The organism is Microbacterium sp. A8/3-1 (assembly GCF_040267695.1).
Classification (GTDB): Bacteria; Actinomycetota; Actinomycetes; order Actinomycetales; family Microbacteriaceae; genus Microbacterium; species Microbacterium luteolum.
The window spans coordinates 2,543,526-2,767,912 of the sequence record NZ_CP158357.1 but is presented as its reverse complement, the minus strand read 5'-3'; the positions used below and the strand labels follow the sequence as shown (position 1 = coordinate 2,767,912).

217 protein-coding genes, 1 pseudogene and 1 riboswitch (2 of these 219 cut by a window edge) are annotated in these 224,387 nt (G+C 68.4%); of the genes and pseudogenes, 132 read left to right on the top strand and 86 right to left on the bottom strand.

Annotated elements, in window-relative coordinates; translation table 11 throughout:
• The 6 genes from ABS642_RS13550 to ABS642_RS13525 form a co-directional block, all read left to right on the top strand.
• A protein-coding gene (locus tag ABS642_RS13550; protein WP_350350499.1) for a VOC family protein crosses the window boundary here: on the top strand, positions 1-95 show its 3' portion. Its footprint begins 361 nt before the window's first position; only the last 95 of its 456 coding nucleotides appear in the window; the start codon falls outside the window, past its left edge; its stop codon occupies positions 93-95.
• Positions 96-190: 95 nt separating this feature from the next.
• On the top strand, positions 191-904 hold the full coding sequence (locus tag ABS642_RS13545; RefSeq protein WP_350350498.1) for a response regulator transcription factor: 714 nt from the start codon (positions 191-193) through the stop codon (positions 902-904).
• Between the two features lie 5 nt (positions 905-909).
• Complete coding sequence (locus ABS642_RS13540) at positions 910-2,379, top strand: HAMP domain-containing sensor histidine kinase (RefSeq protein WP_350350497.1); 1,470 nt, start codon at positions 910-912, stop codon at positions 2,377-2,379.
• Between the two features lie 35 nt (positions 2,380-2,414).
• Positions 2,415-3,617 carry an HlyD family efflux transporter periplasmic adaptor subunit gene (locus ABS642_RS13535; RefSeq protein ID WP_350350496.1) on the top strand — a complete coding sequence of 401 codons (1,203 nt, stop codon included), beginning with the start codon at positions 2,415-2,417 and terminating at the stop codon, positions 3,615-3,617.
• The gene (locus ABS642_RS13530; protein WP_350350495.1) at positions 3,614-4,312 is read left to right on the top strand and encodes an ABC transporter ATP-binding protein; all 699 of its coding nucleotides are present in this window, start codon (positions 3,614-3,616) and stop codon (positions 4,310-4,312) included. Before ABS642_RS13535 ends, ABS642_RS13530 begins: the two co-directional genes overlap by 4 nt.
• Positions 4,309-5,502 (top strand): ABC transporter permease, encoded by a 1,194-nt coding sequence (locus ABS642_RS13525; protein WP_350350494.1) that lies wholly within the window; start codon positions 4,309-4,311, stop codon positions 5,500-5,502. The genes ABS642_RS13530 and ABS642_RS13525 overlap by 4 nt, the downstream gene beginning before the upstream one ends.
• A 57-nt stretch (positions 5,503-5,559) precedes the next feature.
• Here ABS642_RS13525 and ABS642_RS13520 read toward each other — a convergent pair whose 3' ends face one another.
• Entirely contained in the window at positions 5,560-6,432 is an 873-nt protein-coding gene (locus tag ABS642_RS13520) for a serine/threonine-protein kinase (RefSeq protein WP_350350493.1), read from the bottom strand.
• A gap of 201 nt (positions 6,433-6,633) precedes the next feature.
• Here ABS642_RS13520 and gnd point away from each other — a divergent pair, with 201 nt between their 5' ends.
• From gnd to ABS642_RS13490, 6 genes are all read left to right on the top strand, one after another.
• The gene (gnd, locus tag ABS642_RS13515; protein WP_350350492.1) at positions 6,634-7,698 is read left to right on the top strand and encodes a phosphogluconate dehydrogenase (NAD(+)-dependent, decarboxylating); all 1,065 of its coding nucleotides are present in this window, start codon (positions 6,634-6,636) and stop codon (positions 7,696-7,698) included.
• Between the two features lie 82 nt (positions 7,699-7,780).
• Positions 7,781-8,968: an aminotransferase class I/II-fold pyridoxal phosphate-dependent enzyme gene (locus tag ABS642_RS13510; RefSeq protein WP_350350491.1), complete on the top strand. Its 1,188-nt coding sequence runs from the start codon at positions 7,781-7,783 to the stop codon at positions 8,966-8,968.
• 91 nt (positions 8,969-9,059) lie between these two features.
• Complete coding sequence (locus tag ABS642_RS13505) at positions 9,060-9,287, top strand: hypothetical protein (RefSeq protein WP_350350490.1); 228 nt, start codon at positions 9,060-9,062, stop codon at positions 9,285-9,287.
• Between the two features lie 2 nt (positions 9,288-9,289).
• Complete coding sequence (locus ABS642_RS13500; protein ID WP_350350489.1) at positions 9,290-10,069, top strand: 3-keto-5-aminohexanoate cleavage protein; 780 nt, start codon at positions 9,290-9,292, stop codon at positions 10,067-10,069.
• A gap of 131 nt (positions 10,070-10,200) precedes the next feature.
• Positions 10,201-10,845, top strand: coding sequence for a hypothetical protein (locus ABS642_RS13495; RefSeq protein ID WP_350350488.1), 645 nt, complete (start codon positions 10,201-10,203; stop codon positions 10,843-10,845).
• 172 nt (positions 10,846-11,017) lie between these two features.
• Positions 11,018-11,452 (top strand): hemerythrin domain-containing protein, encoded by a 435-nt coding sequence (locus tag ABS642_RS13490; protein WP_350350487.1) that lies wholly within the window; start codon positions 11,018-11,020, stop codon positions 11,450-11,452.
• 3 nt (positions 11,453-11,455) lie between these two features.
• Here ABS642_RS13490 and ABS642_RS13485 read toward each other — a convergent pair whose 3' ends face one another.
• Positions 11,456-11,842, bottom strand: coding sequence for a VOC family protein (locus ABS642_RS13485; protein WP_350350486.1), 387 nt, complete (start codon positions 11,840-11,842; stop codon positions 11,456-11,458).
• Between the two features lie 51 nt (positions 11,843-11,893).
• Here ABS642_RS13485 and ABS642_RS13480 point away from each other — a divergent pair, with 51 nt between their 5' ends.
• Both ABS642_RS13480 and ABS642_RS13475 read left to right on the top strand, forming a co-directional pair.
• Positions 11,894-12,505: a helix-turn-helix domain-containing protein gene (locus ABS642_RS13480; RefSeq protein ID WP_350350485.1), complete on the top strand. Its 612-nt coding sequence runs from the start codon at positions 11,894-11,896 to the stop codon at positions 12,503-12,505.
• Between the two features lie 6 nt (positions 12,506-12,511).
• A complete protein-coding gene (locus ABS642_RS13475) occupies positions 12,512-13,072 on the top strand; it encodes a PIN domain-containing protein (RefSeq protein ID WP_350350484.1) in 561 nt (186 codons plus the stop codon).
• Positions 13,073-13,095: 23 nt separating this feature from the next.
• On the opposite strand, the gene ABS642_RS13470 is transcribed toward ABS642_RS13475, so the two are convergent.
• The gene (locus ABS642_RS13470; protein WP_350350483.1) at positions 13,096-14,097 is read right to left on the bottom strand and encodes an SDR family NAD(P)-dependent oxidoreductase; all 1,002 of its coding nucleotides are present in this window, start codon (positions 14,095-14,097) and stop codon (positions 13,096-13,098) included.
• Between the two features lie 75 nt (positions 14,098-14,172).
• Between ABS642_RS13470 and ABS642_RS13465 the strand changes: the two genes are divergently transcribed.
• Positions 14,173-14,751, top strand: coding sequence for a TetR/AcrR family transcriptional regulator (locus ABS642_RS13465; protein ID WP_350350482.1), 579 nt, complete (start codon positions 14,173-14,175; stop codon positions 14,749-14,751).
• A 77-nt stretch (positions 14,752-14,828) separates the two neighbouring features.
• Positions 14,829-15,119 carry a hypothetical protein gene (locus ABS642_RS13460; RefSeq protein ID WP_350350481.1) on the top strand — a complete coding sequence of 97 codons (291 nt, stop codon included), beginning with the start codon at positions 14,829-14,831 and terminating at the stop codon, positions 15,117-15,119.
• Between the two features lie 34 nt (positions 15,120-15,153).
• On the opposite strand, the gene ABS642_RS13455 is transcribed toward ABS642_RS13460, so the two are convergent.
• From ABS642_RS13455 to ABS642_RS13415, 9 genes are all read right to left on the bottom strand, one after another.
• Entirely contained in the window at positions 15,154-15,582 is a 429-nt protein-coding gene (locus ABS642_RS13455) for a polynucleotide kinase (protein WP_282215091.1), read from the bottom strand.
• Between the two features lie 42 nt (positions 15,583-15,624).
• The gene (locus ABS642_RS13450) at positions 15,625-15,897 is read right to left on the bottom strand and encodes a hypothetical protein (protein ID WP_350350480.1); all 273 of its coding nucleotides are present in this window, start codon (positions 15,895-15,897) and stop codon (positions 15,625-15,627) included.
• Between the two features lie 24 nt (positions 15,898-15,921).
• Positions 15,922-17,079, bottom strand: coding sequence for a Cmx/CmrA family chloramphenicol efflux MFS transporter (locus ABS642_RS13445; RefSeq protein WP_350350479.1), 1,158 nt, complete (start codon positions 17,077-17,079; stop codon positions 15,922-15,924).
• Between the two features lie 182 nt (positions 17,080-17,261).
• Positions 17,262-17,492, bottom strand: coding sequence for a hypothetical protein (locus ABS642_RS13440; protein ID WP_350350478.1), 231 nt, complete (start codon positions 17,490-17,492; stop codon positions 17,262-17,264).
• A 23-nt stretch (positions 17,493-17,515) separates the two neighbouring features.
• Positions 17,516-17,752 carry a hypothetical protein gene (locus tag ABS642_RS13435; protein WP_350350477.1) on the bottom strand — a complete coding sequence of 79 codons (237 nt, stop codon included), beginning with the start codon at positions 17,750-17,752 and terminating at the stop codon, positions 17,516-17,518.
• 95 nt (positions 17,753-17,847) lie between these two features.
• On the bottom strand, positions 17,848-18,258 hold the full coding sequence (locus tag ABS642_RS13430; protein WP_350350476.1) for a hypothetical protein: 411 nt from the start codon (positions 18,256-18,258) through the stop codon (positions 17,848-17,850).
• Positions 18,259-18,273: 15 nt separating this feature from the next.
• Entirely contained in the window at positions 18,274-19,170 is an 897-nt protein-coding gene (locus tag ABS642_RS13425; protein ID WP_350350475.1) for a hypothetical protein, read from the bottom strand.
• 459 nt (positions 19,171-19,629) lie between these two features.
• Positions 19,630-20,901 (bottom strand): MFS transporter, encoded by a 1,272-nt coding sequence (locus ABS642_RS13420; RefSeq protein ID WP_350350474.1) that lies wholly within the window; start codon positions 20,899-20,901, stop codon positions 19,630-19,632.
• Positions 20,895-21,002: riboswitch (TPP riboswitch) on the bottom strand. Its footprint overlaps the gene before it by 7 nt.
• Before the next feature lie 6 nt (positions 21,003-21,008).
• On the bottom strand, positions 21,009-21,539 hold the full coding sequence (locus tag ABS642_RS13415; RefSeq protein WP_350350473.1) for a DUF4188 domain-containing protein: 531 nt from the start codon (positions 21,537-21,539) through the stop codon (positions 21,009-21,011).
• Positions 21,540-21,611: 72 nt separating this feature from the next.
• Here ABS642_RS13415 and ABS642_RS13410 point away from each other — a divergent pair, with 72 nt between their 5' ends.
• Positions 21,612-22,226: a MerR family transcriptional regulator gene (locus ABS642_RS13410; RefSeq protein ID WP_350350472.1), complete on the top strand. Its 615-nt coding sequence runs from the start codon at positions 21,612-21,614 to the stop codon at positions 22,224-22,226.
• Between the two features lie 199 nt (positions 22,227-22,425).
• Positions 22,426-24,063: a hypothetical protein gene (locus ABS642_RS13405; protein WP_350350471.1), complete on the top strand. Its 1,638-nt coding sequence runs from the start codon at positions 22,426-22,428 to the stop codon at positions 24,061-24,063.
• Between the two features lie 4 nt (positions 24,064-24,067).
• Here ABS642_RS13405 and ABS642_RS13400 read toward each other — a convergent pair whose 3' ends face one another.
• The 7 genes from ABS642_RS13400 to ABS642_RS13370 all read right to left on the bottom strand — a co-directional run bounded on the left by ABS642_RS13400 (position 24,068) and on the right by ABS642_RS13370 (position 32,953).
• Positions 24,068-24,751 carry a DUF3883 domain-containing protein gene (locus tag ABS642_RS13400; RefSeq protein ID WP_350350470.1) on the bottom strand — a complete coding sequence of 228 codons (684 nt, stop codon included), beginning with the start codon at positions 24,749-24,751 and terminating at the stop codon, positions 24,068-24,070.
• 64 nt (positions 24,752-24,815) lie between these two features.
• A complete protein-coding gene (locus ABS642_RS13395) occupies positions 24,816-26,207 on the bottom strand; it encodes a DEAD/DEAH box helicase (protein ID WP_350353438.1) in 1,392 nt (463 codons plus the stop codon).
• Between the two features lie 481 nt (positions 26,208-26,688).
• Positions 26,689-28,104 carry a hypothetical protein gene (locus ABS642_RS13390; protein WP_350350469.1) on the bottom strand — a complete coding sequence of 472 codons (1,416 nt, stop codon included), beginning with the start codon at positions 28,102-28,104 and terminating at the stop codon, positions 26,689-26,691.
• 154 nt (positions 28,105-28,258) lie between these two features.
• Positions 28,259-29,206, bottom strand: coding sequence for a Kiwa anti-phage protein KwaB-like domain-containing protein (locus tag ABS642_RS13385; RefSeq protein WP_350350468.1), 948 nt, complete (start codon positions 29,204-29,206; stop codon positions 28,259-28,261).
• Entirely contained in the window at positions 29,203-29,727 is a 525-nt protein-coding gene (locus ABS642_RS13380) for a hypothetical protein (RefSeq protein ID WP_350350467.1), read from the bottom strand. The genes ABS642_RS13385 and ABS642_RS13380 overlap by 4 nt, the downstream gene beginning before the upstream one ends.
• A 113-nt stretch (positions 29,728-29,840) precedes the next feature.
• Positions 29,841-30,602, bottom strand: coding sequence for a DUF3883 domain-containing protein (locus ABS642_RS13375; RefSeq protein ID WP_350350466.1), 762 nt, complete (start codon positions 30,600-30,602; stop codon positions 29,841-29,843).
• Positions 30,603-31,450: 848 nt separating this feature from the next.
• Positions 31,451-32,953, bottom strand: a complete 1,503-nt coding sequence (locus tag ABS642_RS13370) for a SulP family inorganic anion transporter (protein ID WP_350350465.1) — start codon at positions 32,951-32,953, stop codon at positions 31,451-31,453.
• Positions 32,954-33,429: 476 nt separating this feature from the next.
• Between ABS642_RS13370 and ABS642_RS13365 the strand changes: the two genes are divergently transcribed.
• Complete coding sequence (locus ABS642_RS13365; protein WP_350350464.1) at positions 33,430-34,749, top strand: AAA family ATPase; 1,320 nt, start codon at positions 33,430-33,432, stop codon at positions 34,747-34,749.
• A gap of 1,297 nt (positions 34,750-36,046) precedes the next feature.
• On the opposite strand, the gene ABS642_RS13360 is transcribed toward ABS642_RS13365, so the two are convergent.
• Positions 36,047-36,610 (bottom strand): hypothetical protein, encoded by a 564-nt coding sequence (locus ABS642_RS13360; protein WP_350350463.1) that lies wholly within the window; start codon positions 36,608-36,610, stop codon positions 36,047-36,049.
• Between the two features lie 169 nt (positions 36,611-36,779).
• Between ABS642_RS13360 and ABS642_RS13355 the strand changes: the two genes are divergently transcribed.
• From ABS642_RS13355 to ABS642_RS13330, 6 genes are all read left to right on the top strand, one after another.
• Entirely contained in the window at positions 36,780-37,475 is a 696-nt protein-coding gene (locus ABS642_RS13355; protein ID WP_350350462.1) for an aspartate/glutamate racemase family protein, read from the top strand.
• Positions 37,476-37,524: 49 nt separating this feature from the next.
• Complete coding sequence (locus ABS642_RS13350) at positions 37,525-38,130, top strand: TetR/AcrR family transcriptional regulator (protein ID WP_350350461.1); 606 nt, start codon at positions 37,525-37,527, stop codon at positions 38,128-38,130.
• Between the two features lie 126 nt (positions 38,131-38,256).
• Entirely contained in the window at positions 38,257-38,514 is a 258-nt protein-coding gene (locus ABS642_RS13345) for a PLDc N-terminal domain-containing protein (RefSeq protein WP_350350460.1), read from the top strand.
• 202 nt (positions 38,515-38,716) lie between these two features.
• Positions 38,717-39,226 carry a hypothetical protein gene (locus ABS642_RS13340; RefSeq protein WP_350350459.1) on the top strand — a complete coding sequence of 170 codons (510 nt, stop codon included), beginning with the start codon at positions 38,717-38,719 and terminating at the stop codon, positions 39,224-39,226.
• Positions 39,227-39,229: 3 nt separating this feature from the next.
• Positions 39,230-39,475, top strand: a complete 246-nt coding sequence (locus tag ABS642_RS13335; RefSeq protein WP_350350458.1) for a hypothetical protein — start codon at positions 39,230-39,232, stop codon at positions 39,473-39,475.
• Entirely contained in the window at positions 39,438-39,824 is a 387-nt protein-coding gene (locus tag ABS642_RS13330; RefSeq protein ID WP_350350457.1) for an HAD-IA family hydrolase, read from the top strand. The genes ABS642_RS13335 and ABS642_RS13330 overlap by 38 nt, the downstream gene beginning before the upstream one ends.
• A 120-nt stretch (positions 39,825-39,944) precedes the next feature.
• Here ABS642_RS13330 and ABS642_RS13325 read toward each other — a convergent pair whose 3' ends face one another.
• The 4 genes from ABS642_RS13325 to ABS642_RS13310 form a co-directional block, all read right to left on the bottom strand.
• Positions 39,945-40,514 (bottom strand): dihydrofolate reductase family protein, encoded by a 570-nt coding sequence (locus tag ABS642_RS13325; protein WP_350350456.1) that lies wholly within the window; start codon positions 40,512-40,514, stop codon positions 39,945-39,947.
• Between the two features lie 140 nt (positions 40,515-40,654).
• Positions 40,655-41,335 (bottom strand): hypothetical protein, encoded by a 681-nt coding sequence (locus ABS642_RS13320; RefSeq protein ID WP_350350455.1) that lies wholly within the window; start codon positions 41,333-41,335, stop codon positions 40,655-40,657.
• Positions 41,336-41,348: 13 nt separating this feature from the next.
• The gene (locus ABS642_RS13315; protein ID WP_350350454.1) at positions 41,349-42,011 is read right to left on the bottom strand and encodes a hypothetical protein; all 663 of its coding nucleotides are present in this window, start codon (positions 42,009-42,011) and stop codon (positions 41,349-41,351) included.
• A gap of 72 nt (positions 42,012-42,083) precedes the next feature.
• Positions 42,084-42,641 (bottom strand): MarR family winged helix-turn-helix transcriptional regulator, encoded by a 558-nt coding sequence (locus tag ABS642_RS13310; RefSeq protein ID WP_350350453.1) that lies wholly within the window; start codon positions 42,639-42,641, stop codon positions 42,084-42,086.
• 90 nt (positions 42,642-42,731) lie between these two features.
• On the opposite strand from ABS642_RS13310, the gene ABS642_RS13305 reads away from it, so the two are divergent.
• The 17 genes from ABS642_RS13305 (at position 42,732) to ABS642_RS13225 (ending at position 63,072) form a co-directional block, all read left to right on the top strand.
• Positions 42,732-43,661, top strand: a complete 930-nt coding sequence (locus ABS642_RS13305) for an NADP-dependent oxidoreductase (RefSeq protein ID WP_350350452.1) — start codon at positions 42,732-42,734, stop codon at positions 43,659-43,661.
• 303 nt (positions 43,662-43,964) lie between these two features.
• Positions 43,965-45,665 carry an ABC transporter substrate-binding protein gene (locus ABS642_RS13300; protein WP_350350451.1) on the top strand — a complete coding sequence of 567 codons (1,701 nt, stop codon included), beginning with the start codon at positions 43,965-43,967 and terminating at the stop codon, positions 45,663-45,665.
• 2 nt (positions 45,666-45,667) lie between these two features.
• Positions 45,668-46,642 carry an ABC transporter permease gene (locus ABS642_RS13295; RefSeq protein WP_350350450.1) on the top strand — a complete coding sequence of 325 codons (975 nt, stop codon included), beginning with the start codon at positions 45,668-45,670 and terminating at the stop codon, positions 46,640-46,642.
• Positions 46,639-47,637, top strand: coding sequence for an ABC transporter permease (locus ABS642_RS13290; RefSeq protein ID WP_350350449.1), 999 nt, complete (start codon positions 46,639-46,641; stop codon positions 47,635-47,637). The genes ABS642_RS13295 and ABS642_RS13290 overlap by 4 nt, the downstream gene beginning before the upstream one ends.
• Positions 47,634-48,530 (top strand): ABC transporter ATP-binding protein, encoded by an 897-nt coding sequence (locus ABS642_RS13285; protein ID WP_350350448.1) that lies wholly within the window; start codon positions 47,634-47,636, stop codon positions 48,528-48,530. The genes ABS642_RS13290 and ABS642_RS13285 overlap by 4 nt, the downstream gene beginning before the upstream one ends.
• Positions 48,527-49,420, top strand: coding sequence for an ATP-binding cassette domain-containing protein (locus tag ABS642_RS13280; RefSeq protein ID WP_350350447.1), 894 nt, complete (start codon positions 48,527-48,529; stop codon positions 49,418-49,420). Before ABS642_RS13285 ends, ABS642_RS13280 begins: the two co-directional genes overlap by 4 nt.
• A complete protein-coding gene (locus ABS642_RS13275; protein WP_350350446.1) occupies positions 49,417-50,724 on the top strand; it encodes an alpha/beta fold hydrolase in 1,308 nt (435 codons plus the stop codon). Before ABS642_RS13280 ends, ABS642_RS13275 begins: the two co-directional genes overlap by 4 nt.
• Positions 50,721-52,178: an aminopeptidase P family protein gene (locus ABS642_RS13270; protein ID WP_350350445.1), complete on the top strand. Its 1,458-nt coding sequence runs from the start codon at positions 50,721-50,723 to the stop codon at positions 52,176-52,178. The genes ABS642_RS13275 and ABS642_RS13270 overlap by 4 nt, the downstream gene beginning before the upstream one ends.
• Positions 52,175-54,970: a beta-L-arabinofuranosidase domain-containing protein gene (locus ABS642_RS13265; RefSeq protein WP_350350444.1), complete on the top strand. Its 2,796-nt coding sequence runs from the start codon at positions 52,175-52,177 to the stop codon at positions 54,968-54,970. The genes ABS642_RS13270 and ABS642_RS13265 overlap by 4 nt, the downstream gene beginning before the upstream one ends.
• Positions 54,971-55,057: 87 nt before the next feature.
• Positions 55,058-55,966 (top strand): dihydrodipicolinate synthase family protein, encoded by a 909-nt coding sequence (locus tag ABS642_RS13260; protein ID WP_350350443.1) that lies wholly within the window; start codon positions 55,058-55,060, stop codon positions 55,964-55,966.
• Between the two features lie 13 nt (positions 55,967-55,979).
• A complete protein-coding gene (locus tag ABS642_RS13255) occupies positions 55,980-56,981 on the top strand; it encodes a proline racemase family protein (protein WP_350350442.1) in 1,002 nt (333 codons plus the stop codon).
• Positions 56,978-57,973 carry an ornithine cyclodeaminase family protein gene (locus ABS642_RS13250; RefSeq protein ID WP_350350441.1) on the top strand — a complete coding sequence of 332 codons (996 nt, stop codon included), beginning with the start codon at positions 56,978-56,980 and terminating at the stop codon, positions 57,971-57,973. The genes ABS642_RS13255 and ABS642_RS13250 overlap by 4 nt, the downstream gene beginning before the upstream one ends.
• Positions 57,960-58,667 (top strand): GntR family transcriptional regulator, encoded by a 708-nt coding sequence (locus ABS642_RS13245; RefSeq protein WP_350350440.1) that lies wholly within the window; start codon positions 57,960-57,962, stop codon positions 58,665-58,667. Before ABS642_RS13250 ends, ABS642_RS13245 begins: the two co-directional genes overlap by 14 nt.
• The gene (locus ABS642_RS13240; RefSeq protein ID WP_350350439.1) at positions 58,664-59,830 is read left to right on the top strand and encodes an FAD-dependent oxidoreductase; all 1,167 of its coding nucleotides are present in this window, start codon (positions 58,664-58,666) and stop codon (positions 59,828-59,830) included. The genes ABS642_RS13245 and ABS642_RS13240 overlap by 4 nt, the downstream gene beginning before the upstream one ends.
• Entirely contained in the window at positions 59,827-60,141 is a 315-nt protein-coding gene (locus ABS642_RS13235) for a (2Fe-2S)-binding protein (protein ID WP_350350438.1), read from the top strand. Before ABS642_RS13240 ends, ABS642_RS13235 begins: the two co-directional genes overlap by 4 nt.
• On the top strand, positions 60,134-61,621 hold the full coding sequence (locus tag ABS642_RS13230) for an NAD(P)/FAD-dependent oxidoreductase (RefSeq protein ID WP_350350437.1): 1,488 nt from the start codon (positions 60,134-60,136) through the stop codon (positions 61,619-61,621). Before ABS642_RS13235 ends, ABS642_RS13230 begins: the two co-directional genes overlap by 8 nt.
• Positions 61,618-63,072 (top strand): aldehyde dehydrogenase (NADP(+)), encoded by a 1,455-nt coding sequence (locus ABS642_RS13225; protein WP_350350436.1) that lies wholly within the window; start codon positions 61,618-61,620, stop codon positions 63,070-63,072. The genes ABS642_RS13230 and ABS642_RS13225 overlap by 4 nt, the downstream gene beginning before the upstream one ends.
• 123 nt (positions 63,073-63,195) lie before the next feature.
• On the opposite strand, the gene ABS642_RS13220 is transcribed toward ABS642_RS13225, so the two are convergent.
• Complete coding sequence (locus tag ABS642_RS13220) at positions 63,196-65,091, bottom strand: beta-L-arabinofuranosidase domain-containing protein (protein WP_350350435.1); 1,896 nt, start codon at positions 65,089-65,091, stop codon at positions 63,196-63,198.
• 251 nt (positions 65,092-65,342) lie between these two features.
• Between ABS642_RS13220 and ABS642_RS13215 the strand changes: the two genes are divergently transcribed.
• From ABS642_RS13215 to panB, 4 genes are read left to right on the top strand one after another with little or no spacing between them, the layout of a single operon-like run.
• Positions 65,343-66,080, top strand: coding sequence for a Rossmann-like and DUF2520 domain-containing protein (locus ABS642_RS13215; protein WP_350350434.1), 738 nt, complete (start codon positions 65,343-65,345; stop codon positions 66,078-66,080).
• On the top strand, positions 66,077-66,934 hold the full coding sequence (gene panC / locus ABS642_RS13210) for a pantoate--beta-alanine ligase (protein WP_350350433.1): 858 nt from the start codon (positions 66,077-66,079) through the stop codon (positions 66,932-66,934). The genes ABS642_RS13215 and panC overlap by 4 nt, the downstream gene beginning before the upstream one ends.
• A complete protein-coding gene (panD, locus tag ABS642_RS13205; protein ID WP_350350432.1) occupies positions 66,934-67,326 on the top strand; it encodes an aspartate 1-decarboxylase in 393 nt (130 codons plus the stop codon). The genes panC and panD overlap by 1 nt, the downstream gene beginning before the upstream one ends.
• Positions 67,323-68,192, top strand: a complete 870-nt coding sequence (gene panB / locus ABS642_RS13200; RefSeq protein WP_350350431.1) for a 3-methyl-2-oxobutanoate hydroxymethyltransferase — start codon at positions 67,323-67,325, stop codon at positions 68,190-68,192. The genes panD and panB overlap by 4 nt, the downstream gene beginning before the upstream one ends.
• 148 nt (positions 68,193-68,340) lie before the next feature.
• Here panB and ABS642_RS13195 read toward each other — a convergent pair whose 3' ends face one another.
• Both ABS642_RS13195 and ABS642_RS13190 read right to left on the bottom strand, forming a co-directional pair.
• On the bottom strand, positions 68,341-68,556 hold the full coding sequence (locus ABS642_RS13195; protein ID WP_350350430.1) for a helix-turn-helix transcriptional regulator: 216 nt from the start codon (positions 68,554-68,556) through the stop codon (positions 68,341-68,343).
• On the bottom strand, positions 68,556-69,044 hold the full coding sequence (locus ABS642_RS13190) for a DUF2975 domain-containing protein (RefSeq protein ID WP_350350429.1): 489 nt from the start codon (positions 69,042-69,044) through the stop codon (positions 68,556-68,558). Before ABS642_RS13190 ends, ABS642_RS13195 begins: the two co-directional genes overlap by 1 nt.
• Positions 69,045-69,177: 133 nt before the next feature.
• On the opposite strand from ABS642_RS13190, the gene ABS642_RS13185 reads away from it, so the two are divergent.
• Together ABS642_RS13185 and ABS642_RS13180 are read left to right on the top strand one after the other, a co-directional pair.
• The gene (locus ABS642_RS13185) at positions 69,178-69,744 is read left to right on the top strand and encodes a TetR/AcrR family transcriptional regulator (RefSeq protein ID WP_350350428.1); all 567 of its coding nucleotides are present in this window, start codon (positions 69,178-69,180) and stop codon (positions 69,742-69,744) included.
• Between the two features lie 79 nt (positions 69,745-69,823).
• The gene (locus tag ABS642_RS13180; protein WP_350350427.1) at positions 69,824-71,245 is read left to right on the top strand and encodes an MFS transporter; all 1,422 of its coding nucleotides are present in this window, start codon (positions 69,824-69,826) and stop codon (positions 71,243-71,245) included.
• Between the two features lie 29 nt (positions 71,246-71,274).
• On the opposite strand, the gene ABS642_RS13175 is transcribed toward ABS642_RS13180, so the two are convergent.
• On the bottom strand, positions 71,275-72,507 hold the full coding sequence (locus ABS642_RS13175) for an MFS transporter (RefSeq protein WP_350350426.1): 1,233 nt from the start codon (positions 72,505-72,507) through the stop codon (positions 71,275-71,277).
• A gap of 80 nt (positions 72,508-72,587) precedes the next feature.
• On the opposite strand from ABS642_RS13175, the gene ABS642_RS13170 reads away from it, so the two are divergent.
• Positions 72,588-72,893 carry a transcriptional regulator gene (locus tag ABS642_RS13170; protein WP_282215030.1) on the top strand — a complete coding sequence of 102 codons (306 nt, stop codon included), beginning with the start codon at positions 72,588-72,590 and terminating at the stop codon, positions 72,891-72,893.
• Positions 72,894-72,920: 27 nt separating this feature from the next.
• On the opposite strand, the gene ABS642_RS13165 is transcribed toward ABS642_RS13170, so the two are convergent.
• The 3 genes from ABS642_RS13165 to ABS642_RS13155 form a co-directional block, all read right to left on the bottom strand.
• Complete coding sequence (locus ABS642_RS13165) at positions 72,921-73,313, bottom strand: type II toxin-antitoxin system VapC family toxin (protein ID WP_350350425.1); 393 nt, start codon at positions 73,311-73,313, stop codon at positions 72,921-72,923.
• The gene (locus tag ABS642_RS13160) at positions 73,310-73,543 is read right to left on the bottom strand and encodes a hypothetical protein (RefSeq protein ID WP_350350424.1); all 234 of its coding nucleotides are present in this window, start codon (positions 73,541-73,543) and stop codon (positions 73,310-73,312) included. The genes ABS642_RS13165 and ABS642_RS13160 overlap by 4 nt, the downstream gene beginning before the upstream one ends.
• Before the next feature lie 139 nt (positions 73,544-73,682).
• On the bottom strand, positions 73,683-73,964 hold the full coding sequence (locus ABS642_RS13155; RefSeq protein WP_350353437.1) for a helix-turn-helix transcriptional regulator: 282 nt from the start codon (positions 73,962-73,964) through the stop codon (positions 73,683-73,685).
• A 65-nt stretch (positions 73,965-74,029) separates the two neighbouring features.
• Between ABS642_RS13155 and map the strand changes: the two genes are divergently transcribed.
• The 7 genes from map (at position 74,030) to ABS642_RS13120 (ending at position 80,934) form a co-directional block, all read left to right on the top strand.
• Positions 74,030-74,803 (top strand): type I methionyl aminopeptidase, encoded by a 774-nt coding sequence (gene map / locus ABS642_RS13150; RefSeq protein WP_350350423.1) that lies wholly within the window; start codon positions 74,030-74,032, stop codon positions 74,801-74,803.
• Between the two features lie 68 nt (positions 74,804-74,871).
• The gene (locus ABS642_RS13145; protein WP_350350422.1) at positions 74,872-75,360 is read left to right on the top strand and encodes a hypothetical protein; all 489 of its coding nucleotides are present in this window, start codon (positions 74,872-74,874) and stop codon (positions 75,358-75,360) included.
• A gap of 80 nt (positions 75,361-75,440) precedes the next feature.
• A complete protein-coding gene (locus ABS642_RS13140) occupies positions 75,441-76,061 on the top strand; it encodes a PadR family transcriptional regulator (protein ID WP_350350421.1) in 621 nt (206 codons plus the stop codon).
• A 27-nt stretch (positions 76,062-76,088) separates the two neighbouring features.
• Complete coding sequence (locus ABS642_RS13135) at positions 76,089-77,870, top strand: AarF/UbiB family protein (RefSeq protein ID WP_350350420.1); 1,782 nt, start codon at positions 76,089-76,091, stop codon at positions 77,868-77,870.
• 74 nt (positions 77,871-77,944) lie between these two features.
• Complete coding sequence (locus ABS642_RS13130; protein ID WP_350350419.1) at positions 77,945-79,930, top strand: BCCT family transporter; 1,986 nt, start codon at positions 77,945-77,947, stop codon at positions 79,928-79,930.
• Between the two features lie 186 nt (positions 79,931-80,116).
• Positions 80,117-80,572: a nucleotidyltransferase domain-containing protein gene (locus ABS642_RS13125; RefSeq protein ID WP_350350418.1), complete on the top strand. Its 456-nt coding sequence runs from the start codon at positions 80,117-80,119 to the stop codon at positions 80,570-80,572.
• Positions 80,569-80,934 (top strand): HepT-like ribonuclease domain-containing protein, encoded by a 366-nt coding sequence (locus tag ABS642_RS13120; RefSeq protein ID WP_350350417.1) that lies wholly within the window; start codon positions 80,569-80,571, stop codon positions 80,932-80,934. The genes ABS642_RS13125 and ABS642_RS13120 overlap by 4 nt, the downstream gene beginning before the upstream one ends.
• Here ABS642_RS13120 and ABS642_RS13115 read toward each other — a convergent pair.
• A complete protein-coding gene (locus tag ABS642_RS13115; protein ID WP_350350416.1) occupies positions 80,897-82,456 on the bottom strand; it encodes an SDR family oxidoreductase in 1,560 nt (519 codons plus the stop codon). The two genes, ABS642_RS13120 and ABS642_RS13115, sit on opposite strands and share 38 nt — an antisense overlap.
• Positions 82,457-82,630: 174 nt before the next feature.
• Here ABS642_RS13115 and ABS642_RS13110 point away from each other — a divergent pair, with 174 nt between their 5' ends.
• From ABS642_RS13110 to ABS642_RS13080, 7 genes are all read left to right on the top strand, one after another.
• Complete coding sequence (locus ABS642_RS13110; protein ID WP_350350415.1) at positions 82,631-83,128, top strand: SRPBCC family protein; 498 nt, start codon at positions 82,631-82,633, stop codon at positions 83,126-83,128.
• Entirely contained in the window at positions 83,125-83,442 is a 318-nt protein-coding gene (locus ABS642_RS13105; protein WP_282215018.1) for a metalloregulator ArsR/SmtB family transcription factor, read from the top strand. The genes ABS642_RS13110 and ABS642_RS13105 overlap by 4 nt, the downstream gene beginning before the upstream one ends.
• A 55-nt stretch (positions 83,443-83,497) precedes the next feature.
• The gene (locus tag ABS642_RS13100) at positions 83,498-84,736 is read left to right on the top strand and encodes an MFS transporter (protein WP_350350414.1); all 1,239 of its coding nucleotides are present in this window, start codon (positions 83,498-83,500) and stop codon (positions 84,734-84,736) included.
• Between the two features lie 143 nt (positions 84,737-84,879).
• A complete protein-coding gene (locus ABS642_RS13095) occupies positions 84,880-86,187 on the top strand; it encodes an extracellular solute-binding protein (RefSeq protein WP_350350413.1) in 1,308 nt (435 codons plus the stop codon).
• A gap of 71 nt (positions 86,188-86,258) precedes the next feature.
• A complete protein-coding gene (locus tag ABS642_RS13090) occupies positions 86,259-87,131 on the top strand; it encodes a sugar ABC transporter permease (protein ID WP_116636121.1) in 873 nt (290 codons plus the stop codon).
• Positions 87,128-88,021, top strand: coding sequence for a carbohydrate ABC transporter permease (locus ABS642_RS13085; RefSeq protein ID WP_282215015.1), 894 nt, complete (start codon positions 87,128-87,130; stop codon positions 88,019-88,021). The genes ABS642_RS13090 and ABS642_RS13085 overlap by 4 nt, the downstream gene beginning before the upstream one ends.
• A 1-nt stretch (position 88,022) precedes the next feature.
• Positions 88,023-88,727, top strand: a complete 705-nt coding sequence (locus ABS642_RS13080) for an alpha/beta fold hydrolase (RefSeq protein WP_350350412.1) — start codon at positions 88,023-88,025, stop codon at positions 88,725-88,727.
• A 91-nt stretch (positions 88,728-88,818) separates the two neighbouring features.
• On the opposite strand, the gene ABS642_RS13075 is transcribed toward ABS642_RS13080, so the two are convergent.
• Genes ABS642_RS13075 through hisD (ABS642_RS13065) form a run of 3 tightly spaced genes read right to left on the bottom strand, consistent with a single transcriptional unit; the run spans position 88,819 to position 91,645 of the window.
• A complete protein-coding gene (locus ABS642_RS13075; RefSeq protein ID WP_350350411.1) occupies positions 88,819-89,562 on the bottom strand; it encodes an aldolase/citrate lyase family protein in 744 nt (247 codons plus the stop codon).
• Complete coding sequence (locus tag ABS642_RS13070; protein ID WP_350350410.1) at positions 89,562-90,320, bottom strand: SDR family oxidoreductase; 759 nt, start codon at positions 90,318-90,320, stop codon at positions 89,562-89,564. Before ABS642_RS13070 ends, ABS642_RS13075 begins: the two co-directional genes overlap by 1 nt.
• Positions 90,317-91,645: a histidinol dehydrogenase gene (hisD, locus tag ABS642_RS13065; protein ID WP_350350409.1), complete on the bottom strand. Its 1,329-nt coding sequence runs from the start codon at positions 91,643-91,645 to the stop codon at positions 90,317-90,319. Before hisD (ABS642_RS13065) ends, ABS642_RS13070 begins: the two co-directional genes overlap by 4 nt.
• 100 nt (positions 91,646-91,745) lie before the next feature.
• Here hisD (ABS642_RS13065) and ABS642_RS13060 point away from each other — a divergent pair, with 100 nt between their 5' ends.
• The 4 genes from ABS642_RS13060 to ABS642_RS13045 all read left to right on the top strand — a co-directional run bounded on the left by ABS642_RS13060 (position 91,746) and on the right by ABS642_RS13045 (position 95,952).
• On the top strand, positions 91,746-92,750 hold the full coding sequence (locus ABS642_RS13060) for a LacI family DNA-binding transcriptional regulator (protein ID WP_350350408.1): 1,005 nt from the start codon (positions 91,746-91,748) through the stop codon (positions 92,748-92,750).
• A 133-nt stretch (positions 92,751-92,883) separates the two neighbouring features.
• Positions 92,884-93,864, top strand: a complete 981-nt coding sequence (locus tag ABS642_RS13055; protein WP_282215009.1) for an ester cyclase — start codon at positions 92,884-92,886, stop codon at positions 93,862-93,864.
• Positions 93,865-93,905: 41 nt separating this feature from the next.
• A complete protein-coding gene (locus ABS642_RS13050) occupies positions 93,906-95,075 on the top strand; it encodes a hypothetical protein (RefSeq protein WP_350350407.1) in 1,170 nt (389 codons plus the stop codon).
• Positions 95,076-95,142: 67 nt separating this feature from the next.
• Positions 95,143-95,952 (top strand): nitrilase-related carbon-nitrogen hydrolase, encoded by an 810-nt coding sequence (locus ABS642_RS13045; protein WP_350350406.1) that lies wholly within the window; start codon positions 95,143-95,145, stop codon positions 95,950-95,952.
• A 56-nt stretch (positions 95,953-96,008) separates the two neighbouring features.
• Here ABS642_RS13045 and ABS642_RS13040 read toward each other — a convergent pair whose 3' ends face one another.
• Positions 96,009-96,935, bottom strand: a complete 927-nt coding sequence (locus ABS642_RS13040; RefSeq protein WP_282215006.1) for a LysR family transcriptional regulator — start codon at positions 96,933-96,935, stop codon at positions 96,009-96,011.
• 76 nt (positions 96,936-97,011) lie between these two features.
• Here ABS642_RS13040 and hisD (ABS642_RS13035) point away from each other — a divergent pair, with 76 nt between their 5' ends.
• The gene (hisD, locus tag ABS642_RS13035) at positions 97,012-98,328 is read left to right on the top strand and encodes a histidinol dehydrogenase (protein WP_350350405.1); all 1,317 of its coding nucleotides are present in this window, start codon (positions 97,012-97,014) and stop codon (positions 98,326-98,328) included.
• A gap of 100 nt (positions 98,329-98,428) precedes the next feature.
• Here hisD (ABS642_RS13035) and ABS642_RS13030 read toward each other — a convergent pair whose 3' ends face one another.
• Genes ABS642_RS13030 through ABS642_RS13015 form a run of 4 tightly spaced genes read right to left on the bottom strand, consistent with a single transcriptional unit; the run spans position 98,429 to position 103,437 of the window.
• Positions 98,429-99,346 carry a proline iminopeptidase-family hydrolase gene (locus tag ABS642_RS13030; protein ID WP_350350404.1) on the bottom strand — a complete coding sequence of 306 codons (918 nt, stop codon included), beginning with the start codon at positions 99,344-99,346 and terminating at the stop codon, positions 98,429-98,431.
• A 7-nt stretch (positions 99,347-99,353) separates the two neighbouring features.
• A complete protein-coding gene (locus ABS642_RS13025; RefSeq protein WP_350350403.1) occupies positions 99,354-100,796 on the bottom strand; it encodes an amidase in 1,443 nt (480 codons plus the stop codon).
• The gene (locus tag ABS642_RS13020; protein ID WP_350350402.1) at positions 100,793-102,157 is read right to left on the bottom strand and encodes a DUF3089 domain-containing protein; all 1,365 of its coding nucleotides are present in this window, start codon (positions 102,155-102,157) and stop codon (positions 100,793-100,795) included. The genes ABS642_RS13025 and ABS642_RS13020 overlap by 4 nt, the downstream gene beginning before the upstream one ends.
• Positions 102,154-103,437, bottom strand: a complete 1,284-nt coding sequence (locus ABS642_RS13015; protein WP_350350401.1) for an MFS transporter — start codon at positions 103,435-103,437, stop codon at positions 102,154-102,156. The genes ABS642_RS13020 and ABS642_RS13015 overlap by 4 nt, the downstream gene beginning before the upstream one ends.
• A gap of 111 nt (positions 103,438-103,548) precedes the next feature.
• On the opposite strand from ABS642_RS13015, the gene ABS642_RS13010 reads away from it, so the two are divergent.
• Together ABS642_RS13010 and ABS642_RS13005 are read left to right on the top strand one after the other, a co-directional pair.
• Complete coding sequence (locus ABS642_RS13010) at positions 103,549-104,160, top strand: TetR/AcrR family transcriptional regulator (RefSeq protein ID WP_350350400.1); 612 nt, start codon at positions 103,549-103,551, stop codon at positions 104,158-104,160.
• 507 nt (positions 104,161-104,667) lie between these two features.
• On the top strand, positions 104,668-105,396 hold the full coding sequence (locus ABS642_RS13005; RefSeq protein ID WP_350350399.1) for a hypothetical protein: 729 nt from the start codon (positions 104,668-104,670) through the stop codon (positions 105,394-105,396).
• A gap of 174 nt (positions 105,397-105,570) precedes the next feature.
• Here the strand turns inward: ABS642_RS13005 and ABS642_RS13000 are convergent, their stop codons facing one another.
• Entirely contained in the window at positions 105,571-109,188 is a 3,618-nt protein-coding gene (locus ABS642_RS13000) for a hypothetical protein (protein ID WP_350350398.1), read from the bottom strand.
• A gap of 429 nt (positions 109,189-109,617) precedes the next feature.
• On the opposite strand from ABS642_RS13000, the gene ABS642_RS12995 reads away from it, so the two are divergent.
• The 3 genes from ABS642_RS12995 to ABS642_RS12985 all read left to right on the top strand — a co-directional run bounded on the left by ABS642_RS12995 (position 109,618) and on the right by ABS642_RS12985 (position 112,492).
• On the top strand, positions 109,618-110,019 hold the full coding sequence (locus tag ABS642_RS12995) for a metalloregulator ArsR/SmtB family transcription factor (RefSeq protein ID WP_350350397.1): 402 nt from the start codon (positions 109,618-109,620) through the stop codon (positions 110,017-110,019).
• Between the two features lie 2 nt (positions 110,020-110,021).
• Positions 110,022-110,999, top strand: a complete 978-nt coding sequence (locus tag ABS642_RS12990; protein ID WP_350350396.1) for an SRPBCC family protein — start codon at positions 110,022-110,024, stop codon at positions 110,997-110,999.
• Between the two features lie 137 nt (positions 111,000-111,136).
• Entirely contained in the window at positions 111,137-112,492 is a 1,356-nt protein-coding gene (locus ABS642_RS12985) for an FAD-dependent oxidoreductase (RefSeq protein WP_350350395.1), read from the top strand.
• Here the strand turns inward: ABS642_RS12985 and ABS642_RS12980 are convergent.
• From ABS642_RS12980 to ABS642_RS12950, 7 genes are all read right to left on the bottom strand, one after another.
• Complete coding sequence (locus ABS642_RS12980) at positions 112,480-113,211, bottom strand: Pr6Pr family membrane protein (RefSeq protein WP_350350394.1); 732 nt, start codon at positions 113,209-113,211, stop codon at positions 112,480-112,482. The two genes, ABS642_RS12985 and ABS642_RS12980, sit on opposite strands and share 13 nt — an antisense overlap.
• Positions 113,212-113,355: 144 nt before the next feature.
• The gene (locus ABS642_RS12975; RefSeq protein ID WP_350350393.1) at positions 113,356-113,745 is read right to left on the bottom strand and encodes a DoxX family membrane protein; all 390 of its coding nucleotides are present in this window, start codon (positions 113,743-113,745) and stop codon (positions 113,356-113,358) included.
• A gap of 30 nt (positions 113,746-113,775) precedes the next feature.
• Positions 113,776-114,504 (bottom strand): ribonuclease H, encoded by a 729-nt coding sequence (locus ABS642_RS12970; RefSeq protein WP_350350392.1) that lies wholly within the window; start codon positions 114,502-114,504, stop codon positions 113,776-113,778.
• Positions 114,505-114,546: 42 nt separating this feature from the next.
• A complete protein-coding gene (locus ABS642_RS12965; RefSeq protein ID WP_350350391.1) occupies positions 114,547-115,236 on the bottom strand; it encodes a hypothetical protein in 690 nt (229 codons plus the stop codon).
• The gene (locus ABS642_RS12960; protein ID WP_350350390.1) at positions 115,226-115,474 is read right to left on the bottom strand and encodes a hypothetical protein; all 249 of its coding nucleotides are present in this window, start codon (positions 115,472-115,474) and stop codon (positions 115,226-115,228) included. The genes ABS642_RS12965 and ABS642_RS12960 overlap by 11 nt, the downstream gene beginning before the upstream one ends.
• A gap of 88 nt (positions 115,475-115,562) precedes the next feature.
• Positions 115,563-115,877: a protealysin inhibitor emfourin gene (locus ABS642_RS12955; protein ID WP_350350389.1), complete on the bottom strand. Its 315-nt coding sequence runs from the start codon at positions 115,875-115,877 to the stop codon at positions 115,563-115,565.
• Entirely contained in the window at positions 115,852-116,922 is a 1,071-nt protein-coding gene (locus ABS642_RS12950; RefSeq protein ID WP_350350388.1) for a M4 family metallopeptidase, read from the bottom strand. Before ABS642_RS12950 ends, ABS642_RS12955 begins: the two co-directional genes overlap by 26 nt.
• A gap of 142 nt (positions 116,923-117,064) precedes the next feature.
• On the opposite strand from ABS642_RS12950, the gene ABS642_RS12945 reads away from it, so the two are divergent.
• Together ABS642_RS12945 and ABS642_RS12940 are read left to right on the top strand one after the other, a co-directional pair.
• Positions 117,065-118,297, top strand: a complete 1,233-nt coding sequence (locus tag ABS642_RS12945) for a hypothetical protein (RefSeq protein ID WP_350350387.1) — start codon at positions 117,065-117,067, stop codon at positions 118,295-118,297.
• 52 nt (positions 118,298-118,349) lie between these two features.
• A complete protein-coding gene (locus tag ABS642_RS12940; RefSeq protein WP_350350386.1) occupies positions 118,350-119,558 on the top strand; it encodes a hypothetical protein in 1,209 nt (402 codons plus the stop codon).
• Between the two features lie 54 nt (positions 119,559-119,612).
• Here the strand turns inward: ABS642_RS12940 and ABS642_RS12935 are convergent, their stop codons facing one another.
• Positions 119,613-120,065 (bottom strand): hypothetical protein, encoded by a 453-nt coding sequence (locus tag ABS642_RS12935; protein WP_350350385.1) that lies wholly within the window; start codon positions 120,063-120,065, stop codon positions 119,613-119,615.
• A gap of 240 nt (positions 120,066-120,305) precedes the next feature.
• Between ABS642_RS12935 and ABS642_RS12930 the strand changes: the two genes are divergently transcribed.
• The 4 genes from ABS642_RS12930 to ABS642_RS12915 are packed head-to-tail and all read left to right on the top strand — an operon-like array spanning position 120,306 to position 125,222.
• Positions 120,306-121,616 carry a sugar ABC transporter substrate-binding protein gene (locus tag ABS642_RS12930; protein ID WP_350350384.1) on the top strand — a complete coding sequence of 437 codons (1,311 nt, stop codon included), beginning with the start codon at positions 120,306-120,308 and terminating at the stop codon, positions 121,614-121,616.
• Between the two features lie 2 nt (positions 121,617-121,618).
• On the top strand, positions 121,619-122,581 hold the full coding sequence (locus ABS642_RS12925; protein ID WP_282214975.1) for a sugar ABC transporter permease: 963 nt from the start codon (positions 121,619-121,621) through the stop codon (positions 122,579-122,581).
• Positions 122,578-123,522, top strand: coding sequence for a carbohydrate ABC transporter permease (locus ABS642_RS12920; RefSeq protein WP_350350383.1), 945 nt, complete (start codon positions 122,578-122,580; stop codon positions 123,520-123,522). Before ABS642_RS12925 ends, ABS642_RS12920 begins: the two co-directional genes overlap by 4 nt.
• A complete protein-coding gene (locus ABS642_RS12915; RefSeq protein ID WP_350350382.1) occupies positions 123,522-125,222 on the top strand; it encodes a hypothetical protein in 1,701 nt (566 codons plus the stop codon). Before ABS642_RS12920 ends, ABS642_RS12915 begins: the two co-directional genes overlap by 1 nt.
• Before the next feature lie 3 nt (positions 125,223-125,225).
• Here the strand turns inward: ABS642_RS12915 and ABS642_RS12910 are convergent, their stop codons facing one another.
• From ABS642_RS12910 to chvE, 7 genes are all read right to left on the bottom strand, one after another.
• Positions 125,226-125,570 carry a UBP-type zinc finger domain-containing protein gene (locus tag ABS642_RS12910; protein ID WP_350350381.1) on the bottom strand — a complete coding sequence of 115 codons (345 nt, stop codon included), beginning with the start codon at positions 125,568-125,570 and terminating at the stop codon, positions 125,226-125,228.
• A 12-nt stretch (positions 125,571-125,582) separates the two neighbouring features.
• Positions 125,583-127,247 carry an FAD-dependent oxidoreductase gene (locus ABS642_RS12905; protein ID WP_350350380.1) on the bottom strand — a complete coding sequence of 555 codons (1,665 nt, stop codon included), beginning with the start codon at positions 127,245-127,247 and terminating at the stop codon, positions 125,583-125,585.
• A gap of 67 nt (positions 127,248-127,314) precedes the next feature.
• Positions 127,315-128,085, bottom strand: coding sequence for an ATP-binding cassette domain-containing protein (locus ABS642_RS12900; protein ID WP_350350379.1), 771 nt, complete (start codon positions 128,083-128,085; stop codon positions 127,315-127,317).
• Positions 128,082-129,260: an ROK family transcriptional regulator gene (locus ABS642_RS12895; protein ID WP_350350378.1), complete on the bottom strand. Its 1,179-nt coding sequence runs from the start codon at positions 129,258-129,260 to the stop codon at positions 128,082-128,084. Before ABS642_RS12895 ends, ABS642_RS12900 begins: the two co-directional genes overlap by 4 nt.
• A gap of 37 nt (positions 129,261-129,297) precedes the next feature.
• Positions 129,298-130,476, bottom strand: coding sequence for a multiple monosaccharide ABC transporter permease (gene mmsB, locus ABS642_RS12890; protein ID WP_282214968.1), 1,179 nt, complete (start codon positions 130,474-130,476; stop codon positions 129,298-129,300).
• Complete coding sequence (mmsA, locus tag ABS642_RS12885) at positions 130,473-132,014, bottom strand: multiple monosaccharide ABC transporter ATP-binding protein (RefSeq protein ID WP_282214967.1); 1,542 nt, start codon at positions 132,012-132,014, stop codon at positions 130,473-130,475. Before mmsA ends, mmsB begins: the two co-directional genes overlap by 4 nt.
• Before the next feature lie 67 nt (positions 132,015-132,081).
• Complete coding sequence (gene chvE / locus ABS642_RS12880; RefSeq protein WP_282214966.1) at positions 132,082-133,236, bottom strand: multiple monosaccharide ABC transporter substrate-binding protein; 1,155 nt, start codon at positions 133,234-133,236, stop codon at positions 132,082-132,084.
• Between the two features lie 549 nt (positions 133,237-133,785).
• Here chvE and ABS642_RS12875 point away from each other — a divergent pair.
• From ABS642_RS12875 to ABS642_RS12865, 3 genes are all read left to right on the top strand, one after another.
• Complete coding sequence (locus ABS642_RS12875) at positions 133,786-134,244, top strand: hypothetical protein (RefSeq protein WP_350350377.1); 459 nt, start codon at positions 133,786-133,788, stop codon at positions 134,242-134,244.
• Between the two features lie 333 nt (positions 134,245-134,577).
• Positions 134,578-135,213, top strand: coding sequence for a hypothetical protein (locus ABS642_RS12870; RefSeq protein WP_350350376.1), 636 nt, complete (start codon positions 134,578-134,580; stop codon positions 135,211-135,213).
• Between the two features lie 132 nt (positions 135,214-135,345).
• Positions 135,346-135,792, top strand: coding sequence for a hypothetical protein (locus ABS642_RS12865; protein ID WP_282214962.1), 447 nt, complete (start codon positions 135,346-135,348; stop codon positions 135,790-135,792).
• Positions 135,793-136,174: 382 nt separating this feature from the next.
• On the opposite strand, the gene ABS642_RS12860 is transcribed toward ABS642_RS12865, so the two are convergent.
• On the bottom strand, positions 136,175-136,831 hold the full coding sequence (locus ABS642_RS12860) for a GntR family transcriptional regulator (RefSeq protein ID WP_350350375.1): 657 nt from the start codon (positions 136,829-136,831) through the stop codon (positions 136,175-136,177).
• Between the two features lie 148 nt (positions 136,832-136,979).
• Between ABS642_RS12860 and ABS642_RS12855 the strand changes: the two genes are divergently transcribed.
• From ABS642_RS12855 to ABS642_RS12785, 15 genes are all read left to right on the top strand, one after another.
• Positions 136,980-139,079, top strand: coding sequence for a beta-galactosidase (locus ABS642_RS12855; RefSeq protein ID WP_350350374.1), 2,100 nt, complete (start codon positions 136,980-136,982; stop codon positions 139,077-139,079).
• On the top strand, positions 139,076-140,455 hold the full coding sequence (gene gcvPA, locus ABS642_RS12850; protein WP_350350373.1) for an aminomethyl-transferring glycine dehydrogenase subunit GcvPA: 1,380 nt from the start codon (positions 139,076-139,078) through the stop codon (positions 140,453-140,455). Before ABS642_RS12855 ends, gcvPA begins: the two co-directional genes overlap by 4 nt.
• On the top strand, positions 140,452-142,068 hold the full coding sequence (gene gcvPB, locus ABS642_RS12845; protein WP_350350372.1) for an aminomethyl-transferring glycine dehydrogenase subunit GcvPB: 1,617 nt from the start codon (positions 140,452-140,454) through the stop codon (positions 142,066-142,068). Before gcvPA ends, gcvPB begins: the two co-directional genes overlap by 4 nt.
• Positions 142,065-143,408 (top strand): NAD(+)/NADH kinase, encoded by a 1,344-nt coding sequence (locus ABS642_RS12840; protein WP_350350371.1) that lies wholly within the window; start codon positions 142,065-142,067, stop codon positions 143,406-143,408. The genes gcvPB and ABS642_RS12840 overlap by 4 nt, the downstream gene beginning before the upstream one ends.
• 21 nt (positions 143,409-143,429) lie before the next feature.
• On the top strand, positions 143,430-144,188 hold the full coding sequence (locus ABS642_RS12835; RefSeq protein ID WP_350350370.1) for a glucose 1-dehydrogenase: 759 nt from the start codon (positions 143,430-143,432) through the stop codon (positions 144,186-144,188).
• Between the two features lie 151 nt (positions 144,189-144,339).
• Complete coding sequence (locus tag ABS642_RS12830) at positions 144,340-145,476, top strand: ROK family transcriptional regulator (RefSeq protein ID WP_350350369.1); 1,137 nt, start codon at positions 144,340-144,342, stop codon at positions 145,474-145,476.
• Between the two features lie 61 nt (positions 145,477-145,537).
• The gene (locus ABS642_RS12825; RefSeq protein ID WP_350350368.1) at positions 145,538-147,025 is read left to right on the top strand and encodes a M81 family metallopeptidase; all 1,488 of its coding nucleotides are present in this window, start codon (positions 145,538-145,540) and stop codon (positions 147,023-147,025) included.
• 157 nt (positions 147,026-147,182) lie between these two features.
• The gene (locus ABS642_RS12820; RefSeq protein WP_350350367.1) at positions 147,183-148,991 is read left to right on the top strand and encodes a peptide ABC transporter substrate-binding protein; all 1,809 of its coding nucleotides are present in this window, start codon (positions 147,183-147,185) and stop codon (positions 148,989-148,991) included.
• A gap of 34 nt (positions 148,992-149,025) precedes the next feature.
• Entirely contained in the window at positions 149,026-150,042 is a 1,017-nt protein-coding gene (locus ABS642_RS12815) for an ABC transporter permease (protein WP_282214951.1), read from the top strand.
• Positions 150,039-150,917, top strand: a complete 879-nt coding sequence (locus ABS642_RS12810; protein ID WP_282214950.1) for an ABC transporter permease — start codon at positions 150,039-150,041, stop codon at positions 150,915-150,917. Before ABS642_RS12815 ends, ABS642_RS12810 begins: the two co-directional genes overlap by 4 nt.
• Positions 150,914-152,581, top strand: a complete 1,668-nt coding sequence (locus ABS642_RS12805) for an ABC transporter ATP-binding protein (protein WP_350350366.1) — start codon at positions 150,914-150,916, stop codon at positions 152,579-152,581. Before ABS642_RS12810 ends, ABS642_RS12805 begins: the two co-directional genes overlap by 4 nt.
• On the top strand, positions 152,578-153,567 hold the full coding sequence (locus ABS642_RS12800) for an ROK family protein (protein WP_350350365.1): 990 nt from the start codon (positions 152,578-152,580) through the stop codon (positions 153,565-153,567). Before ABS642_RS12805 ends, ABS642_RS12800 begins: the two co-directional genes overlap by 4 nt.
• A gap of 10 nt (positions 153,568-153,577) precedes the next feature.
• Entirely contained in the window at positions 153,578-155,131 is a 1,554-nt protein-coding gene (locus ABS642_RS12795; protein WP_350350364.1) for an SDR family NAD(P)-dependent oxidoreductase, read from the top strand.
• A gap of 86 nt (positions 155,132-155,217) precedes the next feature.
• Entirely contained in the window at positions 155,218-155,661 is a 444-nt protein-coding gene (locus ABS642_RS12790) for a GyrI-like domain-containing protein (protein ID WP_350350363.1), read from the top strand.
• Positions 155,658-156,476, top strand: coding sequence for a GyrI-like domain-containing protein (locus ABS642_RS12785; RefSeq protein WP_350350362.1), 819 nt, complete (start codon positions 155,658-155,660; stop codon positions 156,474-156,476). Before ABS642_RS12790 ends, ABS642_RS12785 begins: the two co-directional genes overlap by 4 nt.
• Positions 156,477-156,510: 34 nt before the next feature.
• Here ABS642_RS12785 and ABS642_RS12780 read toward each other — a convergent pair whose 3' ends face one another.
• Positions 156,511-156,849 carry a helix-turn-helix domain-containing protein gene (locus tag ABS642_RS12780; protein WP_350350361.1) on the bottom strand — a complete coding sequence of 113 codons (339 nt, stop codon included), beginning with the start codon at positions 156,847-156,849 and terminating at the stop codon, positions 156,511-156,513.
• A gap of 76 nt (positions 156,850-156,925) precedes the next feature.
• On the opposite strand from ABS642_RS12780, the gene ABS642_RS12775 reads away from it, so the two are divergent.
• Positions 156,926-157,582, top strand: a complete 657-nt coding sequence (locus ABS642_RS12775) for an NAD(P)H-dependent oxidoreductase (RefSeq protein WP_282214943.1) — start codon at positions 156,926-156,928, stop codon at positions 157,580-157,582.
• Between the two features lie 300 nt (positions 157,583-157,882).
• Here ABS642_RS12775 and ABS642_RS12770 read toward each other — a convergent pair whose 3' ends face one another.
• Positions 157,883-158,959, bottom strand: a complete 1,077-nt coding sequence (locus ABS642_RS12770) for a HAMP domain-containing sensor histidine kinase (protein WP_282214942.1) — start codon at positions 158,957-158,959, stop codon at positions 157,883-157,885.
• 10 nt (positions 158,960-158,969) lie between these two features.
• Complete coding sequence (locus ABS642_RS12765; RefSeq protein WP_282214941.1) at positions 158,970-159,641, bottom strand: response regulator transcription factor; 672 nt, start codon at positions 159,639-159,641, stop codon at positions 158,970-158,972.
• Between the two features lie 87 nt (positions 159,642-159,728).
• Between ABS642_RS12765 and ABS642_RS12760 the strand changes: the two genes are divergently transcribed.
• Genes ABS642_RS12760 through ABS642_RS12745 form a run of 4 tightly spaced genes read left to right on the top strand, consistent with a single transcriptional unit; the run spans position 159,729 to position 163,082 of the window.
• Positions 159,729-160,397, top strand: coding sequence for a M15 family metallopeptidase (locus ABS642_RS12760; RefSeq protein WP_350350360.1), 669 nt, complete (start codon positions 159,729-159,731; stop codon positions 160,395-160,397).
• Positions 160,394-161,518: an alanine racemase gene (gene alr / locus ABS642_RS12755; protein WP_350350359.1), complete on the top strand. Its 1,125-nt coding sequence runs from the start codon at positions 160,394-160,396 to the stop codon at positions 161,516-161,518. The genes ABS642_RS12760 and alr overlap by 4 nt, the downstream gene beginning before the upstream one ends.
• Positions 161,518-162,513, top strand: coding sequence for a D-alanine--D-alanine ligase (locus ABS642_RS12750; RefSeq protein WP_350350358.1), 996 nt, complete (start codon positions 161,518-161,520; stop codon positions 162,511-162,513). The genes alr and ABS642_RS12750 overlap by 1 nt, the downstream gene beginning before the upstream one ends.
• 5 nt (positions 162,514-162,518) lie before the next feature.
• The gene (locus ABS642_RS12745; protein ID WP_350350357.1) at positions 162,519-163,082 is read left to right on the top strand and encodes a GNAT family N-acetyltransferase; all 564 of its coding nucleotides are present in this window, start codon (positions 162,519-162,521) and stop codon (positions 163,080-163,082) included.
• Here the strand turns inward: ABS642_RS12745 and ABS642_RS12740 are convergent.
• The 4 genes from ABS642_RS12740 to ABS642_RS12725 all read right to left on the bottom strand — a co-directional run bounded on the left by ABS642_RS12740 (position 163,079) and on the right by ABS642_RS12725 (position 168,413).
• On the bottom strand, positions 163,079-165,646 hold the full coding sequence (locus tag ABS642_RS12740) for a DUF3516 domain-containing protein (protein WP_350350356.1): 2,568 nt from the start codon (positions 165,644-165,646) through the stop codon (positions 163,079-163,081). The genes ABS642_RS12745 and ABS642_RS12740 overlap by 4 nt on opposite strands.
• A gap of 278 nt (positions 165,647-165,924) precedes the next feature.
• On the bottom strand, positions 165,925-166,638 hold the full coding sequence (gene deoD, locus ABS642_RS12735) for a purine-nucleoside phosphorylase (protein WP_350350355.1): 714 nt from the start codon (positions 166,636-166,638) through the stop codon (positions 165,925-165,927).
• 14 nt (positions 166,639-166,652) lie between these two features.
• Entirely contained in the window at positions 166,653-167,321 is a 669-nt protein-coding gene (locus ABS642_RS12730) for a DNA alkylation repair protein (protein WP_350350354.1), read from the bottom strand.
• A 54-nt stretch (positions 167,322-167,375) separates the two neighbouring features.
• Complete coding sequence (locus tag ABS642_RS12725) at positions 167,376-168,413, bottom strand: FUSC family protein (protein WP_282214933.1); 1,038 nt, start codon at positions 168,411-168,413, stop codon at positions 167,376-167,378.
• A gap of 97 nt (positions 168,414-168,510) precedes the next feature.
• On the opposite strand from ABS642_RS12725, the gene ABS642_RS12720 reads away from it, so the two are divergent.
• The 8 genes from ABS642_RS12720 (at position 168,511) to ABS642_RS12685 (ending at position 177,520) form a co-directional block, all read left to right on the top strand.
• Positions 168,511-169,089: a helix-turn-helix domain-containing protein gene (locus ABS642_RS12720; protein ID WP_350350353.1), complete on the top strand. Its 579-nt coding sequence runs from the start codon at positions 168,511-168,513 to the stop codon at positions 169,087-169,089.
• Positions 169,090-169,175: 86 nt separating this feature from the next.
• The gene (locus ABS642_RS12715) at positions 169,176-170,537 is read left to right on the top strand and encodes a cytosine permease (RefSeq protein ID WP_350350352.1); all 1,362 of its coding nucleotides are present in this window, start codon (positions 169,176-169,178) and stop codon (positions 170,535-170,537) included.
• Positions 170,534-171,685 carry a DUF917 domain-containing protein gene (locus tag ABS642_RS12710; protein ID WP_350350351.1) on the top strand — a complete coding sequence of 384 codons (1,152 nt, stop codon included), beginning with the start codon at positions 170,534-170,536 and terminating at the stop codon, positions 171,683-171,685. The genes ABS642_RS12715 and ABS642_RS12710 overlap by 4 nt, the downstream gene beginning before the upstream one ends.
• Entirely contained in the window at positions 171,685-173,232 is a 1,548-nt protein-coding gene (locus ABS642_RS12705) for a hydantoinase/oxoprolinase family protein (protein ID WP_350350350.1), read from the top strand. The genes ABS642_RS12710 and ABS642_RS12705 overlap by 1 nt, the downstream gene beginning before the upstream one ends.
• A 115-nt stretch (positions 173,233-173,347) precedes the next feature.
• Positions 173,348-173,803: an SRPBCC family protein gene (locus tag ABS642_RS12700; RefSeq protein WP_350350349.1), complete on the top strand. Its 456-nt coding sequence runs from the start codon at positions 173,348-173,350 to the stop codon at positions 173,801-173,803.
• 163 nt (positions 173,804-173,966) lie between these two features.
• Complete coding sequence (locus tag ABS642_RS12695) at positions 173,967-174,266, top strand: hypothetical protein (protein WP_350350348.1); 300 nt, start codon at positions 173,967-173,969, stop codon at positions 174,264-174,266.
• A gap of 95 nt (positions 174,267-174,361) precedes the next feature.
• On the top strand, positions 174,362-177,241 hold the full coding sequence (locus ABS642_RS12690; RefSeq protein WP_350350347.1) for an AAA family ATPase: 2,880 nt from the start codon (positions 174,362-174,364) through the stop codon (positions 177,239-177,241).
• Between the two features lie 75 nt (positions 177,242-177,316).
• The gene (locus ABS642_RS12685; RefSeq protein ID WP_017831237.1) at positions 177,317-177,520 is read left to right on the top strand and encodes a cold-shock protein; all 204 of its coding nucleotides are present in this window, start codon (positions 177,317-177,319) and stop codon (positions 177,518-177,520) included.
• A 70-nt stretch (positions 177,521-177,590) separates the two neighbouring features.
• Here ABS642_RS12685 and ABS642_RS12680 read toward each other — a convergent pair whose 3' ends face one another.
• The 6 genes from ABS642_RS12680 to ABS642_RS12655 form a co-directional block, all read right to left on the bottom strand.
• Positions 177,591-178,478: a hypothetical protein gene (locus ABS642_RS12680; RefSeq protein WP_350350346.1), complete on the bottom strand. Its 888-nt coding sequence runs from the start codon at positions 178,476-178,478 to the stop codon at positions 177,591-177,593.
• Between the two features lie 258 nt (positions 178,479-178,736).
• Positions 178,737-180,218 carry a signal peptidase I gene (locus ABS642_RS12675; protein WP_350350345.1) on the bottom strand — a complete coding sequence of 494 codons (1,482 nt, stop codon included), beginning with the start codon at positions 180,216-180,218 and terminating at the stop codon, positions 178,737-178,739.
• A complete protein-coding gene (locus tag ABS642_RS12670; RefSeq protein ID WP_350350344.1) occupies positions 180,215-180,877 on the bottom strand; it encodes a hypothetical protein in 663 nt (220 codons plus the stop codon). Before ABS642_RS12670 ends, ABS642_RS12675 begins: the two co-directional genes overlap by 4 nt.
• Positions 180,870-181,508: a hypothetical protein gene (locus tag ABS642_RS12665; RefSeq protein WP_350350343.1), complete on the bottom strand. Its 639-nt coding sequence runs from the start codon at positions 181,506-181,508 to the stop codon at positions 180,870-180,872. Before ABS642_RS12665 ends, ABS642_RS12670 begins: the two co-directional genes overlap by 8 nt.
• 7 nt (positions 181,509-181,515) lie before the next feature.
• On the bottom strand, positions 181,516-182,091 hold the full coding sequence (locus tag ABS642_RS12660) for a signal peptidase I (protein WP_350350342.1): 576 nt from the start codon (positions 182,089-182,091) through the stop codon (positions 181,516-181,518).
• 14 nt (positions 182,092-182,105) lie between these two features.
• On the bottom strand, positions 182,106-182,669 hold the full coding sequence (locus ABS642_RS12655; protein WP_350350341.1) for an alternate-type signal peptide domain-containing protein: 564 nt from the start codon (positions 182,667-182,669) through the stop codon (positions 182,106-182,108).
• 446 nt (positions 182,670-183,115) lie between these two features.
• Here ABS642_RS12655 and ABS642_RS12650 point away from each other — a divergent pair, with 446 nt between their 5' ends.
• From ABS642_RS12650 to ABS642_RS12630, 5 genes and pseudogenes are all read left to right on the top strand, one after another.
• Positions 183,116-184,144 (top strand): iron-siderophore ABC transporter substrate-binding protein, encoded by a 1,029-nt coding sequence (locus ABS642_RS12650; protein ID WP_350350340.1) that lies wholly within the window; start codon positions 183,116-183,118, stop codon positions 184,142-184,144.
• A gap of 33 nt (positions 184,145-184,177) precedes the next feature.
• Positions 184,178-185,233: an iron ABC transporter permease gene (locus tag ABS642_RS12645; protein ID WP_350350339.1), complete on the top strand. Its 1,056-nt coding sequence runs from the start codon at positions 184,178-184,180 to the stop codon at positions 185,231-185,233.
• 50 nt (positions 185,234-185,283) lie between these two features.
• Positions 185,284-186,302 (top strand): annotated as a pseudogene (locus ABS642_RS12640) (iron chelate uptake ABC transporter family permease subunit).
• Positions 186,299-187,099 carry an ABC transporter ATP-binding protein gene (locus ABS642_RS12635; RefSeq protein ID WP_282214909.1) on the top strand — a complete coding sequence of 267 codons (801 nt, stop codon included), beginning with the start codon at positions 186,299-186,301 and terminating at the stop codon, positions 187,097-187,099. Before ABS642_RS12640 ends, ABS642_RS12635 begins: the two are co-directional and overlap by 4 nt.
• Positions 187,089-188,042: a siderophore-interacting protein gene (locus ABS642_RS12630; protein WP_350350338.1), complete on the top strand. Its 954-nt coding sequence runs from the start codon at positions 187,089-187,091 to the stop codon at positions 188,040-188,042. The genes ABS642_RS12635 and ABS642_RS12630 overlap by 11 nt, the downstream gene beginning before the upstream one ends.
• A 145-nt stretch (positions 188,043-188,187) precedes the next feature.
• Here the strand turns inward: ABS642_RS12630 and ABS642_RS12625 are convergent, their stop codons facing one another.
• The gene (locus ABS642_RS12625) at positions 188,188-189,030 is read right to left on the bottom strand and encodes an alpha/beta hydrolase (RefSeq protein WP_350350337.1); all 843 of its coding nucleotides are present in this window, start codon (positions 189,028-189,030) and stop codon (positions 188,188-188,190) included.
• 96 nt (positions 189,031-189,126) lie between these two features.
• Here ABS642_RS12625 and ABS642_RS12620 point away from each other — a divergent pair, with 96 nt between their 5' ends.
• Positions 189,127-189,687, top strand: a complete 561-nt coding sequence (locus tag ABS642_RS12620; protein WP_350350336.1) for a TetR/AcrR family transcriptional regulator — start codon at positions 189,127-189,129, stop codon at positions 189,685-189,687.
• Positions 189,688-189,693: 6 nt separating this feature from the next.
• Here the strand turns inward: ABS642_RS12620 and ABS642_RS12615 are convergent, their stop codons facing one another.
• Complete coding sequence (locus tag ABS642_RS12615) at positions 189,694-190,701, bottom strand: LacI family DNA-binding transcriptional regulator (protein ID WP_350350335.1); 1,008 nt, start codon at positions 190,699-190,701, stop codon at positions 189,694-189,696.
• A 208-nt stretch (positions 190,702-190,909) separates the two neighbouring features.
• On the opposite strand from ABS642_RS12615, the gene ABS642_RS12610 reads away from it, so the two are divergent.
• The 6 genes from ABS642_RS12610 (at position 190,910) to ABS642_RS12585 (ending at position 200,668) form a co-directional block, all read left to right on the top strand.
• Positions 190,910-192,916, top strand: a complete 2,007-nt coding sequence (locus ABS642_RS12610) for a beta-galactosidase (protein ID WP_350350334.1) — start codon at positions 190,910-190,912, stop codon at positions 192,914-192,916.
• A gap of 69 nt (positions 192,917-192,985) precedes the next feature.
• Positions 192,986-194,212, top strand: a complete 1,227-nt coding sequence (locus ABS642_RS12605) for an extracellular solute-binding protein (RefSeq protein ID WP_350350333.1) — start codon at positions 192,986-192,988, stop codon at positions 194,210-194,212.
• A gap of 67 nt (positions 194,213-194,279) precedes the next feature.
• Positions 194,280-195,902: an ABC transporter permease subunit gene (locus ABS642_RS12600; protein ID WP_350350332.1), complete on the top strand. Its 1,623-nt coding sequence runs from the start codon at positions 194,280-194,282 to the stop codon at positions 195,900-195,902.
• Positions 195,902-196,813, top strand: a complete 912-nt coding sequence (locus ABS642_RS12595) for an ABC transporter permease subunit (RefSeq protein WP_350350331.1) — start codon at positions 195,902-195,904, stop codon at positions 196,811-196,813. The genes ABS642_RS12600 and ABS642_RS12595 overlap by 1 nt, the downstream gene beginning before the upstream one ends.
• A gap of 70 nt (positions 196,814-196,883) precedes the next feature.
• On the top strand, positions 196,884-199,652 hold the full coding sequence (locus tag ABS642_RS12590) for a glycosyl hydrolase 53 family protein (protein WP_350350330.1): 2,769 nt from the start codon (positions 196,884-196,886) through the stop codon (positions 199,650-199,652).
• Between the two features lie 212 nt (positions 199,653-199,864).
• Positions 199,865-200,668 (top strand): tryptophan-rich sensory protein, encoded by an 804-nt coding sequence (locus tag ABS642_RS12585; protein ID WP_350350329.1) that lies wholly within the window; start codon positions 199,865-199,867, stop codon positions 200,666-200,668.
• 343 nt (positions 200,669-201,011) lie between these two features.
• Here ABS642_RS12585 and ABS642_RS12580 read toward each other — a convergent pair whose 3' ends face one another.
• The 6 genes from ABS642_RS12580 to ABS642_RS12555 all read right to left on the bottom strand — a co-directional run bounded on the left by ABS642_RS12580 (position 201,012) and on the right by ABS642_RS12555 (position 208,918).
• Positions 201,012-201,683 carry a response regulator gene (locus tag ABS642_RS12580; RefSeq protein ID WP_350350328.1) on the bottom strand — a complete coding sequence of 224 codons (672 nt, stop codon included), beginning with the start codon at positions 201,681-201,683 and terminating at the stop codon, positions 201,012-201,014.
• Positions 201,680-204,253 (bottom strand): ATP-binding protein, encoded by a 2,574-nt coding sequence (locus ABS642_RS12575; protein ID WP_350350327.1) that lies wholly within the window; start codon positions 204,251-204,253, stop codon positions 201,680-201,682. Before ABS642_RS12575 ends, ABS642_RS12580 begins: the two co-directional genes overlap by 4 nt.
• The gene (kdpC, locus tag ABS642_RS12570) at positions 204,250-204,873 is read right to left on the bottom strand and encodes a potassium-transporting ATPase subunit KdpC (protein WP_350350326.1); all 624 of its coding nucleotides are present in this window, start codon (positions 204,871-204,873) and stop codon (positions 204,250-204,252) included. Before kdpC ends, ABS642_RS12575 begins: the two co-directional genes overlap by 4 nt.
• An 82-nt stretch (positions 204,874-204,955) precedes the next feature.
• Positions 204,956-207,148 (bottom strand): potassium-transporting ATPase subunit KdpB, encoded by a 2,193-nt coding sequence (kdpB, locus tag ABS642_RS12565; RefSeq protein WP_350350325.1) that lies wholly within the window; start codon positions 207,146-207,148, stop codon positions 204,956-204,958.
• 1 nt (position 207,149) lies between these two features.
• Entirely contained in the window at positions 207,150-208,829 is a 1,680-nt protein-coding gene (gene kdpA, locus ABS642_RS12560) for a potassium-transporting ATPase subunit KdpA (protein WP_350350324.1), read from the bottom strand.
• The gene (locus tag ABS642_RS12555; RefSeq protein WP_136055757.1) at positions 208,829-208,918 is read right to left on the bottom strand and encodes a potassium-transporting ATPase subunit F; all 90 of its coding nucleotides are present in this window, start codon (positions 208,916-208,918) and stop codon (positions 208,829-208,831) included. The genes kdpA and ABS642_RS12555 overlap by 1 nt, the downstream gene beginning before the upstream one ends.
• 381 nt (positions 208,919-209,299) lie before the next feature.
• Between ABS642_RS12555 and ABS642_RS12550 the strand changes: the two genes are divergently transcribed.
• Genes ABS642_RS12550 through ABS642_RS12540 form a run of 3 tightly spaced genes read left to right on the top strand, consistent with a single transcriptional unit; the run spans position 209,300 to position 211,029 of the window.
• The gene (locus tag ABS642_RS12550) at positions 209,300-210,406 is read left to right on the top strand and encodes an SLC13 family permease (protein WP_350353436.1); all 1,107 of its coding nucleotides are present in this window, start codon (positions 209,300-209,302) and stop codon (positions 210,404-210,406) included.
• Between the two features lie 33 nt (positions 210,407-210,439).
• On the top strand, positions 210,440-210,661 hold the full coding sequence (locus ABS642_RS12545; RefSeq protein ID WP_350350323.1) for an antitoxin: 222 nt from the start codon (positions 210,440-210,442) through the stop codon (positions 210,659-210,661).
• Positions 210,658-211,029, top strand: a complete 372-nt coding sequence (locus tag ABS642_RS12540; protein WP_350350322.1) for a type II toxin-antitoxin system PemK/MazF family toxin — start codon at positions 210,658-210,660, stop codon at positions 211,027-211,029. Before ABS642_RS12545 ends, ABS642_RS12540 begins: the two co-directional genes overlap by 4 nt.
• Positions 211,030-211,038: 9 nt before the next feature.
• On the opposite strand, the gene ABS642_RS12535 is transcribed toward ABS642_RS12540, so the two are convergent.
• The 6 genes from ABS642_RS12535 to ABS642_RS12510 all read right to left on the bottom strand — a co-directional run bounded on the left by ABS642_RS12535 (position 211,039) and on the right by ABS642_RS12510 (position 216,439).
• Positions 211,039-211,167 carry a hypothetical protein gene (locus ABS642_RS12535; RefSeq protein WP_350350321.1) on the bottom strand — a complete coding sequence of 43 codons (129 nt, stop codon included), beginning with the start codon at positions 211,165-211,167 and terminating at the stop codon, positions 211,039-211,041.
• Between the two features lie 68 nt (positions 211,168-211,235).
• Complete coding sequence (locus tag ABS642_RS12530; protein WP_350350320.1) at positions 211,236-211,943, bottom strand: ThuA domain-containing protein; 708 nt, start codon at positions 211,941-211,943, stop codon at positions 211,236-211,238.
• Positions 211,944-211,972: 29 nt separating this feature from the next.
• Positions 211,973-214,042, bottom strand: coding sequence for an APC family permease (locus tag ABS642_RS12525; protein WP_282214897.1), 2,070 nt, complete (start codon positions 214,040-214,042; stop codon positions 211,973-211,975).
• Positions 214,043-214,129: 87 nt separating this feature from the next.
• Positions 214,130-214,489: a nuclear transport factor 2 family protein gene (locus ABS642_RS12520; protein ID WP_350350319.1), complete on the bottom strand. Its 360-nt coding sequence runs from the start codon at positions 214,487-214,489 to the stop codon at positions 214,130-214,132.
• A 65-nt stretch (positions 214,490-214,554) separates the two neighbouring features.
• A complete protein-coding gene (locus ABS642_RS12515; protein ID WP_350350318.1) occupies positions 214,555-215,772 on the bottom strand; it encodes a HAMP domain-containing sensor histidine kinase in 1,218 nt (405 codons plus the stop codon).
• A gap of 1 nt (position 215,773) precedes the next feature.
• The gene (locus ABS642_RS12510) at positions 215,774-216,439 is read right to left on the bottom strand and encodes a response regulator transcription factor (protein ID WP_350350317.1); all 666 of its coding nucleotides are present in this window, start codon (positions 216,437-216,439) and stop codon (positions 215,774-215,776) included.
• Positions 216,440-216,581: 142 nt separating this feature from the next.
• On the opposite strand from ABS642_RS12510, the gene ABS642_RS12505 reads away from it, so the two are divergent.
• From ABS642_RS12505 to ABS642_RS12490, 4 genes are read left to right on the top strand one after another with little or no spacing between them, the layout of a single operon-like run.
• Entirely contained in the window at positions 216,582-217,109 is a 528-nt protein-coding gene (locus tag ABS642_RS12505; RefSeq protein WP_350350316.1) for a hypothetical protein, read from the top strand.
• Positions 217,106-218,287, top strand: coding sequence for a peptidoglycan-binding domain-containing protein (locus ABS642_RS12500; protein WP_350350315.1), 1,182 nt, complete (start codon positions 217,106-217,108; stop codon positions 218,285-218,287). Before ABS642_RS12505 ends, ABS642_RS12500 begins: the two co-directional genes overlap by 4 nt.
• Positions 218,284-219,009 carry an ABC transporter ATP-binding protein gene (locus ABS642_RS12495; RefSeq protein ID WP_350350314.1) on the top strand — a complete coding sequence of 242 codons (726 nt, stop codon included), beginning with the start codon at positions 218,284-218,286 and terminating at the stop codon, positions 219,007-219,009. Before ABS642_RS12500 ends, ABS642_RS12495 begins: the two co-directional genes overlap by 4 nt.
• Entirely contained in the window at positions 219,006-220,196 is a 1,191-nt protein-coding gene (locus ABS642_RS12490; protein ID WP_350350313.1) for an ABC transporter permease, read from the top strand. The genes ABS642_RS12495 and ABS642_RS12490 overlap by 4 nt, the downstream gene beginning before the upstream one ends.
• On the opposite strand, the gene ABS642_RS12485 is transcribed toward ABS642_RS12490, so the two are convergent.
• Both ABS642_RS12485 and ABS642_RS12480 read right to left on the bottom strand, forming a co-directional pair.
• Positions 220,186-220,410 carry a hypothetical protein gene (locus tag ABS642_RS12485; RefSeq protein WP_350350312.1) on the bottom strand — a complete coding sequence of 75 codons (225 nt, stop codon included), beginning with the start codon at positions 220,408-220,410 and terminating at the stop codon, positions 220,186-220,188. The genes ABS642_RS12490 and ABS642_RS12485 overlap by 11 nt on opposite strands.
• Positions 220,407-220,577: a hypothetical protein gene (locus ABS642_RS12480; protein WP_350350311.1), complete on the bottom strand. Its 171-nt coding sequence runs from the start codon at positions 220,575-220,577 to the stop codon at positions 220,407-220,409. Before ABS642_RS12480 ends, ABS642_RS12485 begins: the two co-directional genes overlap by 4 nt.
• A gap of 157 nt (positions 220,578-220,734) precedes the next feature.
• Between ABS642_RS12480 and ABS642_RS12475 the strand changes: the two genes are divergently transcribed.
• The 3 genes in view from ABS642_RS12475 to fdhD are tightly spaced (at most 49 nt apart) and all read left to right on the top strand, a layout consistent with a single transcriptional unit that may run on beyond the window.
• Complete coding sequence (locus ABS642_RS12475; protein WP_282214887.1) at positions 220,735-221,433, top strand: GTP pyrophosphokinase family protein; 699 nt, start codon at positions 220,735-220,737, stop codon at positions 221,431-221,433.
• A 49-nt stretch (positions 221,434-221,482) separates the two neighbouring features.
• The gene (locus ABS642_RS12470; RefSeq protein ID WP_350350310.1) at positions 221,483-223,927 is read left to right on the top strand and encodes an FdhF/YdeP family oxidoreductase; all 2,445 of its coding nucleotides are present in this window, start codon (positions 221,483-221,485) and stop codon (positions 223,925-223,927) included.
• Position 223,928: 1 nt separating this feature from the next.
• Positions 223,929-224,387 carry the 5' portion of a formate dehydrogenase accessory sulfurtransferase FdhD gene (gene fdhD, locus ABS642_RS12465; RefSeq protein WP_350350309.1) on the top strand. Its footprint extends 510 nt past the window's final position, so only the first 459 of its 969 coding nucleotides appear in the window; the start codon lies at positions 223,929-223,931; the stop codon falls past the right edge of the window.

Genomic DNA, 224,387 nt, shown 5'->3' with positions numbered 1-224,387 from the left:
TCGTCGAGCCGCTCGCGGCCTCGGCGTGGTCCGCCGGTTTCGGCATGCTGACTGACCGCTTCGGCGTGACCTGGGTGCTCGACGTGCAGGAATGAGCGCCCGTTCCCGTGGCAGCTGTGGTGGGTGTTTCGGCGATCAACCCGCCACAGCTGCCACGGGAGGGAAGCCGGGGCGCGTCTAGGATGACGGGATGATCGAGGCGACCGGCGACGTACGTGTCCTCGTCGTCGACGATGAACAGGGCATCCGTGATCTGCTCGCGACGGTGCTCGGTGCACAGGGCTGGGCCGTGCGCACGGCGGGCACGGGGCGTGCCGCCATCGATGAGGCCCTCGCCTTCCGGCCGGAACTGGTCGTGCTCGACATCGTGCTTCCCGATCTCGACGGCCTCAGCGTGCTGCAGCGCATCCGCGCTGTCCTTCCGAGTGTGCGGGTGCTGTTCCTCACGGCGAACGACGCGGTCGAAGACCGGATCGCGGGGATCACGGCCGGCGGCGACGACTACGTGACCAAGCCCTTCAGCGTGGAGGAGGTCGTCGCGCGCCTGCGCGGTCTGCTCCGCCGCGTCGACTGGGACACCGTTCCGGAGGACGAGGTGCTCCGCGTCGGTGACCTCGAGCTCGTGCCCGGCGGCCACGCGGTGCGACGCGACGACGTGGACATCCGGCTCACCGCGCGCGAGTTCGAGCTGCTGCAGTACCTGATGGCGAACGCCGAACGGGTGCTGTCGAAGGAGCAGATCCTCGAACGGATCTGGGGCTATGACTACGGGCGCGAGTCGAACATCGTCGAGCTCTACATTTCGTACCTCCGCCGGAAGATCGACGACGGCCGCCCGCCGATGATCCATACCATCCGCCGGGTCGGCTACGTACTCCGCCCGCCTGTCTCCGTGCGGGCGTAGCCGTGATGTCCGATCGCCCGGGGCGTTCGCTCCGCGTCCGCCTCGTCGTCGTCATTGCGGGGCTCATCCTCGTCGCCACGGCGATGGTCGTCACGACCTTGACGTTCATCCTGACCGCCAGCCTCAATCGCCAGCTCGACCGCAGCATCGAGACGGCCTTGAACGCCAGCCTGACGACGATCTACGCCGCGGGCGACGCCTCCGTGAACCTCGCCGAATACAGCGTCGAGAACATCTTCCCGTCATCGGCAGGCAGCTTCCAGGCGATCGTGGTCGACGGAGCCGTGACATCGGCGATGGTGCTCGATCAGGACTACGTCTACCGCCCGCTGAACGACGGCGAGCAGCAGCGACTCCTCGAGGCGCTCGACCGTGACGACGGCGACTACTTCGTGCTGTCGTTCGGCGACGATCGCTACCGTTCGCTCGCGATCACCGTCGAGGAAGGCGACGGCACCACCGCGCTCTTCATCACGGGTGAGCAGGAGAATCCGATCGACTCGACGATCACGGTGTTCCTCCTGTCCGCGGGGGCGGTCACGTTGCTCGTCGCCGCCGGGGCGGTGCTGATCGGATCCCGCATCGTGCGGCGTGCCCTGCTCCCGCTCGATCGCGTCGTGGAGATCTCGGATCAGGTCGCGGGCATGCGGCTCTCGGAGGGTGCGATCGTGCTCGACCGGCGCGTGCTCGGTGCCGACGTCGACGAAGGCACGGAGGCCGGTCGCGTGGGGCTCGCGCTCAACAGACTGCTCGACAACGTCGAGCAGTCGCTCGACGCCCGCCATCGAACAGAAGAGGCGATGCGCCGCTTCGTGGCAGAGGCCAGTCATGAACTCCGCAATCCGCTCGCGTCCATCCGGGGCTATGCCGAGCACTATGCCGCGACATCCGGCGTGCCTGACGACGCCCGCGGCGGCTTCGAACGCGTCGCCGCCGAGTCCGAGCGCCTGGGCGCCCTCGTCGACGAACTGCTGACCCTCGCGAAGCTCGACGCCGGGCGAGTCCTCCGTCGAGACACCATCGACCTCTCTCTGCTCGTGATGGAGACGGTGGCCGATGCGCGCATGGCGATGCCCGATCACGAGTGGCGGATCGTGCTCCCCGACGAACCGGTCCTCGCCGACGCCGACGAGGCCGCGGTCCGCCAGGTCCTCGTCAACCTCTGCGCCAACGCGGGCGCACACACGCCGCCCGGCACCACGGTCACCGTGTCAGCCCGCACCGAAGACCGCAGCGCTGTGATCGACGTCAGCGACACCGGTCCCGGCATCCCGCCGGAGACGCTCCCCATCATCTTCGACCGCTTCAGCCAGGGTGACGCCTCTGTCTCGCTGCGCTCACGGAAGACCGGCTCCATCGGACTCGGGCTCGCGATCGTCGCCGCCATCGCGAAGGCGTCCGACGGGGAGATCACGGCGCGAAGCGCTCCGGGTGAGACGGTCTTCCGGTTCACCGTCCCGGCTCACGACGCTTAAGTTCGGCTTAGCTTGGCCGCCTAGGGTCTGGCGACATGAGCAAGAAGACATGGATCATCAGCGGATCGTGCCTCACCGCGGTCGTCGTCGCCGCCGTGATCATCGCCTTCACGAACCCGTTCGCCGCGCCGCCCGTCGCCAAGGCGGCAACGGTGACGGCCGAGGTCGGCACCGTCACGACAGTCGTCAGCGGCAAGGGGGCGATCGCCGCGGCGGCGACGTCGAACGCGTCCTTCGTGAAGCCCGGGACCATCACGGGCATCGCTGTCACCGTCGGGCAGACCGTCGCGGTCGGTCAGGACCTGGCCACGACCGATCCCGCCGACGCCGACCGTGAGCTGAACAAGGCGCAGAGTGCGCTCTCCGCCGCAGAGAGTGCACTCGAGAACGCTCGCAGCTCCTATTGGACCGCCTCGAAAGCGCTCGACTCCGCCCGCGCTGCATTCGCCGCCGCTCCCGCGGATGCACCGGAACGCGCGACCCTGGGCGATGCCGTTCGCGAGCAGGAGATATCGCTCCCGTCCAGGGACACGGAGGTGGTCGCCGCCGCGAAGACCCGCGATGATGCCGCGGCCGAAGTCGCAGCGGCGCAGGCGGCACGCGACCAGACCGTGCTGAAGGCGCCGATGGCCGGTGTCGTCACGGCGATCAACGGCACGGTCGGCTCTGTCGCCTCGGGCGGCGGTAGCTCCAGCGACTCCGCGGGCTCCGGATCCGAGAAGCCGCCGGCCGGCCTCATCACGATCTCCGACGTCTCCGCGCTGCGCGTGACGGCGTCGATTCCCGAGGCCGACATCGCGAAGGTGGTGCTCCAGCAGACGGCCGTCGTCGCGCTCGCGGCCTCGGGCGATGCACCGATCAGCGGGACGGTGATCTCCGTCGCGCCGACCCCGCAGACGACGACGGAGGGCGTGGTCACCTACGCGGTCACGATTCAGCTCATCGATCCGCCCGCGGGGATCAAACTCGGCCAGACCGGATTCGTGAGCATCGCGACGGCGGAGGCGGCCGATGTGGTCACGCTCCCGAGCGAAGCGGTGAAGCTCACCGCGCCGGGTGAGAGCACCGTGCAGCTCGTGGTGAAGAAGGGGGCGCCGGCGAAGACCGTGAAGGTCAAGACCGGTCTCACCGGCAACGGGCTCGCCGAGATCACCGACGGAGTCTCTGCGGGCGACGTCGTCGAGATCGGTTCGGCGACTCCGAGCGAGGATCCCGGGACGGAGGAGCCCGTCTCATGAGCATCGCCATCGAACTCACCGACGTCCGCCGCAGCTATGGCAGCGGCACCGGTGTCGTGCATGCCCTCGACGGCGTCGACCTCGTCGTGCCCGATGGAGAGTTCCTCGCCATCGTCGGACGCTCCGGCGCCGGCAAGTCGAGCCTCCTGAACATCCTCGGCTGTCTCGACAGGCCGAGCTCCGGTTCGCTCGCCATCGCCGGGCAACGGGTGTCCGAGCTGCCCGAGAGAGAGGTCGCGCGCATCCGGAACATGCAGATCGGGTTCGTCTTCCAGTCTTTCAATCTCATCCCGGCTCTGACGGCCGTCGGCAACGTCGAGCTGCCCATGGCGTATGCCGGCGTCGGCCGGGCGGAGCGGCGCGAGCGCGCCCTCGAGGCGCTCGCCCGCGTGGGGCTGGACGGCCGCGAGCATCACCGGCCCAACCAGCTCTCCGGAGGGCAGCAGCAGCGCGTCGCGGTGGCTCGTTCACTCGTCAACCGCCCCGCGTTCATCCTCGCCGACGAGCCGACCGGCAACCTCGACTCCCGCGCGACCGACGATGTGCTCGGAATCTTCGAGGAGCTCCACCGTGACGGTGCGACCGTCGTCATCATCACGCACGAGGATGATGTCGCGGCCCGCGCCGAGCGTGTGATCGTGATGCGCGACGGGCGCATCGAGAGCAGTCGCAGCAACGAGGAGGCGGCCGCATGAACATCCTCGAAACCGTCGTCGTCGCCTCGCGGGGGATCGCCGGCAACCTCACCCGCTCCATCCTCACCGTGCTCATGGTCGTCATCGGCGTCGGCTCCGTCATCACGCTGGTCGCGGTCGGCAACGGCACGACGAAACAGGTGAACGATCAGATCGCCTCCCTCGGGGCGTCGGCCGTCGACGCCTATCCGGGCTTCGACCCGCAAGGCTTCATGCCGGCACCGCTCACGCAGGAGGATGCCGATGCGGTCGCGAAGAGTCCGCTCGGGCCGGACATCACTCTCGTCGCCCCCATCTCCGCCGCCACCGCCAAGGTCGTCGCCGGTGACAAGTCGAGTTCGGCCTATGCCACGGGGACGACTCCGGACTACTTCACGATCAAGAACTCCCGAGTCGTCGAGGGCCGGGTGTTCTCCCCGTCAGACGTCTTCGGCGGCGAGGCGGTCGCCGTCATCGACGGGACGCTCGCGAAGATCCTGTTCCCCGATCAGCCCTCGGTCGTCGGCAAGACGATCCTCGTCGCGGGCAGTCCGATGAAGGTGATCGGTGTGCTCGCGCCCACGGCGGTCGACAAGAAGTTCGGCACGGGGGGATCCGAAGGCAACCTGTTCGCGCCGATCGATCGTGTGCGCGCGACCATCAGCGGCTTCGGACCGCTCGCGGGCGTCGTCTTCAGTGCGAAGTCGCCGGAGACCGTGGATGCCGCGAAACAGCAGGCCACGGCCATCCTCACGGCACGCGGGTCGACGGAACCGAGCTTCTACTCCTCGGATGAGCTGCGCGAGACACTCGGCGGCGCACAGGAGAGTCTGAACGGCATGCTCGCAAGCGTGGCGGGCATCAGCCTGCTCGTCGGAGGTATCGGCGTCACGAACGTCATGCTGCTCACGGTGCGCGAGCGCACCCGGGAGATCGGCATCCGCAAGGCGCTCGGTGCGCAACCGGGCTCCATCGCGGGACAGTTCGTGCTCGAGGCGACCGTGCTGAGCGTCGTCGGCGGCGGGCTCGGTGTGCTGCTTGCGCTCGTCGTGGCGTTGTTCCCGATCAACGGGGTGCAACCGCTCATCGACGGACCGACGGTGCTGCTGGCCGCAGGGCTCTCGGTCGTCATCGGAGTGTTCTTCGGCACGTATCCGGCGGTGCGCGCGGCGCGGATGAATCCGGTCGAGGCGCTGCGGGTCGGCACCTGAGTCGCGCGTGGCCTGCTGTCGCCTCCGCGGAGGTGGCGGAAGCGTACGGACGCGACGTCAGGCGGCGCTGAGCTCCACGCGCCGGTCGCCGCGCACCAGGTCACGCGCGGCGCGGGCGACCTCGACGGCCGTCGGCCGCTCGCGCGGGTCGAGGCGCGTCATGTGCTCCAGCAGCCGTCGCCAGTCGCCGTCGACGGATGCCGGGATGAACGGCTTCGTGCTCAGGCGCCTGATCGCGGCCGCGCGGCCCGTGCCGAGCGCGGCGTATCCGGCTTCACCCGTCAGGGCTTCGAGCATGACCAGGCCGAGCGCGAAGACGTCGACCGCGGTGCCGGGGTCGGCGTCGCGCAGCTGCTCCGGCGCCATGTAGGTGAGGGTGCCCAGGACATGGCCCGACGATGTCATCCGCGCATCGTCGAGCGCGCAGGCGATGCCGAAGTCGGCGAGCTTCGCGGCCCATTGCCCTCCGCGGCGTGTGCGGCGCGGCGCCAGGAGCACGTTCGACGGCTTCACGTCCCGATGGACGATGCCGGCGGCGTGCACGGCGGCGAGGCCCTCGGCGAGATCGCGGGTCAGGTGGGCGAGCTGCCGGGGCGGGATCGGTCCCGCGGTCATGCGCTCGGCGAGCGTCGGTCCGTCGACGAACTCCATGACCAGGTATTGCGGACGGCGACGCCGCAGCTGCGCGTCGAAAAGCGCGACCAGCGAGGGGTGGCTCAGCGAGGCGAGGAGGGCCTCCTCCGTGCGCGCGTTGTCCGCCGATCGCAGCGCGCCCTCGCCGCGCTGGAGCATCTTGATCGCGACGGTCCGGCCCAGTTGCGTGTCCTCGGCGCGGTAGACGGTGGCGGTGCCGCCCTGTCCGACCCGGTCCTGCAGGACGTAGCGTCCGTCGAGCAGAGCGGACGTCGGAGAGAGAACCTCCAGCGTCATCACGCACTCCTCGTTCGCGGCATCCGGGTCTTGCCGTCCCTGACAGTATCCCGCGCCATCCTGGGCGTAACCTGCCTTGACGCGCCGCCGAATCGGTGGATGAGAGGCCGATCGACGCCGAATGCGACACCGCGGAGGCGTACCATCGCCACCAGGCGCGCACGTCGCGCAGAGGTCGCACACGTACTCGGAGGGAATCCCATGCAGCTGGCGATGATCGGACTCGGACGGATGGGTGCGAACATCGTTCGCAGACTGATGCGGCAGGGGCATGACTGCGTCGTCTACGACGTGAACGCGGAGGCCGTGCAGGCGCTGGTCGCCGAGGGTGCGGTCGGCGCCGACAGCATCCCGGATCTGGTGTCGAAGCTGCAGGTGCCGCGCGCCGTCTGGATGATGGTGCCCGCCTCGCTCACCGGCCAGGTCGCCGACGAGGTGGCCGCGGTGCTCGAACCCGGGGATGCCCTCATCGACGGCGGCAACTCGAACTACCGCGACGACGTCCGCCGCGCGGCCGTGTTCCGGGAGAGCGGCATCGACTACCTCGACGTCGGCACCAGTGGCGGCGTCTTCGGGCTGGAGCGCGGCTACTGCCTGATGGTCGGCGGGCCGGATGCCGCGGTGCAGCGCCTCGAGCCGATCTTCCGCACGATCGCGCCGGGTCCCGGTGAGATCGAGCGCACACCCGGACGCACCGGCGAGTTCGCGCCGGAGGAGCAGGGCTTCCTGCACTGCGGTCCCTCGGGTGCCGGGCACTTCGTCAAGATGGTGCACAACGGCATCGAGTACGGGATCATGGCGGCGCTCGCCGAGGGGCTCAACCTGCTCGAGAATGCGGATGCCGGCATCCGCGAGGCCCAGCACTCGGCCGAGATCGCCCCGCTCGAGGAGCCCGAGTTCTACCAGTTCCCGATCGACACGGCCAAGGTCTCGGAGCTCTGGCGCCGCGGATCCGTGGTCTCGTCATGGCTGCTCGACCTCACCGCAGCGGCGCTGAATCAGAACCCGACGCTCGACGGCCTGGCCGGGCGCGTGTCGGACTCCGGCGAAGGACGCTGGACGGTCAAGGCGGCCGTCGACGTGGGCGTTCCGGTGCCGGTGCTCGCGGCATCCCTCTTCGAGCGCTTCGCGTCGCGCGACGAGGACCGCTTCGCCAACCAGGTGCTGTCGGCCATGCGGCTGCAGTTCGGCGGGCACCAGGAGCTCCCCGCCGGCGACGTGCTGGAGGCCGGCAGTCGTCGGTCGGAGTCCGGCAAGGGCAGCTGAGCGGCACGAGTTCGAGCCGCGTTCGCGTCATGCGCGGAAACGCGGCATGCGTCGGGCGCGGTTCGTCCGTATGTTGGGGCAGATGAGCGAGGACTGTCCGCCCCTCCCGTCGCATCCGTTCGACGCGCGTACGCGCCTGCACCTCGACCGGCCGCACAGCCGCAAGTGGAGTCTGCATCCTGGCCGGATCGGCGCCTGGGTGGCGGAGATGGACTTCGGGATCGCCCCCGAGATCGCCGCGGCGATGCATCGGGCCATCGATGAGGAGAACCTCGGCTACCTGTCGCCGCCGGTGGCTGCGGAGCTCGGCGAGGCGACGTCCGACTGGATGCGTGAGGAGTACGGCTGGAGCGTCGACCCCGAGCGCGTGCATCCGGTCTCCGACGTGATGGCCGTTCTCGGCGTCGCGGTGCAGGAGTATGCGCCTCCCGGATCGGCCGTGATCGTGCCGACGCCGGCCTACATGCCGTTCCTGACATATCTTCCCGCGATCGGGCATCCGGTCATCGAGGTGCCGGGCGTCGAGGTCGACGGGCGGTGGCAGCACGACCTGCAGCGAATCGACGAGGCCTTCGCCGCCGGCGCCCGCACGCTCGTGCTCTGCAACCCGCACAACCCCACGGGGACGATCGCGGATCGCGCCGAACTCGAGGCGATCGCCGAGATCGTGGAGCGGCACGGCGGTCGGGTGTTCGCAGACGAGATCCACGCGCCGCTGCGCTACGACGGTCGGCCGTTCGTCCCCTACGCGTCGGTGTCGGAGGCGGCGGCCGCGCACACGGTGACCGGCACGAGCGCCTCGAAGGCTTGGAACATCCCCGGTCTCAAGGCCGCGCAGCTCATCACCTCGAACGATGCCGACCAAGAGCGGTACCGACGATTCGGCTTCGCGGTCCAGCACGGTGCGGCGACCCTCGGTGTCGTCGCCTCGACGGCCGCGTATCGTCACGGTCGGCCCTGGCTGACGGACGTCATCGAGTACCTCGACGGATCGCGGCGGGTGCTCGGCGACCTCGTCGCGACGCATCTTCCTGGGGCCATGTATCGCGTGCCGGAAGCGACATACATCGGTTGGATCGACACCCGCGCGCTCGCACTCGAGGGGCCGCCGGCGGAGTTCTTCCGCGAACAGGCCGGTGTCGTGCTCACCGAGGGGCGCCTGCTCGGTCGGGGATACGAGGAGTTCGTGCGGGTCGTGTTCGCCACGCCTCGCCCGATCCTCGCCGAGGCCTTCGAATCCATGGGTGAGGCTCTCCGCCGCGTCTCCTGACGTCGGTGCGGCGGCGACGGATTTCTCTGTCAAGGGGCTCTCTCATGTCGGTGCCGCATCGTAGAAAGGAGAGCGAGAGAAAGGACACGGCATGGCCGCAGGTGACATCGAGACTTTTCAGCGCGACGGGATCTGGTTCAACCGCATCGAGGGGGAATCGCGCACGTTGGGCGCGAGCTTCCTGAACGAGGCCGAGGCCGTCAAGGTCGGGCGGGGAGCGGCTGTCGCGCGTCAAGTCGGCCACACCGTGCGCACGGAAGAGGGTCCTTCGCCCGACAGCGGCGTCTATGCCGTCCATCCCCGCGACCTGATCGGCTGAGGGTGCCTCTCGAGACGGATGCCGACGGTCAGCCGGACCGTCGCATGCTCCTGCAGGTATGCGTCAACGGCGCGCGAGATGTGGCGCAGCATCCGTGGTTGAGCACCGATGCGACGGTCGTGGCGGGCGACACGGCGCAGGCGGTGGCCGCGGGAGCCGGTGCGATCCACGTGCATGCGAAGGATGAACGCGGTCGCGACAGCCTGGAGGGTGACGACGTCGCGCAGTGGCTCCGCGCGGTGCGAGCGGCCTGCCCCGGCATCCCCGTCGGCGTGACGACCGGCGCCTGGGCCGAACCCGACGTCGAGCGGCGTCTCGCCGCCCTCGCGGGATGGACGGAGCTCCCGGACTTCGCCTCGGTGAACTGGCACGAGGCCGGAGCCGACGAGGTGGCTGCGCTGCTGCTCGGCCGCGGTGTCGGCATCGAGGCGGGGATCTGGGATTCTTCGGGCCTCGAGGCGTGGCGGCGCTCGCCCGTGCGGGGCGACTGTCTCCGCGTGCTGATCGAGCTTCCTGACGAGGCGGCCGACGTCGTGCGCGGCCATGCCGAGGGACTGATCGCACATGTCGCGGCCGAGGAGCCGGGCATCCCGATCCTGCTCCACGGCGAAGAGGGGTCCGCGTGGGCGGCCTTCGACCTCGCGGTCGAGTTGGGTCTGAATACCCGGATCGGTCTCGAAGACGTACTGACTCTGCCCGACGGGATGCCGGCCTCGACGAACGCCGCCATGGTGCGGGCCGCGGTCGGACGGATGCCGGTGCGCCGGAACCCCGGTCGTTGAGCGAGCGCCAGCGAGACGAAACGCCGCCACCGGGTTCCTCCCTCCCCCGGTCGTTGAGCGAGCGCCAGCGAGACGAAACGCACCCACCCGGGTTCCTCGCTTGTTCACTTCCAGGCCCTAGCCTCATCCTCATGTCCTCGCGCCTCGTCCCCGTGTACGCCGTCGCCGCCGGAGTGCTGATGGCGACCTTCCAGCTCGTGCGTCCGTGGGGCGATGTGTCGGAGGAGCCGACCGCGATGGCTGAGGCGTTCGCGGATCCGCGGTGGGTCGTCGCGCACCTCGCCGGTGCTGCGGCCTTCGTGATGCTGGCGCTGCTCGCGCAGGCTGTGGTGACGTCGGGGCTGCGGGATCTGTCGGTGCGCCGTCGTTCCCCGATCGCACGGATCGCCCGCGACGGCGCGGCGCTCGGGGTCGCGATGGTGCTCCCGTACTACGGATCCGAGACCTTTGCGTTGCACGAGATCGGTCGGGCGGCCCTCGCCGGATCATCGGTCGACGTGGTGGCGTTGAGCGGCAGCATCCGGATGAATCTCGCGGCGGTGATCCTCTTCGGCGTCGGGTTGCTGCTGGTCGCGGCGGCGATGCTCTGCCTCGCGGTCGTGGCGTCGCGTGCCGGAGCGTCGCGCTGGGGCGCCTGGCCACTCGGGGTGCTGTCGGTGCTCGCGCTTCCGCAGTTCGTGCTGCCGCCGGTCGGACGCATGGCGTACGGAGTGGCGTTCCTCGTGGCAGCGGTGCTGTTCGCGGTGTCCTGGTCTCGGCGGCCGACGCGCGGATAGGAGCGCGGCATCGGTGAGAGGGGTCGTGCTAGTTTTTCGGCAGCGTCGCGTGTCGGTGGCAGGCTGTGTCAGACATGGAGGCGTGGGATCCGAAGGAGAACGACGATGAACACGTCGACCCCTTCGCCCTCACGTGACTGAGGGCGAGAAGACCAGGCTCGTGGCCTGGAGTATGGAACTGCGCAGCGTCCACGAGCGGTTGCGCAAAGCTCTGTCGATCACGCAGCAGGCTCTCGCTTCCGGCGAACCACCTGGCGGATCGGCAACTCGCGATCTGCTGCTGTTCTGCCATGGCTTCTGCGCGGCGTTGACAGGGCATCACGAGGGTGAGGACCGGGAGCTGTTCCCGGCGATCGCCGCGGCGCACCCGGAACTGCGGGACACGCTGCGCAAGCTCGAGCAGGATCACTCGATGATCGGGCACCTGATCGGCGGGCTGCAGGCCGCGGTGGACTCGGCCGCATCACCCGACGAGTTGTCGCGACACCTCGAGGGCATCGCGGCGATCATGGAGAGCCACTTCCGTTTCGAGGAGCGGCAGCTGCTGTCGGTACTCGAAACGCTGGAGCTGGATGCTGATCCGGGGAGGGTGCTCGGGCCGCTGTGATGCTCAGCGCGCGGGAATGCGCTGCCAGCCCGGCCAGTGCGGGCGGTCGACGATGCAGAAGCGGTTGCCCTCGGGGTCTTCCAGGATGATGTAGTCGGCGTCGTCCGGTCGTCCGTCCCAGGGCACCTCGCGCGCGCCGAGCTCGACGAGTCGTCGGACCTCAGCGGCCTGATCCTCGGCGTAGACGTCGAGACGGATACGCGGGGGCAGCACGCGTTCGGAGTGATGAGCCTTGAGCGCGATGCACGGGGCGTCCGCGTAGCGCGGCTTGAGCACGGCCCAATCGTCCTCGGGCGCATCGCGCTCGATGTAGTCGAGGGCGGCCTTCCAGAACTCGAGCTGAGCGGGCAGGTCGTTCGCGCGGATGACGATCGAGACGATGGCGAGCATGAGGCGAGCGTAGGCGCAGTTCGAGAGATCGCGAAGGGGGCTTGCGTCGAGGTGCCTGCTGCCGGTCTCCGCCGAGCGCGCGCCTTTCGTTTCGTTCGACTCTTGCGTTTTATCCGTTTTGAGCGCACGCTGGGAGCGGGAGGAATCATGAGTACTGTCGTCCGCTCGCGTCGTTCCGTCGATCCGGTGAGTCCATCGGATTCGGAGGGCATCGCGGGCCTTGCTCGGTTCATCGAACGAGAAGCCGATGAGAAGGTGAAGCCGAGGCTCGTCGGCCCTGACGGGGAATCCATCGAACTCCCTGACGAGGTCTACGAGATCCTGGTGCGGGTCACGGCGGCGATGAGAGCGGGCAACGCGGTGAGCGTCGTGCCCTATTCGATGCGTGTGAGCACTCAGGAAGCCGCAGAGATGCTCGGTGTCAGCAGGCCGACATTCGTGCGGATGCTGGAGCGGGACGAGATCCCGTACGAGCAGCCCGGCCGGCACCGTCGGATCAAGCTCGCCGACGTCATCGCGTTCCGCGATCGCTCCCATGTGCGGGCCATCGAGCGTCTCGACGCCTTGGTGGCGGAGGGGTCAGCCGATGGCCTCTACGACGTTTCGCAGGAGGAATACGTCAAGGCTCTGCGTGCAGCGAAGAAGCGTTCTCGGAGCGCGTGACCTCGTATGGCGATCTTCGCGGCTGTCCTCGACGCCTGCGTGATGGTCCCGGTGTCGTTGTGCGACACTCTTCTCCGGCTCGCCGAGGAACAGCTCTACCGGCCGATCTGGTCGACCCGCATTCTCGCCGAGACGAGCGATGCGATCTCGAGCGTTCATCCCGACCTCGACGCGAGCAAGATCGAACGGCGCATCGCGTACATGAGTGAGGCGTTCCCGGGCGCATGCGTCGGCGACTTCGCTGAGATCGAGCACGGATTGGAGCTCCCCGATCCTGACGACCGGCACGTCGTGGCCGCTGCTCTCCGGGCTCACGCGGATGCGATCGTCACCGCCAATCTTCGAGACTTCCCGGACCGGACGATGAGACGTCTCGATCTGGAGGTGATCTCTCCCGACGACTTCCTGTTGAGCCAGTTGGACATGCGCGGTGCGATCGTCCTGCACGCGCTCGAGACGCAAGCGGACGCCACTCGGAACCCGCGCCGGAGCGTAGATGACGTTCTGACGTCGCTTCATCGCGCCGGCGTCCCGGGTTTCGTGGAAGAGGTCCGGCGCCGCATCTGATCAGCGGGCGCCGGATCTGCCTCTTACTGCACCGACCATCCCCCGTCACTGGCGAGGATCGCGCCGTTGATGTTGACCGCGTCATCCGACAGCAGGAACGTGATCGATGCCGCGAGGTGCTCGGCCGTGGCGACGGTCGGGATCGCCTGCTGGAACGGAGCCAGACGGCCGGAGCCGTACTCCGACATGTTCGGGGGCATCGGGATGCCGGTGGCCACGCCGCCCGGAGCGACGGAGTTCACGCGGATGCCCTTCGGCCCATACATGAACGCCGCAGACTTCGTGACCCCGATGATGCCGTGCTTGCTGGCCGTGTAGGCGTTGCCGGAGGAGTTGCCGCGCAGGCCGGCCTCGCTCGAGACGTTGAGGATCGCGCCGCGTCCCGCGGCCTCCATGACGGGCAGCACCGCGCGCATGAGCTTGAACGGCGCGGTGAGGTTGATCGCGATGACGCGGTCCCACACGGCATCCGTCGTCTCGCCCGCGGGGGAGAAGTCGTCGTTGATGCCGGCGACGTTGGCGAGGCCGTCGATGCGGTCGCCCGCGGCGGCGAGGACGGCGTCGATCGCGTCCTGCTTCGTGAGGTCGCCGGGAACCGTGACGATGTCGGCATCCGCGAGCTCGGCCTTCAGCGCGTCGAGCTTGTCGGCGGCGATGTCGCTGGCGATCACACGTCCGCCTTCGCGGGCGATGCGCGACGCGGTGGCCTTCCCGATGCCGGATGCTGCGCCGGTGACGATCACGGTCTTGCCGGCGAAGCGTCCGGAGGTGGGCTTCTCGGTCCAGCCCGCGGACTCGTCGTCGGCGGGGATCTCGCCGCCGTTGGCCGCGCGCACGAGGTCGTCGACGATCGACTGGGGCATGGCGCCCTGGCTCATCGCGACGAGCTGCTGCAGCGGCAGGCCGAGCACGGGAGTCAGCAGGGAGGGGTCGGCGCCCGTCTTCTCGAACAGTTCGCGGATGAGCGGTCCGCCGGTCGGGTCGTTCATCCAGTCGCCGATGGTGGAGTGTGCGGTGAGGGCCATGCTCGTTCTCCTTGTTCGAGTTTCGCAACGGTGCGTCTACTTATGTTTCAGTGTACGCCTGAGTACGCTCGGATGGTGCCTCGTCCCCGCAGTGAGAAAGCCCGCCAGTCGGTGCTCGACGCGATGCGCGCTGCGCTGACCGGCGACGGGTACGAGGCCGTGACGATCGAGGGACTGGCGGATGCCGCAGGCGTCTCGAAGCAGACCATCTACCGGTGGTGGCCGTCGAAGGCCGCGATCCTCGGCGAAGCGCTGCTCGAGGGCGGGCTGCCCGGGGCGGATGTCGCGGTGCCGTTCACGACCGATCTCGCCGCCGATCTGCGGGCCTGGTTCTCCGAGATGAGCGCGTCGCTGGCGGATGCCGACGGCGTCGCGATCGCGCGAGCGCTGATCGTGATCACGGCATCCGATCCCGAGCTCGGGCTCGCGCTGAACGAGAAGCTGGCCGCGCCGATCCGCGAGTGGGTGTCCGGCCGGATGGCGCTGGCCGCCGACGCCGGCGACGTGAGAGCGGATGCCGATGCCGCCGCGATCGCGGATCAGTTCGTCGCGATGGCGAGCTACGCCGCACTGCTCGGGCGTCCGTTGGACGAGGCGCGGGTCGAGGCGACTGTGGCGGTGCTGCTGCGGGGGATCGCGGCTTCCGGTCGTTGACTACACTCCCGGTCGTTGAGCGACGAGCGCAGCGAGGAGACGAAACGTCTGCGCCGCTCCGACGCTAGGCTCTGCCCATGACTGAGTCTGCAGACGAGCCGACGCCGTCGCTGATCCGGCAGCGCATGACTCTGCAGCGCGCCAACTCCTGGGCGACGTACCAGATCGTCATCTCGACCGTCCTCGCCGCGGGCTGGGTGGTGTTCCTCATCATCGACGGCCCCGACTTCGTCCGTGCTGCCCTTGTGATCGTGCTGCTGATCGGCGCAACGATGGGCGTGGTTCAGCGTCGCCGAGCTCAACGAGATCTTCGCGCGTTCGAGGACCGCTATGGCGCGGATGCGGGAGTGCAGAAGCGAATCGGTTGACCTGCGGCGACCGCGAAACGCCTTTCCAGCCGCGCTAGAAGTTGCCCTCGGCGACCTGGAAGCACACCAGTCCGCGAGACCGCCACATCTTCACCACGCTGCGGCGATCGTCGACGACGCCGATGACGGTGAAGCGAGGCGCGATGCGGGAGTCGTAGATCTCGGCCTTGACGATGTGGTCGGGGCGCGTGTCTCCGGTGCGGCGGAGAAGAAGCCGATCGAAAGGGACGTCGTTGAATGTCAGCCAGGCTTCGGTCGCACGCCGCGCTGTCTCGTCGCGGCCCGAGACGACGATGAGTTCGTCGACGTCGGGGTGTGCGGCGAAGGCCTGGGCTGCGAGCACGACCGGATGATTCGGCGTGTCGATCGAGACCTTGCGCATGTCGTACGGCGAGCGGTCGCCGATGAGCGCAAGAGTGCCGTCGACGTCGAAGATCCAGGCGCGCGGACGATCATGAGGCATGGTGCGAGGGTAGTGGGTTGTCGTAATTCGTGGCGCGTGCTGTCAGTGCGTCCCGGACCTGTTGATCGTGAACTCCACGGTGCCGCTGACGGTCTGCACAGGGAACACGTCTTCGTATGCGGGGATGCGGACGAGGATCACGCCGATGCCGGTCGTGCCGGCGGTCGGCAGATCGACCTCGAGGAAGTGAGGACGATCGCCGGCCGGGACCGGCTGTCCGGACGCGTTGGTGGCATGGACCGGGCAGGTGCCGGGGATGAGGTCGTGGTGGCTGCCGTCGTCGACGATGACGGTGGTCCCTCTTGGGATCGTCACGGTGGCGCTCACTGTGTGATCCTCTCAGGCTTTCGGTCGGCGGTCGTGCACGCGTCGTGACAGCAACGCGACGACGAGTGCGGAACCTGTCAGCCCGGCCGCGACCCAGACCGGCCCGAGCAGCCCCGCGCCGGTCGCCAGCGCGAATCCGCCGAGCACCGGCCCGACTGCCGCCCCCACATTCAGCGCGGCCGTCGCGTACGACCCGCCCATCGTCGGAGCACCGGATGGCGCGTAGAGCACCCGTGCGATGAGCGTGCTGCCCACACCGAACGACAGCATCCCCTGAAGGAACACCAGGGCGAGCAGCGGCACCGGGTGCGATGCGACCAGGGCCATCGCGACCCAGCCGGCAAGCAGCAGCGGTCCGCCGATGCCGAGCACGAGACCCGGATGCCGGTCCGACAGTCGTCCCGCAATGTTCACGCCAAGGAACGATCCGACACCGAACAGCACCAGCGCGACCGAGATCCATCCGGCATCCAGGTGGGCGACGTCGGTGACGACCGGGGCCAGGAAGGTGAACGCCGCGAAAGTGCCGCCGTTGACGAGGGCTCCGAGAGTCATCGCGAGGAGGAGGCGCGGCGAGGTCAGCTCGCGCAGCTCCTGCCGAAGCGATGATGGTGCGTCACGCCCCGCTCGTGCCGGGATGCCGCGCAGCACCCCGAGCACCGCGGGCAGGCAGAGGATGGCGATCGCCCAGAAGGTCGACCGCCAGCCGAGTGCGGTGCCGAACAGCGCGCCCGCGGGGACGCCGGCGACGGTGGCGATGGTCGTGCCCGAGAGCAACACTGCGAGGGCGCGCCCCATGCGGTCGGCGGGGACGAGTGCGGTCGCTGTAGTCAGCGCGACGGCGAGGAATCCCGCGTTCGCGAGAGCGCTCAGGATCCGCGTGAGCAGCAGGATCGGGAACGTCGGGGTGAGTGCTCCGACGACGTGGCATCCGGCGAAGATCAGCAGGCAGGCGATCAGCGTGAGCCGTGGCGGCCAGCGGCGGGCGAAGGCTGCCATGAGGGGTGCGCCGACGACCATGCCGACGGCGAAGGCGGATGTCAGCAGGCCGGCCGTGCCGACCGAGACGTCGAGGTCGCTCGCGATGGCGGGCAGCAGTCCCGCGAGCATGAATTCCGAGGTGCCCATGACGAAGACCGCCAGGGCAAGCAGATAGAGGGAGAAAGGCATCGAGTACTCCGAGGTGAGAGATCAAGAAAGGGAGCTTCTTGGTCACCACGGCCGTCGCCCGGGGACGACGGATCGGCGCCCGCACAGACAGCGGGCGTCGGGTTCAGCGGATCCGGGGGCTGGCGGTGTGACCGGCAGCCCCTGACCTGTCTGACTCAGGACTCGACATGGGGACGACTCTATTACGCGCGCGGCGCCCGTGCTCGGCGATAGTGCAGCGTCATGACGATGAACCAGATCATCAGAATCAGCACGGCGGGCACCTGGAACCAGAGCTGGTGTTCCGGGAGGGCAACGCCGAGCGCGATGCCGGCGACGAACGCGACGAGCGCGAGAACCGTGAAGATCATCCGCGAGGCCGGTCGGGTGATGGTCCGGAACCAGGACTGTTCAGTGTCGGCGGCGTTGGTCATGATCTCTCCTGAATCGGCATTTCTCATACGTTCCTGCTCGAACGCCGCTGGAGCACGAGGGTCGACAACACTGTGGCGCAGATCGCGACGCCGAACAGATACGGCATCCAAGCGACGAACAAGCCGGCTGCACCCACGAGGATCGCCGGAACGGACAGAAGCGTGGCGATGACAAGCAGCAGCGATATCCCTGACGCGATCAGGACCGCGATCGTCGGCCAGCGGGTGGCTGGCGATCCCAGGTTCGTGCGGAGGGGCATGAACCTATTGTCCACAACATCCCGCGGTCGTGGGGCCTCGGCTAGTGAAAGCGGGAGCGTGTGAGAAGCGTTCCCGCTTTCGGAAGAGCCTCGGCCTAGAGCTCCCCGCGAACGGGCCGCGCCACGTGATGCGGAACCCGGATGGCTGAGCTCAGGTAGAAGACAGCGATGATCAGCGCCACCGCGCCACCGGTGACAGCGAGTGGTGGACTCGGTGAAGCGAACGCTCCGATGGATGCTGTGGTGCCCTGGACGAAGAACAACACGCTGAGGAGAATTCCGCTGCCTCGTGTGCTGGTCATCTTCCACCAGGGGCGCGGGGCGTCAGATTCACCCATGCCACGGAATGTTCGTGCTGCCACCACGACGGCCGCTACGAGAGCTATGACCGCCCACGCGAACCCGAGTTCGTAGCTGATGGCTGCGAGCGGAATCACAGTGAGTGTGATCCCGACGACGACGATGAGGAGATACCCGACCTTGGTGGACGGCGTCTTGATGCGCATGGTCTTCCTCCCTGTCTACGGTACGGCTGTGTACGTCGTGTAGCTGCAGTAGTTGAAGCCGCAGCTGTAATACGTCACCTTGAGCCGCCACTTGTTCCAGTACGCCTTCTCAACTTGTGCAGCAGGCGCCAGTCCCATGCAGGCGATGCTGACCGGGTAAGGAATCGGAGCGAGGCTGCACGCGTTGCTGACGCCCTTGAGCCCGTTGTACATGCTGACAACCTGGTCTTTGCTCAGGTAGCTCACGTATGTGTTGTACGTCGGATCCGCGACCACGGGATAGGCGAAGCTGCTGCTGTGGTCGACGACCTGCGTGAGAGTTTGACCATTCAGCTCATAGCGAGTGGGAACATCCTTGCCGGCTGCGTCTTTCGCCCACGGCGCGGCGAAACTTCCTAGAACCTCACCGGTCGCGTCATCGATCACAGCCGCGCCCCCGTCACGCAGAACGAGGCTCGAAGCCTCGGGAAGATCGATGGGGTAGTCATAGCGCGTCGGCGCAGCCGCACTGTCGATCACGGTCGCGACCTGCACCGATCCGGTGTCGTGCACGAGAACGACGCTGCTCGTCGAGTTCCCGTTGTCATACGTGACAGTTCCAGGATCCGTGGAAGAACCCGCACTGGCTTTATCGGCGAACGGAAGCCCGATTGTCGCCACCCCGTCACCCGCCGAAATGGACACACCATCAGAGGCGGTCGTAGACACCTCGACCTCGAGTCGATCGATGGTTACGATGCTCTCCCCGCTTGCCAGCAGCGGGATATCGATAGTCGCCGCCACATCAGCAGGGGCGACCTTTGCAACCGCATCAACCGCAGATTCGTCATCCGCGATTGCCGGGGGCGCGAGCCACATAGCCGACAGCAGCATCGCTGCTCCCGCGGCAGCACCAACACTGAACTTCCTCATTTCAACCCCCGTACCTTCATCCCCGCGATCACAGGGTCCTGGTCGATTCCTCCGCGGTTCCGCGTTGCTTCGGGCCGCGGCTTCCTATTCATCCGAGATCAGATCGGACTCGTCGATGAAGTCGAACAGCTCTCCGACCATCGACTCATCCTCAAATAGCGACCTCATGCGAGGGAGTAAAGCACACAGACGCGGTCGAACCGATATAAAGCATCAGCATCCTCGGGCGCCAGCTCATCCAGCGAACGGATGCCCGACGTCAGCGTCCCGCGCCCGAGCGGAGAGAACGCCACCCCGAATCGGTGTCGGTGGACAGCTCGCGCAGCATCGGCGGCATGGCTTCACTCTCTGGGCTGGCAGGCGTCTCGCAGAACGAACCCTCCACCCCGCAACACCGCGCCGCTGATGTGGGTGCTGTCGGGGTGTTGTGCCGCTCTCGCGGCCCCATCCCAGCGCCCTTCACTCCAACGGCGCAGCACGGTCGGGTTCGGGGCCGAGGAGCGCGCCGAAGATGAGCAGCGAAGACGCCGCGGCGAGCACGACGGCCACCGCAGTGCCCACGCCGAGCGTGCTCTGCAATCCGGGCAGCCAGAACGGGTAGAGCGCCGGGATCACCATGGAGAGCGAGTAGCCGACCCCGTATCCGCTCGACCGCACGGAAACGGGAAAGCGCTCGGCGAGATAGGCGCCGACCGGGCCGTAGGCCGACACGGTGACGATCTGCACGACGGTGACGGCCAGCACGGCGCCAGCGCCTTGCGCGGACATCGCCCACATGAGGGCCAGCGGAGCGGCGATGATCGCGAGGCCTCCGAAGGCGACGAAGAAGCGGCGCCGTCCGATCCGCTGCGAGATTGCACCGCTGGCGATCATCGCCGCAGCCGAGACGAGGGTGGCGACCAGCATGATGAGCGGCACGGTGGTCGGGCCGATCTGGGGTGCTTCGCTCAGCAGGCCGGTGAGCACGGGGATCGCCATCTGCGTGAACAGCCAGAGGCCGGTCATCAGCGTGAACGCCTGCCAGAGCTGGCGGCGGAACGGTCCGATCAGAATGTCGGACAGAGGTCGGGTGCGGTGGCGGACGCTCGTCGAGACGGGGGAGTCGTGGACCCCGACGGAGTAGTAGCCGAGCATCGCCACCGCGAGCAGGGCGCCGGCGATGAACGGCATCCGCCATCCCCACATCGCGTAGTCGTCGGCTCCGAGCACCTGCAGGAGCGTCAGGGTGAGCGCGGCGATGAATGAGTTCGCGAGCGGGGACATGGCCATGATGCCGCCGCTGAGCAGGCCGCGCTGGCGTGGAGTAGACCATTCCATGGCGAGCGGGATCGCCGCGGAGTATTCGCCACCGAGAAAGATGCCTCCGACGAAACGGAGCGCGACGAACGCCCAGAGGGTTGCTTCACCACCGAGGTCGTGGTTCGGGATCAGGGCGATCAAGAGCGTTGTGATCGCGATGCCGGCGATCGCGACCTTGGTGGTGCTCGTGCGGCCGTAGCGGTCGGCGAGGCTTCCGAAGATGGCGGCTCCGAGCGGGCGTCCGAACAGGGTGGCGACGAAGATCAGGCCAGTCTGAGCAGGGTCGGGACTGAGCACGACCGCGGCCGCGGGGGCGAGCGCGATCACCGGCAGGAAGATATCGACCTGGTCGACGAAGTTGCCGAGCAATCCGCCGCGGACGGCCTTTCGTGCTCGAGAGGACGTTTCGGGTTCGATGATGAGGCGCGACATATGACTCGACTTCCTACGGCGGCATGACCCGCATCAGGTGTGAGGGTCGGCGCTGCGTCAGCGCCCTCTCAGTCCCTGCCGGGACTCCCCTGTGGTTGGAAGGAAGTCTAGGGGAGGCGCGGTTCGCTCAAGATCTCCGGGGACTGCGCCTGGCCAGACACCGTCCGCCCCTCCGCGAACCGCGCCTGCGCCCGATCCTGCCGTTTGCCAACCTCGACCATCTCCGTCGCCTTCGGCAGCCCCATCGGTTTCGTCGACACGTACACGCTCTCGGCGCGATCGACGAGGAAGGTCTCGTGCCAGATGCCGACCGCGCCCGGAGCCTTGCGCGCCATCTTGTTGAAGCGGGTCCAGGCGGGGCGGTGCTCCTGCGACGGGCTGGACGCATAGGCGTAGAGCTTGTCGACCGATGACCAGTACTGCACGACATAGGGTCCGCCGGATCCGAACAGCAGCTGGTAGCCGAGCATGCCCGAGTCGGGGTCGATGGAGAGTTCGCGCAGCATCGGTGGCATGGCGAAGAAGGTCGGCAGCCACAGGTCGGGTCGCCACCAGCGGTTGATCTGCATCCCGATGTGGAACACGACGAGCTCGCCCTCGTGGCGGTGGGTCATGCGGCCCGTGATGACTTTCGACATGATGACTCCTCCTGATTGGATAGCTTCACTATCTATAATGGATAGCGCTACTATCGAAGTCAAGAGGTGGCCATGAGAATTTCCGAACTGTCAGCCCAGACGGGCGTGACCGTGCCGACGATCAAGTACTACCTGCGCGAGGGGCTGCTGCCCGAGGGTGAGCGCAGCGCGCCGACCCAGGCCGCCTATGGCGAGAAGCATGTGGAGCGGCTGCGGGTGATCCGGGCGTTGCTCGACGCGGGAGTGAGCATCGCCGAGACGCGGCGGGTGCTGGCGGCGCTGGATGATCCGCCGGAGAGTCCGCACTTGCTCCTGGGCGCGGCACATGGGGCGATCACTCCGCCGATGGATGACGCGCTGGATCTGACGGAGGCCGAGCGGCTCGTCGAAGGTCTGGGGTGGAAGCCGGGGATGTGCGACCCGGCGGTGCTGAGCGCAGTCGCGCGGGCGCTGCAGGGGCTGGAGAACGCGGGGTTCGTCGTGCCGGATGCGGCGATGGCGGAGTACCTCGCGAGCATGCGGCGGATTGCGGATGCCGAGATCGCCGGGGTGCCGTCGGCGTCCGCGGAGGCTGCGGTGCGGTACGTGGTGCTGGGGTCGGTGTTGGTGGAACCGTTGCTGCTGGCATTGCGGCGGGTGGCGCAGCAGGTGAGTTCCGGGGAGAGGTTCGGCCGACGAGTCTCCTAGACGAGAAGCCGGTGCAGACTAGTCCGATTGGCGCGTATCCTTCCCATCTTCCGACCGTTGCGCCGCAAGGCTCGGGTGAAATGGGAGAGAATCGAGCGTGACTACTGATCTAGGAATCGTGCTCGGATGGGTGCGGAGGACTCCGGGTCAGCCGATCGCCGCGGACTTGGTCCCGGGAGCTTCGGCGGACGAACGCCGAATGTTGAGCGTGCTGGGCGGTCTCGTGTCGGCCATCGTTGCAAAAGACTCGCTTGTCGGATGGCCCGCTGACGTTCAGGCCTGGCTCAGCGATGGACCGTCGGCGCCAGCGACGGTTGTCGAAGCGGCGGTGCGTGCGGTCAGGGAAACGCCCGACGAGACTTTGGCAGCGATCTACGCACAGCTCGTATCTAGCTCGAACCGCCGAGCGCTTGGCACGTTCTTTACGCCTCGCCCCGAGGTTCAGCTAATGCTCGACATGTGGCAGGAAGCGGAAGGCGACCCGTCGACGGTGGTCGACGTGGGCGCAGGCGTGGGCGTATTCACGGTGTCCGCTTCCCAGCGCTGGCCGACCGCAGGCGTGTACGGCGTCGACGTCAACCCTGTGACGCTCGGTTTGCTTGCTCTTCGGGCTTGGATCGGCCAGATGCGACTAGAAGAGCCTGCGTCGCGCGCGGCCGGTATCCGTATCGTGCGCGAGGACTTCACCACCTGGATCGAGCGACTCGAACTGACTCAGGGGCCAAGGCTGATTCTGGGCAATCCGCCGTATACCCGGTCCCAATTGATGTCCGCGGCGGATCGCACTCGGCTGGAGCAAGCGGCGGGAGGTCTCTGTGGCGCGCGCGCCAGTTTATCCGCGCTGATTACAGCTATATCACTGCTGCATTTGGGGCCGAAGGACGGGATTAGCCTGCTGTTGCCAGCTCAGTGGCTCGAGTCGGAATATGCCCGTCCCCTACGCAATCACCTCTCGGCGCTCGAGAACAGGCGGATCGAGCTGCGGCTGGTCGATTCCCGGCTTTTCGCCGACGCTCAAGTCGATGCAGTCGTTCTGCAAGTCGGGCCCGAACGTGCGGGGCCCGCGGAATTTGTCGTTGCTGCGTGGACTCGTGAACGCCAGAGCCACCGGCGCCGTCTGATTTCTCGCAACCGGCTACTAGACGTCTCTTGGCGAGCCCTGTTCGAGGAAGAGTCCCTCTCAACCTTTGGCGAGGAGGAAGCGGATGCTCCTCTGTCCGACTTCTGTCGTCTCCGTCGTGGAACGGCGACCGGCGCCAACGACTTCTTCGTGCTCAGCGACCAGGATGTGGAGCACCATGGACTCCGAAAGTGGGCGATACCGCTAGTTAGGAGGCTGTTCAAGTATTCGGACGATATCGGAACGGAGGAGCTCGAAAGAGCTGGGGTCTTGGAAAAGCGCTGGCTGCTTGTCGCAACATCCGAAGACAGGATCCCGGGCGGTGCGCTGGACCTATACCTCTCGACAGGTGAGGTGGCCGAGGTCGATAGAGCCTACCTCTGCCGCGTCCGCCCGAGAGATTGGTACGATCTGCACCACGACCTCGTTGTTCCTGACATCATCGTCGGGCCAATGACCCGTGAAAAAATGCGGTTCGCGACAAATCGGGCGGGCGCTGCGATCGTTAACAATCTCTATGGCTGGTCGTGGGCCGAAGATCTGCCCTCTGAATCTCGGGTCGCAATCGTCGAATGGCTCCGGACCCCGGAGGGTCAGCGCGCCGTCTTGGGCGCAGCGCGGAGACAAGGCGCTGGGCTTAAGAAGATCGAGCCTCGGGCTCTCGCAAACGTTAGAATTCCGCAACGGGTGGCCCAGAGTCCCCGGTCCATGCTCTGACAATCTAGATCGCGGGCGGGAGGCCCTCAAGGAGCACCGATCGTGGTAGTCGGATGCGTGCTTCGGTCCATCGGCCACGCCGGTCAGCGGGTAAGTATGGGGCGATCGCGGATGCACGGCACCATCCGATGACCTGCGCCGACCCGCCAACAGCTTCGCAAGCAACCATCGCCCAGGCGCGACTATGTCGGCCGATTTCAAACTCGTTCCGAGACAGGAAGAAAACAAAGAGATCGCGGTGATATTGCATTGTCGTTTTCACCTCTAGTAGCCGAGCCTGTCCGGTTAGCGTGGGCGCGGACACGTCATACCCGAGCGTGTCGTCGAGCAAGCTCACCTGCATCACTTTGGCTGCCAACTCCACGTGTCCAAGAGATTTGAGTTCGGCGCGACAGGCTTCGATGACGGCGGCTTCACCTGCTGCCCCGATCTCGATAAGGGCGAAGGGGTCGGCCCTATCGGTGGTTACACGCCGAAGGTGACGGACCGCATCGATATCTGAAAGGCTGGCAAGTACGAACAATGCAGGGCTGGGAACGAGTCGGTCTACTTGTTGGAAAACGAGACCGACATCGAGAAGGATACCCAGCCCACTTTGGAGGTCGTCGCTCCGGTGCTCGCCTTGGCTCATCACGAGCGGGAAACTACGTATCGCATCCTTCTGCGTGCTTCCGGTGTGGTCCGTCATCCTCGCGACCCGCACAGCGGCAAGTAGTTGGTGATCCGTGAAGAGGGGCAAGATGCGATCGTTTCTAGTCCGGGAGGCGGCGTTGCAGATGCGCGATCACTTCAATGAGATCGAGCTGATCATCGAGAATCTCCCCGGAGTCGTCATCATCGGGAAGCGCCATCTGGACTAGTACGGGATCATTCAGCATGAGCGCTAGCCGGCGGGTCTTGTCCTCCACTCGGCCGTTGACCCGTTCGTCGATTGTTCCCTCGCTGGTGAGGATCGTGATGCGCGTGTCCACGTCTTCCGGCAGACCGAGCCGATGGATCCGATCCACGGACTGAAGGTAGTGACCAGCGTTGAAGGTTCGATCAATGTAAATCGCGTCGTGACACCAGTGATGGAGGCTGACGCCCTCCGACATCGCCGCGGGGTTAGCGAGAAGAACCCAGCAGTCGGGGCTATTTCGGAATCGGTCAAGCTCCCGCTCGCGCGTTCGCACGCCAGGTTCGGCGTCTTCAATGCTCGGAATCGCCCCGTAGATGAGTGCCGGGTTGACACCTGCGAGCATGAGCTCGAGATCCCGGAGATTATCGGGAAAGTTTGACCAAACCAGAGTCTTGCGCCCCAGCCGTACGTTGTTCTCGATGATGCGAAGAGCGCGATCGATCTTTGCGGGCACCTCGTGGTCCGCGTAGGTGTCGATTAGCCCGGCCAACCGAGAGCCGGGAGGAATTGCGAGAGCAGGGTAGCGATACTGGCGCGAAGCGTCGGAATTGCTAGACAGCAGGCGCGGGCTGCATGCGGCCTGCAGAAGATACATAGTGATCTCACCCATCTGCGCCAGCATCGCGGCGTCTCGACGTCCGAGATCGAGCGATCCGGCGTATCGGTCGAGCATGGCGTCGTAGATCTGTTGCTGCAGGTCTCCCATGGGGACAGGGTCGAGCACAATACGTGGGTCTCTTAGTCCCAATTCATTCTTCGTGGTGCGCACGTAAAGCGGGGCGACCACGCTGTTGAGCATCCGCATGTCAGCGTCCGATGCGTCGTTTCGGGCTGTCGCGGGAGGTATAGCACGGCGTGCGACGCCTCCGGGCCAGACGATGTCGAGCACGGCCAGCAGATCCCGCGGCTGATTGGGGGCGGGCGTGCCAGTGAGAACGTCTCGGCGCACCGCGAACGGTGCAAGGCGGAGCAGCGCGCGTCCCCACTCACCAGCGGCGCCGCGTTTTGCCCGATGGGCTTCATCGACGACGAGGTGGGTCGGATGACGCAGCATCAGACTCATGAGGGGGTCCACTGCTGCCGGCACACGCTGATAGTTGAGAAGAATAACGTCCGTGTCGGGCAACGGTCCGCCCCGCCACCGCCCAATGCTCAAAGGCGGGTCCAGGACTTCGGCGACGTCCTCTTCCCATGCGCTGAAAGCTGATATGGGGGCTATCACCACAAGTTTCGTCGCTCTTCCCATCGACCGCTCACGCGCATGTAGGGCATACGTCACGGTCGTTTTTCCTGCGCCGGGGACGGAAAAGTTCGCGCCATGTTGCAATCGCGCAAGCGCTTCGAAGTCTCTACTCTGGAAAGGGCGAAGATTGCGGATGATACTTCGGTCCGGGTCGTGATTACGGGTCAAAGTCCCTGAGTTCTCAGTAGCGCCGACACCCCTGAGCGCGGAGCTGAAAGCGCGCTGGTCGCGGAGGCTGCGGCTGAGGAGACCTGTGACCCCCTCGTCCGCCTCAAGACTGATTCCGAGTTCGATTAGTAAACCCTGAAGGGAGAGTCGCTCTTGAAGGAGTCGCTCCGGCTCGACCGATAGTGGCTCACCGACGGGTGGTGTGCTGCCGGCGAGTTGAAGGCTGATCCGGTACCAATCACCCGCCGGCAGATCATGCGCAACAGCGACTATGCGGCCGGCTTGTCCGGCGAGAGTGAGAGAGAGTCTCGCAGAGTTAGGCATCGAACTCGGCTGCTTCAGCTCCGTCGCCCTGGGCAGCCTCGGTGACCTTCTCGAGAAGTTCAGTAACCTCGTCTATGAGCAGCAACATGTTGTCACGGTGTGGCGAGAACTCGGGCAATTCCGCAACCTCGTCCAAGGCGTCCAGCGCCTCCTTTAGCCCAGAGCGCGCCTGAGTGAGGCCGAACGCGGGTCGGTGTAGGCGGCTGCCCGCGAGGGAGCGCCGCTTCGAAGCGGCAAGCCCGCGCGAGACACTGGCTTGGAGGGCCTCCCGTACGTCAGCGGCGGGTGCGGTTTCGCCGTTGCCCAACGCGACTTCGGTGTCGCCGGCGCGGGTCGCGATCACCGCCAGGTTCAGGAGTTGCTTCACCGTGGACGTTTCAGGCGCTGGTGGGGCCGGCGGTTCGTCGCCGAGAAGGTCGACGCCAACAGGGCGGGTAGGGGGCTCTTCTGGCTCAGCGGGTGAACTGAGAGCTACCTCGGCGATCGCTGAGCCGAGATCGTTGCCCTCTTCCAGATCTGGCACGACGTCGGCCTCGACCCACTCGCCGTATGCATGCCTTAGCTTGTGCACTGAGTTGAACCCAAGCATGTACGCCAGCAGCCACCGACCGATGAGCAAGTCGCCTGCTTGGCGGCCGTCGCGTTGATCAGATTCCCGCACGTGGGTCAGTAGTTCGAACCAATTCTGCGCTTGGTCCTTCTCCTGGATGAACGCAGTCAGCGGAAGCATCGGCGTTGTCAGGCGGCGGGCACGTTCCATAAGGTCCAGAACCGCGCGCATGTCGGTAACGCGCTGCGTGCTTCGGATGCGAAGACGACGGGCGATCGCGGCGTCGGTGAGTCCGGCGCTCTCATGAAGCTTCTTCAGCATCATCAGCTCACTGACCAAGTTATAGGCGTCTTTGTGCTCGATCTGCTTCTGTAGGACGCTCTCCAGTTCAAGTTCCTGTGGCTCAACGACGTCAGCAGGAAGCACCGCGACGCGGATGGTGGAAGCTGTTATCCGGCCTTCCGCCCGAAGCTCGCGGAGCAGTACGCAACGCGTGTTGCCGTTGATGAGCTTACCTTTGCGCGTAATGAGGCCGGGCTGATCCTGCCCTTCGATGAGGCTCTCTTTGAGATCCTCGATGTGTCGGTGCGACGCTCGGACGAGGTCTGCGACCACGCGTTGCGCTGCGCTGGAATATGGATCGGTCCGCACGACATTCGCCTGCGGGTGTTCCTCGAGAGACGGAGCAATACGGAAACTCTCGGCATTGAGGACGGGGAGATCGAGCGGAACCTCCACGACCTCGAGGAGTACGCCGCTTCCCCGGAGTGGAACTCGCATTGTGTCGCGCGGCCCCGCCTGTTGTTGGTACTGAGCCAACGCTTGCACGATGTGCTGTGCCCTGTTCGCTTCTGTCACGATCTGCTCCCGGTATCTAGCTCGGCCTCTCTGACGAATCTAGCCTTCGCGTGCGACTCATCGGATGAACCACGCAACGTGTCCGTTCGAGGAGGGGATCATCTCGTGTCGGGACCTGGCAGGGAATCGCGCGAGAGCGAGGGAATGAGACCGATCAGGTTTGCGCGCGCTGCTTCGAGCCTGCCTCATAGTTGCGGTTCGTCAGGTAGCTGTGGAGATAGTCATCGGCTAGCAGACGTGGAATCTGGTGGCGGTGCTGTGGGGAGGGATCGAAGCGCAGGGCTTTCTTTCCGTCCGCGATGCTAATGCGGATATCGTAATCGGGATAGGCCTCGACGAATGCAACGAGCTTCCTCGTTGTCAGGTTCTTAGCGTAGTCAGGATCGGTCTGCATCAGCCGCGCGACATAGGCCATCTTCGCCCGCATGCTTGGGTCGTCCATCACAGCCTGCTCAAGCTGGGGGAATCCGTCAATCCGAATCTTTGCCGTAACACTTGCCAGCGTTTGGCGGGCAAGTTGGCGTGCCTTTTCGGGTGCGTGAAGTTTGGTCTGGATTAGGGTAGCGGTTGTGAAGTAGGCGAAGCCGGCACACGTGAAGACGTCAAAGTTCGGTTCGTAGAACAGCACGTCGTCTCCGATGGGGCGATAGATGCCATCACGAGGGATTAGCGTGACGCCGCGGGATCGGCGCGTTACGATGCCTGGCCCCTTCATTCGGTACGCGACAATCCGATTCGTCCCGGTGCCAACGGCATGTGCCATAGCGACGACTGCGTGTCCTCCGGCGTCGTAGGGCGCGTCACCCCTCCGAACTGCCGCGTCTGTAACAGCGAGTTCAGGGATCTCGCTCAGCTTCTCGACGAGCACCTGTGAAGTGCTCGTTTGATACGAAGGATCGTAGTCGAGAAACTGCTTGCGGCTCAGAGATTCTAGTCTCCGCCGCACGTCGTTGGCCACTCCCGTGGCCATATAGTCTACTAATTCGAAGCGCGATAGGTCCGCCCCGACTATTGCGTCACCGCGCAGGACGAAGTTGTCCAGTCCGGTGAATTCCGCGTTGAGCGCGTCGGTGAGTACATGGCGCTCTTCCTCGGTTGTCACGATCGTCCCTTCAATTGAATAGCTACACCATCTCCAAGGTAGCGGCACTCAACGACTCCTTGTTGGGCGATGTGCGCACCCTTCGTGAGCAACATGGTCGATGCTCCACTGGTAGAGGTGATTTTGTAGAGTCGATATCCCAGGATCGCCAGGGTTGGGTTGAGGTGATATAAACCAGCTCGGACGTAGATGATCATCATCAGCAATGTGAGCGCTGACGTAGCGAGGAGAGAGGTGACGTCGTCTCCACTGAACGCCGCAACGACCACTGGCACCACGTAACTGGCAGCGAACCCGAGCACGCGTTCATCTTCGTGTGTCACTTGGATCACCTCAACGGGGCGCGCCTGCACTCTGCTGAGGCTACGGAGGACGAAGTAAAGGAGGACGAACGACGCGAGGCAGCCGGCGAAGATGATCCAGCCGGTCCATTGAAGCGCGTTGAGTTTCAGAATCGCGAGCAAAGCAACCAACGGCGCGAATGCCGACGCGAGGAGACCAGCGCCCACGACGTTCTTCATGCTTCCGACTGTAGGGGTAACTACCGCCGTCGTGGAGACGTGATTTGCCCGCCAAGTGATGTCGTCAACTAGTCACTTGACAACCGGCGAGCGAAGATCGACGTGTGTCGCCCCTACTCCATCATTGCGGTGACTGGGCCCTCATATCGAGGAAGCTGAAGTATCTTCGGGCCCCCAGCACCGCTCGACAAGGGAAGGGTGTGCTGATAAACAGTTGCTGTCAGTGACTCGTCCGACGGTGCCCAGGCCTGCCAGATCCGCATACGTCCTCCCGACGTAGTAATCAGGCCTTCATGATCGGTTTGAAGTTCTATCTGGTCGACAACAACAAGCTGGGTGACAATCGTCGATCTCGCGTGCAGCACTTCATTGCGCGTTAGAGTCACGGCTTGCACGGTGCGAGTTGAGCCCTTCACCTCGACGTGGGCCTCACGCCCCTCCAGGGTCATTCTTAGATCGTAGGGCTTACCTACCTCCTCCACATCTCGCGCCCCGAGCGACTCGTAGTAGGCGACTGCGGCTGTGACCGCGTGCATTTCGATCGCGGAGCGGACTACCGAATTTGAAACGAGACCTTGTCCCAGGCCAGCCCATTGCCCAACGAAGGTATCCATCCCAACCAGCGCCGGCGGCCGAAGTCGCAACCCCCAACGTCCCCGGCCGAGCCCGTCGGTCGAGTAGAAAACGTCTCCATTGCCGGCGATAAAGGCCGCCGAATCCGAGGAAGACTGTTGAATCGTCCGCCTAACGATGGCTTGCCACGAAGGGGGAAGAGCGCCGCGCCGGGCCGCAACCTCAGCGTAGATCTCGTCGTATTGCCCCTCTCCATCAAGTGCGGACAGTGCCTCGATGATTGATTCCCTCCAGGTATGCATGGCTAAAGATATTCCGATATTCCGCTCGTATCCAACCGCCCGAGCTTTCGTAAGTCGCCGCCGCTCGTCGGGTTAAAGTCAGCTGGAAAGGGCAGTCGGGCCGACGGTCGGGAAAGCAGACGCGGCTCACACGACAAGTTCAACTCGAGTTAGTCGGGCCCGAGAGCCCTCCTCACGGACGACTCTCGACGAGTCCTCATGTCGCGACATCCCGGACACAGCCCGAGCAATCTTGATGCGGTGTGCCACCTGCGTGGCGCACGGCACTGATACATTCTGCCCCCACGCGCAACCCGACCGCCGGTAAGAGCGCGGGCAGTTAGACGAGGCCTGTGCTTCGGCGCCAACTGACGCTCGCTGTCGCACCTATCGCACGATCGCGACCAGCGACAGCTAGAAGCTGCCCAAGCTTGCGGCTAGCGTGTAACGCTCACCAACAGAAGCGCATCGGTTGTCGGGGGAGTGATGGTGTATCGCATTTACGTTGAGCGGAATGGCGTCCGGACCGAGTTCCTCGGCAACGATGATGAACTACTCGAAGGCGGTTCGTTCATCGTGGTATCAGGCTCAGCGCAAGCTGTCGTGGAGTGTTCTGAAGGTTACTGCGACGCCTGGGCGCGGGTGCCCGTCGACCGGGATGCGCCGTTAGGCTCGGCCAAGATGGGTAACTACCTCGGTCAGGTCCGCTCGAAAGAGGATTTTCCGCGGATATGGGAGGCCTACTCGCGCCCAAACGGCCGCCCCGACGTAGCAGCCGTGCCCTCTCCGTATGGTGCAGGCGACCTAGGTGGCGCTGTCGTTGAGCTGATCCGATGAGCTAGCCCCCCTGACAAACAATAAACCCGCGACTACTCAAACCCGCCCGTCAACCGCCCTCTCATCCGCTGGCTGCTTACATTCATCCCGATGATCTCCACAGTCTTCCCCAACGCCACGTACTTCGTCTCAATCGCATCCAGCGCGGCAACGGTCGACGCATCCCACACATGCGACCCCGACAGATCAACGACCACCCGCTCTGGATCCACTGAGTAAGAGAACAACGTAGTCAGATCGTTGCTCGAAGCGAAGAACAACTCCCCCTCCACGACATACGTCACAACATCGCCAGCCGCATCCAGCACCCGGCGAACCGTCACGAAGTGCGCCACCCGCCGCACGAACAGCACCGATGCGACCAGCACCCCACCCACAACCCCGACCGCCAGATTGTGGGTCACCAGCACCAACGCGACCGTGGCGATCATCACGAAGGTCTCGCTCTTCGGCATCCGCTTCAACGTCGACGGACGCACGCTGTGCCAGTCGAACGCTCCGATCGCGACCATGATCATCACTGCCACGAGGGCCGCCATCGGGATCGTCCCGACGAAGTCCCCGAACACGACGACCAGCAGGAACAGGAAGATCCCGGCGCAGAACGTCGAGATGCGGGTGCGGGCTCCGGACGCCTTCACGTTGATCATCGTCTGACCGATCACGGCGCAGCCGCCCATACCGCCGAAGATCCCCGACAGCACGTTCGACACTCCCTGCGCCCACGCCTCGCGACCCTTGCGCGAGTGCGTGTCGGTGATCTCGTCGACGAGCTTCGCAGTGAGCAGCGACTCCATCAGCCCGACCAGCGCCACCCCGAGCGCGAACGGGGCGATGATCGTGAACGTCTCCCACGTCAGCGGGACGTTCGGGATGAACAACGACGGAAGGCTGCGAGGCAGCTCGCCCTGATCGCCGACGGTCGGCACGGTGATCGCGAACGCGAGCACGACTCCCGTCACGATCACGACCGACACGAGCGGAGCCGGCACGATCTTCGTGATCTTCGGCATCACGATCATCACGATGATCCCGAGCGCCACCAGTGGATACACCAGCCACGGCACATCGATCAGCTGCGGGAACTGCGAGCTGAACACGAAGATCGCCAGCGCGTTCACGAACCCGACCATGACGCTGCGGGGGATGAACCGCATCAGCTTCGCGACGCCGAGCACTCCGAGGATCACCTGGAACAATCCCGCGAGGATCACCGTCGCGATGAAGTAGTCCAACCCGTACGTCGGCGCGACCGGAGCGATCACCAGCGCCACGGCACCGGTCGCTGCGGTCACCATTGCCGGACGTCCGCCGAGGAACGCGATCGACACCGCCATGATGAACGACGAGAACAGCCCCACCTTCGGGTCGACCCCGGCGATCACCGAGAACGCGATCGCCTCGGGGATCAGCGCGAGCCCGACGACGAGTCCAGCCAGGACCTCGCGGGTCAGCATCCGCGGATTCTTCAGCGCCTGAAGCACCGTGGGATTCGCCCGATAGCGGGCACGATCATCGATCGTCATTGCAGACATGGATGCTCCAGGGACGGGCGCCCCGAGAGGCGGGGCAGACGTTCCAGCGTAGAGCGGATGGTCCCGCTCACGAGGCGCGCGGAAACAGAACTTGATTGTGGTCGGTGGCGAACCTGTGATCGGGCACTGGTCTTCTCGCGAAGGCATAACTACAGATCGCGGTCTAGTCGGACTCGCCGTCTAATCGTGGATGAAGCACGATAGCGCAGTCTCAGTCAGCAGCTGTCGAACCGAGGCGGCCACGCTCGGCCGAGCGAGTCCAACGTCGCGCCAGGCCGGCCCAGTGCGCGAGGCCTTCGTTCATTTGTGCTTCTGAGTTGTAGATCCTGCGTCATCGACTCAGACCGCGCGGCTCTGGTGGCGCCCACGGGTTCCCAAGGGAGACAGCAGGTCCCAAAGCGCTCCCGTTCGTCGAGGAACAGGTCGACTCCCCACGAGAAACTCGGCCGTGAATGTGCTTGTCGTAGGATGAGCGGATGACGGGCTCCTGGCACATTGATCGCCTTCGTGTGCAGAACTTTAGGCAGTACGAAGCTCTCAGCGTCGACTTCGGCTCCGAAGTCACGCTGCTTATCGGTGAGAACGGCGCTGGAAAAACGGCAGTACTCGATGCAATCGCGACATTGCTCTCGACGGTGCTCGCTGATCAGAAGCATGGTGGGAAGAACTTGCGCCACGTCGACGCTCGAGTTGTCCCATCTGACCTCGACTATCTTCAGCGCGCGGCGACTATCGAGTCCGCTTACCCAGTTATAGTTGAAGGCGAAGGCGAACTCGATGGGGCCACGTTTCAATGGGCGCGCACTATCCGCTCACCGTCTAATCGCCCTACCTTGGGCAGCCGTGATGTACGAGAGTTCAGCTCAGGCTTGATCAATCGGGCAGTTAAGGCCCGCGAGCTAACGGACGCGGTAGTGTTGCCGGTGATCGCTTACTATGGGGTCGAACGCCTTGTGGGTGAACGCAGGGCGCAAGGAGATATTCCCGTCTCCCAGCGCGGCGCGTATCATTCTGCACTTGACCCTCGCTCGGATCTGAAGAGGCTCTTTACATTCCTGAGAAACCTTGACAATCAGATACTGCGCGCTCAAGCCTACGGAGATGAAAATCCTCTGGCGGCGCGGCGGCAATTTGAAGCAATTGAAAAAGCTTGTGAGTTGATTCTCTCTCCCGTCGGGTGGAGGCGAATGCGCTGGAACGACTCGATCAATGGTCTCACGCTTACGCATGGCACTCATGGGACTTTGCCCCTCTCGATGCTTGCGACGGGTCCTCGGATCGCAGCCGGCCTCGCGATCGACCTCGCAAGTCGAATGGCTCGCGCAAACCCCCACCTTGGTGGAGAAGATCTCCTCTGCTCGACTCCCGGCATCGTGCTCATAGATGAGGTAGATCTGCACCTTCATCCATCGTGGCAGCAACAGATTGTACCGCTGCTTCGTAAGACGTTCCCGCGCGTCCAATTCATCCTTACAACGCACAGCCCTCAAGTGATCTCCACCGTCGAAGCCAAGAATATTCGGATCCTGAACGGGACCGAGGCATCGACGCCGGAGTTCGCAGAAGGGCTGCGCTCGAACGTGGTCTTGGAGACTCTCCAGGGGGTTGATCCTGCACCACCGACGCGGTCGCGCAGGATGCTAGAGCATTACATGCGTCTCGTCAGTGCAGGGGATGGTAGTTCCGTCCAAGCGGTCGAACTCAGGCAGGAAGTCGAGCGCGAGCTCGGAGGTCCGGGGCTGAATCCTGAGCTACTCAAGGCTGACGTCGCCCTCGCTTTCGAAGGTTGGGACTAAGCGGCGTGTACGGCATGGTAAGGGGTGATGCTCCCGCGGCCCTAATACAAGTGAATCGGGCGGTGCCAGCAATTCATGGTCTAGGCCGAGTTGCGTACGAAGACCTGACCGCCGCAGTAAAGAATGATATTCGCGCGCAACTTTATGTTGCTCAGAATGGTAGATGCGCATATTGTGAAGAGCGGATTTCTGCCGATAGCAGGTCTTCTAAGATAGAACACTTTCACCCTCAAAATCCCCAGGGACCATCCACCGCGGCTTGTACGGACCGTACAGGGCTTGCGCGAGCAATCATCGGACGCGCCGATGTCACTTGGCGAAACCTTCTCTTATGTTGTTTGGGTAATCAGGGGAGTTCTTATGCTGCCCAAACATGCGACACTCGAAAGGCAAACGTCGATATTTGCGAGTCGTCATACAATCCGAGATATATTCCTGGAACGCGCCGCTCTCTCGTATCGGTAGGAAACGACGGGGTTGCGACCGCTGTATATCACCCAGATGCGCAGGACTCAGCTCAGCTGGTAATAGACAATGTACTAAACCTCAATCTTCGTCGACTGAAGGACAATCGCTCGCTTCTATTCAGCGAGTATCTAGATCGCTTCACTCAGCACTCGCGGAGAGCATCGACGGCGCAGCCGAGGTCGCAACTGCGTGAGAAGTTTCTCGACAAGATCCGTCAGGACATCGCTGGCGGTGCAGGCTACCCGTCAACATTGGCCAGCATCGCGGTCTACATCGAGGAGCGGGCCGGTGCCTAGATTGTGTGATTCGCGCGCAGGACGAGCATTCGGGTTGCGTTGGAGCGTCGCACTCGGAAGCCCTGTTCGCTACAGGGAGACCTGCCGCGAGCGAAGGCGAGCCCAGGGGCCGGAGGCAGGCCGGGAATGGATCTGATCTTGAAGGCCACAGCCTTGCCATGTGGGCCCATCACCCGCGGTGCTCTGCCCCGCGGCCGTGGCCTCCGCCCCGAATGAGGTAGGTACCGAGTGGGCCCTAACTCGGGAACTGAAGGGTTTGCATCCAGGAGCGGCAAACGCTGAGACAACGCAGCGGCAGCATCCACCCGATCGGCCACCGCCTCGCACGTCCCCGCCATACAGCGGGCCGCGCGGAGCGAGTGCGAGCCGCCCGCTGCGCAATAACTCCTTCGCGGGCGTGCATGCCCAGGAAGGAGTGCTCGCCTCCGACCGCTCTGACTAGACGATCGCGACGTGGATGCCGCGCTTTGTGGCGACGTCCTCGCCGCCCGGACCTGCATCGATGGAGATCGGGCCGTAGTGGCAGACGCCGGTCACCCCGCGCTCGTCTTCCGCAGCACCACCGTCAGCCGCACGGCCGACACCAGGAAGAACACCGCACCCAGGACCGCGTACCCGGCGACTCCGACGATCATCTCGCTGCCCTGAAGACCCTGCGCGACGAACGCCCCGCCGGCGAAGAGCGAGATGCCGCCCGACAGCATCTGCGGAACTTGCCCGCCGGAGCGGCGGTTGCGGATGGCGGTGATCAGCTGCGGAAGACCCGCGCCGATCGCCCACACACCCCACACAGTCAGCGCGACCGACGGGGAGACCGTCGATGCCCAGCCGAGCGCGATCGCGACGAGCACGCTGACGACGACGTTGATCCATTCGGAGACCTTCGTCCGACGACTCTCGCCCTCGGCGCGGATCTGCCAGAAGACGGATGCCGCGTCGAACAGCGGATACGCGATCAACAGGATCGTGAGGAATGGACCCATGGTGCCGCCGGTCAGGAACAGCAACGCCGCCCAGACGACGGCGAACCCGAAGCGGACGAAATAGAGGCGGCGCAGCGCGCTGCTCAGGGTGGGGGAGGTGGTGGTTTCAGACATGCTCAACGTTTCCTTCTGATGGAGATCGACTGGTAGAGTTACTAGTACGTCTACATCGGACGCTAGCCTGCCTTCGCCCCGAACGCAAGCCGCTCCATCACCGTCAGGGATACATTCAGTGCATGCGAACCGCCCTTTCCTCGACCCGCGAACACGTCGAGAACAACCGATGAAGACGATCGGCGTGCTCGGCGGAATGAGCTGGGAATCCTCGCTCGAGTGGTACCGGCTCGCGAACGAGCGCGTGCGCGAACGCCTCGGCGGACACCACTCCGCGCGCATAATCCTCGACTCGCTCGACTTCGCCGAGATCGAGGAACTTCAGGCACGCGATGACTGGGATGCCGCGGGCGCCCTGCTCGCCGACCACGCCCGCGGTCTCGAACGCGCGGGCGCCGACCTGATCGTGCTCTGCACCAACACCATGCACCTCGTGGCCGACCGCATCCAGGACGCGATCAGCGTTCCCTTCCTCCACATCGCCGACACCACGGCCGCGGCCGTGCTCGACACCGGCATCCGAAGAGTGGGGCTCCTGGGCACGGCCTTCACGATGGAGAAGCCCTTCTATCGCGAACGCCTCGAAGCGCAGGGGATCGAGGTCCTCGTCCCGAACGCACAGCAGCGCGCCGGGGTGCACGCCGTCATCTACGACGAGCTCGTGCACGGTGTCATCCGTCCCGAATCGCGCGCCTTCTACCGCGAGGTGATCGACGAGCTCGTGGCTCAGGGCGCCGAAGGCGTCATCCTCGGCTGCACCGAGATCGAGCTGCTGGTCTCCGCCGCGGATTCGCCGGTGCCCGTGTTCCCGACGGCATCGCTGCACGTCGATGCCGCGCTCGCCGCGGCGCTGCAGGAACCGTGAAATCCTGGAACCGCTGATGCCACCCGCCCGATCCAGACCGGAGCCCGACGTGCACGATGAGACGACCGCCCCTGTGGCGAAGGCATCGCGCGGGGCGAGCACGCGTCAGCGGATCCTCGACGCCGCCAACGAGCTGTTCTACAACCATGGCATCCGCGCGACGAGCGCCGACCGCATCATCGAGCAGGTCGGCATCACCAAGGTCACGTTCTACCGGCACTTCCGCGCGAAGAGCGACCTCGTCGTCGCCTACCTGGAGCAGCAGTCGGCCGCCGAGCAGGCCTGGTTGACGAGCACGGTCCACGAGGGAGACCCCCTCGCGACGGCGCGCACTGTCGCCGCAGGCATCGGTGCGGCCAGCTGCAGCCCCGGATTCCGCGGATGTGCGTTCATCAACGCGGCGGCCGAGTATCCCGACCCCGAGGATCCGGTCCGCATCGCCGTCGACGCGCACCGCGCCTGGCTCATCGACTTCTTCTCGGCGATCGCCGAGCAGGCGGGGGCACGCGACGTGACGTCCGTCGCGAACCAGCTCATGATCCTCCGCGACGGCGCGATGGTCAACGGCTACCTCGGCGACGCCCCCGCGCTCGCCGCGTCTCTCGAGGCCGGCTTCGCCTCGATCCTCGGGTCGGTCGGCGACGGCAGACGGTGACGTTCGCGCGCGCCCTTCCCTCCCGGACGGATGCTGCGCGAGGCTGAAATGGCAGACCCGCGTTCCCTTTGAGGTTCGACTCTCGTCGTAGTCTGGTCGGGCCCGCCTGCCGCGCCAAGGAGATAAATGAACCCGTTGATTCCAGGACCCACGGACGTTGCCTGGTCCGTGGTCTGGATCGCGGCCGTGGCCCTCGCGGTGGTCGCCCTGGTCACGCTGTTCCGAACGAAGGCAGCAGTCGGTGTGGCTGCAGCAACGCTCTGGGCGTTCGGGATCATCCTGATTCCGGTCATCGGGGCGTCCGTGTGGTTGATGGCAAGTAGACGCCTGCGGCGTGCAGAAACGCGGAGGAAAGCCGCCGCCTCGGGTTCGGAAGCAGCTTGACCGGAGTGGCGATCAACCTGGGTTGATCGTTCCGAGTCGTCCCTAACTCACGCGGCAACCTTCTTCCGCGGCACCACCGTGAGCCGCACCGCCGACACCAGGAAGAACACCGCACCCGGGACCGCGTCCGTTCGCGCGCGCCCTTCCCTCCCGGACGGATGCTGCGCGAGGATGAAGAGGACCGCCGACGAAGGAGACCGCCGTGACGCTGCCCCAGGCCTCGCCGCCGAACACCGCTGTCGACGCTCTCCCCGGCGCGACCGTGATCGGACGCATCCGACGCCTGCTGATCGTCGCGTTGGTCGCCGGGGTGTTGTTCCCTGCCTTCACGCGCGGCAGCAGAGGTGGCTGCCCCGGTGGCGTCAGTTCTGACGGCGGGTTCGTCGATGCGACCGGACAGGCGGTCGACCAAGCTCCGCGCTGCGTGAACCTCGAGCTCGGACCCAACCCCCTCGTCTTCGTCGGCATCGCGCTGATCGTGCTGCTCGCGATCGGACGGGTCATGAGGGTGGCCGACGAAACTGCGGCCGTGCGCATCCTCGACCGCGCGGCGATCCTCGTCGTCGTGCTCGTCCTGGTCGCCGCGGTGGTCTCGCAGGTGTGGTTCCGCCTGGTTTCTCTGGAGACTTTCGACAGTGACTCCTGGTCGCTCGTCAGCCCGTTCCCGTTCGCGATCATCGACGTCGAGATCACTCGGATGACGACGCGCTGATTGATGACCCCGATCCGCGCGGTGCTGTTCGACCTCGACGGTGTCGTCCGCCATTTCGATACGGACTTCACCGCCGACATCGAGGCTCGGCACGGCCTCTCGCCGGGAGCGGTGCTGGATGCCGCCTTCGAGCCGGATCTGCTGGCACAGGTGACGACCGGCGCGATCTCCCGCCAGACGTGGGTCGAACTCGTCGGCGCAACTCGGCTCGGTGGCGGCGGCAGAAGAGTGGGGGCGACAGCCGTCTGAGGTCGACCCCGGGGTGCTCGCGATCGCGGACGCGCTTCGTGCCGCCGGCATCCGCACGGCCATCCTCACCAACGGCACCGACACGATCCCCGCCGAGGCCGCGGAGCTCGGCCTCACCGCGCACTTCGACGCCATCTTCAACTCCGCGGAGATCGGCTGGGCGAAGCCCGACATCCGCGCCTTCCAGCACGTGCTCGACGCCCTCGGGCTCGCGGGTGCGGAGGTGTTCTTCACGGATGACTCCGCCTCGAAGCTCGTCGGTGCGGAAGAACTGGGGATGCCGACACATCGGTTCGCGTCAGTGGAGGGGCTTCGTGTTGCTCTGCGGGCGGCGGGGGTCGGGGTCTGAGGCGCGTTTCGCGGCGCGGGGGTGGGGACGCTTCGACAAGCTCAGCGACCTAACGGGTCGAGTTCAGCGATGCACGTGGGGGCGCTTCGACAAGCTCAGCGACCCAAGTAGCGGGGGCGCTCAACGACCGAGGGCGACCGGTCGGTACCTCTGCACGACCACGCCCGACCGGAACTCCTGGCGCTCCACGAGCTCGAGCTCGATCCTCTCGCGCAGCCCGTCGAAGAGTCTCGGACCGCTTCCGGCGAGCACCGGATGCACGGCGAACGTGTACTCGTCGATCAGGCCGAGATCGGCAAGCGCGAGGGTGAGCGTCACGCCGCCCACGGAGAGACCCTTGCCCGGTTCCTGCTTCAGCGTGCGGATCGCCGCTTCCAGGTCGCCCTCGACCAGCTCGGCATTCCAGTCCACCGCCGTGAGGCTGCTCGACACGACGTACTTCTTCGCCCGGTCGATGCGCTCGGCGAAGCGGACCTCCGACTCATCCATCCAGTCGGGCCAGACGTCATCCGCCGGCCGCCGCCAGGCGGACTCCATCATCTCGTAGGTCACCCGGCCGTAGATCTCGGCATCGGACCGATCCATCTCGGCGGTCCAGAAGTCCATGAACTCCTCATCGGGAGTGAGCCCCGCCTCGTGATGGACGCTGCCGTCGAGCGTGACGTTGATCGCATACCGCAGTGGTCTCATCTCGTCGCTCTCCTTCGATGCGCAGCGGACTCTCCCGGACGGTACCAGATGCTGATCGCGAGCGCTTCGTCTCGCTGAAGACCCGCACTGAGCGAGCGGAGCGAGTCGAAGTGTCGCTCAACGACCGGGTGGCCGATCGCTCAGTTGCCGAGGCCGTCGAGCGTCCAGTGATAGCGGAGGCGGAGGCCGCGCTCCATGCTGGCCAGCGCCGCACCGGTGCCGAGGGCGATGTTGAGCCACAGGGGGAGATGGATGGGCGAGACGAATGTTCCGAAGCGTTCCGCGATCGGTGGGATCTCGGAGATCACCTGCACCAGTTGCGGGACATTCACTCCCACGCCGACGATCAGGACGACGATCGCGGTGGCGGCGATCCACCGGCTCGCCACCGGATGCGTCTGCTCGAGTCGCAGACGGCGGCCGACCGCCGACCTCGGATGCGGGGTGAGTCGGCGCTCGGATCGGTCGGGCGTGACGTAGTGCATCCGCCGGAGACCGTACGAGCCCGCCGCCACCTGGACCACGCCGCCCTCGACGGCGAACTTCGCCGGCAGCCTCGACACGACGGCCTGCGCCCCGTCGCGATAGAGGTAGGCGCGAGGGTCGCCGTCCTCATGGGACCGCACATCCACCGCATAGATCACATCCGACGCGCCCGGCCGCGGCACTGCCAACGAGAACAGCTTTCGACCTGACACCAGATGCCACCAGCGGAAAGGTTCGAGCGGACGCCCGTCTCCGCGCTCCTGGCGGCGGGGCATCGCGCCGTCGTCGGCATCGCCGAGCATGCCGAGCGCATCGGCATCGTCTTCATCGAACATGGAGATGCTCCTCTCAGAGCAGCAGCTGCGCGAGCGGATGCACCAGGTAGCGCAGCGAATACGCCTCCCAGAGGGCTCCGATGATGAGCAGCACGAGCGCCGGGAGTGCAAGCAGGCCCAGCTGGCGGAGGCCCCGCAGGTAACCCTGGCGCCGGTTCTCTGCCCCCGCCGTGCGCGGGAAGAGCCAGTGCTTGCCGACCAGGAACGCTCCCAGCAGGAACAGCACGTAGGCCTGCAGTTCGATGAGGAACGTCAGCGAGTGCGGGATGAGCGCGACCCAACCCGTGTCCGAGGTCGGGACGAGAGTGATCCCCGTGGTCAAGGACCAGTACCCGAAGAACGCGAGTCCCGCGAACGGCACGATCAGCGACGGCAGCACGATGGTCAGAGCGCTGAGGCGGAACAGGTTCACGCCGAGGATCGTCAGCGCGAACAGCGGAGGCGTATTGACGAGCCAGCGCACGAGCTCGCCCGTCCCGTCCTCCTCCAGCCCTGCGGCTCGGGCGGCGACGAGATCGGGGAAGATGATCCCGATCGCGAAGCCGAGGAGAGCGAGCCCATAGGCAGCAGCGTTGAGGATGAGGTAGACGCGCATGTTCTCGCGCACGACCCGGAAGGGCCTGCGCCAGAAGCGGACGGGCTCGGGATGAGCGATGGAGATCTGCTGAGTGGACATCCTTCCATCGCACTCCATCGTCGATGGCGTGCACAGTGCCCCATGTCATGAGAATGGGTGACCGGTGTCACCTCATTCCGTGACAGAGTCTCGCGCACTCGACGCCCTCGACGCACTCGGGCTCGCGGGTGCCGAGGTCGGGGTCTTGCGCCGGCCGGCAGACCGCGGGGGATTCGCCCGCAGGTGTCCGCTGACCTGCGTCATCATCCGCGCGAGCGCCTCGACGTCGGCATCCGTCAGCGACTCGAACAGCAGACTCTTCACGGCCTCGATGTGCCCCGGGAACACCGTGGCCAGCACCTCGCGGCCCGCAGCCGTGATCGCGACGATCGTGCTCCGCTCATCCTCGGGCGACGGGGCGCGCGTGACCAGACCGCGCTCCTCGAGCGACTGCGCCTGGTACGTCAGCCCGCTGCGGCTGTAGACGACGCCGTCGGCGAGATCCGTCATCCGCTGACTGCCGCCGGGCGCATCGCCGAGCCGGGCCAGCAGCTGGAACTGCACGTAGCTGAGCTGCCCGACATCCTTCAGCTGCTTCTCGACCGCGTGCCGCAGCAGGCTGCTCACCTCGGTGAACGCGAAGTAGGCCGCGAGCTCCGTGGGAGAGAGCCGAGGAGGTTGTGTGCTCATGACCCCAGTATACGTGTTGCTTCGAATTCGAAGCAGTGCTATCGTCTCCATATTGCTTCGAATTCGAAGCACCAACGAAAGGGAAAGATCATGAAGGCAGTACGGTTCCACGAAGTGGGCGGACCCGAGGTGCTCCAGTACGGCGACATCGAGCGGCCCGTCCCGGGTGCGGGGCAGGTGCGGCTGCGCGTCGCAGCATCCGCTTTCAGTGCCGCCGACAACGGCATGCGCGCCGGTTTCCTCCCCATCCCGATCGTGCTCCGGCACGTGCCGGGGTATGACGTCTCGGGCACGATCGACGCGATCGGTGAGGGCGTCGACGGCTTCGCGGTGGGCGACGCCGTGATCGGCTTCCTGCCGATGGCCGACGACGGCGGCGCGGCGGAGTACGTCGTCGCCCCGGCCGAGGCGCTCGTCGCAGCGCCGAACTCGGTTCCGCTGGCGGATGCCGCAGCACTCCCCTCCGTCGCCCTCACCGCGCGCCAGGCGCTCTTCGACGACGGAGACCTCCAGGCCGGACAGCGCGTGCTCATCGTCGGCGCCGGCGGCGTCGTCGGCAAGTACGCGATCGCCCTGGCCAAGCGCGCAGGCGCCTACGTCATCGCCACCGCGAGCCCCCGGAGTGCGGATGCCGTCCGCGCAGCCGGAGCCGACGAGATCATCGACCACACCGAGACCGGTGTGCTCGACGCGGTCTCCGCACCGGTCGACATGCTCCTCAACCTCGCACCGATCGAACCGGACGAGTTCACCGCGCTCGTGCGGCTGGTCGGCGACGGGGGTGTCGTCGTCAGCACCACCGCCTGGATGCCTGCGCCCGACGACGCCGAGCGGAATGTGCGGTCGGTCGTCGTCTTCGTCCGCAGCGATGCCGAGAAGCTCGCCGAGCTCGTCTCGCTGGTCGACAGCGGGGCCCTCCACCTCGAGGTCACGCGGCGTATCCCGCTCGAGGAGCTTCCGGCGCTGCACGCCGAGGCGGCCGCGGGGCGGATCGCGGGCAAGGTCATCGTCATTCCGTGATCAGGCCCGTCGGGGTGTGTGCTCCGGAGCGGTTTCATCTCGTCGCTCTCCCGCGATGTGCGCGTGTCTCCTGGAACACGGCAGACCGCCCCGGCGCACGGCACCCCACCTCGACAACGCCTGGTGAAAGCGAAAAAACCACCCCAGAAACGCCCACCTGCCGAATGACGATCGTGTTACGAGATCGGCGGATCGGGCGAAGCTACGGTAGGAAAGATCCACCAGTACAGTTGTACATTGCACTGTCATGGGGTTCTATGGAAACCATTCGCAATGGCGCTAACGACAGAAAGGTCTGGTCTCGTGACCACATCGAAGAGGCTCGCCGGGTTCATCGCCGCGGCCACCGCATCCGCTCTGTTCATCACCGGCTGTTCCGCCGGTGGAGGAGAGTCCGACCCGTCGCAGGCCGGCACCGGCGGCACCCCGAAGACCGGCGGCACGGTGCACATGCTGCAGAACGCCGACTTCTCCTACCTCGACCCGTCCCGCGGTTTCGACGGCGGCGTCAACGCCTTCTACCGCCTCATCTACCGCGGCCTCACCATGCAGGCCGCGGGTGACGCGAAAGACCCGAACGCCATCGTCCCCGACCTGGCCGAATCGCTCGGTGAGGCCTCGGAAGACGGCCTCACCTGGACGTACACGCTCAAGGACGACATCTTCTTCGACGACGGCACCCCCATCACGTCGCAGGCGATGAAGTTCGGCATCTCGCGCTCGTGGGATCCCCAGGTCGGCATCGGCTCGCCCTACCTGCGTCAGGTCATCGACGCCCCCGAGGGCTACCAGGGCCCGTACGTCTCGGGTGACCTGCCCACCATCGAGACGCCCGACGACAAGACGATCGTCTTCCACCTCAAGAAGCCGTTCCCCGAGTTCGACAACGTGCTCGCGCAGCCCAACGCGGTGCCGTTCCCCGAGGGCACCGGAGCCGGCGACGAGTTCATCAAGGACATCATCGCCTCGGGCCCGTACACGCTCGCCGAATACACCCCCGGCAGCTCGATCACGCTCGAGCGCAACGAGTTCTGGGACGAAGCGACGGATGACGTGCGCAAGGCGTACCCCGACAACTGGGAGTTCGAGATCGGCATCGACGCCGCCACGATCGACGAGCGCATGATCGCCGGTCAGAGCGACGACAAGAACGCCATCTCGGGCACCGTGAGCGCAGCGACCCTGCCGCGTCTGCAGACCCCGCAGCTGAAGGACCGCGCGATCACGGCGGATGCCTTCTGCACGACCTACATGTCGATGAACACCACCAAGGCGCCGTTCGACGACGTCAACGTGCGCAACGCCGTCAACTGGGCGATCGACCGTTCGGCGCTGGTCAACGCCAGCGGCGGCACGCAGCTCGCCGACCCGGCGTTCTCGATCATCCCGCCGGTGGTCAGCAGCTTCAAGGACTTCAACCTGTGGGAGACCGAGGACGACAAGGGCGACACCGAGAAGGCTCAGGAGCTGCTCGACGAGGCCGGCCTCTCCGACGGTTTCGAGTTCACCCTCGACATCCGCTCGCAGCCGCTCATGCAGGGGCAGGCCGAGGCCATCCAGCAGGCTCTCGAGCCCCTCGGCATCACGGTCAACCTCAACGTGATCGACACCTCGATCTACTACGAGACGATCGGCACCCCCGCGCAGCAGAACGACGCCGCGATCACCGGATGGTGCCCGGACTGGGCGTCGAGCGCCAGCACGATCATCCCGCCGCTGTTCGACGGCCGGAACATCTTCGAGAAGGGCAACTCCAACCTCGCCCAGATCAACGACCCGGCCATCAACGACCGCATCGACGAGATCACCGCGATGACCGACGTCGACGAGGCCAAGACGGCCTGGGGCGACCTCGACGAGCAGATCATGGGCCTGTCGCCCATCGCGCCGCTCGTGTTCAGCAAGGGGATCTTCCTGCCCGGTGAGAACATCGCCGGCTACTACCCCAGCACCAACCTGACGGACCTGACGATCATCGGTCTCAAGGACCCTGCGAAGGGCTGAGCATGACCTTCAGCTCGACATCGCTCGAAGCCGAAGCCACGCCGGCGGGTGACTCCAGTCTCCACGAGACCCTGGAGTCGCCCCCGGCCTCTGGCCGGCGGCTGCTGAGAGCCTTCCTGACCGACTGGGGCGCCATGCTCTCCAGCGCCTACATCCTGCTCATCATCCTGATGGCGATCTTCGCGCCGCTGCTGACGATGCTGAGCGGATGGGGCCCCTACGAGTTCGATCAGGCGGCGATCGACCCCAACCTCGGCGCCATCCCCATCGGCCCGTTCGGCGGCATCAGCGCCGAGCACTGGTTCGGCGTCGAGCCCGGCAGCGGCCGCGACATCTTCGCCCGCATCGCCTACGGTGCGCGGGTCTCGATGACGGTCGCCCTGTCGGCGACTCTCCTCACCACCGTCATCGGCGTCGTGATGGGGCTGCTGGCCGGCTACTTCGGCGGACTCGTCGACCTCGTCATCTCGCGCGTCATGGAGTTCCTGATGGCGTTCCCCGCCCTCATCTTCATGATCGCGATCCTGTCGGCCCTGCCCGCCGACAACCGCGTCTTCCTGCTCGTGGTCGTCATCTCGCTGTTCGGCTGGCCGTACCTCGCCCGCATCGTGCGGTCGCAGACCCTCTCGCTCAAGGAGCGCGAGTTCGTCGAGGCCGCGAAGGCGTCGGGTGCATCGAGCCGCCGGATCATCTTCCGCGAGATCCTGCCGAACCTGCAGTCCACGATCATCGTGATGGCGACCCTCGCCGTCCCCGGCTACATCGGCACCGAGGCCGGACTCTCGTTCCTCGGCGTCGGCGTCGTGCCCCCCACCCCGAGCTGGGGGCAGATGATCGCCGCGGCGACCCCCTGGTACGCCGTCGACCCGATGTACTTCGTGATCCCCGGCGCGTTCCTCTTCCTCCTGGTGCTGTCGTTCACGACCCTCGGCGACCGCATCCGCACCATCGCCACCAGTGGGGAGGCCCGCTCATGATCCGCATCGTCGGCTCCCGCCTGCTCGGCATGCTCGTCGTGCTGTTCCTGGTGACGCTGTTCACCTACGCGATCTTCTTCCTGCTCTCGGCCGATCCTGCCGTGCAGATCTGTGGCAAGAACTGCACGCCAGAGCGCATCGAGCAGATCCGCCTCAACCTCGGACTCGACCAGCCGTTCTGGACCCAGTTCTGGGGTTACGTCGGCGGGCTCTTCACCGGTCGCACCTTCACGGTCGCCGGAGCAGCCGTCGAGTGCGCGGCCCCGTGTCTCGGCTACTCGTTCCAGACCAGCCAGCTCGTCGGCGACATGATCGTGCAGCGCCTGCCCATCACGGCGACCATCGCGATCGGCGCGGCCGTGCTCTGGCTTCTGGGTGGCGTCGTGGCGGGTGTGCTCAGCGCGGTGAAGGAGGGGAAGTTCCTCGACCGGTTCTTCGCCGGGCTCACCCTGGGCTCCATGTCGATCCCGAACTACGTGCTGGCGCTCGCGCTGCAGTTCATCTTCGTGGTCGCGCTCGGCTGGCTCCCCTTCCCGCAGGCCGTGAAGTTCACGGACGACCCCGGTCAGTGGTTCCTCAACTTCATCCTTCCGTGGGTCGTCCTGGCCGTCGGCTACGCGGCGGTGTACACGCGCCTCACCCGGGCGAACGTGATCGACACCCTGCAGGAGAACTTCGTGCGCACGGCGCGGGCGAAGGGGCTGCAGCCCGGCCTGGTCTGGCGCCGTCACGCCCTGCGTCCGGCGCTCACGCCGATCGTCACGATCTTCGGTATGGACGTCGCGGGACTCCTCGGCGGCGCGGTCATCACCGAGACGGTCTTCGGCCTCAACGGCGTCGGCAAGCTCACCGCCGACTCCATCACCGCGAACGACCAGCCCGTCATCATGGCCGTCACGCTGCTGTCGGCGTTCTTCGTGATCATCGGCAACATGGTCGTAGACCTGCTGTACACCGCGATCGATCCGCGCGTCAGGACGGGGGCATCCGCATGAGCGAATCCGCGAGCACGCCAGGCGCCGTGAGTGGCGAAGGCAGCGGCCCGCTGCTGTCGGTGCGCGACCTCACCGTCTCGTTCCGCACCGCGCAGGGACCGACCAGCGTGGTGAAGAATCTCGAGTTCGACGTGCCCCGCGGAGGCGCGCTCGGCATCGTCGGCGAATCCGGATCGGGCAAGTCGATGACGAGCCTCGCGATCCTCGGCCTCTTGCCCAAGGGCGGAACGGCCACCGGCTCGGTGCGGTTCGACGGCGCGGAGCTGATCGGGATGTCGGAACGCGAGAAGCGCCGCGTGCGCGGCGACCGCATCGCGATGATCTTCCAGGACCCGCTGTCGTCGCTGAACCCGTACTACAAGGTCGGCACCCAGATCGCCGAGGCGTATCTCTCGCACCGCAGCGGCGTCTCTCGCAAGCAGGCGCGGGCGGTCGCGATCGAGGCGATGGAGCGGGTGCACATCCGCGACGCCGCCCGCCGCGTCGACCACTACCCGCATCAGTTCTCCGGCGGCATGCGCCAGCGCATCATGATCGCCATGGCGCTGAGCATGGAGCCCGACCTGATCATCGCCGACGAGCCGACCACGGCCCTCGACGTGACCGTGCAGGCGCAGATCCTCGACCTGCTCGACGAGATCCGCACCGAGACCGGCGCGGGCCTCATCCTCATCACGCACGACCTCGCCGTCGTCAGCGAGGTGACCGACCAGATCGTGGTCATGCGCGCGGGAGAGACCGTCGAACGCGGTGCCGTGGAGCAGGTGTTCAGCGACCCGCAGGCCGACTACACCCGTCGGCTGCTCGACGCCGTGCCGCGCATCGACGACGCGATCGGCGTGCTGCGCACGACTGAGATCACGGTTCCGGACAACGGGAGGAGCGCTCGATGAGCACGCAGGCGCCGCTGTTCCGCGGTACGAATCTGGTCAAGGAGTTCTCCAGCGGGTCCTCCGGGCTCCTCGGGCGGGCGAAGCCCTTCCGGGCCGTCGACGACGTGTCGCTCGAGGTGCACCGCGGCGAGACGCTCGCCGTCGTGGGCGAGTCGGGTTCCGGCAAATCGACGACCGCCCGGCTGGTCGCCCGCCTGATGGATCCCACCAGCGGCACGCTGGAGTTCGAGGGCACCGACGTCACGCACGCGAAGGGGGCGGCGCTGCGCGACTTCCGCGCCGCGGTGCAGGTCATCTTCCAGGACCCGTACTCGTCGCTGAACCCCAAGCACACCGTCGAGCGGCTCGTCACCGCCCCGCTGGTCTACCAGGGGAGGAAGATCCCCGGCGGTGCACGTGCGTTCACCCGCGAGCTCATGGAGCGCGTGGGGCTGAACCCGCTGCACTCCGAGCGCTACGCCTCGCAGTTCTCCGGCGGACAGGCCCAGCGCATCGGCATCGCGAGGGCGCTCGCCGTGAGCCCGAAGCTGATCATCTGCGACGAGGCCGTCTCGGCCCTCGACGTCTCGGTGCAGGCCCAGGTCATCAACCTGCTGCGCGATCTGCAGGCCGACGAGGGCTTCGGCTACCTCTTCATCGCGCACGACCTGGCCGTGGTGCGTCAGATCGCGACGAGAGTGGCCGTCATGTCGCAGGGAGCCATCGTCGAGACGGGTCCGCGCGACGAGGTCTTCGAGCGCCCGGAGCACGAGTACACGAAGACCTTGCTGCAGGCCGTGCCGCGCATCAACCCGGAATGGGATCGCCGGCGCAAGAAGGCCGAGGCGGCGCGAGCCGGTCGGGAAGCGGATGCCGCCACCACGGCCGAGACCACGGAGGCAGCCGAATGACCCGCACCGCCACGGCGCAGTACATGCTCCCCGGCATCCGCGTTCGCGAGTACCTCACGACCGTCCCGCTGGACTGGGCCGCCGCCGATGAGGATGCGACCGGCGGCGAGACGATCGAGCTGTTCGTGCGCGAGCTCGTCGACCCCGAGCACGACGACGCCGACCGCCCGCTGCTCACATATCTGCAGGGCGGCCCCGGCGGCGCCAACCCGCGTCCGCTGACCCGTGACGGCTGGATCGACGAGGCCCTGCACCACTACCGCGTCGTGCTCGTCGACCAGCGCGGAACCGGCCTCAGCACGCCGGTGGATGCCGCGATCGTCGCAGAACGCGGAGACGCCGGCGGCGACTACCTCGCCTGCTTCCGCGCCGACTCGATCGTGCGCGACCTGGAGCATGTGCGGACGACCCTGTACGACGGGCGGCGCTGGGCGACCCTGGCGCAGAGCTTCGGCGGCTGGATCACCATGACCTACCTGTCGTCCGCGCCCGACGGCCTGACCGCGAGCTACGTGTGCGGCGGCGTGCCCGGCATCCCGCCGCGAGCGAGCGAGGTGTACCGCCGCACGTTCGACCGCGTCGCGACGAAGACGGCCGAGTTCTTCCGCCGCTTCCCCGACGATGAGGCCGCCGTCGCGCGCATCGCCGACCGGCTGGCGGAGGGCGACGTGCGTCTGCCCGACGGCGACCTGCTGACGGTGCGCCGCTTCCAGGCCCTCGGCATCGACTTCGGCATGAAGCCCGGCTTCGAGCGCCTGCACTGGCTGATCGAGAAGGCGTTCATCCGCCCAGGCCGGTTCTCGGAGGCTTTCCTGCAGGACGTCATGGCGCTCTCCTCGAGCGCCGGCAACCCGCTGTTCTGGACGCTGCAGGAGTCGATCTACGGCGACCAGGAGAGCGGCGCGACCGCGTGGGCGGCGCAGGCCGAGCGCGACCGGCGGTCGGAGTTCGACGAGACCCGTCGACCGCTGCTGTTCACCGGGGAGATGGCGTTCCCGTGGATGTTCGACGAGGTCCGGCTGCTCCGCGGCTTCCGCACCGCCGTCGATGCGCTCGCCGCCAAGACCGACTGGGCGCCGCTGTACGACCGGGCGGCCCTCGCCCGCAACGAGGTGCCGGTCGCGGCGGTCGTCTACTTCGACGACATGTACGTCGATGCGGCACTGCAGCTGGAGACGCTGAAGGGCGTCGGAGAATCCCAGTACTGGGTGACCAACGAATACGAGCATGACGGGATCGGATCGGGCCGCACGCTGACGCGCCTGCGAGAACTCGTCCGAGACCATGGAGGAGAGCGCGCATGAGCGACAGGACGACCGGAGCACGCCCGCCGTATGCGGGAACCCGCTACCCGAAGCTGGCCGAGATCCCCGCCTTCCGCGCGTTCATCGCCGAGGGCTGGCAGGACGTCCCGACCCGCCCCGACCTCCCCGCAGGCACCGCGGCGGCCGCCGCCGCGCACCGCGAGCGGTTGAGCGCGGCTCTGCCGGGGCAGACGCTCGTCCTGAGCTCGGGCATCGCCCCGGTGCGCAACGACGACGCGTCATACCTCTTCCGTGCCGACAGCAGCTTCGTCTGGGCGACCGGATGCCAGGCCGAGGGCGCGACCCTCGTGATGTGGGCGCGCCCCGGCGGACACGACGCCGTGCTGTACCTGCCGGCACCGTTCCGCCCCGGCGACGACGGCTTCTTCAGCAACGCCCTGCACGGCGAGCTCTGGGTCGGCCCCTCCGCCGGGCTCGCCGAGTGGGCCGAAGAGCTGCAGGTCGCGGTCGAGCCGATCGAGGCGCTCGACGCCCGCGCCGCCGACCTCCGCGGCGCACTCGCCGCACGCTCCGCCGCCGCCCTGACCGCCGCGCACGGCGCGGACGTGTCGGCCGACCTCGAGCGCACGCTCTCCCGGCTGCGCATGGTGAAGGACGACTGGGAGATCGGGCAGCTGCGCGAGGCCATCGACGCGACAGTGTCGGGCTTCGCGGCCGTCGTCGGCGAGATCCCGCGCGCCATCGCCGACGGTCTCGGCGAGCGCTGGCTGCAGGGCACCTTCGACCGCCACGCGCGCACGCACGGCAACGGCCCCGGCTACTCGACGATCGTCGGCTCCGGGGCGCACGCCCCGATCCTGCACTGGGTCCGCTGCGACGGTCCGATCCATCCGGACCAGGCGCTCCTCCTCGACATGGGGGTGGAAGCGCGCTCGCTCTACACCGCTGATGTGACGCGCACCGTGCCGGCGCAAGGCGCTTTCAGCGCGGCGCAGCGCGAGGTGCACGACCTCGTCGAGCGCGCGCACCGCGCGGGCCTCGACCAGATCCGCCCCGGCACCGCCTACCTCGACTTCCACTTCGCCTCGATGCAGGTCGTGGCGCAGGGGCTGCACGACTGGGGCCTGCTCCCGGTGTCGGTCGACGAGGCGCTGTCGCCCCGGGGTCAGCAGCACCGCCGCTACCTCGCGTGCGGCATCGGCCACCACCTCGGACTCGACGTGCACGACTGCAGCCAGGCGCACTACGAGGACTACATGGGCGCCGACCTCGAGCCCGGCGTCGTGATGACCGTCGAGCCCGGACTGTACTTCCACGCGCACGACCTCACCCTCCCGCCCGAGCTGCGCGGCATCGGGGTGCGGCTGGAAGACGACATCCTGGTCACCGCGACCGGGTCGGACGTGCTCTCGGGAGCCCTCCCGATCGATGCCGCCGGCATCGAGCAGTGGACGCGCGCGCAGTGGTCGCCGGAACAGGGGTCCACCCGATGACGGCGGCCACCGGCATCCGCATCGCCCCCGCTCTGCGTCCGTTCCCCCTGGATCGGGTGCGCATCGGCGATGACAGCGTCTTCGCGCGAGCCCGAGAGCAGATGCTGCACCTCGCCCGCGTCTACCCGGTGGACCGGCTGCTCGCCGTCTTCCGGGCGAACGCGGGCCTCGACACGCGTGGCGCCGCAGCTCCCGGCAACTGGGAGGACTTCGGCCACCCTCGCGAAGAGGCGTGGGGCGAGGCCGATTACCCCGGCCGCGAGAACGCGCAGACCGCCAACCTGCTCCGCGGGCACTACGCCGGCCACTTCCTCGCGATGCTCTCCCTCGCCTCCGCGGGCGAGCAGGACGAGGCGCTGCGCGCGAAGGTCGACGAGTTCGTCGCGGGACTCGGCGAGGTGCAGCGCGCGCTGGCGGCGACCGGCCGTTACTCGCACCCCGGCTTCCTCGCCGCCTACGGCGAGTGGCAGTTCTCCCGGCTGGAGGGCTACGCGCCCTACGGCGAGATCTGGGCGCCGTATTACACGACCCACAAGATCATGGCCGGGCTGCTCGACGCCTACGAGCTCACTGGCAACGACGAGGCGCGCGACATCGCCGTCGCGATGGGCCACTGGGTCGCGCACCGGCTGACCCGCCTCGAGCATGACCGCATCCAGCGCATGTGGTCGCTGTACATCGCCGGCGAGTACGGCGGCATGAACGAGACGATGGCCCGCCTGAGCGTGGTCGCCGACGAGCCGCTGTTCCTCGAGGTCGCGCGCCTCTTCGACCAGGACGACCTGCTCGAGGCCGGTGCCGAGCGACGCGACGTGCTCACCGACATGCACGCCAACCAGCACCTGCCGCAGCTGATCGGCTACCTCCACGAGTACGAGCTGACCGGCGAGAGCCGCTACCTCGACGCCGTCCTCGGACTGTGGGATCAGATCGTCCCCGGCCGCATGTTCGCGCACGGCGGCACCGGCGAGAGCGAGCTGTGGGGACCTCCCGGAGCGGTCGCCGGCGACATCGGCCACCGGAACGCCGAGACCTGCGCCACGTACAACCTGCTCAAGCTCGCGCGGCTCCTGTTCGCGCACACCCGGGATCCGCGTTTCATGGCGTACTACGAGCGCGGGGTGCTGAACCACATCCTCGCCTCCCGCCGCGACGTCGACTCGGACACGAGTCCCGAGGTCGCCTACATGTTCCCGGTGCACCCCGGGGCGCTCGCCGAGTGGGACAACATCGGCACCTGCTGCGGCGGCACCGGCCTCGAGAACCACGTCAAGTACCAGGACACCGTGTTCTTCCGGACGGCGGATGCCGATGCCGAGCTGTGGGTCAACCTCTTCGTGCCGTCGACCCTGGACTGGGAGGAGCAGCACGCGACCGTGCGGCTGCAGACGACCCTGCCCTTCGGCGGCACCACCGAGCTGCGGATCGACGGCGGCGAGGGCTTCGTCGACGGGACGCCGCTGACGCTGCGGATCCGCGTGCCGGAGTGGATCGTGGGCGACCCCGCGCTCCGCATCGGCGGCGACGGGCCCGTCGATGCACCGATCGAGGACGGCTACCTGGTCGTGACCCGCCCCTGGTCCTCGGGCGACGTGCTCCGCATCGAGACGCCGCTCGCCCTGCGTGCCCTCCCGACGCCCGACGACCGGGCGCTGCAGTCGATCGAGTACGGACCGTCGCTGCTGGTCGCCCGATCGGATGCCACGACGGCACTCGACCTGGCGCTCGCGCAGCGTCGGCGCGTGGACGGCTCCCTGGGTCCGGACGACGCCGATTCAGCGGAGAGTGCGGAGTTCGCGGATGCCGTGGGGGATGCGCTGCGCGCCGACGGGGCCGTGCGCATCGCCGGCGTCCCGTTCGAGCCGGTCTGGACCGGTCGCGACGCCCGGTACCACATGTATGTGCGGGATGCCGGGGCGACGGTCGGCTTCGTCGGCGCCGAGACGGCCGTGCCGCTGCGCGTCCGACAGGACGGCGGCTCGCTCCTCGACGACGTCTGGCGCGACCCCGCTCCCAGGACGCGTACCGCTTTCCTCGACAGGGTCGGCGAGGCGGCGGGCGCTGCGCGCCGCGGGGGACTGCTCGCGCAGAGCGAGCTCGTCCAGGTGCTCGAAGCGGCGGCATCCGCCGATGTCGACGGCACGCGCATCCGCACACGGGGAACGATCGTCGAGACGGATGCCGCGGACCTGACCTGGAGCGAGGAGACGGGCGCCGACGGCATCCGTCTCACCGAATGGTCGGTGCCGAGGTCCCTCGCCGACGCTCCCACGGCTCCGACCGTCGCCATCACGACCGTGATCCTCCCCGCGCCCTCGGGCTGGTACACCGAGATCCCGATCGTCCGGGTGGATGCCGAAGACCTGGCCGGCGTCGGCGGGCTGAGCGTCGAGGTGGCGCTGGGTGAGGGGGAGTGGATGCCGTACGACGGGCCGTTCCCGTTGCCGGGCGACGGAGCGCACCAGGTCAGGGCGCGCGCGACCGATGCGACCGGGGCCACCGGCCACGCGTCCCGCGACTTCGCCGTCGATGTCGAGGCTCCGGTGTCGCGGGCCACCCTGCGGCGGCTGGGCTCGAGCGTCGAGATCACGTTCGCGGCGACCGACGAGGTGTCGGGTGTCGAGCGCATCCAGTGGGAGGGCCCCGGTACGTTCTGGGCCACGTTCCAGGAGGCGTTCGTGCGAGCCCTGTCGGATGCGGAGCAGATCATCGAGTTCGCGGCCACCGACCGCGCCGGCAACGAGGAGGCCAGGCAGATACTGGTCCTGCCGCCGCGCGACGAGATCTCGTGACCGGCGGGAAGACGGCCATGGACAGAACCTTGCCCCGCCCACTAGCATTGCAATTGTACTCAAACGAAACCACAGGAGTTCTGATCCATGACTGAAAAGAAGCCGTGGCACGGCGTCAACCTCGCGACCACTCTGCCGATCAACCCGGACTTCTCCGTCAACTACGACGCGTACGCCGAGCACGTCCGGTTCACCACCGACAACGGCGTGACGGGCATCATCCCCAACGGCTCCCTCGGTGAGTACCAGACGCTGACGGACGAGGAGCGCAAGCGCGTGTACCTCACCGCCGTCGAGGCCGCCCCCGAGGGCGTCGCCGTGATCCCCGGTGTCGGCGCCTACGGTGCCATGGAGAGCGTGCGTCTCACCGAGCACGCCGCCGAGCACGGCGCACCGGCCGTCATGCTCCTGCCGCCCAACGCCTACCGCGCGAGCGACGCCGAGATCATCGACCACTACCGCCGCGTCGCCGCGGTCGGCCTGCCGATCCTCGCGTACAACAACCCGATCGACACGAAGATCGACCTGCGTCCCGCGCTGCTCGCGCAGCTGTTCGACGAGGACCTCATCGTCTCGGTCAAGGAGTTCTCCGGCGACGTGCGCAACGCGTACGAGATCCGTGAGCTCGCCCCGGGCCTCGACATCTCGATCGGCTCCGACGACGTCGTGCTGGAGCTCGGCATCAACGGCGCCATCGGCTGGGTCGCCGGATACCCGAACGCGATCCCGGCATCCACCGTCGAGCTCTACAACCTGGCGACGTCGGGCGACCCGGCCAGCTGGGCCAAGGCTCACGAGATGTACCGCGACCTGCACGCCCTGCTCCGCTGGGACTCGAAGACCTGGTTCGTCCAGGCGATCAAGCTCTCGCAGGAGGTCGCCGGCGTCGCACCCGCCGGCATCACGACGCGTCCGCCGCGCCTGCCGCTGCCGGACGAGGTCCGCACGCGTATCATCTCCGACACCGAGGCCGTCCTGGCCAAGGGCTACCGCTGATCCGGAGGCATCGATGCGAGCACAGCGCGTCTTCCACGCCGTCGACTCCCACACCGAGGGGATGCCGACGCGCGTGATCGTCGGCGGCGTCGGGGTGATGCCCGGGGCGAGCATGGAGGAGCGCCGGCAGTGGTTCATGGCGAACAGCGATGACCTGCGCACGCTCCTGATGAACGAGCCCCGCGGGCACAGCGCGATGAGCGGGGCGATCCTGCAGCCGCCGACGCGGCCGGATGCCGACTTCGGCGTGCTCTTCATCGAGGTGTCCGGCTGCCTGCCGATGTGCGGGCACGGCACGATCGGCGTGGCGACCGTGCTCGTCGAGACGGGCATGGTGCCGGTCGTCGAGCCGGTCACCACGATCCGCCTCGACACCCCGGCCGGTCTGGTGATCGCCGAGGTGCAGGTGTCCGACGGCCACGCCGACAGCGTGACGATCCGCAACGTGCCGTCGTTCGCTGTCGCGCTGGACCAGGTCGTGGACGTTCCAGGGCTCGGGACCGTCGAGTACGACCTCGCCTTCGGCGGCAACTTCTACGCGATCGTGTCGCTCGAGCAGATCGGCCTGCCGTTCGACCGGGCGCACAAAGACGAGCTGCTGAAGGCCGGCCTGAGCATCATGGCCGCGATCGAGGAGGCCGGGTCGCCGGTGCATCCGATCGACCCGACCATCCGCGGCTGCCACCACGTGTACTTGAAGGCGCCGGGCTCCACGGCGCTGCACTCGCGACACGCGATGGCCATCCACCCCGGCTGGTTCGACCGCTCCCCCTGCGGCACCGGCACCAGCGCGCGCATGGCGCAGCTGCATGCCCGCGGCGAGCTGCCGCTCGACCAGGACTTCCGTAACGAGTCCTTCATCGGCACGAGCTTCATCGGGCGCCTCATCGAGACGACCGAGGTCGCCGGCATCCCCGCCGTCATCCCGACCATCACCGGCCGTGCCTGGGTGACCGGCACGGCGCAGTACATGCTCGACCCCAGCGACCCGTTCCCGCGAGGTTTCGTGCTGTGACCTCCGTTCCCGTCATCGGCGTCGACGCGATCGACGCCGCGCTCGACCGCCGGGGTGCCGTCGCGGCGATCGAGGCGGCCCTGCGCGACGGCGTGGACGTGGAGTCGGACTCCCCGCGGCTGTTCAGCCCGCTGGACCGCGGCGAGTTCCTGCTGATGCCGACCCAGTCGCCGGAGCACGCCGGGATCAAGGTCGTCACGATCGCCCCGCACAACAGCGAGCGCGGGCTGCCGAAGATCCAGGCCTGGTACCTGGTGTTCGATGCCGAGACGCTCAGTCCTCTCGCGATCCTCGAGGGCGCGCATCTGACCACGCTCCGCACGCCGGCCGTGACCGCCGTCGCGGTGCGCGGGATGCTCCGCGCCGACCGCCGTGGCCCGCGTGAGCACATCGACATGCTCGCCGTGCTCGGCTCGGGCCCGCAGGCCGAGGCGCACGTGCGCACGCTCGCCGCACTGATGCCGATCGGCGCCGTCGGCATCCGTGGTCGCAACAGCACCAGGGTGGCCGAGCTCGTCGCACGGCTGCGTGCCGACGGCATCCCGGCGCAGCCCGGCGACGGACACGACCTGCGCGACGCCGACGTGATCGTCACCGCGACCTCGTCGTCGGAACCGGTCATCGCCCGTGCGGACGTCGACGACGACGCGGTCGTCGCGGCGATCGGCTCGCACGGTGCCGACCACCGGGAGCTGGCCGCCGACCTCGTGACCGACGCCGACCTGGTCGTGGAGGCGAGGGCCTCGGCCTTCCGGGAGAACGGCAACCTGCTCCAGGCCAGAGAGCTCGACGCGTGGCAGGCAGGTAGGCAGGCCGTGGCCAATCTGCCAGAGTTGGTCACGGGTGCGTTCGCGCGCCGTGAGGGGCATCCCGCCGTCTACACCGGCGTCGGGATGAGCTGGGAGGATCTCGCCGTGGTGGCGGAGATCCTGCGGGCGGCGCAGAGCGCCGACGCGATGCCTCGGGAGGGGGACTCAGATGTCCGGAAGTGATGTGCGGAGCCTCGTGCGGCTCAGCAAGCAGCCCAGCATCCGCGACACCGTGACACGGGCGCTGCGGTCCGCGATCATCAGCGGGGAGATGCAGCCCGGCCGGGTGTACTCCGCGCCGAGTCTCGGCGAGGAGTTCGGCATCTCGGCGACGCCGATCCGCGAGGCCATGCTCGACCTCGTCCGCGAGGGGCTGGTCGTCGCCATGCCGAACCGCGGGTTCCGGGTCACCGAGGTGTCGTCGCACGACCTCGCCGAGGTCACCGAGCTGCGCCTCTTCCTCGAGCCGCCGGCCGTCGAGAAGGCGACGCCGCTCATCCCGGAGAGCGCCCACGCAGGCCTTCGCCGTCAGGCCGACGCCATCGTCGCCGCGGCCGAGCGGGGCGATCTCGTGGAGTACCTGAGCGCCGACAGCGACTTCCACCTCGCGATCCTGAACTACGCCGGCAACGCCCGCCTCACCCAGCTCGTCCAATCGCTGCGATCGCAGACCCGGCTGTTCGGCCTCTCCGAGCTGTACGAACGCGGACATCTGACCAGCTCCGCCAAGGAGCATCACACGATCATGGATGCGATCGAGGCGGGCGACGCGGTCCGAGCGCGAGACCTCGTCTTCGCGCACATCGAGCACGTCCGCGGCGACTGGTCCGGGCACGCCGTGGAGGAGCCCGACCCCGCGGAGGCGATCGGGAAGTGAACGGATCGACCGCACGCGCCGACGTCGTCATCGTCGGCGCGGGAGTCGTCGGTGCCGCGACGGCGTACTTCGCCGCCGCCGCCGGCCTCTCCACCATCGTCGTCGAGCGCGGTTCCATCGCCTCGGGCACGAGCAGCCGCTGCGAGGGGAACATCCTCGTCTCAGACAAGGAGGTCGGCCCGGAGCTCGAGCTGTCGCTCTACTCGCAGCGCGTGTGGCGCGAGGATCTCGCCGAGCACGCGGCCCTCTGGGAGTTCGAGTCGAAGGGCGGGCTCGTCGTCGCCGGCAGCACCGCGAGCATGAGCGGCCTGGTCGACCTCGTCGCCCATCAGCGCGAACTGGGGATCCGCGCCGAGATCATCGACGACTACGCCGGTCTCCGCGAGCTCGAACCGTACATCAACCCCGCCCTCGCCGGCGGTGCGTTCTACCCCGACGACGCACAGGTGCAGCCGCTGCTGGCGACCCATCACCTGCTGCGGCTCGCCCGGGAGCACGGTGCGCAGCTGCACACCGGCACCACGGTGCACGGCATCCGCACCTCCGGCGGCAGAGCCGTCGGCGTCGACACCTCGCTCGGGCACATCTCCGCCGGCGCGATCGTCAACTGCGCCGGCCCCTGGAGCGGCGAGATCGCCGCACTCGCGGGTGTGCATCTCCCGGTGCTGCCGCGTCGCGGATTCGTGCTGGTCACGGAGCCCGTGCCGGTGACGGTGCACCACAAGGTCTATGCGGCGGAGTACGTCGGCGATGTCGCCAGTTCGGATGCCGGGCTGCAGGTCTCCCCGGTTGTCGAGGGCACGCCCAGCGGAACGATCCTCTTGGGCGCGAGCCGCGAGCGGGTCGGCTTCGACTCCTCCTTCTCCGCCGAGGCCGTCGCCCGCATCGCGAAGAGCGGCCTCGGCCTGTTCCCCGCGCTGCGCGATGTCGGGGTGCAGCGCGCATACTCGGGGTTCCGACCGTACTGCCCCGACCATCTGCCCGCCATCGGCGAGGACGGCCGCCTGCCCGGTCTCTGGCACGCGGCGGGTCACGAGGGCGCGGGTGTCGGACTCTCGGTCGGCACGGGCAAGCTGCTCGCGCAGGCGCTGCGGGCCGAGACGACCGATCTCGACCTCGCCCCCTTCCGACCGGATCGACTCGAGGGACTGGTCGCGGCATGACCCGCGCACAGGCCACCGGGGCGGATGCCGAGAACACGCTCACGTTCGACGGCACGCCTGTGCCGTTCGCCCCGGGGCAGACCATCGGGGGCGCGCTCGCCGCGGCGGGCATCGTCTCGTGGCGCACGACCCGTCGCGACCGGGCCCCGCGCGGCCTCTTCTGCGGCATCGGGGTCTGCTTCGACTGCCTCGTCACCGTCGACGGCATCCGCACCCAGCGCGCCTGCCTCGCAGAGGCCTGCGACGGACAGGACGTGCGCAGCTCCGACCCCGACGAACCGCTTCCGCTGCCGGAGGGATCCCATGACTGAGTCGGACGCCGCGACCATCGCCGACGTCGCCGTCATCGGCGCCGGCCCCGCGGGCCTCAGTGCCGCGGTCGTCGCCGCCGAGCACGGTCTGCAGGTCGTGCTGATCGACGCGGGCGCGCAGACGGGCGGCCAGTACTGGCGGCATCCGGACGAGCGGCACCGCGACGCGTTCGCGGCTCCGGAGGACACCGGGCATCACCACTGGCGGCACTACACCGACCTTCGCGATCGGCTGGCCTCGGCGGTGGCCGCCGGGCGTCTCCGGCATGTCGCCGGGCGACAGGTGTGGCGCACCGACAGCTTCGGCGACCGGGTGGCCCTGCGCACGAACGCGGTCACCGGCGCGGATGCCGTGCCGCTCCTCGACCGCACGACCTGGGCGCGTCGACTCGTGATCGCGACCGGAGCCTACGACCGTCAGCTGCCCGTTCCCGGATGGACGCTGCCCGGGGTCATGGCCGCTGGCGGCGTGCAGGCGATGCTCAAGGCGAACCAGGTGCGGGCCGGTCGACGCGCGGTCGTGGCCGGCACCGGCCCGTTCCTGCTGTCGGTCGCCGCCGGGCTCGCCGCCGCCGGAGTCGAGGTCGTGGAGGTCGTCGACGCGAACGCCCTGTCGCGCTGGGTGGCCACGCCGCTGCGCGCACTCCAGGAGCCGGGGAAGCTCTGGGAGGGGGCGCAGTACGCGGCCACCTTCCTCCGGCATCGCGTGCCGCTGCGCACGCGCACCGTGGTCACCGCCGTGCGCGGCGGAGGCCGGGTCTCCGAGGTCGAGCTGGCGCGCGTCGACGGCGCCGGCCGCGTGCGGCCCGGCACTTCCCGCACCGTCGCTGCCGACCTCGTCGCTTTCGGATGGGGATTCACCCCGCAGCTGGAGATCGCCGTCGGCCTCGGGCTGCGCACAGTCGTCGACGTCGACGAGTCGCTCGTCGTCGAGGTCGACGACGACATGCGCACCTCCGATCCGCTCGTGTTCGCCGCCGGCGAGGTCACCGGGATCGGCGGAGCGATCGCCTCGTGCGCCGAGGGCGAGCTCGCAGGGGCCGCCGCCGCGCAGGACCTCGGCCGCCGCGTCGACCGGGCGCGCATGACCCGGCACCGTCGGCGTCTGCGGCGAGGTCGACGTTTCGCGGTCGGCATGCACCGGGCGAGTCCCGTTCCTGCGGCCTGGAGCGAGTGGCTGGCCCCTGAGACGCACGTCTGCCGGTGCGAAGAGGTCACCGCCGCCGAGGTGTCGGATGCCGTGGGAACGCTGCACGCCGACGATGCCCGCGACGTGCGCGTCACGGCGCGGCCGGGGATGGGGCTGTGCCAGGGCAGGGTCTGCGGCTTCGCACTCTCGAAGCTCGTCGCCACCGGTACCGGCCGCGACGTCGATGCCGCCGCACTCGAATCATTGACCAATCGACAGGTGGGCGTGCCCGTCTCGCTCGGCGATCTCGCCGCGCTCGAGCCGCACCACCGTTCTCAGGAGGAGACATGAGCATGCAGGACACGACCGCGACCGATGTGGACCGGATCGTCACGCGCGCCGCGCGCGCATCGGAGCAGTGGAAGCGCACCGCGATCGCCGAGCGCGCGCGAGTGCTGGTCGCCGTGGCCGACGCCCTCGACGCGCACGCGGACGAGCTGATCCCGGTCGCGCAGCGTGAGACCCACCTCGCCGAGCCGCGTCTGCGCGGAGAGCTGCGTCGCACCAGCTTCCAGCTGCGGATGTTCGCCGAGATGCTGCCCGAGGGCCTCTGGCTCGACGCACGGATCGATCATGCGGATGCCGAGTGGCCGATGGGTGCTCCGCGTCCCGATCTCCGTCGCCAGCTGGAGCCGATCGGACCGACCCTCGTCTTCGCCGCGAGCAACTTCCCGTTCGCCTTCTCCGTGGCGGGCGGCGACACGGCGAGTGCGCTCGCCGCCGGGAACGCGGTCGTGCTCAAGGCTCACCACGGGCATCCGGACCTCTCGGCGGCGACCACGTCCGTCGTCGTCGATGCGCTCGCTGCCGCCGGCGCCCCCGACGGCCTTTTCCAGACGATCTACGGCACCGAGGCCGGCGTGCAGGCGCTTCAGGCGCCCGCGATCAAGGCCGCGGGATTCACCGGGTCGGTGCGGGGCGGACGCGCGCTGTTCGACATCGCCAACGCCCGGCCGGAGCCCATCCCGTTCTACGGCGAGCTGGGGAGCACCAACCCCGCGTTCGTCACGCGGCGGGCGGCGGAGCAGGATGCCGCGGGCATCGCGCGCGACTTCGTCGCATCCGTCACCGGCAGCGCCGGGCAGCTGTGCACCAAGCCCGGCGTGCTCTTCGTCCCGGCGGATTCGTCGCTCATCGCCGAGCTCGAGGCCCAGGAGCTGCCGGCGGCGCCGCTGCTGAACGGCGGGATCGAGAACGGTTTCCGCGAGTCGCTCGCCACGGCGCGAGCCGTCGACGGGGTGCGCACGGTCGTGATCGGAGCCGACGGCGAGGCGCCGGTGCCCGTGCTCCTCGCCACGACGGCCGAGACGCTCCGCGCGCAGATGGACACCTTGATGTCCGAGATCTTCGGCCCCGCCGCTCTCGTCGTGACCTATCAGGACGAGAGCGAGCTGGTGGAGATCGCGGCGCGGCTCGAGGGGCAGCTGACGGCCACGGTGATCGGCCGGGACGACGACGAGATCGCACCGGAGCTCATCGCGGCGCTCTCCGAGCGGGCCGGGCGCGTGCTCTGGAACCAGTGGCCGACCGGGGTCTCGGTGACCTGGGCCCAGCAGCACGGAGGACCGTATCCGGCGACGACCGCGGTGGGTTCGACGTCGGTGGGCATGGCCGCGATCACGCGGTTCCTGCGGCCGGTGGCCTACCAGAACGTGCCGGAGAGCCTGCTGCCGGATGCTCTCAAGGAGGCGAACCCGCTGCGCATCGTGCGTCGCGTGGACGGGGTCGTGGTCCTGCCCTGAGACGTCAGGGGCCGCCGGCACGGGCTTGGTGAGGGGAAACCCAGACCAAGCGGATGCTGCCCGGCGTGCCGCCGGCGGACACGCCGCGTCCGCGCATGGTGGTCTGGGTTTCCCCACCCGGGCTCAGGCGGTCGGCAGCCACACCCGCATCGCCGCACCCCCGTCGAACTCCGCGAACGGGCGGAGTTCGACGGTGGCGGGCGTGCTCGCGGGATCCGGCGCGCTCGACGAGTAGAGCGGCGCCGACGCGGCTGCGTCGCGGTGCCCGGCGAGCTCCAGCCGAGGTCCGAGAGCGATGCGGCCTTCGCGACCCTGAGCGGATTCGGCGGTGGTGCTCTTCGCCGCCGCGACGCTCGCGGGGTCGATCGTGAGGCCGTCGACGTCGCCGACCGCGCAGTAGACGACGGGGCCACGACGCACGGCCACGGTGCCACGCACCGCATCGATGCGCGGGTTCGGGTGGATGACGGTGGTCTGCACCGGCAGCCGCAGCTCCAGTGCCGTGCCGTCGAGGAGGGCGTCGTCGACGACGATCCACCCGTCCTCGATGCGCGGCGCGATGTCGACGCCGTTCCGGCGCAGCGTCACGGATTCACCGGTCGCCCAGCCGGGCACGCGCAGCGCGAGCCGACGGCATCCGTCTTCCGCATCCCCGTGCACCCGGATGCGGATGAGTCCGTCGGCGGGGTAGGCCGTGTCGATCTCCACGGTCGCGCCGTGCGCCTGCACGGTGGCGGAGGCGTAGAGGGCGATGTCCAGGCCGTCCGTCCGCTCGGCGGCGAGGTGATGCTCGAGCGTGGCGAAGGTACGCATCAGGTTCGGCGGACAGCAGGCGCAGCTGAACCACCGGCGGCGTGCGTCGGGGGCGGCTCCGCCGTACGGACGCTCGTCGCGCACCTGGAGCGGGTTGACGTAGGTGAACGAATCTCCGTGTGCGGAGATCCCGGCCGCGACGACGTTGTACAGGGCCGTCTCGGCGACGTCGAGGCACGAGGCCGCCCCGGTGGCCAGGTACATCCGCCATGCCCAGCCGAACAGGGCGACGCCCGCGCACGTCTCGGCGTATGCGCGGTCTGGCGGCAGCTCGAATGCCTCGCCGAAGGCCTCGTCCTCGTGGCGGGCTCCCGTGCCGCCGGTGACGTACATCCGCCGTTCGACGAGGTCGTCCCACTGCGTGCGCATCGTGTCGAGCATCGCCGGGTCGCCGGTCTCGAGGTACAGGTCGGTGATCCCCTGGTTCAGGTAGAGGGCCCGGACCGCGTGGCCCCGCATCGTGGTGGCCTGGAGGGCGGGCTGCTCGTCCTGGTAGTAGGCCGCGCCGAAGGTCACGCCGCGGAGGAACCCTGCGCCGCGGCGGCGCACGAAGGCTTCGGCCAGGCGCAGCGGAGCCTCGGCTCCGGTCGTGCGATGAAGCTCCACGAGTGCTGCTTCGACGAGCGGATGCCCGCAGTACTCGACCGCGTCATCGGAGCCGATCCTGTCCACGACGTGCGCGACAAAGCGCTCGGCGACCCCGAGCAGGCGATCGTCGGCGATGGCGCGATGCGCGGCGACCGCGGCCTGGATCAGGTGACCGAGGCAGTAGAGCTCGTGCCCCTGGGCGAAGTCGCTCCACGGAAGACGGTCGTCTCTGCCGAGGTAGGCCGAGTCGAGGTAGCCGTCTTCCTGCTGCGCGCGCTCGATCAGGTCGACCGTGCGGTCGAAGAAAGCCCGGAGTCCGGCATCCGCTTCCCTGCCCATCTCCCAGGCGGCGGCTTCCAGCGTCTTGTAGATGTCGGAGTCGGCGAACAGCATGCCGCGGAAGTCGGCGTCGGTCTCGCCGGTGAGACGCCGCAGGTTGTCGAGGTTGCCGTACTCCTCGAGCATCGCCATCCCGTGGGGCAGGGTGACCTGCCGATTGCGCTGATGCCAGGCGTGCACCTGTCCGCGGGCGATGGCGGGCGGCGCGGCGAGCGGACGGCGCGCGCCGTGCCTGGTCTGTCCGAGGGGTCCGCGACTGATCCAGCGGTCGTCGGGCATGTCCGGGCCTCGCTTCGTGTGGTGCTCGCGCCGTGGTGCGCCGAGTGGTGCAATTGTACTTGTACCGGGTTCGCCGGTGCGAGGGTGAATGTGGTGGAGATCACAATGCCAAAGCTTCATGAGAATGTATGAGCGCTTAGCTAAGTTGAATGGAACTATAGTGGGCTGAATGCTCCCAGATTTGGAGCGGATGCGCCTCCGGGCGGATACTTCTGGCAACGCGGCCGTCTCGTTCCGGCCCGAGAATCGACATGCAGACCACCTCCTCCCTCGCGCCTGAGACGACCATCGCCGTGATCGGCGCCGGACGTCTCGGCGGCGTCCTCGCCCGGGCGCTCCGCACGGCGGGGTACCAGGTGCTCGGGCCCCTCCGGCGCGAGCAGGCGATGCCGACCGTCGACATCGCGCTGCTCTGCGTTCCGGATGCCGCGATCGCCGCAGTCGCGTTCGTCGCCCGCCCGCACGCGCGGCTGGTCGGCCATGTCTCGGGTGCGACCCGGCTCGACGACGTCGACTTCAGCATCCACCCGCTGCAGACCTTCACCGGCTCCGAGACGCCCGATGTGTTCCACGGCATCGGCGCCGCGGTCGCCGGCCGCACGCCCGACGCACTCGCGACCGCCGAGCAGCTCGCCCGCGCCCTCGGAGCCCGCCCCTTCGGAGTCGACGACGACGACCGCGCGACCTATCACGCGGCGGCATCCTTCTCCTCGAACTTCGTGCTCGCCGTGCTCGACGCCGCTGAACAGCTCGCCTCCGAGGCCGGCATCCCCGCCGACGAGGCGCGCGACCTCCTCGCCCCGCTCGTCCGCCGCACCGTCGACAACTGGGTGGCCGGCGGTGCCCGGGCCGCGCTCACCGGACCCATCGCCCGCGGCGACGAGGCGACGGTCGCGCGGCAGCGCGCGGCATCCGGAGAGTTCCAGGACCTCTTCGACGCACTCGCCGTCGCCACGCGTGCGATCGCAGCAAGGGAAGAAACTGCATGAGGATCGTCCGTACGATCACCGAGGTGCGGGCCGCGGTCCGCGAAGCCCGGCGCGCCGACAAGAGCGTCGGTCTCGTCCCCACGATGGGTGCCTTCCACGAAGGTCATCTCTCGCTCATGCGCCGCGCGCGCGAGCAGAACGACCTCGTCGTCGTCTCGCTCTTCGTCAACCCGACCCAGTTCGGTGCGAACGAAGACCTCGGCGCCTACCCGCGCGACGAGGCCCGCGACGCCGCGCTCGCCGAGACCGAGGGCGGCGACATCCTGTTCGCGCCTGCGGCATCCGAGATCTACCCCGACGGATTCGCGACCACGATCCATGTCTCGGGCCTCACCGAGGTGCTCGACGGCGCGAGTCGCGGCACGCACCACTTCGACGGCGTCGCCACGGTCGTCACGAAGCTGTTCGGCATCGTCGGCCCCGACGTCGCGTACTTCGGGCAGAAGGATGCGCAGCAGGTCCTCGTCGTCCGCCGCGTCGTGCGCGACCTCGACCTCGACGTGCGCATCGAGGCCTGCCCGATCGTGCGCGAGGCCGACGGACTCGCCATGAGCTCGCGCAACGTCTACCTCGACGCGGATTCTCGCGCACAGGCGACCGCGTTGAACCGGGCGCTCGACGGCGCGGCATCCGTCTTCGAGGCGGGGGAGCGCGACGGCGACAGCATCCTGTCCGCCGCCCACCGCGTGCTCGCCGAGGCCGGGATCACGCCCGACTACCTCGAACTCCGCGACGCCGAGACCCTGGAATCCGTCACGCGCGTCGATGGCGATGCCCTACTCGCGGTCGCCGCCCGCGTGGGCGCGGCTCGACTGATCGACAACCACACCCTCTCCGCTACGAAGGGCCGCTGATGCGACGCACCATGCTGAAGTCGAAGATCCACCGCGCGACCGTCACCGGCAGCGACCTCCACTACGTCGGCTCGATCACCGTCGACCCCGACCTGCTCGAGGCCGCCGACATCCTCCCGCACGAGCAGGTGCACGTGGTCGACGTCGACAACGGCGCGCGCTTCGAGACCTACACGCTCGTGGGCGAACGCGGGTCCGGCGTCATCCAGGTCAACGGCGCGGCCGCCCGCCTCGTGCACACGGGCGACACGATCATCGTCATCTCCTACGCCGACTACTCCGCAGAAGACCTCGCGGAGTACTCGCCGACCGTCGTGCACGTCGACCGGGCGAACAGCATCATCCAGGTCGACGACGCCGTCGACCGGCTGCTGACGGAGGCAGCGCTGTGAGCGCGCACGCGGCACCCCGCAAGCGCGTCACCCTCGCGAGCCTCGCCGCGAAGAAGGATGCCGGCGATCCGATCGTCATGGTCACCGCCTACGATCACCCGAGCGCGCAGATCGTCGAGGAGGCCGGAGTCGACATGGTCCTCGTCGGCGACTCGGCCGCGATGACCGTGCTCGGCTACGAGAGCACGGTCCCGGTGACGGTCGACGAGATGCTCATGCTGACGAAGGCGGTCCGGCGCGGGCTGACTGTGCCGCTGCTCGTCGGCGACCTGCCGTTCGGGTCGTATGAGGCGTCCGACGAGCTCGCGATCGCGACCGCGCAGCGCTTCATCAAGGAAGCCGGGTGCGACCTCGTCAAGATCGAGCGCGGCGGAGCGACCGTCGACAGGGCGCGGGCGCTCGTGCGGGCCGGCATCCCGGTGGTGGGTCACGTCGGCCTCACACCGCAGACCGCCACGGCCCTCGGCGGCTACCGCGCGCAGGGACGCACCGCGGATGCCGCGCTCGCCGTGATCGACGATGCCCTCGCCCTGCAGGATGCCGGCTGCTCTCTGGTCGTGATCGAGGCGGTGCCGTCGGAGGTCACTGCGGCGCTCGTGCCCCTGCTCGACATCCCGGTCATCGGCATCGGAGCGGGAGCGGATGCCGACGGCCAGGTGCTCGTGTTCCACGACCTGCTCGGGCTGTACGACGGTGGCGCGGCGAAGTTCGTGAAGCGCTACGCGGAGCTGCGCGACGCGGCGGTCGCCGGGGTGTCGGAGTATGCGGCAGAGGTGCGCGGCGGGGTGTATCCGGGGGTCGAGCACGGGTACGCGATGCCGGCGGACGAGGCTGCGCGCCTGCGGGAGCTGCTCGCGGGGAGGTAGCCGACGGCGCGGCATCCGTCTGTTCGGCGCGGTCTGCGGTCTGTCGGTACATGTGCAGGCAGAAATCACGGATGCAGGTCCAGAACACGTCTCTGAACCTGCATCCGTGAATCCTGCCGACAACTGGGCCGAATGGAGACCGGCCGAGTCAGTCGGCGCTCTCGGCCTCCCAGCGCAGCAGGTCGCCGGGCTGGCACTCGAGCACCTCGCACAGAGCATCCAGGGTCGTGAAGCGCACGGCCTTCGCGCGACCGTTCTTGAGCACCGCGAGGTTGGTCGGGGTGATGCCGATGCGCTCGGCCAGCTCGCCGACGCTCATCTTGCGGCGGGCCATCATCACGTCGATGTCGACGACGACGGGCATCAGATCACCTCGTTGTCGAGCTCGGAGCGCAGTGACTGCGCCTCGGTCTCGCTGGCGATCGCCTGACGCAGCAGGGCCTTCATCACGACGACGAGCAGCGCCATGCCGCCGAGGACGAGCGATGCACCGCAGATCAGGCCCACGACTCCGGGCGCCGCATCGCCAGGGGCGAGTGCGATCGCCAGTGCCAGCGCCAGGATCGCGGCGACGAGGATCGCCGCGATGATCACGTCGACGTAGAGGAACGACGACTCCGAGAAGATCGATCCGCGCCGCACCCTGTTGAGCAGCAGCCACACGCAGATGCCGAAGACCTGCAGCGTGCCGACGCCGAGCACGACGACGCCTACGAGGAAGATCCGTCCCAAGAGCTCGCCTTCGCCGAGATCGAGCCAAAGCAGCGGGGCGATGAGGGCCTGAACGGCCACCGACCCGACCAGCGCGATCGCGATCACGACCTGCAGCACGACGATCGTCGCTTTCCGCATGGTTTCACCTTTCATCGAAGAACAGTAGGAATCTATCGTTTATCGACAGGTTCGGCAAGTTGTGCGGCGGTGACCTCTCACGTCCGGCGCTCGACCCTTGCATGCGCAGAAGAGTGAGTGTACAGTCACTCATATGTCCACGACGCGTAGCTCGATCCTCTCCACGGCCGACGCCCGTCGTCCCCTCGTGGCGTCGGCGGCGCTCGCCGAGTTCGCCCGCGGCGGCTATCACGGCACGACCGTGGCCGACGTCGCGCGTGAGGCGAAGATCTCGCCGGCCTACGTCTTCAAGCTCTACTCGGGCAAGGAGGCGCTGTTCATCGCCGCGCTCGAGGCCTGCTTCGAAGCGATCCTCGTCGCCCTCGAAGAGGGAGCGGATGCTGCTGCCGAACAGACGCCCGAGGCGATCCTCGACGCCATGGGTGACGCGTACGCGCACCTGATCTCGGACCGGAAGCTGCTCATGCTGCAGGTGCACGCGCAGTCCGTCGCCGAGATCCCGGAGGTCGGCGCGGCACTTCGCACCGGGCTGGGTCGCGTGACCGCGTTCGCGCAGAGTCGCTCCGGCGGCTCCGACGAAGACGTGCAGCGCTTCATCGCCTTCGGCCAGCTGTGCCACCTCATCGTCACCACCCAGCTCGACGGACGCCCGGAGCAGTGGGCGAAACTGCTGACCCGCGGCATCCGCCACCCCGACTGAATCACCGGCCCGGCTCGTCCGTGCTCTCGTCTGGCCACAAGAGTGAGTGAGCAATCACTCATCACCCGAAAGGAAGATCATGTCCACTCTCACCGTTCCCACCGCGCAGGATGCTGCGTCGCGCAGTTCGCGCCGCTGGCTCGCGCTCAGCGTTCTCGCGCTCGCGCAGTTCCTCGTGGTGCTCGACGCCTCGATCGTGAACATCGCGCTCCCCGTGCTCGGGCAGCAGCTCGGCATGGACACCGGCGCGCTCGCCTGGGTCATCACCGCGTACGTCCTCGCCTTCGGTGGGCTGCTGCTCCTCGGCGGACGACTGGCCGACCGCTACGGTCACCGCCGGGTGTTCCTCGTCGGGACGGCCGGATTCGTCGCGGCATCCGCCCTGGCCGGTCTCTCGTTCTCGGCCGAGATGCTCCTGGCGGCTCGCGCGCTGCAGGGTGCCTCGGCCGCGCTCCTCGCCCCGGCGGCGCTGGCGCTGCTCACCCACCTCTTCCCGGATGCGAAGGAGCGCACCACGGCGCTCGGCGTCTGGGGCGGGGTCGCGGGCATCGGATCCGCAGCCGGTGTGCTGCTCGGCGGCGTGCTCACCGCGACCCTCGGCTGGCAGTCCGTGTTCTTCGTGAACGTCCCGGTCGGCGCGATCGTGCTGATCGCGATCCCGCTGCTCGTCACCCGCGACGGTGCGCGCACCCCCGGACGTCTGGATGTCGCCGGCGCCGTCACCGTCACGGCCGCGCTCGTCGCCCTGGTCGGCGGCTTCAGCGCCGTCGAGCAGCTCGGGTTCCTGCATCCGCTCCCTCTCGTGCTCTTCGCGGGCGCGCTGGTGCTGGGAGCCGCCTTCCTCGTGATCGAGCGTCGGACTGCCGAGCCGCTCGTGCCGCTGTCGGTGTTCCGCAACCGCAGCCTCGCGCTCGGCAACGTCGTGATCGTGCTGGGCGGCGCTGCGATGGTCGCGCTGTTCTTCGCGCTGTCGGTCTACATGCAGGCGGTGCTCGGATACGACGCGCTCGCCGCCGGGCTCTCGCAGCTTCCGCTCGCCGGTGCCCTGGTGCTCGTGGCCGGAGCGGTGCCGAGCCTGATCGGACGGCTCGGTGTGCGCCCCGTGCTCATCGGGTCGCTGCTCGTGCTCGCCGGCGGCCTGGTCTGGCTCGCTGCGGCGCCCTCGGATGCCGCGTTCGTCGCGCAGCTGCTCGGCCCGACGCTGCTGATCGGCATCGGCCTCGGCGGAGCGTTCGTCGCCACGACGCAGCTCGCGGTCGGCGGCGTCGAGGGCGGCGAGGCGGGACTCGCCGGTGGACTCATCAACACGAGCCAGCAGATCGGCGGCGCCGTCGGTCTGGCTGTCCTGGGAACGATCGCGGGCCTGCGCACGGCGGCGCTCGAGGCCGGCGGAGCCACAACGGCGGATGCTCTCACCGGCGGCTTCGCCTGGCTCTTCCTCGGCGCGGCGGCGCTGGCCGTGGTCGGTGCAGGGGTCGTGGCGGTGTGGCGGCGCGACTGAGGGGCGTGGGTCGTACGGGAGGGTTCGCTTCAGTCCGCGCGGCGCAGCCGTGATACCAGGGCCACGAGCGCGAGCGCGATCACCACGATCCCGTACCCGACGCACACGGCGCCGAGGCCGACGACGCCGACGAGCGAGCCGGCGATCACCGCGGGCACCCCGAACGCGAGGTAGGCCAGCAAGTAGATGACGGCGAAGGTGTCGGCACGCTGGGTCGCGGGGATGCGCGGGGCGAGCGAGGCGACGACCCCGGAGAAGGCCGTGCCGAAGCCCATGCCGGTCACGGCGGTCGCGGCGAGATAGAAGGGCAGCGATCCGAGTCCCAGTGCCGCGAGCGACAGGGCGGTGCCGACGGCCAGGGCCGTGGTCCCGAACACGACCGACGTGCGTGGGTGCCGATGACGCATCAGGAATGCGGTGATCGCGCCGACGCCGGCGAGCATCGCGACCGCGAGTCCCTGCCAGACGTGCGCGGAGCCGCCGAGCTCGTTGTGCACGATGTTCGCGCCGAGCGACAGGAACAGTCCGCCGGTGGCCCAGCCCGCCACCACCGCCGGAGCACCGCGCCAGAAGTCAGCCCTGATCGCCGACGGGATCGACAGCCGGAAGCTGAGCGAAGCCCACACGCCGGGCTTGCGTGGCGCGGTCTCCGGCACGAGGAAGAACAGCACGGCGAGCACGAGGTACGCGGTGCTCAGGGGAGCGAACACGTCGAGCAGCGCGTCACCGCTCAGGTCGAGCACCATTCCGGAGGCGAGTGCTCCGAGGGCCAGCCCGATGCCGGGGCTCAGCGCGTTCCACAGGGCCGCGACGTCCACGCGCCCGCCCGGCGCGAAGTCGAGGGCGGTCGCCGAGAGTGCCGAGATGAGCAGACCGCTCGCGATGCCCTGCAGGATGCGGGCGAAGAACAGTGTCGCCACGGCATCCGCGTGCCAGAACAGGAACATGCTGCCCGCCAGGAGTAGCAGGCCCGCGATGACGACCGGTCTGCGACCGATGTGGTCGGACAGGGAGCCGGCGGTCAGGAGCGTCAGCAGCAGGGAGACGGCGAAGACCGCGGCGATCACGATCGCGTCGAAGCCGATGTCCTGTGCGAGCACCGGATAGAACGGCGAAGGCGCGCTCGCCGCGATCATCATCGCCACCTGCGCGACGATCGCCAGCACGAACCCGAACCGGGCGCGGGGGATCTGAGAGCCCTGGGCCTGCGGAACGGCAGCGGCATCTGCCGGCGGTCGGACGATCGGCTCGGTGGTGGTCATGCGTGCTCCTCTGGGTTCGAGAATCATCGAACTATCGGAGCGTACTCGCCATCTCGCAATTGTTCAACTATTCTCGAACCATGCCTGGCGATCTTCCCCACCCGGAGCGCTCCGAGATCCAGCTCACGGACGTGCTCTTCGCGCTCAGTGACCCCGAGCGCCTGGCCATCGCCCGTCAGCTCGCCGACGGCCCGCTCGACATGGCCGCCTGCCACGCCACCGACCCGAATCTGCCGAAGTCGACCAAGTCGCACTTCATGAAGGTGCTGCGCGAAGCCGGCGTCATCCGCAACGAACCCAACGGACGGCGACGGATGCTGACGCTCCGACGCGACGACCTCGACACGCTCTTCCCCGGGCTGCTCGAATCCGTGCTCCGGGGTTGAGGGCGGAGCGCACCCCCTCCCGGTCGCTCAGCGCGCCGGTATCTCCACGGCGCAGTGCGCTGCGGCTGCACGAGCCAGGCGCTGGTCGAGAGTGAGCAGCGCCGACCTCGTGACCTCGGCGAGGACGACGTAGGCGGCGTCATAGGCGCTGAGATTCTGGCGCAGGTCGAGCACGCGGGGCACGAGCGGCAGTGACGGATACAGCTCGAGCCGCAGCCGGCGCAGGTCGGATGCCGCACGGTCGAGGCGCTCGTCGCTGACCACACCGCCGCGGTTCAGGCCGCGCAGGGCCGATGCGACCTCGATCGGGAGGATCTCGGGCGCGATCAGATGCTCGGTGACCAGCCGTTCGTGGAGCCGCGACGGTCCGCCCGTCGTGGTCAGCAGATCGACGACGACGGAGGCATCGACGACGATCATCCTGCGCGACGGCCGTCGTGGATCGCCGACACGATCGCGCTCGCCGGAAGGGAGGCCTCTGGTGGGCGGCTCGCGAGGTCGGCGAACAGCTCGCCGAGCGTCGGCTGCCCGGCGAGGCGTGTGAGCTCAGCGGTCAGATACTGCTGCAGCGACTGGCCGTGCGCCTCGGCCCGCGCCGTGAGCACGGCGTGGACGCCGGGATCGAGGTCGCGGATCAGCACGTTCGGCATGCTTACAGTATGCATGCGTTCTCCGAGGGAAGGGAAGGGTTTCTCATGCGTCCAGCCTGGGGGAATCACCACCGCAGTCCGCGCCGGGAAGACGCGATCCGTGGGCGGATTCTCGCGGACCCTGACTGTGCAGAAATGGTCAGGACGCGATGCGTCCCGCGTTCGCCCGCCCCGCGGCATCCGTCCCGATCTCGGCCCAGACGGCGTCGAGCGAGATGCCGAGCACGCCGCTGATCGCCGCGATCGTCGAGAAGGCGGGCGTCGCCACGCGGCCGGACTCGATCTTGCGCAGGGTCTCGGGCGAGACGCCGGCGTCCAGGGCGACGGCGAGCATGGATCGCTCGCCGCGTGCCTGTCGCAGTAGGGCGCCGAGGCGCTCGCCGCGTTCGACCTCGGCGGGGGTGAGCGGCATCCGGACCATCATGATGCCCATACTAATCCCGGGATAGTATTACCGGGATAGTTATCGGAACCGGAGAGAGAACCATGATCGAGATCCTGAACGACGACGAGCTCGTCCGTGCGCGCGACGCCGGCGCCCTCGTCGGCGGCATCCTGCAGAGCCTGAAGAAGCGTGCGGTCGTCGGCGTGAACCTGCTCGACCTCGACCGGTGGACGAAGCAGATGATCGAGGATGCCGGAGCCGAATCCTGCTACGTCGACTACGCGCCCTCGTTCGGCCGCGGACCCTTCGGCCACTACGTCTGCACCGCGGTCAACGACGCGGTCCTCCACGGCATGCCGCACGACTACGCCCTCGCCGACGGCGACCTGCTGACCCTCGACCTGGCCGTCACCCTCCGCGGCATCTCGGCCGACGCGGCGATCAGCTTCATCGTGGGCGACACCCAGGCGCCCGAGGATCTGGCGCTGATCGACGCGACCGAGCGCGCACTCGCCGCCGGTATCGCGGCCGTGCGACCCGGCGCCCGCATCGGCGACCTGTCGCGCGCGATCGGCACGGTGCTGCGCGGCGCCGGCTACTCGGTCAACCTCGAGTTCGGGGGGCACGGCATCGGATCGACCATGCACCAGGACCCGCATGTCGCGAACGACGGGCGTCCTGGTCGCGGCTACATCCTCCGCCCCGGGCTGCTGCTGGCGCTCGAGCCGTGGGTCATGGCCGACACCGACGAGCTCGTCACCGACGCCGACGGCTGGACCCTGCGCAGCGCGACCGGATGCCGCACCGCGCACACCGAGCACACGATCGCGGTCACCGCGGAGGGCGCCGAGATCCTCACCCTTCCGCGAGTCTGAGCCGCAGCATCCGCCTGCGGTCAGGAGAGGATCTGCCGGCTCCGCCGGCCGCCGCCTAGAGTGGCAGCATGCCCGGCACCGCGCCTCCCGAGTGGACGCAGATCGACCTGACCAGTCGCCGCGGCGGCGCGGGGCAACGGATCACGGCGGTGATCCTCGCCGCGGTCGGGGTGGCCGGCTTCGCCCTGAGCTTCCGCTCGTTGGCGCCGTGGTGGTGGGAGTTCGCGCTCATGGCCTTCGGATGCGCGGTCATCGTGCTGCTCGCCGCGGGGCTCTGGATCAACGCAGGAACGAGCGTCGCCTCGACGGTCGCACTTCAGGAGACCGGCGCTGCCGTCGTGCTGCCGGTCGTCGCCGCGTTCGAGACCAGCGATGAGAGCCTCCGATACCAGCTGCAGCTGCGCCTGCCGACGGTCGACGAGGAGTTCGTCGTGCACGCCTGCGGCGATCGGCGGTGCGTCGCCGCCGGACGCGCGGCGCCGGATGCCGAACTGCCCGTGCTGCTCGACGCGGCGCACAAGACCTGGGGTGTCGTCCACGATGCCCAGGGGTCGTGAACGCGATGAAACTCCCACCCGGCGTTCAGGGTTAACGATATATCGTTGAGTATCGTTCACCGCAGACCCTGGAGGTCATCATGAACAACTCATTCCCCTTCGGCGCAGCCGGCAGCAGCAACGCCGACAACCCGCTCAACAGCATCTTCGGCACCGGCGGCCTCGGCGGCGCCAACGGTCCGGCCGGCGCACTCTTCGACGCGTTCGACCAGTTCCGCAAGTCCTTCGAGCAGCGTCCGTCCGGCGGCTCGCGCATGGCCCGCGGCGACGTCCGCACGGCGGTGCTCTCTCTGCTCGCCGAGAAGCCGATGCACGGCTACCAGATCATCAACGAGATCGCCGAGCGCAGCGGCGGATCGTGGAAGCCCAGCGCCGGATCGGTCTACCCGACCCTCCAGCTGCTCGCCGACGAGGGCCTCATCTCGGCCGAGGAGCAGAACGGTCGCAAGACGTACTCGCTCACCGAGGCCGGTCGCGCCGTCGCCGACGAGTCGTCCGAGACGAAGGCTCCGTGGGAGACCTCCGACAAGGACGGCCACCGCAACGACCCGCGCTTCACCGCGCTCCCCAAGGCGGGCGTCGACCTCGCCGGTGCCGCTGCCGCGGTCGGTCGCAGCGGTTCGCCCGAGCAGGTGCAGGCCGCGATCGAGGTCCTCGACGACGCGCGTCGTAAGCTCTACTCCATCCTCGCTCAGGACTGATACCGGGGTGATGAAGGAGACCCACCGATGACGGATGCCGCGGCCCAGGGCGTGCACCGCGCCCGCTACCGTCGCATCCTGTCGTTCGCGGCACGCGAGTTCCTCAAGGTCTGGTGGTACGAGCTCGTGCTGCCGCGCCTCGGCATGACGTCGGTCGCGGAGCGCACGCGCGGACCGCGGATGCAGAGGTTCGCCCGGCGTTTCCATGTGCTCGCCGTCGAACTCGGCGGACTCATGATCAAGGTCGGGCAGTTCATGTCGTCGCGCCTCGACGTGCTGCCGCCCGAGATCACGGCCGAGCTCGAGGGGCTGCAGGACGAGGTCCCGGCTGTGCCGTTCGCCGACCTCCGTGTGGTCGCCGAAGCCGAGCTCGGGATGCCGCTGACCCGCGCCTACGCGTGGTTCGACGAGACTCCGGTGGCCGCGGCATCCCTCGGTCAGGCGCATCGCGCCCGGCTCTCCGAACAGGACGCCGCCGACACGGGACTCGACACGGTGGTCGTGAAGGTGCAGCGTCCCGGCATCGACGAGATCGTCGCGGTCGACCTCGCTGCCCTCCGCCGCGTGGCGCGCTGGGCCATGCGCGTGCGGCTCGTCTCGGATCGGGTCGACGCGCCCGCCCTCGTCGAGGAGTTCGCGCAGACGAGCCTCGAGGAGATCGACTACCTGCACGAGGCCGCGAGCGCCGAGCGGTTCCGCGAGAACTTCGCCGACGATCCGCGCGTCGACACCCCCGAGATCGTCTGGGAGCGGTCGACCCGGCGTGTGCTCACGCTGTCGGATGTCACGGCGATCAAGATCAACGACATCGACGCGCTGCGCGCCGCCGGCATCGACCCCTCCCAGGTCGCCGACGTGTTCGCCGAGGTGATGTTCGACCAGGTGTTCACGCACAGCTTCGTGCACGCCGACCCGCATCCGGGGAACATCTTCGTGACACCGGTCTCCGAGGCGGGCCCTTCGACAGGCTCAGGGGCCCAGGGTGCGGATTCAGGGGTCCAGCGCGCGGCGCCGGAGGCCCAGGGTGAGCGTGCAGCGGCCGGGGAGCGGAACTTCCGGCTCACATTCATCGACTTCGGGATGATGGCCGAGGTGCCGGACAACCTCCGCAACGGCCTGCGCACGCTCCTCATCGCCGTCGCCGGGCGCGACAGCCGGGGACTCGTCGCGGCCGCGAAGGAGATCGGCGTGCTGCTGCCGTCGGCCGACACCAACGAGCTCGAGCGCGCGCTCTCCGCCCTGTTCGCGCGATTCGGGGGGATGGGGTTCGCGGAGCTCAGCACCGTAGATCCCCGAGATTTCAAGGACTTCGCCGACGAGTTCGGCGACATGGTGCGCTCGCTCCCGCTCCAGCTGCCGGAGAACATGCTGCTCCTCATCCGCGCCGTCTCGCTGACGTCGGGCATGTGCAGCGGCCTCAACCCCGCGTTCAACGTGTGGGATGCCGCCGAGCCGTATGCCGCGCGGCTGCTGCGCGACGAGTCGGGCAACCTCATCCAGGACGTGGCGAAGCAGGCCATGGAGACCGCGGCCCTCACGATGCGCCTGCCGAAGCGCATCGACAACATCATCACGCGCATCGACGACGGCAACGTGTCGTTCGACACCTCGCGCCTCGAACGCCGCCTCGACCGGCTCGAGGGCATCGCCCGTCGCATCGCGTCAGGAGTGCTCTTCGCCGCGATGCTCGTGGGCGGAGCCCTGCTCGTCACGCCGCTGCCTCCGCTCGGCATCACGCTGATCTGCGTCTCGGCGCTGCCTCTGCTGCACGCGGTCTTCGCGGGAGTCGGGCGGCGCGGGCCGCGCTGACGCGCTTCCCCAGACTCAGCGCCCCAGTGCTGGGTCCCTGAGCCTGTCGAAGGGGCATGGGAGAATGGTCTTCCATGGAGACCCCTGACGAGAAGCCCGCCGCACGCTCCGAAGGACCACCGCCGGGAACGGGCATCGTCCCGACCGCGAAGAAGATCGTCCGCGACATCGCCGCGGTTCCGCCGCGCAGCGTGCATCCGGCGCTCGTGCCCGGCGTCTCGGTCGAGGAGACCGGCCGCTCGTACCGCACCGATCCGCTCGTCTTCGGCATCGCGGTCGCTCTGACCGTCGCCTTCATCGCCTGGGGTGTGTTCGCGGGCGACAACCTCGCCGGAACCACCCGGACCGTCCTCGACGCCGTCGTCGAGTACACCGGCTTCTTCTTCACGACCATCGCCACGGTCATCCTGGTGTTCATGCTCTTCATCGGCTTCAGCCGCTACGGACGCATCCCGCTCGGCCGCGACGACGAAGAGCCCGAGTTCTCGATGTTCTCCTGGATCTCGATGCTGTTCGCGGCCGGCATGGGCATCGGACTCGTGTTCTGGGGCGCGGCCGAGCCCCTCACCTTCTTCGAGAACCCGCCGCCCGGAACCGTCGAGGCGAACACCCTCGAGGCGATGCACACCGCGCAGGCGCAGGTGCTCTACCACTGGGGTCCGCAGGCCTGGGCCTTCTACGCGCTCGTCGGAGGGGCCATCGCCTACGGCGCCTTCCGCCGCGGCCGCACGCCCCTCATCTCCTCGATCTTCGCGCCGCTCCTCGGCGAGCACCGCACCACGGGACCCCTCGGCCGCACGATCGACGTCTTCTCCATCATCGTCACGCTGTTCGGCACCGCGGCATCCCTCGGGCTCGGCGCCCTGCAGATCGGGCACGGCGTCGAGATCGTCACCGGGATCGGCGAGCTGGGCAACGGCATCCTGATCGCGGCGATCGCCGTGCTGACCGCCTGCTTCATCGCGTCGGCGGTCTCGGGCGTCTCCAAGGGCATCCGCGCGCTGTCGAACATCAACGCGGTCGCCGCGCTCATCCTGGCGTTCTTCGTGTTCTTCGTCGGTCCGACGCTGCTCATCCTCAACGTGATCCCGTCCGTCGCGGTGCAGTTCCTCGGCGATCTGCCGACGATGATCGCCCGCTCGGCCTCGCAGGGTGACGAGGCCCAGGCGTTCCTGTCGACCTGGACGATCTTCTACTGGGCGTGGTGGATCTCGTGGTCGCCGTTCGTCGGCATGTTCATCGCGAAGATCTCGCGCGGACGCTCCCTCCGCCAGTTCGTTTCGGTCGTCATCGTCGTGCCCTCGGCCATCTCGCTGGTGTGGTTCTCGATCTTCGGCACGACGGCCATCCAGCAGCAGATGGACGGTGCCGGACTGAACGTCGACCCGCCGGAGGAGGTGCTCTTCGGCGTGCTCGGGAACCTCCCGTTCCCGCTGGTCACCAGCATCCTGCTCATCTTGCTGATCTCGATCTTCTTCATCACCGGCGCGGACTCCGCCTCGCTGGTGATGGGCACGCTGTCGCAGCAGGGTCGACCTGAGCCCGCGCGCTGGGTGACGGTCATCTGGGGCGTGCTGGTCGGTGTGATCGCCGCGGTGCTGCTCATCTCGGGCGAAGAGGGGAGCGGACTCCGCTCGCTGCAGAACGTGACGATCATCGCCGCGCTGCCCTTCGCGGTGATCATGGCGTTCATGATGGTCGCGTTCATGAAGGATCTGCGGCGCGATCCGCTGATCCTCCGCGACCGCTACGCCCGGATGGCCGTGCGGCACAGCGTCATGGCCGGACTCGAGGAGTACGGCGACGACTTCGCCCTCGTGCCGGTCGAGTACGACCACTCCGAGGACGACCTCGCCTGGATCGACGAGGACTCGGTCGACGACACCCTCGCCGAGGTCTACGAGGCCGCTACCGAGGCGATCGACATCATCCCCGTCGAGACGGATGCCGACCCCGGCGCATCCCTCGACGGGCTCGCCGAGGAGACGGCGGAGTCCGCGGGCGCCGCGGGCGAGGCGCCGGGAGAGCGTCCGCGGTCGGGTGAGCGTCCGCTCGACTGAGGTTCGGCCCGCGGGAGGGTCGCGCCGCATCAGGCGATCACGCGGATTCAGGCAGTTTCTCGCCGCAACGGCCTGATTCGCGCGTCCGCCTGATTCCGCGCGCTCGCCCGCCGTCGCAACGCCGCATCCTCCGCATTCGGATGCTCATTCTGTACAATCTTCTGTACAGAATGTGAAGGAGTCGTGATGCAGGTGACCTCGGTCTCGGATGCGCGGGCGGGCCTCTCGCGCATCATCGGATCGTTTCGCGACGGATCCGATGAGCCGGTGATCATCGGATCTCACCGGCGGCCGCAAGCAGTGCTCCTCCCGTACGACCGCTTTCTCGCGTTGACGGAGGCGGGTCCGGCGAAGATCGGTCTGGATCGGCTGCGCGCACAGCGCGCGCTCATCGAGCGCCTGGCCGCGCTCTCCCATCTGGGCGACGTGCAGGTCTACGGATCCATCGCCCGCGGAGACCAGACCGAGCTCAGCGACGTGGATCTGCTGGTCACGCCGCAAACCGACGCGACACTGTTCGATGTCGCCCAGTTCGAGATCGACATGGAGGCTCTGCTCGGAGTTCCGGTGTCCGTCGTGAGCGCGGCGGCGCTGAATCCTGAGCATGATGCGACGATCCTGCGTGAAGCCGTGCGGTTGTGAATTCCGCCGATCGTGTGGATCGATGGCTCGCCGATCTTCGAGACGCCCTCGCTCGAGCGGCGAACCTCGCTGAGCGCGGTCGAGAGGCCTTCGACGTCGACCCTGCGCTGCCGCTGGCATTCGAAGCGCTCTCGAATCGCATCGGTGATCTCTCGAAGCGGCTCGTGCACGCCGATGAGGCGCGCTTCTCCGATCCCGTCTGGCGTCAGGCAGCGCGCAACCGCGACTTCGTCGTCCATCACTACGACCGCATCGACAGGGATCTGCTCTGGCGCACGGTGACCACGGCCTTTCCCGCACTCGAGGCTCGCGTGCAGGCGGCGATCACGTCTGGGGCGGGAGCCCCTCGGCCGCGGCCGTGATGCGTGCCGCCATGCCCGCGAAGATGAAGCCGTGGAAGGGCAGCACGGCCAACCAGTACAACCGTCCGCCCAGGCCGCGCGGGAAGAACACCGCGCGCTGCTCGTAGCGGGCGCCCCCGCCGTCGGCGATCGCCCGCAGCTCGAGCCACGCCTCGCCCGGCACCTTCATCTCGGCGCGCAGGCGCAGCAGCCCGGCATCCTCTTCCCCTGAATGCGGCTGCGACACCGCCTCGACGCGCCAGAAGTCGATCGCGTCGCCGATGCGCGCCGCCGTGCGGCTGCGTCGACCGCGGCGCAGACCCACGCCGCCGACCAGCCGATCCATCACGCCGCGCACCGCCCAGAGGAACGGTGACGAGTACCAGCCGTTCTCGCCGCCGATCCCGATGATGACGCGCCACAGGTCGTCGACGGATGCCTTCGTCTCGAGCGACCGCGCATCGGTGAAGACCGTCCGTCCCGCCCAGTCGGGGTCGCTCGGCAGCGGATCGCTCGGAGCGCCCGACACCTCGGCATCCTGCCAGCTGGTCTCGATCGTGTCGGAGCCGAGTCGTCCGAGCGCGAGGGCGACCGCCCGGCGATACGGTGTGAGCCCGTCGGCGGGCGGCGGGATGAGCTCGTCGACCGAGCGATCCTTGACGACGCACTCGTTCTGCAGCGAGGCGACGAGCGGTCGCGCGATCGATCGCGGCACGGGCGTCACGAGGTTGACCCAGTGCGACGCGAGCCAGGGCGTCAGCACCGGCAGCGAGGCGATCGCCCGCTGCGGGAGACCGGCCTCGACCGCGTAGCCGTTCATCATCTGCCCGTACCGCAGCACGTCGGGTCCGCCGATGTCGACCGCACGGTTCACGCTCTCGTCGACCCGGGCCGCCCCGAGCAGATAGTGCAGCACGTCGCGCACGGCGATCGGCTGGATGCGGTTGCGCACCCACTTCGGTGCGGGCATGTAGGGCAGCACATCGGTCAGGTGCCGGATCATCTCGAACGACGCCGAGCCCGAGCCGATGACGACGCCGGCCTGGAGAACGAGAGTCGGCACCCCGGAGTGCAGGAACGTCTCGCCGACCTCCACACGAGATCGCAGATGCGGCGACAGCTTCACATCGTCGGGGTGCAGGCCGCCGAGGTACACGAGTCGGTGCACGCCGGCAGAGGCCGCGGCCTCCGCCACCGTCGTCGCGGCGCGATGGTCGCTCTCCTCGAAGCCCTTGCCCGCGGTCATCGAGTGGATCAGGTAGTAGACGACGTCGACGTCGGTCATGGCCTCGGCCACGGCATCCGCGTCGTCGGCCGATCCCTCGACGATCTCGCAGTCGGGACCCCAGAGGAAGGATGCCGCGCGCACGGCGTCGCGAGCCAGGACGCGCACCCGGTAGCCGGCGTTGAGCAGGCGCGGGGTGAGGCGACCGCCGATGTAGCCGGTCGCCCCGAGCACCAGGGCCCGGGGCGCCGTGCCGTCTTCGCGGGGGACGGCGCGCAGCGCTTCTTCGCGTCCGGTGGGCTGGGTGAGCTCGGTCATGGGTCGAGCGTATGCCGGAGGGATGACGCGGTGAAGCGGGTGGCGCACGGGAGGGCGGGCATGTATGGGAGCTGCAGTCAATGCAACTCAGGGGTTGCAGAATCGGAGATGATGTGCAACTCTGTAATTGCAGGTGAGTGGCGATCCGGCCGCTCCGCGAAGAAAGGACGCATCATGGTGAACATGACGGAGAACACCGGTTCCGTGGTCGACGAGGACACCTTCTCGGTCCGGCGCACGATCCGCATCGCGGCATCCATCGACAAGGTCTGGCGCGCGGTCGCCGAGCCGGAGCACATCTCGCGCTGGTTCGGGCGCACCGTGCTCGACGGCACGGGCGTCGGGGCGACCGGCACGATGACGTTCCCCGACTACGACGTCATCCCCCTGCGGATCGAGGCCCGCGACGAGCCGCACCTCATCAGCTACCGCTGGAACAACGACGACGCGCTCGGCGATCTCCCGGATGCGGTCGACGAGGGCACCTCGACCGTCTTCACCTTCACGCTCGACGAGATCGACGGCGGCACGCAGCTCACCGTGGTCGAGAGCGGCTTCGAGCGCACCTCCGCACCTCTGGAGAACCTCGAGAGCCACCGCACCGGCTGGGATCTGGAGCTCGACAAGATGGTCGCGCTGGTGGAATCCGAAGCAGTCGAGAGCGACGCATGACCACCGGAACGCTGATCCCGATGTTCTCGGCGCTCGCCGACGAGACGCGGTGGAGCATCCTGACGGCTCTCGGCGAGGGCGATGCCTCGGCATCCGCTCTCGCCGGGCGCCTGCCGGTCAGCCGTCAGGCCATCGCCAAGCACCTCGCGGTGCTCCAAGAGGTCGGGCTGGTCGAGCCCGTTCCGGTCGGTCGCGAGCTGCGGTACCGCGTGATCGGCACCGAGCTCGCCGCCACCGCGGCGAAGCTCGACGCGATCGGGCGCGAGTGGGACCGTCGCCTCGCCGCGATCAAGGAGATCGCCGAAGGTCTCTGACCGCCGACGTCTCCGAGCTCGGGGCGAGCGGGGCGCTCATGGAAAGATGGGCGCGATGGACGACCCGAGCGACGAGACGGTCACGGCCGCGCGACCCGGCCCGGATGCCGCGGCCCGCCGCGCGCGCATCGCCGTCTCCGCCCTGTTCCTGACGAACGGTGCCCTGTTCGCCAACATCCTGCCGCGCTACCCCGAGATCAAGGCGGCGCTCGGACTCGACAACACCGCCTACGGACTGTCGATCGCTGCGCTCCCGGCCGGGGCGATCGTCGCGGGCCTCGCCGCCGCCGTGCTGATCCGTCGCTTCGGCTCCGCGCGCCTCGCCGTGTTCGGCACCGCGCTGACGAGCGTCGGCTACCTGCTCGCCGGGCTCTCGCCGGCGGCCCTCCTGTTCGCGGGAGCCCTCTTCCTGACCGGCGCCTGCGATGCGATCACCGACGTCGCGCAGAACGCCCACGGCCTGCGCGTGCAGCGCCGATACGGCCGCTCGATCATCAACTCCTTCCACGCGATCTGGTCGATCGGCGCCGTGCTCGGCGGTGCGATGGCCGCGGTCGCGATCGCGACCGGGCTGCCCGTCGGCATCCATCTCGCGATCTCCACCACGGTGTTCGCCGCCGTCGCCATCGGTGCGCTGCGCTTCTGCCTACCGGGGCGCGACGACGAGGCCGGGGAGGATGTCGTCGCGGAAGGCGCCGAGGTCCGCCAGGCCGCGCGGCGCGGACCGGGGCCGCGCACCATCCTCGTGCTCGCGGCCCTCACCCTCATCGCGATGGCCGGGGCGGTGGGCGAGGATGCCGGCAACTCCTGGGCGACGCTGTACCTCGCGGACTCGCTCGGCGCGGCCGCCGCGATCGCTCCGCTCGGCTTCATCGCGCTCATGCTCGCCCAGTTCATCGGCCGCATCCTCGGGGACGGGTTGACCGACCGGTTCGGCCAGCGCCTCGTCGCCGGTGCCGGTGGGCTGATCGCCGCGGTGGGCATGGGGCTCGCGCTCGCCTTCCCCAGCGTGCCGGGGACGATCCTCGGATTCGCCGCCCTCGGCTTCGGCATCGCGACGCTGATCCCCGCGGCCATGCACGCCGCCGACGAGCTGCCGGGGCTGCCACAGGGAGTCGGACTCACCGTGCTGTCGTGGCTCCTGCGCGTCGGATTCCTGCTGTCGCCGCCGTTCGTCGGCTTCATCGCCGACAACGAGAGCCTGCGCGCGGGTCTCCTCATCGCCCCCGTGGCCGGGCTCGTGGCCATCCTGCTCTGCGGTGCGCTCGAGAAGCGGCGCCCACGCTCCGACTGAGCGCGGGCGGGCCTTCTCCGCCCGCCGCGCCGCCGCCTTGCGCAAGGGTGGACGGGCAATCGTTACGTATACGTATTCAGTGGGAATACATTCCCAGAAAATAGGCTTCCCTAAGTTGACTGCATACGTATACCATCACCCATATGGGACTCAACAAGCATCGGGCATTGCCGGTTCTCGCACTCGCAGCCGTGGGCATCGTCGCCCTCACCAGCTGCGGCGCGGGCTCCCGCACCGACAACGAAAACTCGACGACAGTGTCATGTGACTACAAGGCACCCGAAGGCAAGACGACGGTCAACGTCCTCGCCTACAACTCCTCGGCGATCGACCCCTTCACCGACACGATGGTGTCGAGCTGCACGACCAAGGACGTCACGCTCAAGCACGACCCGATCGACTTCGGCGGACAGGTCACCAAGACCACGGCCACCCTCGCGGGCGACACCGGCACCTACGACATCATCGAGACGTACGGCTTCGTCATCCCCGGCTTCGGCGAGGAGGAGAAGCTCGTCCCGCTGAACGACCTCTGGGACAAGTACGCCGGCGACTACGGCCTCGACGAGATCAGCAAGTCCATGGTCGAGGGCATGTCGTACGACGGCGAGATCTACGCGATCCCGATGCAGGCCCAGATGTTCGTGATGGCGTACCGCACCGACGTCTTCGAGGACCTCGGCCTCGAGGTCCCCACCACCTTCGACGAGATGATCGACGCCGCCGAGGCCATCAAGGGCGCCGGGCTCATGGACTACCCGATCGCGCTGCCCTGGCTCGCGACCGCCGACGTCACCACCGGCTTCGAGGGCGCGATGAACTCCCTCGGCGCCGACTTCGTCACCAAGGACGGCGAGGTCACGCTCGACACTCCCGAGGCCAAGCAGGCTGTCGAGGCGATGCTCTCGCTGAAGCCCTACATGGACCCGCAGGTGACGACCTTCGACCAGCCCAAGGTGCAGCAGCAGATGTTCAACGGGACGGCGGCCATGTCGATCATGTTCTCCGGCCGCATGTTCGACCTGACGCTTCCGGCCAACTCCAAGCTGTCCGACTCGTTCGGCTTCGCGGGTGCGCCGAAGGTCACCGACGACGCGCAGTACTCGTACAACCGCCTCTCGATCGACGGCTGGTCCATCCCGTTCAACACGAAGCTCGACCATGACATGCTGTTCAACATGATGGCGTCCGCGGTGAGCGAAGACGCCTCCAAGGCATCCGTCCCCGCGGCCTACCCGGCCCGCGAGGGAATGGTGACGGAGAAGAACTCTCCCTACGGTGCTGCGGCCAACGACTCGATCGCGAGTGCGATGCCGCCCATCGTGTCGCCGGTCATCGCCGACATCACGAACGAGATCCGTCCGATCCTGGTCTCGATCCTCAACGGCCAGGTGTCCGTCGACGACGGACTCGCCCAGATGCAGGCCGCCGGCGAGAAGGTCGCCGGCTGACCACGGACCGACGTCCATGACTGTGGCCTGAGCGCGAGTTCAGGCCACAGTCCGTCCAAGGGAGGACGCACATGAAGGCACGCGAATTCTGGCTGCTCTTCGCTCCGAGCCTGCTGGTGATGGGCGCACTCCTCGTGCTCCCCCTGGTGCGCACGGTGCAGTGGAGCTTCGAACAGGTCCGTTACGGCACACCGGGCACGTTCGTCGGGTTGGAGAACTTCACCGACGCTCTGACCGATCCCCGGTTCCACAAGGCGGTGCTCTTCACGGTGGCCGTCACGGTCGTCACCACCGCCATCCTGCTGGTGTTCGGGTACATCATCGCCACCGGCATCAACCGCATCACCACATCCCGCCCGCTGGTCCTCGGCATCATGCTCGTCTCGTACGTGCTGCCGAACCTCGTCGGCGCCGTCGCGTTCTCGTGGCTCTTCGACGACAACTTCGGCGGAGTCGTGAACCGGCTGATCGGCTTCTTCGGCGGATCGCAGGTGCTCTGGTTCACCGACCAGGTCCCGAACGCGATCCTCGTCATCGCGAACACGGTGTGGCACATGCTGCCGTTCGCGATGCTCATCATCCTCGCGGGCCTCCAGGGCGTACCCAACGAGCTGAAGGAGGCCGCCAAGATCGACGGCGCCAACGGCTTCCAGACGCACATCAACGTGATCATCCCGACCATCCGCGGCGTGCTCGGCTTCGTGACGCTGATCACGATCATGGACGTGCTGCGCATGTTCGACAACCTGATCCCGCTGTCGCCGCAGGCGCAGAACATCGGGAACGAGTCGATCATGCTCTACGTCTACTCGGTGGCGTTCGCCGACGGGGCCGAGAACCTCGGCCTCGGCAGTGCGATCAACGTGCTCACCATCCTCCTGATCCTCATCATGCTGATCCCGTTCATCCGGGGCATCTTCAAGGAAGCGAAGGCCGAACGATGAGTCTCACCTCCGCAGAGCTCTCGACGAGGGCCATCGTCACCAAGGGCGCACCGAAGCGCAAGCGACGCGGTCAGAACCGCCCGCCGTACATCACCGGTCTGCTGCTCGGCATCCTCTGCGTTGTCGTGCTGAGCCCGTTCATCTGGATGACGCTGTCGGTGACCAAGCCCACCGACGTCGCCTTCTCCAACCCGCCGGTGCTCTGGGACTACCAGCCGACGCTGCAGGCGTTCGTCGACCTGTGGCAGACGACCTACTTCGCGGACTACCTCGTGAACACCGTGGTCGTCGCCATCGTGTCGACCGTGATCGCGCTGGTCATCGGCATCCCGGCGGCCTATGCGCTGTCGCGGTTCCCGAGCTACGTCTCGGCCATCCTGCTGGTGCTCGCGCTGATCTTCCGTGCGCTGCCGCGGTTCGCGGTCGTGCTGCCGATGTACGACATCAGCCGCGCGCTGGGCATCTACGACACCACGTTCGCGCTCGCGATCGCCCTGGTCGCGATCAACCAGCCGTTCACGATCTGGCTGCTGCGCAACTTCTTCGCCGAGATCCCCAAGGAGCTCGACGAGGCGGCCATGATCGACGGCTGCACGAGGATCGGGATGCTGCGTCGGGTCATGATCCCGCTGATGGGCCCCGGCATCCTCACCGCCGGCATCTTCGTGTTCCTGTTCGCGTTCCAGGAGTACCTCACCGCCCTCGTGCTCACCGACACCTCGTCGAAGACGGTGCCGGTGTTCATCGCCACGCAGCTCGGGCAGACCCTGCCGATGCTGCAACAGGCGGGAGCCGCGTCGATGCTCCTCACGATCCCGGTGTTCGTGATCGCGTTCATCGCCCAGAAGTATCTCGTCGCGGGACTCAGCGACGGCGCCGTCAAGGGCTGACGTGTCGTCGCTGGTCCTGCTCGCCGGCATGAACTGCACCGCCGATCTGTGGGCGGATGCCGGACTCGACGGGGCGATCCAGCCGGCGCTGGATCGCCCCTCCATCCCCGACCAGGTCGAGGCGCTGCTGGCGGAGCTGCCGGAGCGCTTCGTGCTCGTCGGGCATTCGCTCGGGGCGATCGTCGCGATGTCGCTCGCGCTCGCGGCTCCCGGGCGGGTGGCCGGTCTGTGCCTGGTCTCGACCAACGCGAAGGCGCCAACGGATGCGCAGCGCGACGGCTGGCGGGAGTGGCTCGCCGCGCTCGACGCCGGAACGGATGCTCGTGAGCTGCAGTCGCGCATTCTGCCGGCACTGCTCGGTGCTGCGGCGGTGCGCACCCGCCCCGACCTGGTCGAGCGGGCGCTCGCGATGGGCACGGCGACGGGTGCTGTACGGTTGCGCGCCCAATTGGAGCTGCAGTTCGACCGTGGCGATCTGCTCGCACGGCTGCCTGCGCTGCGGGTTCCGACGCTCGTCGTGTCGGGGCTCGACGACGCGATCTGCCCGCCGCACTTCCACACCGAGATCGTGACGCGGATGCCCGACGCCCGGCTCGTCACCCTCGACGCCGGGCACCTGCTGCCGCTCGAGCGCGGGGAGGCCTTCGGTGCGCTGCTGCGTTCGTGGCAGGGTCAGCTGGCGGATGCCGGGGCCCGCGCGTTCTGAAGGAGATCTCGCGGAATGAAGGGCGGATGCCGCGAAAGCACCCTGCATTCCGGGAGATCTCCTTCATCGCGCGTGAGCGGATGCCGACGCCTCAGCGCGCCGGCGAGGCCAGGTCGCGCAGGTGCTGCATGAGGGATGAGGCCAGGTTGTAGATCACGAGGTCGGCGCCGCCGGCGAAGGACGTTTCGGCCGCAGCGCGAGTGCCGACGATGTCCATCCGCAGCGAACCCGCCGCAGCCAGGGCGCCGTGCACCGCGGCGATGGCGTCGGCCAGCGGCAGGTCGTCGGGGCCGGAACTCGCGGCCAGGTCGGCAGGGCCCACCAGGATGCCGTCGAGGCGCGGCGTCGCGACGATGCCCTCGACGTTCCGCACACCGCCCGGCGACTCGATCATGCCGAGCACCAGGGTGTTCTCGAGCCACCGGTCGAGGTGCTCGGCGGGCGGCGTCTCGCCGAAGCGACCCGCACGGCTGTAAGTCGCGAAGCCACGAGTGCCGACCGGCGGATACAGCGAGGCGTCGACGAGAGCGGCGGCGTCGGCGGCGGTGTCGAGGTGCGGCGCGAGGATGCCCTCGGCACCCTGGTCGAGCACGCGCAGGATCTGGCCGCGGTCGTTCTCGCCGACCCGCACGATCACGGGCACGCCGTGCGCGGCCGCGAGGGCGATGTGGTTCCGCAGCGCCGTGATGTCGGCGGGGCCGTGCTCGCAGTCGATCAGCACGAAGTCGAACTCCGCGACCGCGAGCATCTCGACGAGCTCCTCCGACGGCATCCGCAGCAGAGCGCCGAGCAGTTTCTCGCCCGCTCGTGCGCGCGCCCGCAGCGACGAAGCCATCAGGCGACCATGCCTGCGGACAGGTCGACGTCGGCCCCGCACATGCCCGGCATCGCCAGCATCGCGAGGACCGCGGCGCCGACCTCTTCCTCGGTGACCATGCGTCCGAGCGCGGCGCGCGAGACGAACACCTGCTCGGCGTCGTCGACCGTGGTGCCGGATCGTTCGGCCTCGAGGCGGAAGTTCCGCTCCATCCGGGGCCCCTGCACCGGGCCGGGCGAGAGCGAATTCACCCGCACGCCGGCGGGGCCGACCTCGAAAGCGAGGGTCGAGGTGAGTCCGATCACGGCCATCTTCGACGCGCAGTACGGGGTGCGGTGTGCGAGCGGGCGCTTGCCCGATACCGACGCGATGTTGATGACATCGCCGTCGCCGCGCGCGATCATGCCGGGGAGCAGCGCCTTGCAGAGCAGGTAGGTTCCGCGCACGTTCACGGCGAACACCTCGTCCCAGTCGTCGACGCCGATGTTGGTGAGTGCCGCGACCGGACCGGGGATGCCGGCGTTGTTCACCAGGATCGACACCTCGGTGTCCCCGAGCGCTTCACGCAGAGCTTCGACGGATGCTGCGTCCGACACGTCGCACGCGAGCTCGCGTGCCCGCGAACCGAGAGCGGATGCCGTGGCGGCGAGCTTCGTCTCGTCGCGGCCGACCAGCACGACGTCGGCGCCGGCGGCGTGCAGCGAGTGGGCGATGGCCGCCCCGAGCCCGCTGCCGCCGCCGGTCACCACGGCTGTGCGCCCCGTGAGGTCGGTCATCGCGCTGCCGCGACGGCCTTGTGGCTGTCTTCGATCCAGTCGAACTCCGTGCCGGCATGGCGCCAGGCGCGGGCGTCGCCGGAGCGGGCGTGACCCTCGAAGAGCTCGACGCGGGCGGCGCGGCCGCACACGGCGCCGAGCTCGGCCGACGACTCCGTGTTCTGCACCTCCTGGTACGTGACCGTGCGCAGGTACTTGCCGACCCAGAGGCCGCCGGTGTACCGGGCAGCGCCGAGCGTCGGCAGCACGTGGTTGGTGCCGATGACCTTGTCGCCGTACGAGACGCAGGTGTTCTCGCCGAGGAACAGCGCGCCGTAGTCGTGCATCTTCGTGAGGGCCTCGCGGGGGTTCTCGGTGAAGATCTGCACGTGCTCGAAGGCGAAGTCGTCGGCGATGCGGTAGGCCTCGTCGAGGTCGTCGGCGACGATGACCTGGCCCCAGTCGCGCCACGCGGGCCCGGCGTAGTCGCGGGTCGGCATACCGGGGAGGATCTTCTCGATCCAGTCCATGACCTCTTCCGCGAGCGTCTGCGAGGTCGTCACGAGCACCGCGGGGGAGTCGGGCCCGTGCTCGGCCTGGGAGAGCAGGTCGACGGCCGTGAAGAAGGGGTCGGCGTGCTCGTCGGCGACGATGAGGATCTCGGTGGGCCCGGCGAACAGGTCGATGCCGACCTCACCGAACAGCTGACGCTTGGCCTCGGCGACGTAGGCGTTCCCGGGGCCGGCGATCATGTTGACCGGCTCGATCGTCTCGGTGCCGACGGCCATCGCGGCCACGGCCTGCACGCCGCCGAGGAGGTAGATCTCGTCGGCGCCCGCCATCTTCATGGCGGCGACCGTGGCGGCGGGGATCTCGCCGCGGATCGGCGGGGTGCACGCGACGACGCGAGGGACGCCCGCGACCTTCGCGGTGATGATCGTCATGTGCGCGGATGCCGTGAGCGGGTACTTTCCGCCGGGGATGTACGCACCGGCCGCCTGCACGGGGACGTGCTTCTGGCCCAGGAAGACGCCGGGGAGGGTCTCGACCTCGATGTCGGCGAGGGAGTCGCGCTGCGCCTGGGCGAAGCGGCGGACCTGCGTCTGCACGAACTCGATGTCCTGGATGACCTGCGGCGAGAGCGTGCCGATGATCTGCTCGATCTCGGCATCCGACAGCCGGTAGGACTCCGGGCTCCAGTTGTCGAACTGCTCGGCATACCGCCGGACGGCGGCGTCGCCGTTCTCGCGGATGTCGCCGATGATCCCGCGGACCCGTTCGGCGACGTCCTGCTGTGCGGTGTCCGCGAACGTCTTCGTCGGCGCGGACTTCAGATGCAGGGGCATGGCCCATCCTTTCGTTGCATACGTATGCTCTGATTATGACCGCGTATGCACGGACGCGTCAAGGCGCTAGAATTTCCCCGCGTTGAGGGGGAGGCATCACATGGTCGTCACGAGTCGCGATGTCGCGCGGTTGGCAGGGGTGTCGCAACCCACGGTCTCGCGGGCCCTGCGCGACGACTCCCGGGTGTCGGAGGCGACCAAGGTGCGCGTGCGCGAGGCGGCCCAGTTGCTCGGCTACGTCCCCAGCGAAGCGGGGCGCGCGCTGTCGTCGGGGCGCACCCGGCGCATCGGACTGCTGCTGACCGACCTCGACAACCAGTTCTACTCGCACATCATCGCGCCCGTGCACCGGGAGCTCGAAGCCCTCGGGTATCAGCTCATGCTGCACACCGAGACCGCCGACAACGACACGATCGTCGAGCGTCTGCTGGCGAACGGGCTCGACGGCCTGATCCTCGCCACCACGACGGTGGAGTCCGCGGCACCGCTGCGTCTCAAGGACCGCGGCCTGCCGTTCGTGTACTTCAACCGGATCGGATCGCTGATCGAGGCGGATGCCACGGTGGTCGATCCGGTCGTCGGATACAAGCAGGCGGTCGATCGCGCCGTCGAGCTGGGGCACCGTCGCATCGGGGCCGTGCTCGGCCCCACGAACACGAGCACGGCGCAGGCACGCGAATCCGCGCTGCGCGACGCGGTCCTCTCGCACGGGCTCACGCTCGCCGAGGCGGACACGCGCAAGGTCGCCCGGTTCAGCGCCGACGAGGGCGAGGCGGCGGCGGCGTCGCTCCTGAGCGCGCCCGATCGCCCGACCGTGCTCTTCTGCGGCAACGACGTGGTCGCCTACGGCGTGCTGAACGCCGCACACCGCGCGGGACTCCGCGTGCCCGAGGATCTCTCGGTCGTCGGCTTCGACGATCTGCCCGAGGCCGCCTGGCCCATCGTGGATCTCGCCACGGTCCGCTACGACATCATCGGGATGGCCGAGGCCGCGGCCGACCTCATCGTGCGCCGCATCGAGAACCGCGAGGCCCCGATCGAGAACGTACGCTTCGCGTCGTCGTTCGTGCCCCGTCGCACGCTCGCCGCCGCGCAGGCCGGCTGACGCGGCATCCGCCTCTGACACCCGTGTGTCAGGAAAGTCTCTCTTGCACTCGTTTGTGCATACGCATACACTGACGAAGGAAGCCCGCGATCACCGACGAAACGCGGACTCATCTTCTAAGGAGTGAAACAGCGTGCCTCTCGATCCGGTCGCCTATCTGCCGTACAAGGACCCCGATGACTTCATCCGTGAGGTCACCGACCTGATCTGGGTCGATCGGTCGATCCACTACATCCGCGAGAACTACGAGCCCGACTCGATCGTGCACGGCGGTCTCGGCACCTCCTCGAACCGCGACGAGGTCATCGAGGGTTCGCTCATGCGCATCTCGGCGACCCCCGACCGCACCGGGCAGGCCGAAGACGTCATCTGGGAGGCGCGCGGCGATGACGCGTTCCTCAGCTCGCACCTCGTGCTCTCCGGTCACCTGCAGACCTCCGAGTTCAGCCGCACGATCGCCAACTGCCTCTACCGGCGCGGCCGCATGGTCGAGGAGTGGGTCGTCCGCGACACTCTCGCGGGGCCCCTCGCACGCGGCGAGGACCTCGACGAGGTCGCCAGCGCGCAGACCTTCCGCGGCTTCTCCGGATCCTGGAACGAGCCGGCACCCGCCGACCCCATCGCGAAGGGCGACTCCGGAGAGCGCCCCGACGAGTACCGCGCCGAGGTCGAGAAGGTCATCGACCTGATCAAGACCGTCTGGAACGACCGCGATCTGCAGAAGGTCGAGAAGTTCTTCGAGCGCGACCTCGTGCTCCTGACAGTCGGCAACCGCCTCGTCATCCGTCCGGAGGGCTACCGTCGCGCACTGCTGCGCTTCCTCGAGTCGTTCCCCGGCGGTCAGTTCGAGATCCGCGACATCCAGACCAACTACGACGTGCGGTACGCGGGTCTCCGCGTGGCCGTCGTGTGGAAGTTCGTCGGCGACTACAACGGTGTCCCGAACTACGGACCGCTCACGGGCAAGCCGGTCGACGTGCTGGGCATCTCGCAGTTCACCTTCCACAACGGCGCCCTCGTGAAAGAGGTCCGTCTGTGGGACGACATCGCGCTTCGCGCGCAGATCCAAGGCCAGCGAGGCGACGAGCCCGTCGCCTTCGCCAACATCTACTGATCACCAGCTGATCGACACGCTTGGAACGAGGAGAAGAAGAAATGAGCAACGCCATCGTCGACGCGACCGACGTCATCGTCGACGCCAACGAGATCGAACGCCGGACCATCCGTCGCTCCGACTGGGTGCCGTGCAACTCGGCGTTCATCGACTGCCGCACCCCGGGCTCCGACCGCAAGGAGAACTACTCCTTCATCGGCGCCGGAGTCTCGCAGAACGCGAGCCAGTACGTGAACCTCGAGGTCAACCACGGGTTCAACACCGGTGCGGCCGGCATGCCGAACGGCATCTCGAACAACCTGCACCTGCACTTCACGGCCGAGGTGTTCATCAACCTCGGCGGCGAGTTCCGCCTCCGCTGGGGCGTGGACGGCAAGCAGGGCGAGTACATCAGCCATGACGGCGACATCGTCACCATCCCGACCTGGATCTTCCGCGGCTTCACGAACGAGGGGCCGGACGACGGCATCCTCTACACCGTGCTCGGACGCGACGACAACGGCGGCATCATCTGGGGCCCTTCGGTCCTGCGCGAGGCCGAGTCCTACGGGCTCCACCTCACGGCCGACAACAAGCTGATCGACACGGTCGCCGGCGACGTGCTCCCCGACGACGTGCCCCTCATCACCCCTATGAAGCAGCACTACATCGACGAGCTGACGACCTACACGGTCGAGGACATGCGCTCGCGCGTCATCCAGCCCGGCGACCGGAAGTACTCGTCCGCGGCGCTGCTGACCTCGGCCGTCGAGGGCGGCCGCGTCGAGCTCGCCACCGTGATCGGCTACGGCATGTCGGAGAACCGCCGTCAGGTGCCGAACGTGACCGAGCCGCACTCGTTCAACCTCGCGTGGGTCAAGGCCGAGGCCGGCCAGGGCGTGCTGCGTCACCGCCACGACAAGACGCAGGCGCTGCTGTTCAAGACCGGCCGCTGGGAGGTCACCCTCAACGGCGACCCGTCGACGACCGTGAACCTCGGCGCCGGAGACACCTTCTCCGTTCCTGAGGGGGCCTGGCGCTCGTACGTGTGCGTCGAGGGCGACGAGACCGGGTCCGGCACGGTGCTCGTGATCAACGGCGGCGACGACCGCGTCTACCTTGAGTGGGCACCGGAGGTCGTCGAGGCGGCAGCCGCGGCCGACTGGACGATCGATCCCAACGGCTACCTCGCTCCGCTCGGAGTGATGGTCACCGCGACCGAAGACGACTGAGACCGACGAAGCGCGAGGGGCCGACGGCTCCTCGCGCTTCGGCGTCTCCGAGGGGAAGATGAGTGTCATGCCTGCTGCTGTCGATGAACTGCGCGTCGCCGCACTGTCGCCCGAGATCGTGATCGGCGACGTCGACGCGAACCTCGAACGCATCCGAGAGGCGATCATCGCCGCGGGGCGTCGCGATGCGCGTCTGATCGTGCTCCCCGAGCTCGCCACGAGCGGATACGTCTTCGAAGATCGTGCCGAGGCCGAGAAGACGGCGCTCACCGCCGACGATGCGCGGTGGGATGCCGTTCGCGAGGTGATCCCTGCGGATGCCGTGGTGGTGGTCGGCTACGCCGAGGCCGCGGGCTCGCAGCTGTTCAACACCGCGGCCGTGCTGACACGCGATGCGCGGCTGGCCGACTACCGCAAGTCCCACCTCTGGGGTGCCGAGAAGCTCGTCTTCGACGTCGGCGCCGAGGCCGGACTCGTCGTAGACACCTCGTTCGGACGCCTCGGTGTCGCGATCTGCTACGACAACGAGTTCCCCGAGGTGCCGCGCCGTCTGGCGCTCGCCGGAGCCGACGTGCTGGCGCTGCCGGTCAACTGGCCCCTGGTGCCGCGGCCCGAGGGCGAGCACGCCCCCGAGCTGATCCAGGCGATGGCATCCGCCCGCTCCTCCCGACTGCCGGTGGTCGTCGCCGACCGCTGGGGCTCCGAGCGAGGGGTGGACTGGACCGACGGCACCGCGATCATCGACGAGCAGGGGTGGATCGTCTCGTTCCGTGCGGTGATGGGCGCGACCGCCGTGCTCTCGCTCGCCGCCGTGCGCGAGAAGTCGCTGCCGCCGCACAACCACCTGTTCGACGACCGGCGGGGCGACCTGTACTGAGTCCGGTTGGGTGGCCTCTCCTGATTCCGATTGGGTCCCTGAGCTTGTCGAAGGGTTCAGTCGAGCGGCGTGCGGCCTTCATGCTCGGGCAGCCTTTCGCGCAGCATCCGCTCCGCCAGCTCCGCGAGCCGCTGGGTAGCCGGCGACAGCAGCATCCCCTCGCGCTTCACCAGCGCGATCGTGTCGTGCATCGGCTCGGCGAAGGGGAAGGTGCGGATGCCGGTGGCGAAGCCCTCGGCCTCGGTGATCGACCGCGACACGATGGTGTCGGCGGCCCCCGCGGCGACGAGGCTCAGCGCGGTCTCGACGTTCTCGACCTCGACCGCGGGCTCGATCGACAGGCCGCGCAGCCGTGCGCGCTCGAGCAGCTGGCGCCGGGTCGGATCGTCCCACCCGGCGAAGGCGTCGTAGAGCACGAGCTTGGCTGCTGCGACCTCGTCGATCGTGACGGGCCCGGCGTCGGCCGGGCGGGTGGCCGAGGCGTAGAGCACCTCGTCGCGGAAGAGCGGGCGCACCTCCAGTCCGTCTTCGTCGACGGGCAACACGAGCAGGCCGGCCTCGAGTTCTCCGCTCGCGATCGATCGGGCGACGTGCGCGGAGTTGATGCCCACGAGGCGCAGCCGCACGTTCGGATGCCGGTGGTGGAAGGTCTCGGCGAGGTCGGCGAGCGCGTAGTACGCCGCGTTGCGGAGCACCCCGAAGGTGCAGGTGCCGCGATCGAGAGAGGTCAGCGCCTGGATCGTGTCTATGCCGTTCTGCACCGCGCTCACCGCCTGGGTCGCGTGCGGGCGCAGTTCGAGCGCGGCCGCCGTGGGCACGAGTCGTCGGCTGCCACGCGTGAACAGGGTGACGCCGAGCTCGCGTTCCAGGCGGGCGACGAGCTCCGACACCGAGGCCTGCGTCATCGACAGATTCGCCGCGGCGGCGGTGAAGGAACCGTGCTCCAGAGCGGCGAGGAAGGCGGTCAGCTGGGTGATGGTCACACCCAATGGTAAACCCGATGCAATACCTCGGACCATCAGGCTTGTCGGATGGATGGGATCGATCTAGCCTTCCACCATGCGTTACTCCTCACCCGTGCTCGCCCGCCTCGACGGCGCGTTCCACCACCTCAAGACCCCGCTCATCGACGCACCGGCCGCCCAGCGCGATCCCGCCGTGATCGAGACCGTGACGAACATGCTCGCCGACATCCGCGAGCGCGGTCTCGATGCCGTGCTCGACTACGCGCGCAAGCTCGACAACTACCAGGGCACCGACATCGAGCTCACCGCCGAGCAGATCGCGACGAGCGGTGACCGCCTCGCCCCCGACCTCCGCGCCGCCATCGAGCTCGGCGCGGCGCGCACCCAGGCGTTCGCGAAGGAGTCGCGCGCGCACCTGAGCGACTTCGAGACCGAGCTGGTCCCCGGCATCGTGACCGGCGCGAAGTACATCCCGGTGTCCCGCGTCGGCGCGTACCTGCCCGCCGGGCGCTTCCCGCTCACTGCGAGCGCGTTCATGACGGTCGGCGTCGCGAAGGCCGCCGGCGTCCCGACCGTGATCGCGTGCACGCCCCCGCAGCCCGACGGCAACGCGAACGACGCCGTCGTCTACGCCGCGCACCTCTCGGGTGTCGACCGCGTGTTCGTGATCGGCGGCGTGCAGGCGCTCGCCGCCATGGCGTACGGCCTGCTCGGCGAACTGCCCGTCGACATGCTCGTGGGCGCCGGCAACGCGTTCGTCGCCGAGGCGAAGCGTCAGCTCTTCGGCACCGTCGCGATCGACCTGCTCGCCGGCCCCAGCGAGGTCGCCGTGATCTCCGACGAGACCGCCGACCCCGAGATCGTCGCCGCCGACCTGCTGGGTCAGGCGGAGCACGGCCCGAACTCCCCGGCCGCCCTCGTCACGACATCCGAAGACCATGGCCGCGCAGTGATCGCCGCCGTGGAGCGTCAGCTCGAGACGCTGGCCACCGCCGAGATCTGCGGTCCGGCGTGGCGCGACTACGGCGTCGTCACCGTCGCGAAGGACCGTGAGACCGCCGCCGCCCTCATGGACGACCTCGCGCCGGAGCACCTCGAACTCATCACGGCCGACGACGACTGGTACCACGAGAACCTCCGCAACTACGGCTCGCTGTTCATCGGGCCGTGGAGCACGGTCGCCTACTCCGACAAGGGCATGGCGGGCACGAACCATGTGCTGCCGACCGCCGGTGGTGCCAAGCACAGCGCCGGTCTGTCGGTCTCGCGCTTCCTCAAGCCCCTGACCTACCAGCGCATCGCGCGCGAGGCGACGCCCGAGCTCGCGAACGCCGTGCAGGTCATCTCCGACTCCGAGGGCATGGCCGCGCACAGCGCGACCGCGACCATGAGGCTCGCCACCTACGAGTGAGCCCGCGTTTCCGAAGTGCCCGTCGCCGAGAGGCGGCGGGCCGTTCGTCGTTCTCGGCCCGCGGTGGGCAACACGCGGCACGGAGCGAGCGGTCGTCACCTCAGGGTGAGGTGAGGGACGCGAGGTAGGTCTGCACGAGGTGTCGGAAGCGCTCCGGCTCCTCCAGATGGGGCATGTGGCTCGAGTGCGGAAGCACGGCACCGCGGACCCGGGGGATGCGCTCCAGGAACGGACGGACCGTCTCCGGAGTCGCCTCGTCGTATCGGCCGGTGATGACGAGGGTCGGCGCGGCGATGGAGTGCAGACGATCGATGACGCTCCAGTCGCGGAGCGAGCCGGTCACGTGGAACTCCGACGGGCCGTTCATGGTGTGGTACACCGTCGGGTCGGCATCGATCGCCGCGAGCGTCGCCTCGAGTTCGGCCGGCCAGGGATCGGTCCGGCACACGTGGCGTCGATAGTAGACGTGCATCGCCTCGACGTACTCCGGACTGTCGGTCGTGCCCGCGGCCTCGTGGGAGACCAGCGTGCGCTGCACGTCTTCGGGGAGTGCGGACCGCAACTCCTCGGCGGCGCGCATCCAGAGCGGCATGGATGCCGGTGAGTTCGCGATGATCAGGCCCTTGAGGCCTGCCGGTCGACGAACGGCGTGCTCTGCCGCGAGGATCCCTCCCCAGGACTGCCCCAACAGGACGTGGTTCTCGCGGATCCCCAACTCGTCGAGCAGCTGGTCGAGCTCGTCGAGGAAGCGGTTCACGGTCCACGACGACGACGGCGCGTCCGGCAGATGCGACGATCGTCCGCTCCCCACCTGGTCGTACAGGACCACGGCACGCCCCGGAGCGGCGAGCTCTTCGAGAGGCAGCAGATAGTCGTGCGTCGCGCCCGGTCCGCCGTGCAGCACGACCAGCGTCGGCTGATCTCCGATCTCTCCGGTCACCCGGTACCAGGTGTGCTCGTCACCTCGGGTGAGGAGACCTTCTCTGCGCTGTCGCGTCAACGGCATCGTGTCGTCCATCGTCATCTCATTCCCCCCACATCGGCGGATGCCGCTGGGCCCACCCGATCTGCTCCTCCAGCTGCGCCGCCACGCTGAGCAGCATCGGATCGGATCCGATCGTCGCCCCCGTGAGCTGCACGCCGAGCGGGAGTCCGTCGGCCGTCACATGACTCGGTATCGAGATCGCCGGAAGGCCGCTCAAATTCTGCGCCGGGGTGTAGGCCGACCACTCGAGCATCCGATACGGCGCATCCCCGCTCTGCCCGCGGTGGAAAGAGCCGAGCGGAACCGCGAACCCGGCCGAGACGGGGGAGACGGCGAGGTCGTACGGCGCCAGCTTCGCGAGGAACCGGTCGGCGAAGGCGGCGAGTGCCGTCGTGGACTTCACGAAGTCCGCGGCTCCGAGCCGATCGCCGCGCTGCTTCATCCACCGGGTGTCCTCCTCCAGTGCTTGTGCGTGCGCGGGCGGAAGGCCGGCGAGCAGTCCGGACACGACGCCTCCGATGTAGTCGAAGAACGCCTGCACGAGATCCGTATCCCAGGGCGCCGGGTTGGCGACCTCGACGACCTCGTGTCCGAGACCCTCGAGCATCAGGGCGATCCGATCGACCGCTGCGGTGTTCTCGGGATGGACAGCGCCGAAACCGCTGTCGGTCCAGACGGCGACACGGAGGCGGCGTGTCGCTCGGCGACGGGATGCCGCGACGAAGGACGCCGGCGCAGCGAGCTCGTGGAGCCCCCGGGGCGTTCTGACCGCCATCGCATCCAGCAGCAGTGCCGCGTCCTCCACGTTGCGCGCGAGCGGTCCGTCGGTGCTGAAGCCGAAGAACGACGAGGCGGGGGCTGCGCTCACCACGCCCCGGCTCGGCTTCACGCCGACCAGGCCGCACACCGCCGCGGGGGTCCGGATCGATCCCGCCCCGTCGCTGCCGTGCCCCACGGGAATGAGCCCGGCGGCGACCGCTGCGGCGGCCCCGCCGCTCGATCCGCTGGCCGAGCGACCGAGATCGTAGGGAGTGACCGCGGGGCGGCCGACGACGGTCGTGTCGGTGTAACAGGGGATGCCGAGCTCGGGCGCGTGCGTCGTGCCGAGCGTGACCGCCCCGGCGGCCCGGATGAGTCCGACCGCCTCGGCATCGTGCTCGGCCGTCACGGCGGGGAGAACCGCGCTGCCGTTGGTCACCGGTACTCCGGCGATGGGCTGCAGATCTTTGAAGGCGATGGGCAGCCCTTGCAGCGGCCGGTGCGCGTCGTCCCCGCGCGCGAACCGGCGATCGGCTTCCGCGGCCTCGCGCAGGGCGAGGTCCGGTGTCGTCACGACGAAGGCGCCCAGCCGCTCGCCCAGCCGATCGATGCGATCGAGATAGTGCTCCGTGAGCTCGACCGCGCTCACGGAGCGGTCGCGGAGCGCCGCGCACTGCTCGACCGCCGTGAGGTCGTGCAGGACCGTGGCCGTGGACGCGCTCATCGATCCGCCGTCCACTGCGCCGACTGCAGACCGGCGAGTTCGACGAGATCGCCGAGCGCGACGTTGTAGTCGACCACGTGCAGTCCCAGGGCGGAGGTGCTGCTCCCGACAGGGAACAGGGAGCCACCCCCGTCGACCTGCAGCCAGCTGGCTGTGCCGGCGGCATCCGTCTGCGTTCTGCACTGGCCGGTGAGCGTGGCCTCTCGGCGCACGAACCCCGCCGGTCTGTTCTCGAGCGCGAACCCGGAGAGCACGACAGAGAGGTGACCGTTCGGCAGCACGACCGTGCCTTCGAGCAGACGATTGGTCGGCAGGTAGGCGTCCAGAGGCGTTGCGGCGCCCGCGGCGACTCCGGCGATCAGGGTCGCCGGGTTGACGCAGAGGATGCGATGCCCGGCGTCGACGCTGCGTCCGAACTCGGCATCGGCGGCGGGAGCGGAGCTCCCGGCCATCGCGTAGCTCGAGTACCCCACCAGGCATCCGGTGGGCATCGATGCCGCGACCGAGGTGCGCGTGCAGACCGGCATCCCCGGGATCGTCTCGTGATCGGCCGGCCCGGTGCCGTCCGCTACCTGCACGTCGCCGCCGAGCAGGTAGGCGGCGATGAGCTGCTCGCGGGGAGCCGAGCCCGCGTCGAACTCCTCCTGCAGCAGCGTGACGAGGTCCGCCGTGCCCTGGGAGTGGCCGAGCAGGATGACACCGCGCCGCTGACCCGTCACCGGGTCGATGTTGTCGTTCTCCCAGTAGTCCGCCCACGCACCGGCGACGTCCATCGCACCGGTCGTGTAGTCGGCGTCGGTGCCGGTGAGCACACCTCCGACGAGGCTGAGCAGCGGCGCCTGACGGTACACCGGCACGAAGAGTCGGCAGGTGCTCGCGAACCGACCCACCTGCGTGAGCGTGACGGCGAGGTGGGTGTCCTGCGGCTGCGGGGGAAGCGATCCGATCTGCAGCACCGGGTTGGGCGTGAGGTCGACGGTCGGATAGACGGAGAAGCAGTCGACGGCGGGGGCTGCCGGGCGCGGAAACGACTCGTGCGTGGGCGTGCTGGTCACGTTGATCGCGTCGAGCGTGACATCCGCACCGCTGCCCAGGTAGCGGGCGGTGAACTCCGTCCCCGCGGCTCCCCGCTGCGGCGAGCCCACGGCATCCTGATTGCAGGGGTTGGCGGGGGCGCCAGGACGACACAGCCACACGGTGTCGGCGAGGGGCGCGGCCACGATCCCCGCCACGGAGGAGGACTCCTCGACGGGAGCCGGTGTCGCCGCGGCCCGGTCGGCGATGACCCCGGTGGCGATGACGGCGAGCGCGGTCACCACCGCCGCCATCCCGCGCCGCGCATGCACCCGCGACGCGCTCAACGGACGCCTCGGATCGGCTGGATCGCGAGCGCGCCCAGCAGACTGAACGCCGCAGCGCCGATGAACAGCGCCGTGTAGTTGCCGCCGGAGCCGATCGCGAGGAAGAGGGGAGCGATCGCGGGTGCGACCATCTGCGGCACCGCGTTGGCGATGTTGAAGACGCCGAGATCCTTGGCGGCGGTGGCGCCGCCGTTCGGGAGGACCTGGGCGACCAGCGCGAGGTCGACGGCCAGGTAGGTGCCGAGCGCGAGTCCGCCGATCACGATGCCGACGAGGAAGGTCTCCCAGGTCTGCGCCGTGGCCACGACGATCATGGCCACGCCGTACAGCGCCGCGGAGCCGAGCACGAAGATCTTGCGACGACGCAGCCGGTCGGAGAGCCAGCCGCAGCCGACCGAGCTGACGACCACGGCGGCGGTCAGCACGAGGGTCGACTGGAGGACGAGCCCCGGGATCGCTGCGGCATCGAAACCGAGCTGATCGGAGAGGTAGTACACCTGGTAGGTCTGCAGGATCGCGAAGCCCGTCATCATCAGGAACCGTCCGAGCCAGGCCCAGCCGAACGCACGGTGCCGCAGCGGGTTCACCCAGAAGCTGCGCGCGAAGGCGCGGAAGTCGTAGCGGCTGCGGTCGGCAGGATCCAGCCGGCGGTCGCGGAGAACCAGGGACAGTGCGATCACGGTGGCGGCCGCGAGCGCTCCGGGGACGAGGAACATCAGCGCCACCGAGGTGCCGACGAGCTGGACGAGGAAGACGCCGGTGACGACGCCCACGGCCTGGCACATGCCGACGAGGCCGGAGACCTTGCCCCGCTGCAGCTCGGGGACATGGTCGATGAGCAGTGCGGCGAGCGCGGCGTTGAGGGCGCTGAAGCCCAGCTGCGTGATGCACCAGCCGAGGAGCATCATCGGGATGGACGCGCTCATCGAGAGGATGACGAGCCCGATGAGCCCGACGAGCAGTCCGCCCAAGAGCCAGGGTCGGCGCATGCCCCAGCGGCTCGTGGTGCGGTCGCTGAGCTGGCCGAAGAAGGGGCCGGAGAGCAGAGCGACCACGGCGGCGACGCCGAGGACGAGCGACAGGCTCGCCGGGGCGTTCTCGGGGTCGAGCTGCTGGATGCGCAGAGCGAGGGTGACCGAGAGCGGAGCGAGGGTCGCGACCGCGACCCCGAGCACGGCGGCGACGAACGCCGTGATGAAGCCCGCGCTCGCAGGGGGAGCGGTGCGCGGCGGTGCGGGATCCTGTGCGGTGGCGATCGGGCCGTCAGCGTTGGTCGTCATATCTGAACCTCCTCATGGGGTCGTGCCGGATGGTGAGTGAACCTTACTAACAACTCAGTAAAAAACGCTAGCGAAACTGACAACTCGTTCAGATACGGATACGATCGCACCGTGCCCCCGCAGACTCGACGCATCGCCACGTCCGCCCGGGGCGCCCGCCGCAAGGAGCAGATCGTGAGTGCGGCGCTCGAGCTCTTCGCGAGCGGCGGCTACCGCGGCACCGGCATCACCGAGGTTGCCGACCAGGTCGGCATCACGGAACCCGCCGTCCTCTACCACTTCGGAACGAAGGTCGGACTGCTGCGCGCCGTGGTCGAGCAGCACGCCGGCGTCAGTCGCTCCTTCGCCGCCGACGTCGCCGAACTCGGCGGACTCGCAGGACTCCGCGAGATCCCCGGGTTCACGCGGCGCAGCATCGAGGAGCCCGCGCTGATCAAGCTCTTCGCCGTGCTCCTCGCCGAGAACTTCGAATCCGATGCGCCGGCGCACGAATTCTTCGTGGACCACTACCGCGCGCTCCGCGTCAGTGTCGCAGCCCTCATCGAGGCCGGTCAGGAGCGCGGCGAGATCCGCAGCGATGTGGACCCGACGCTGAAGGCGATCGAGATCCTCGGCGCCCTCGACGGCATCGCGAACCAGTGGCTGCTCGACCCCGACGGGGTCGACTTCGCCGCGTGCATCGACTCCTACGTCACCGCACTGGAGCGCGACCTGACCCGCTGAGTGCGTGTGATTCCGTCAGGAATGGTTGGGACCGTGTTGCGATGACACGGGATCTCGTTCGTCAGGCGGTTTCCGGGCTGGTTGGAATAACTCTGTCGTGACTCTTTCCAGACGCGGCGCGTCGCGGGGTGATCTGGGACAAGATCGTACTGCGCAGCGTCTCGCCTGACGTTGCTGGGTGGAGCTCAAGCTCGCGCGCAGGAAGGAACCCGGACCCGTACCGTGAGATGGCCTCGAATCTTCCGATCTATCGACAACGTGGCGGCAAGTGTCGACGCGACGCGCGACTCCGCCGACCGCACATCGGCGAAGGTCGATCAGCTTCTCCGCGAGCTCCAGGTTGAACGGCGCGACATTCAGCGGCGCAGGTGGTGGAGCGTAGGCGTGGGATCCGCCCTCGCCCTCACGGCGGCGGCATCGGGAGGGGGGCTTCTGCTCGCTTCGACTCCGCAAACTCCACCAGTCATTAGCCCCACGGGTCGCATCGGCGTCGTTTCGGCGGGTGTCTTGCCCGAATCCGTTACCCAGGTGGATGCCGACTTCAGCGCTGCGAGCGAAGAGCGAGGCACTTTCAGTATTGCAGTTTCGGTATATCCGAGCCCAGCGCAGAATCTTCTCACCTCAAGTTACAGGCCCACTTTCGGATTCTTCTTCTGCGGAGAGTTGCGTGAAGGTCTGACTCTCAGCGAGATCAATCAGGGTCCACAACCGACCCCGACCGCAGCTAACTCGACTGTGGTGGACTCAATTGTTGGCGACCATGCTGAGTGCGACTATCTCGAGGTCACCGGCGTAACGAACCAGGTCGTGCTTCACGGTTCGACTGACACGGCATTCGCGTCAAGGGAGGGCTCGCGGATCCTGTACGCAATTCCTGGCGTTGTTGCACCATCTCTGCCCGAGCAAATCGACACCTCGACGGCGCTTCCGCTTCCCCCCGAGACAGACATCACCGTTTCTTTGAGTGATGTACCAACGGATTTGCAGGTCTCGCAATCAATGCCGCAGATCCCGGCAGACGGTCAACTTTCGTGGACATCGACCCTGGGCTCGGCATTGCCGCCAACTGAGTATCGCCTCTCCGGCGTCCTGGAGACTCGACAGGCGAGTGCGAGTGTAGCTCTCTTTACTGCGGGCGCGCTTGTGGGGGTCGCAGGCGCCGCTGTCCTTTGGGTGATGGAGACCGTCGTCGGGATTGTCAGGAAGCAGAGACCAAACTCGCCGAGTGAGTCGTGATGGCTGGGCAGCCTGATCCACGACTTGACTTCGACTCGAGTCCGCTCGCCGGTACCACTTTTGACGGCGTCGACAGGCGCCACCTCGTAGCTGTATCGTCGCCCGAAGCTGCCGCGCACGCAGGCCCCGCCGGTCGCAATCGCAAGAGTCACGAATTTGTTTTGTCGCCGTTGCTCAGTTCTCGCCGTGCGTCGGATCCGCTTCGAGATTCGTTACGTACTCACGGATCTTTTCATGAGACTTCATTGAGTTGCTTGAGCTGTGATTGCAGCGCTCGCACATGTACAGTGACGTGTCGTTCTGAGTGAAACACCGTGTGCACGTCCAGTACTCCGCAGCGAGCACCACTTCAAGAGAGGCCGCGGCGGCGTCCCGGACTGCGGCATCTGGGTCGCCGTGAGCTTGGGAGAGTAGGGATTCGTTCGTCTCTGTGTCGTCAGCCGCAACGTACCATGCCGCCGCCCACCGACTTCCATTTCCTTCAGACATCAGGGCAGTGGCTTCGGCCATCGGAGATGCCGCGTTGAACAACCGGACCAAGGCGAGGTTCCGCTCGCTGTGCCAATTAGCGGGTGTCACCATGGCTGCCGCTTCGGCCACCGACGGGTAGCGCTGTTGGACGAGGACATCGCGGGTGAGGTCGGATGCCCAACGCGGGCGATCAGCGGCGATGCTGACGAGCTCCAGCGCTTTCTCTTCGCTGATGGAGTTGTTGAGGAGCCTCGCAGGTATCAGGCGGGGCGTGTATAGGTAGTGTGCCAAGTCGTCGCGTTCATCGCCGGTGGTGTGATGGGTGTCATGGGCTTGTAGGTGCACGGCTTGCTCGTCGATCCGGGCACACGTGATGGTGGTGTGAAGGAGCAACGACGTCACGGCGCTTGCGCCCTTGTTCGCCTCAAGCAATTCCCAGTACGACGCCTCTCTGATGTTGGCGGCATCGACGAGATCTGACAGGGCCGACTTTCTCCATCGTTCCGTAGGGTGAACTGCCTCGGCCGCCCCGGGGGTGGCCAACAGATGGGGCACGAACCAGTCGAGTTCGAAACCTTCCCGAGGAAGGGATGCAGCCCAGTTGCTGTCAGCGCCAGAGGCGTACGGGCTCTGGTGCCCGCTCTCAGCGAGCGCCGCACGTATCTCGTAGTACTGCCCCGCGGGCAGCCGAATGCCGATGTTCCAGATGCGCTCCACGGCGCTAGCTGACAGCTGGGAACTGATGGAGGCGGCGTAGCGTGCGACCCTGTCCAATCCGAACTGTGCGGGCTCGTTGCTGCTTCCGATGGAGAGAGTGCCGAAACGGTCGGGCAAAGCTTCGTCGTCGTGGTACTCATCGAGCGGGAACTCCAGCGCTCGCTCAAGGATCTCGACGAGGGCCTTATCCGTCCTGCGTTCCGGATCGATAATGGAGATTTCGGACAGTGCCCGCAGAAGTGCGACGCGGTCCGGATTCGCTTCGTATGCGTCCAGGAGCAGCTTCTTCCGCTCGCGATGCGGAGCCGCGACTTCCAAACTCGCCAGCTCTGCAGCGAACCTCCATCCGCATCCATCCGCCCTGTCTCTCCAGCCTGTTGCCGACGCGAACATAGCCGCGATGCCCTGGCCATGGCTCGACATGGCGACGCAGATTTGGTCGCGAGCCGCTGCTGCCAGCGACTCCATCACAGCGGTCGTATCGTCGGGGGTCAGATGTGACCACGAAGGGAGGAACTCAATGAGCCATGTCGCGGCTTGCGCGCGACGGTGGCCGGTCTCCTCCTTCGAGGCAGTGATGAGCCAACGCGCTATGGTGAGGTCTGATCCAGAGGCTAGGGCGAAAGCGTTCGCTCGCGCAGGCATGTTTAGGCTCTCCGTCAGCCAAGCGAGACGAGCATCGCCGTGGTCCAGTCGCAGGAGCGCGTACGCGTCTCCGAGCTCTGCGAATAGCCGCGATCGTGGCTGGAGTGCTGTGCCGGTGTCCACGAAGACTCCCACGATGTCATCCCAGAACTTCACGACGAACTTTGCGATGGCCTCGGTAGCGGGGCGCGACAGTTCCCATCTCAGGAGGGTGGCGGTCACGAGGCTGTGCGCATCGTGCAAAGTAAGCGCTGAACCTGCGTTCAGCGCCCGGCCAAGGGCCGCGAATCCGTCCAGAAACATGCGGCTGTTGAATCCCGGGTCTGGCGCTGCAACGCCGTCCTTCAGCCGCTTAGCTTCCCAACGGTCAACGCTATCCTCGATGACTCCACCGAGGAGCTCAACCACAGAGCCTGATGTTTCGTGCCCTTCAAGAATTCGAACCGTGGCGAGCGTTGAAAGCAAAGGAACTCGCCATATTTCGCGGTGCGCGTCGGCGTGGTTCTCTACGATGGCACGCTTGGCTTGGGTCCACATCGCTTGATTCTCCGGCGCAGCCATGGCGGCGGAGTATGCCTCGATGAGCGCTGTCTGCGCCCGACGGTTGCCTGACGCTTTTAGGTCTGCGACCGGAAGGTTGAGGTAGTCAGCCGCATCCATCGCGCTCTCGCGAGTGGTGATGAGTACTCCGACGTGTGGGCTGAGGTCCTGGATAATATTGGCGATTCCAGCGGCGATGATGCTCCGCTTGCCGTACGTCTCATCGAGGCCATCGAGAAGAAAGACACAATGACCTGAATCGACTGCGGACTTGAGTGCACGCACGAGGGGAGCTGGAGCTTCGAGGCCGCCACGCCTGGCTGACGCTTGCAGCAGTAGATCGAGCGACATGTCGTCGACCGTCGATACAGCCGAAGCGATGTCTCTGAGACGGAGCGGGAGCGGCATGGGAGCGCCACGCTGGGTGACGAGCCAGGCAGCGAGCTGTCGCATGGCCTCTGACTTACCCGCGCCGGGCAGGCCTCGCAGCAGCATGCGCTCGTTCCGCCGAAATATATGCGTCAAAGGTTTGCTATAGGCGCGTTGCTTCTTGAGATCGAACTCGACTTCGACGGTGGACAGGAAGTCGTCGACTACGAGCTCTGGCACGCGGTGTGAGATCACTGAGAGGTCCAGCCGGTCCTTGCACCTCGCGATGCTTTCGCAGTGGTGCGCTAATGCTGCACGTTCGAGTTCTCGTTCCGCCGCCCATGGTCCTAGGCCCTCGGCAGAGACTTCCAGCCCGGAATCTCTTAGGGCTTGGAGCCAGTCATCACTCGACGTTTCAGTTCGAGCGGCCCCCTGTTGCTGAAAGAAGTGTTGGAGCGCACGGAACGCCATATGACCTGAACCCGGCGTCGTCAATCGCTCCAAGCGCCCTGCGGCGGTGTTCGCTCGTTCGTCACAAACGTCGTCGACTGCCCATGCGACGATGCGGGCTTGGGAAAGGACTCTCTCCGCGTTGTCGCCGCATTCTTCCCGCACCCTCTTCTCGAACTTCTCGAAGTCATCGCGCTTCCCCTTCGAGAGTCCGGCGCGACGCCCGGCGTGGCGTGAGTCCAGAACCTCGCTCGCAGTTCTTAGGTAGCCGCCCACCGAGCGAAGCGCGAGCACGAGGAGATCGTCTTCCTCAACTGCTTGCGCTCCGAACTGACGCAGTGCGCTGCGAAGTGATGAGTCGTTCACGGAGCGTTTCGCCTGAATGAACCACCGCGCTCCGCTCGACATCGTGCAGACGATGTCGTCCACGTGATCGTCCGTCTCGAGTGCGATCCGCGTCGGGACACGCCCGTCGATACCGTCCAAAGGGGCGCCGGAGAGTCCGTGCGTGGCAAGAAGCGCCGCAAACCCATTGCGATGGAGGCTTCCGAACTCGTTCGCCGAGCCGCCAGCGTTGGTGCCATCTGTAGTCGGGGCCATCGTCAGATCCTTCCATGTCGGCGCCGGGCCTAGCGTCAGCGCTGGTGATAAGGACTCATTGGGATGTCCGCGCGGATGGCATGGACTGCACTCACCCGTCCTTCAGGGGCCATTTGCTTCGCTTCTGACTTCGCGCCCCCACCGGTGGCGAGATCGCGTGGGTGTCGGAGCCGCCGGTCTGCTCCTGCTCCTCGGTGGTGGAGCCCTGCTTCTGATCCGTCGGAACGGGCGCTGAGTAGCTAAGCAACAATTAGCCGCAAAGTGGGGCGGATGCACACGCTCACGTGCACACCCGCCCTCATTGTCTGGGTGGTCGGGTGAATCGCTGCAGACGCCGCTGCACTCGAAGGCGCGAGCCCTGGATTGAGTGCCTCCGATTCCAGCTGCCTCTCTTGACACACCCTCCGCAACGCTCTAACGTACAACCAAATGGTTGCACAAAGAGAACTGAGCGAAGCGGAGGTCGACCGTGTGTTCCACGCATTGGCGACGTCGACCCGGCGTGACATCCTGCGCCGGACGATCGAGCGGGAGCAGTCCGTCTCGACCCTCGCCTCCGAATACGAGATGTCGTTCGCCGCAGTGCAGAAGCACGTCGCCGTGCTCGAAGCCGCGAACCTCATCGTCAAGCGCGCCGAGGGACGCGAGCGGCTCGTCCGCGCGAACCCCGAGATGATCGCCCGCGCCAGGGCGCTCCTCGCCCGATACGAAGAGCTGTGGCGGTCGCGCATCGCCCGACTCGACGACCTGCTGGCGTCCCCTTCGACAAGCTCAGGGACCCAGCGAGAAGACACCGACAAGAAGAACGACCGACCTGAGGAAAGAGACTGACAATGCCTGTCACCGACGTCATCACCGACACCGACAACCTGACCATGACGGTCGTGGCCGATTTCGCCGCTCCCGTCGAGCGGGTCTGGAGCGCCTACAGCGACCCGCGCCAGCTCGAGCGCTTCTGGGGCCCTCCCGGATGGCCGGCGACCTTCGGCGAATGGGACCACACGGTCGGCGGGCACGCCGTCTACACGATGAACGGCCCGCGCGGCGAGCGTTCGTCGGGTTCGTGGGAGTTCCTCGCGATCGAGGCGCCGCACCGCTTCGAGGTGCTCGACTCGTTCGTCGACGAAGACGGCAAGCCGCTCGAGGGGTTCCCGGCACAGCGGATGTCGTTCGACTTCGAGTCGACCGCCGAGGGCACCCGCATGGTGACGACGAGCCACTTCGCGTCGGTCGAGGCCATCGAGCAGGTCGTCTCCATGGGCCAGGTCGAGGGCATCAAGATGGCGATGTCGCAGCTCGACGCCGTGCTGCAGGACCTCCGCGACTACGCGCAGGGCAAGGGCACGAACGTCGAGCTCCTCGATGACACCCACGTGCGTATCACCCGCCTGGTCGAAGGACCGCGCGAACTGGTCTGGCGAGCCCACAACGAGCCCGAGCTCATGAAGCAGTGGCTGCTCGGCCCCGACGGCTGGGAGATGACGGAGTGCGTCGTCGCCACCGAGGTCGGCCAGACCTACCGCACCTCGTGGGCTCCGATCGGCGACACCGAGGGCCAGGCGTTCGGGTTCGAGGGCGAGGCGCTGCTGATCGACGGTCCGCGTAGGTCGGTGCAGACCGAGCGGATGGTCGGGATGCCGGTCGAGACGCTCAACGACCTCAACCTGTACGAAGAGGACGGCGCGACGCTCATCACGCTCTTCATCGAGTATCCCGACAAGGAGACGCGCGACATGATCCTCGCCACCGGAATGGCCGACGGCATGGAGACCTCGTACGCGCGACTCGAGAAGGAACTTCTCGCCGTCTGAGCGTGCACAACTCAGGAAGAAACCGGCCGATCCCGCAGGATCGGCCGGTTTCTGCCGTCTGCGCCGAGTTCTGGCTGAGTTGTGCACGGGTGGATGCTGTCGCTCGATCCACCCGGGCGGGATAAAGTGGCGACACGATGAGGATCACGCGCCGCACTCTGCTCATGGGCGCCGGAGTCGGTGCCGTCTCGGTGCTCCTGGCGTCGTGCACACCCGATCCGGAGCCGACGCCGACCCCGACGCCGACCCGCGAGCCGCAGCCGCAACCGGGTGTTCCGGAGCCGTCCGCTCGCCTCCGCAGTTCTTGGACCACTGATCCTTTCGCCTACGGTGCCGTGAGCTTCACCCCGGTCGGCGTGCTCGCCGAGACCCGGTCGCAGCTCGCCCGTCCGGTCGTCGATCGCGTGTTCTTCGCCGGCGAGGCCACGGATGTCGACGAGCCCGGCACGATGCGCGGTGCGATCCGCTCGGGTGCTCGGGCGGCGGATGAGGTCGAAGACCTTGCGGAGGCAGGCGAACGCATCGCCGTCATCGGCGCGGGACTCGCGGGCGCGACGGTGGCAGCGCGCCTCGCGGCGGCCGACATGCAGGTCACGGTCTTCGAGGCGCGCGATCGCATCGGCGGCCGGGTCCATTCGGTTGTCGATGACTCCTGGCCGATGCCCGTGCAGCTCGGCGCCTGGCTCTTCGGCGAGGGCGACGACGACCTCCGCGAGCGCATGGAGGCATGGGAGATCGGCACCGTCGATCTCGCCCCCGAGCAGTGGCATACCCCCGAGGGTGATGCCGATCCGGTGGATCCGCAACCGCTGCAGGCAGCGATCGCGGCGGCGCAGGCCGCGCCCGCCGATGTCGCCCTGTCGGAGGCGCTCGTCGAGGCGGGCGCCGACCCCGAGGACCCGTCGACGGCAGCGCTCCTCGCCTACCTCGCGACAAGGGCGGGCGCGGATGCCGCAGAGCTCTCCACCTGGTTCCCGCCGCTGCTGCCTGCGGCTCCCGTGGCGGGTGCGCGCGATGATCTCACCCCTCTCGTCGAGGATGCCCTCGACGGAGTCGAGGTCTCGCTCTCCTCGCCGATCAGTCGGCTCGCCTACGACGACGCCGGGGTCAGTGTGCGGCTCGGCACGGGGGAGGCGCTGTCCTTCGACCGCGTGATCGTCACGGTGCCGCTCGGCGTGCTGCAGGAGCAGGACCTCGAGTTCGACCCTCCGCTCCCGTTCGTCAACCGCACCGCGATCGGTGCCCTCGGCATGGGGCGCATCGAGACGATCTGGCTGCAGTTCGACGAGCCGTTCTGGGACACGGACGCCGCGATCTGGCACACGGTGGGCGCCGACGTCGGCATCCGCACCTGGATCAATCTGCGACCCGCGACCGGCGAGAACGTCCTCGTCGGGATCGTCGGTGGCGCGGCGGCGGAAGAGTTCGCGGCTCTCGACGACACCGAGGCTCTCGAGTCGGCCATGGAGTCGCTCGCGATCTACGCGCCCTGACGCGCGCTCAGCGCCAGTTCGCCGCGATCGCCGTCCGCGCGCTCACCCGCATCGTCGGGAGCGGGATCACGCCACTCCTTCCGCGTCGGCATCCGGCTGATCAGCACGAGACCCGAGGCGACCAGCGCGAAGACCGCGAGCGCCACGGCGGAGAACGTGAGGAACTCCACGGGCCCGCTGACCTGCCGCGGGTCGAGGAAGTAGTACGGGTACCAACCGATCAGGGGGCCGCGCCAGAGGGTGAAGGCACCCCAGAGGAGCGGGTAGGCCAGGGTGATCGGCACGACCCGCCACGGCACGGAGCGATGACCGGGCGCCAGCGCCCAGGCCGCGATCGTGCACGCCGGAAGCCAGAAGTGCAGCACCTGATCCGACCACGGCACGTCGATGCGGATGCCGCGCTCGCCGCCCTGCCAGACCATCACGGCGAACACGATGCCGGCGGTGATCGTCCAGGAGAGCACCAGCGCGAGCGCGACCGTGAGCCAGCGCGGGTCCTCCGTGCGCCGCAGCGCGATCACACCCGCGATGATCAGCAGCACCACGAAGGCGATGTTCGACTGGTTCGTCAGGTAGGCGAAGAAGTTCTGGCTGGCGATCGTGTTCGACGTGAGACCCCAGCTCAGTCGGTGGATCAACGAGATCAGGCAGATGGCGGCCGCACCGAGGCGGAGCACGCCGAAGACCGTGCGGGCCTTCACCGTCGCGTCACCGTCCATGCCATCAGCCGAGTCTACGGATCGTCGTCCGGAGAGCCGCTGACCCACGTCGGATCAGGCGATCGCGCGGAATCAGGAGGTTCCCTCGCGAAACGGCCTGATTCCGCGCGTCAGCCTGAATCCGCGCGGCCAGGTCGCCCAGCGTCAGCGCCGCGGACTGCGGGTCGACCAGAGGGCCAGCACGACGAGCACGGGCTGGAAGAACAGGCGCACGAAGCGCTTCATCTCGGTGTCGAGCCCGAAGCCGTCGCGGTGATGCATCCACTGCGCGAGGTTGCCCGGAAATACGGCGACGAAGAACAGGGCGGCGATGACGCCGACGAGGCCGCGGCGGCGGCGCGCGAGCAGCAGGGCCGAACCCAGCGCGATCTCGACGACACCCGAGGCGACTACCGTCACGTCGGGGTCGAGCGGCAGCGACTCGGGCACCTGCGCCTGGAACTCCTCACGAGCGACCGTGAGGTGCGAGATCCCGGCGAAGACGAGGGACGAACCCAGGAAGATGCGGCCGATGGTGCGGGCGGGAGTCGACATGGTGCGAGTGTACGCCGCGGCATCCGCTGGTCAGATGAGGCGGCGGAGCGCCTCTTCGAGAGAGACACCCTGCGCCTCGGCGCGATCGCGCAGGCGGGCGTGCTCGTCGCCGGAGAGTGCGAGTCGCACCTCGATCGGGTCGTCGACGGGGGCGTCGAGGCCGTCGAGCAGATCGGATGCCTCGGCCCAGAGAGGCTCAGCCGTTGCGGGCGCCGCAGCAGGCGCGGGGGCGGCCGCGGGCTGGGCGCTCGCCGCGATCGGTGCGGATGCCGCAACAGCGGCCCCGGCATCCGATGCGCGGGTGAATCCCGGGCCGCGGCGCGGCTCCTGCTTGTTCTTGTAGGCGGTCGCCGCAGCGTTCGCCCGTTCGTCTGCGGCCTCGTTCAGGTCGTCGCCCGCGTGGCCCTTCACCCAGGAGAACTGGACGTCGCGTCCGCGCATGGCCTCATCGATGCCTTCGAGAAGATCGCGGTTGAGGACGGGCCCGCCGTCGGACTTGCGCCACCCCTTGCGCTTCCACCCGGGCATCCACTTCGTCACCGAGTCGATCACGTAGCGGCTGTCGCACCAGATATGCAGCTTCTCGTCGGTGCCGGCTGTCGCCTTCAGCAGCTCGAGCACGGCCTGCAGCTCGCCCTGGTTGTTCGTGCCGTGCGGTGATCCGCCTGCCGCCCAGTTGTCGTCGTCGATGTACCAGGCCCACCCGTTGGGGCCGGGATTGCCCAGGGCGGAGCCGTCTGCGGCGGCGGTGATCGTCATCCCTCAACCGTAGCCGGGGGCGATGACGCCACCGGACGAACGTCAGCCCTGCGGAGCGCGCCGGGCATCGGCGGCATCGAGCCTGCGCCGCATCCCCTCCCGGGATTCGGCTGGCCACGGACCGGACCAGGTGAGGGGGATCTCGGTCATGAACCGACGTTCCTCGGCCGGGATGCTCGCCACCACGGCATCCGGATCCGAGGCGGCCGTCTCGTAGAGCGCCGGACCGTCGGCGTAATACGGGTCGGTGAGCACCAGGCGGTCGTCCCCGCTGCGCATCACATTCGACGGGTTCTCATCCAGCGGACCGCACCAGGGCAGCTCGGCCTGCGCCCGCGCGTGGATCCGGCGGATGCTGTCCACGAGCGCCGCGACCTCGGGCGTGCCGTCGGCGATCAGTGCGTGGAAGGCGACGGCATCCGCTTCATTGGCCTCGCGCAGCCACTCCATGATCTGCAGGTCGCCCCCGCCGGCGAGGCGCCGGTGCGCGAACAGCGTCGGGACTTGACCGGTTCCTGCCGCGTCCCGGTACAGCTCTGCCGTGTACGGACCGGTCGGATCGAAGGGGCTGATCCGTGCGACGACCTCTCCGTCGGGGGAGCGCAGGGCGATGGCCCAGTCCCCCGCGCCGCACGGCTGCCACCCGGCTTCCCGGAACAGCCGCTCCGCATCGCGGTGATCGGCATCCGGTTCGAGCTGCGACAGCAGAGGGGCGGCGGGGTCAGTCGCCATCGGATTCGAGCTCGTCGTCCGGCTCGGTTCCCGGTTCGCGGCTCTCGATCGAGTCGGCGGCGGGAGGAACAGGGGCGACCGGGAACACGATCGAACTCACATCGACTCCGAGGCCGAGCGCCATCGGGTCGACCGACGGCACCTCCTCGAGGACGTCAGCGCCCTCGCGGAGGAGCGGCTCGGACGGAAGCGTCCACTGGTTCTCTTCTTCATCCTTGCGGTGCTGGAACAGTCCCATGAGTCCTATTCTCGCGCCGTCCGCCGGCCGCGAGCACCGATTCACACCGGATTGATCGGATGCCGCATCGGCCGAGTCGTGCCCGGCGTCATTCGGCGCGCTTGGACGCTTCGCGCACGGCGTCGACCAGGGCCCGCCACGGGCCGTCGACCTCGGCGTCGCTCAGGTCGCGCTCTCGTCGTTCGGAGGGAGTGCGCGCGCGGATGGTCCACACGAAGCGGTCGGCGCCGGGTGCGGCATCCGCTTCCTGATCCCAGGGGCAGCGATCGATGAGGGCGATCCAGTCGTCAGCGTCTGGTGCCTCGGCCTCGACCCGCCATTGGCGACGGATGCCGGCGATGCCGCCGGAGCGCACGATCGCGATCACGACGCGGACATCAGTCGGAGGAGGGGACTCGCTCATCTTCATAGACTCCCACGGTGCTCCACGCGCGTCGAGCGGCTGTGGCGGTCTCTTCGCCCAGCTCGGTCGCCGCGGCCACGGTGGCGTCGGCGAATTCGGTGAAGGTCGCGGTGCTCGAGAGCCCCCCGGTGAGGGCGTTGTACCAGACGCTGCCCGCGGCCTCCCAGGCGTTGCCGCCGAGATCGATCGCGAACAGCGCGAACGCCCGGTTGGGGATGCCGGAGTTGATGTGCACCCCGCCGTTGTCTTCCGTGGTGCGGACGAAGCCGCTCATGTGCGCCGGCTGCGGATCTTTGCCCAGCTCGTCGTCGTCATAGGCCGTGCCGGGCTCGATCATCGAGCGCAGCGCCTTGCCCTCGACGGCATCCGTGAAGATCTCGGCGCCGATCAGCCAGGTCGCCTTGTCGGCCGTCTGCCCCAGGGAGTACTGCTCGGTCAGGGCGCCGAACACGTCGGCGATGGATTCGTTGAGCGCACCGGGCTGCCCCTGGTACTCGAGGTTCGCGGTGTGCTGCACGACGCCGTGGGCGAGCTCATGCCCGATGACCGTCGTGGAGCCGGTGAAGTCCTGGAACACCTCGCCGTCGCCGTCGCCGAAGACCATGCGCTCGCCGTCCCAGAACGCGTTGTCGTAGTCGACGCCGTAGTGCACGGTCGCGTCGAGGGGAGCGCCGGCGTCGTCGAGGGAGTTGCGGCCGAACGCGGACAACAGCATCTCGAACGTCGCCCCGAGACCGTCGAAGGCCTCGTTCACGGCGGTGTCGTCGACGGGGCCGTCGTCTTCCGTGCGCACGACGGCGCCGGGGAGCTGCTGCGTGTTGCCCGCGTCGCTGATGGTGCGATTCGGTGCGTCGGAGAGCTGCGCGACGAGGGCGCCGTTCTCGTCGATCGACAGGTCGATGCGCGCACGGAACGGCGGCCTGCCGGCGGTGAGCGTCTGCCGCGCGGCGGCGGCGGCCTTGGGGAAGCGACCCGACTCGGCCAGGCGCGCGAGCAGATAGGAGGGGACGACCCCGTGACGTTCGAAGGATGCTGTGCTGCTCATGGTGCGACCCTACGCCGGGGCGCCGACGTTCAGCATCGGACGTTCGGCCACAGCCGGGATCCGGATGGTGCCGGATGCCGCCGCCCGCACCTCGCAGACCCGACTTGAGATTGAGAATCGTTATCAATAGGGTGTGAAGCCTATGGATTCCTCGCCCTCTCGCCACGGCCGTCGGGCCGTGCCACTGGCCGCACTGGCGCTCGCCCTGCTCCTTCTCCCTGCCTGCGCCGCGCCCACCTCGGCGTCGCCGGATGCCGTGCCGTCCCCGGCATCCGACGATCACGGCATCCGGGCCGGCGCGGCCGCCGAGGTCGCCTCTCCGGCCCGCGCGCTGGTGATCGCCGACGACGAGGGCGAGGTCACGCTGCTCGATCTCGAGTCCGAGGAGCGCGCGGTGATCTCGCCCACGGCATCCGATGTCGAGCGGATCGACGCCGATGGGCGCCTCGTCTACGTCGCGCATCACGAGGGCGACCGCGTGAGCGTCGATGTCGTCGACACCGCGCGCTGGACCGTGCCGCACGGCGACCACACGCACTCCTTCCTCGGGGAACCGCACCTCGTGGGGACCATCGACGGTGCTGGCGAGGCGCGCGTGACCGCCGGTGCGCAGCGTGCGACCGTGCAGTTCTCGGGCGGTGAGGTCGTGGACCTCCCGCACGATGACCTCGCCGAAGGACTCGACGGCGCATCGCGCGTGACGATCGCGGCCGCCGGTCCCGTCGTCTCCTTCGCCGCGCACCTGCTCGTCGCGAGCCCTGCCGACACGGTCGAGATCCTCGACGCCGAAGGTGCTCCCGTCGACGGCGGAACGACTCCCTGCACCGCCGCGTCAGATGCCGACATCACGCGTGTCGGCGCCGTCTTCACCTGCGCGGAGGGGGCCTTGCTGTTCACCCGCGAGGTCGGCGGGGCGATCGCGACGGAGTCCCTCCCCCTCCCCGCCGGCGCGCCGGCTGCCGTGGACCTCTCCGGACGCGCCGATCGCCCCGACCTCGCCGGTGTCGCGGGTGAACAGGGGGCGTGGCTGCTCGACGTGCGTGCCCGGCAGTGGACGCTGCTCTCCTCCGACGTGCCCCTCCTGCGTGCTGTCGCCGTCGGCGACGACGACAGCCGGACCGTCGTGCTCGACGCCGACGGCCGGGTGCGGGTGCTCGCCGCCGACGGCACCGTGCTCGCCCGCACCGAGCCGCTGCTCGCGGCATCCGTCGCCGACCCCGCGCTCCGCGATCGGGTGCATCTCATCGTCGACGCGGAGCACGCCTACGTCTCCGACCCCGCAGCCGGCGCTGTGCACGAGATCGACCATGCCGACGGCATCGTCACCCGCACGTTCACCGACCTCGATCCCCGATTCCTCAGCCAGGTCGGCTGACCCGACCCACAAGCAACACCTCGCAGCACCACACCGAAGAAAGAGAGACACCATGTCCCGACCTGTTCGCCGCCGCCTCGCGGCCGGCGCGCTGACCGCCCTCGCGGTCGCCGCGCTCGCCGGATGCGCGACCGCCTCGCCCACGGCATCCGGTGGTTCCGCCGCCCCCGAAGAGAAGCACGAGGCCGACACCCGCGTGGCCGTCACCCATGACGGGGGCGTGGTCGTGCTCGACGGCGAGACTCTCGAGCAGATCGACCAGGTCGCGCTCGGCGGCTTCCTCCGCGTCAACGGCGCCGGCGACCACGACGGACACGTCTTCGTCACCGCGGAGGACGGCTTCCACGTGCTCGACACCGGTCTCGCCTCCGACACCGTCGAGTTCACCGGCGAGGTCTTCGAGGCCGTCGCCGCCGGTCACGCCACCCCGCACGCCGGGCGCACCGCCCTGTTCGACGACGGCACCGGAGAGATCCGGATCTTCGACACGGACGCCGTCGGCACCGGCACACTCCCGGAGATCGACACGATCACCTCGGCTGCCGCGCACCACGGCGTCGCGATCGAACTGTCCGACGGCACCGCGCTGGCGACGATCGGCACGGAGGAGGCCCGCACCGGTGTGCGGCATCTCGCGGCCGACGGCACGGAGCTCGCCCGCAACGAGGAGTGCCCGAGCGTGCACGGCGAGGGCGCGTTGAAGGGCGAGACCGTCATGTTCGGCTGCGAGGACGGCGTGCTGCTGTTCGCCGACGGCGCCTTCACCAAGCTCGATGCGCCGGATGAGTTCGGCCGCACCGGCAACGCGTACGTGACCGACACGAGCACGATCGCCTTCGGCGACTACAAGACCGACCCGGATGCCGAGGGCTACCTGCTGTCGAAGCTCGTGCGCATCGACACCGAGACTCAGGAGCTCTCGGTCATCGACCTGCCCGAGGGCGTCGAGTACACCTGGCGCGGAGTCGGACGCGACGGACACGACAACGTCGTGGTGCTGAGCGCCGACGGCAGCCTGTACCTGCTCGACGAAGACGGCGAGGTCATCGATCAGTGGAGCGTCATCGAGCCGTGGGAGAGCCCCACGGAGTGGCAGCAGCCGCACCCGGGTCTGCGTGTCGTGGGTGACATCGCCTACGTGACGGAGCCCGCGTCGGACAAGATCCTGGCGATCGACCTGCACTCGGGCGAGGTGTCGGCATCCGCTGTTCTCGACGTCGTGCCGAACGAGTTCGTCGTGGTCGGCGCCGCCGGTCACTGAGAGAAGTCCGAAGGGCGGGTCCGCGGGTGGCGGGCCCGCCCTTCGGCGTTTCCCTCAGGCAGTTCCCTCGGTCTCGATGCTGAGCACGGTCGTCCGCATACCGTCGGACTCGTACAGCACCGGCATGCCGGGGTGCGCGATCGAGAACCAGAAGACGCCGTCTTCGGTGTCGTACTTCCGGCAGGTCAGCTCGCCGAGGGGCGACGACAGGGACACCGTCGACACGCTCGTCGTGCCGGCGTCGAAGGCCGCGTGGCCCTGCAGCTCCGCCCAGGTCACGCGGCTCGACACGATCGCCTTCGGGTCCTCGGCATCCCAGCGGTCGAGCGTGGCGCCCTCGGCATCCGTCTCGCTGAATCGGTTGACGTGCTCGCCCAGCGGCCCGTCCGGTCCTTCGAGGAGCAGCCGGATCACCTTGCCGGATCCGGTGGCATCGCGGATCTCGTCGGCCGTAAAGGGCGTCGGCAGCAGTCCGGGTCCGAGCAGGTGCGGGTCTGGAGTGTCCATCCGGCCATTCTCCGTCCTCGCGGCAGGGTCCATGTGCCCAACTCAGCAAGAACGTCGCGCATCGGCTCGAAATCGGGTCGATTCCGGTGCCGAGCCCACTTTCTGACTGAATTGTGCACACCCGGTAGCCGACCGCCCCTCTCGACCGCATCTTGACAGGATTGCGTTCTGTATACAGAATACGAGGGAGCCCTCAGAGGCTTCCCGACACGATCTTCCGATGATGAAAGAGGTAGCGAGATGGCACGTGCGAACGTGACGCGGTATCTGGCACTGGGTGCTGCCGGCGCTCTGGCACTGGGACTCGCCGCATGCAGCGGCGGCGGCGGAGGCGGCGGCGTGGATGCCGACGGCAAGGCCACGGTCGTCTGGTCCACCTGGGGCACCGCCGACGAGCTCACCCGCTACGAGGAGTTCAACAAGGACTTCATGGAGCGGCACCCCGACATCACCGTCAAGCTCCAGCCCGTCGCCGACTACGGCGACTACCACTCCAAGCTGCTCGCACAGCTCACCAGCAACACCGCCCCCGACGTGTTCTACGTCGGCGACGACAAGATCGGCCAGTTCGTCGACTCGAAGCGGCTGATGCCGCTGAACGAGCTGATGGACTCGAAGGACAGCCAGACCAAGAAGGACGACTTCTTCCCCGGCCTCTTCGGCGCCGCCGAGAACGACGGCGAGGTCTACGCCGCCCCGAACGACTCGAACCCCGACGTCTTCTGGTACGACAAGCAGGCGCTTGCCGCCGCCGGCATCACCGAGGACCCCGCGACCCTGGCCGAGAACGGCGAGTGGACGACCGACAAGTTCCTCGAGATGAACGCGAAGCTGCACGACGCGGGCCTCACCGGCACGATGTACTGGAACTACTGGGCCACCCACTGGAGCTGGCTGTCATCGCAGGGTCTCGACGCTCCGTACGACGACTCGGGCGCCTTCGTCGCGAACAAGGATGCCGACACGGTCGAGGCCGTGCAGCAGCTCGGCGACCTCTTCGAGGACGGCACGTTCGTCGTCGCCGACTCCCTCCCGGACGGTGCCGGAGCCGACAGTGTGTTCGTCACGCACAAGGCCGGCTTCTTCGTGCAGGGTCGCTACACGATCGGCACGGTCGACGCGACGGGCGAGCAGGACAGCTACGACATCGTGCAGTGGCCGACCCCCGACGGCGAAGCCGCACCCACCGGAGTGGCGACGAGCTTCCTCGCGATCAACGGCAAGACCAAGGTGAAGGACGCGGCGTTCACCTTCTGGACCGAGTTCCTCTCCGCCGAGGGGCAGACCTTCCGCCTCGAGGGCGGCGGCAACGCGGTCCCGTCGATCAAGGGCGCCGACGACGTGGTGCTCGAGGGCGACTACCCCGCTCACGCGCAGACGTTCCTCGACATGCGCGACATCGGCTTCGAGGACTACCCGGCCGAGGCGATGGTCCCGGGCCTCCCGACCGCGATCGCGGATGAGTTCCTGAAGCTCTACGAGGGCAAGGCGGATGCCCAGGCGACGCTGGACACCATCGCCGACGTGATCAAGGACCGGTCGGAGAAGTAGGAGTGACCACTCTCACCGAGAACGGACGGATGCCGCAGGCCACGCCTGCGGCATCCGTCCCGCCCCTGCGCAAGGAGGCACCCTGGCGTCGACGCGATCGCCTCTGGGGCTATGTCTTCGTCGGCCCGCAGATGATCGGGATGGGCCTGTTCGTCGTGCTCCCCTTCGCCGCCAGCCTCGTGCTCGCGTTCGCGGACTGGGACGGCCTGACCGACCTGACCTGGGTGGGCTTCGCCAACTTCGCCGACCAGCTGCAGGACCCGCTGCTCGGCCGCGCCATCATCAACACGCTGATCATCGCCGTCGTCACGGTGCCGATCGGTCTCGGCCTCTCGGTGATCGTCGCGGTCGCGCTCGAGAAGCTGAAGACGCGCACGCTCTACCTGATCCTCTTCTTCGCCCCCGTCGTCACCTCGACGGTCGCGGTGGCGATGATCTGGCAGCAGATGTTCCGCTCCGACGGCCTGCTGTCGGTCACGATCTCGAAGATCTTCGGCATCACCCCGCCCGACTGGCTGCAGGACCCGAAGCTCGCCCTCCTCGCCGTCTGCATCGTCACGATCTGGTCGTCGATGGGCCTCAACGTGGTGATCTTCCTCGCCGGGCTGCAGAACATCTCGCCCTCGGTGATCGAGGCCGCGCGCATCGACGGCGCCGGCCCCTGGCGCCTGTTCACCAGCATCCGTCTGCCGCTGCTCTCGCCGATCGTCTTCTTCTCGTCGGTCGTGGCGTTCATCTCGTCGCTGCAGACCTTCGACACGGTCTACGTGCTCGTGCAGAACGCGGGTCCCGACAACGCGACCCGCACGATCGTCTACCACATCTTCGATCTGGGCTTCGGGCGCTTCGAGTTCGGCCCGTCGAGTGCGGCGAGCATCATCCTGCTCGCGCTCACGCTCGTCATCACCCTGGTGCAGTTCGGCGCACAGAAGAAGTTCGTCCACTACGAGGATGACCCCGCATGAGCATCCAGACCCCGCCCCTGACCGGTCCTGCTCCGGCTACCGACTCGACCATCGCGCTCACCGCCCCCGGGTACCGCCGGCGCGGTCGCGGAGGCCCCGGTGCCGATCGAACCCGTCGGCGCCTCGGATCCACCGCCCTGCACGTCGTGCTCGTCGTCGCCGGCATCGCGATGGTGTTCCCGTTCGTGTGGATGCTGCTCACGTCGTTCAAGACGCTGCCGCAGCTGCTGAAGAATCCACTCGAGTTCCTGCCGAACCCCTGGACCTTCGACAACTACGCCGAGGCCTGGAACGCCGTGCCGTTCGGGCAGGCGTACCTCAACAGCGGGTACATCGCCCTGCTCGTCGTCGTCGGCACGCTGATCACCGCCTCGATGGCCGGCTACGCGTTCGCACGCATCCGCTTCCGTGGCAGCCGGGTGCTGTTCATCGTGTTCCTCGCGACGCAGATGATCCCGAAGCAGGTGACGCTCATCCCGTTCTACCTGCTCATGTCGAACCTCGGCTGGGTGGACTCGCACCTCGCGCTGATCGTGCCGGGCATCATCGCGAACCCGTTCGCCGTGTTCCTGATGCGCCAGTTCGTGCTGGCTCTGCCGCGCGAGCTCGAGGAGGCCGCGATCGTCGACGGCGCCGGACGCTGGCGCATCTTCTGGAGCGTCGTTCTCCCGAACCTCAAGCCGGGGCTCGCCGCGCTCAGCATCATCGTCGCGCTCGACGTGTGGAACGCGTTCCTCTTCCCGCTGGTGCTGCTGAACTCGCCCGACCTCTTCACGGTGCCGCTGCTGCTGAACGCCTTCGAGAGCCAGCAGGGATCGGTCAACTACGGCCTGGTCATGGCGGCCTCCGCGATCGCGACCGTGCCGATGCTGATCGTGTTCGTCATCGGGCAGCGCAAGATCCTCAACAGCATGGCCGCCTCGGGCCTCGGAGGACGTTGATGACGGATGCCGTAGCGCTCGCCGCCCTCGCCGGACGACACCTCGATCTGGTGTCTGCGCCGTTCACGCTGCCGCGGTCACGGGTGCTCGTGTTCCGCGAGGGCGACGGTGTGCGGGTGCACACCTCGGAGTACGAGCGGCGGCTCTCGGAGTGCCGGGTGCTCGATCGGCTGACGGTCGTGGATGCCGACGGGCAGGTGCTGCCGGTGACGGACGTGCTGCCCGGGAAGGTGACGTTCGGCGGCCCTTCGACAGGCTCAGGGACCCAGGAAGGTTGGGTCGCTGAGCTTGTCGAAGCGTCCCGGCCGACCGCGACGCTCACCTTCGCCGACCCCTCGACGCTGAGTCTGGGCGGGGCCGCTGGGCTGACGCTGCACCTCGAGCTCGCGGACGGCAGTGTGCAGCGGCATCCGCTCGGCGACGGCATCCGGATCCGCATCGCCGCCGACCGCTCCGTGACGGTCGAGCCGGGCGACCACGCGGCCGCGCTCGCCGCGACCGAACGCATCTGGGCGGACTGGTTCGCGAAGTGCCCGATCGTGCGCGACGACCTGCAGGAGATGACCGCCTTCTGCTGGTGGGTCCTGGGCGCGAACATCGTCGAGCTGCCGTCGCTCGGCGACGCCCGCGCGATCGTCCCGTCGAAGATCGGCTACGTCGGTCTCTGGCAGTGGGACGCGTACTTCATCGCGGTCGGACTGCGGCACGGCGACCCGGCGCTCGCGCGCGAGCAGCTGGAGATCGCGTTCCGGTTCCCGCAGCCCGACGGCCAGCTGCCCGACGTCGTGCATGAAGAGGGCGTGCTCGCCACGAGCGACGACCTTCCGGAGAGCGACCGGGCGAACCTGCGTCGCGCCGGCTCGCAGATCGCCGATCCGAGTGCGCCGGTGCCGCTGACGAAGCCGCCGCTCGCGGCGTGGGCGCTGCGCAAGGTGCTCGAGGTCGAAGACGCTCCGGACTGGGCGCGGGAGCAGCTGGCCCGCGTCATCCGCTCGCAGGACTGGTGGTTCGCGGGCAGCGACCTCGACCACGACGGGATGCCGGAGTACGGGCATCCGTACTCGTCCGGCCTCGACGACAGCCCCATCTTCGACGGCCCGCTGCCGACGGCAGCGCCCGACCTCGGCGCGTACCTCGTGCGGCAGGACCTCGAGATCGGCGACCTCCTCGCGCGGTACGAGCCCGGCGCGGACGCATCCCGGTTCGGCGAGCGGGCGACCGCCACCCGGGCCCTGCTGCTGGACATGTGGGATGCCGAGCGCGGCAGGTTCCTCGCGTTCGGCGGGGGCCAGGCGCAGCTCAGCGACACCGTCGTCGGGCTGATGCCCCTGCTCGCCGGCACCCTCCCCGAGCCGATCGCGGCGGCGCTGCACGCGGCCGTCGACGACCCCGACCGGTTCGGCCTCGAGTGGGGTCTGCCGACCGTCGCGGCATCCGATCCCGACTTCTCGGACGAGCGGATGTGGCGCGGACCTATCTGGGTGAACACGAGCATGCTCGTCGCCGAAGGGCTCGAAGCTTCCGGATACGCCGATCGGGCACGGGAGCTCCGCGAGCAGACCGTGGCGCTGGTGATCCACGGCGGCGGACCGCACGAGTACTTCAACCCGCACACCGGGCAGAAGGCCCGCACCGCGACCACCGCGTTCGGCTGGTCGGCCGCGCTGTTCATCGACCTCGCGGTGACGCTTTCGGGGTAGGCCTCAGGTGTGGATGAGCTGCTGCCAGTTGCCCGGCACGCGGCCCGCGGGTCCCGGCACGGGCTGATCGGCCGGATGGCTGGTCGGTGCAGCCAGCTCCGGTCCTTCGAAGGTGGACTCGTCGACGTAGTCCCAGTACCAGTCCTCGCCGGGCTCGAAGCTCTGGATGAGCCGGTGCCCTGTCTCGCGGTAATGGGCTGTGGCGTGCTGGCCGGGTGAGGTGTCGCAGCATCCGACGTGTCCGCAGGCGGCGCAGCGGCGCAGGTGCACCCAGAATCCGCCGTCCGCGTCGCATTCCACGCACCCGGTCCCGGACGGTGCGGTATTCGTGTCGATGTCGGAACTCATGTCTTTCCTTTCTCAGAACGCCAGTGCGCGATGGACGGATGCCACGGCGCTCGATCCTTCGCCGACGGCCGCGGCGACCCGCTTCATCGACCCTCGTCGCACGTCTCCGGCGGCGAACACCCTCGGAGCCGAGGTCTCGAACGGCAGCGGCTCGCGCCCGAGGCCCTGCCACAGTTCCAGCGTCTGCACACCCACGTCGGTTCCGGTGCGGATGAACCCCTCCGCGTCGCGGTCCAGCGTCGGCAGCCACGAGGTCGCCGGGGTCGCGCCGATGAAGCAGAACAGACCGCGGGCGTCGACTTCGCCGACGGTGTCGATGCGCACCGACTCGAGCGTGCCATCGCCGTCGAGGCCGGTGACGTTCGACGAGGTGTGCACCCGCACGCGCGGATCGTCGGCGAGACGGTCCGCCAGGTAGCTCGACATCCGCGTGCTCAGGTCGGCGCCGCGCACCACGAGATGTACCGGTGAGCCGTGGGCCGAGAGGTAGAGCGCCGCCTGTCCGGCGGAGTTCGCGCCGCCGACGACCACGACGGGCTTGCCCTGCACCTGACGCAGCTCGAGCGGTGTCGCGGCGTAGTACACGCCGGACCGCTCGAAGTCCTCCCACCGGTCGAGCTCGAGACGGCGGTACGCCGCTCCCGACGTGACGATCGTGCTGCGGGTGCGGATCAGGCGGCCGTCGGACAGGGCGACGTCGAGCAGGTCGGGGCCGACGCGCGTGAGCCCGACGGCTTCGCACGGCGCATAGACGCGCACGCCGAACTTCAGCGCCTGCAGGATCGCCTGGCCGATCAGGTCGCCTCCGCTGACGCCGAACGGGAATCCGAGGAAGTTCTCGATACGCGACGTCGCTGCGGCCTGGCCGCCGGGGGCGACGGCATCCAGCAGCACGGTGCTCAGTCCCTCGGAGGCGCCGTAGATGGCAGCCGCGAGCCCGGCGGGGCCGCCGCCGACCACGACCAGATCGACGATCTCGTCGGCCTGCGCCTGGTAGCTGAGCCCGAGCCGCTCGGCGACGAGTCCCGGTGTCGCGCGGACGAGCGGCTCGCCCTGGATGAAGGCGACCGGAAGGTCGTCGATCGTGAAGTCGTTCGCGTCGAGAGCGCCGAGGCTGTCGAGCTCTGCGGGCGACAGGGCAACCGCCTTGTGCACCAGGTCGAGGCGCTCGGCGAAACGGCGCAGCGCCAGGAAGTCGCTCGACGTCGTCGTCCCCAGGAACTTCAGGGTCATGGCGGCGGGCCCCGTGCGGAGGGACTCGCGCCGCGCCCAGAGAGCGTGCAGGATCACGTCGCACAGCTCGTCGTCCTCGTTCATCAGCGTCCGCAGTTCCGCCCGTGTCACGCGGTGGATCCGCCCGGCCTTCGTCACGCGGGCGGAGAGGAACGCCCCCTGGCCGTTCAGCAGCCCGAGCTCGCCGGCGAACGTGCGCGGCCCCATCGTCGTGATGATGACCTCGCCCATCCAGGGCAGCGCGTCGCGGAGCACCTCGACCTCACCGGACTCGATCACGATGAGGTCGTACCGGGAATCACCGGTGCGGAAGACGTAGTCCCCGGCGGCGACGTCTTCCGGGGTGCCGGCCGCGACGAGACGCTCCCACTGGTCGTCGGTCAGCGTCGGCGACATGATCGGATCCATCTCGATCGGCTCGGTCTGCTCTTCGATTCCGCCCACGCGCCTGCCCTTCGTTGCTCGTGGCGTCAAAGGTATCTCGCAGGAGCCGCGGACTCCACTGTTCGGCTCAGACCGTCGGGCGTGCGCCTCGCGAGGTTCCGATGATGGCCGCGATCAGGTCGGAGTGCTGGACCTCGGGTCCGCTGAACGAGCCGTTGTTCCTGCCGTGGCGGAGCACCTCGACGCGGTCGGACACCGCCTGGATGTCGCCCAGGTTGTGGCTGATGAAGATCACGCCCAGACCCAGATCGCGCAGACGCTGGATGTGCGTGAGCACGTCCGCCGTCTGGGCGACGCTGAGCGATGCGGTGGGCTCGTCGAGCACGACCAGGCGCGGCTGACTGATCAGGGTGCGGGCGATCGCGACCGCCTGTCGCTGCCCGCCCGAGAGGGTGCTCAGCGGCACGCGGATCGACGGGATGCTGGCGCCGAGGTCGTCGATCGCCTGACGCGTCGCCGACTCCATGTCCGCCTCGCGCAGCATGCCCTTCGAGGTGCGGAGCTCCCGCCCGAGGAAGACGTTGGCGGTCACGTCGAGGTTCTCGCAGACCGCCAGGTCCTGGAACACCGTGGCGATGCCGAGCGCGTGCGCGTCGGCGGGGGAGCCGATGTCGACGCGCTCGCCGTTCAACCGGATCTCGCCGTCGGTCGGGTCCAGCGCCCCGGAGATGATCTTCGCGAGTGTGGACTTGCCGGCGGCGTTGTCGCCGATGAGTCCGACGACCTCGCGCGCGTTGACGGTGAAGTCGACGTCGACGAGGGCCTCCACAGCGCCGAAGCGCTTCGTGACGCCGCGCATGGTGAGCAGCGGTTCCGCCTGTGATGCGCTGATGCTCATGTGCGGTCCTCGAGCAGCTGCGACGGATCGGTCGCCTGGAGGATGTGGATCGTCGCGCCGACGAGCACCGCATCCTTGCCGAAGGAGGTGGGCACCGGGTCCCGACGAGCGGCCCGGCTCTGCGGCGCATGCTCGCGGACGGCCGAGGCGAAGGGGAGGAGGAAGATCGGTCCGGCATCCACCAGTTCTCCGCCGACAGTGATGACCTCGGGGGCGACCGACTGGCAGACGCCCGCGACGACGCGACCGAGGAGTGTGGCGGCATCCGCGATCACACGCGCGCATCCTGGGTCTCCCGATGCCGCCTGCGCGATCACGTCACGGAAGGTGACCTGGCCGTAGGTCGCGCGCAGCGGCGCGGTGATGGCTTCGGCCCCGACGAGCGTCTCGAGGCAGCCGCGCTGCCCGCAGGTGCAGATGGATCCGGAAGGATCGACCTGCACGTGCCCGATCTCGCCCGCGGTGCCCGAGCCTCCGCGGTAGAGGCGCGACCCCAGCACGATGCCGGCGCTCGTCGTGTACGAGGCGTGCACGAACAGGCTGTCCTCGACGTCTCGGGCGGTGCCGAGGGTGGCCTCGGCGAGGGCGGCGAGGTTCGCATCCTTCTCGACGAGCACCGGGCAGCCGAGTCGCTGCTGCACGACCTCGGCGACCGGCTGATCCTCCCACCGGCGCATCACGCCGCGGTAGGCGATGAGGCCGGACTCCGGGTCGATCGGCGCGGGCACCGCGATGCAGACACCTACGAGGTCGTCGGCATCCGCCGCGATCATGGTGAGCATGTCGATGAGGAGCAGGGTGATGCGATCGAGCACCGTGTCTTCGGCGTGGTCGGCCGGAAGGGGCATCGAGCGATCGGCGAGGACGTCTTGGCCGACGTCGCTGAGTCGCACCCGCATGCTGCGGCTGCCGATCTGCACCGCCGCCACGAGTCCGGCGCGTCGGGCGATCGTGACGAGCTGGGCTCGCCGTCCGCTCCGCGAGGTGGGGTGCGTCTCGACCAGACCGGTCTGAGAGAGCTCCTTCACGATCGCCGACACCGTGGCCGTCGACAGGCGCGTCGCTTCGGCGAGCTCGACCTGAGTGAGCCCGCCGAAGCGCTTGACCGCATCGACGATCTTCGCCGTGTTGGCCTCGCGCAGTCCCGACTGGGAACCGCCGGGCCATCTGCTCATAGCGGGAGCCTACCGCGCAGCGCCGTCGTCGCCGAGGTCAGCGCGCGGCTCCGGCGCGACGCTTGTTCCAGACGTCGAACGCCACGGCGATCAGCAGCACGAGGCCCTTCACGACTTGCTGCGTCGCCTGGTCGAGGCCCATGAGCTGCATGCCGTTGCTCATCACGGCCATGATGAGTCCGCCGATGATCGCTCCGCCGACGCGGCCGACGCCGCCGGTCACCGCGGCGCCGCCGATGAAGCAGGCCGCGATCGCGTCGAGCTCGAACATGTTGCCGGCGCCCGGCTGCGCGCCGTTGGTGCGAGACGAGAAGACGACACCCGCGACACCGGCGAGCATGCCCATGTTGACGAAGATCCAGAAGTTGATCTTCCGCACGTTCACGCCGCTGAGCAGCGCCGCGTGCAGGTTGCCGCCGATCGCGTACACGTGGCGGCCGAACACGCTCTTCTGCGTGATGACCGAGTAAGCGATGATCAGCACGGCCAGGATGATCAGGACGAACGGCAGACCGCGGCTGACCGAGAGCTGGTACCCGAACCACATCACGACGGCGGCGACGAGGGCGATCTTGACGATGAACCAGGGCAGTGCCTCGATCGTCTGCTGATGCGCGATCTTGGATCGCCGTGAGCGCACCTGCCAGACCGCGTACCCCACGACACCGAACGCGAAGATGGCGAGCGTGAACACGTCGACGCCGTAGCCGCCGAAGAGTCCGTTGATGAATCCGTTCGCGATCTGGTAATACGTGCCGCCGAAGGGCGAGAGCGAGACGTTCTGGAGCACCAGGAACGTGAGTCCGCGGAACAGCAGCATGCCGGCGAGCGTCACGATGAACGCCGGGATGCCGACGAAGGCGACCCAGAAGCCCTGCCAGGCTCCGACGAGCAGACCGACGGCGATCGCCGCGATCACGCCGACCCACCACGGGTACTGCCCGCGGATCACGACGACCGCGGCGACCGCGCCCGTCAGCGCCACCACGGAACCGACCGAGAGGTCGATGTGCCCGGCGATGATGATGATCACCATGCCGATCGCGAGGATCAGGATGTAGGAGTACTGCAGGATGATGTTGGTGATGTTGCCGGGGGAGAGGAACGTCGGGTTCAGGATCGCGAAGAAGGCGACGATCGCGACGAACGCGACGAGGATGCCGCTCTGACGCAGATTCCGCGTCGCGAGACTCATCAGGTTGCTGACGCCGTTCATGATGCGGCCGTCCTTTCGACAGTCATGAGGTGCATGAGGTTCTCCTGGGTTGCCTGGGCGATCGGCACTTCGCCGGTGATCCTGCCGAAAGCCAGTGTGTAGATGCGGTCGCAGATGCCGAGGAGCTCCGGCAGCTCGGACGAGATGACCAGCACGCCCTTTCCTTCGGCGACCAGTCGATTGATGATCGTGTAGATCTCGTACTTCGCCCCGACATCGATCCCGCGGGTCGGCTCATCGAGGATGAGCACGTCGGGTCCGGTCTGGATCCATTTGCTCAGCACGACCTTCTGCTGGTTGCCGCCCGAGAGGTTGCCGACCATCTGGAGGACCGTGGGCGACTTGATGTTGAGCTCGGCCTTGTACTGCTCGGCGACCTTGAGCTCGCGGTTCGCATCGATCCAGCCGCCGGGGCTGATCATGCGCAGCGACGCCATCGTGATGTTGTGGCGGATGTCGTCGATGAGGTTGAGACCGAACTTCTTCCGGTCCTCCGTGGCGTAGGCGATGCCGGCGCGGATCGCGGCGCTCGTGGTCGACGTGTCGACCTGCTTGCCGCGCACGAAGACCTTGCCGCTGGCGTTCCGTCCGTAGGTGCGGCCGAAGACGCTCATCGCCAGTTCCGTGCGTCCGGCGCCCATGAGGCCGGCGATCCCGACGACCTCCCCGGCGCGCACCGTCAGCGACGCGTCGTCGACCATGACGCGGCCGGGCTGCGTGGGGTGGTGCACGGTCCAGTGCTCGATGCGGAGGACCTCGTCGCCGATGTCCGGCGTCCGCTCGGGGTAGCGGTTGGCGAGGTCGCGGCCGACCATCGCGCGGATGATCGTCTCCTGCGTCGACTCCGGGTCGCTCATGTCGAGCGTCACGATCGTCTTGCCGTCGCGGATGACCGTCGTGCGGTCGGCGATCGCGGCGATCTCGTTGAGCTTGTGCGAGATGATGATCGACGTCATCCCCTCGTCGCGCAGGCGCCGGAGCAGGTCGAGCAGGTGCGCCGAGTCGGTGTCGTTCAGCGCCGCCGTCGGCTCGTCGAGGATGAGCAGGCGCACGTTCTTCGAGAGAGCCTTCGCGATCTCGATGAGCTGCTGCTTGCCGACGCCGAGCTGCGACACGGGGGCGGTCGGGTCCTCGTCGAGGCCGACCTGGGCCATCAGACGGGAGGCCTCTGAGTTGGCGCGGTCCCAGTCGATCAGTCCGCCCCGACCCCGGCGTTCATTGCCGAGGAAGATGTTCTCGGCGACGCTGAGGTGGGGGATGAGGGCGAGCTCCTGATGGATGATCACGATGCCGACGCTCTCGGAATCGTTGATCGAGCCGAAGGTCGCCTCCTCGCCCTCGTAGACGATCTCCCCCTCGTAGCTGCCGTGGGGGTAGACGCCCGAGAGGACCTTCATGAGCGTGGACTTCCCCGCGCCGTTCTCTCCGCAGATCGCGAGGATCTCGCCGGGCTTCACATCGAGGTCGACGCCTTGGAGGGCCTTCACCCCCGGGAAGCTCTTCTCGATGTTGCGCATCTCCAGGATGGCTGTCGTCATGGACGGTGTCCTTCCGATCGAGCTGTGGGGCGCGCGGCCGTCCGGCCGCGCGCCCCACGGTCAGGGACTATTCGGCGACGCCCGAGTCGACCTCGGCCTGGGTCCAGTAACCGGAATCGACGAGGAGCGACGTGATGTTGTCCTTGTAGACGATGTCCGACTGGAGCAGGTACGACGGGACGACCTTCACGCCGTTGTCGTAGGTCTTCGTGTCGTTGGCCTCGGGCTCATCGCCCTGGAGCATGGCCTCGGCGACCACGACCGACTGCTCGGCGAGCTTGCGCGTGTCCTTGAAGATCGACGCGAACTGCACGCCCTGGTTGATCAGGCTGACCGAGCCGATCTCGGCATCCTGACCGGTGACGATCGGAAGGCCGGCCTCGATGTTCGCGCCGAGTCCGCCGGTGCCCTGCAGTGCCGTGATGATGCCTCGCGAGAGGCCGTCGTACGGCGAGAGCACTCCGTCGAGCTTGGTGCCGTTGCCGTAGGTCGAGGTCAGCAGGTCCTCCATGCGCTTCTGCGCCGTCTCCTGCTGCCAGCGCAGAATCGCCGCCTGCTCGATGTCGGTCTGCCCCGACGGCACGGCGAGCACGCCGTCGTCGAGGAACGGCTGCAGCGTGTCCATCGCGCCCTGCCAGAAGAAGTGCGCGTTGTTGTCATCGAGCGATCCGGCGAAGAGCTCGATGTTGAACGGGCCCTTGACGTCGGTCTCCTTGCCGTCCGCGTCGAGCACGCCGAGGCCCACGAGCAGCGAGGTCGCCTGCTGGACGCCGACCTTGTAGTTGTCGAACGTGACGTAGAAGTCGACGTTCTCGCTGTCGCGGATCAGTCGGTCGTACGAGATGACGGGGATGTTGGCAGCCGCTGCGGCGTCGAGCTGCGAGGAGAGCGCGGTGCCGTCGATGGCCGCGATGATCAGGAGATCCGCGCCCTTGGTGATCATCTGGTCGATCTGCTGGCCCTGGGTGGGGATGTCGTCGCCGGCGTACTGCAGGTCGACCTGGTAGCCGGAGTCCTCGAGGCCCGCCTCGACGGCGCTGCCGTCGGCGATCCAGCGCTCGGAGGTCTGCGTGGGCATGGACACGCCGATCAGGAGGTCGCCCTTGTCGACCGAGCCCTTGTCGTCGCCGCCGCCCGCTGAGCCGGCGCCGCCGCCGCCGCATCCTGCGAGGGCGAGAGCCCCCACCAGGCCGAGTGCGGCCAGTGCATACTTCTTCTTCATTCCGAGCTCCTTCGCTGTGAACGGCGGCGTCTCTCTCGACGCCCGCGAACCCGCTTCGGTGAAGGTTCGCTTGACACACTTTCTTGAGTTCGAGACTCGAAGTCAAGCGGCTGTGATGATTTCGTTACTTTCGCGAGATGCGCGACGCATTCCCGAGATTCCGGGAAAGCGCCACGCCAAGAGAGTTCGAGACATGAAGACACCGCATTCTCTTGCATAGTCGTGTCCGACGCTCTCTTCCCACTTTAGGTTGACGTCGACATACATGACGTGGTGCGCTCGGGGCCCGATCCCGTGGCCAAGCGGTGCTCCGGTCCCGGTTCGACGCCTCCGTCTGGGAGCGTGTAGGACTGACCTGGGACCAGCACGCTCATCTGGAGGAATGCGATGACGGACTATGTGGAGATCGTGCTGCGGCGGAATCGGGGGTGGCCGTGGCCCGAGGATTCATGGGGCCTGACTCCGATGCACGGGGAAGACGGTTGGTGCCGTGTGTGCGGGGTGCCGCAACATCCGCAGTCCGGCTCGATCGTTCTGCAGAGTCGCGGGTTGACCGTGTCCGGCGGCTGGGTGCCGTTCTGGCAGTATGACGTCTACTGCATGGAGTCGCAGTTCCGAGCGCGAGCTGAATCTGAATTCGGTTTGACGTTCCGCCCAGTCCGCGCTCCGAAGGGTGAGCTTGACGCGGTGCAGGTGGTTGTTGATTCCAGCCCGGCCAGCTGGTTCGAGCCGGACGACCTGGAGAAGCTGATCACCCCGATACACGGTGAGGCCGCTGAGGAGTGTGCCGTGTGCGGGGTCGTGAGGTGGATGCCGGTGGGGATGGACGTCTTGCCGCCGCCGCCGCCCGCGGTTCTCGCTCTGGAGCGCCCCGTGGTGGCAAGTCCCGAGTGGTTTGGCGCTGGATACCAGTCGTTTCGGCAGATCGTATGGCGGCGCGATGTGGCGGAGTTCCTATTGACTGTCGGGCCGAAGGACTTCCGAATTCAAGAGCTCCCAGATCGATAGTCCGTCGGATGTTCGAGTGACAGGTGATGGACTCGCGATCCGCCACCGGCAGGCTGTCTCCTGACGCCCGGGATGTCGGGACGGCGGCACCACTGTGCAGATCGTGCGGGATGCGTCGGGGCGGATCGTGTCGCGGACGATGGATCCGGCGGGTTCTGCTCCGGCCGTGACGACGAAGTATCTGCAAGCCGCTGGCGGTGACGTGGCGTGGGGGCAGAAGATCGCAGAGGGAACGGTCAATAGTGTCAAGTGGCTGTTCACTCGTAGTCCCACAACCGACCGCGTCGGCCCGAGCGGTCCGCTAGCCGAGTGCCTGACAAAGAATGGAATCACATGGCAAGTCGTGCCATAGAAAGCTGGGCGTCATACCCGCTGAACGAACAAGATCCATACTGGATTTTGCAAGAGCTGCCGCGGACTGAGGCCCGTGCTCAGTTCGAGCGTACGATGACCTCAAAGTCGGACCGGATCGTCGCACTGCGGAATTTGCTTGAGCCTGTGGGGAACTCGCTCGACGGTAGCGATCGGGATGTGCAACTACTGAACGACTGGTTTGTGGAGGCGATGAGTCCACTCTCAGGTACCGACACTCCGGACGGCGTATCGCTCTCGGTCTGCGAAGACGTCGCGCTTCACCTTGGTGATTTGATGATTTCTCGTCATCCCGAACTGTATTGGGAGTTCTTCACGTGGGGGAAGAAAAACGTCTCGTATCAGTGTCATGTAATCATGGGTTTTCCCTTTGACGGACCTGCGCTGCATGCAAACTTGGATCTCGCCAGAATCGTTCACAGCTACGGAGTCCATGTGCTGGAAGCCCGAAGCGGTTCGCCAACAATTCTTGAGCTGCCCGAGGGGCACCCATTGAATCAATTTAGATTGGCCCCTGTGCCCTTGAAAGCACAGAACTTTGTGGAGTTGCTCGACAAGACGAGTCGGCGTTTCATCCCGAAGAACCGGTCGGACTAGCAGTACTGACCGGATCGCAGCAGGTTCCCAAAGGCAAGCGGGTCAATGCGCCGGTGGGGAGGGGCGCATTCTGGATTCGGCTGGATCACTACGAGTTCATACAGACGGCCTTTCCATTCGAAAGAGAGCGGAATGATCGAATTAGACTTCGCCATCCATCGTGATTCATCGCTTACTGATGTCGTGTGGCACGAAGTCGGGGAGGTCTCTCTCCGGTATGATTGCTTTCTCGGTGACATCATATTCAAGGTCGCCAGCGTAGACATTAGTGCGCAGTGGGGTTGGGTTCCAATTCTAGACTTTGCAATCTGTATGCGAATGATTGGAGACACCTTGAGTCTCGGGCGGCCCGACGTATTCGACTTTACGGAATCGGGTGTCATTATTGACTTCATTCCGCGCGGGAATGAAGTTGTCATCACGCCCGAATATGCGCCGGGGGCTTCGGTCGTATTGATGTCCGAATTCCAGAACGCTGCCGAGCAAATGTTGTCCCAGGTCAGGGCGCGCATCGAAGCTGATCATCCTGACCTTCGCGAGAATCCTCATTATAGAAACGCGCTTCGAGGTTACTGGTAAATCCGGTTTCGTTCACGACCCACCGGCAACGCACCCTCCGTGTTGAAGGGCACCAGGAGCAGGCTGTGCGGCCCTGCCGTGACGCTCGGCCGAACCGGGGCCGCCTCAGCGGCGGCGGTAACGTCGCGGAACCGCGCCGCTGGTGTTTGCGGCGCGTTCGCGTTCATGCAGGCGCAATTTGCTGCTCGTGACGGGGAGCAGAGGCAGGGCACCAGCGCCGGCTGGGTGACTACTTCAGATCGGCGGGAGGCCACGAGCATGTCCTATGCCGCCCTTGTTCTGTCGCTCACGGAGTCGGATGAAGAGATCTCGCTGACTCTGGTTCCTCGCAACGGATCGGGACTGCGCGGCCCTCGCGAAGACGAGATCGATGCGGCGCTCGCTACGCGGTGAAGTAGCTGCTCGTGGCGTTGTCGAGGATGCGTTGCATGCCGTGCAGCCAGTTGAGCTTCAGCGCCTCGACGGCGCCGGGGATGTCGCCCGCGGCCAGGCGGAGGGCGATCTCGGCGTGCTCGGCGGCCACGCGCTCGACCTTCACGTCTTCCGGAACGAGCAGTGACTCGTAGCGGTGGAACGAGCTGCGCACGCTCTCGATGACCGCGAGCAGACGGGTGTTCGGGCAGGCCGAGAGCATGACGCTGTGCCACTCGTCGTCCTTGGTGATGACGAGCTGGTGCTCGACGAGCTCGTCGGCGAAGGCATCCGCCATCTCCTTCAGACGGATGCCGATCTCGCGCAGCTCGTCGGGCGGACTGAGCTCGAGGGCGAGGCTCTCCAGGGTGGCCATGACGGGAGCGAGGTCTCGGAACTCCGAGGCGCTGAGCGGCACGAACCGGAAGCCCTTGCCGTTCTCGCTCTCGATCTGCCCCTCGGATTCCAGGGCGATGAGTGCTTCGCGGAGGGGTGTGCGGCTGACGCCGAGCTCGGTGGCCAGCTGCACCTCGTTGATGCCCTCGCCGGGCTGAACGAGGCCGGCTCGCATCCGCTCCAGAAGCTCCGCACGCACCTGCGAGCGCAGGTTCCTGCGTTCGATCGCCATGCCTCTCCCGTTCTGCCGCCTGCCCGTCAGCCTATGGGTTGACGGCCTCTGGACGACGTCCTAGTGTGTGTATACAGAATACAACCGGTTCCGGAAAAGCGCCAGAGCGAGACCGTGACCGCAGGGGAGAACTCAGAGAGGAGCCGTCGTGCCCGCATCCGCAGCCGACCAGCCGATCCGGCGCGTCCGCCTCGACGCGCTCGCCTACGGCGGCGACTACAACCCCGACCAGTGGTCGGAGGAGACCTGGCACGAAGACATCCGTCTGATGCGCGAAGCGGGCGTCAACATGGTCAGCCTGCCGATCTTCAGCTGGCCGCAGCTCGAGCCCGAACCCGGCGTCTACGACTGGGCCTGGCTCGACCGCATCATCGACCTGCTGTGGGATGCCGGCATCGCGATCGACCTCGCCACCGCCACCGCGACCCCGCCCTCGTGGCTGCTGCGCGCGCACCCCGAGATGGCGCCGTGGGATGCCGACGGGCACCGGCTCGAGTTCGGCTCCCGGCAGACCTACTGCCCCTCCTCGCCGATCTGGCGCGAGAACGTCGCTCGCATGGCCCGCGCCATGGCCGAGCGCTACGGCGCACACCCGGGGCTCGCGATGTGGCACATCTCGAACGAATACGGCGACCACACCTCCCGGTGCTGGTGCCCGGAGTCGGCACGGCATTTCCGCCGCTGGCTGCAGAACCGCTACGGCGACCTCGACGGGCTCAACGAAGCCTGGGGCGTCAACGTGTGGGGTCAGCGCTACACCTCGTGGGAGCACATCGAGACGCCGAAGAAGGCGCCCGGTCCGGTCAACCCGACCAAGCTGCTCGACTTCGAGCGGTTCTCGTCCGATGCACTGCTCGAGCTGTTCCAGGTCGAGATCGACGTGCTCCGCGAGGTCACACCCGACATCGCGGTGACCACCAACTTCATGAGCATGTTCCGCGACCTCGACTACTGGGACTTCGCGGCGGTCGAAGACGTCGTCACCGACGACGCCTACCCCGAGCCCGCCGATCCGACCTCGCACGTCGGCGCCGCGCTCAACTACGGACTCATGCGCTCGCTCAAGGGCGGGCAGCCCTGGCTGCTGCTCGAATCGTCGGCGAGCGCCACGAGCTGGCGCGACGTGAACGTGCCGAAGGCGCCGGGCAAGATCCGCGTCGAGAGCCTGCAGGCCGTCGCGCACGGATCGGATGCCGTGATGTTCTTCCAGTGGCGCCAGGCCCGGTACGGCCAGGAGAAGTTCCACTCGTCGATGCTCGGCCACCGGGGCGAGCGGTCGCGCAGCTTCCAGGAGACCAAGGCGCTCGGACTCGAGCTGAAGAAGCTCGAGCCGGTGCGCGGCAGCAGGGTGCGCTCGCGCGTGGCGCTGGTCGTCGACTGGGACTCCTGGTGGGGCATCAGCGCCGTCGAGTCGCTGCCGTCGCAGCGACTGCAGTGGGCGCAGCAGGCCCGCGCCTGGCACCGGGCGCTGTACACGCTGGGCCAGCCGACGGATGCCGTGCGCGCCACGGGTCCGTTCGACGCCTACGACGTGGTCGTGGTGCCGAACCTCTACATCGTCGAGCAGCCGCAGGCCGATGCGCTCCGTGCGTTCGTCGACCGCGGCGGGCACCTGGTGGTCGGGCCGTTCTCGGGCGTCGTGGACGCGACCGAGAAGGTGCACGAAAGCGGAGCGCCCGGACTGCTGCGCGACCTGCTCGGCATCGAGGTCGACGAGCAGTGGCCGATCGCCGACGGACTGACCTCGCTCATCGACTACGCGGGTGAGAGCCTCACCGTGCCGCAGTGGAGCGAGTGGCTCGAGGCCGACGGCGACGTCGAAGTGCGCGGGACGTATGTCGGCGGCGAGCTCGACGGCCTCCCCGCCGTCACGCGCCATGCGATCGGCACCGGCTCCGCCTGGTACCTCAGCGCGATCGTCGAGCCCGAGGGGATGCTGCCGATCTTCCGGGATGTGCTGCTCACGGCCGGACTCCCCGCCCGCGACCGCACCGACGTCGACGTCGAAGTCGTCACCCGCGCCGACGACGACACCGACTTCACCTTCTACCTGAACCACGGGCGCGCTCCGGTCTCGTTCGAGATCGCCGGTGCGGGCACCGATCTGCTCACCGGCATCCGTCATTCCGGGCGTCTGGATCTCGACCGCTACGGCGTCGCGGTCCTTGCATCGCCCCGGTCCGACGCCATTCCGTTCGCCACCCTGGCCCCGCCTCTGCACGACCACGATCCGAAGGAGGAAGCATGACGACGTTCGTGCATCCGTACATCCCCAACACGGCACCCGAATCGCGTGCGGCGATGCTCGCCGCCGTCGGCGCAGAATCCGTCGAGGAGTTCTACGCCGACGTGCCGGAGTCGCTGCGTCTGCAGCGCGCGCTCGACCTGCCCGCACCACTCGTCGCCGAGCAGGATCTCGCGCGTCACGTGCGCGGCATCCTCGCGACGAACCGCTCGACCGAGGAGCGTCTGAGCTTCCTCGGCGCCGGCACCTACAACCACTACGTGCCCGCCGTCGTCGACGAGGTGATCCGCCGCAGCGAGTTCCTCACTGCTTACGCCGGCGAGCCCTACGAGGACCACGGACGCTTCCAGGCGCTGTTCGAGTACCAGTCGCTGATGGCCGAGCTGCTCGCGATGGATGTCGTGAACGTGCCGACCTACGACGGGTACCAGGCGACGGCCACGGGTCTCGCGATGGCCGGACGCCTCACCGGCCGCGGCCGTGTGCTGGCGCTGAGCGACGTCCTGCCGGAGAAGCTCTCGAAGGTGCACGACTACATCCGCACGAGCCTCGCGATCGAACAGGTCGCGCCGGCCGACGGCACCGCCGACCTCGACGCCTTCCGCGAGCAGCTCGATGACGGAGTCGCCGCCGTCTGGATCGAGACGCCCAGCGCGACCGGCGCCGTCGAGACCCGGCTCGCCGAGATCGCCGAGGCCGCGCACGCGGTCGGCGCGATCGTCGTGGTCGGCACTGACCCGATCGGTTACGGGGTGCTGACCCCGCCCTCGATGCAGGGCGCCGACATCGTCACGGGCGACATCCAGTCGCTCGGGCTGCACCAGTGGTTCGGCGGCGCCCATGCCGGCTTCATCGCCGTGCACGACGACGAGCGTTTCGTGATGGAGATGCCCTCACGTCTGTTCGGGCTGGAATCCACCGACGTGCCGGGAGAGTACGGCTTCGGCGACGTCGCCTACGAGCGCACCTCCTTCGCGCAGCGTGAAGAAGGCAAGGAATGGGTCGGCACCGCCGCCGCGCTGTGGGGCATCGCCACCGGCGTCTACCTCTCGCTGATGGGGCCCGCCGGCATGGCCGAGCTGGGCGAGCTGCTGCTGGCCCGCACGCGCTATGCGCAGCAGAAGCTGGCCGCGGTGCCCGGCGTCGAGCTCGGCGACACCGCGCTGCACCTGCGCGAGTTCACGGTGAGGTTCGCCGTCGCGCGTGCCGCCGACGTCGTCACCGCGCTGCGCGCCCAGGGCATCGAGCCCGGGGTCGTGCTCGACGAGCGGACGCTGCTGGTCTGCGTGACGGAGGCCACCTCGGCCGCCGACATCGACCGTCTTGCCGACGCCGCTTCCGCATTCGTTTCCGATGACTCCAAGGAGCACGGCGCATGAGCCTTCCCATCGCCCCCACCACCGGCCCGCGCCGCTTCCACCAGGCCAGCTGGAACGAGCCGATCATCTTCGAGCTGTCGACGCCGGGCGAGCGCGGAGTGTCGATCACCCCGGTCGAGCCGACCGTGCGCGACGCGGTCGGCGACGTGCTCGCCGACCTGCCCGAGGGGATGCGGCGTGCCGCCCCGCCCGCGCTGACCGAGATCGCGCAGATGCGTGTGCTCAAGCACTACCTGCGGCTGTCGCAGGAGAACCTCGGCTCCGACCTCAACGTCGACATCGGCCAGGGCACCTGCACCATCAAGTACTCGCCGAAGATCAACGATCAGCTCATCGAGGTGCCGCAGCTGCGGGCGCTGCATCCGGCGCAGAACCCCGACGACACCCAGGGCGCTCTGGAGCTCATCTGGCGGCTCGAGCAGATGATGCAGGAGATCTCGGGGATGGATGCCGTCTCGCTCGCCTCCCCCGGCGGATCCGCCGGCATCTGGACCAACATCGCGATGATCCGGGCGTACCACGAGTCCCGCGGCGAGGGGGATCAGCGCGACGAGGTCATCACGACGATCTTCAGCCACCCGTCCAACGCCGCCGCCGCCAAGGTCGCCGGGTACAAGATCATCACGATCTACCCGGATGCCGACGGCTACCCCGACCTCGACGCGCTGAAGGCCGCGCTGTCCGAGCGGACCGCGGCGATCATGGTGACCAACCCCGAGGACACCGGCATCTACAACCCGGCCATCCGGGAGTGGGTCGACGCCGCGCACGCGGTGGGCGCTCTCGCCTCGTACGACCAGGCCAACGCCGCCGGCATCCTCGGCATCACCCGCGCCCGCGACGCCGGCTTCGACGTCTGCCAGTTCAATCTGCACAAGACCTTCTCCGCCCCGCACGGCAGCGGCGGCCCCGGCGCTGCGGCGAACGCGGTCTCCGCGGCGCTGGCTCCTTTCCTTCCGGGGCAGCGGGTCGAGAAGGTCGACGGCCGCTTCGTGGTCCGCGAACCCGGTGAGCTCTCGATCGGGCACGTCGCGCCGGCGCATGGCGTGATCCTGCACGTGGTGCGCGCGTACGCGTGGATCATGGCGCTCGGCGCGGAAGGCCTGCTGACCGCGTCGCAGATCGCCGTGCTGAACAACAACTACCTGCTGTCTCGCGTGCTCGAGATCCCGGGCGCCTCGGCGCCCTACGCGACCGGACGACGCCGCATCGAGCAGGTGCGGTACTCGTGGCAGGAGTTGTTCGAGGACACCGGCATCACGTCGGAGGAGATCGGCATCCGCATGGCCGACTACGGCTTCCACTACTGGACGAGCCACCACCCTTACGTGGTGCCGCAGCCGTTCACGCTGGAGCCGACCGAGTGCTACTCGAAGGCCGAGATCGACGAGTATGTCACGGCGCTCGCCCGGGTGGCCAAGGAGGCACGCGAGGATCCGGAGCTCGTGCGCACGGCCCCGCACAACCAGACCGTGCACCACACGCATCACGACTCGTTGGACGACCCGGCGCTCTGGGCCGTCACCTGGCGCGCGTACCGGCGGAAGTATTTCGGCGAAGTGCCGGCGGACGCCGTCGGGCCGTCGGTCCTCGAGGAGTCCATCGCCTCGTGATCGGACTGGTCGTCAACCCTGTCGCCGGAGTCGGCGGGCCTGCGGGCCTGGCCGGCTCCGACGGCGCGGACGTGCAGCGTCTCGCGGTCTCGCGCGGCGCGCGTTCGCGCGTGCAGGAGCGGGCGGCCCTGGCGTTGACGGTGCTGGCGGCGCAGCATCCGGGTCTCGTGGTCGTGACCGCAGCCGGGGAGATGGGAGCGGATGCCGTGCGCGCAGCGGGCCTCGTGCCGTGCGTCGCGTATGCGCCGTCCCGTGCGTCTCGCGAGCGCGCCGAATCAGGCGAACACGTGGAATCAGGCCGTTTCCCGCCGAATCTGCCTGATTCCGCGGGTCTGCCTGATGCGGTGCGGCCGACGGATGCCGCAGACACCTCCCGTGCTGTCGCGGCAGTCGCTGCCGCCGGAGCAGACCTCGTGCTCGTCGTGGGCGGCGACGGGACGCTGCGGGATGCGGCGGCCGGGCTCGGTGCGGCCGGTGCCGCGTTCACAATTCAGCAAGAACCGGCGGATTCGACCCCTTCAGGGTCATCCGGGGGTCTCCTCGGCGAATCCTTGCTGAATTGCGAACCGACCGACCGGGAGCCCGAGCCCCGGATGCCGGCGATCCTCGGCATCCCGGCCGGCGTGAAGATGTACTCCCCTGTCTTCGCGGTCAGTCCGCGGGCGGCAGGAGCGCTCGCCGCGGACTGGGTGACGCGCGGCGGGCTGCCCACCGACGACCGCGAAGTGCTCGACATCGACGAGGCCGCAATGCGCCGGGCGCGGGTCGAACCCACTCTCCACGCGATGCTGCAGGTGCCGTACCTCGCCGGTCGCACCCAGGCGCGGAAAGCCGCGACACCGGCATCCGAAGCCGCCGCCGTCGCGTCCGCCGCGCGCGGAGCAGTCGCCCGGATGCGGCCCGGCATCCGGTACCTGCTCGGCCCCGGCGGCACCACGGCCGAGATCGCCCGGCAGCTCGGTGTCGACGGCAGCCCGCTCGGCGTCGACGTGATCCTCGACGGCGCGGTCGTCGTGCGCGCCGCGAGTGAGCAGCAGCTCCTCGCCGAGATCGCCCAGGGGCCTGCGCAGGCCGTCGTCACGATCATCGGCGGGCAGGGCTTCCTGCTCGGCCGCGGCAACCAGCAGCTCTCGGCATCCGTGCTCCGCGCCCTCGATGACGATCCACTTCTCGTCGTCGCCCCTGAACAGAAGCTCATCGACCTGCACGGTCGACCCCTACTGGTCGACACCGGCGATCTCGAACTCGACGTGCAGCTCGCCGGACATGTGCGCATCATCACCGGCATCGGCACGAGCAGCCTGTACGCCGTGACCGCCCCCGAACTCACCCCCGTCTGAAAGAACCCGAAAGGAACCCCCATGCGACTCGAGAACAAGAAGGCCATCGTCACCGGCGGCGCCGGCGGCATCGGCCGCGCCACGTCGATCGCGCTCGCCGCGGAGGGCGCCGCGGTCGCCGTCGTCGACCTGAACGTCGAAGCCGCCGAGGCCGTCGCGGCCGAGATCCGCGAGGCAGGCGGCACGGCCGTCGCGATCGCCGCCGACGTCTCCAGCGAGCCCGACATCGAGCGGGTCATCGCCACCGCCGTGGCCGAGTTCGGCGGCGTGGACGTCGTCTTCAACAATGCGGGCATCATCCGCCGCACGACCGCCGTCGAGACGACCGTCGAGGAGTGGGACCGCGTCTTCGGCGTGAACGTGCGCTCGATCTTCCTCATGTGCAAGCACATCGTGCCGATCATGGAGGCCGCGGGCGGCGGCTCGATCATCAACACCGGATCCGGCTGGGGGCTCAAGGGCGGCGGCCAGGCCATCTCGTACTGCGCGTCGAAGGGCGCCGTGGTGAACATGACCCGTGCGCTGGCGATCGACCATGGGCCGGCCGGCATCCGCGTCAACTCGGTCAATCCGGGCGACGTGAACACCGGGATGCTGCGCGAAGAGGCCCGTCAGCTGGCGCAGGACACGAACGCGTTCCTCGCCGAGGCCGCCGACCGTCCGCTGCGTCGGATGGGCGAGCCGCGCGAGGTCGCGCAGGCCGTGGTCTGGCTCGCGAGCGACGACTCGTCCTACGTCACGGGCTCGGCGCTCGTGGTCGACGGCGGCGGGATCGCGTAGCGCCGGAGGTCGCGCGTCCACCGGTGTCACGCGGGGTGACATTGCTCCACCTGGGCAGTATCTTTGTTTGACCACCGAAACAAGATGAGTCGAGGACAGCGTGACACCGGCGGCACACACCTCACATTCCGCGGGAGAACTCTTCCGTCTCGTGCGCGCCGGCAGGGCGCAATCGCGAGCGGATCTCGCCCGTCTGACCGGCCTCTCCGCCTCGACCGTCGCGCTGCGCATCGAGGAGCTCATCTCCCACGGCTACGTCGAGGAGACCGGGCAGGGCGAGTCGCGCGGCGGCCGCCGGCCTCGGGTTCTCGCGGTCAAGGCCGGAGGCACGATCGTCGCCGGAGTCGACCTCGGCGAGCGGCACGCGACGATCGCGCTGCTCGACCGTCGCGGAGAGATCGTCGCGTCGACCATCGACCAGGTCTCGCTCCTCGACGGCGTGGAGAGCGTGGTCAGCGAGGTGTGGGAGAGCGCCCAGCGCCTCGCCGAGGAAGCAGGCGGGCTGAAGATCGAGGGCATCGCGATGAGCCTGCCCGGGCCCGTCGACTCGAGGACGTCGCGATTGCTCGCACCGATGCGGATGCCGGGATGGAACGGCGTCGATGTGGGCGAGGTCCTCGGCTCCGTCACCTCGCTGTCCTACCTGATCGACAACGACGCCAACGCGATGGCCGTGGGCGAGTTCCTCGAGCGCGGTGGCGGCACCGAGCAGCTCGTGTTCGTCAAGGCGGGCAGCGGCATCGGCTGCGGCATCATCCTGGACGGGGCCGTCTACCGGGGGTTCCGCGGGGTCGCGGGCGACATCAGCCACGTCGCGCTGCACAACGCTCCTCCGGTGATCTGCTCGTGCGGGCGGATCGGGTGCCTCGATGTGGTGGCCAGCGGTGCGGCGATCGTCGACGCGCTCAAGGAGGCGGGGGCGTCGGTCGAGACGCTCGACGATGTCCTGGCGCTCGCGCAGAACGCGCATCCGAAGGCGACGGCGCTGCTCCGCGAGGCCGGGGCCCGCACCGGCGAGGTGCTCGCCACGATCATCAACTTCTTCAACCCGCAGACCCTCGCGCTCGGCGGGCGGCTGGCCTCGGCCGATGCCTTCGTGGCCGGCGTGCGACAGGCGCTGTTCACGCTGTGCCTGCCCATGTCGACCGACTCGCTGGAGATCGACGTGAGCCGGGCGGGTGCCCTTGCCGGGGCGCGTGGCGTGGGCTGGGAGATGCTCGAGAGCATTCTGGATCCGGCGCGGATCGACGCTGAGCTCCGATTCGAGGAAACTACGATTTCGGCCTAAGTACTGCTGCAGGCGAAGGAACCAGCTCGGTTTCCTTCGATCCGACGTCTAAGCTTTTGGCATGGCTGAAACCTCTGCGCGTCCCCGAATCGCCATCGCCGGCATGGCGATCGAGTCCAGCACCTTCTCGCCGCACCGCGCGGGCGAACGCGCCTTCCAGCGTGTGGAGGGGGCAGAGCTCACGGGTCGCTACGACGCGATCCGCAACGGCGAACTGACCGACCGCGCCGAATGGCTGCCGGTCTACTACGCCCGCTCGATCCCCGGCGGCGCCGTCCTGCCCGAGGTCTACGAGAGCATCAAGAAGCGGATCTGCGCAGGGCTCGCCGTCCTCGTCGCCGAGGGCGGCGCACTGGACGGTCTGTTCTTCGACATCCACGGTGCCATGAGCGTGGTCGGCATGGACGACGCCGAAGGCGACCTCATCACCGCGATCCGCGAGGTCATCGGCTCGGACGTCGTCGTCTCGGCCTCGATGGACCTGCACGGCAACGTCTCGCGCACCCTGATCGAGAACGTCGACCTCATCACCTGCTATCGGCTCGCCCCGCACGAGGACACCTGGGAGACGCGCGACCGCGCGATCCGCAACCTGGTCGAGGCGCTCGAGAGCGGCACCACGCCGCATCGTGCCTGGGTGCGGGTTCCGATCCTGCTGCCGGGCGAGAAGACCAGCACGAGGGTCGAGCCGGCGAAGAGCCTCTACGCCCGCATCCCCGAGATCGAGGCGCGACCCGGTGTGACGGATGCGGCGATCTGGATCGGGTACGCATGGGCCGACGAACCCCGCTGCCATGCGACGGTGGTCGTCACCGGCACCGATGAAGCCGCCACCGCCGCGGCGGCCGAAGAGCTGGGTCGGGCGTTCTGGGATGTGCGCGACGACTTCGAGTTCGTGGGCCCTCCCGGAACCCTCGATGAGGGCGTCGCGGCGGGGCTCGCGGCGACCGACACCCCGTACTTCATCAGCGACTCGGGTGACAACCCCGGGGCCGGTGGCACGGGCGACGTCACGTGGACGCTCGCGCAGCTGCTGCAGAAGCCGGAGCTCACCTCCGAAGATGCGCCGGTCACCCTGTGCGCCTCGGTGTTCGACAAGGGTGCGCTCGACATCCTCCGCAGGCATGCGATCGGGGACGAGGTCTCGGTCGAGGTCGGTGCTCGTGTCGACGACGGCCCGCACGGCCCGGTGCGAGTCGATGCGGTGCTGCACAGCCTGCACGAAGGCGATGTGGATGCCGGGGGAGTCGCGGTCCTGCGCCGCGGCGGCCTGCACATCATCGTCACGGAGTTCCGCAAGGCGTACCACGCGATCACCGATTTCACCGCGATCGGACTCGATCCGGCATCCGCGCAGATCGTGGTCACCAAGATCGGCTATCTCGAGCCCGAGCTCTTCGCCGCCATGCGCGGCTGGACCCTGGCCCTGACCCCCGGCGGGGTGGACCAGGACCTCGACCGTCTGGGACATCACCGCATCCTGCGTCCGATGCATCCGTTCGATGTCTTCGCCGCGGACCCCGACCTGGCCGCAGAGATCGTCCGCTGAGCGCCCGACGCCGCGTTTATCCATAATCGAAGCAAGTAAGTTACATAACCGTAACGCAACCGGCTATTTCGGGATACTTGCTTCGGGCATGATTCAAAGTGCGTCGCACACCGGACGAACTCGTCCTTCAGTGCGGCATCGGAACAAGGAGGTTACATTGCGTACTCAGACGCTGCGTCGCCGGATGCTCGCCCCGCTGGGCGCACTCGCCGTCGCGACGCTCGCCCTCACGGCGTGCGGAGCCGGATCGGGCGGGAACGAATCCGCCGCCGAGAAGGACACCGTGAGCTTCGCGCTGCAGGTCGGCACCGGGCCCAACTGGATCCTGCCGATCTCGACGCCCGACAAGATGGCGACGCACAACAGCGCGATCAAGGCGACCATGTGGCCGCGCCTGTTCGAATACAACGGCGTGGACGGCGAGATGGGCTGGGACGAGGCGGCCTCCGCTGCGAAGTCCTACGAGTTCTCCGAGGACCAGAAGACGATCACGATCACGCTCAACGACCTCGACTGGTCGGACGGCGAGCCCGTCACGTCTCGCGATGTCGAGTTCTGGTACAACCTGGTCCGCTTCAACGGCGAGAAGACCGGTGGCTACTCGGCCGGCCTGATGCCCGACAACGTGACCGCGTTCACCACCATCGGCGACAAGACGTTCTCGCTGACGATGGACAAGGTCTACAACGAGGAGTTCCTGCTCGGCAATCAGCTCAGCCTGATCTACCCGATGCCGCAGCACGTCTGGGACAAGACCAGTGCCGACGGCGAGGTCGGCGACCTCGACCGCGACGCCGCAGGCGCGACGCAGGTGCTCGATTACCTCTACTCCGAGGCCGAGGACATGAAGACCTACGCGACCAACGACCTGTGGAAGACCGTCGCCGGTCCGTACACGGTGAAGAGCTGGTCGGACTCGGGTCTGGTGGAGCTCACCGAGAACAAGAAGTACACCGGTGAGGACAAGCCGAGCATCCCGAACGTCAAGTTCCTGCCGTTCACGTCGGCGGATGCCGAGATGAACGTCGTGCGCTCCGGCGAGGTCGACTACGGCTACGTCACCAGCTCGCAGCTGACGAACGAGAAGCAGTTCACCGACCTCGGATACAGCATCGAGCCGTGGGCCGGCTGGTCGATCACGTACATGCCCTACAACTTCGCCAACCCGGAGAAGGGCGCGTTCTACAAGCAGCTCTACGTGCGTCAGGCGCTGCAGCACGCCATCGACCAGGAGACCATCTCCGAGGTCGTCTGGCACGGCGCCGCGACCCCCGACTACGGGCCGATCCCGCAGACGGCCGACTCGAACGGCCTCTCCGACGTCCAGAAGAACAACCCGTACCCCTTCGACCTGAAGGCCGCGGAGAAGCTCTTCACCGACAACGGCTGGGAGAAGGACTCCGACGGGAACCTCTCGTGCGTCGACGCCGGAACGGATGCCGGCCAGTGCGGCGAGGGCATCGCCGCGGGTGAGAAGGCGGAGATCGTCGTCACCACGCAGAACGGCTCGCAGGAGACCGACAACATGATGGCGGAGATCCAGTCGTCGCTCGGCAAGATCGGCGTCAAGATGACGATCGACTCCAAGCCGCTGGACACCGTCCTCACGCAGGCGCAGGAGTGCAAGACCGGCAGCGCGTGCACGTGGGAGCTCGTCTTCTTCGGCACTGCGGGCAGCTGGTACTTCCCGCCGTATGCCACGGGTGAGCGCGTCTTCGCGAAGGACACCAAGTGGAACGCCGGACAGTACGACAACCCCGAGGCCGAGGAGCTCGTGCAGGCCATGGCCTTCTCGACCGACCCGGAGATCGCCAAGAAGTACTCGGAGTTCCTCGCCACCGACCTGCCCGTCATGTGGATGCCGAACCCGGTGTACCAGGTCTCGGTCGTGCGCGACGGACTCGACATCGCCCACCAGGACCCGGGCGCGTCGTTCCTTCCGCAGCGCTGGTCCTGGACCAAGTGATCCGTCCCGGATCGAGTGACAAGAGGTAGATGACATGAGTGTGGTGGAAGCAGCGCAGAGCGCGCAGAAGAAGGAGAGGCCCGGCGGCGGCCGGTTCTGGTGGTACCTGCTGAGGCGGGTCGGCCAGGGCGGCATCGTCATCCTCATCGTGACGCTGATCGTGTTCGCGCTGCTCCACCTCGCCATGCCGAACGGCCCGGCTGCCGGCATCCTCGGCATGCAGGCTTCGCAGGAGCAGATCGAAGCCTTCAACCGTGAGAACGGCTTCGATCTGCCTCTGTGGCAGCAGTACTTCAACTTCCTGGGCCAGCTGCTCCAGGGAGACCTCGGCGATTCGTTCAAGCTGAATCGCCCGGTGGCGGATGCCATCGGCCAGCGTCTCCCGAAGACGCTGATCCTCGCCCTCATCTCGATGCTGATCGCCCTCGCGATCGCGATCCCGATGGGCATCTTCCAGGCGGTGCGCCGCGGCAAGGCCGCCGACTACATCCTGACGACGTGGAACTTCATCGTCTACTCCACGCCCTCGTTCTTCCTCGGGCTCATCCTCGTGATCGTGTTCGCGCAGTGGCTGCGGCTCGTCCCAGCCCAGGCGCCGCAGGGCGAGACCGTCGGCGACGTGCTGGCCAACCCCGCCGGCCTCGTCCTCCCCGTGCTGACCGCGGCGGCCGGCATCATCGCCACGTTCTCGCGGTACATGCGCTCCGCGACCATCGACAACCTCTCCGAGGACTACGTCCGCACCGCCAGGGCGAAGGGCACGTCGGTCTCGGTCGTGATCACCCGCCACGTCGTGCGCAACTCGCTCACCCCGGTCATCGCGATGCTCGGCTACTACCTGCCGGTCATGTTCGGCGGCATGATCGTCGTCGAGTCGCTCTTCAACTACCCCGGCATGGGGCTGCTGTTCTGGACATCGGCGCAGACCTCCGACTACCCCGTCCTGCTCGGCTGCATCCTGGTCATCGCGCTCGCGACCGTCATCGGCTCGCTGCTCGCCGACATCATCCAGGCGCTGCTCGACCCGCGCACCCGTGAGGAGCTCTCGTGAGCACGACGACCATCCTGACCCGCACGCTGACCCCGCGTCAGCGCGGCATGCGCCGATTCCTGCAGAACAAGCTCGCCGTGTTCGGAATCGTCACGATCGCGCTCTTCCTCCTGTTCTGCTTCGTCGGGCCGCTGATCCACCCGACGGATCAGATCCACACCGACCTGCGCAGCACGATGCTCCCGCCGGGCAGCCCGGGCCACCCGCTCGGCACCGACGACGTCGGCTACGACGTGCTCGGCCGGCTCATGATGGGTGGGCAGATCTCGATCCTCATCGGTCTGGCCGCCGGCATCCTGGCCACCGTCATCGGCACTCTGTGGGGAGCCATCGCCGGCTACGTCGGCGGTGTCGTCGACACGGTGATGATGCGCGTCGTCGACGCGGGCATCGCGATCCCGGCGACCTTCCTGCTGCTGATCCTCTCGGCGATCCTGCGGCCCAGCGTGCCGCTGATGATCTGCGTGATCGGCCTCGTCTCCTGGCTCGTGCCCGCCCGTCTCGTGCGCGCCGAGTCGATCTCGCTGAAGTCGCGCGAATACGTGCTCGCGCTCCGCGCCATGGGCGGCACCCACTCGCGGGCCGTGCTCAAGCACATCGTGCCGAACACCGTCGGCACGATCGTGGTGAACGCCACGTTCCAGGTGGCGGACGCGATCCTGCTCGTCGCCTACATCTCCTTCCTCGGGATGGGGCTGCAGAAGCCGGCGACCGACTGGGGCGCCATGCTCACCAGCGGCATCACCTACACGTACGCCGGAGCCTGGTGGCTCATCTTCCCGGCCGGATTCTGCATCGTCCTCACGGTCTGCGCGTTCAACAGCATCGGCGACGGACTCCGTGACTTCTTCGACGTGAAGGGACGTGCCGCATGAGCGACGCGCTGCTGTCGATCACCGACCTCGCCGTCACGTTCCGCACCGAGGACGGACCGGTCGAGGCCGTCAAGGGCATCGACCTCGAAGTCCGCACGGGCGAGGTGCTGGCGCTGGTCGGCGAGTCCGGCTCGGGCAAGTCCGTGACGGCGATGGCCGTGCTGGGGCTCCTGCCGCGTTCGGCGACCGTCACGGGATCGATCCGGCTCGGCGGGCGCGAGCTGCTCGCGCTGCCGGAATCGGAGATGAACAAGGTGCGCGGCGCCGAGATCTCGATGGTGTTCCAGGAGCCGATGACCGCGCTCAACCCGAGCATGCGGATCGGCGACCAGATCACCGAGGCGATCCTCAACCACGGCGGCGTCTCGAAGGCGGATGCCTGGAAGCGCGCGGTCGCGCTGCTGCAGCGCGTCGGCATCCCCGAACCCGAACGTCGGGCGAAGAGCTACCCGCACGAGCTGTCGGGTGGTCAGCGCCAGCGCGTGGTCATCGCGATCGCCCTCGCCTGCGAGCCGCAGTTGATCATCGCCGACGAGCCGACGACCGCGCTCGACGTGACCGTGCAGGCCGAGATCCTCGACCTCATCCGACGCCTCGCCGCCGATACGGGAACCGCCTTCCTGCTGGTCACCCACAACATGGGCGTCGTCGCCGACATCGCCGACCGCGTGGCCGTGATGCTGCGCGGCACGATGGTCGAGGTCGGCGACACGCGCGGCGTGCTCACCGCTCCGCGCGAGGACTACACGAAGAAGCTGCTCAGCGCCGTGCCCTCGCTGCCGGACCTCGCGACCGTCGTCGAGCGCGTGGAGGAGGAGGTGCGACCGGACGCCGTGCTCGAGCTCTCCGGCGCCAGCGTGACCTATCGCCGCGGCGGGCGTTCATTCCTCGCGCTCGACAGCGTCGACCTGCAGATCGCTCCGGGGGAGATCCTCGGTCTGGTCGGCGAGTCCGGCTCCGGGAAGTCCACGCTCGGTCGTGCCGCCCTGGGCCTGCTGCCGCTCTCGGACGGATCGATCACCCTGTTCGGCGAGAAGGTCGGGCGCGGCGGTGTCGGTCGCCGGCGCGAGCGCGTGCTGCGCGGACGCGTCGGTGCGATCTTCCAGGACCCTGGGTCCAGCCTCGACCCGCGGATGACGGTCGGCGAGGCGATCTCCGAGCCGATGCTCGTGCAGCGTCGCAAGCTCCCGACCACCGCGGCGCAGCGCCGAGCGCGCGTGGCCGAACTGCTCGAGGCGGTCGAGCTGCCGGCGAACTACGCCACCCGGTACCCGCATGAGCTCTCCGGAGGGCAGCGTCAGCGCATCGGTCTGGCACGGGCCATCGCCCTCGAACCCGAGCTGATCATCGCCGACGAGCCGACCTCGGCGCTCGACGTCTCGGTGCAGGCTGCCGTGCTCGATGTGCTGCGCTCGCTGCAGGAGCGGATGCACTTCGCCTGCCTGTTCATCAGCCACGACCTCGCCGTGGTGCACCAGATCTCCGACCGCGTGGCCGTGATGCTCAAGGGCGAGATCGTCGAGACCGGCTCCGCCGACGACGTGCTCCTCGCGCCGCAGCATCCGTACAGCCGGCGTCTGCTCGCCTCCGTCCCGGTCCCCGACCCCGACAAGCAGGCGCTGCGACGGGAGGCCCGCGCGGCCGCCCGGGTGATGGCTCCGTGACGGCGCTCGCGTCGGACACGACGAGGGACTCGGATGCAGCGACGGGCGGCGACGTCTCGGTCGTGCTCGGAATCGACGTCGGCGGGTCCAGCGTCAAGCACCTTCTCGCTCGCTCGGACTCGTCGACCGCGCGGCCTCCGACCCCGCTCGCACGCGGCCGGAACGCGACTCCCACCTCGTCGCCCGCGGACGGACTCGCCGAGATCGTCGAACGAGTGCGGGGCGACCGCACGCTGACGCGGCTCGTTCTCTCGATCCCCGGCATCGTCGACGAGCAGAACGGCGTCGTGGTGCGCTCGGCCAACATCCCCGCGCTCGACGGGACTCCGCTCGGACGCCAGCTGGCGGATGCTCTCGGGGTGCCGGTCGACGTGATCAACGACGGGCACGCCGCCGCGGTGGCAGAAGCCTCCTGGGGCGCGGGCGCCGGCATCGACGACGTGTTCGTCCTCGCGCTCGGCACCGGCATCGCGGGGGCGCACGTGATCGACGGACGCGTCGTCTCCGGTGCGCACGGCTCGGCGGGCGAGCTCGGCCACATCACGATCGACCCGAACGGCCGGGACTGCTCGTGCGGACGGCGCGGATGCCTCGAGACCATCATCGGAGCGCCGGCCCTCCACGCGGCGTGGGCGGATGCCGGTGGCAAGGGCGGACCCGAGGCGCTACTCGAAGCCTTCGCGTCGGGTGACGGGACCGCGACGGCCATCGTGCGGCGCGCAGCCTCGGCGCTAGCGGAGGCTCTGCTCACGCTGTGCGCGCTGGTGGATCCCGGAGCGATCGTGATCGGCGGGGGCCTCGCGCAGGCGCCGCACCACCTGGTGACGCTGGCCGAGCGGTATGTGCGCGAGCGGGCGACCTTCCACCGGGTGCCCCCGATCGTGCCGGCGACACTCGGGGGCTGGGCCGGCGCGAACGGCACCGTGCTCACCGCGCTCCTGCGGCAGCACGCTGCGACGCACCGAACCCCCAGGACAGTCGCGTAAAATCAGCACAATGACCGACGCGCCTGGACCCTTCGACGAGCTCGGAGACCCGGGAACAGGGCTCGAGAACCCCGAGTTCGGTGCCGGTGTCGACCCCGACGATCTCGCCACGACCCTGCGGGTGCTGTCGCAGCTGCATGAGATCGACAACGAGCATCCGGACTTCGTCGCCGTGCGCCACGCCACCGCGGCGATGTTCAAGGCCGTCAAGCGCGTGCGCCGCAAGGAGATCCGCGACGCGATCGCCGAGGCCGACAAGGCCGTCGTCGCCCGCACCGCGACCGGCGCTCCCGACCGCATCGACGACGAGACGCGTGGGCACGACCTCGCGACGAGCGTGGTGGATGCCCCGATCGCGGGCGAGCTGCTGAAGCCCCGCAACTGCTACATCTGCAAGCAGCCGTACACGGTGGTCGACGCGTTCTACCACCAGCTGTGCCCCGACTGCGCGCGCTTCAGCCACGGCAAGCGCAACGCCCGCACCGACCTCACCGGCAAGCGCGCCCTGCTCACCGGAGGCCGCGCCAAGATCGGCATGCACATCGCGCTGCGGCTGCTCCGCGACGGCGCGCACACCACGATCACGACGCGCTTCCCGCGCGATGCGGTGCGCCGGTTCTCGGCCCTCCCCGACTCGGCCGACTGGCTGCACCGGCTGCGCGTGGTCGGCATCGACCTGCGCGACCCCGCCCAGGTGATCGGGCTCGCCGACTCGGTCGCCGCACAGGGACCTCTCGACATCCTCATCAACAACGCGGCGCAGACCGTGCGGCGTTCGCCGGGCTCGTACTCGCTGCTGGCGGATGCCGAGCTGCAGCCGCTGCCCGACGGTCCGCTGCCCGAGATGGAGACTTTCGGGCACACCGCCGACCCGCACCCGCAGGCGCTGCAGGCCTCGGTCGACGCGCATCCGCTGCTGTCGGTCGCCGCGCTCGGCGGCACGATCGCCGAGCAGGGTGGTCAGGCGCTCACGGCAGAGGACCTCGCACGTCTCGCCATGGCGCCCGGATCGTCTTCGCTCGAGAAGCACGCAGACGGCACGGCGATCGACGCGGGCGGACTGGTCCCGGATGTCAACCGCACCAACAGCTGGGTGCAGTCGATCGATCAGGTCGATCCGCTCGAGATGCTCGAGGTGCAGCTCGCCAACACCACGGCGCCGTTCCTGCTGATCAGCCGCCTGCGCGCGTCGATGGCGGCATCCGATTCCCACCGCAAATACGTCGTCAACGTGTCAGCGATGGAGGGGCAGTTCTCCCGCCGGTACAAGGGGCCGGGGCATCCGCACACGAACATGGCGAAGGCCGCGCTGAACATGCTCACGCGCACGAGTGCCGGCGAGATGCTCGAGACCGACGGCATCCTGATGACTGCCGTGGACACCGGCTGGATCACCGACGAACGCCCGCACTACACGAAGGTGCGGCTCGCCGAAGAGGGGTTCCACGCCCCGCTCGACCTGGTCGACGGCGCGGCCCGCGTGTACGACCCGATCGTGCGCGGCGAGGCGGGCGAAGACATCCACGGCGTGTTCCTGAAGGACTACGAGCCCAGCCCCTGGTGACCCGACTGGGGCGCCGTCGAGGAAACGGCGGATGCCGCATCGCGACAGCGCAAGAATCGTCAAGCGGTCGTGGGCAGGCTGGAACCATGCGAACCACACAGGAAGAGTTCACCGTCGTCGGACTGCCGCTGCGCACCAGCAACCGGGAGGCGGCGACGACCATCCCGCCGCACTGGGAAGCCTTCCAGCGGGCTGACGTCGCGGGGCGACTGCGCGCCGACGGCGACCTGTATGCCGTCTACGCCGAGCATGAGCACGCCGGTATCGACAACCTCGGCGACTACACGCTGGTCATCGGGTATCGCGTGGATGATCCGGCGACGATCCCGGTCGACCTCACTGCTGTGGTCGTGCCGGCATCCGCGCGCGAGATCGTGTCGCTCGAACCCGGCCGTCCCGATCTCGTCGGCGCCGCCTGGCAGGAGATCTGGTCCCGGAGCGGTCTCGACCTGAGCTACCTCGCCGACTTCGAGCGATACGCTGCCGACGGCACCATCGAGATCTCGCTCGGACTACGCTCTGCTTCGTGAAGGCCGCTCAGTATCAGCAGCAGCTCGATGCCGTGACCGCGTACATCTACGACCATCTCGACGACGATCTCGACCTCGACATCCTCGCCGGGGTCGCGCGCTTCTCCGCCTTCCATTGGCACCGCCTCTACCGCGCTGCGCGAGGGGAGACCGCCGCGCAGACCGTGCACCGACTGCGCCTGGAGCGGGCGGCGGCACTCCTCGTGGAGACGGATCTGCCGATTGCGCGCATCGCCCGCCGGTCGGGGTTCTCGGGGACGGAGACGTTCACCCGTGCCCTGACCCGTGCCTACGGAATGCCTCCGAGAAGGTTCCGCGAGAGCGGTGCGCACGTGCAGTTCCGCCGGCAGAGCGACGAGGCGCTGTCGGCGCACCCCGTGGAGATCCGCGTTCTGCCGGCGACCACGCTCGCGATGTCCGACCACCGCGGCGCCTACATCGACATCGGCAGGGCGTTCGCTCGCGTCCGCGATCGGATGGGTCCTGCCGGACGGATGATCGCGATCTACGAAGACGATGCTGATGCCGTTCCCGCCGGTGCGCTCCGCTCCTCGGCGGGCGTGGTCATCCACGCGGATGCCGTGGTGCCGGAGCCCCTGCACGCACGGACGATCCCCGCCGGACGGCACGCGGTGCTGCGCTACGTCGGGCCGTACTCGTCGATGCACCGCGCCTACCGGTGGCTCTACGGAGTCTGGCTGCCGTCGTCCGGGGAGGAACCGCGCGATCATCCTGTGTTCGAGGAGTACCTCACGGATCCGGCCGACACGGCGCCGACGGCATCCGTGACGGAGATCATCCTGCCCCTCGTCTGATCCGACGCGGCGGCTGTGTGGTCTCGTCGAGGGTTCAGACTCCGCGGCGCTCGAGGTTGGCCGAGGCCCACTCGCCGAGTTGATCGAGGATCGGGAGCAGTCCCCGTCCGCTCGCGGTGAGCGTGTACGACACGGTGACCGGGGGTCCTGCGTCGACCGTGCGGGCCACGAGCCCGGCTTCGGCGAGCTCTGCCAGCCGGTCGGAGAGGACCGTGTCACTGATTCCGGCGACCGCGCGGCGCAGGGCGACGAAGGTCGAGGGACCGGCGCCGAGCGAGGCCACGATCATGCCGTTCCACCGTTTGCCGAGCACGCTGAAGGCCAGTGTGACGGCGGCGTCGCACCGTTGCACCGCCTCCTCGATCTCGGGCATGCCCCCATCCTACTCGTGCTACGTTAACCACTGCTGCTAAGAAAAACCTAGCGACTACGAAAACGAGAGGTTCGACATGTCCCTGTTCCGCCTGGATGCCAGCATCCTTCCCGCGTCGTCCGCCAGCCGCGCACTCGCCGACCTCGTCGAGGCCGAGTGGACGGCATCCCACCCCGACTCGACCGTCACGCGTCGCGACCTCGCGGCCGACCCGGTGCCCGCGACGGCCTGGGCGGATGCCGTCACCGGCGGCTTCGTCGACGCGGCACAGCGCACTCCGGCGCAGAACGAGGCCCGCGCGCTCGCCACGAGTTTCGCCGACGAGCTGATCGGCGCCGACGCGCTGCTGTTCGCCGTGCCGCTCTACAACTACGGCGTCTCGCAGCACTTCAAGACCTGGTTCGACCTCGCCTACACGGACCCGCGGATCGACCCGACGGGCACTGCGCTCCGGGGCAAGCCGGCGACCCTGGTCACGGTGCTCGGCGGAAACTACGCCCCCGGCACCCCCAAGGACGGCTGGGACCACTCGACCGGATGGCTGCGCCGCGTGCTGGCAGACGTCTGGGGCCTCGACCTGCGCGTCGTGCAGCGTCCCTTCACGCTCGTGGGCGTGAACCCGGCACTCGACGCGTTCGCCGACACCGCGCAGGAGCTCAAGGAGGCCGCCGAGACCGACGCGGTCACGTACGGCCGCGAGGTCGCCGCGCTGCGGGGCTCGCAGGTCGCCTGAGGCGGGACTTCAGGGCCACAACTTCTGCGGCCATCTGCACCTTCCACGGCCGGATTCGGGGGATCGGGCCGCAGAAGTTCGGGATGGCCGCAGAACTCAGGGGTGAAACGGATGCCGGGACGGGAACTCGCGTTCCCGCCCCGGCATCGGCCCGGCCCCGGCATCCACTCGTGCCGGCATCCGCCCGGCACACCTGTCGGTCGAAATCACGGATGCAGGTCCGGAAAGGGTATTCCGGACCTGCATCCGTGAAACGGCCCGACAACTGTCCCGGCGGCCTACCCGATCGGTGGGGAACCGTCAGCCCAGCGGCGACGGGTACGGATGCGGCAGCCACACCGTCACGATCAGACCGCCGTCCGCCCGCGGAGTGAGCACGAGGGAACCGCCGTGAGCCTGGGTGATTCGCTGCGCGATCGCGAGTCCGAGCCCGACCCCGGCGTGGTCCTCGTCGCGCGTGCGCTCGGCACCCCGCTGGAACGGCTCCGTGAGCGTCGCCACGCGATAGGCGGGCAGCACCTCGCCGGTGTTCTCGACCACCAGCGCCACGGCGTGCGGCGTCGCGTGCGTGCGCACCGCCACCGCACCTCCGGCCGGCAGGTTGTGCACGATCGCATTCAGCACGAGGTTCGTGACCAGCTGCTGCAGAAGTGCGGACGACCCCAGCACCGGAGCGGCGGCACCGCCCACCTCGACGGCGACACCGCGTCGGTCCGCGAGAGGCAGGAGCGCCTCGACGGCCTCCTCGGCCAGGAGCGACAGATCGACGACTTCGCGGGTGAAGGACCGGCGCTCGGCACGGCTGAGCAGGAGCAGTGCCTCGGTGAGCTCGATCGCGCGGGCGTTGACCTCCTGCAGGCGGGAGATCAGCGCGTCGACATCGCGGTCGGGGTCGGTGCGGGCGACCTCCAGCATCGTCTGCGAGATCGCCAGCGGGGTGCGCAGCTCGTGCGAGGCGTTCGCCGCGAAGCGCTGCTGCTCGGCGACCTGCGCCTCGAGCTGCTCGAGCATCGAGTCGAAGACGTCGGCGAGGTCGCGGAACTCGTCGCGCGGACCCTCGAGCGCGACGCGATGCGACAGCGAACCCTGCGTCGCGAGCTTCGCCGCGTCGCTGATCCGGTCGAGCGGCGCCAGCATCCGTCCCGCGAGAAGCCAGCCGCCCCCGAGTCCCAAGGCGATCAGCACGACCATCACGGCACCCGCGACGGGCACGAAGGCGCGGAGCAGATCCGAGCGGTTGGGAACGAAGATGTCGGCCACGATCTGCGCGTCCGGCACGTAGCGGAGCAGGAAGAGGCCGACGGCGGCGAGAAGCAGGATGCCGGAGAAGACGACGATCCCGGCGTAGCTCAGCGTGAGCTTGAGTCGGGCGCTCATCCCGGCCCGCCTAGGCATCGGCATCCGTCCCGATGCGGTACCCGACGCCGGGCACGGTGAGGATCAGCCAGGGCTCCCCGAGCCGCTTCCGCAGCGACGACACCGTGATGCGCACGGCGTTCGTGAACGGGTCCGCGTTCTCATCCCACGCGCGCTCGAGCAGTTCCTCGGCGCTCACCACTCCGCCCCCGGCGTCGACGAGCACCTCGAGCACCGCGAACTGCTTGCGGGTGAGGGCGACGTAGCGTTCGTCGCGGTACACCTCGCGGCGGAACGGATCGAGGCGGAGACCCGCGACCTCGAGCACCGGCGGCCGCGCGCGCTGCCGGCGGCGGTCGAGAGCGCGCAGACGCAGCACCAGTTCCCGCAGCTCGAACGGCTTGGTCAGGTAGTCGTCGGCGCCGATCTCGAACCCCGACGCCTTGTCGTCGAGCCGGTCAGCGGCCGTCAGCATGAGGATCGGGATGCCGCTGCCCGAGGCCACGATCCACCGGGCGATGTCGTCACCGGAGGGTCCTGGCACATCGCGGTCGAGGACGGCGATGTCGTAGGCGTTGATGCTCAGCAGCTCGAGAGCCGTGTCGCCGTCGCCGGCGATGTCTGCGGCGATCGCCTCCAGGCGCAGCCCATCTCGGACCGCCTCGGCGAGGTAGGGCTCGTCCTCGACGATCAGCACACGCATGGCTGCGATCCTACGCACCCGGACATATCGGGAGCGTATGGAAAAGCGCATACGACCGGGCAACAGCCGCCCTTCTTCACTGGAGACATGAACAGCAGCACCAGCCACCCCCGCCGCCGTATCCGCCGCCGCCGACTCCTCGTCGCGGCGATCGCGCTCGCCGCGGTCCTGATCCTCGCATTCGCCGTGCAGCAGTCGCTGGTCGCGGCATCCGCCTCGGTCTCCTCGCAGGAGAACGCGACGGGCGAGACCGCCGGGCCCCCTCCGCAGGACGTCACCGGCTCGGTCGTCGCTCCGAGCGATGCCGACGGCGTGATCCGCGACGGCAACGAGCCCACCGTGTTCGACACCGCCGGAGTCGCGATCGCCAACCTCGACCCGGCCCTGCTCGACGCGCTGCAGCGTGCCGCGAACGACGCCGCGGCCGACGGACTCGAGTTCCGGGTGAACAGCGGGTGGCGGTCGGCGGCGCTGCAGGAGCGGATGATGCAGGATGCGATCGTCCAGTACGGCTCGGAGGCCGAGGCGGCGCGCTGGGTCGCCACGCCGCAGACGTCGGCCCACGTGTCCGGTGATGCCGTCGACATGGGCCCGCTCCCCACCCTCGACTGGCTCGCCCAGTTCGGTGCGGACTACGGGCTGTGCCAGACCTACGCCAATGAGCCCTGGCACTACGAGCTGCGACCGGATGCCGTCACCGAGGGGTGTCCCGAGATGTACTCCGACCCCACCGAAGACCCGAGGATGCAGCCATGACCGCCCTGCTCGCCGCGGAGCGCACCGCGCTCTCGCTGCTCCCCGCGCCCCTGCTCCGCACCTTGCCCGCCGCCGTTGCGGAGAACGTGCGCCGCGTGCGGGTCGGAACCGACGCCCGCATCATGGCCGTGGTGAAAGCCGACGGCTACGGACACGGCGCGGTCGCCGTGGCGCGGGCGGCGGTGGGCGCCGGCGCGGAGTGGCTCGGGGTCACCGATGTCGCGGAGGCCGTGGCGCTGCGGGAGGCCGGTCTCACGGCGCCGATCCTGTCGTGGCTGAACCCTGCGGGGGTGGACGCGGTCGAGGCGGCGGCGCACGGCGTCGACATCGCGGTCGGATCGGTCGAGGAGCTGCGCCGACTGGTCGTGGACGCGGACTCCCCGCTGCGGGTGCACCTGCACCTGGACACCGGCATGTCGCGAGAAGGATGCCCGCTCGACGACTGGCCCGAGCTGCTGCGGGTCGCGAGGCAGGGGAGGGGGCGCGTCGAGGTCGTGGGGGTGATGGGGCATCTGCCGTGCGCCGATGAGGGCGACCCCCGCGCGAACGAGGCGGCGGTGCTGCGGATGCGGCAGGCGCGTGATGCGGTGCTGAGGGCGGGGTTCGGGCCCCTGCTCGTGCACCTGGCCGCGACCGCGGGCGCGCTGACCGATCCGGCGACGCACTTCGACCTCGTTCGCATCGGCGCGGGACTCGTGGGCATCGATCCCTCGGAGTCGATCGCGTTGACGGGTGCATCGCGCTTCACGGCGTCGGTCGTGCACAGCTCGTCCGTGCCCGCCGGCACGCCCATCGGGTACGGCGGGACGCACCTGACGACACGGCCGACGTGCCTCAGCGTCATCGGTGTGGGCTACGCCGACGGCATCCCCCGGGAGCTCGGCGAGGGCGCGTCCGTCGAGATCGGCGGGGCGCGGCATCCGCTGGTCGGGAGGGTGTCGATGGACCAGATCGTCGTCGACACGGGGGATGCGCTCTTCCCGCGCGGCACGACGGCGACCGTGTTCGGTCCGGAGGGTGGCGCGGTGCCGTCGGTGCAGGAGTGGGCGCGGTGGGCGGGCACCATCCCGCACACGATCGTGACCGGCATCGGCGCGCGGGTGCAGCGGAGCATCGCATGATGCCGCGCGTGCTGGTCATCGGGGGAGGGCAGAACGCCGAGCACGAGGTGTCGCTGGCGTCGGCAGCCGCGGTCGCCGCGGCACTGCGGCTCAGCGGCCACACCGTGAGCACGCTGACCATCGACCGCGAGGGGATCTGGCGGGCGGACGGCCTTCCTTCCTGCGCGTCGCCGATCGAGTCGCTCGGTCTCGCGCTGCCGCTGATCGCCGAGGCCGACGTCATATTCCCTGCCGTGCATGGATCGCTCGGTGAGGACGGTGCCCTCGCCGCGCTGGCGGCGCTCGTCGGCGCGCGGATCGTGGGATCGGACCTGCACGCGGGAGCGATCGGCATGGACAAGTGGGCGACGAAACTGGTGGCGGATGCCGTCGGCATCCGCACCGCTCGCGGCAGGGTCATCTCGGTCGAGGACATCGGCGACGCGGAGTTCGAGTCCGAGGTGGTCGTCAAGCCGGTGTCGGCCGGCTCGAGCTACGGCGTGAGCCTCGTCACGGAAGAAGCGGAGCTGCTCGACGCACTGCGCACCGCGGCACGGTTCGATCGACGCATCCTTGTGGAGGAGGTCGTGCGGGCGCGGGAGATCGACGTCGCCGTGCTCCGTGAGGCGGGCGGCATCCGCTGGGCGGCACCGCCGCTGGAGATCCATGCATCCGGGCTCTTCGACACCGCGACGAAGTACGACGGGAGTGCGCGGTTCACCGTTCCTGCACAGCTCGACGCCGCGGAGACATCGGCTCTCCAGCGCGCGGCCATCGCCGTGTTCGACGCGCTCGGCTGCGCGGGCGTCGCACGGATGGACTTCTTCCTCACCGACGACGGCCCGGTGCTCAACGAGGTCAACACCATGCCAGGACTGACCGCGGCATCTCAGGTGCCCGGGATGTTCGCGGCGGCGGGCGTCGAGTACACCGACCTCGTGGGGCGGCTGGTCGCGGGCGCCCGCGTGCCCGGGGCGGTGAACTCGACCTACGGGTTCGCGGGAGTGGGATCCTAGAAGGCATGGCCGGCCTGCACATCACCTGGCGTCCCGTCGTCGAGAGCGACTTCGGGCTGCTTGCGGACTGGCTGTCGCGGCCGCACGTGCACCGGTACTGGCACCACGACTTCTCGCCGGAAGGTGTGGCGCGCGATTTCGGTCCGGGCACGCGCGGCGAGGAGGCGGGGGAGGATCTGCTCGTGTCGTTCGACGGTGTGCCGGGGGCGCTGGTGCAGCGCTCGCGCATCGCGGACTACGCCGAGGACTTCGAGGAGCTCTCGGCGATCGTCGACGTCCCCGAGGAAGCGGTGACGATCGACTATCTGATCGCGGATCTCGGGAACACCGGGCGCGGCCTCGGCACGGCTCTCATCCGCGCCGTCGTCGCCGAGACCTGGTTCTCCTACCCCGATGCGCCCGCGATCATCGTTCCCGTGGTCGCGGGCAACGTCGGCTCCTGGCGCGCGCTCGAGAAGGCGGGATTCCGCCGGGTGGGCGAGGGGGAGATGGAGCCGGACAACCCGATCGATCCGCCGCTGCACGTGGTGTCGCGCATCGATCGGCCGGTGACCCGACGGACCATCTAGAGCCGATCGACCCCGGTCACGGTGAGCACCGCTTCGCCGGCTTCATCGGATGCCGCGAGGTCGACGGTCGCGGAGATGCCCCAGTCGTGATCGCCGGCAGGGTCGTCGAGGATCTGACGCGCAGTCCACTGTGCGCTGCCCTGCTCGAGGATCAGGAGCTTCGAGCTGCGCGCGTCCGCCCCGGTGAGGATCTCGTCGTGGTCGTCGAAGTAGCCGTCGAGCGCGGCGGACCACGCGTCGGCGCCGAACGCCGGGTCGAGTTCGGCGAGGGCATCCACGTCTTCGCGAGCGGCCAGCTGCACGCGCCGGAACAGCTCGTTGCGCACCAGGATGCGGAAGGCGCGCACGTTGCTCGTGAGGCGCTTGGGCGCGGGCGGAACGATCGGCTCGTCGCCCTTCGACAGGCTCAGGGACCCATCGTCGAAGCGGCCGTTGTCGATACCGGCGCGCAGCTCCTCCCACTCGTCGAGCAGGCTCGAGTCGACCTGCCGCACGAGCTCGCCGAGCCACTCGATGAGGTCGCGGAGATCCTCGTCCTTCAGCTCTTCGGGGATGGTCTGCGAGGCGGCGCGGTAGGCGTCGGAGAGGTAACGGAGCACGACGCCCTCGGAACGGGCGATCTTGTAGTAGGCGACATATTCCCCGAACGACATGGCTCGTTCGTACATGTCGCGCACCACGGACTTGGGGTGCAGCTCGAAGTCGCGGATCCACGGCTGCGCCGCACTGAAGGTCTCGAACGCGGCCGTGAGGAGCTCGTCGAGGGGCTTCGGATACGTGACCTGCTCGAGCAGCTCCATCCGCTCGTCGTATTCGATCCCCTCGGACTTCATCGCGGCGACGGCCTCACCGCGGGCCAGGAACTCCTGCTGGCTCAGCACGGCGCGCGGATCGTCCAGCGTCGCCTCCACGATCGAGATCATGTCGAGGGCATAGTTCCCTGTTCCCACACCGTTCTGGGCCGCTGAGCCTGTCGAAGCATCCGGGTCGAGCAGCTCGAACGCCGCGAGGGCGAACGGCGACAACGGCTGGTTGAGGGCGAAGTTCGGCTGCAGGTCGACCGTGAGCCGGATGCCCTTCGACGAGCTCAGGGGCCCATCGTCGAAGGTCTCGACGATCCCGGATTCCCGAAGCGTGCGGTAGATGCCGATCGCCCGGATCGCGAGTTCGCGCTGGCGAGATCGCGGCTCATGGTTGTCGTATACCAGTGAGCGCATATTGGCGAACACATCGCCGCCGCGGGCGATCACGTTGAGCATCATGGCGCTCGTGATCTGCATGTGCGAGGTCAGCGTCTCGGGCACCGCGTCGATGAGCTTGCGGAACGAGGGCTCTCCCCACGACACGAAGCCGTCCGGAGCCTTCTTGCGCACGATCTTGCGCTTCTTCTTCGGGTCGTCGCCGGCCTTCTTGACCGCCGCGGCGTTCTCGCTCTCGTGCTCGGGCGACTGCGAGACCACCGTGCCGGCGGTGTCGAAGCCCGCGCGCCCTGCTCGGCCGGCGATCTGGTGGAACTCCCGCGCGTTCAGCTGCCGCATGCGCGTGCCGTCGAACTTCGTCAGCGCCGTGAGCAGCACGGTGCGGATCGGCACGTTGATGCCGACGCCGAGGGTGTCGGTGCCGCAGATGACGCGCAGCAGTCCTCGCTGAGCGAGCTGCTCGACGAGGCGCCGGTACTTCGGCAGCATGCCGGCGTGGTGCACGCCGATGCCCGCACGGAGGAAGCGGGAGAGCGTCTTGCCGAACGCCGTGGTGAACCGGAACTCGCCGATGAGGTCGGCGATCTGATCGCGCTGCTCGCGCGTCGCGACCTTGGTGCTCGAGAGCGCCTGCGCGCGCTCCATCGCGGCCGCCTGCGAGAAGTGCACGACGTAGATCGGCGCCTGGCCGGTGTTCAGCAGGTCGTCGATCGTCTCGTGGATCGGCGTCGTCTCGTAGAAGAAGTGCAGCGGTACCGGGCGCTCGACACCCGTGACGGATGCCGTCTCGCGCCCAGTGCGCCGAGTGAGGTCGGCGGCGAGCGTGGTCACGTCGCCGAGAGTGGCCGACATCAGGATGAACTGCGCCTGCGGCAGGTCGAGCAGCGGAACCTGCCATGCCCAGCCGCGCTCCGGGTCGGCGTAGAAGTGGAACTCGTCCATGACGACCTGGCCGACGTTCATGTCGGTGCCCTGGCGCAGCGCGAGGTTCGCGAGGATCTCGGCGGTGCAGCAGATGATCGGTGCGTCCGCGTTCACCGAGGAGTCGCCGGTGATCATGCCGACGTTCTGTGCGCCGAACACGTCGACCAGGGCGAAGAACTTCTCGCTCACCAGGGCCTTGATCGGCGCGGTGTAGAACGACCGCCGTCCGGCGACCAGCGCGGCGAAGTGCGCTCCGACCGCGACGAGCGACTTCCCGGTGCCGGTCGGCGTCGACAGGATCAGGTTGTTGCCCGAGACGATCTCGATGACCGCCTCGTCCTGGGCGGGGTAGAGGCGGATGCCGGTCGACTCCGCCCACTCGACGAACGCCAGGTAGACGGCATCCGGGTCGGATCCGTCGGGAAGCGCATCGAGGAGCATCCTTCGATCATCCCCTACCGGGCGCCGGCCGCGCGCCGTGCCGGAACAGGCCATCACGCGGAATCAGGCCGTTCTGTCGAGAAACGGCCTGATGCGCCGTGTTCGCCTGATTCCGCGCGCCGCGGTCAACGCGGCAGGGGCTTCCTTCCGGGCACCCGGTCATAACTCAGGCAGAATCGGGCGCAACGGCCGGAGAACGGGTGATCACGGCCGCTTCCAGAGAAAAATGGCTGAGTTGTGAACGCCTCACCAGGCCGACCCCGCGGCCGCGCCCCCGCTCAGCCCGCGGTCGCGGCCTTCAGCGCGATGCGGATCATGTCGCCGAAGGTCTGCTCGCGCTCCTGTGCCGTGGTCTGCTCGCCGGTCACGATGTGATCGGAGACCGTGCAGATGCTGAGCGCCCGCCGCCCGTAGTACGCGGCGAGAGTGTAGAGGCCGCTCGTCTCCATCTCGACCCCCAGTACGCCGTGCTGCACGAACGGCTCGTTGAGCTCGGGACGTGTGCTGTAGAACTGGTCGCTCGACAGCAGCAGGCCCACGTGGACAGCGGATGCCGGTGGCTCCGACTCGCTCGCCTCGACGGCCGCGCGCAGCAGCGAGAAATCGGCGACGGGCGCGTAGTCCAATCCGTGGAAGCGCACGCGGTTGATGCCGGAGTCGGTACAGGCGCCGTTCGCGATGATGATGTCGCGCACGGCCAGCTTCTCAGTCAGCGCACCGCACGAACCCACGCGCACCACGGTCTGCACGTCGTACGACTCGAACAGCTCGTTCGCGTAGATCGCCATCGACGGCTGGCCCATGCCCGAGCCCTGCACCGAGATGCGGTGTCCCTCCCAGGTGCCGGTGAAGCCCAGCATCCCGCGGGTCTCGGTGTACAGCTCGGCGTCGTCGAGGAAGGTCTCCGCGATCCACTTCGCCCGCAGCGGGTCACCGGGGAACAGGACGACGGGGGCGATCTGGCCGGGCTCTGCGGCGATGTGCGTGCTCATGCCCTCAGGCTAGGTCAGCCTTCGCGGCGCCGCACGATCTCGCCGATCCACAGGGGCGCGAACGGCGAGGTGCACCCGGGCGGGGTGGGGTAGTCGGCCAGCACCTGCAGGCGCTCGCCGATCTCCAGGGCGCGAGCGCGGAGCGGCGGATGGTGGATGCCGATGTTGGCGAGCGTCTCGTTCATCGACCACTGCAGCCGCGACGGCGCATCCTTCATGTCGCGTTCGATCAGGTCGAGCAGGTGGGGGAGGTCGAGGCCGTCGGGGCTCTTGACGACCCGCTCCGTCGTCAGCGACCAGGCGGCCGCGGCGACCGTCGGATCGGCGTCGTCGAACCACCGCAGCCGCATCTCCTCGGCGAGCGGGGTCTTCTTCGCGACGTAGTTCACGAACCAGTCGTTGACCTTCGGCGGGCGGGTCTCGCGGAGCATCGCGTCGAGCTCGTCGGCGGTGAAGTCGCGTGGCCGGCAGATCAGCAGGGCGAGCAGCCGGGCAGCGGTCTCACCGGTCCCCCACAGCTCCTGCGCGAGCGGCTGGTCGGTCTTGATCTTCTTCGCCACCGCGCGCATCCTGCTGAGGTTGATGCCGTGGTCGTCGCCGCGCTTCTCGTTCGCCGCGCGCATCTTGGGGTCTTCGAGCGCGGCCAGCTCGCCGAGGGCTTCCGGGAGTGTCGTGTCGGGCATGGAACCAAGAGTAAGCCTGGCCCCTCCTGCGCGAGCGGGTCGGCACTTCCCACGTCAGTCCTCGTCGAGCAGCCCGCCGTGGATGCGGCGCAGGTCCTCCATGAGCGAGCCGATGAGGATCCAGTGCTGCGACGACGGCGGGCGGACCACCAGCGGTGCGGTCAGGGCCGGGATCGCCGAGGTGAGCGCTTCCGGCTCCGGTGCGATGTCGGCGATCTGCACGGCCAGGCGCACGTCGTGCCCTGCCCGGCGCAGCTGATCCGCGATGGCGGCGACCACGGGCTCCTCGCCGATGGAGTCGTCGTAGTGGTCGAAGTACGCGCGCGTCATGCCGATCGTCTGCGTCACGATCGGCGACAGCCGATCGAGGAGCTGCCTCATCTCGCGCAGCTCTGCCCGGTGCGTGGAGCGGCGCGGGTTCAGGGTGAGCGACTCCTCCCCGGCGACGATGGATGCCTCGGCGGCGTTCTTCATCGGACGCAGCAGCCGCACCTCGAGCATCAGTTCCTGCAGCCGCGCGGGAGTCTGCGGCTCGGGAAGCGCGTCGGCCAGGCGGTCCAGACTCGCGGCGAGTTCCTTCCCGAGCAGGCCGAGGTCGCGCCGCGCGGGTGCGACCAGCACCGGCGGCACGATGAGCGCGTTCACGACGAGCCCGATCGCGACGCCGATCAGCGTCTCGACGATGCGGGCGAACGCATACTCCGGACTGGACGAGCCGAGCGCGAGCACGAGCATCGCCGAGATCGCGATCTGGTTGCCGGTGCCCGGAGAGGTGCGGAGGAGCCAGGCGACGAGCATCGCCACCACGATCGCGAGCAGCACGACCCAGCTCGACGACCCGAGCAGCAGCCCGAGCGCCACGGCGATCAGCACGCCGGCGATCACGCCGATGCTGCGCTCGAGCGCCTTCGACAGCGACTGGTTCACGCTCGGCTGCACGACCAGCAGCGCGGCGATCGCGGCGAAGACCGGCAGCTGGGCGGGGAACACCCACCCCGCGATGAGCCAGGCGCCGATCGTCGCCGCCGCCGACTTCCCCACCTGCAGCAGCGGGGAGCGCTGCGAGGCGCGGATGGCGGCGGGGATGCGCATGTCGTCCACGGTAGTCGTGCGGATGCCGCGGCAGGGGTCTTGCGCGATACCGAGAACCGGGGATACTCTCTGCCTAACTAATAGTCGTTAGGCACTCATGACCCGAGCAACGATCCTCGCCGAGGCCCGCACGATCTTCGCGCGACAGGGCTATGCCGAGACGAGCCTGCGCGAGATCGCCGAGGCCGTCGGCATCAAGACGCCATCCCTCTACGCGCACTTCTCCAGCAAGGAGGCGCTGTACCAGGCGGTGTACGCCGAGGTCGCCGTCGAGCACACGGCGTTCTTCGACGATCTGGCCCGCAGCAGCGGCGAACTCGAGCCGCTCGCCCGCCTTCGACACCTGCTCGGCGGCATCGAGGCGTACTACCGTGACCGCCCCGACCTGGCCGAGTTCAGTCTGCGCGCCGCCGTCACGGAGTACGGCCCGGCCGGCCGGCAGCTGCGTGAGATCTTCCTCGACTCGGAATCGAAGCTCGCCGCCGCCGTGCGCCAGACCTACGACGACGGCGTCGCCTCCGGAAGCTTCATCGACGGAGATGCCGATGGTTTCATCGCGCTCGTCTTCGTCTTCATGGACGGCCTCTTCCTGCAGCTCACGCACTACGCACCCGAAGTGTACGGCGAGCGCTTCGAGCAGGCCTGGCGTCACCTCGCCACGATCCTCTCCCGCTGAACAAGCCCGCCCTGCGGGGCCCTCCGCATCTTGGGAACCCGAATCCCGCGGACGGCCCCGCACGGCCACTCCTGAAAGAGCAGATGATGACCACCACCGACTACGAGCACGGCGTCGTGCCCCTGGACCAGCGCAAGAGCTGGCTGTCGATCGCGACCGTCTGGATCGCGATAGGCATCGATCTCTCCGGCGCCTTCCTGGGTGTCGCACTGGCCTCCGGCATGGCGTTCTGGCCCGCGATCGCCGCCACAGTGCTGGGCTCGCTCCTGCTGGGGCTGCTCGCCATGGGGTGCGCCTACGTCGGCGCGTCGACAGGGCTCAGCAGCGCCATGATCTCGAGGGCGGTCTTCGGGAAGGTCGGCGGCGCGATCCTCGCCCTCGCCATCTCCGTCAGCCTGATCGGCTGGTTCGCCGTGCAGGCCGGATTCTTCGGCGCGAACGCACAGATCGCGTTCGCCGAGTTCACCGGCATCGATGTCCCGGTGCAGATCTTCACGGGCGTCGGCGCCGTCCTCATGGCGCTCACCGCGTTCTGGGGCTACCGCGCCATCAACCGTCTGAGCGCCCTGGCCGTGCCGCTGCTCCTCCTGCTCCTGCTGGTCGGGGTCATCGTCGCGTTCGCCGTGAACGGGGCGTCCGGGCTCGACGCTCCCGTCGAGCAGACGATCACGTTCGGCGGCGCCGTCTCGCTGGTCATGGGCATCTTCATCCTGGGCGTGGTGCTCGCACCCGACATGGCCCGCTGGGCCCGCACGCCGAAGCAGGCGATGATCGCCGGTTTCGTCGGATTCTTCTTCGGCAACTCGATCATCATCGTCGTCTCGATCCTGTTGGCGCGGATCATGGACGGCACCGAGCTCATGGCCATCTTCTTCGCGCTCGGTCTCGGCGGCGTCGCCGTGGTCGTGCTGATCCTCGCGCAGTGGACGACCAACACCACGAACCTCTACTCGGCCGGGCTCTCGTTCGCCGCGATCAGCAAGCGGTTCGACCGCCGCATGGTCACCGCTGTGCTCGGCGTCATCGGCATCATCATCGGAGTGATCGGCGCCGCCGACTACTTCGTGCCCTTCATCCTCGTGATCGGCATCGTCATCGCCCCGTACGGCGGCGTCTACCTCGCGGCGTTCTTCACCGGCCGTCGCGGTCCGCGCTGGGCGCACGGAGCCGCGGTCCCCACGGCCGACGGCTGGTCGATCGCGGCCTGGGTGGTCGGCATCCTCGTGGCGGTGGCAACGACGAACCCCGCCGACGGGCCGGGCTTCGGCTGGTTCACCCTCACCACGATCTCCGCACTCGACGGTCTGATCGTCGGCTTCCTCGTCTACCTCGCGCTGGTGCCGCTGCGTCGCAAGGTGGAGCCGGATGCCGCGGCATCCGCTCCCGCCTCGGCGGAGCCCTCGCGTCTCGACGACCCCGCCCGCCTCGACGATGGAGTGAGCGCATGACCGGCGCGCAGCTGACAGAGGCGGACATCGACGAGATCGCCCTCGGCGCCGCGGTGCTGGGTACCGGTGGCGGCGGGGATCCGCACGTCGGCTCGCTGATGGCGAAGCGCCTCATCCGCCTGCACGGCCCGGTCGCGCTGCGAGAGGTCGACGACCTGACCGACGACGACTTCGTCATCCCGATCGGCGGCATCGGCGCCCCCTCGGTGAGCGTCGAACGCATCCAGGCCGAATCCGAGCTGCTCGCGGCTCTCGCCGCCATCGAGCGGGCGGTCGGTCGCCGCCCCACGGCGGTGATGCCGATCGAGGTCGGCGGCGGCAATTCCATGATCCCGATCGCCACGGCCGCCCTCGCGGGGCTCCCCGTGGTCGACGGCGATGCCATGGGCCGAGCCTTCCCCGAGGCGCAGATGGTGACCTTCCACCTCGCGGGATACGGTCCCGGTGCCACCGTGATGGTCGACCACCACGGCAACGAGGTCGTCAGCCGGCCCGTCGACGGCGCGTGGTCGGAGCGCATCGCCCGAGCGGTGACCGTCGAGATGGGCGGCGGGGCGACGATGATCGACTACGCCTACGGTGGCGACGTCGTGCGCGAGTGCGCGATCCCCGGCACACTCACCCTGGCGAAGCGCATCGGGCGCATCCTGCGCGGACGGGATGCTGCCGGCAGAGAGCTCCGCGATGACGAGCGCATCGACGCCCTGTGCGCCGACCTCGACGCGGTACGCCTGTTCGAGGGCAAGGTCGCCGACCTGCAGCGGGCGGTCGACGGTGGCTTCACCCGCGGGGCGGCCGAGCTCGACGGTGTCGGAGCCGACCGGGGGAGCGCGTTCCGCCTCGACTTCCAGAACGAGATGCTGCTGGCCCGCCGTGATGGAGCGCTCGCCGCGGTGACGCCCGACCTCATCTCTGTGCTCGACCTCGCCACCGGGATGCCGATCACGACCGAGGCGCTCCGCTACGGCGCGCGCGTCGCGGTGATCGCGATCCCCTGTCATGAGAAGTGGCGCACGCCGATGGGACTCCTCACGGCGGGGCCCGCGCACTTCGGGTACGACGTCGACTGGGTCCCCGTAGAAGACATCCCGCGCGAGCGCCGTGCGCTTCCGGACAGCGCGCGGACCACTGAGGGGAAGGCCGCCTGATGGCTGGTTACCGTATCGGGATCGATGTCGGGGGAACGAACACGGATGCCGTGATCCTCGACGACCGTCTCGCCGTCGTGGCCTCCGTGAAACGGCCCACGACGCACGACACCGGAGACGGGGTCGCCGATGCGATCGACGCCGTGCTCGCGGCATCCGGTGTCGACCCTGCTCTCGTGTCGCACGCGATGCTCGGCACCACGCACTGCACCAACGCCATCGTCGAGCGCCGCGGGCTGGGGCGCGTCGGCATCCTGCGACTCGGGGCTCCGGCGACGACGGCGGTTCCGCCGCTCGAGGGCTGGCCCGACGACCTGCGGCGCGCGATCGGCGACCATGCGTTCCTGCTGCCCGGCGGATTCGAGATCGACGGCCGCCTGCTGGCTCCGATCGACGAGCAGTCCGTGCGCGACGCGTGCGATCGCATGCGCGGCGAGGTCGACGCCGTGGCGGTCGTCGGGGTGTTCTCGCCCATCGACGAGAGCCAGGAGGAGCGCGTCGCCGCGATCGTCGCGGACGAGCTGGGTGTCCCGGTGTCGCGCTCGGCGCGCATCGGCTCGCTCGGGCTGCTGGAGCGTGAGAACGCGACCGTCCTCAACGCGGCCCTGATGCAGACGTTGACGCAGATGGCCGGTGGTTTCGTCGCCGCGCTTCGTGCTCGGGGTATCCCGGCGACCCCGTACTTCGGTCAGAACGACGGCACGCTCATGCAGCTGGAGTACGCGCTGGAGTTCCCGGTGCTGACGATCGGCTGCGGTCCGACGAACTCCATCCGCGGGGCGGCGCATCTCTCCGGGGCGACCGACGCCCTCGTCGTCGACATCGGCGGCACGACGACCGACATCGGCGTGCTCGTCGACGGTTTCCCGCGGCAGTCCGCGCACGCCGTGGAGATCGGCGGCATCCGCACGAACTTCCGGATGCCCGACGTGCTCTCGGTCGGTCTCGGCGGCGGCACGATCATCCGTCCATCCGGCGACGGGGTGACCGTCGGGCCCGACAGCGTCGGCTACCGTCTGCCGCAGGAGAGCCTCGCGTTCGGCGGTGCGACCCTCACGGCCACCGACATCGCCCTCGCTTTCGGGGGTGCGGAGATCGCCGGGCTGGCGGCGCCGACCGTCGACCCCGAGCGGGGTGCGGCGGCATGGACCGCGATGCGCGCGATCCTCGAGGACTCGATCGACCGGATGAAGCCGAACGCGGCGCCGGTCCCGGTGATCCTCGTCGGTGGCGGAGGGATCATCGCTCCGGCCGAGCTCGACGGGGTCTCCTCGCTGATCCGCCCGGACCACTTCGGCGCAGCGAACGCCGTCGGAGCCGCGCTCGGCGAGGTCGCGGGCCAGATCGAGAAGATCTACCGCGCCGATCCTTCGGACCGTCGTGCGTCCCGAGCGGATGCCGCGGCCGAGGCGACCGACCGGGCCCGGCTCGCCGGTGCCGACCCCAACACGATCGAGGTGGTGGCGGTCGAGGAGCTCCCCGTCGCCTACTCCGACGGCACCGCGGTGCTCATCCGCGCGAGAGCGGTGGGGCGACTGGCGGCGTGATCGCTCACCGGCCCGGTGAGCGAGTTCCGCGCCCACCGCTGTCAACCCCGTCGCCCTTCCTCGTCGCTGCCTGCTGAATGGAGGGACACGAACGACGAGCAGTGAGGAGCATCACATGGTGCAGATCATCGAGACCATCGACGTCGACGTTCCCGTCAACGTCGCCTACAACCAGTGGACCCAGTTCGAGAGCTTCCCGAAGTTCCTCGACGAGGTCGAGTCGATCACGCAGACCGGCGACACCCACACCCACTGGAAGGTCAAGGTCGGCGGCATCGAGCGCGAGTTCGACGCGGAGATCACCGAGCAGCACCCCGACGAGCGCGTCGCGTGGACGAGCACCGGGGGCGAGACGGAGCACGCCGGAGCCGTGACGTTCCACAAGCTCACCGAGACGTCCACGCGTGTCACGGTGCAGATCGACTGGGAGCCCGAGGGGCTTCTCGAGAAGCTCGGCTCCCTCGTCGGAGCTGGCTCGCACGCGGTCAAGAAGGACCTGAAGAACTTCAAGGAGTTCATCGAGAGCCGAGGCGCCGAGACCGGTGCCTGGCGTGGCGACGTGGAGGCCTGACCGCCTCGGCGGGCTCGGGGCCCGGATGCAGCTTCCCGCTGCATCCGGGCCCCTTTCTGTGCGCATCTAGGCATCGGCATCCGAAAGATAGGGCATCCGCCCGATCCGCCCGGTGCACCTCAGAGCGGAGTGTAGGGATACAGCGAACCGCCGAGGAGAAATCATGTTCGAGCACCCGTATCTCAGCCACCAGGTCACCACCTTCGAGCAGGAGCAGGTCGTGCGCGCCGCCGAGCGGCGTCGCTTCCTTCAGGAGCACGCCGATCAGATCGTGGCGCGTCCGGCGGGAGCGATGCGTCGGATGCTGCGCCGGATCGTCGGCGGGCGAACGGATGCCGCGTTGCGCTCGGCCGTGCCGGCCACGCCGAGCGCGCGGACGGGGAACGTGCGCGCCCCGAAGGCGAGCACCGTCGACGACTGCGTCCGAGTCGGATGCGAGCCGGCGACCGCGACAGCCCGATGACGTTCCCGGCCGACCTCGCCGCGAGCGGAACCCCACGGTCTCTGCCGGAAGCAGAGGCGACCCCGGATGTCCCTGGGGAGTGGGACGATGTTCCCATGCCCTCGTCTGCTCCGAGCGTCGCGATGGTCGGCCGCGACGCCGACCTGGCCGAGGTGCGCCGTCTGTTCGACGTCGCGCGCGACGGCGTCCCCGCCGCCCTCCTGGTCGAGGGAGAGGCCGGAATCGGCAAGTCGCGGCTGCTCCGCGAGTTCGGTGCCGAGATCGCGCGCACCGCCGACGTGCACGTCGGCTGGTGCCTCGATCTGGGCGCATCGCGCACGCCGTACGGCCCGCTCACCGGCATCCTCCGGTCGATCCTGACCCGCATGGGGGTCGAGCGCGTCCGCGAGTCGGTCGGCGTCGGCGCCGAAGCCCTCGGCATGCTGCTCCCCGAGCTCGCGACCGGTCCGACAGATCGCGAGCGCACGAGTCCGGAGCGTCTCCGAGACGCGATCGCCTCGCTCATCGAGGCGGCATCGGAAGCCGCTCCCCAAGTGCTCGTCGTGGAAGACCTGCACTGGGCCGACGAGTCCACGCTCGCGATCCTCTCCTTCCTCCTGCGTGCCCTCAGCCGGGGCCGCATCCTGCTGCTGGTGACCTGCCGCACCGACGACGTGCGCCGCGGCGATGCGGTCAGCCGCTTCATCGGCGAGGCCACGCGATCGCGTCTTCTGGAGCGCCTCGCCCTGACACGGCTCGATGAAGACGCCGCGCGGCTGCTCGCCGAGCAGATCACCGGGCATGCCATCAGCGAGACCGCCCTCGAGCGCATGCAGGAGCGTGCGGAAGGCGTCCCGTTCTTCATCGAGGAGATCGCCGGATGCTCGAAGGGCCCGCTTCCGGACAGCCTCCGCGACCTGCTGCTGGCGCGCTTCGACCGGCTCGGCGACGACGCGCGCCATGTCGTGCAGGTCGTGTCGGGAGCGGAGCGTCCGCTGTCGCATCCGCTCGTCGTCCGTCTCGTGGAGCTGCCGGAGCAGCGACTCGACGAGGCGATGCGCGAGGCGACCCGCAGCGGCATCCTCGTCGTCGTCGACGATGACTACCGTTTCCGGCACGCCCTGCTGCGCGAGGCGGTGCACGACGATCTGCTCCCCGGCGAGCGGGCCAGGCTGCACCGCGCCTACGCCGAGACGCTCGAGGACGAGTGCGCGGACACCGACAGCGGCGACGCCGCGGCGCTCGCGTATCACTGGCAGCTCGCGCAGGACGACCGTCGCGCTCTCATCGCCGCCGCGCACGCGATGCGCCACGCGAAGGCTCGCTATGCCTTCGCGAGCGCCGCCCGCTTCGGGGAACTGGTCCTGGAGCTGTGGCCGCAGGTGCCGGATGCTCCGGATGCCGCGGGCATCGAGCGCCTCGACCTCCTGCTGATGCTCGGCTCGATCCTCCGTAACGCGGGCGATGGCGAGCGTGCGCTCGCGGTCGTCAATCTGGCGCTCGGCGAGCTCGACCCGATGACCGTCGACCAGCGCCTGCACGCGCGCCTGCTGCGCGACAAGGCGTATTACATGATGAACCTGGGGCGCCCCGGTTCCATCCCGCTGCTGCAGGAGTCGCTGGCCGTGCTCGGCGATCGTGCCGATGACGACCGCCTTCGCGCGACGATCCTGAACACGCTCGCGAGCCGGCATATGATCGCCGGTCACCTCGATCTGAGCTTCCGGCTCGGCGTCGAGGCCGGTGAGATCGCCCGCCGCGCGGGCTCAGACGACGAGGCGTCGATCGCCGCGAACGTCCGTGGCGCATCGCTGTCGCACCAGGGTCGCGTCGAGGAGGGGTTCCGGGAGTACGAGTTCGCGAGGACTCTCGGCCGTGGATCGACCGCCGAGCTGAAATACCGGGTGAACTACTCCGACCTGCTCACGCTGCTCGGCCGCTACCGCGAGGCCGTGGAGCTGGCCGAAGAGGGGCTGGCCCGCTCGCGCACCTACGGCGTCGAACGCACGTCCGGGTCGGTGATGACCCAGAACATGGCGGTGCCGCTGCTGGAGCTCGGCGAGATCGAGCGGGTAGAGGAGATGCTCACCCGTGAGCTCGCTCAGAGTACGCTGCGCGTGTTCCGGATGTACACCACGATGACGCGTGTCCGGGTGCTCTCCTGGCGCGGACGACACGAGGAGGCCGCCGAGCTGCTCCTCGAATCGCTGCCGTCGTTCCGCGAGACAGGGACCGTCGAACGGCAGATCTGGTACGACGTCATCGTGATGCAGGTCTCGGTGGCCGAGAGCGCCGGCGATCTGCGGGGAGCTCTCGACGTGGTCCTCGCGATGCTGGCCGACGAGGGGCCGACGTTGCTCCACCAACGCCGGATCCTGCTGCAGTCCGGATGGATCATCGCCGAGCTGCGCGCGGCCGGCGAAGACGTCGAGGGCGCGGTCGAGACGATCCGTGCGGCGTGGGCGGCCCAGACGGCCGAGCTGCGCGCCACGGCCTGGTCCGACATCCTGCACGCATTCCTGGAGCCCACGCGAGACGGGCTCGTCGCCGCGGTCGCGCTCGCCGACGGCGACGACGTGCCGGTGACCTTCCGTGCCGCCGCGCGGCTCGAGCTGGCACGCCTCCGCGTACGCGACGGGGACCGCACCGCGGCCGCCTCGGTGCTTGCCGAGGCCGCCGACATCGCCGAGCGCCTCGGGCACGCGCAGCTGCAGCGGTCCGTCGCGGCCTTCGCCGACGCGGCGGGGCTCAGTACCTCTCCGGCTGCGACGGACGCCGACCTGCTCACCGCCAGGGAACGACAGGTGCTCGAGCTGATCGCCGAGGGACTGAGCAACCGTCAGATCGGCGAGCGGCTGTTCATCAGCGTGAAGACGGTGAGCGTCCACGTGTCGGCCGTGCTGCGCAAGCTCGGTGTCGGCACTCGCACCGAGGCGGCTCTTGCACAGCAGAATCCGACGTTCTCTGCTGCACGTCAGCCAGCCGTGGTACCGTGAGCAAGCGCGCGTGTCGGATGTTCCGATTCCGCGTAGGCCGTGCAAACGGCTAAGTCAAATAGAAAGTAGAAACACATGGCCACTGGCACTGTGAAATGGTTCAACGCGGAAAAGGGCTTCGGCTTCATCGCTCCCGATGACGGCTCGGACGACCTTTTCGCCCACTACTCGGCTATCGCCGGCTCCGGTTTCAAGGAGCTCCGCGAGAACCAGAAGGTCGAATTCGACGCTGAGCGTGGCCCCAAGGGCATGCAGGCGGCGAACATCCGCGCTCTCTGAGCGCGCGCTGACTTCCTGAGCCGGCCGGTCCCTTCGGGGGCCGGCCGGTTTTTCGTCTGTCAGGGGCCGTTCACCACTCCCATTCCATGGTGACCTGACCGGGACCGAAGTTGAACTCGGCATGCGTCGCGCAGTCCCCGTTCAACATCACCGCATGCGTGGTCGTGCCGCTGGCGGACTCGACGAGGACTCGGCAGCGATGAGGGAGATGCGCGGGGTCGAAGTGCACGTGCAGCAGCACCTCCGCCTGCCGACGCGGCGCGACCAGCGTGAACTCGTACTCCGGCTCCGTGGGTACGTGACCGGTCGACTCTCGCTCCGTGATGGCCAGCTCCCCCTGCTTCAGAGGCGAATGCAGCCGGAGGGTCGCTCGCACGAGATCCTGGTCGAGATCCGCGCTGACGTCGACCAGATCGCAGCCGAGCAGTCCGCGGACGTCGGGAGGGACGGGCTCCGACGGGTTCAGCCCGAAGAAGATCACGGCGTCCCGGGCTCCGTCGCGGCGTGCCTGCCAGAGCGTGCGGTTGACCACACGGCGGACCTTGCTCTCGGCGTCGACGTGGACGCCGACCGAGCCGGAGCGCTCGAACAGTTCGGCGGCAGGCTCCTCCGTGAAGGGGTTCGCTTCGAGTTCCTGAAGGGACGCGAAGCTCTCGTGCCGATCCGGCCCGACCCGTCGAGACGGCCCCAGGGTGTCGGCGAGCTGTCCGTCATCGAGGAGCAGGATGGCCTCGAGCTCCCGGATGACATCGAGTGACGTGTCGCGTTCCGGACGCCGGGCACCGGACTGCCACATGGAGATCGTGGAGACGCTGACTTCGTAGCCGCGATCACGGAGGCGCTGCTGGAGTCGGCGCAAGGGGATCCCCCGCGACAGGGGGGCATTGCGGAGGGTCGACGCGAACGCGGTCGATCCGGAGCCGGTGTCGTCCGGCGGCTCAGGGTTCCTGGCGGACATCGTCGATGCTCTCTCCCGCAGTGTGATCCAGTGGAGTGAGCCTACCGGGTGCGCGAACTCGAACCGTGTGTGTGGGGCAACCCCCCAGTGGCCCCACACACTGCGCCCCAGCGCCGGTCCCCCTCGCGACATCGCGATCTGGCCTGCCGAGTCCCCTGACAAGCCAGTACAACGACGCTAGCAAGGGCCCGTTCACACATCTCACGCGGCGGTGTGTGCAGGCACGGCGCGGCAGAGTCGGGATCGCGCCCGTCCGGATCAGTTCCGCAGGGGGAGCCCGGAACGGTAGAGGTCGAGGATCTGCTGATCCGTGAGCGCCCTCGTCCAGATGCCGGCCTTGCTGATGGAACCCTTCCAGTAGGCCCCGTTTCCTCCCAGCCCGCCCGGCCAGCCCGGTGCGATCGTGGCTCCGATGAACCAGTAGGCGCTCGCGTACTGGGCCGCCGTCGTGACCGTCGCCGCGACGCGGCCCTGTTCGGTCGTCGTCGCCGATATCCAAGCGCCGTCGACGTACATCTTCATCCCCGCGGATGAGAGTGAGACCGTGACCATGTGCCAGCGGGGCAACCGGAAGTCCACGTAGCCCGGCGCGCCGGCCGCCGGAGTGACGAGGGTGTTGACCCCGTTGCCGTTGTACACACCGAAACGCAGTCTGCCCGTCGCGTCGACGTAGATGAGGCGATCATGCGATCCGCCGCCGTTCGGCCACTGGTTCATCATCAGCAACCCGATCGGTCCGGTCGCCGGCGCCGTGTCTCCGCGGAACCACATCGACACCGTGAAGGTGTTCCACGAGGCCCCGTTCGGTCCACCGACCGCGAGTACCTCCGGCGTCATGGCCCACGCGCCCGCACCAGTGAACGCTGCAGCCGTGTCCGTGTCCCGCCCGCACGGTTGCGCCTGGTCGAACTTGTACGTCGTGCCCGTCGTCCCAGCCATCGTGGCCGTCCGATTATTCCCCGAGGAGTCCGCGGCGGTCGTGGAGCCGGCCGGATCATTGAAGCGGTAGTAGAACAGCGGGGCGAGCGGCGCGGAGGTCATCGCCTCGTGACAGGTGAACCAGGGGCTCGCGTCGTACGCGTCCGCCGGGGACCGCACCGTTGGGATGTCGGTGTAGTACGCCACGGTCGTGCGGGGCGCGGAGGCGGATCCCACCGTCACGAGCGCAACGAGCAGCAGCACCCCGAACCGGCGAGGGCGACGGCGCCGCCGGTCGGCCGCGCTCCTGGCCGCATCGTCGGCATCGCTGCGAACCCGGGGCGTGCGCAGCGCGCTCCGCCCCAGGATCAGGCACCCGGCCAGCAGAGCGAGCCCGCCCGCGACGCCGACGGGGGAGGCCGCGGCGTGAAGGATCCACCCGATGCCGGGCAGGTGCCACACCACCTTCAGCGCCGACGACGCGGTGTAGGTCTCGTCGTCTGCGGCGCTGTTCGCGTCGCCCTTCAGGCGCAGGGTGCTCGTGCCGGCATCCGTCTCCGCATCGACGACCCGGTGCGTGATGCGGATGCCGGTGCCGGAGGTGACGGTGACGATATCGCCGATGGCGATGTCCTCTGCCGGCACGGTGACCGCGAAGGCGACATCCCCGGCACGCAGAGCAGGCGACATGGAACCGCTGAGCACGACCAACGGGGTGGCGCCCGTGGCGAGCATCGTGAGCGTCCACAGCGCGCAGACCACGCCGAGCGCCGCGCCGGCGGTGAGCACGGCGGATCGGAGGACGGCGCGCAGAGCGGTCATGGCGCGACTCCGACTTGCGTCCCGTTGACCAGGAAGAACAGGGTCGCCTTGGCATCCCGCAGCGCGGCGTTGTTCCGCGTCGCCGCGCTGTCGTCGAGGCCGACGAGCAGGCAGTATGTGTGCGTCTGCGACACCGCCAAGGTCTGCTTGCTCGCGTCGAGCAGAGTCGCAGTCGCCGCGCTCGCCCCGAGCGGCTGATTCATCGTGCCCACCAGCGTGCCGCCGACGCACGAGGCGGTGCGGTAGACGTTCGCCGCCGGGGCCGTGTTCGTCGGCGTGCCGCCGTCGTAGACCGTGACGCGGATCGCCGGGCCGAGCGTCCCCGCGGCGTAGGCGGCGAGCCGGAAATCGACGGGGAGGTTGCCCTGCCCGTTGTTGCCCACCTTGAGACTCACCGCCTGTTGCTCACCCGGCAGCATGTCGCTCATGGTCCACCCGACCTCGGTGCGCGTGCCGTTCCGGTCAGCCGCGCCGGACAGAAAGTCGTTCACGGTGATGTCGAGCAGCCCGGCGGTCAGAGTGCCGGGACGCGCGCTCGCCGTCGTCGACCACAGCGCCATCGTGCCGACGGACCCGAGGCCGAGCGCGATCCCGAGACTGAGCCACACGCGAATCCGCATCGAGATCGACGGCTGCCCGCCATCGTGCCGGTCACTCATGCCCCTGCTCCTGGATGATCGCCGAGCGACGCCGGCGTGATGCGAGCAGGAGAGCTCCGCCGGTGATCGCCACGAGGGCGCTGCCGATCAGCGGGGGATCGGGTTTCCCGCCCGTCGCGGAGAGGATGCTCTCGTCGGGGGTGTCCGATCCGACGAGGGTGACCCGAAGATCGAAATCGAGCGACATCTCCTGCGTGAGGTTCGGGGATGACCAGGGCAGCGAGACGCGCACCTCGACCGTGCGCACACCTCCGGCATCGATCCCCGCGTCGGACAGCTCCTGCACTCCCGGGCCGTTCGCGCTGGTCCATTCTCCGCCGTCGATGCGGGTGGCGATCTCGAGATCACCCAGGCGCAGCAGCTCGTCGTCGGCACCGCTCACAAGGTCGATGTGCATGCGCGCCGCGTCACCGGAATCATTGCGGACGAGGACGTCCTCGGTGCGGCTGTCGCCGGGAACCCAGCGCACCTGATCGCTGAAAAGCGGGGCCGGAAGCTCGGCGGTCCAGGATTCCCCGTCTCGGCTCAGCGAGATGCCGTCTGCCGCGACGGCGCCGGTCGGGTGCGCGACCAGGAGGACGGCGGCGGCCAGCATCGCCGAGGCGAGGGTGATCACGATCCCGTTGCGCATGGTTCCGTCACCTCTTCCCCTCGTCAGCGTCCGGCGCGGCAGGTCCGGCGGATTCGAGGCGCTGCCGCCCACGTCGGGACCGCCACGCGCTCACGAACATCGCTGCCGCGTAGCCGAGAAGTCCGATCGCGATGACGGTGACGATCCACTGCCGGTCGGTGCCCGTGAGGGCGTTCGCGAGGAAGCCGAGATAGGGGAGGGAGTACCACAGCATGCCGCGGATCTGCACGGGCAGCCGCAGCTCACGATCCGGAGCCGTGTTCGCGTCGCCCTTCGTCTCGAATTCCACGTCGCCGTCGAGCGCGTAGGAGATCGCGGAGATGCGGTGAGTGACGACGGTCTCTTCCCCGGATTCGAGCTGCACCGTGACGACGTCGCCCACCTTCAGCTCGTCGACCGCGGCCGGCCTGACTACGACGAGCGTCCCCGGCGGATACGCCGGGGACATCGAGGAGGTGAGGATCGTGTAGGGCGTGGCTCCCGCGACCCGGGGGATGAGCACGGCCGCCAGGACGACAGCTGAGGCGCCCAGGATCACGACCCACGCGACGGTCCTCCCGCTGAAGGTCAGGACTGCACGCATCACACGCGGTCTGCTCAGTTCGGGTTGGCCTGCGTCAACGTGACGGTCAGATCGTTGAGTTCGGCGGCCCAGTTCTGCGTGGCGTTGCCGTTCACGACCGGCGCTCCCGCCTCGTCGGTCCCATACGGGAACGTCACCCGGAACGTCGCGACGAGCTGCTGGCCGTCGTTGGCGTCGGTCACCGTGCCGCCATCGGCGATGGCCGTGCCGCCGATCGTGTACGCGGCCGCGACGGTCGCCGTAGCGCTGGCCGGCGCCGTGCCGCCCAGTGCGACTGTCGCCGGAGCCGAGATCGTCGCGGCGAGGTTGTCGCCGGTCGCTTCGACCGTGAAGGTGCACGATTTGGTGACGACGTCGCCGGGAACCCACCGCGTGACGGGCGTCCCGGCACCGGCCGTGCCCGGGGCATAGGTCCAGGTGTCGGCACATGTGTCCGCCGTGAGCTTCAGCTCGCCGGCGGTGATGGTGCCGCCGTCGATGGTGCCGGTCGCTGTCCAGTACGCGAGGGACGTGCCTCCGCCGAGGAGCAGCACGGCTGCTGCGGCTGCGGCGATTGCGCCCTTGGTCGACTTCTTCATCAGATCACCTATGACCTTCGCTGGGAGGGACGACTGCTGGGGGAGTCGTTCGTCCGCTGAGCGTAGGGGAGCGGTGTTCGCAGTCGAGGTCGTCGAGTGTGAACCACTGCTTGGTACATTCGCCCCGCGGTCGGTGTCGGCTCCGAAGCAGCGGCTCGACCACGACCGCACATCGATCCTCGTGGTCGGTGTTTCGGGTGCAGAGGGTGCTTTCGCTCCGTCCCTCACGGACCGAGGTCCTCCCTCGGACCCCTGCACAGAACAGAGGCGGAGCGTTCGCTCCGCCTCTGTTCGCTGCCCGGGGCGACCGGGGCGCCTGCCGGAGTCCCCGCGTCACCGGGACTGAGGCTTGCCTAACTTTCTGTTAGATTAGGCCAGGCTTACCAAAGCCTCGACGCGGATCCCGCGCCGACCCCCCCCTCATCCCGAACCCGAAGGGAACGCCTGTGCGCACCTCCCGTCTCCTCGCCATCGGCGCCGCGGCCGCGCTCGCCGTCGGCCTCGTCGCGTGCTCGTCCAACGCCCCCGAGTCGACCGCCTCCGCCGGCGGCAACCCGGCATCCGACGATGCGTTCCCCGTCACGGTGGAGCACGTCTACGGCGAGACCACCATCGAGAAGAAGCCCGAGCGCGTCGCGACGATCGCGTGGGCGAACCACGAGGTGCCCCTCGCCCTGGGCATCGTGCCGGTCGGCATGGCCGCCGCCACCTGGGGTGACGACGACGACAACGGCGTGCTGCCGTGGGTCGAGGAGAAGCTCGAGGAGCTGGACGCCGAGACGCCCGTGCTCTTCAACAACGACGACGGCCTCGACTACGAGGCGATCGCCGACACCCGTCCCGACGTGATCCTCGCGGCGTACTCCGGCCTCACCGAGGAGGAGTACGACCAGCTGTCCAAGATCGCTCCGGTCGTCGCCTACCCCGAGGTCGCCTGGGGCACCTCGGTCGAAGACATGATCACCCTGGATGCCACCGCTCTCGGCCTCGCCGACGAGGGGGAGGCGCTGATCGAAGACCTCCGCGAGCAGTCCGCCGCCGCGCTCGAGGCGAACAGCGTGCTGAAGGACAAGAAGCTCCTCTTCGCCTACATCGATCCGGCCGACCTCAGCCAGATCGGGTACTACACGAAGATCGACACGCGCCCCGGCTTCCTGCACGACATCGGCCTTCCGATGCCGGCCATCGTCGAGGAGAACGCCGACAGCAAGGAGTTCTACCTCACGGTCAGCTCGGAGGAGGCGGAGAAGTTCGCCGACGTCGACGTCTTCGTGACCTACGGCGACGAGTCGATCGTCGCGCTGCTGCAGGCCGACCCGCTGCTGTCGAAGATCCCGGCCATCGCCGAGGGCCGCATCGCCGTGCTGGGCGATGCCACGCCGCTGGCGGCATCCGCGAACCCGTCCCCGCTGTCGATCCCGTGGGGCCTCGCGGACTACCTCGCCGTGCTGGCAGAACCGCTCGCCGGCAACTGATCGACCGCTCCGCATCAGCGGGATGACGAAGCCGTGACCTCCACCACCCTCGCGCCGAACAGCGCAGCACCGGGCGCCGCCGACCTGCGGCGTCCGGTGCTGGTGCGCACCGTCTGGCTGCTCATCGGCGTGGCGGTCCTCGTGGCGCTGAGCATCCTCTCGGTGTCGTTCGGTGTGCGATCCGTCAGCTTCGACGACATCGTCGCGGCCTTCAGCGGGCACGACGACACCATCTCGCAGGCAGCGATCATCAAGCGCATCCCGCGCACGGTCCTCGCGCTCCTGGTCGGCGCCGCCCTGGCGCTCTCGGGTGCGACGATGCAGGCGGTCACCCGCAACCCGATCGCCGACCCCGGCATCCTCGGCGTCTCCAACGGCGCCTCGCTCGCGGTCGTCGTCGGCATCGCCTTCTTCGGCCTCGCGAACCCCTACGGCCAGATGGCGTTCGCGATCGTCGGTGCCGCGGTCGCCGCGGTGTTCGTCTACGCGGTCGGATCCCTCGGCCGCGGCGGCGCGACGCCGCTCAAGCTCGCGCTCGCCGGGGCGGCGACCTCGGCGGCGCTCGCATCGCTGATCAGCGCGATCATGCTCCCGCGCGTCGACCTGCTGCAGACCTTCCAGTCCTGGCAGATCGGCGGCGTCGGCGGAGCGGAGTGGCCGCGCATCGCGGTCACCGCGCCCGTGCTCGCGCTGGGCGCGCTCATCTGCTTCCTCTGCTCCCGGGGAATGAACTCCCTCGCCCTCGGCGACGACATGGCGAAAGGGCTGGGAGAGCACGTGTTCCGCACGCGGATGCTCTCGGCTCTCGGCGCAGTGGTCCTCGCGGGGGCGGCGACCGCGATCGCCGGCCCGATCGGTTTCGTCGGGCTGGTCATCCCCCACGTCTGCCGGATGCTCATCGGCACCGATCATCGGTGGCTGCTGCCGTTCTCGGCCCTCGCCGGCGCGGCACTGCTGCTCCTGAGCGACATCGTCGGCCGCGTGATCGCGCCATCCTCGGAGGAGATCCAGGTGGGGATCATCACCGCGATCATCGGCGCCCCGTTCTTCATCTGGATCGTCCGTCGTCAGAAGGTGCGTGAGCTGTGAGCACGACCGAGCACACCCTCGACCGGCCGGTGCAGTCCGCCTCGGAGCGCGTGACCCGCATCGTCGCCGGCCGGCGCGCGCGGCACCGCCGCCACGCGACGGCGACGATCGTCCTCGGCATCCTGGTCCTCGCGCTGTTCGCCACGGCCCTCATGGTCGGCAACACGTTCTACACGCCCGGCGAGGTGATCCGCGTGATCCTCGGGGAGACGGTTCCCGGAGCCTCCTTCACCGTGGGTGACCTGCGGCTGCCGCGGGCGCTCCTCGCCGTGCTCACCGGGCTGGCATTCGGCATCGCGGGCGTCAGCTTCCAGACGCTGCTGCGCAATCCGCTCGCCTCCCCCGACATCATCGGCATCTCCAACGGCGCGAGCGCGGCGGCCGTCGTCGGCATCATCGTGCTCTCGGTCAACGGGCCGGTCGTCTCGATGCTCGCCCTCGTGGGCGCCCTCGTCACGGCGGTCGCGATCTACCTGCTCTCGATCAAGGGGGCTTCGCCGGCACCCGGCTCATCCTGATCGGGATCGGCGTCGCGACGATGCTGCAGAGCGTCATCTCCTACCTGCTCTCGCGTGCGCCGAACTGGGACATCCAGGTCGCGATGCAGTGGCTCACCGGCAGCCTGAACAACGCCTCCTGGGAGCGCGTCCTGCCGATGGCGATCGCCGCGGCGCTGATCGTGCCCTTCCTGCTGCTGCAGGGGCGTGCGCTCGGGGCGATGCAGCTCGGCGACGACTCGGCCGCGGGGCTCGGCGTGCGCGTGAATTCCACGCGGCTGCTGTTCATCCTCAGCGCGGTCGCCCTGCTCGCCTTCGCGACCGCGGCGACCGGTCCGATCGCGTTCGTGTCGTTCATGGCCGGTCCGATCGCCGCACGCCTGACCGGGCCCGGCGCGAACCTTCTCGTGCCCAGCGCATTCGTCGGTGCCGTGCTCGTGCTCGGCGGCGACCTGATCGCCCAGTTCGCGCTCGGCACGCGCTACCCGGTGGGCGTCGTCACCGGCGTGCTGGGCGCTCCGTACCTGATCTATCTCCTCATCCGCACCAACCGCTCCGGGGGTTCGCTATGACCGTCTCGCACACTCTGTCGGCGGAGGGGGTGACCCTCGCCTACGGCGACCGCACCATCATCGACGGACTCGACCTGCAGATCGCGCCGGGGCGGATCACGACCATCGTCGGAGCGAACGGATGCGGCAAGTCCACGCTGCTGCGTTCGCTGGCGCGGCTGCTCTCCCCGACGGAGGGGCAGATCGTGCTCGACGGCAAGTCCGTGCACGCGCGCCCCACGAAGGAGGTCGCGCGCATCCTCGGCCTTTTGCCGCAGTCGCCGATCGCGCCGGAGGGGATCGCCGTCGCCGACCTCGTCGGGCGGGGGCGCCACCCGCACCAGAAGGCGCTGGCCCGCTGGAGCGCCCACGACTACGAGGTCGTGGCGGATGCGCTCGAGGCGACCGGAGTCACCGACCTCGCCGACCGCAGCGTCGACGAGCTGTCCGGCGGTCAGCGCCAGCGCGTCTGGATCGCGATGGCCCTCGCGCAGGAGACCGACATCCTGCTGCTCGACGAGCCGACGACGTTCCTCGACGTCGCGCACCAGATCGAGGTGCTCGACCTGCTCACGGACCTGAGCGTCTCACGCGGCACGACGATCGTCATGGTGCTGCACGACCTCAACATGGCCGCGCGGTACGCCGACGAACTCGTCGCGATGAAGGCCGGTCGGGTGCACGCCTCGGGCGCCCCGCACGAGGTCATCACCGCCGACATCGTGGAAGAGGTCTTCGGCCTCGCCAACCAGATCACCACCGACCCGGTTTCCGGAAAGCCGATGGTCACACCTATCGGGAGGCATCATGTCCGCTGAGACGACCACCACCGAGCGGCCCACCTACATCCTCACCCGCGCCGAGGTGCGCGCGGTCGACCGCGTCTCGCCCTCCTTCGTGCGGGTGACGTTCGGCGGCGACGAGCTGTTCGAGTTCGGCACGCCGGGCGAGGTCTTCGATTCCCGCATCAAGCTCGTCTTCCCGCCGGCATCCGGCATCCTGCCTCCGATCGATCGGTCCTCGCATGACTGGTGGGGCTCGTACCTCGCGGTTCCGGAGGAGGAGCGCGGCTCGATGCGCACTTACTCCGTGCGCGAGCTGCGCGTGACCGAGGCTGGCACCGAGGTCGTCGTCGACTTCGTGCTGCATCTGGAGCCGGGTCTGACCGGTCCGGCCTCGCTGTGGGCGAGTGGAGCAGCGGTCGGACAGGAGCTGTTCCTGGTCGGACCGCGGCGCGGTGTCACCGAGCACGGCGGTGCGGAGTACGAACCGGGCAGCGCCCGCTCGGTCGTGCTCGTCGGCGACGAGACCGCGGCCCCGGCCATCGCCCGCATCCTCGAGGACGCTCCTCGCGATCTGCGCGGCGTCGCCTTCATCGAGGTGCCGACTCCGGCCGATATCCTGGCGATCGATGCGCCCGCGGATGTCGAGGTGCACTGGCTGCCGCGCGATGCGGGCGAGCTGCACGGACTGACGCTCATCCCCGCCGTGCTCGGATACCTGGGCGACGCGGATGCCGCCGAGGAGATCCGCGTGAAGGACGTCGACACCGAGGACCTGCTCTGGGAGACGCCGGACTACTCGGGTCTCGGCGAGGACATCACGGTGACGGATGCTCCCGCGGAGCGCTACTTCTGGATCGCGGGCGAGAGCGGTGTCGTCACCACGCTCCGCCGGCACCTGGTGAAGGACCTCGGCATCGACCGCTCGCAGGTCGCCTTCATGGGCTACTGGCGCCGCGGCGTCGCGATGCGCGGCTGACGCGTTTCGCCATGGCATCCGCGCGTTCGTCGTGCGTGCGCCTGGCACGGAGAAATGCGCCTGACAAGGCCGAATCCGAGGATTCCGACCTTGTCAGGCGCACAAGACCTGGTGAGGCGCGCAGCGCTCGACCGAAGCGCGGATGCTACTTCGCGAGGAACTCCTTCAGCGCGGCGTTGACCTCGTCGGCGTGCGTCCAGAGGAGGCCGTGCGGGGCGCCCTCGACCTCGACGTAGTCGGCATCCGGCACCGCCTGGTGGAAGCGGCGGGCGGTCGCGTCGATCGGGAGGATGTTGTCCTTCGTGCCGTGCAGGATCAGTGTGGGCTTGGCGGCGGCGCGCACGGCTTCCACGTCACCGCGGAAGTCCTCGATCCAGGCGGAGACGACGGCGTAGGCGGCGACGGGTGCGCTGCCGATCGCGACGTTCCAGCTGCCGGTGACGGCCTGCTCGCTGATACGCGAGCCGAGGTTCTCGTCGAGGTTGTAGAAGTTCTTGTAGAAGTCGGTGAACCAGGCGAAGCGGTCGCCCTTGGCGGCTGCCTCGATGCCGTCGAAGACCTCCTGCGGAACACCCTCGGGGTTGTCGTCGCGCTGCACGAGGAAGGGCTCGAGCGAGGCGAGGAAGGCGAGCTTGGCGACGCGCTCGTGGCCGTAGGTGGCGACGTAGCGGGCCAGCTCTCCGGTGCCCATCGAGAAGCCGACGAGCACGACGTCGCGCAGGTCGAGGGTCTCGAGGACTGTGTTCAGGTCGGCGGCGAAGGTGTCGTAGTCGTAGCCGGCGTTCACCTTGGACGACTGTCCGAAGCCACGGCGGTCGTAGGTGATGACGCGGTAACCCTGGGCGAGGAGCTCGCGGGTCTGGCGCTCCCAGCTGTGGCCGTCGAGCGGATAGCCGTGGATCAGGACGACCGGCTGACCGGCTCCCTGGTCTTCGTAGTACAGCTCGATCGGGGTGCTGTTCTCGTTTCCGACGGTGATGTAACCCATGATCCTGATCCTTTTCGGTTCCGGTGAGAACGATCGTTCTCGCTCGATACGACCAACATAGAGAACGTTCGTTCTCATGTCAAGTACACTGAGATCATGACCGAGGAAACTGTGCGTGAACAGATCCTTGCGGCGGCTGACGAGCTCTACTACCGCAAGGGATACGCGGCTGTCGGCATGGACGAGCTGCGCGCCGCCGCCGGCGTGTCGCTGCGTCGGCTCTACGGGATGTTCCCCGCCAAGAACGACATCGTCGCCGCCGTCCTCGCGCGCAAGCACGCGCAGTGGGAATCCGGCCTGTCGGCCGCGGTGACGGATGCCGGTGACGACGCGCGCACCCGCCTGCTCGCCGTCTACGGCTACCTCGAGGACTGGTTCTGCACCGACGACTTCCGCGGCTGCGCCTTCATCAACGCGTTCGGCGAGCTCGGCGGCACGAACCCGGAGGTCGCTGAGATCGTCCGCTCGCACAAGGCCTCCTTCCAGGAGTACATGGCGGGGCTCGTCGCGAGCACCGGCGCCTCTCCGCTGCTCGCCGCCCAGCTGTCGATCCTGGCCGAGGGCGCCCAGAGCACCGCAGCGATCTCGGCCGACCCGCAGGTCGCGGTGCAGGCGCGCAGTGCCGCCGAGGTGTTGATCGACGCGGCCGTCGCCTGATCGTCGCTACGCGCTGTCGCGCACGATGAGCTCGGTGTCGAGGACGACGGAGCGTGGGGCGGCGCCGGCGATCACCTCGAGCAGCACGGTCACCATCTGCGCGCTGATCTGATCCCAGGGCTGCCGCATGGTCGTGATCGGCGGCTCGTGCACCGCGGCGAGCCCGGAGTCGTCGAACCCGGCGATGGCGATGTCGTCCGGAACGTTCCGTCCCGCCCGACGCACCGCAGCGATCGCGCCCGCGGCCATCCGATCGGATGCGGCGAAGACCGCGTCCACGTCGCGCTCGAGCAGGCGTGTCATCGCGGCCTGCCCGGAATCGAAGGAGTAGTCGCCGACCTCGACGAGCGTGTCGTCGTAGAGCTCTCCGAGTTCCTCACGGAAGCCGACCAGGCGGTATCTCCCGCCGGGCGTATCGTCGGGGCCCGCGATCATTCCGATACGTCGGTGTCCCTGTGTCACGAGATGCGCGGCCATGGTCCGCGCCGAGGCGATCTCGTCCACGGAGATGGTGGACAACTCGCGCTCGTGCCCCAGCGGGAGGCCGCAGCAGACGGTCGGGATGCCGACGTCGATCAACTGGTCGAGCAGTGGATCGGACTCATGCGACGAGATCAGCATCACGCCGTCGACGTGTCCGGCACTGAGGAACTGTGCGACGCTCTCGCGCTCGGCGGGCGTGCCGGCGACGAGCAGCACCAGCGTCATCGACCTCTGCGCGAGGGCCTCGGCCGCGCCGCGCAGCAGCAGGGCGAACGTGGGGTCGTCGAACAGCAGCTGCTGCGGCTCGGTGAGAAGGAAGGCGAGCGAGCCCGCGCGTCCGGTCGCGAGGCTGCGGGCGTGGTGGTTCGCCGTGTAGCCGGAGGCGAGGATCGCATCCTCCACGGCCTTCCTGGCGTCGGGCGAGACCCAGTGCCCGCCGTTGATCACGCGGGAGACCGTGCTGCGGGACACGCCGGCCTGCGCCGCGATCTGGCGGATCGTGGGCTTGCGCTTCGTGCTGGCGTCACTCATCGGAGTGACTCTATCGAGAGGATCAGGTCCAGCGGTAGTCCACCCTGGGACCGGTCTCAGTTTGGTAACGGCGGTTGCGCGTCTCGACTGTCCTGAGGTAGAACTGAGACCGGTCCCAGCCAAAGCCCTGGCAAGACCTGAGACCGGTCCCAGCTCTGCGTTACGTCTAGGACCTGCACCGCAACCGCACCGACCCGATGGAGTGCCGATGACCGTCCCCCACGCCTGGCCAGCTCTGAGCGGAATCGCCTACGGCGGCGACTACAACCCCGAGCAGTGGTCGCGCGAGACCTGGGACGAGGACGTCGTACTGATGCGCGAGGCCGGAGTCACGCTGGTGAGCGTCGGCATCTTCTCGTGGGCGCTGATCGAGACCGCAGCGGGCGAGTTCGACTTCACGTGGCTCGACGACCTGCTCGACCTGCTGCACACCAACGGCATCGCGGTCGACCTCGGAACCCCGACCGCCTCGCCGCCGGCCTGGTTCTTCGCGAACCACCCCGACGCGCAGGTGATCGATCGCGACGGGCGCAGGATGGGTTTCGGCTCACGCGGCATGGCCTCGCACTCCTCGCCGGCCTACCGCGAGGCGATCGTGCGGATCGCGGATGCCCTCGCCGCCCGCTACGCGCAGCATCCGGCCGTCGTGCTCTGGCATGTCCACAACGAGTACGGCGTCCCCGTCGGGGAGGACTACTCCCCGCACGCGGCCGTCGCCTTCCGGACCTGGCTCCAGGAGAAGTACGGCACGCTCGACGCGCTCAACAGTGCCTGGGGCACGGCGTTCTGGGGCCAGCACTACATCGACTGGGGGCACGTGAACCCGCCGACGATCGCGCCGAGCGTCGTCAACCCGGCGCAGCGCCTCGACTTCGCACGGTTCACCGACCACCAGCTGCGGGCCTGCTTCATCGCCGAGCGCGACGCGATCCGCGCCCACGCCACGCAGCCCATCACCACGAACTTCATGGCGAACCAGAGCTGGACCACCGATCTCTGGGCGTGGGGTCGCGAGGTCGACATCGTCTCCGACGACCACTACCTGTGGGCCGCCGATGAGGATGCGCACATCGGCCTGGCCATCGCCGCCGATCTCAGCCGCTCGGTCGGCGGTGGCAAGCCGTGGATCCTCATGGAGCACTCGACATCGGCCGTGAACTGGCAGCCCCGCAACATCGCGAAGCGCCGCGGCGAGATGGCGCGCAACTCGTTCACGCATCTCGGGCGCGGCGCCGACGGCATCCTGTTCTTCCAGTGGCGCGCCGGGCGCTCCGGCGCCGAGAAGTTCCACTCCGCCATGCTCCCGCACGCCGGCACCGACTCGCGGGTGTTCCGGGAGGTCACCACGCTCGGCGCCGATCTTGGTCGCCTCGACGAGCTGCAGGGCAGCACGGTGCGCGCCGAGGTCGCCATCCTCTGGGACTTCGAGTCGTTCTGGGCGCAGGACCTCGAGTGGCGGCCGACCGAGGACGTCACGCACGCCGCGCAGGTGCGCCGCTTCTACGAGCAGCTCTGGCGCGATGGCATCACGGTGGATTTCGCCCTGCCCGGCCACGATCTCTCCGGCTACCGGCTCGTGGTCGCCCCCGCGCAGTACCTGCTGAGCACGGCGGATGCCGCGAACCTGACGTCCTACGTGGAAGGCGGCGGCACCCTGCTGGTGTCGTTCTTCTCGGCCATCGTCGACGAGAACGACGCCGTGCACGATGGCGGCTTCGTCGCTCCGCTGCGGGACGCGCTCGGTCTCACGGTCGAGGAGTTCCTGCCTCTCCGTGAAGGCGAGAGCCACGGCCTCGACGGCGCGGGCTTCGACGACGTGATCGCCGACGTGTGGCAGGAGGACATCGCGCTCGAGGGCGCCGAGGTCATCGCACGCTTCGGCGGCGGCCCCGGTGAAGGAGAGCCGGCGCTCACCCGCCACCGGCACGGCGCGGGCACCGGTTGGTACGTTGGCACACGCCTGGATGCCGCCGGCATGCGCGCCCTGCTGCACGCTGTCTACGCGGATGCGGGGGTCGCTCCGGCGAACCTCCCCGACGGGCTCGAGGTGATCGCGCGCCATGGCGACGACGCCGTCTACCGCATCGCGGTCAACCACCGCGAGGAAGACGTCGAGCTCGGGGCCTTCGGCACCGAGCTCCTCAGTGGCACCGAGATCTCGGGCGCCCTGACGATCACCGCCGGCGGCGTCGCCGTCATCCGCACCACCCCCTGAACCCACCGCACACCACCCCGGTCGCGATGACGCGAAGCGCATCGTCGGCCATGACAGATAGGAAAACGCATGCGCAAGCACATCGGAGTCGGCGCACTCGCACTGGTCGCGGCCGTCGTCCTGGCAGGTTGCTCCGCCGGAGCATCAGACAACGGTGACGACGCCACGTCGGGCGACGGCGCTGAACTCGTCATCTGGACGGATGCCGAGCGCGAAGCCGCGATCACATCCGCAGCCGAGGCTTTCGAGGAGGAGACCGGCGCGAAGGTCACCCTCGTGCCGAAGAACTTCGAGGATCTCCGCAACGACTTCATCGCCCAGGTCCCGACCGGCGAAGGCCCCGACATCACGGTCGGCGCGCACGACTGGCTCGGCGCGCTCGTCGCCGCGGGTGTCGTCGACACGATCGACCTCGGCGACAAGGCATCCGAATTCGAACAGGTCGCCCTCGATGCGATGACTTACGACGGCCAGCTGTATGCGCTGCCGTACTCGCTCGAGACGATCGCCCTGGTGCAGAACGTGGACCTCGTCGGCGCAGAGGCGCCGGCGACCTGGGAGGACATGATCGCGAAGGGGCTGGCCGCCGGCACCGAGCGTCCGTTCGTCATCAACACCGCCGGTGAGACCGGCGACGGCTACACGATGTACGGTCTGCAGACCTCGTTCGGCGCCCCCGTCTTCGTGCAGGACGACACCGGCTCGTACACGAGCGAGGTCGGCATGGGCGGCGCACCCGGCGAGGCGTTCGCCGCCTGGCTCGGCGCGAACGGCGCCAACGGCACGGGCTACATCTCCACCACCATCGACTACGACATCAACAACGAGCTGTTCGCCTCGGGCAAGGCCCCTTACACGATTCAGGGACCGTGGGCGATCAGCTCCTATGAGGGCGTCGAGGTCGCGGTGAACCCGATCCCATCCGCCGGCGGCGAGCCGGCGGCTCCGTTCGTCGGTGTGCAGGGTTTCTACCTGTCGAGCAAGAGCAAGAACGCCCTCCTCGCCCAGGAGTTCCTGGTGAACTACCTCGGCACCGAAGAGGCACAGCGTGCGCTGTACGAAGCCGACCCGCGCATCCCTGCCTGGTCGACGCTCGCCGAGGAGGTCTCGTCCGACCCGATCACCGCCGGTTTCGTGGCCTCCGCACAGGGGGGTGTCCCGATGCCGTCGATCCCGGAGATGGGTTCGGTCTGGGATCTGTGGAACGCCGCGCAGGTGCAGATCATCAACGGTGCCGACCCGGCATCGACCTGGAACACCATGGTCGCCGACCTCGAGACGACGCTCGCGGGTTGACCCGATCGACATTGCCCGGTCGTTGAGCGAGGGAGCGAAGCGACCGGGCATGGACAGGACTGACGACATGACCATCCAGGCACCGCCCGCGCAGGCACCGGTCCCGCGCCTCACACCATCGCGCGAATCCCATGCCCGCCGCTTCGCCGGCCTCGGCTGGGGCTTCCTCATCAAACTCGCACTGATGGCGCTGGTCAACGCCTTCGGGATCATGACCGCGATCTCAGCCTGGAGCGCCCAGTCCTGGGTCGTCCTCGGGGTCGTCGTGCTGCTCGTCGTGATCGCCGACTGGGTGTACTTCACGCGCCGCGCACTGCCGCTGAAGTACCTGATGCCCGGCTTGATCTTCCTGCTCGTCTTCCAGGTCTTCATCTTCGGGTACACGGCGTACATCGCCTTCACGAACTACGGAACCGGCCACGTCGGCACTCAGGAGCAGGCGGTGGAGGCCGCGCTGATCCAGGGCGAGCGCCGCATCGACGGCTCGGCCGACTACCCGCTGACGATCGTGCAGCGCGGCGAGGAGCTCGGGTTCGCGATCGCGGACGAAGACGGCGACGTGCGGGTCGGCTCGGCGTCGGAACCGCTCGCGGCGGCATCCGGAGCGGAGATCGGAACAGCCGGCGCACCCAGCGAGGTACCGGGCTGGACCGTCGTCCCCCGTGCTTCCGTGCTCACCGACGCCGCCCTCGGCGAGGCGATCAAGAACCTCCGTGTGCCCGTGTCGGATGACCCGAACGACGGCTCGATCCGCACCAGGGAGGGATCGACGGGCTCGGTGTACGAGCCGACACTGGTCTGGGATGCCGCGGCGCAGACCATCACCGATACGCAGACCGGCACGGTCTACACGGCCACGGAGCTGGGCGCTTTCGTCGCGGACGACGGCACCGCGTTGCCGACGGGCTGGTCGGTGAACGTGGGTTTCGCGAACTTCGTGAAGCTGTTCTCCGATTCTTCGCTCGCGGGCACTCTGCTCAGCGTCACCGTGTGGACCTTCGTGTTCGCGATCCTCTCGGTCGTGCTGAGCTTCGCCGTCGGCCTCGGTCTCGCCATCGTCTACAACGACCCGCGAGTGAAGGGCCGCCGGTTCCTGAGGGCACTGTTCATCCTCCCCTACGCCTTCCCGGCGTTCATGGCCACGCTGCTGTTCCGCGGCATGTTCAACGCCGAGTTCGGGGTGATCAACGAGCTGTTCTTCTTCGGCTCGAACATCAACTGGCTCGGCGACCCCTGGCTCACCCGCGGCGCCGTGATCTTCGTGAACGTGTGGCTCAGCTATCCGTACTGGTTCCTCGTGTGCACGGGCGCGCTGCAGTCGCTGCCGGGGGACACCCTCGAAGCGGCGGAGATCGACGGAGCCAACAAGCTGCAGCGCTTCCGCTCGATCGTCCTGCCGCTGCTGCTGGTCTCGACCGCGCCGCTGCTGATCGCCTCGTTCGCGGTGTCGTTCAACAACTTCACCGTGATCTACACCTTCAACAACGGTGGTCCCTCGATCGCGGGTGCTCCCTACGCGCTCGGCTCGACCGACATCCTCGTCTCCGCGATCTACGACGTCTCCGGCGTCTCGGGAGGTGCGGCCGACTACGGCCTCGCGAGCGCACTGTCCATCATCGCCTTCATCGTGGTCGGTCTCATCTCCGCGCTGAGTTTCCGTCAGACCCGCAAGCTCGAGGAGTACCAGTGATGAGTGAGACCAGAGTCATCGTGACCGGTTCGCCGCAGAAGACGGACGCCGCGCGTGCGGGTGCGCGTCGGCGCCGGTGGTGGGGCGAGGTCGGCTGGAAGTACTTCCTCGCCGCCGTCGTGCTGTTCTTCGCGGCCTTCCCGCTCGTCTATGTGCTGTCGGCATCGCTGAACCCGAACGGCAGTCTCGCCGCGTCGAGCGCCCTGTTCGGCGCGCTGGATCCGGCCAACTACATCGCCCTCGGACAATCCCGTTACTGGGTGTGGTTCGGCAACACCCTGCTGATCGGCGGCGTCACCGCGATCGGTTCGGTGCTGATGGGTGCGTGCGGCGCCTACGCCTTCTCGCGGTTCCGGTTCAGCGGACGACGGGCGAGCCTGACGACGCTGCTCGTGCTGCAGATGTTCCCGCAGGCGCTCGCGTTCATCGCGATCTTCCTCATGCTGCAGACGGTCGGGGAGGTGGTGCCCGCGCTCGGCATCAACTCGAAGATCGCGCTGATATGCGTGTACCTCGGCGGAGCGCTCGGAGCCAACACCTTCCTGATGTACGGCTTCTTCAACACGATCCCCGTCGAGATCGACGAGTCGGCGAAGATCGACGGCGCCACGCATGCGCAGATCTTCTGGCGGCTGATCATGCCGCTCGTGGTGCCGATCCTCGCCGTCGTCGCACTTCTGGCTTTCCTCGCCGCCTTCGGCGACTTCATCCTCTCGAAGATCATCCTCACCTCCGAGGACAACTGGACGCTCGCGGTCGGCATGTACCAGTGGGTCTCCAACCAGCTGACCTCCCGGTGGGGGCTGTTCGCCGCCGGAGTCGTCGTCGCCGCCGTTCCCGTCCTCGCCCTGTTCTTCTCGCTGCAGAAGTACATCGTCGGCGGGCTCACCCAAGGATCCGTCAAGGGCTGATCCGCATCCCCTCACCTGGGTTCCTGAGCCTGTCGAAGGGCCCGCCGCACTCACCTCCCGAAAGGCCGTCATGCACCGTCGCACGCGTTCTCTCCTCTCCACCGCGCTTGCCGCCGCCACTGCGATCACCCTGATCGGTGTCGCCGTGCCGGCGGCCGGAGCCACGCCTCCGGCATCCGCTCTCCGCTCCGCCGCGACGGCGGAACCCGTGGAGGCCACCATCACCGTCCCGCGCGTCGAGAACCTGCCGGACGACTTCATCGGCGGCGTCGACGTCTCTTCGGTGCTTTCGCTCGAGGACTCCGGCGTGATCTTCCGTGACCGGCAGGGAGAACCCGGCGACCTGTTCGAGCTCCTCGCCGGTGCCGGCGTGACCGATGTGCGCGTGCGGGTATGGAACGACCCGTTCGACGCGAACGGGAACGGGTACGGCGGTGGCGACGTCGACGTCGATCGAGCGATCGAGATCTCCGAGCGGGCGACGGACGCCGGGCTCGGCGTGCTCATCGACTTCCACTACTCCGACTTCTGGGCGGATCCGGCCAAGCAGCAGGCGCCGAAGGCGTGGGCAGGGATGACGGCCGACGAGACGGCAGCCGAGGTGGAGGCCTTCACGCGCGATGCCGTGCGGCGGATCGTGGCCGCGGGCGTCGACCTGCGCATGGTGCAGATCGGCAACGAGACGAATAACGGCGTCGCCGGGCTGCAAGGCTGGGACGATATGGCGAAGGTCTTCTCCGCCGGGTCCGCGGCGGTGCGCGCCGAGGCGCCGGACGTGCTCGTCGCCCTGCATTTCACGAACCCCGAGCGGGCCGGCTTCTATGCGGATGCCGCCGCGCAGCTCGACCATCGAGACGTCGACTACGACGTGTTCGCCTCGTCGTACTACCCGTTCTGGCACGGAACCACAGAGAATCTCACGGCCGTGCTGACTCACGTCGCCGAGACCTACGGCAAGAAGGTCATGGTCGCCGAGACCTCGTGGGCGTACACCCTCGACGACGGCGACGGCCATGGCAACACGATCAAGACGGCCGACCAGGCGACGCAGTTCCCGGTGAGCGTGCAGGGCCAGGCGAGCGCGGTGCGCGCGGTCGTCCAGGCTGTCGCCGACGTGGGTGAGGCCGGCATCGGCGTGTACTACTGGGAGCCGGCGTGGCTTCCGGTCGGTGCGCCCGCGCAGGTCGAGACGAACAAGCTGCTGTGGGAGCGCGACGGGTCGGGCTGGGCGACCAGCTTCGCCGGGGAGTACGACGCCCACGATGCGGGGCAGTGGTACGGCGGTTCGTCGTGGGAGAACCAGGCGCTTTTCGGCTATGACGGCACGGCATCCGATGCGCTGAACATCTTCTCGTACGTGCGCACCGGGGCCGTCGCGCCTCGGGAGATCGAGGGCGTCGATCCCGTCGTCCTCACGCTCACCGAGGGGGAGGAGGTCGAGCTGCCCGACGAGGTGTCCGTCCGCTACAACGACGGGACGACCGAGTCGCACCCGGTGACGTGGTCGGGGGCCCAGCAGTACATCGAGGGCGCAGGCGACTACACGATCGCCGGGGTCACGGATGCGGGGCTGAAGGCCTCGGCCGCCGTCACCGTCTCGGCGCGGAACTTCCTGCGCAACCCCGGCTTCGAGGAGACCGACACGAGCATGTGGACGACGACGGGATCGGGTCTGACACTGCGATCGTGGGACGACCCGCACGGCGGTACCCGGTTAGGGCACTTCTACTCGGCATCCGCGTACGCGTTCGAGCTGTCGCAGACGGTGACGGGCCTTGCGGAAGGTTCGTATATCGCGCGTGCTGCGCTGCAGGGCGACGGGGAGGGCGCCGATGGACGCGTGAGTCTTTCGCTCTCCGCACCAGGAACGACTCCCGCATCGGCGGACTTCGCGCTCGGTGGCTGGCGGGTGTGGTCGACTCCTGCCACGGCGGCGGTCGAGGTCGGTGCCGACGGCACTCTGACAGTCCGGATCGCGGCCGCTCTGCCCGCAGGGGCGTGGGGCACGCTCGACGATCTCGAACTGGTGCGGATGCCGGAGCCGGGCGCCGACACGACGTCACTGCAGGTGCAGCGGGATGTCGCCGCGGCGGTGGACCCCGCGCTGTATGTCGAGGAGTCCACTGCGAGACTTGCGGGGGCGATCCCGCGTGCGGACATCGTGCTCGGCGCGGCGAGCCCGTCTGCGGAAGCCGTGGCCGGCGCGCTCGCCGAGGTGAACGCTGCCCTCGACGCGCTGGTGCTGCGCGATGCGGCGACCGCGGCTCCCGCCCGTGGAGTGCTCTCGCACGACAACGGGCATGACACGGGACTGCTCGACGGTGACTTCACGGTGACGATGAACCTGTGGTGGGGGCAGAACGCGACGAGACTCCGGGTGTTCGAGAACGGCGCGATGATCGCGACAGTCCCTCTGACCTACGGCGGCACCGCGGCGCAGAAGGCGCAGGTCCCGGTGAGCGGCAAGGCGAACGGCACCTACGTGTACACGGGAGAACTCGTGAACTCGCGCGGCACGACGGCGGTACTGCCGATCACGTTGACGGTGAAGGATGCCGCTCCGGGCACGCCGGTGCTGTCGGCGGACAACCATGACCGGGACGGGTCGTACACGATGACGGCGAACCTGTGGTGGGGGACGAACGCGACCTCCTACCGTTTGTTTGAGGACGGCGTACTGCTCGCGGAGGGGGAGCTCTCCGCGAAGACACCGGCCGCGCAGCAGGTCTCGGTGCCCGTGACCGGACGCCCGGCCGGCACGCACTCGTACCGGATCGAGTTCGTCAATGCCGCAGGCGTCAGCGAGAGCAAGGTACTGGCCGTGAAGGTGACGCATTGACCCGGTTCTGAGCGGCCGGAGGGGGACATCTGTCGGGAGATGTGACGGATGCCGGGTCGGATCACGGCGTGTCGCCCGGCATCCGTGCATAGGCCCGGCATCTGTCCCCGCGCGGACTCGCGAACCTCGTGTGTGTCTTACCTGGTTAGCGAGTTGGATGCCGGTTGTCAATCCTCCTGCCGCGCGCGCAGGGGGAGGCTACTGTCGCAGCCATGGAATCCCGGACGCAGGACATCATCCGCCAGACCGTGATCATCGCCTCGGCATCCTTCATGCTGATCGCCGCCGCCGTCGGCTCCGGCGCCTTCGGAGGCACGTCGGTGGACGAGCTGCAGGACGGCGCCCTCTCGGCGCAGGGGTCGTACCTCGCCCCGGCCGGGCCTGCCTTCTCGATCTGGTCCCTGATCTACCTCGGACTGATCGCGTACACGGTGTGGCAGGCGCTCCCGCCCCAGCGCGCGGACGAGCGTCAGCGAGCTGTCGGCGGATGGGTCGCGGCGACCATGGTGCTGAACGGCCTCTGGCTCGTGACCGCGCAGTTCCTGACGCTGGTCCTCACCTGGATCGTCATCGCCCTGCTGCTCGCGACGATCGCGCGGGTCATCGTCCTGCTGGGGCGTTTCCCGGCGAAGAACCTCGCCGACCGCATCCTCACCGACGGTGCGAACGGCCTCCATTTCGGGTGGGTCACCATCGCGACCGTCGCCAACATCACCGCGTGGCTCACGCAGACGGTTCCTTCGAGCTGGGGTGATCAGGCCGAGGTCTGGGCCGTCGCCGTGCTGGTGGTCGTGCTCGTGATCGGCGCGGCATCCGCGTGGTTCACCGGACGGATCGCTCCGGCGCTCGCGACCGCGTGGGGTCTCGCCTGGCTGGCCGTCGGCCGCCTCACGGGCGAGCCGGAGAGCACCACGACCGCGATCACGGCGATCATCGTCGCGGTGCTGCTCGTCGTCGCCGGTGTCGTGGCGGTGCTGCGGGGCCGCGCGAGTGCGGGCGCGTCAGCTCGGGCCTAGAACGTCCATCGTTCGAGTCGCCGCCGTCGCGGTGGTGGCACGTCGTGCCGGAATGCGCCCCGGATCCCGACAACAGGTGTCAGGTCCGTCCCGCTCGCCCGGGCCGTGGGGGCACCTCGTGTCGGAATGCGGGCGCGAATCCGACAAGAGGTGTCAGGTCCGCAAGGCCCCGACGGCCCCTTCGACAAGCTCAGGGACCCAAGACCCGCAGGCTCCGGGATCAAGATCCTGGGTCGCTGAGCTTGTCGAAGCGTCTCGACGGGCAGCCCCTTCGACAAGCTCAGGGACCCAAACAGTCGCCCAGGGATCGACCACCTGGGTCGCTGAGCTTGTCGAAGCGTGCCTAGAACACGAGCCGGTAGCCCATCCCCGACTCGGTGAGCAGGTGCACCGGCGCGCTCGGCTCCTGCTCGAGCTTCTTGCGCAGCTGCGACATGTAGAGCCGCAGATAACCGGAGTCGGAGACCTGCTCGCTTCCCCAGATCTCCTTGAGCAGATCCTGCCGTGTGACGAGAGCGCCCGGATGCCGCGACAGGTGCTCCAGCATCCGCCATTCGGTGGGTGTGAGGTGCACGCGTGAGCCGCCCCGGGTCACCGTCTTCGTCGAGAGATCCACGACGACATCGGAGAACGTCACGACCGACTCGCCCCCGGCGGGAGCGGACCGACGCGAGAGCGCTCGCAGCCGCGCCAGCAGCTCGTCCACCTGGAACGGCTTCGTGACGAAGTCGTCGGCCCCGGCATCCAACGCTTCGACCTTGTCGGCGGAGCCGGTGCGGCCGGACACCACGATGATCGGCACGTTCGTCCAACCGCGCAGCGCCTGGATCACCTCGATGCCGTCGAGCCTCGGCATCCCGAGGTCGAGCATGATGAGGTCCGGATGCGTCTGCGCAGCGACCGCGATTGCGGCCGCTCCGTCCGCTGCGACGACGACCTCGTAGCCGTGCGCCGCCAGGGTGATCCGCAGCGCCCGCACCATCTGCGGGTCGTCGTCGGCGATGAGGAGCTTCACTCCATCTCCTCCAAGTCGGTGGACCCTGCAGCCAGCGGCAGGGAGATGACCATCGTGAGGCCGCCACCAGGCGTGTCCTCGGGTGTCAGAGTACCGCCCATGCCCTCGGTGAATCCGCGCGACAGCGCGAGTCCGAGACCGAGTCCTGTGGTGTTGTCGGTGTCGCCGAAGCGCTGGAACGGCTGGAAGATGCTGTCGCGGCGTTCGGGGGCGACTCCGGCACCACGGTCGATGATGCGGATTTCGGCGCGGTCGCCGAGGGTGCTCGTTGAGACGCGCACGCGGCTGCCTTCGGGGGCATGACGGTGGGCGTTGGCGAGCACGTTCACGAGCACCCGCTGCAGGAGCACCGGGTCGGCCTGGAGCGCGGGGAGGGTCGGATCGAGGGAGAGCTCCACATCGGACGGACCGAAGCCGAGCTCGTCGACCGCCGCGAGGATCGGGGCCGTCGCCTCCAGCCGGGTCGCCGACACCGCCAGTACTCCTGCCTGCACGCGACTCACGTCGAGCAGATCGGTGACGAGGGCCGACAGTGTCGCGAGGCTCTCGTCGGCCGTGGCGAGCAGTTCGGCGCGATCGGATGCCGACAGCTCATGCGCCCCGCGCAGACCGCCGATCGCGGCGACGGCAGAAGCCAGCGGGCGGCGGATGTCGTGGCTGACCGCCGACAGCAGCGCGCTGCGCACCTGGTCGGTCTCGGCGAGGGCCTCGGCTTCGAGCGCGGTCGCGCGCAGGTCTGTGTGCTCGATCGCGGCCGCGAGCTGCGCGACGATCGCGTCCAGCAGGCGGCGCTCGGGGCCGGCGAGCGGGGCGCCGTTGAGCTCGAGCACGGCACGGGGTGTGCCGTTCGCGCCGACGCCGACCGGGATCGTCGTGGCGCGGCCGTCGGCCACAGGCTCGCCGTCTCTCGCGAGCACCTCGCCGTCAGGAGAGAGGAGGCGCACGCCGCTGAGACCGAACGCCTCGCGGGTGCGGCTCACGAGGGCCAGCACCGCATTGTCGCCGCGCAGCACATTGCCGGCGACGGCGGCGAGCAGCTCCGCCTCGGCCGCGGCGCGCTGGGCGGTGCGCGCCCGCCGCGCCGCCTGGTCGACGATGATGCTCACCAGGATCGCGATGACGACGTAGAGAGCGAGGGCGAGCACATGCAGCGGATGCGCGATCGTGATCGTGAAGAGCGGGGCGACGAAGAGGAAGTCGAGCGTGACACCCGAGAGCACCGCCGCGAACACGGCAGGGCGGATGCCGCCGATGAGGGCGACGACCACGACCAGAAGCTGGTAGGCGAGAACCTCGGACGTGATCGATTCCGGGCTGCGGAACGTGAACATGATCCAGGAGAGCAACGGCCCGAACACGAGGGCGACGGCGAGGCCGAGCACCTGGCGGCGCCAGCCGAGTGCGCCGCCGGTCATGCGCGGGAGCGCGAGCCTTCCGCCGGCCGCGGCGTGGGTGACGATGTGCACGTCGATGTCGCCGGATCGACGGATGACCTCGGCGCCGATGCCGGGTCCGGTGAGCGCGGCCGTGAGGCGTCCGCGCCGGCTGACGCCGATGACGAGCTGCGTGGCGTCGGCACCCTGGGCGAATTCGACGAGCGTCGCGGGGATGTCGTCGCCGACGACCTGGTGGTAGCTGCCGCCGAGCGACTCGACGAGCGTGCGCTGCGCGGCGAGGGCGCCGGGGGTCTCGGTGCGCAGGCCGTCCTGCGCGGACACGTGCACGGCCAGCAGCTCTCCGCCCGCCGAGCGTGCGGCGATCCTGGCGCCGCGGCGCAGCAGGGTCTCGCCCTCCGGCCCGCCGGTGAGCGCGACGACCACCCGCTCGCGCGCCTGCCAGGTGCCCTCGATGCCCTGCTCGGCGCGGTAGCTGCGCAGCGCACTGTCGACCTCGTCGGCGAGCCAGAGGAGCGCGAGCTCTCGGAGCGCGGTGAGGTTGCCGAGGCGGAAGTAGTTCGACAGCGCCGCGTCGATGCGCTCTGCCGGGTAGACGTGGCCGGCGGAGAGCCGATCCCGCAGCGACTGCGGGGCGAGGTCGACGACCTCGATCTCGTCGGCCGCGCGGACGACGGCATCCGGGATCGTCTCCTGCTGCGCGACGCCGGTGATCTTCTCGACCACCGCGTTCAGGGACTCGACGTGCTGCACGTTGACGGTCGTGATCACGTCGATTCCGGCGGCGAGCAGCTGATCGACGTCCTGCCAGCGCTTCGGATGCCGCGAGCCGGGACTGTTCGTGTGGGCGAGCTCGTCGACGAGCGCGATCTCGGGCGATCGAGCGAGGACCGCGTCGAGGTCGAGTTCGGTCAGCGGAACGCCGCGGTGCAGGTCGACGCGACGAGGGACCTCTTCCAGGCCGACGGTCTGGGCGAGCGTCGCGGCGCGGTCGTGGGTCTCGACGATGGCGATGACGACGTCGTGCCCCTCCTCGCGGAGTCGTCGCCCTTCGGCCAGCATCTCGAAGGTCTTGCCGACACCGGGAGCGGCGCCGAGGAGCACGCGGAGGCGGCCCCTGGACCCGTGAGCCCGACTGGGTCCCTGAGCTTGTCGAAGGGTCGGCCCGTCCGTCATGCGCCCTCCCCGTCATCCAGCGCGAGATTGAGTTCGGCGACGTTGATGCGCTCCTCGCCGAGGAATCCCAGATCCCGCCCTTGAATCCTAGACTCCACGACGGCGCGGACGTCCTGTTCGCTCATGCCTCGGGCTTCGGCGACGCGCGGCACCTGCAGCAGCGCGTACGCGACGCTGATGTGCGGGTCGAGACCGGAGCCGGATGCCGTCACCGCGTCGGCCGGAACCTCGTCGGGCGAGACGCCCTCGCGCTCCGCGATCGCTGTCTTCCGCTCCTCGATCGCGGCGACGAGGTCGGGGTTCTCGGGGCCGAGGTTGCTGCCGCTCGAGGCGGCGCCGTCGTACCCGTCGCCGGCCGCCGAGGGGCGGGACTGGAAGTACTCGGGCAGAGCCTCGCCGTCGGCAGTGCCTGTGCTGAGCCCCGTCGAAGTAAAGGACTGGCCGATCAGGGCGCTGCCCTTGTCGTCGGGAAGTGCGGAGCCGTTCGCCTGCGCCGGAAGCAGCAGCTGCCCGATACCGGTGACGAGCAGCGTGTAGCCGACGCCCAGGACGAGGGTGAGGACGAGCATCGCGCGGACGGCGACGCCCGTGGTCCGGACGGCGGTGCGGGTGGAGGACATGTGTGGAACCTTTCGACGTGCGGGGTGGGGCCCTTCGACAGGCTCAGGGACCCAACCTGGGGTCGCTGAGCCTGTCGAAGCGTCAGAATCCGGGGATCAGGCTGACGACGAGGTCGATGAGCTTGATACCGATGAACGGCGCGATCACGCCGCCGAGGCCGTAGATCAGCAGGTTGCGCTGCAGGATCTGCGAGGCGCTCGCCGGGCGGTACTTCACTCCGCGGAGGGCGAGCGGGATGAGGAAGACGATCACGATCGCGTTGAAGATGATCGCGCTGGTGACAGCGGATGCCGGGGAGTGCAGCTGCATGATGTTGAGGGTGGCGAGTCCGGGGAAGACGCCCATGAACATCGCCGGGATGATCGCGAAGTACTTCGCGACGTCGTTGGCGAGCGAGAACGTCGTGAGCGCCCCGCGCGTGATCAGCAGCTGCTTGCCGATGCGCACGATGTCGATCAGCTTGGTCGGATCCGAGTCGAGGTCGACCATGTTGCCGGCCTCCTTCGCGGCCGAGGTTCCGGTGTTCATCGCGACCCCGACATCGGCCTGCGCGAGGGCCGGAGCATCGTTCGTGCCGTCGCCGGTCATCGCGACGAGGCGTCCGCCCTCCTGCTCGCGGCGGATCAGCTCGAGCTTCTGCTCGGGCGTGGCCTCGGCGAGGAAGTCGTCGACACCGGCCTCCGCGGCGATCGCCTTGGCGGTGAGCGGGTTGTCGCCCGTGATCATGACGGTGCGGATGCCCATGCTGCGCAGCTCGTCGAATCGCTCGCGCAGGCCGTCCTTGACGATGTCCTTGAGGTGCACGACCCCGAGGATGCGGTCGGCGTCGGCGGTATCGGTCGTTGAGCGAGCGGAGCGAGACGAAACGCCTTCCGGTCCCTTCACCGCGACGACGAGGGGGGTTCCGCCGCTGGAGGCGACGGCATCCGTCAGAGATGTCAGCTCCGTGTCGTCGCCCCCGAGCCCGAGCCAGGCGCGCACGGCGGAGCCGGCACCCTTGCGGATCTGCGTGCCGTCGGCGAGATCGAGGCCGCTCATGCGCGTCTGCGCGGTGAACGGCACGATGACGGCATCCGTCGGCTGTTCGACCCGGATGCCGCGGCTCGCGGCCAGCTCGACGATCGAGGCGCCTTCGGGAGTCGGGTCGGCGAGCGACGAGAGGGCCGCGATGCGCAGCAGCTCGGCGTCTCCCACGCCCTGAAGCGGCAGCACCTCGTGTGCGCGACGGTTGCCGTAGGTGATGGTGCCGGTCTTGTCGAGCAGCAGTGTCGTCACGTCTCCGGCCGCCTCGACCGCTCGTCCCGACATCGCCAGCACGTTGCGCTGCACGAGGCGGTCCATGCCCGCGATGCCGATGGCCGAGAGCAGCGCCCCGATGGTCGTCGGGATGAGGCACACGAGCAGCGCGATGAGGACCGGGATGCTGACGGGCGACGCGGCGTACGACGCGATCGGGTTGAGGGCGAGGACGACCACCACGAACACGATCGAGAGGCTCGCGAGCAGGATGTTCAGCGCGATCTCGTTCGGTGTGCGCTGCCGGCTCGCGCCTTCGACGAGGGCGATCATGCGGTCGACGAAGGTCTCGCCCGGCTTGGAGGTGATGCGCACCACGATCCGGTCGGACAGCACGCGGGTGCCGCCGGTGACGGCGCTGCGGTCGCCGCCCGACTCGCGGATGACCGGGGCGCTCTCGCCCGTGATCGCCGACTCATCGACGGTCGCGATGCCGGCGATGATGTCGCCGTCGCCGGGGATGAGCTCACCCGCCGTCACGATCACGATGTCGTCGCGCTGGAGTTCGGCCGACGAGACCTCGACCACCTCGGCCGATTCGGCGAGCGGATCGCTCGACATATCGTGGGCGACGACCCGTCGCGCCATGGTGCTCGTCCGGGTCTTGCGCAGGGTCGCGGCCTGGGCCTTGCCGCGGCCCTCGGCCACGGACTCGGCGACGTTCGCGAACAGTACGGTGAGCCACAGCCACACCGCGATGCCCCAGGTGAACGGGGCGGGGACGGGCGTTCCACCGGAGTCGGCGGGACCGCCCAGGAACGGCTCCGCGATCGCGAGCACCGTGGTGAAGGCGGCGCCGACCCAGACCAGCAGCATCACGGGGTTGCGCACGAGCGCGGTCGGGTTCAGCTTGCGCAGCGCTCCAGGGAGCGCCTGCACGAGCTGTGCCCATCCGAAGGCGCGGGCAGGCGCCTCGGCCGTCGAGCGAGCGGAGCGAGACGAAACGTCAGGCTCGTGAACGTCGGTATCGATTGTCATGTCAGACGAGTCCTTCAGCGAGGGGTCCCAGCGCGAGCACCGGGAAGTAGGTGAGTGCGGTGACGATGACCGTCACGGCGAGGAGGAGGCCGACGAACTGCGGCCGGTGAGTGGGCAGCGTGCCCGAGGTGGCGGGGACCCGCTCCTGTGCGGCGAACGAGCCAGCCAGGGCCAGCACGAGCACGATCGGCAGGAACCTGCCGAGCAGCATCGCCACGCCCAGGGCCGTGTTGAACCACGGGGTGTTGGCGGTGAGCCCGGCGAACGCCGAGCCGTTGTTGTTCGAGGCCGAGGTGAACGCGTAGAGCACCTCGCTCATGCCGTGCACGCCCGGGTTCAGGATGCTGGTCGACTCGACGTCCTCGCGGATGCCGGGGATCGCGAAGCTCAGAGCCGTACCGCCGAGGACGAGCGCCGGCACCACGAGGATGTAGAGGCTCGCGAGCTTGATCTCGCGCGGTCCGATGCGCTTGCCGAGGTACTCGGGGGTGCGGCCGACGAGCAGCCCGCCGACGAACACCGCGATGATCGCGAGCACCAGCATGCCGTACAGGCCAGAGCCCACGCCGCCGGGGGCGACCTCGCCGAGCATCATGTTCAGCAGCGGCATCATGCCGCCGAGGGCCGTGTACGAGTCGTGCATGGAGTTGACCGCGCCGGTGGACGTGAGCGTGCTGGCCGTGCCGAACAGCGTGGAGCCCAGGATGCCGAAGCGCGCCTCCTTGCCCTCCATCGCGGCTCCGGCGAGCTCTGGGGCGCTGCCTCGGCCGGCGAGTTCGAGCGCAGAGAGCGCGAACGTCGAGACGAGGAAGATCGTGCCCATGACCGCGGCGATGGCGTAGCCCTGGCGGTGGTCGCCGACCATGCGCCCGAAAGTACGGGGGAGCGCGAACGGGATGATGAGGATCAGCAGGATCTCGAGCAGGTTCGTGAACCCGCTGGGGTTCTCGAACGGGTGCGCCGAGTTGGCGTTGAAGAACCCGCCGCCGTTCGTGCCGAGGAGCTTGATCGCCTCCTGAGAGGCGACCGGACCGCCGGGGATCGTCTGCGTTCCGCCCGAGACCGTGGTGACGTCGGTGAAGCCGGCGAAGTTCTGGATGACGCCGCCCGCGAGCAGAGCCACCGCGCCGATCAGCGCGATCGGGAGCAGGAGGCGTCCGAGGCCGCGGGTCAGGTCGACCCAGAAGTTGCCGATCGTCGACGAGCCGCGGCGGGCGAGACCGCGGATCAGCGCGATCGCGATGGTGAGGCCGACCGCCGCCGAGACGAAGTTCTGCACGGTGAGCCCGGCGAGCTGAACGGCGTAGCCCATCGTCTGCTCCGGCGAGTACGACTGCCAGTTCGTGTTGGCGACGAAGGAGGCCGCGGTGTTGAACGCGAGTCCCTCCGGCACCGCGGGCAGGCCCAGCGACTGCGGCAGGAACGCCTGGAGCCGCTGCAGCGCGTAGACGAGGACGACGCCGACGACCGAGAAGGCGAGCACGCTGCGGGCGTAAGCACGCCAGGTCTGCTCGGACCGGGAGTCGACCCCGATCAGGCGGTAGAGGCCGCGCTCGACGCGGAGGTCGCGCGGGGTCGTGTAGACGTGGGCGATGTAGTCGCCGAGGGGGCGATACAGCAGGACGAGCACGACCACGACGGCCGTGACCTGCAGGATGCCGAACCAGATCGACGTATCCATCAGAACCTCTCCGGAGCGACGAGGGCGACCACGAGGTAGACGACGGCGGCGACCGCGAGGGCGGCGGCGATGATCTCGAAGACGATCACAGTCGCTCCACCCCCTTCGCGACCAGGGACACGAGGGCGAACAGCGCGAGAGTCAGCGCGATGTAGATGATGTCGAGCACGGAGTCGATACAACTCCCGTACGGTGCAGCATCCGTCGATCCTCACGGTTCCCCTACGGGTTCCGGCGCGACCCATGCGCGGCCCTCACGATGGGCGTCGACAAGGACCGCGTTCCGGTCGCAGTTGCTGCCGCCCTCTGCAGCGAAAGGCGGCGCGAACTGCGACCGGAACCTCGCGTGGCGGCACGAAGTGCGACCGGAAGAACCCTCGCGGTTCTAAGCTCACGGAGTGGGTGCGACCAGGCGGCGGATCGGGGCGGGGACGGTGATCGTCCTGACGCTCATCGTCACGGCCGCGATCATGCTCGTCAGCGGCATCCTGCCGAGTGCGGATGCCGGCGCCCTCGGCCTCCGCACAGCCCCGGTCCTCGGATTCGTGGTGGCCATCACGATCGTCGCCGAGCTCGCCCGTGATGCCGGCGTGTTCGACGTGCTCGCGCAGCGGCTCGCCCGCTGGGGACGCGGCCGCGTCGTCGCGCTGTGGGCATCGGTCGTCGCGCTCGCCGTGGTCAGCACCGTGTTCCTGTCGCTCGACACCACGGCCGTGATCGTGACGCCGGTCGTGGTGGTGCTCGCGCAGAGCATCGGCGTCTCCCCGCTGCCGTTCGCGCTCGCGACGGTGTGGCTGGCGAACACGGCATCCCTGGCTCTGCCCGTCTCGAACCTGACGAACCTGCTCGCCGCTCCCGCGATCGGCGCCGACCCCGCGGCGTTCCTCGCGCTCAGCTGGGCTCCGACGCTGGTCGGCGTGCTCATCCCGGTCGCGATCCTCACGGTCGTCCACCGCCGCACCCTCTTCGGGGCCTACCGTGTGCCGCAGCCGGGCACGCCGTCCGACCGCGTGCTGTTCTGGGGCGCGGTCGGGGTTTTGGTGGTGCTGCTGCCGCTGCTGACCCTCACGCATGACGTCTGGATCCCCGCCACGGTCGCGGCGCTCTCGATGCTCGTGCTCTTCGCCGTGCGTCGACGGCACGTCCTGCGGCTCGGGCTGGTGCCGTGGCAGGCGCTGGGCCTCGCGGCCGCGCTCTTCGTGCTGGTCGAGACCGCGCACGCCAACGGCATCCTGGACTTCCTGACGGACGTCGCGCCGGACGGCCACGGGGTGGGGGCGCTTCTCCAGCTCGCCGCGACGGGCGCTGCCGCCGCAAATGGCGTGAACAACCTCCCCGCCTATCTGATCCTCGAGCCCGCCGCGGGCGACCCCGTCGCGCTGATGGCGCTCCTGATCGGGGTGAACCTCGGCCCGCTCATCACGCCGTGGGCCTCGCTCGCGACGCTGCTCTGGCATCACCGCATCGTCGCGCTCGGCGTCACGATCAGCTGGCCGCGCTTCATGCTCTGGGGCGTCGTCGTGGCCGTGCCGACGGTGGCGGTCGCCGCCCTGGTGCTCGCCCTCGTCGCGGGGTAGTACATTACTTGCCACCCTGGTAGCATCGCGGCCATGAGCAATGCGAAGGTGAGCTTGAGTCTGAGTGTGAGCGACATCGCCTTCCTCGACACGGAGCAGCTGAGCGGGCGATACGCCTCGCGCTCCGCCGCTGTCCAGGATGCGGTGCGCCTGCTACGGGAGAGCCGACTGGCGGATGCCTACGCCCAGGCGTTCGGCGAGGGGTACGACGAGGAGTGGGACAGCGTAGCCGACGACGGACTGGCATCGGCGTGACCGACTCCACGATCTCCTTCCTCCGGCGGGGCCAGATCGTCCTCGTGTCGTTCGATCCTGCGACTGGAACCGAGGCGAACAAGACGCGGCCCGCAGTGGTCGTGAGCAACAACACGGCGAACGCCGTCGCCGTGCGGCGCGCCCACGCCACCGTGACGGTGGTGCCGATGACGTCGAACACGACGACCGTGCTTCCGTTTCAGGTGCTGCTGCCCGCCGCGGCCACCGGCCTTGATCGCGACTCCAAGGCGCAGAGCGAACAGGTCCGCACCATCTCGACAGCGCGGATCGTGCGTCCGATGGGGTGGGTTCCCGCCGAGATCATGGGCGCGATCGACGAGACGCTGCGGCTGCACCTCGCCCTGTGACGGAATCGGCTACGCCGACGGCGTCGACGTCGGGTTGCCTGCTTGAAGGTCGGCGAAGAGCCAGCCGAGGTCGACCTGAACGGTCTGCGGGAGGAAGACGGATGCCGGGTCGACGGTGTGCGAGTCGTGAATGGTCATACAAGCTATTGCCCGATCCCGGAAGAAAGGTTCACGGGAATTCGGACGGAGGCCGGTATCGGCCGCCGTTACGCTGAACTCCCGCGACTCGCCCACAGCAGCCCGCGCTCGACGATGGTGCGGACGTTCGCGTCGCGCAGCACATCCGGGTCGTGCCCAGGGGTGGCGACGAAGACGCGTCCGGCGCCCCAGGAGCGGGTCCACACCGCCGGCGAGGTCACGGGGCGGTGCCACGGCTGATCGGAGCGCGCCGGATGCGTCGTCGTGGCCAGCACGTCGTTGAGGTCGTCGTGCAGCACCCAGTACTGCTCGGTGGTGAGCGCGAAGTCGTCGATGCCGCGCGTGATGTCGTGATCGCGGCCGAGATCGGTGATGTCGATCGTGTGCGGCAGGAAGCTGTCGGCGCCGTCGCCGCGGATCTGCTCCGGTGCCTTCGCGGGGTGCTTGACGAACTGCCCGCCGACCAGCTGCAGGTAGTCGGAGTTGGCGCGGTACGAGTCGACGATGCCACCGTGCCAGCCCGCGAACCCCGTACCCGCGAGCACGGCATCGCGCAGACCCTTCACGGCGGCACCGGAGATCTCCGACATGGTCACGGACTGCACGATGAGATCGGTCTCCGCCATGGCGGCGGCATCCGCGTAGATCTCGGGGGACTCCTCGATCCTGACGTCGTAGCCGTTCTGCTCGAGGAACGGGACGAAGAGGTCCGTGGTCTCCACCGGCTGGTGTCCCGACCAGCCGCCGCGCACGATCAGGGCTCTGCGTGAGTTCATGCCCTCAGCCTAGGGATGCCGCGCCGCGATCACTCCTGAGGCGGACCGCCCGGGCGGTGTGCGCGCCGTCCCGAGACGACGACCGGGCGTCCGGCGCGTTCCTGTCCCGGCAGCGGCCGCGAGCGGCGCCCGTAGATGAGCTCGGAGGAGTCCAGCAGCCACGGCACGAGCGTGATCGACACCCCGTGCACGAGCATGAGCTGGTTGGCGAGGCGACGAGCGCGGCGGTTGTGCAGGAACGACTCCCACCAGTGGCCGACGATGTACTGCGGCAGGTACACGGTCACGACCGAGGAGCCGTGCTTGGCCCGGTATTGCTTGATGAACTGGGTCACCGGCTGTGCGAACGATCGGTACGGCGACTCGAGGATCACGAGCGGGATCGGCATCAGGTGGTCGGCCCACTGCTGCTGCAGCTCGCTGGCGTCATCCGCATCGACGGCGACGTGCACCGCGATCGTCTTGCCGTGCTTCGCGGCGACCGCGTAGTCGACGGCCTTCGCGACGGGCTTCTGCAGCTTGCTGACCATGACGATCGCGACGTCGCCCGTCGCGCCGAAGCGGGTGGTGTCGTCGATCGCGATCTCGTGGTCGACGTCGCGGTAGTAGCGCTTCACGCCCATCATCAGGAAGGCGAGGATCGGGATAGCGAAGAACACGAGATACGCGCCGTGGGTGAACTTGGTGATCGTCACGATCAGCAGCACGGCCACCGTCATGACGGCACCGGCGGAGTTGATGATGAGTCCCACCCTCGCGGAGCGGCGATCGGATGCTGCCGCGCCGGACGCGTCGTCGGGCGTGCGGAGGACGCGCCGCCAGTGCCGCACCATGCCGATCTGGCCAAGCGAGAACGAGACGAAGACGCCGATGATGTACAGCTGGATCAGTGTCGTCAGGCGCGCCTGGAACACCACGAGAACGATCATGGCGCCGATGCCGAGCAGGATCATGCCGTTCGAGAACACCAGGCGGTCTCCGCGGGTGTTCAGCGACTTCGGCGCGTAGCCGTCGCGGGCGAGGACCGCGCCGAGCAGCGGGAATCCGTTGAACGCCGTGTTCGCCGCGAGCAGCAGCACGCAGGCCGTCGCCGCCTGCACGATGAAGAACAGGATGCTGCCGCCGCCGAACGTCGCGCTCGCGATCTGCGCCATCAGGCTGGGCTGCGGATTCGCGCAGTCGAAGCCGATCAGGTCGCACGGATTCTCCGCGTAGTGCACGCCGGTGATCAGGGCCAGAGCGGTGAGCCCCGCGAACAGGCAGGCGGCGATCGAACCCATCAGCACGAGGGTCGACTGCGCGTTGCGCACCTTCGGGGTGCGGAACGCGGGCACGCCGTTCGACACGGCCTCCACGCCCGTGAGGGCGGAGCAGCCGCTCGAGAAGGCGCGCAGGATGAGGAGGATGACGGCGGCCTGGCTGAGATTCTCGGCCTGCACCGAGAACTCGGCGCTCGAGGCGATCGGAGCATCGCCGAGGAACGTGCGCACCAGTCCCGTCACGATCATGAAGGCGACCGAGGCGATGAACACGTAGGTCGGGATCGCGAAGACGAGCGACGCCTCGCGCACGCCGCGGAGGTTCACGATGATGATCAGGATGACGAATCCGACCGCCAGCTCCACGCGCAGCGGATCGAGCCCAGGCACGGCGGAGATGATGTTGTCCACGCCCGAGGCGACCGAGACGGCCACGGTCAGCACGTAGTCGACCAGTAGCGCGGCCGCGACGATCACGCCGGGGATCTCGCCGAGGTTCTTCGAGGCGACCTCGTAGTCGCCGCCGCCGGAGGGGTAGGCCTTGATGAGCTGCCGGTAACTCAGCACCACGACGATCAGCAGCAGGACGACCGCGGCGGCGACCAGGGGAGTGAACGACAGGAAGGTGAGTCCGCCGATCAGCAGGATCATCACGAGCTCCTGCGGCGCGTACGCCACCGAGCTCAGCGCGTCCGACGCGAAGATCGGCAGCGCCATCTTCTTCGGGAGCAGCTGGTCCTCGACCTGCTCACTCGTCAGCGGGTCGCCGATGAGGATGCGCTTGGCCCGCGGGGGTGAATCCGCGCCGTCCTTGATTTCGTCTGACACGTCCGGCGACACTACGCCTGCCGACGGCTTCCTCACGCCATCCTCACGGAATCCCTACGGCGTGTCGGGTGACCCTCACGGAATCCTTACGGGCCCGGGTCAGTCCTGATGCGGACGCGGCATGTACCACTCCGTGAACGCGGTCGCCCGACCCTCGGCATCGAGACGGACGACCCAGAGGTTCAGATAGTCGCGCTCCGCGCGGTATTGCGTGCGGCCCTGGATGAGCACGAGGCTCTCGTCCTCGTGGATGATCGACCACTCGAAGCTCCAGGTGCCCGGGTCGTCGAGATCCTCGAGCCAACCGGCCACGATGGCGGCCGGTCCCACCCGGGGTTCGGAGTCCGGACTGGTCAGGTATCGAGCGTCCTCGGCGAACAGCGCTCCGATCTGCTGCGCGTCGTTCGATCGCCACGCTTCGACGTATGCCTCGGTCCAGGTCTCTCCGGCGCTGCTCATGTGGTCAGTTGTAGACCGGGCCGGCAGGGGCGTCAAGACCGTGGCGGCCTGTGCACGCGAGGTGCTCAGGGGGCGTCGTCCGGTGGGAAGACCACCGTGGCGACGAGGCCGCCTTCCTCCCTCGCCGCGAAGCGGAGGGTGGCGTCGTGGCGGTCGGTGATGGCTTTCACGATCGACAGGCCGAGGCCGCGCCCCTTCGAGGTCGAAGCCGTGGATCGGCCACGCGCGCGGAAGAACGGGTCCGTGAGGGATTCGAGGTCGGCATCCGCGACGATGGCTCCGGAGTTCTCGACCCGCAGCTCGGCCCCGGTGCGCGGGCGTGACTCGGTCGTCACCCTGACCCAGCCGCCCGGCTCGTTGTGCCGGACGCCGTTCTGGATGAGGTTGAAGAGCAGCTGTCTCAGCAGCGACGCGTCGCCGGAGACCGGCGTCGTCGACAGCCGGTAGTCGATCCGCACGCCCGCGGCCTCCGCCTCCTCGGCGACCTCCGCCAACACGAACGTGGCGACCTGCTCCAGCTGGACGATGCCGTGATCCGCGCTCGCCGCATCGACCTCCGTCAGGTCGAGCAGGGACTCCACGGTGTCGATGCTGCGCTCGTTGGTCTCCCGCAGTCGCTCGAGCAGGGGACGCTCGTGCGCATCCGCTCCGCTGAGCGCCACGTCGAGCATCGCCCTGGTGGTGGCGAGAGGGGTGCGCAGCTCGTGCGAGGCGTTGGCCGCGAAACGACGATAGGTCCCGAAGGAGCGTTCGAGGCCCTCGAGCATCTCGTCGAAGGTGTCGGCCAGGTCGGTCAGCTCGTCCTTCGGGCCTGCGAGGGCGATCCGGTGGTCGAGGTGTCCGCGTGCCGCGCGGTGCGCGGCGGCGTTGACCTCCTGCAGCGGTCGGAGCATCCGTCCTGCCAGGGCCCAGCCGGCCCACGTTCCGCCGCCGGCGAGGAGCACCAGGAGGATCGCGGCGATGATCAGGATCAGCGTCTGCACGTCACTGCGCGAGGAGACGATCAGGCCGGGGATGGTCTCGGCCGCTGCGATGCCGGTGTCGTAGAGCGGTTCGGTCGGGGTGGTCTGCAGGGGTTCCGCCGTGGTCGCCGGCACGGCGAACGCATAAGTGGGCAGATACCCCACCACGACGTAGACGATCAGCATCATCAACGCACCGGCCAGCGTGAGGAGTCCGGCGTACGTGAGTGCGAGACGGGTCCGCAGCGTCAGCCGGAAACCCTCGACGCTCAGCTTCAGACGGTTCGGCTCCGTCGAGCCCGTCGGTCGTGTGGCGGACATGTCAGCCCGTCCGACCGATGACGTATCCGGCACCCGGCAGCGTCTCGATGACACGCGGTTCGCCCAGCTTCCGGCGCAGCGTGCTGATCGTGACCTTGACCGAGTTCGTGAACGGGTTGGCGTTCTCGTCCCATGCCTTCTCGAGCAGTCGTTCGGCACTCACGACCGTCCCCGGCTCCCGCATCAGCACCTCCAGGACCGCGAACTCCTTGCGGGTGAGGTTCACGAATCTCCCGGAGCGGGTCACCTCTCGCCGGATGGGGTTCAGACGCACATCGGCCGCTTCCAGGATCGGCGGCAGCGCGCTGAACCGGCGCCGGCTCAGCGCGCGCAGGCGGGCGATCAGCTCCGGGAACTGGAAGGGTTTCGCGAGGTAGTCATCCGCTCCCAGCGTGAGACCGTCGACCTTGTCGTCGAGCAGTCGAGCAGCGGTGAGCATCAGGATGGCCGGTCGATCGGGGTCGCGCGAGAGGCGCCGGCACACCTCGTCGCCGTGGATGACGGGAATGTCACGGTCCAGGAGCACGACGTCGTACTCGGTGTGCGCGACGGCTTCGAGCGCGGCCGCGCCGTCATCGGCGATGTCCGCGGATATCGCCTCCAGGCTCAGCTTCGCGTGGATGGCCTCCGCCAGGTAGCGCTCATCTTCGACAACCAGCACTCGCATCTCGAGTTCTCCTCACTCCTGATCACATGCAATCACTATGCAGGTTCGCGGAAGGTAAAGGGTTCTCTTTACTCTGCTGCGACCGGCCGCCCCGTGAACTGTCCTCACCCCTCACCGTGAGGGAGCACCGAAAGGACACCCCATGCGAATCACACGCAACCGCGGCCTGGTCTTCCTCGCCGGCCTGATGCTCGTCGGCGGCCTCGCCGCCTGCGCTCCCACGCCCGACGCGGCGGACGAGTCCCCCGACCTGGACAGCGCCAGCCAGGAACAGGAGTTCGACGACTGGCAGCTCGCCTGGGAGAAGTGCATGAAGGACGAGGGCGTCGACCTGTCGCAGTTCATGGCCAAGGCCGGCAGCGACGGGGAAGAGACCGAGGTCGCCCCTGAGCCGCCGAGCGATGCGGACATCGCCGCGATGGATGACGCGCGCGAGGTCTGCGACGAGAAGCTCGGAGATCCGCCCACGCGCCCCGACATGCCCTCCGATGACGAGATGAACGAGATGATGCTCACCTTCGCCCAGTGCATGCGCGACGCGGGATACGACTTCCCCGACCCCGAGCCGGGCCCCGCCGGAACCACGGCCGCCATGCCCATGGGCGACTACGACCCGGCCGACATGGATGCGTGCATGACCGAGGCCGGCTTCCCCGGAGCCGAAGGATGAAGCACTCATTCGGCATCCTGAGGAAGAGAGATCCCGACGAGGACGATCAGGACACCGTTCTCGGCATCGGCGGAACCGGCGGCAACGGAGACGACGACGGGGAGGAGGAGCAGCGCTTCTCCTCCGGTCGCGGTCGCCGCGGCTGGATCATCGCGGCGACCGCCCTCGTGGTGGTGGCTGCGGTCGCCGCGACGATCCTGCTCACCCGTCCCCCGGCCGAGGCCGGCGAGGAGAAGAAGGCGCCGCCCACCGAGACGACGGCCGTCGCCCGGGGGAACCTGACCGAGCAGGTCCGGGTGACGGGCAAGCTCGAGTTCAAGAACGTGCGCGATCTCGGGTCTCCGCTCGCGGGCACGGTGACGGGCGTGCCCGCACCGGGAACCGTCGTCGGACGCGGGTACGAGCTCTACCGCGTGGACGACACCCCGGTCATCCTGATGTTCGGTGGGCTGCCCGTGTGGCGGGAGTTCGCGGAAGGCATGACCGACGGTGAGGACATCCGGCAGCTCGAGATCAACCTCCAGGCACTCGGCTTCTTCGACGGCGAACCGGACGACGAGTTCCGGTGGGCGACGATCGAGGCGATCAAGGAATGGCAGGACGCGCTCGGTCTCGAAGACACGGGTCGCATCGAGATGGGACGGATCGTGTTCTCTCCCGGAGAGGTGCGGGTCCAGGATGCCGTCGCGAAGGTCGGCAGCCCGGCGGGCGGCGCGGTGCTCAAGGTGTCCGACAGCACCAAGGAGGCGGCCGTCGACATCGATCCGAACCTGGCGGCGAACGCGCCGGTGGGTGCCAAGGTCGACGTGCGGCTGCCGGACGGCACCGTCGCGACCGGCACGGTGACCGCCGTTGGCGCCCCCGTCGAACGGGACAACGACAACGGCGGCAAGACGCTGAAGCTCCCGATCACGATCGTGCTGGACGACCCGACCCTCGCGGCGGCGTTCGACACGGTCAGCGTGAGCGTGACGCTGGTCCATCTCATCGCCGAGGACGTGCTGCTGGTCCCCGTGACCGCCCTGCTCGCGCAGCCGGGCGGAGAGTCGGCGGTCGAACGCGTCGTGAACAAGAAGACCGAGCTCGTCACGGTCGAGCTCGGCAAGTTCGCGGACGGGATGGTGGAGATCGTCGGGGGCGACCTCGCCGAAGGCGACATCGTGGCGGTGGCGAAATGAGCGCCGTGATCGAGCTGACGGGGGTGACCCGTTCCTACGGGTCACCCCCGACTCTCGCCCTGCGCGGAGTGGATCTGCGGATCGATCGGGGAGAGATGGTCGCGATCGTGGGGCCGAGCGGCTCCGGGAAGTCCACTCTCCTGAACCTCATGGGCACCTTGGATCGAGCGAGTTCCGGTCTCACCCGGATCGCCGGCTACGACGTCGCCGACCTGGGCGACGCGCAGCTCTCCGCCCTGCGCGCGTACACGATCGGCTTCGTGTTCCAGCAGTTCCATCTCTCCGACGGCGTCACCGCCATCGACAACGTCGCGACGGGACTCCTCTACACCGGCACGCCGACGGCCGCGCGTCGCAAGCGCGCGGCCGTCGCCCTGGAGCGGGTGGGGCTGGGGCACCGGCTGCGTCATCAGCCGCGTCAGCTCTCCGGTGGAGAGCGACAGCGTGTCGCGATCGCCCGAGCAGTCGTGGGGGAGCCCGCGCTGCTGCTCGCCGACGAGCCCACCGGGAGTCTCGACAGCAAGTCGGGAGCCGCCGTCATCGAGATCCTGAAGGAGCTCAACCGGGCAGGCACCACGGTCGTGGTCATCACCCACGACCAGGAGCTCGCCGATCGGATGCCGCGGCAGATCCGCATCCGCGACGGCGAGATCGTCGCCGACACCGGGCGTCCGGGCGACGTCGCGGTCGCGTCGGCACCGAGCCTGGAGGCGAGCGCATGAGCGTGCGGCTGCAGGCGAGACTCCGCCCATCCGACCTGCTCGGACTCGGCTTCCACGGCCTGCGCGCGCACCCTCTGCGGGCGGTGCTGTCGGCGCTGGGCATCGCGATCGGCATCGCCGCGATGATCGCCGTGATCGGGATCTCCACGTCGAGCGAGGCGCTCGTGAAGCAGAGACTGGCCTCGCTCGGGACCAACCTCCTGACGGTCACGGCAGGCAGCGACATGTTCGGCGGAGACGCCAAGCTCCCCGCCGACGCGATCATCCGTGTGCGGAACCTCCCGGGCGTCGAGACGGCGACCTGGATCTCGACTCTCAAAGACGTGCATGTCTACCGGAGCGCATCGATCGACAAGGGCGAGACCGGAGGGATGACAGTCGCGGCCGCCGGCGACGATCTGCTCGAGGCGACCGGGTCGGATCTGCAGGCGGGCGCGTGGATGAACGAGGTGACGGAGAAGCTCCCCGCCGTCGTGCTCGGCTACAAGGCGGCGGAGAGGCTGGGGATCAGCACGGTCGGGAGCCAGGTCTGGCTGGGCGGACGGTACTTCACCGTCGTCGGGATTCTCGAGCGAGCGCCGCTCGCACCCGAGCTCGACACCGCCGCGCTGATCGGTGCGGGCATCGCCGAGGAGCTCTTCGGGTTCGACGGCTCCCCGACGACGATCTACGAGCGGTCGGCGGACGACGCCGTGGACGAGGCGCGCGATCTCCTGCCGCGCACGGTCAATCCCGAGGCGCCCAACGAGGTCAAGGTCAGCCGTCCGTCCGATGCGCTCGCCGCGAAGAACACGATCGATCAGGCCTTCACCGGACTTCTGGTGGGGGTCGGCTCCATCGCCCTTCTCGTCGGCGGCATCGGCGTCGCCAACACCATGGTGATCACGGTCCTGGAGCGCCGCCGCGAGATCGGACTCCGACGAGCCATCGGCGCGACCCGCGGGCATATCCGCTCGCAGTTCCTCGTCGAAGCCGTGCTGCTCGCCTCGCTCGGCGGACTGGGTGGATCCCTCATCGGGTGGCTCATCACCTGGATCGTCGCGACGGGCAACGGATGGCTCGTGTCCATCCCTCCGCTGGTGCTCGTCGCCGGCGTCGTCGTCACGATGTTCGTCGGCGCGATCGCGGGGTCCATCCCGGCCATCCGCGCCGCCCGGACATCGCCGACCGCCGCCCTCAGCGCATGAGAGACGGGTCGCTCCCCGAAGGGAGCGACCCGTCCGTGGTCCCGGGGGAGCGGAACAGGCCGAAGAACCACCGGACGGCGAGTGTCGACACGATGACGGCGAAGAGCACGGAGAGGAAGGCGATCATGCCGAGGGCCAGGACCGTCAGCGCGACAATCTCGGCGGACAGCAGCACCCCGAATCCGGCGAGCAGCGTCGAGAGGTCGTCGATCATGAGGTGCGCTCCGCCGCGGCAGGACGAGCTGCGCGCTGCGCCTGCGGGGCCTCGTTCAGGGAGCGCCAGGCCAGGTAGGCCGCGTACGCGCCGACGGGCGGGGTCGACGTTCCCGGCGGTGTGGTCCGCGCGATCCGGTGTCGAGAACCGGGGGATGCAGGTGCCAATCGATGCCCCTTCCGTGCTGCAGCTCTCACTGTGCAGGGGGCGGGGTTGCCACAGCGTAAGCGCCGACGATGCGCTCACGCTCGCGTCGATCCGGGTGGAATCGCCATGATGCCGATCCACAGCGGTTTCCGATCACGAACTTGTAACGTCGATCTCATGACGACCCTTCAGGTCACCGAAGACTCCATCCGCAAGACACGCGAACTGCGTGACGAGTTCCAGCGTTTCCTGCGCGAGTACGAGTTCGGGATGCGTGAGGTGGAGACGAAGATCTCGATCCTCCGTGACGAGTTCACCCACGACCACGCGTACAACCCGATCGAGCACGTGAAGAGCCGTCTGAAGACGCCGGACAGCATCGTCGAGAAGATCGCTCGCAAGGGCATCGACGAGCCCGACTTCGACCGCATCCGCTCCGAGATCACCGACATCGCGGGCGTGCGCGTGACCTGCAGCTTCGTCGCCGACGTGTACCAGCTCTTCGACCTCCTCACGCAGCAGGACGACGTCACGGTGCGGGTGGTCAAGGACTACATCGCGCAGCCGAAGGAGAACGGCTACAAGAGCCTGCACGCGATCATCGAGGTCCCGGTGTTCCTGTCGACGGGCGCCCTGGCGGTTCCCGTCGAGGTGCAGTTCCGCACCATCGCGATGGATTTCTGGGCCAGCCTCGAGCACAAGATCTACTACAAGTTCTCGAACCAGGTCCCCTCGCACCTCGTCGACAGCCTGACGGATGCCGCGGCGGCCGCCGCCGAGCTCGACACCCGCATGGAGCGCCTGCACCGCGAGGCCCACGGCGTGCCGCGGAGGCAGCTCGCCCCGCCGCCGCCCCCGCGCGTCGTCGGAGTCTGACTGAGGCCTCCGGAACGTCGCCTCGCGCGCCTGGCCTAACATGGGCGGCATGGCGACGAAGGCACCGAAGTCCGACATCGACGAGACCGGTGTACGGGTCTCGAAGCCGAAGAAGGTCGCCGTCGGCGTGCCCGCCGTGCTGCACGCGCTGCAGATCGCGAACGAGCAGATGGGCGTCGTCCGCACGGTGCAGACCCTCGCGCGGGTGAACCAGAAGGATGGGTTCGACTGCCCGGGATGCGCGTGGCCGGAGGAGGACAAGCGGCACCTCGCCGAGTTCTGCGAGAACGGGGCCAAGGCTGTCGCCGAGGAGGCGACTCTTCGCACGGTCGGCCCGGCGTTCTTCCAGGAGCACTCGATCGACGAGCTCCGTGGCCACGACGACTGGTGGCTCGGGCAGCAGGGGCGGCTGACGCATCCGATGATCCTCGACGAAGGTGCAACCCACTATCGTCCCGTGTCGTGGGACGACGCGCTGCGCGCCGTCGCCGACGAGATCGCCGCGGTCGACGACCCCGATGAGACGGTGTTCTACACGTCGGGTCGCACGTCGAACGAAGCGGCCTTCCTCTACCAGCTACTGGTGCGCGGCATCGGCACGAACAACCTGCCGGACTGCTCGAACATGTGCCACGAGTCCAGCGGATCCGCGCTCACCGAGACCATCGGCATCGGCAAGGGCACCGTGTCGATCGACGACATGCACGATGCCGACCTCCTGATCGTCGCGGGGCAGAACCCGGGGACCAACCACCCGCGGATGCTGTCGGCGCTCGAGAAGGCCAAGCAGCGCGGTGCCAGGGTGATCGCGGTGAACCCGCTGCCGGAAGCCGGTCTGATGCGGTTCGAGAACCCGCAGACTCCGCGAGGCGTGGCGTTCGGCGGCACGAAGATCGCCGACCGGTTCGTGCAGATCCGCTCCGGTGGAGATCAGGCGCTGTTCCAGGCCATCGGCAAGCACCTGCTCGAGGTCGAGGAGCGCGACGGCGGCGTGCTCGACCACGCCTTCATCGACGCGCACACCAGCGGCTTCGACGCGTACCGCGAGGCGATGGCACGCGCCGACTGGGCGTCGCTGGTCGAGGCGACGGGCGTGTCCGAAGCCTCGCTGCGCGTGATCGCCGAGGACGTGCGCACCTCGAAGGCCACGATCGTCTGCTGGGCGATGGGCCTCACGCAGCACAAGCACTCCGTGCCGACTCTGCGCGACGTGGTCAACGTGCTGCTGCTGCAGGGGAACATCGGTCGGAAGGGCGCGGGTGTGTGCCCGGTGCGCGGACACTCGAATGTGCAGGGCGACCGCACCGTGGGCATCTACGAGAAGCCGTCCGAGGCGTTCCTCGAGGCCCTCGATCGCGAGTTCGCGTTCACCGCACCCCGCGAGCACGGCTTCGACACGGTCGAGGCGATCCGCGCGATGCGCGACGGCCGCGTGCGCGTGTTCATGGGCATGGGCGGCAACTTCGTCTCGGCCACGCCCGACACCGCCGTCGTCGAAGCCGCGATGGCCCGGGTGAACCTCACGGTGCAGGTCTCCACCAAGCTCAATCGCTCGCACGTCGTCACCGGCCGCCGGGCGATCATCCTGCCGACCCTCGGGCGCACCGACCGCGACCGCCGCGGCGGCGCCGAGCAGCGCGTCACGGTCGAGGATTCGATGGGCGCCGTGCACGCGTCCCGCGGCCGTCTGGCGCCCCCGTCCGATGATCTGCTGAGCGAGGTCGCGATCGTCGCTCGCCTGTGCGGCCACCTCTTCGACGAGGGACCGTCGCCGGCGCAGGCGCCCGTGTCGCACGACGGCGACCCCGAGCGGGGGCTCCCCGAGCACGGCGAGATCGAGGGCGAGCGCTACTCGCCCCGACCGAAGAACGCTCCCCGCGCCGACTGGGCCGCCCTCGAGACGGACTACGCCCTGATCCGCTCCCACATCGCGCGCGTCATCCCGGGGTTCGAGGACTACGACGCCCGCATCCAGAAGGGGCGCACGTTCTTCCTCCCGAACGGACCCCGCGACGAGCGCCGCTTCGCGACGGTCGACGGCAAGGCACGCTTCACGGCGAACGTGCTGGAGTACCCGGTGATCCCCCCGGGCCGCCTGCTGCTGCAGACGCTGCGCTCGCACGATCAGTACAACACGACGATCTACGGCAAGGACGACCGCTACCGCGGCATCAGCGGCGGCCGGCGGGTCGTGCTCGTGCATGCGGAGGACATCGCCGAGCTCGGATTCGCCGAGGGCGAGATCGTCGACATCGTCTCGGAGTGGACGGGTCCCGACGGCACCGTCGAAGAGCGCAGGGCCGAGGAGTTCCGCATCGTCCCGTACTCGACGCCGCGCGGCAACGCGGCGGCCTACTACCCGGAGACCAACGTGCTCGTGCCTCTCGATTCGGTCGCCGACGTCAGCGGCACACCCACGTCGAAGGCCGTGATCGTGCGCCTCGAGCACCGCGCCGGCGCGGGCGCCACCGGCGCGGCCGCGCCCGGCGACTGAGATGGGACGCCTCACCGCCCGCTCACCGATCACCCGCATCGCGATCGTCGATGACGAGGTCACGGTCCGCCGCCGCGCCGACACCCTCGCGGTGGAGGAGCCGCTCGAGATCCGCGTCGCGGGAGCCCCGCTGACCGTGACGATGCGCACCCCGGGCCATGACGTCGAGCTCGCCGCCGGATTCCTCGTGTCGGAGGGCGTGATCGGGGCCGGTGGCGACTTCCTCTCCGCGATCCACTGCGGTGGCCCGGGCACAGGAGGCGGGGCGCCCGGCTCTCTGCTGACCATGGACTCACCTGGGTCCCTGAGCCTGTCGAAGGGCCATGCAGGACGCTTCGACAGGCTCAGCGACCCAGAGTCGGCCGCCCCGCCGGCATCCGTCCTCTCCTCGGGCAACACCTACAACGTGCTCGACGTGACACTCCGGCCCGGACTGGAGCCGCTGCTCACTGACATCGCA

Excerpts from the sequence above, each read along its gene's own strand:
- ABS642_RS13545 (WP_350350498.1), top strand. The coding sequence starts at position 191 with ATGATCGAGGCGACCGGCGACGTACGTGTCCTCGTCGTCGACGATGAA.
- ABS642_RS13540 (WP_350350497.1), top strand. The coding sequence starts at position 910 with ATGTCCGATCGCCCGGGGCGTTCGCTCCGCGTCCGCCTCGTCGTCGTC.
- ABS642_RS13535 (WP_350350496.1), top strand. The coding sequence starts at position 2,415 with ATGAGCAAGAAGACATGGATCATCAGCGGATCGTGCCTCACCGCGGTC.
- ABS642_RS13530 (WP_350350495.1), top strand. The coding sequence starts at position 3,614 with ATGAGCATCGCCATCGAACTCACCGACGTCCGCCGCAGCTATGGCAGC.
- ABS642_RS13525 (WP_350350494.1), top strand. The coding sequence starts at position 4,309 with ATGAACATCCTCGAAACCGTCGTCGTCGCCTCGCGGGGGATCGCCGGC.
- ABS642_RS13520 (WP_350350493.1), bottom strand. The coding sequence starts at position 6,432 with ATGACGCTGGAGGTTCTCTCTCCGACGTCCGCTCTGCTCGACGGACGC.
- gnd (WP_350350492.1), top strand. The coding sequence starts at position 6,634 with ATGCAGCTGGCGATGATCGGACTCGGACGGATGGGTGCGAACATCGTT.
- ABS642_RS13510 (WP_350350491.1), top strand. The coding sequence starts at position 7,781 with ATGAGCGAGGACTGTCCGCCCCTCCCGTCGCATCCGTTCGACGCGCGT.
- ABS642_RS13505 (WP_350350490.1), top strand. The coding sequence starts at position 9,060 with ATGGCCGCAGGTGACATCGAGACTTTTCAGCGCGACGGGATCTGGTTC.
- ABS642_RS13495 (WP_350350488.1), top strand. The coding sequence starts at position 10,201 with ATGTCCTCGCGCCTCGTCCCCGTGTACGCCGTCGCCGCCGGAGTGCTG.
- ABS642_RS13490 (WP_350350487.1), top strand. The coding sequence starts at position 11,018 with ATGGAACTGCGCAGCGTCCACGAGCGGTTGCGCAAAGCTCTGTCGATC.
- ABS642_RS13485 (WP_350350486.1), bottom strand. The coding sequence starts at position 11,842 with ATGCTCGCCATCGTCTCGATCGTCATCCGCGCGAACGACCTGCCCGCT.
- ABS642_RS13475 (WP_350350484.1), top strand. The coding sequence starts at position 12,512 with ATGGCGATCTTCGCGGCTGTCCTCGACGCCTGCGTGATGGTCCCGGTG.
- ABS642_RS13470 (WP_350350483.1), bottom strand. The coding sequence starts at position 14,097 with ATGGCCCTCACCGCACACTCCACCATCGGCGACTGGATGAACGACCCG.
- ABS642_RS13460 (WP_350350481.1), top strand. The coding sequence starts at position 14,829 with ATGACTGAGTCTGCAGACGAGCCGACGCCGTCGCTGATCCGGCAGCGC.
- ABS642_RS13455 (WP_282215091.1), bottom strand. The coding sequence starts at position 15,582 with ATGCCTCATGATCGTCCGCGCGCCTGGATCTTCGACGTCGACGGCACT.
- ABS642_RS13445 (WP_350350479.1), bottom strand. The coding sequence starts at position 17,079 with ATGCCTTTCTCCCTCTATCTGCTTGCCCTGGCGGTCTTCGTCATGGGC.
- ABS642_RS13440 (WP_350350478.1), bottom strand. The coding sequence starts at position 17,492 with ATGACCAACGCCGCCGACACTGAACAGTCCTGGTTCCGGACCATCACC.
- ABS642_RS13435 (WP_350350477.1), bottom strand. The coding sequence starts at position 17,752 with ATGCCCCTCCGCACGAACCTGGGATCGCCAGCCACCCGCTGGCCGACG.
- ABS642_RS13430 (WP_350350476.1), bottom strand. The coding sequence starts at position 18,258 with ATGCGCATCAAGACGCCGTCCACCAAGGTCGGGTATCTCCTCATCGTC.
- ABS642_RS13425 (WP_350350475.1), bottom strand. The coding sequence starts at position 19,170 with ATGAGGAAGTTCAGTGTTGGTGCTGCCGCGGGAGCAGCGATGCTGCTG.
- ABS642_RS13420 (WP_350350474.1), bottom strand. The coding sequence starts at position 20,901 with ATGTCGCGCCTCATCATCGAACCCGAAACGTCCTCTCGAGCACGAAAG.
- ABS642_RS13415 (WP_350350473.1), bottom strand. The coding sequence starts at position 21,539 with ATGTCGAAAGTCATCACGGGCCGCATGACCCACCGCCACGAGGGCGAG.
- ABS642_RS13410 (WP_350350472.1), top strand. The coding sequence starts at position 21,612 with ATGAGAATTTCCGAACTGTCAGCCCAGACGGGCGTGACCGTGCCGACG.
- ABS642_RS13405 (WP_350350471.1), top strand. The coding sequence starts at position 22,426 with ATGTTGAGCGTGCTGGGCGGTCTCGTGTCGGCCATCGTTGCAAAAGAC.
- ABS642_RS13400 (WP_350350470.1), bottom strand. The coding sequence starts at position 24,751 with ATGACGGACCACACCGGAAGCACGCAGAAGGATGCGATACGTAGTTTC.
- ABS642_RS13395 (WP_350353438.1), bottom strand. The coding sequence starts at position 26,207 with ATGGGAAGAGCGACGAAACTTGTGGTGATAGCCCCCATATCAGCTTTC.
- ABS642_RS13380 (WP_350350467.1), bottom strand. The coding sequence starts at position 29,727 with ATGAAGAACGTCGTGGGCGCTGGTCTCCTCGCGTCGGCATTCGCGCCG.
- ABS642_RS13375 (WP_350350466.1), bottom strand. The coding sequence starts at position 30,602 with ATGCATACCTGGAGGGAATCAATCATCGAGGCACTGTCCGCACTTGAT.
- ABS642_RS13370 (WP_350350465.1), bottom strand. The coding sequence starts at position 32,953 with ATGTCTGCAATGACGATCGATGATCGTGCCCGCTATCGGGCGAATCCC.
- ABS642_RS13365 (WP_350350464.1), top strand. The coding sequence starts at position 33,430 with ATGACGGGCTCCTGGCACATTGATCGCCTTCGTGTGCAGAACTTTAGG.
- ABS642_RS13360 (WP_350350463.1), bottom strand. The coding sequence starts at position 36,610 with ATGTCTGAAACCACCACCTCCCCCACCCTGAGCAGCGCGCTGCGCCGC.
- ABS642_RS13355 (WP_350350462.1), top strand. The coding sequence starts at position 36,780 with ATGAAGACGATCGGCGTGCTCGGCGGAATGAGCTGGGAATCCTCGCTC.
- ABS642_RS13345 (WP_350350460.1), top strand. The coding sequence starts at position 38,257 with ATGAACCCGTTGATTCCAGGACCCACGGACGTTGCCTGGTCCGTGGTC.
- ABS642_RS13335 (WP_350350458.1), top strand. The coding sequence starts at position 39,230 with ATGACCCCGATCCGCGCGGTGCTGTTCGACCTCGACGGTGTCGTCCGC.
- ABS642_RS13325 (WP_350350456.1), bottom strand. The coding sequence starts at position 40,514 with ATGAGACCACTGCGGTATGCGATCAACGTCACGCTCGACGGCAGCGTC.
- ABS642_RS13320 (WP_350350455.1), bottom strand. The coding sequence starts at position 41,335 with ATGTTCGATGAAGACGATGCCGATGCGCTCGGCATGCTCGGCGATGCC.
- ABS642_RS13315 (WP_350350454.1), bottom strand. The coding sequence starts at position 42,011 with ATGTCCACTCAGCAGATCTCCATCGCTCATCCCGAGCCCGTCCGCTTC.
- ABS642_RS13310 (WP_350350453.1), bottom strand. The coding sequence starts at position 42,641 with ATGAGCACACAACCTCCTCGGCTCTCTCCCACGGAGCTCGCGGCCTAC.
- ABS642_RS13305 (WP_350350452.1), top strand. The coding sequence starts at position 42,732 with ATGAAGGCAGTACGGTTCCACGAAGTGGGCGGACCCGAGGTGCTCCAG.
- ABS642_RS13295 (WP_350350450.1), top strand. The coding sequence starts at position 45,668 with ATGACCTTCAGCTCGACATCGCTCGAAGCCGAAGCCACGCCGGCGGGT.
- ABS642_RS13290 (WP_350350449.1), top strand. The coding sequence starts at position 46,639 with ATGATCCGCATCGTCGGCTCCCGCCTGCTCGGCATGCTCGTCGTGCTG.
- ABS642_RS13285 (WP_350350448.1), top strand. The coding sequence starts at position 47,634 with ATGAGCGAATCCGCGAGCACGCCAGGCGCCGTGAGTGGCGAAGGCAGC.
- ABS642_RS13280 (WP_350350447.1), top strand. The coding sequence starts at position 48,527 with ATGAGCACGCAGGCGCCGCTGTTCCGCGGTACGAATCTGGTCAAGGAG.
- ABS642_RS13275 (WP_350350446.1), top strand. The coding sequence starts at position 49,417 with ATGACCCGCACCGCCACGGCGCAGTACATGCTCCCCGGCATCCGCGTT.
- ABS642_RS13270 (WP_350350445.1), top strand. The coding sequence starts at position 50,721 with ATGAGCGACAGGACGACCGGAGCACGCCCGCCGTATGCGGGAACCCGC.
- ABS642_RS13265 (WP_350350444.1), top strand. The coding sequence starts at position 52,175 with ATGACGGCGGCCACCGGCATCCGCATCGCCCCCGCTCTGCGTCCGTTC.
- ABS642_RS13260 (WP_350350443.1), top strand. The coding sequence starts at position 55,058 with ATGACTGAAAAGAAGCCGTGGCACGGCGTCAACCTCGCGACCACTCTG.
- ABS642_RS13255 (WP_350350442.1), top strand. The coding sequence starts at position 55,980 with ATGCGAGCACAGCGCGTCTTCCACGCCGTCGACTCCCACACCGAGGGG.
- ABS642_RS13245 (WP_350350440.1), top strand. The coding sequence starts at position 57,960 with ATGTCCGGAAGTGATGTGCGGAGCCTCGTGCGGCTCAGCAAGCAGCCC.
- ABS642_RS13235 (WP_350350438.1), top strand. The coding sequence starts at position 59,827 with ATGACCCGCGCACAGGCCACCGGGGCGGATGCCGAGAACACGCTCACG.
- ABS642_RS13230 (WP_350350437.1), top strand. The coding sequence starts at position 60,134 with ATGACTGAGTCGGACGCCGCGACCATCGCCGACGTCGCCGTCATCGGC.
- ABS642_RS13225 (WP_350350436.1), top strand. The coding sequence starts at position 61,618 with ATGAGCATGCAGGACACGACCGCGACCGATGTGGACCGGATCGTCACG.
- ABS642_RS13220 (WP_350350435.1), bottom strand. The coding sequence starts at position 65,091 with ATGCCCGACGACCGCTGGATCAGTCGCGGACCCCTCGGACAGACCAGG.
- ABS642_RS13215 (WP_350350434.1), top strand. The coding sequence starts at position 65,343 with ATGCAGACCACCTCCTCCCTCGCGCCTGAGACGACCATCGCCGTGATC.
- panC (WP_350350433.1), top strand. The coding sequence starts at position 66,077 with ATGAGGATCGTCCGTACGATCACCGAGGTGCGGGCCGCGGTCCGCGAA.
- panD (WP_350350432.1), top strand. The coding sequence starts at position 66,934 with ATGCGACGCACCATGCTGAAGTCGAAGATCCACCGCGCGACCGTCACC.
- ABS642_RS13195 (WP_350350430.1), bottom strand. The coding sequence starts at position 68,556 with ATGCCCGTCGTCGTCGACATCGACGTGATGATGGCCCGCCGCAAGATG.
- ABS642_RS13190 (WP_350350429.1), bottom strand. The coding sequence starts at position 69,044 with ATGCGGAAAGCGACGATCGTCGTGCTGCAGGTCGTGATCGCGATCGCG.
- ABS642_RS13185 (WP_350350428.1), top strand. The coding sequence starts at position 69,178 with ATGTCCACGACGCGTAGCTCGATCCTCTCCACGGCCGACGCCCGTCGT.
- ABS642_RS13180 (WP_350350427.1), top strand. The coding sequence starts at position 69,824 with ATGTCCACTCTCACCGTTCCCACCGCGCAGGATGCTGCGTCGCGCAGT.
- ABS642_RS13175 (WP_350350426.1), bottom strand. The coding sequence starts at position 72,507 with ATGACCACCACCGAGCCGATCGTCCGACCGCCGGCAGATGCCGCTGCC.
- ABS642_RS13170 (WP_282215030.1), top strand. The coding sequence starts at position 72,588 with ATGCCTGGCGATCTTCCCCACCCGGAGCGCTCCGAGATCCAGCTCACG.
- ABS642_RS13165 (WP_350350425.1), bottom strand. The coding sequence starts at position 73,313 with ATGATCGTCGTCGATGCCTCCGTCGTCGTCGATCTGCTGACCACGACG.
- ABS642_RS13160 (WP_350350424.1), bottom strand. The coding sequence starts at position 73,543 with ATGCCGAACGTGCTGATCCGCGACCTCGATCCCGGCGTCCACGCCGTG.
- ABS642_RS13155 (WP_350353437.1), bottom strand. The coding sequence starts at position 73,964 with ATGGTCCGGATGCCGCTCACCCCCGCCGAGGTCGAACGCGGCGAGCGC.
- map (WP_350350423.1), top strand. The coding sequence starts at position 74,030 with ATGATCGAGATCCTGAACGACGACGAGCTCGTCCGTGCGCGCGACGCC.
- ABS642_RS13145 (WP_350350422.1), top strand. The coding sequence starts at position 74,872 with ATGCCCGGCACCGCGCCTCCCGAGTGGACGCAGATCGACCTGACCAGT.
- ABS642_RS13140 (WP_350350421.1), top strand. The coding sequence starts at position 75,441 with ATGAACAACTCATTCCCCTTCGGCGCAGCCGGCAGCAGCAACGCCGAC.
- ABS642_RS13135 (WP_350350420.1), top strand. The coding sequence starts at position 76,089 with ATGACGGATGCCGCGGCCCAGGGCGTGCACCGCGCCCGCTACCGTCGC.
- ABS642_RS13130 (WP_350350419.1), top strand. The coding sequence starts at position 77,945 with ATGGAGACCCCTGACGAGAAGCCCGCCGCACGCTCCGAAGGACCACCG.
- ABS642_RS13125 (WP_350350418.1), top strand. The coding sequence starts at position 80,117 with ATGCAGGTGACCTCGGTCTCGGATGCGCGGGCGGGCCTCTCGCGCATC.
- ABS642_RS13115 (WP_350350416.1), bottom strand. The coding sequence starts at position 82,456 with ATGACCGAGCTCACCCAGCCCACCGGACGCGAAGAAGCGCTGCGCGCC.
- ABS642_RS13110 (WP_350350415.1), top strand. The coding sequence starts at position 82,631 with ATGGTGAACATGACGGAGAACACCGGTTCCGTGGTCGACGAGGACACC.
- ABS642_RS13105 (WP_282215018.1), top strand. The coding sequence starts at position 83,125 with ATGACCACCGGAACGCTGATCCCGATGTTCTCGGCGCTCGCCGACGAG.
- ABS642_RS13100 (WP_350350414.1), top strand. The coding sequence starts at position 83,498 with ATGGACGACCCGAGCGACGAGACGGTCACGGCCGCGCGACCCGGCCCG.
- ABS642_RS13095 (WP_350350413.1), top strand. The coding sequence starts at position 84,880 with ATGGGACTCAACAAGCATCGGGCATTGCCGGTTCTCGCACTCGCAGCC.
- ABS642_RS13090 (WP_116636121.1), top strand. The coding sequence starts at position 86,259 with ATGAAGGCACGCGAATTCTGGCTGCTCTTCGCTCCGAGCCTGCTGGTG.
- ABS642_RS13085 (WP_282215015.1), top strand. The coding sequence starts at position 87,128 with ATGAGTCTCACCTCCGCAGAGCTCTCGACGAGGGCCATCGTCACCAAG.
- ABS642_RS13075 (WP_350350411.1), bottom strand. The coding sequence starts at position 89,562 with ATGGCTTCGTCGCTGCGGGCGCGCGCACGAGCGGGCGAGAAACTGCTC.
- ABS642_RS13070 (WP_350350410.1), bottom strand. The coding sequence starts at position 90,320 with ATGACCGACCTCACGGGGCGCACAGCCGTGGTGACCGGCGGCGGCAGC.
- hisD (WP_350350409.1), bottom strand. The coding sequence starts at position 91,645 with ATGCCCCTGCATCTGAAGTCCGCGCCGACGAAGACGTTCGCGGACACC.
- ABS642_RS13060 (WP_350350408.1), top strand. The coding sequence starts at position 91,746 with ATGGTCGTCACGAGTCGCGATGTCGCGCGGTTGGCAGGGGTGTCGCAA.
- ABS642_RS13050 (WP_350350407.1), top strand. The coding sequence starts at position 93,906 with ATGAGCAACGCCATCGTCGACGCGACCGACGTCATCGTCGACGCCAAC.
- ABS642_RS13045 (WP_350350406.1), top strand. The coding sequence starts at position 95,143 with ATGCCTGCTGCTGTCGATGAACTGCGCGTCGCCGCACTGTCGCCCGAG.
- hisD (WP_350350405.1), top strand. The coding sequence starts at position 97,012 with ATGCGTTACTCCTCACCCGTGCTCGCCCGCCTCGACGGCGCGTTCCAC.
- ABS642_RS13030 (WP_350350404.1), bottom strand. The coding sequence starts at position 99,346 with ATGGACGACACGATGCCGTTGACGCGACAGCGCAGAGAAGGTCTCCTC.
- ABS642_RS13025 (WP_350350403.1), bottom strand. The coding sequence starts at position 100,796 with ATGAGCGCGTCCACGGCCACGGTCCTGCACGACCTCACGGCGGTCGAG.
- ABS642_RS13015 (WP_350350401.1), bottom strand. The coding sequence starts at position 103,437 with ATGACGACCAACGCTGACGGCCCGATCGCCACCGCACAGGATCCCGCA.
- ABS642_RS13000 (WP_350350398.1), bottom strand. The coding sequence starts at position 109,188 with ATGGCCCCGACTACAGATGGCACCAACGCTGGCGGCTCGGCGAACGAG.
- ABS642_RS12995 (WP_350350397.1), top strand. The coding sequence starts at position 109,618 with ATGGTTGCACAAAGAGAACTGAGCGAAGCGGAGGTCGACCGTGTGTTC.
- ABS642_RS12990 (WP_350350396.1), top strand. The coding sequence starts at position 110,022 with ATGCCTGTCACCGACGTCATCACCGACACCGACAACCTGACCATGACG.
- ABS642_RS12985 (WP_350350395.1), top strand. The coding sequence starts at position 111,137 with ATGAGGATCACGCGCCGCACTCTGCTCATGGGCGCCGGAGTCGGTGCC.
- ABS642_RS12980 (WP_350350394.1), bottom strand. The coding sequence starts at position 113,211 with ATGGACGGTGACGCGACGGTGAAGGCCCGCACGGTCTTCGGCGTGCTC.
- ABS642_RS12975 (WP_350350393.1), bottom strand. The coding sequence starts at position 113,745 with ATGTCGACTCCCGCCCGCACCATCGGCCGCATCTTCCTGGGTTCGTCC.
- ABS642_RS12970 (WP_350350392.1), bottom strand. The coding sequence starts at position 114,504 with ATGACGATCACCGCCGCCGCAGACGGCTCCGCCCTGGGCAATCCCGGC.
- ABS642_RS12965 (WP_350350391.1), bottom strand. The coding sequence starts at position 115,236 with ATGGCGACTGACCCCGCCGCCCCTCTGCTGTCGCAGCTCGAACCGGAT.
- ABS642_RS12960 (WP_350350390.1), bottom strand. The coding sequence starts at position 115,474 with ATGGGACTGTTCCAGCACCGCAAGGATGAAGAAGAGAACCAGTGGACG.
- ABS642_RS12955 (WP_350350389.1), bottom strand. The coding sequence starts at position 115,877 with ATGAGCGAGTCCCCTCCTCCGACTGATGTCCGCGTCGTGATCGCGATC.
- ABS642_RS12950 (WP_350350388.1), bottom strand. The coding sequence starts at position 116,922 with ATGAGCAGCACAGCATCCTTCGAACGTCACGGGGTCGTCCCCTCCTAT.
- ABS642_RS12945 (WP_350350387.1), top strand. The coding sequence starts at position 117,065 with ATGGATTCCTCGCCCTCTCGCCACGGCCGTCGGGCCGTGCCACTGGCC.
- ABS642_RS12940 (WP_350350386.1), top strand. The coding sequence starts at position 118,350 with ATGTCCCGACCTGTTCGCCGCCGCCTCGCGGCCGGCGCGCTGACCGCC.
- ABS642_RS12935 (WP_350350385.1), bottom strand. The coding sequence starts at position 120,065 with ATGGACACTCCAGACCCGCACCTGCTCGGACCCGGACTGCTGCCGACG.
- ABS642_RS12930 (WP_350350384.1), top strand. The coding sequence starts at position 120,306 with ATGGCACGTGCGAACGTGACGCGGTATCTGGCACTGGGTGCTGCCGGC.
- ABS642_RS12920 (WP_350350383.1), top strand. The coding sequence starts at position 122,578 with ATGAGCATCCAGACCCCGCCCCTGACCGGTCCTGCTCCGGCTACCGAC.
- ABS642_RS12915 (WP_350350382.1), top strand. The coding sequence starts at position 123,522 with ATGACGGATGCCGTAGCGCTCGCCGCCCTCGCCGGACGACACCTCGAT.
- ABS642_RS12910 (WP_350350381.1), bottom strand. The coding sequence starts at position 125,570 with ATGAGTTCCGACATCGACACGAATACCGCACCGTCCGGGACCGGGTGC.
- ABS642_RS12900 (WP_350350379.1), bottom strand. The coding sequence starts at position 128,085 with ATGAGCATCAGCGCATCACAGGCGGAACCGCTGCTCACCATGCGCGGC.
- ABS642_RS12895 (WP_350350378.1), bottom strand. The coding sequence starts at position 129,260 with ATGAGCAGATGGCCCGGCGGTTCCCAGTCGGGACTGCGCGAGGCCAAC.
- mmsB (WP_282214968.1), bottom strand. The coding sequence starts at position 130,476 with ATGAACGGCGTCAGCAACCTGATGAGTCTCGCGACGCGGAATCTGCGT.
- mmsA (WP_282214967.1), bottom strand. The coding sequence starts at position 132,014 with ATGACGACAGCCATCCTGGAGATGCGCAACATCGAGAAGAGCTTCCCG.
- chvE (WP_282214966.1), bottom strand. The coding sequence starts at position 133,236 with ATGAAGAAGAAGTATGCACTGGCCGCACTCGGCCTGGTGGGGGCTCTC.
- ABS642_RS12870 (WP_350350376.1), top strand. The coding sequence starts at position 134,578 with ATGGCAAGTCGTGCCATAGAAAGCTGGGCGTCATACCCGCTGAACGAA.
- ABS642_RS12865 (WP_282214962.1), top strand. The coding sequence starts at position 135,346 with ATGATCGAATTAGACTTCGCCATCCATCGTGATTCATCGCTTACTGAT.
- ABS642_RS12860 (WP_350350375.1), bottom strand. The coding sequence starts at position 136,831 with ATGGCGATCGAACGCAGGAACCTGCGCTCGCAGGTGCGTGCGGAGCTT.
- gcvPA (WP_350350373.1), top strand. The coding sequence starts at position 139,076 with ATGACGACGTTCGTGCATCCGTACATCCCCAACACGGCACCCGAATCG.
- gcvPB (WP_350350372.1), top strand. The coding sequence starts at position 140,452 with ATGAGCCTTCCCATCGCCCCCACCACCGGCCCGCGCCGCTTCCACCAG.
- ABS642_RS12835 (WP_350350370.1), top strand. The coding sequence starts at position 143,430 with ATGCGACTCGAGAACAAGAAGGCCATCGTCACCGGCGGCGCCGGCGGC.
- ABS642_RS12825 (WP_350350368.1), top strand. The coding sequence starts at position 145,538 with ATGGCTGAAACCTCTGCGCGTCCCCGAATCGCCATCGCCGGCATGGCG.
- ABS642_RS12815 (WP_282214951.1), top strand. The coding sequence starts at position 149,026 with ATGAGTGTGGTGGAAGCAGCGCAGAGCGCGCAGAAGAAGGAGAGGCCC.
- ABS642_RS12805 (WP_350350366.1), top strand. The coding sequence starts at position 150,914 with ATGAGCGACGCGCTGCTGTCGATCACCGACCTCGCCGTCACGTTCCGC.
- ABS642_RS12795 (WP_350350364.1), top strand. The coding sequence starts at position 153,578 with ATGACCGACGCGCCTGGACCCTTCGACGAGCTCGGAGACCCGGGAACA.
- ABS642_RS12790 (WP_350350363.1), top strand. The coding sequence starts at position 155,218 with ATGCGAACCACACAGGAAGAGTTCACCGTCGTCGGACTGCCGCTGCGC.
- ABS642_RS12780 (WP_350350361.1), bottom strand. The coding sequence starts at position 156,849 with ATGCCCGAGATCGAGGAGGCGGTGCAACGGTGCGACGCCGCCGTCACA.
- ABS642_RS12775 (WP_282214943.1), top strand. The coding sequence starts at position 156,926 with ATGTCCCTGTTCCGCCTGGATGCCAGCATCCTTCCCGCGTCGTCCGCC.
- ABS642_RS12770 (WP_282214942.1), bottom strand. The coding sequence starts at position 158,959 with ATGAGCGCCCGACTCAAGCTCACGCTGAGCTACGCCGGGATCGTCGTC.
- ABS642_RS12765 (WP_282214941.1), bottom strand. The coding sequence starts at position 159,641 with ATGCGTGTGCTGATCGTCGAGGACGAGCCCTACCTCGCCGAGGCGGTC.
- ABS642_RS12760 (WP_350350360.1), top strand. The coding sequence starts at position 159,729 with ATGAACAGCAGCACCAGCCACCCCCGCCGCCGTATCCGCCGCCGCCGA.
- alr (WP_350350359.1), top strand. The coding sequence starts at position 160,394 with ATGACCGCCCTGCTCGCCGCGGAGCGCACCGCGCTCTCGCTGCTCCCC.
- ABS642_RS12750 (WP_350350358.1), top strand. The coding sequence starts at position 161,518 with ATGCCGCGCGTGCTGGTCATCGGGGGAGGGCAGAACGCCGAGCACGAG.
- ABS642_RS12745 (WP_350350357.1), top strand. The coding sequence starts at position 162,519 with ATGGCCGGCCTGCACATCACCTGGCGTCCCGTCGTCGAGAGCGACTTC.
- ABS642_RS12740 (WP_350350356.1), bottom strand. The coding sequence starts at position 165,646 with ATGCTCCTCGATGCGCTTCCCGACGGATCCGACCCGGATGCCGTCTAC.
- deoD (WP_350350355.1), bottom strand. The coding sequence starts at position 166,638 with ATGAGCACGCACATCGCCGCAGAGCCCGGCCAGATCGCCCCCGTCGTC.
- ABS642_RS12730 (WP_350350354.1), bottom strand. The coding sequence starts at position 167,321 with ATGCCCGACACGACACTCCCGGAAGCCCTCGGCGAGCTGGCCGCGCTC.
- ABS642_RS12725 (WP_282214933.1), bottom strand. The coding sequence starts at position 168,413 with ATGCGCATCCCCGCCGCCATCCGCGCCTCGCAGCGCTCCCCGCTGCTG.
- ABS642_RS12720 (WP_350350353.1), top strand. The coding sequence starts at position 168,511 with ATGACCCGAGCAACGATCCTCGCCGAGGCCCGCACGATCTTCGCGCGA.
- ABS642_RS12715 (WP_350350352.1), top strand. The coding sequence starts at position 169,176 with ATGACCACCACCGACTACGAGCACGGCGTCGTGCCCCTGGACCAGCGC.
- ABS642_RS12710 (WP_350350351.1), top strand. The coding sequence starts at position 170,534 with ATGACCGGCGCGCAGCTGACAGAGGCGGACATCGACGAGATCGCCCTC.
- ABS642_RS12705 (WP_350350350.1), top strand. The coding sequence starts at position 171,685 with ATGGCTGGTTACCGTATCGGGATCGATGTCGGGGGAACGAACACGGAT.
- ABS642_RS12700 (WP_350350349.1), top strand. The coding sequence starts at position 173,348 with ATGGTGCAGATCATCGAGACCATCGACGTCGACGTTCCCGTCAACGTC.
- ABS642_RS12695 (WP_350350348.1), top strand. The coding sequence starts at position 173,967 with ATGTTCGAGCACCCGTATCTCAGCCACCAGGTCACCACCTTCGAGCAG.
- ABS642_RS12690 (WP_350350347.1), top strand. The coding sequence starts at position 174,362 with ATGCCCTCGTCTGCTCCGAGCGTCGCGATGGTCGGCCGCGACGCCGAC.
- ABS642_RS12685 (WP_017831237.1), top strand. The coding sequence starts at position 177,317 with ATGGCCACTGGCACTGTGAAATGGTTCAACGCGGAAAAGGGCTTCGGC.
- ABS642_RS12680 (WP_350350346.1), bottom strand. The coding sequence starts at position 178,478 with ATGTCCGCCAGGAACCCTGAGCCGCCGGACGACACCGGCTCCGGATCG.
- ABS642_RS12675 (WP_350350345.1), bottom strand. The coding sequence starts at position 180,218 with ATGACCGCTCTGCGCGCCGTCCTCCGATCCGCCGTGCTCACCGCCGGC.
- ABS642_RS12670 (WP_350350344.1), bottom strand. The coding sequence starts at position 180,877 with ATGAGTGACCGGCACGATGGCGGGCAGCCGTCGATCTCGATGCGGATT.
- ABS642_RS12665 (WP_350350343.1), bottom strand. The coding sequence starts at position 181,508 with ATGCGCAACGGGATCGTGATCACCCTCGCCTCGGCGATGCTGGCCGCC.
- ABS642_RS12660 (WP_350350342.1), bottom strand. The coding sequence starts at position 182,091 with ATGCGTGCAGTCCTGACCTTCAGCGGGAGGACCGTCGCGTGGGTCGTG.
- ABS642_RS12655 (WP_350350341.1), bottom strand. The coding sequence starts at position 182,669 with ATGAAGAAGTCGACCAAGGGCGCAATCGCCGCAGCCGCAGCAGCCGTG.
- ABS642_RS12635 (WP_282214909.1), top strand. The coding sequence starts at position 186,299 with ATGACCGTCTCGCACACTCTGTCGGCGGAGGGGGTGACCCTCGCCTAC.
- ABS642_RS12630 (WP_350350338.1), top strand. The coding sequence starts at position 187,089 with ATGTCCGCTGAGACGACCACCACCGAGCGGCCCACCTACATCCTCACC.
- ABS642_RS12625 (WP_350350337.1), bottom strand. The coding sequence starts at position 189,030 with ATGGGTTACATCACCGTCGGAAACGAGAACAGCACCCCGATCGAGCTG.
- ABS642_RS12620 (WP_350350336.1), top strand. The coding sequence starts at position 189,127 with ATGACCGAGGAAACTGTGCGTGAACAGATCCTTGCGGCGGCTGACGAG.
- ABS642_RS12615 (WP_350350335.1), bottom strand. The coding sequence starts at position 190,701 with ATGAGTGACGCCAGCACGAAGCGCAAGCCCACGATCCGCCAGATCGCG.
- ABS642_RS12610 (WP_350350334.1), top strand. The coding sequence starts at position 190,910 with ATGACCGTCCCCCACGCCTGGCCAGCTCTGAGCGGAATCGCCTACGGC.
- ABS642_RS12605 (WP_350350333.1), top strand. The coding sequence starts at position 192,986 with ATGCGCAAGCACATCGGAGTCGGCGCACTCGCACTGGTCGCGGCCGTC.
- ABS642_RS12600 (WP_350350332.1), top strand. The coding sequence starts at position 194,280 with ATGACCATCCAGGCACCGCCCGCGCAGGCACCGGTCCCGCGCCTCACA.
- ABS642_RS12595 (WP_350350331.1), top strand. The coding sequence starts at position 195,902 with ATGAGTGAGACCAGAGTCATCGTGACCGGTTCGCCGCAGAAGACGGAC.
- ABS642_RS12590 (WP_350350330.1), top strand. The coding sequence starts at position 196,884 with ATGCACCGTCGCACGCGTTCTCTCCTCTCCACCGCGCTTGCCGCCGCC.
- ABS642_RS12585 (WP_350350329.1), top strand. The coding sequence starts at position 199,865 with ATGGAATCCCGGACGCAGGACATCATCCGCCAGACCGTGATCATCGCC.
- ABS642_RS12575 (WP_350350327.1), bottom strand. The coding sequence starts at position 204,253 with ATGACGGACGGGCCGACCCTTCGACAAGCTCAGGGACCCAGTCGGGCT.
- kdpC (WP_350350326.1), bottom strand. The coding sequence starts at position 204,873 with ATGTCCTCCACCCGCACCGCCGTCCGGACCACGGGCGTCGCCGTCCGC.
- kdpB (WP_350350325.1), bottom strand. The coding sequence starts at position 207,148 with ATGACAATCGATACCGACGTTCACGAGCCTGACGTTTCGTCTCGCTCC.
- kdpA (WP_350350324.1), bottom strand. The coding sequence starts at position 208,829 with ATGGATACGTCGATCTGGTTCGGCATCCTGCAGGTCACGGCCGTCGTG.
- ABS642_RS12550 (WP_350353436.1), top strand. The coding sequence starts at position 209,300 with ATGCTCGTCAGCGGCATCCTGCCGAGTGCGGATGCCGGCGCCCTCGGC.
- ABS642_RS12545 (WP_350350323.1), top strand. The coding sequence starts at position 210,440 with ATGAGCAATGCGAAGGTGAGCTTGAGTCTGAGTGTGAGCGACATCGCC.
- ABS642_RS12535 (WP_350350321.1), bottom strand. The coding sequence starts at position 211,167 with ATGACCATTCACGACTCGCACACCGTCGACCCGGCATCCGTCTTCCTC.
- ABS642_RS12530 (WP_350350320.1), bottom strand. The coding sequence starts at position 211,943 with ATGAACTCACGCAGAGCCCTGATCGTGCGCGGCGGCTGGTCGGGACAC.
- ABS642_RS12520 (WP_350350319.1), bottom strand. The coding sequence starts at position 214,489 with ATGAGCAGCGCCGGAGAGACCTGGACCGAGGCATACGTCGAAGCGTGG.
- ABS642_RS12515 (WP_350350318.1), bottom strand. The coding sequence starts at position 215,772 with ATGTCCGCCACACGACCGACGGGCTCGACGGAGCCGAACCGTCTGAAG.
- ABS642_RS12510 (WP_350350317.1), bottom strand. The coding sequence starts at position 216,439 with ATGCGAGTGCTGGTTGTCGAAGATGAGCGCTACCTGGCGGAGGCCATC.
- ABS642_RS12505 (WP_350350316.1), top strand. The coding sequence starts at position 216,582 with ATGCGAATCACACGCAACCGCGGCCTGGTCTTCCTCGCCGGCCTGATG.
- ABS642_RS12500 (WP_350350315.1), top strand. The coding sequence starts at position 217,106 with ATGAAGCACTCATTCGGCATCCTGAGGAAGAGAGATCCCGACGAGGAC.
- ABS642_RS12495 (WP_350350314.1), top strand. The coding sequence starts at position 218,284 with ATGAGCGCCGTGATCGAGCTGACGGGGGTGACCCGTTCCTACGGGTCA.
- ABS642_RS12490 (WP_350350313.1), top strand. The coding sequence starts at position 219,006 with ATGAGCGTGCGGCTGCAGGCGAGACTCCGCCCATCCGACCTGCTCGGA.
- ABS642_RS12485 (WP_350350312.1), bottom strand. The coding sequence starts at position 220,410 with ATGATCGACGACCTCTCGACGCTGCTCGCCGGATTCGGGGTGCTGCTG.
- ABS642_RS12475 (WP_282214887.1), top strand. The coding sequence starts at position 220,735 with ATGACGACCCTTCAGGTCACCGAAGACTCCATCCGCAAGACACGCGAA.
- ABS642_RS12470 (WP_350350310.1), top strand. The coding sequence starts at position 221,483 with ATGGCGACGAAGGCACCGAAGTCCGACATCGACGAGACCGGTGTACGG.